Source organism: Qipengyuania sp. BR81-2, from assembly GCF_055693895.1.
The window spans coordinates 2,286,692-2,510,035 of record NZ_CM146344.1; the positions used below are offsets into that span (position 1 = coordinate 2,286,692).

The 223,344-nt window shown below is 61.8% G+C and carries 216 protein-coding genes, 2 tRNA genes, 10 pseudogenes and 1 riboswitch (1 of these 229 running past the window's edge); of the genes and pseudogenes, 121 read left to right on the forward strand and 107 right to left on the reverse strand.

The genetic code is table 11. From position 1 onward, the window contains the following. Window positions 1-243: 243 nt before the first annotated feature. Both ACZ1G8_RS11560 and ACZ1G8_RS11565 read right to left on the reverse strand, forming a co-directional pair. A complete protein-coding gene (locus ACZ1G8_RS11560; protein ID WP_472679532.1) occupies window positions 244-498 on the reverse strand; it encodes a hypothetical protein in 255 nt (84 codons plus the stop codon). Window positions 499-580: 82 nt separating this feature from the next. After that, window positions 581-1,063, reverse strand: a complete 483-nt coding sequence (locus ACZ1G8_RS11565; protein WP_222404963.1) for a peroxiredoxin — start codon at window positions 1,061-1,063, stop codon at window positions 581-583. 177 nt (window positions 1,064-1,240) lie between these two features. Between ACZ1G8_RS11565 and ACZ1G8_RS11570 the strand changes: the two genes are divergently transcribed. The 11 genes from ACZ1G8_RS11570 to ACZ1G8_RS11620 all read left to right on the forward strand — a co-directional run bounded on the left by ACZ1G8_RS11570 (window position 1,241) and on the right by ACZ1G8_RS11620 (window position 16,063). Beyond that, on the forward strand, window positions 1,241-1,699 hold the full coding sequence (locus ACZ1G8_RS11570; protein ID WP_472679533.1) for an S-adenosyl-L-homocysteine hydrolase: 459 nt from the start codon (window positions 1,241-1,243) through the stop codon (window positions 1,697-1,699). Window positions 1,700-1,832: 133 nt separating this feature from the next. Continuing rightward, on the forward strand, window positions 1,833-3,242 hold the full coding sequence (gene ahcY, locus ACZ1G8_RS11575) for an adenosylhomocysteinase (RefSeq protein WP_472679534.1): 1,410 nt from the start codon (window positions 1,833-1,835) through the stop codon (window positions 3,240-3,242). 90 nt (window positions 3,243-3,332) lie between these two features. After that, window positions 3,333-5,675: a sensor histidine kinase gene (locus ACZ1G8_RS11580; RefSeq protein WP_472679535.1), complete on the forward strand. Its 2,343-nt coding sequence runs from the start codon at window positions 3,333-3,335 to the stop codon at window positions 5,673-5,675. Then, complete coding sequence (gene tsaE / locus ACZ1G8_RS11585) at window positions 5,672-6,109, forward strand: tRNA (adenosine(37)-N6)-threonylcarbamoyltransferase complex ATPase subunit type 1 TsaE (protein WP_472679536.1); 438 nt, start codon at window positions 5,672-5,674, stop codon at window positions 6,107-6,109. Before ACZ1G8_RS11580 ends, tsaE begins: the two co-directional genes overlap by 4 nt. Continuing rightward, entirely contained in the window at window positions 6,106-7,092 is a 987-nt protein-coding gene (locus ACZ1G8_RS11590; protein ID WP_472679537.1) for an aminoglycoside phosphotransferase family protein, read from the forward strand. The genes tsaE and ACZ1G8_RS11590 overlap by 4 nt, the downstream gene beginning before the upstream one ends. Further along, entirely contained in the window at window positions 7,089-7,811 is a 723-nt protein-coding gene (locus ACZ1G8_RS11595) for a nucleotidyltransferase family protein (RefSeq protein ID WP_472679538.1), read from the forward strand. The genes ACZ1G8_RS11590 and ACZ1G8_RS11595 overlap by 4 nt, the downstream gene beginning before the upstream one ends. Next, window positions 7,804-10,830: a double-strand break repair protein AddB gene (gene addB, locus ACZ1G8_RS11600; RefSeq protein ID WP_472679539.1), complete on the forward strand. Its 3,027-nt coding sequence runs from the start codon at window positions 7,804-7,806 to the stop codon at window positions 10,828-10,830. The genes ACZ1G8_RS11595 and addB overlap by 8 nt, the downstream gene beginning before the upstream one ends. Beyond that, window positions 10,827-14,306: a double-strand break repair helicase AddA gene (gene addA / locus ACZ1G8_RS11605; RefSeq protein WP_472679540.1), complete on the forward strand. Its 3,480-nt coding sequence runs from the start codon at window positions 10,827-10,829 to the stop codon at window positions 14,304-14,306. The genes addB and addA overlap by 4 nt, the downstream gene beginning before the upstream one ends. 54 nt (window positions 14,307-14,360) lie before the next feature. Further along, window positions 14,361-14,681 (forward strand): thioredoxin, encoded by a 321-nt coding sequence (gene trxA, locus ACZ1G8_RS11610; RefSeq protein WP_221428681.1) that lies wholly within the window; start codon window positions 14,361-14,363, stop codon window positions 14,679-14,681. Window positions 14,682-14,747: 66 nt separating this feature from the next. Beyond that, window positions 14,748-15,533 carry a LysR substrate-binding domain-containing protein gene (locus ACZ1G8_RS11615; protein WP_221428680.1) on the forward strand — a complete coding sequence of 262 codons (786 nt, stop codon included), beginning with the start codon at window positions 14,748-14,750 and terminating at the stop codon, window positions 15,531-15,533. After that, entirely contained in the window at window positions 15,533-16,063 is a 531-nt protein-coding gene (locus ACZ1G8_RS11620; RefSeq protein WP_472679541.1) for a GNAT family N-acetyltransferase, read from the forward strand. The genes ACZ1G8_RS11615 and ACZ1G8_RS11620 overlap by 1 nt, the downstream gene beginning before the upstream one ends. On the opposite strand, the gene ACZ1G8_RS11625 is transcribed toward ACZ1G8_RS11620, so the two are convergent. The 4 genes from ACZ1G8_RS11625 to ACZ1G8_RS11640 form a co-directional block, all read right to left on the reverse strand. Continuing rightward, window positions 16,060-16,656, reverse strand: coding sequence for a GNAT family N-acetyltransferase (locus ACZ1G8_RS11625; protein WP_472679542.1), 597 nt, complete (start codon window positions 16,654-16,656; stop codon window positions 16,060-16,062). The two genes, ACZ1G8_RS11620 and ACZ1G8_RS11625, sit on opposite strands and share 4 nt — an antisense overlap. A 10-nt stretch (window positions 16,657-16,666) precedes the next feature. Next, window positions 16,667-17,374, reverse strand: coding sequence for a helix-turn-helix transcriptional regulator (locus tag ACZ1G8_RS11630; RefSeq protein ID WP_472679543.1), 708 nt, complete (start codon window positions 17,372-17,374; stop codon window positions 16,667-16,669). Window positions 17,375-17,473: 99 nt separating this feature from the next. After that, on the reverse strand, window positions 17,474-17,959 hold the full coding sequence (locus ACZ1G8_RS11635; RefSeq protein WP_472679544.1) for a DUF411 domain-containing protein: 486 nt from the start codon (window positions 17,957-17,959) through the stop codon (window positions 17,474-17,476). Between the two features lie 44 nt (window positions 17,960-18,003). Then, a complete protein-coding gene (locus tag ACZ1G8_RS11640) occupies window positions 18,004-18,273 on the reverse strand; it encodes a metal-sensitive transcriptional regulator (protein ID WP_472679545.1) in 270 nt (89 codons plus the stop codon). A gap of 86 nt (window positions 18,274-18,359) precedes the next feature. On the opposite strand from ACZ1G8_RS11640, the gene ACZ1G8_RS11645 reads away from it, so the two are divergent. Then, window positions 18,360-20,096: a copper resistance system multicopper oxidase gene (locus ACZ1G8_RS11645; RefSeq protein WP_472679546.1), complete on the forward strand. Its 1,737-nt coding sequence runs from the start codon at window positions 18,360-18,362 to the stop codon at window positions 20,094-20,096. Then, window positions 20,093-21,133 (forward strand): copper resistance protein B, encoded by a 1,041-nt coding sequence (locus ACZ1G8_RS11650; protein ID WP_472679547.1) that lies wholly within the window; start codon window positions 20,093-20,095, stop codon window positions 21,131-21,133. Before ACZ1G8_RS11645 ends, ACZ1G8_RS11650 begins: the two co-directional genes overlap by 4 nt. Before the next feature lie 20 nt (window positions 21,134-21,153). On the opposite strand, the gene ACZ1G8_RS11655 is transcribed toward ACZ1G8_RS11650, so the two are convergent. From ACZ1G8_RS11655 to ACZ1G8_RS11670, 4 genes are all read right to left on the reverse strand, one after another. After that, window positions 21,154-21,318, reverse strand: coding sequence for a hypothetical protein (locus ACZ1G8_RS11655; RefSeq protein ID WP_472679548.1), 165 nt, complete (start codon window positions 21,316-21,318; stop codon window positions 21,154-21,156). 118 nt (window positions 21,319-21,436) lie between these two features. Beyond that, a complete protein-coding gene (locus ACZ1G8_RS11660) occupies window positions 21,437-21,568 on the reverse strand; it encodes a hypothetical protein (protein ID WP_472679549.1) in 132 nt (43 codons plus the stop codon). Window positions 21,569-21,712: 144 nt separating this feature from the next. After that, on the reverse strand, window positions 21,713-22,870 hold the full coding sequence (locus ACZ1G8_RS11665) for an ATP-dependent nuclease (protein WP_472679550.1): 1,158 nt from the start codon (window positions 22,868-22,870) through the stop codon (window positions 21,713-21,715). Then, window positions 22,840-23,634, reverse strand: a complete 795-nt coding sequence (locus ACZ1G8_RS11670; RefSeq protein WP_472679551.1) for an AAA family ATPase — start codon at window positions 23,632-23,634, stop codon at window positions 22,840-22,842. Before ACZ1G8_RS11670 ends, ACZ1G8_RS11665 begins: the two co-directional genes overlap by 31 nt. 416 nt (window positions 23,635-24,050) lie before the next feature. Here ACZ1G8_RS11670 and ACZ1G8_RS11675 point away from each other — a divergent pair, with 416 nt between their 5' ends. From ACZ1G8_RS11675 to ACZ1G8_RS11875, 41 genes are all read left to right on the forward strand, one after another. Continuing rightward, window positions 24,051-24,314 carry a cold-shock protein gene (locus ACZ1G8_RS11675; RefSeq protein ID WP_472679552.1) on the forward strand — a complete coding sequence of 88 codons (264 nt, stop codon included), beginning with the start codon at window positions 24,051-24,053 and terminating at the stop codon, window positions 24,312-24,314. Window positions 24,315-24,395: 81 nt separating this feature from the next. Continuing rightward, a complete protein-coding gene (locus ACZ1G8_RS11680) occupies window positions 24,396-24,818 on the forward strand; it encodes a hypothetical protein (protein WP_472679553.1) in 423 nt (140 codons plus the stop codon). A 346-nt stretch (window positions 24,819-25,164) separates the two neighbouring features. After that, the gene (rpsL, locus tag ACZ1G8_RS11685) at window positions 25,165-25,536 is read left to right on the forward strand and encodes a 30S ribosomal protein S12 (protein ID WP_006831873.1); all 372 of its coding nucleotides are present in this window, start codon (window positions 25,165-25,167) and stop codon (window positions 25,534-25,536) included. Window positions 25,537-25,560: 24 nt separating this feature from the next. Beyond that, complete coding sequence (gene rpsG / locus ACZ1G8_RS11690; RefSeq protein WP_472679554.1) at window positions 25,561-26,031, forward strand: 30S ribosomal protein S7; 471 nt, start codon at window positions 25,561-25,563, stop codon at window positions 26,029-26,031. Between the two features lie 35 nt (window positions 26,032-26,066). Continuing rightward, window positions 26,067-28,160, forward strand: coding sequence for an elongation factor G (gene fusA, locus ACZ1G8_RS11695; RefSeq protein WP_472679555.1), 2,094 nt, complete (start codon window positions 26,067-26,069; stop codon window positions 28,158-28,160). 93 nt (window positions 28,161-28,253) lie between these two features. Continuing rightward, window positions 28,254-29,429, forward strand: coding sequence for an elongation factor Tu (gene tuf / locus ACZ1G8_RS11700; RefSeq protein ID WP_472679556.1), 1,176 nt, complete (start codon window positions 28,254-28,256; stop codon window positions 29,427-29,429). Window positions 29,430-29,761: 332 nt separating this feature from the next. Beyond that, window positions 29,762-30,073 carry a 30S ribosomal protein S10 gene (rpsJ, locus tag ACZ1G8_RS11705; RefSeq protein WP_006831877.1) on the forward strand — a complete coding sequence of 104 codons (312 nt, stop codon included), beginning with the start codon at window positions 29,762-29,764 and terminating at the stop codon, window positions 30,071-30,073. 245 nt (window positions 30,074-30,318) lie between these two features. Beyond that, window positions 30,319-31,176 (forward strand): 50S ribosomal protein L3, encoded by an 858-nt coding sequence (rplC, locus tag ACZ1G8_RS11710; RefSeq protein WP_244920859.1) that lies wholly within the window; start codon window positions 30,319-30,321, stop codon window positions 31,174-31,176. A 2-nt stretch (window positions 31,177-31,178) separates the two neighbouring features. Continuing rightward, on the forward strand, window positions 31,179-31,802 hold the full coding sequence (gene rplD / locus ACZ1G8_RS11715) for a 50S ribosomal protein L4 (protein WP_221428664.1): 624 nt from the start codon (window positions 31,179-31,181) through the stop codon (window positions 31,800-31,802). Further along, window positions 31,795-32,103, forward strand: a complete 309-nt coding sequence (locus ACZ1G8_RS11720; RefSeq protein WP_221428663.1) for a 50S ribosomal protein L23 — start codon at window positions 31,795-31,797, stop codon at window positions 32,101-32,103. The genes rplD and ACZ1G8_RS11720 overlap by 8 nt, the downstream gene beginning before the upstream one ends. Before the next feature lie 14 nt (window positions 32,104-32,117). Continuing rightward, window positions 32,118-32,954 carry a 50S ribosomal protein L2 gene (rplB, locus tag ACZ1G8_RS11725; protein ID WP_472679557.1) on the forward strand — a complete coding sequence of 279 codons (837 nt, stop codon included), beginning with the start codon at window positions 32,118-32,120 and terminating at the stop codon, window positions 32,952-32,954. Window positions 32,955-32,960: 6 nt separating this feature from the next. Further along, window positions 32,961-33,236 (forward strand): 30S ribosomal protein S19, encoded by a 276-nt coding sequence (gene rpsS, locus ACZ1G8_RS11730; protein WP_006831882.1) that lies wholly within the window; start codon window positions 32,961-32,963, stop codon window positions 33,234-33,236. Beyond that, window positions 33,236-33,613, forward strand: coding sequence for a 50S ribosomal protein L22 (gene rplV, locus ACZ1G8_RS11735; RefSeq protein ID WP_006831883.1), 378 nt, complete (start codon window positions 33,236-33,238; stop codon window positions 33,611-33,613). Before rpsS ends, rplV begins: the two co-directional genes overlap by 1 nt. A gap of 1 nt (window position 33,614) precedes the next feature. After that, window positions 33,615-34,310 carry a 30S ribosomal protein S3 gene (gene rpsC, locus ACZ1G8_RS11740; protein ID WP_221428661.1) on the forward strand — a complete coding sequence of 232 codons (696 nt, stop codon included), beginning with the start codon at window positions 33,615-33,617 and terminating at the stop codon, window positions 34,308-34,310. 21 nt (window positions 34,311-34,331) lie between these two features. Next, complete coding sequence (gene rplP, locus ACZ1G8_RS11745) at window positions 34,332-34,766, forward strand: 50S ribosomal protein L16 (protein ID WP_040963569.1); 435 nt, start codon at window positions 34,332-34,334, stop codon at window positions 34,764-34,766. Beyond that, the gene (gene rpmC, locus ACZ1G8_RS11750) at window positions 34,766-34,975 is read left to right on the forward strand and encodes a 50S ribosomal protein L29 (RefSeq protein WP_221428660.1); all 210 of its coding nucleotides are present in this window, start codon (window positions 34,766-34,768) and stop codon (window positions 34,973-34,975) included. Before rplP ends, rpmC begins: the two co-directional genes overlap by 1 nt. 10 nt (window positions 34,976-34,985) lie before the next feature. Next, window positions 34,986-35,276, forward strand: coding sequence for a 30S ribosomal protein S17 (gene rpsQ, locus ACZ1G8_RS11755; RefSeq protein ID WP_221428659.1), 291 nt, complete (start codon window positions 34,986-34,988; stop codon window positions 35,274-35,276). A gap of 56 nt (window positions 35,277-35,332) precedes the next feature. Beyond that, window positions 35,333-35,701, forward strand: a complete 369-nt coding sequence (gene rplN / locus ACZ1G8_RS11760; RefSeq protein ID WP_067464754.1) for a 50S ribosomal protein L14 — start codon at window positions 35,333-35,335, stop codon at window positions 35,699-35,701. Continuing rightward, complete coding sequence (gene rplX, locus ACZ1G8_RS11765; RefSeq protein ID WP_221428658.1) at window positions 35,701-36,021, forward strand: 50S ribosomal protein L24; 321 nt, start codon at window positions 35,701-35,703, stop codon at window positions 36,019-36,021. Before rplN ends, rplX begins: the two co-directional genes overlap by 1 nt. Continuing rightward, window positions 36,014-36,592, forward strand: coding sequence for a 50S ribosomal protein L5 (rplE, locus tag ACZ1G8_RS11770; protein WP_222442220.1), 579 nt, complete (start codon window positions 36,014-36,016; stop codon window positions 36,590-36,592). Before rplX ends, rplE begins: the two co-directional genes overlap by 8 nt. 40 nt (window positions 36,593-36,632) lie before the next feature. Further along, window positions 36,633-36,938 (forward strand): 30S ribosomal protein S14, encoded by a 306-nt coding sequence (rpsN, locus tag ACZ1G8_RS11775; protein WP_472679558.1) that lies wholly within the window; start codon window positions 36,633-36,635, stop codon window positions 36,936-36,938. Between the two features lie 11 nt (window positions 36,939-36,949). Beyond that, entirely contained in the window at window positions 36,950-37,345 is a 396-nt protein-coding gene (rpsH, locus tag ACZ1G8_RS11780; RefSeq protein ID WP_221428655.1) for a 30S ribosomal protein S8, read from the forward strand. Continuing rightward, window positions 37,345-37,878, forward strand: a complete 534-nt coding sequence (gene rplF, locus ACZ1G8_RS11785; RefSeq protein WP_472679559.1) for a 50S ribosomal protein L6 — start codon at window positions 37,345-37,347, stop codon at window positions 37,876-37,878. The genes rpsH and rplF overlap by 1 nt, the downstream gene beginning before the upstream one ends. Window position 37,879: 1 nt before the next feature. Further along, entirely contained in the window at window positions 37,880-38,224 is a 345-nt protein-coding gene (rplR, locus tag ACZ1G8_RS11790) for a 50S ribosomal protein L18 (RefSeq protein ID WP_221428653.1), read from the forward strand. Further along, on the forward strand, window positions 38,224-39,009 hold the full coding sequence (gene rpsE / locus ACZ1G8_RS11795) for a 30S ribosomal protein S5 (protein ID WP_247710129.1): 786 nt from the start codon (window positions 38,224-38,226) through the stop codon (window positions 39,007-39,009). Before rplR ends, rpsE begins: the two co-directional genes overlap by 1 nt. A gap of 5 nt (window positions 39,010-39,014) precedes the next feature. Continuing rightward, entirely contained in the window at window positions 39,015-39,203 is a 189-nt protein-coding gene (gene rpmD / locus ACZ1G8_RS11800) for a 50S ribosomal protein L30 (RefSeq protein WP_221428652.1), read from the forward strand. A gap of 102 nt (window positions 39,204-39,305) precedes the next feature. Further along, window positions 39,306-39,830 (forward strand): 50S ribosomal protein L15, encoded by a 525-nt coding sequence (gene rplO / locus ACZ1G8_RS11805; protein ID WP_472681246.1) that lies wholly within the window; start codon window positions 39,306-39,308, stop codon window positions 39,828-39,830. A gap of 105 nt (window positions 39,831-39,935) precedes the next feature. Continuing rightward, entirely contained in the window at window positions 39,936-41,300 is a 1,365-nt protein-coding gene (gene secY, locus ACZ1G8_RS11810) for a preprotein translocase subunit SecY (protein ID WP_244920857.1), read from the forward strand. 32 nt (window positions 41,301-41,332) lie between these two features. Then, entirely contained in the window at window positions 41,333-41,977 is a 645-nt protein-coding gene (locus ACZ1G8_RS11815; RefSeq protein WP_472679560.1) for an adenylate kinase, read from the forward strand. A 55-nt stretch (window positions 41,978-42,032) separates the two neighbouring features. Then, window positions 42,033-42,668 carry an SRPBCC family protein gene (locus ACZ1G8_RS11820; protein WP_472679561.1) on the forward strand — a complete coding sequence of 212 codons (636 nt, stop codon included), beginning with the start codon at window positions 42,033-42,035 and terminating at the stop codon, window positions 42,666-42,668. 89 nt (window positions 42,669-42,757) lie between these two features. Then, entirely contained in the window at window positions 42,758-44,116 is a 1,359-nt protein-coding gene (gene gdhA / locus ACZ1G8_RS11825; RefSeq protein WP_472679562.1) for an NADP-specific glutamate dehydrogenase, read from the forward strand. A gap of 288 nt (window positions 44,117-44,404) precedes the next feature. Continuing rightward, window positions 44,405-44,773, forward strand: a complete 369-nt coding sequence (gene rpsM, locus ACZ1G8_RS11830) for a 30S ribosomal protein S13 (protein ID WP_221428647.1) — start codon at window positions 44,405-44,407, stop codon at window positions 44,771-44,773. A 53-nt stretch (window positions 44,774-44,826) separates the two neighbouring features. After that, window positions 44,827-45,216, forward strand: a complete 390-nt coding sequence (gene rpsK, locus ACZ1G8_RS11835) for a 30S ribosomal protein S11 (RefSeq protein WP_006831904.1) — start codon at window positions 44,827-44,829, stop codon at window positions 45,214-45,216. Between the two features lie 110 nt (window positions 45,217-45,326). After that, complete coding sequence (locus ACZ1G8_RS11840; protein WP_221428646.1) at window positions 45,327-46,382, forward strand: DNA-directed RNA polymerase subunit alpha; 1,056 nt, start codon at window positions 45,327-45,329, stop codon at window positions 46,380-46,382. A gap of 83 nt (window positions 46,383-46,465) precedes the next feature. Continuing rightward, on the forward strand, window positions 46,466-46,885 hold the full coding sequence (rplQ, locus tag ACZ1G8_RS11845; protein WP_221428645.1) for a 50S ribosomal protein L17: 420 nt from the start codon (window positions 46,466-46,468) through the stop codon (window positions 46,883-46,885). Between the two features lie 102 nt (window positions 46,886-46,987). Then, complete coding sequence (locus ACZ1G8_RS11850) at window positions 46,988-47,554, forward strand: GbsR/MarR family transcriptional regulator (RefSeq protein ID WP_472679563.1); 567 nt, start codon at window positions 46,988-46,990, stop codon at window positions 47,552-47,554. A 35-nt stretch (window positions 47,555-47,589) separates the two neighbouring features. Further along, window positions 47,590-48,246 carry a DUF4166 domain-containing protein gene (locus ACZ1G8_RS11855; RefSeq protein ID WP_472679564.1) on the forward strand — a complete coding sequence of 219 codons (657 nt, stop codon included), beginning with the start codon at window positions 47,590-47,592 and terminating at the stop codon, window positions 48,244-48,246. Continuing rightward, window positions 48,239-49,390 carry a saccharopine dehydrogenase family protein gene (locus ACZ1G8_RS11860; protein WP_472679565.1) on the forward strand — a complete coding sequence of 384 codons (1,152 nt, stop codon included), beginning with the start codon at window positions 48,239-48,241 and terminating at the stop codon, window positions 49,388-49,390. Before ACZ1G8_RS11855 ends, ACZ1G8_RS11860 begins: the two co-directional genes overlap by 8 nt. Next, window positions 49,387-50,781, forward strand: coding sequence for a serine hydrolase domain-containing protein (locus ACZ1G8_RS11865; protein WP_472679566.1), 1,395 nt, complete (start codon window positions 49,387-49,389; stop codon window positions 50,779-50,781). Before ACZ1G8_RS11860 ends, ACZ1G8_RS11865 begins: the two co-directional genes overlap by 4 nt. Window positions 50,782-50,912: 131 nt before the next feature. Further along, a complete protein-coding gene (locus tag ACZ1G8_RS11870) occupies window positions 50,913-51,494 on the forward strand; it encodes a hypothetical protein (RefSeq protein ID WP_472679567.1) in 582 nt (193 codons plus the stop codon). A 169-nt stretch (window positions 51,495-51,663) separates the two neighbouring features. Continuing rightward, window positions 51,664-52,449: a hypothetical protein gene (locus ACZ1G8_RS11875; RefSeq protein WP_472679568.1), complete on the forward strand. Its 786-nt coding sequence runs from the start codon at window positions 51,664-51,666 to the stop codon at window positions 52,447-52,449. On the opposite strand, the gene ACZ1G8_RS11880 is transcribed toward ACZ1G8_RS11875, so the two are convergent. The 13 genes and pseudogenes from ACZ1G8_RS11880 to ACZ1G8_RS11940 form a co-directional block, all read right to left on the reverse strand. Next, window positions 52,434-53,081 (reverse strand): trimeric intracellular cation channel family protein, encoded by a 648-nt coding sequence (locus ACZ1G8_RS11880; protein WP_221553571.1) that lies wholly within the window; start codon window positions 53,079-53,081, stop codon window positions 52,434-52,436. The two genes, ACZ1G8_RS11875 and ACZ1G8_RS11880, sit on opposite strands and share 16 nt — an antisense overlap. Further along, window positions 53,078-53,782 carry a PepSY domain-containing protein gene (locus ACZ1G8_RS11885; protein WP_472679569.1) on the reverse strand — a complete coding sequence of 235 codons (705 nt, stop codon included), beginning with the start codon at window positions 53,780-53,782 and terminating at the stop codon, window positions 53,078-53,080. The genes ACZ1G8_RS11880 and ACZ1G8_RS11885 overlap by 4 nt, the downstream gene beginning before the upstream one ends. Window positions 53,783-53,826: 44 nt before the next feature. Then, the gene (locus tag ACZ1G8_RS11890) at window positions 53,827-54,837 is read right to left on the reverse strand and encodes an amidase family protein (RefSeq protein ID WP_472679570.1); all 1,011 of its coding nucleotides are present in this window, start codon (window positions 54,835-54,837) and stop codon (window positions 53,827-53,829) included. After that, a complete protein-coding gene (locus ACZ1G8_RS11895) occupies window positions 54,728-55,156 on the reverse strand; it encodes an amidase family protein (protein WP_472679571.1) in 429 nt (142 codons plus the stop codon). The genes ACZ1G8_RS11890 and ACZ1G8_RS11895 overlap by 110 nt, the downstream gene beginning before the upstream one ends. A 58-nt stretch (window positions 55,157-55,214) precedes the next feature. Further along, window positions 55,215-56,702 (reverse strand): DUF4403 family protein, encoded by a 1,488-nt coding sequence (locus ACZ1G8_RS11900; RefSeq protein WP_472679572.1) that lies wholly within the window; start codon window positions 56,700-56,702, stop codon window positions 55,215-55,217. 61 nt (window positions 56,703-56,763) lie between these two features. Next, window positions 56,764-57,597 carry a hypothetical protein gene (locus tag ACZ1G8_RS11905; RefSeq protein WP_472679573.1) on the reverse strand — a complete coding sequence of 278 codons (834 nt, stop codon included), beginning with the start codon at window positions 57,595-57,597 and terminating at the stop codon, window positions 56,764-56,766. Between the two features lie 23 nt (window positions 57,598-57,620). Continuing rightward, complete coding sequence (lpdA, locus tag ACZ1G8_RS11910) at window positions 57,621-59,033, reverse strand: dihydrolipoyl dehydrogenase (RefSeq protein ID WP_472679574.1); 1,413 nt, start codon at window positions 59,031-59,033, stop codon at window positions 57,621-57,623. A gap of 1 nt (window position 59,034) precedes the next feature. Beyond that, the gene (locus ACZ1G8_RS11915; RefSeq protein ID WP_472679575.1) at window positions 59,035-59,340 is read right to left on the reverse strand and encodes a hypothetical protein; all 306 of its coding nucleotides are present in this window, start codon (window positions 59,338-59,340) and stop codon (window positions 59,035-59,037) included. Between the two features lie 11 nt (window positions 59,341-59,351). Next, window positions 59,352-60,590, reverse strand: coding sequence for a 2-oxoglutarate dehydrogenase complex dihydrolipoyllysine-residue succinyltransferase (gene odhB / locus ACZ1G8_RS11920; RefSeq protein ID WP_472679576.1), 1,239 nt, complete (start codon window positions 60,588-60,590; stop codon window positions 59,352-59,354). A gap of 28 nt (window positions 60,591-60,618) precedes the next feature. Next, a pseudogene (locus ACZ1G8_RS11925) lies at window positions 60,619-63,433 on the reverse strand (2-oxoglutarate dehydrogenase E1 component). Between the two features lie 34 nt (window positions 63,434-63,467). Next, window positions 63,468-64,358: a succinate--CoA ligase subunit alpha gene (gene sucD, locus ACZ1G8_RS11930; RefSeq protein ID WP_472679577.1), complete on the reverse strand. Its 891-nt coding sequence runs from the start codon at window positions 64,356-64,358 to the stop codon at window positions 63,468-63,470. Window positions 64,359-64,629: 271 nt separating this feature from the next. Then, a complete protein-coding gene (gene mdh, locus ACZ1G8_RS11935) occupies window positions 64,630-65,592 on the reverse strand; it encodes a malate dehydrogenase (RefSeq protein WP_472679578.1) in 963 nt (320 codons plus the stop codon). Between the two features lie 322 nt (window positions 65,593-65,914). Further along, window positions 65,915-66,241, reverse strand: a complete 327-nt coding sequence (locus ACZ1G8_RS11940) for a hypothetical protein (protein WP_472679579.1) — start codon at window positions 66,239-66,241, stop codon at window positions 65,915-65,917. Between the two features lie 181 nt (window positions 66,242-66,422). Then, window positions 66,423-66,613, forward strand: a riboswitch (cobalamin riboswitch). A 310-nt stretch (window positions 66,614-66,923) separates the two neighbouring features. On the opposite strand from ACZ1G8_RS11940, the gene ACZ1G8_RS11945 reads away from it, so the two are divergent. The 5 genes from ACZ1G8_RS11945 to ACZ1G8_RS11965 all read left to right on the forward strand — a co-directional run bounded on the left by ACZ1G8_RS11945 (window position 66,924) and on the right by ACZ1G8_RS11965 (window position 72,494). Continuing rightward, the gene (locus ACZ1G8_RS11945) at window positions 66,924-68,666 is read left to right on the forward strand and encodes a TonB-dependent receptor plug domain-containing protein (protein ID WP_472679580.1); all 1,743 of its coding nucleotides are present in this window, start codon (window positions 66,924-66,926) and stop codon (window positions 68,664-68,666) included. Then, the gene (locus tag ACZ1G8_RS11950) at window positions 68,663-69,475 is read left to right on the forward strand and encodes an ABC transporter substrate-binding protein (RefSeq protein WP_472679581.1); all 813 of its coding nucleotides are present in this window, start codon (window positions 68,663-68,665) and stop codon (window positions 69,473-69,475) included. Before ACZ1G8_RS11945 ends, ACZ1G8_RS11950 begins: the two co-directional genes overlap by 4 nt. Further along, complete coding sequence (locus ACZ1G8_RS11955) at window positions 69,472-70,425, forward strand: FecCD family ABC transporter permease (protein ID WP_472679582.1); 954 nt, start codon at window positions 69,472-69,474, stop codon at window positions 70,423-70,425. The genes ACZ1G8_RS11950 and ACZ1G8_RS11955 overlap by 4 nt, the downstream gene beginning before the upstream one ends. Then, complete coding sequence (locus ACZ1G8_RS11960) at window positions 70,425-71,381, forward strand: ABC transporter ATP-binding protein (RefSeq protein WP_472679583.1); 957 nt, start codon at window positions 70,425-70,427, stop codon at window positions 71,379-71,381. Before ACZ1G8_RS11955 ends, ACZ1G8_RS11960 begins: the two co-directional genes overlap by 1 nt. A 114-nt stretch (window positions 71,382-71,495) precedes the next feature. Then, a complete protein-coding gene (locus ACZ1G8_RS11965) occupies window positions 71,496-72,494 on the forward strand; it encodes a hypothetical protein (RefSeq protein WP_472679584.1) in 999 nt (332 codons plus the stop codon). A gap of 60 nt (window positions 72,495-72,554) precedes the next feature. Here ACZ1G8_RS11965 and ACZ1G8_RS11970 read toward each other — a convergent pair whose 3' ends face one another. The 5 genes from ACZ1G8_RS11970 to ACZ1G8_RS11990 form a co-directional block, all read right to left on the reverse strand. Then, window positions 72,555-74,801 (reverse strand): M3 family metallopeptidase, encoded by a 2,247-nt coding sequence (locus tag ACZ1G8_RS11970; protein WP_472679585.1) that lies wholly within the window; start codon window positions 74,799-74,801, stop codon window positions 72,555-72,557. Window positions 74,802-74,964: 163 nt separating this feature from the next. Continuing rightward, a complete protein-coding gene (locus ACZ1G8_RS11975) occupies window positions 74,965-76,914 on the reverse strand; it encodes a hypothetical protein (RefSeq protein ID WP_472679586.1) in 1,950 nt (649 codons plus the stop codon). A gap of 114 nt (window positions 76,915-77,028) precedes the next feature. Then, complete coding sequence (locus ACZ1G8_RS11980) at window positions 77,029-77,676, reverse strand: hypothetical protein (protein WP_472679587.1); 648 nt, start codon at window positions 77,674-77,676, stop codon at window positions 77,029-77,031. Further along, window positions 77,676-78,215, reverse strand: coding sequence for an RNA 2',3'-cyclic phosphodiesterase (gene thpR, locus ACZ1G8_RS11985; RefSeq protein WP_472679588.1), 540 nt, complete (start codon window positions 78,213-78,215; stop codon window positions 77,676-77,678). The genes ACZ1G8_RS11980 and thpR overlap by 1 nt, the downstream gene beginning before the upstream one ends. Before the next feature lie 176 nt (window positions 78,216-78,391). Further along, complete coding sequence (locus tag ACZ1G8_RS11990; RefSeq protein ID WP_472679589.1) at window positions 78,392-79,318, reverse strand: lysozyme; 927 nt, start codon at window positions 79,316-79,318, stop codon at window positions 78,392-78,394. A 342-nt stretch (window positions 79,319-79,660) separates the two neighbouring features. On the opposite strand from ACZ1G8_RS11990, the gene uvrA reads away from it, so the two are divergent. The 6 genes from uvrA (at window position 79,661) to ACZ1G8_RS12020 (ending at window position 87,650) form a co-directional block, all read left to right on the forward strand. Further along, window positions 79,661-82,576 (forward strand): excinuclease ABC subunit UvrA, encoded by a 2,916-nt coding sequence (uvrA, locus tag ACZ1G8_RS11995; protein ID WP_472679590.1) that lies wholly within the window; start codon window positions 79,661-79,663, stop codon window positions 82,574-82,576. Next, on the forward strand, window positions 82,573-83,229 hold the full coding sequence (locus tag ACZ1G8_RS12000) for a PIN domain-containing protein (protein WP_472679591.1): 657 nt from the start codon (window positions 82,573-82,575) through the stop codon (window positions 83,227-83,229). The genes uvrA and ACZ1G8_RS12000 overlap by 4 nt, the downstream gene beginning before the upstream one ends. Then, window positions 83,207-85,429, forward strand: a complete 2,223-nt coding sequence (locus tag ACZ1G8_RS12005; protein WP_472679592.1) for an NACHT domain-containing protein — start codon at window positions 83,207-83,209, stop codon at window positions 85,427-85,429. The genes ACZ1G8_RS12000 and ACZ1G8_RS12005 overlap by 23 nt, the downstream gene beginning before the upstream one ends. A gap of 61 nt (window positions 85,430-85,490) precedes the next feature. Further along, the gene (locus ACZ1G8_RS12010; protein ID WP_472679593.1) at window positions 85,491-86,408 is read left to right on the forward strand and encodes a hypothetical protein; all 918 of its coding nucleotides are present in this window, start codon (window positions 85,491-85,493) and stop codon (window positions 86,406-86,408) included. A gap of 93 nt (window positions 86,409-86,501) precedes the next feature. After that, a complete protein-coding gene (locus ACZ1G8_RS12015) occupies window positions 86,502-86,930 on the forward strand; it encodes a CHRD domain-containing protein (RefSeq protein WP_472679594.1) in 429 nt (142 codons plus the stop codon). A 78-nt stretch (window positions 86,931-87,008) separates the two neighbouring features. Next, window positions 87,009-87,650, forward strand: a complete 642-nt coding sequence (locus ACZ1G8_RS12020; protein WP_472679595.1) for a TIGR02466 family protein — start codon at window positions 87,009-87,011, stop codon at window positions 87,648-87,650. Window positions 87,651-87,687: 37 nt separating this feature from the next. Here the strand turns inward: ACZ1G8_RS12020 and ACZ1G8_RS12025 are convergent, their stop codons facing one another. Together ACZ1G8_RS12025 and ACZ1G8_RS12030 are read right to left on the reverse strand one after the other, a co-directional pair. Continuing rightward, the gene (locus ACZ1G8_RS12025) at window positions 87,688-88,200 is read right to left on the reverse strand and encodes a septal ring lytic transglycosylase RlpA family protein (protein ID WP_472679596.1); all 513 of its coding nucleotides are present in this window, start codon (window positions 88,198-88,200) and stop codon (window positions 87,688-87,690) included. Window positions 88,201-89,109: 909 nt separating this feature from the next. Continuing rightward, on the reverse strand, window positions 89,110-90,324 hold the full coding sequence (locus ACZ1G8_RS12030) for an argininosuccinate synthase (RefSeq protein ID WP_472679597.1): 1,215 nt from the start codon (window positions 90,322-90,324) through the stop codon (window positions 89,110-89,112). Between the two features lie 166 nt (window positions 90,325-90,490). Between ACZ1G8_RS12030 and ACZ1G8_RS12035 the strand changes: the two genes are divergently transcribed. Beyond that, a complete protein-coding gene (locus ACZ1G8_RS12035) occupies window positions 90,491-91,810 on the forward strand; it encodes an acyltransferase family protein (protein ID WP_472681248.1) in 1,320 nt (439 codons plus the stop codon). Here ACZ1G8_RS12035 and ACZ1G8_RS12040 read toward each other — a convergent pair. Together ACZ1G8_RS12040 and ACZ1G8_RS12045 are read right to left on the reverse strand one after the other, a co-directional pair. Further along, window positions 91,807-92,925, reverse strand: coding sequence for an MrcB family domain-containing protein (locus tag ACZ1G8_RS12040; protein WP_472679598.1), 1,119 nt, complete (start codon window positions 92,923-92,925; stop codon window positions 91,807-91,809). The genes ACZ1G8_RS12035 and ACZ1G8_RS12040 overlap by 4 nt on opposite strands. 278 nt (window positions 92,926-93,203) lie before the next feature. Beyond that, a complete protein-coding gene (locus ACZ1G8_RS12045) occupies window positions 93,204-94,493 on the reverse strand; it encodes a class I SAM-dependent methyltransferase (RefSeq protein ID WP_472679599.1) in 1,290 nt (429 codons plus the stop codon). 81 nt (window positions 94,494-94,574) lie between these two features. On the opposite strand from ACZ1G8_RS12045, the gene ACZ1G8_RS12050 reads away from it, so the two are divergent. Continuing rightward, window positions 94,575-95,012, forward strand: coding sequence for a DUF1801 domain-containing protein (locus ACZ1G8_RS12050; RefSeq protein WP_472679600.1), 438 nt, complete (start codon window positions 94,575-94,577; stop codon window positions 95,010-95,012). 3 nt (window positions 95,013-95,015) lie between these two features. Here the strand turns inward: ACZ1G8_RS12050 and ACZ1G8_RS12055 are convergent, their stop codons facing one another. From ACZ1G8_RS12055 to rlmN, 7 genes and pseudogenes are all read right to left on the reverse strand, one after another. Then, the gene (locus tag ACZ1G8_RS12055; RefSeq protein WP_472679601.1) at window positions 95,016-95,756 is read right to left on the reverse strand and encodes a molybdopterin-dependent oxidoreductase; all 741 of its coding nucleotides are present in this window, start codon (window positions 95,754-95,756) and stop codon (window positions 95,016-95,018) included. Beyond that, entirely contained in the window at window positions 95,746-96,417 is a 672-nt protein-coding gene (locus ACZ1G8_RS12060) for a cytochrome b/b6 domain-containing protein (protein ID WP_472679602.1), read from the reverse strand. Before ACZ1G8_RS12060 ends, ACZ1G8_RS12055 begins: the two co-directional genes overlap by 11 nt. Next, window positions 96,414-97,184, reverse strand: a complete 771-nt coding sequence (locus ACZ1G8_RS12065) for an SDR family oxidoreductase (RefSeq protein WP_472679603.1) — start codon at window positions 97,182-97,184, stop codon at window positions 96,414-96,416. The genes ACZ1G8_RS12060 and ACZ1G8_RS12065 overlap by 4 nt, the downstream gene beginning before the upstream one ends. A 113-nt stretch (window positions 97,185-97,297) precedes the next feature. Continuing rightward, window positions 97,298-97,688: pseudogene (locus ACZ1G8_RS12070) on the reverse strand (glycine zipper 2TM domain-containing protein). A 121-nt stretch (window positions 97,689-97,809) separates the two neighbouring features. Beyond that, the gene (locus tag ACZ1G8_RS12075) at window positions 97,810-98,454 is read right to left on the reverse strand and encodes an MOSC domain-containing protein (protein ID WP_472679604.1); all 645 of its coding nucleotides are present in this window, start codon (window positions 98,452-98,454) and stop codon (window positions 97,810-97,812) included. Continuing rightward, window positions 98,454-99,053 carry an SAM-dependent methyltransferase gene (locus ACZ1G8_RS12080; protein ID WP_472679605.1) on the reverse strand — a complete coding sequence of 200 codons (600 nt, stop codon included), beginning with the start codon at window positions 99,051-99,053 and terminating at the stop codon, window positions 98,454-98,456. The genes ACZ1G8_RS12075 and ACZ1G8_RS12080 overlap by 1 nt, the downstream gene beginning before the upstream one ends. Further along, window positions 99,050-100,453 carry a dual-specificity RNA methyltransferase RlmN gene (gene rlmN / locus ACZ1G8_RS12085; protein WP_472679606.1) on the reverse strand — a complete coding sequence of 468 codons (1,404 nt, stop codon included), beginning with the start codon at window positions 100,451-100,453 and terminating at the stop codon, window positions 99,050-99,052. Before rlmN ends, ACZ1G8_RS12080 begins: the two co-directional genes overlap by 4 nt. Before the next feature lie 136 nt (window positions 100,454-100,589). On the opposite strand from rlmN, the gene ACZ1G8_RS12090 reads away from it, so the two are divergent. Then, window positions 100,590-101,258 (forward strand): outer membrane protein, encoded by a 669-nt coding sequence (locus tag ACZ1G8_RS12090; RefSeq protein ID WP_472679607.1) that lies wholly within the window; start codon window positions 100,590-100,592, stop codon window positions 101,256-101,258. Between the two features lie 57 nt (window positions 101,259-101,315). Here the strand turns inward: ACZ1G8_RS12090 and ACZ1G8_RS12095 are convergent, their stop codons facing one another. From ACZ1G8_RS12095 to ACZ1G8_RS12105, 3 genes are read right to left on the reverse strand one after another with little or no spacing between them, the layout of a single operon-like run. Next, a complete protein-coding gene (locus tag ACZ1G8_RS12095; RefSeq protein ID WP_472679608.1) occupies window positions 101,316-101,801 on the reverse strand; it encodes an invasion associated locus B family protein in 486 nt (161 codons plus the stop codon). Further along, the gene (locus ACZ1G8_RS12100) at window positions 101,794-102,273 is read right to left on the reverse strand and encodes a GreA/GreB family elongation factor (RefSeq protein ID WP_472679609.1); all 480 of its coding nucleotides are present in this window, start codon (window positions 102,271-102,273) and stop codon (window positions 101,794-101,796) included. Before ACZ1G8_RS12100 ends, ACZ1G8_RS12095 begins: the two co-directional genes overlap by 8 nt. 26 nt (window positions 102,274-102,299) lie before the next feature. Beyond that, on the reverse strand, window positions 102,300-104,261 hold the full coding sequence (locus ACZ1G8_RS12105) for a lytic transglycosylase domain-containing protein (protein ID WP_472679610.1): 1,962 nt from the start codon (window positions 104,259-104,261) through the stop codon (window positions 102,300-102,302). A 96-nt stretch (window positions 104,262-104,357) separates the two neighbouring features. Between ACZ1G8_RS12105 and dapA the strand changes: the two genes are divergently transcribed. Next, window positions 104,358-105,248 carry a 4-hydroxy-tetrahydrodipicolinate synthase gene (gene dapA / locus ACZ1G8_RS12110; protein ID WP_472679611.1) on the forward strand — a complete coding sequence of 297 codons (891 nt, stop codon included), beginning with the start codon at window positions 104,358-104,360 and terminating at the stop codon, window positions 105,246-105,248. 10 nt (window positions 105,249-105,258) lie between these two features. Here the strand turns inward: dapA and ACZ1G8_RS12115 are convergent, their stop codons facing one another. Further along, entirely contained in the window at window positions 105,259-107,196 is a 1,938-nt protein-coding gene (locus ACZ1G8_RS12115) for an alpha/beta hydrolase family protein (protein WP_472679612.1), read from the reverse strand. 119 nt (window positions 107,197-107,315) lie between these two features. Between ACZ1G8_RS12115 and smpB the strand changes: the two genes are divergently transcribed. From smpB to alaS, 9 genes are all read left to right on the forward strand, one after another. Beyond that, the gene (gene smpB / locus ACZ1G8_RS12120; RefSeq protein WP_221553609.1) at window positions 107,316-107,798 is read left to right on the forward strand and encodes an SsrA-binding protein SmpB; all 483 of its coding nucleotides are present in this window, start codon (window positions 107,316-107,318) and stop codon (window positions 107,796-107,798) included. A gap of 182 nt (window positions 107,799-107,980) precedes the next feature. Continuing rightward, window positions 107,981-108,514, forward strand: coding sequence for a DUF2062 domain-containing protein (locus ACZ1G8_RS12125; protein WP_472681249.1), 534 nt, complete (start codon window positions 107,981-107,983; stop codon window positions 108,512-108,514). Next, complete coding sequence (locus tag ACZ1G8_RS12130) at window positions 108,511-110,994, forward strand: hybrid sensor histidine kinase/response regulator (protein ID WP_472679613.1); 2,484 nt, start codon at window positions 108,511-108,513, stop codon at window positions 110,992-110,994. The genes ACZ1G8_RS12125 and ACZ1G8_RS12130 overlap by 4 nt, the downstream gene beginning before the upstream one ends. Before the next feature lie 44 nt (window positions 110,995-111,038). Then, window positions 111,039-112,538, forward strand: a complete 1,500-nt coding sequence (locus ACZ1G8_RS12135) for a DUF4139 domain-containing protein (RefSeq protein ID WP_472679614.1) — start codon at window positions 111,039-111,041, stop codon at window positions 112,536-112,538. A 16-nt stretch (window positions 112,539-112,554) separates the two neighbouring features. Beyond that, window positions 112,555-113,871, forward strand: coding sequence for a DUF4139 domain-containing protein (locus ACZ1G8_RS12140; RefSeq protein WP_472679615.1), 1,317 nt, complete (start codon window positions 112,555-112,557; stop codon window positions 113,869-113,871). Beyond that, window positions 113,759-114,232, forward strand: coding sequence for a hypothetical protein (locus ACZ1G8_RS12145; protein ID WP_472679616.1), 474 nt, complete (start codon window positions 113,759-113,761; stop codon window positions 114,230-114,232). Before ACZ1G8_RS12140 ends, ACZ1G8_RS12145 begins: the two co-directional genes overlap by 113 nt. A gap of 113 nt (window positions 114,233-114,345) precedes the next feature. Next, a complete protein-coding gene (gene recA, locus ACZ1G8_RS12150; protein WP_221428589.1) occupies window positions 114,346-115,407 on the forward strand; it encodes a recombinase RecA in 1,062 nt (353 codons plus the stop codon). A 211-nt stretch (window positions 115,408-115,618) separates the two neighbouring features. Beyond that, entirely contained in the window at window positions 115,619-116,245 is a 627-nt protein-coding gene (locus ACZ1G8_RS12155; protein ID WP_472679617.1) for a glutathione S-transferase family protein, read from the forward strand. Window positions 116,246-116,317: 72 nt separating this feature from the next. Further along, window positions 116,318-118,981, forward strand: a complete 2,664-nt coding sequence (alaS, locus tag ACZ1G8_RS12160; protein WP_472679618.1) for an alanine--tRNA ligase — start codon at window positions 116,318-116,320, stop codon at window positions 118,979-118,981. Window positions 118,982-119,027: 46 nt separating this feature from the next. Here the strand turns inward: alaS and ACZ1G8_RS12165 are convergent, their stop codons facing one another. The 5 genes and pseudogenes from ACZ1G8_RS12165 to ACZ1G8_RS12185 all read right to left on the reverse strand — a co-directional run bounded on the left by ACZ1G8_RS12165 (window position 119,028) and on the right by ACZ1G8_RS12185 (window position 126,431). Continuing rightward, window positions 119,028-119,207, reverse strand: a complete 180-nt coding sequence (locus ACZ1G8_RS12165) for a hypothetical protein (RefSeq protein WP_472679619.1) — start codon at window positions 119,205-119,207, stop codon at window positions 119,028-119,030. 42 nt (window positions 119,208-119,249) lie between these two features. After that, window positions 119,250-119,771, reverse strand: coding sequence for a hypothetical protein (locus ACZ1G8_RS12170; RefSeq protein ID WP_472679620.1), 522 nt, complete (start codon window positions 119,769-119,771; stop codon window positions 119,250-119,252). A gap of 2 nt (window positions 119,772-119,773) precedes the next feature. Then, window positions 119,774-121,534, reverse strand: a complete 1,761-nt coding sequence (locus ACZ1G8_RS12175) for a cation:proton antiporter domain-containing protein (RefSeq protein WP_472679621.1) — start codon at window positions 121,532-121,534, stop codon at window positions 119,774-119,776. A 70-nt stretch (window positions 121,535-121,604) separates the two neighbouring features. Next, window positions 121,605-124,592, reverse strand: a complete 2,988-nt coding sequence (locus ACZ1G8_RS12180; RefSeq protein WP_472679622.1) for a M10 family metallopeptidase C-terminal domain-containing protein — start codon at window positions 124,590-124,592, stop codon at window positions 121,605-121,607. Between the two features lie 269 nt (window positions 124,593-124,861). Next, window positions 124,862-126,431: pseudogene (locus ACZ1G8_RS12185) on the reverse strand (GNAT family N-acetyltransferase). A gap of 547 nt (window positions 126,432-126,978) precedes the next feature. Here ACZ1G8_RS12185 and ACZ1G8_RS12190 point away from each other — a divergent pair. Then, a complete protein-coding gene (locus ACZ1G8_RS12190) occupies window positions 126,979-128,172 on the forward strand; it encodes a sugar transferase (RefSeq protein ID WP_472679623.1) in 1,194 nt (397 codons plus the stop codon). Between the two features lie 59 nt (window positions 128,173-128,231). On the opposite strand, the gene ACZ1G8_RS12195 is transcribed toward ACZ1G8_RS12190, so the two are convergent. Continuing rightward, window positions 128,232-129,452, reverse strand: coding sequence for an NADP-dependent isocitrate dehydrogenase (locus tag ACZ1G8_RS12195; RefSeq protein ID WP_472679624.1), 1,221 nt, complete (start codon window positions 129,450-129,452; stop codon window positions 128,232-128,234). Window positions 129,453-129,846: 394 nt separating this feature from the next. Between ACZ1G8_RS12195 and ACZ1G8_RS12200 the strand changes: the two genes are divergently transcribed. From ACZ1G8_RS12200 to ACZ1G8_RS12285, 18 genes and pseudogenes are all read left to right on the forward strand, one after another. Next, window positions 129,847-131,148 (forward strand): exopolysaccharide biosynthesis polyprenyl glycosylphosphotransferase, encoded by a 1,302-nt coding sequence (locus ACZ1G8_RS12200; protein ID WP_472679625.1) that lies wholly within the window; start codon window positions 129,847-129,849, stop codon window positions 131,146-131,148. A gap of 208 nt (window positions 131,149-131,356) precedes the next feature. After that, a complete protein-coding gene (locus tag ACZ1G8_RS12205; protein ID WP_472679626.1) occupies window positions 131,357-132,622 on the forward strand; it encodes an oligosaccharide flippase family protein in 1,266 nt (421 codons plus the stop codon). A gap of 190 nt (window positions 132,623-132,812) precedes the next feature. Further along, window positions 132,813-133,886, forward strand: coding sequence for a glycosyltransferase family 4 protein (locus ACZ1G8_RS12210; RefSeq protein WP_472679627.1), 1,074 nt, complete (start codon window positions 132,813-132,815; stop codon window positions 133,884-133,886). Between the two features lie 62 nt (window positions 133,887-133,948). Beyond that, window positions 133,949-135,373: a hypothetical protein gene (locus tag ACZ1G8_RS12215; RefSeq protein WP_472679628.1), complete on the forward strand. Its 1,425-nt coding sequence runs from the start codon at window positions 133,949-133,951 to the stop codon at window positions 135,371-135,373. A gap of 28 nt (window positions 135,374-135,401) precedes the next feature. Continuing rightward, window positions 135,402-136,616 (forward strand): glycosyltransferase, encoded by a 1,215-nt coding sequence (locus tag ACZ1G8_RS12220; RefSeq protein WP_472679629.1) that lies wholly within the window; start codon window positions 135,402-135,404, stop codon window positions 136,614-136,616. Beyond that, entirely contained in the window at window positions 136,613-137,530 is a 918-nt protein-coding gene (locus ACZ1G8_RS12225; protein WP_472679630.1) for an NAD-dependent epimerase/dehydratase family protein, read from the forward strand. Before ACZ1G8_RS12220 ends, ACZ1G8_RS12225 begins: the two co-directional genes overlap by 4 nt. Continuing rightward, a complete protein-coding gene (locus tag ACZ1G8_RS12230; RefSeq protein ID WP_472679631.1) occupies window positions 137,527-138,528 on the forward strand; it encodes a sulfotransferase family protein in 1,002 nt (333 codons plus the stop codon). The genes ACZ1G8_RS12225 and ACZ1G8_RS12230 overlap by 4 nt, the downstream gene beginning before the upstream one ends. Before the next feature lie 63 nt (window positions 138,529-138,591). After that, window positions 138,592-139,455 (forward strand): class I SAM-dependent methyltransferase, encoded by an 864-nt coding sequence (locus ACZ1G8_RS12235; protein WP_472679632.1) that lies wholly within the window; start codon window positions 138,592-138,594, stop codon window positions 139,453-139,455. Window positions 139,456-139,465: 10 nt separating this feature from the next. Beyond that, complete coding sequence (locus tag ACZ1G8_RS12240; protein WP_472679633.1) at window positions 139,466-140,548, forward strand: DUF1972 domain-containing protein; 1,083 nt, start codon at window positions 139,466-139,468, stop codon at window positions 140,546-140,548. Beyond that, entirely contained in the window at window positions 140,545-141,111 is a 567-nt protein-coding gene (gene rfbC, locus ACZ1G8_RS12245) for a dTDP-4-dehydrorhamnose 3,5-epimerase (RefSeq protein WP_472679634.1), read from the forward strand. The genes ACZ1G8_RS12240 and rfbC overlap by 4 nt, the downstream gene beginning before the upstream one ends. Continuing rightward, a complete protein-coding gene (gene rfbB, locus ACZ1G8_RS12250; RefSeq protein ID WP_472679635.1) occupies window positions 141,108-142,160 on the forward strand; it encodes a dTDP-glucose 4,6-dehydratase in 1,053 nt (350 codons plus the stop codon). Before rfbC ends, rfbB begins: the two co-directional genes overlap by 4 nt. A gap of 9 nt (window positions 142,161-142,169) precedes the next feature. Beyond that, window positions 142,170-143,027 carry a dTDP-4-dehydrorhamnose reductase gene (gene rfbD / locus ACZ1G8_RS12255; protein ID WP_472679636.1) on the forward strand — a complete coding sequence of 286 codons (858 nt, stop codon included), beginning with the start codon at window positions 142,170-142,172 and terminating at the stop codon, window positions 143,025-143,027. A gap of 2 nt (window positions 143,028-143,029) precedes the next feature. Beyond that, window positions 143,030-143,898 (forward strand): annotated as a pseudogene (gene rfbA / locus ACZ1G8_RS12260) (glucose-1-phosphate thymidylyltransferase RfbA). A gap of 440 nt (window positions 143,899-144,338) precedes the next feature. Continuing rightward, window positions 144,339-145,529, forward strand: coding sequence for an O-antigen ligase family protein (locus tag ACZ1G8_RS12265; protein ID WP_472679637.1), 1,191 nt, complete (start codon window positions 144,339-144,341; stop codon window positions 145,527-145,529). 72 nt (window positions 145,530-145,601) lie between these two features. Further along, a complete protein-coding gene (locus ACZ1G8_RS12270; protein WP_472679638.1) occupies window positions 145,602-146,309 on the forward strand; it encodes a polysaccharide biosynthesis/export family protein in 708 nt (235 codons plus the stop codon). A 5-nt stretch (window positions 146,310-146,314) separates the two neighbouring features. After that, entirely contained in the window at window positions 146,315-148,435 is a 2,121-nt protein-coding gene (locus ACZ1G8_RS12275; RefSeq protein ID WP_472681250.1) for a GumC family protein, read from the forward strand. 15 nt (window positions 148,436-148,450) lie between these two features. Beyond that, window positions 148,451-149,614, forward strand: coding sequence for a hypothetical protein (locus ACZ1G8_RS12280; RefSeq protein ID WP_472679639.1), 1,164 nt, complete (start codon window positions 148,451-148,453; stop codon window positions 149,612-149,614). Window positions 149,615-149,974: 360 nt separating this feature from the next. Beyond that, window positions 149,975-150,187 carry a hypothetical protein gene (locus ACZ1G8_RS12285; RefSeq protein WP_472679640.1) on the forward strand — a complete coding sequence of 71 codons (213 nt, stop codon included), beginning with the start codon at window positions 149,975-149,977 and terminating at the stop codon, window positions 150,185-150,187. A 465-nt stretch (window positions 150,188-150,652) separates the two neighbouring features. Here ACZ1G8_RS12285 and ACZ1G8_RS12290 read toward each other — a convergent pair. Both ACZ1G8_RS12290 and cpdR read right to left on the reverse strand, forming a co-directional pair. Continuing rightward, window positions 150,653-150,727: transfer RNA gene (locus ACZ1G8_RS12290), tRNA-Val, on the reverse strand. 82 nt (window positions 150,728-150,809) lie between these two features. Then, window positions 150,810-151,199 carry a cell cycle two-component system response regulator CpdR gene (cpdR, locus tag ACZ1G8_RS12295; RefSeq protein ID WP_221428566.1) on the reverse strand — a complete coding sequence of 130 codons (390 nt, stop codon included), beginning with the start codon at window positions 151,197-151,199 and terminating at the stop codon, window positions 150,810-150,812. 177 nt (window positions 151,200-151,376) lie between these two features. Between cpdR and ACZ1G8_RS12300 the strand changes: the two are divergent. The 3 genes and pseudogenes from ACZ1G8_RS12300 to ACZ1G8_RS12310 form a co-directional block, all read left to right on the forward strand. Further along, window positions 151,377-151,634: pseudogene (locus tag ACZ1G8_RS12300) on the forward strand (N-formylglutamate amidohydrolase); the annotation flags it as partial. Window positions 151,635-151,666: 32 nt separating this feature from the next. Next, window positions 151,667-151,903 (forward strand): annotated as a pseudogene (locus tag ACZ1G8_RS12305) (N-formylglutamate amidohydrolase); the annotation flags it as partial. A gap of 70 nt (window positions 151,904-151,973) precedes the next feature. Beyond that, entirely contained in the window at window positions 151,974-152,258 is a 285-nt protein-coding gene (locus ACZ1G8_RS12310) for an N-formylglutamate amidohydrolase (RefSeq protein ID WP_472679641.1), read from the forward strand. 230 nt (window positions 152,259-152,488) lie between these two features. Here ACZ1G8_RS12310 and ACZ1G8_RS12315 read toward each other — a convergent pair whose 3' ends face one another. Further along, the gene (locus ACZ1G8_RS12315) at window positions 152,489-153,265 is read right to left on the reverse strand and encodes a SapC family protein (RefSeq protein WP_472679642.1); all 777 of its coding nucleotides are present in this window, start codon (window positions 153,263-153,265) and stop codon (window positions 152,489-152,491) included. Window positions 153,266-153,350: 85 nt separating this feature from the next. Then, a pseudogene (locus ACZ1G8_RS12320) lies at window positions 153,351-154,977 on the reverse strand (FAD-binding oxidoreductase). Between ACZ1G8_RS12320 and ACZ1G8_RS12325 the strand changes: the two are divergent. The 3 genes from ACZ1G8_RS12325 (at window position 154,955) to ACZ1G8_RS12335 (ending at window position 157,878) form a co-directional block, all read left to right on the forward strand. Next, window positions 154,955-155,551 (forward strand): hypothetical protein, encoded by a 597-nt coding sequence (locus ACZ1G8_RS12325; protein WP_472679643.1) that lies wholly within the window; start codon window positions 154,955-154,957, stop codon window positions 155,549-155,551. The pseudogene ACZ1G8_RS12320 and the gene ACZ1G8_RS12325 overlap by 23 nt on opposite strands. 111 nt (window positions 155,552-155,662) lie before the next feature. Beyond that, window positions 155,663-157,021 (forward strand): DEAD/DEAH box helicase, encoded by a 1,359-nt coding sequence (locus ACZ1G8_RS12330; protein ID WP_472679644.1) that lies wholly within the window; start codon window positions 155,663-155,665, stop codon window positions 157,019-157,021. A gap of 41 nt (window positions 157,022-157,062) precedes the next feature. Continuing rightward, on the forward strand, window positions 157,063-157,878 hold the full coding sequence (locus ACZ1G8_RS12335) for a sterol desaturase family protein (protein ID WP_472679645.1): 816 nt from the start codon (window positions 157,063-157,065) through the stop codon (window positions 157,876-157,878). On the opposite strand, the gene ACZ1G8_RS12340 is transcribed toward ACZ1G8_RS12335, so the two are convergent. Further along, window positions 157,875-160,187, reverse strand: coding sequence for an ATP-dependent helicase (locus ACZ1G8_RS12340; RefSeq protein ID WP_472679646.1), 2,313 nt, complete (start codon window positions 160,185-160,187; stop codon window positions 157,875-157,877). The genes ACZ1G8_RS12335 and ACZ1G8_RS12340 overlap by 4 nt on opposite strands. A 121-nt stretch (window positions 160,188-160,308) precedes the next feature. On the opposite strand from ACZ1G8_RS12340, the gene ACZ1G8_RS12345 reads away from it, so the two are divergent. Then, window positions 160,309-160,698, forward strand: coding sequence for a hypothetical protein (locus ACZ1G8_RS12345; protein ID WP_472679647.1), 390 nt, complete (start codon window positions 160,309-160,311; stop codon window positions 160,696-160,698). 112 nt (window positions 160,699-160,810) lie between these two features. On the opposite strand, the gene rsmD is transcribed toward ACZ1G8_RS12345, so the two are convergent. Genes rsmD through ACZ1G8_RS12360 form a run of 3 tightly spaced genes read right to left on the reverse strand, consistent with a single transcriptional unit; the run spans window position 160,811 to window position 163,323 of the window. Beyond that, a complete protein-coding gene (gene rsmD / locus ACZ1G8_RS12350) occupies window positions 160,811-161,377 on the reverse strand; it encodes a 16S rRNA (guanine(966)-N(2))-methyltransferase RsmD (RefSeq protein ID WP_472679648.1) in 567 nt (188 codons plus the stop codon). Then, window positions 161,374-162,141, reverse strand: a complete 768-nt coding sequence (locus ACZ1G8_RS12355) for a pseudouridine synthase (protein ID WP_472679649.1) — start codon at window positions 162,139-162,141, stop codon at window positions 161,374-161,376. Before ACZ1G8_RS12355 ends, rsmD begins: the two co-directional genes overlap by 4 nt. 18 nt (window positions 162,142-162,159) lie before the next feature. Beyond that, window positions 162,160-163,323: an aromatic ring-hydroxylating oxygenase subunit alpha gene (locus ACZ1G8_RS12360; RefSeq protein WP_472679650.1), complete on the reverse strand. Its 1,164-nt coding sequence runs from the start codon at window positions 163,321-163,323 to the stop codon at window positions 162,160-162,162. Window positions 163,324-163,394: 71 nt separating this feature from the next. On the opposite strand from ACZ1G8_RS12360, the gene ACZ1G8_RS12365 reads away from it, so the two are divergent. Continuing rightward, window positions 163,395-165,125 carry an AmpG family muropeptide MFS transporter gene (locus tag ACZ1G8_RS12365; protein ID WP_472679651.1) on the forward strand — a complete coding sequence of 577 codons (1,731 nt, stop codon included), beginning with the start codon at window positions 163,395-163,397 and terminating at the stop codon, window positions 165,123-165,125. Here the strand turns inward: ACZ1G8_RS12365 and ACZ1G8_RS12370 are convergent, their stop codons facing one another. The 4 genes from ACZ1G8_RS12370 to trpB are packed head-to-tail and all read right to left on the reverse strand — an operon-like array spanning window position 165,126 to window position 169,271. Next, window positions 165,126-166,415 carry a bifunctional folylpolyglutamate synthase/dihydrofolate synthase gene (locus ACZ1G8_RS12370; protein ID WP_472679652.1) on the reverse strand — a complete coding sequence of 430 codons (1,290 nt, stop codon included), beginning with the start codon at window positions 166,413-166,415 and terminating at the stop codon, window positions 165,126-165,128. 8 nt (window positions 166,416-166,423) lie between these two features. Continuing rightward, window positions 166,424-167,272: an acetyl-CoA carboxylase, carboxyltransferase subunit beta gene (gene accD / locus ACZ1G8_RS12375; RefSeq protein WP_221428554.1), complete on the reverse strand. Its 849-nt coding sequence runs from the start codon at window positions 167,270-167,272 to the stop codon at window positions 166,424-166,426. Then, the gene (trpA, locus tag ACZ1G8_RS12380; protein WP_472679653.1) at window positions 167,269-168,060 is read right to left on the reverse strand and encodes a tryptophan synthase subunit alpha; all 792 of its coding nucleotides are present in this window, start codon (window positions 168,058-168,060) and stop codon (window positions 167,269-167,271) included. The genes accD and trpA overlap by 4 nt, the downstream gene beginning before the upstream one ends. Continuing rightward, window positions 168,057-169,271 carry a tryptophan synthase subunit beta gene (gene trpB / locus ACZ1G8_RS12385; RefSeq protein WP_472679654.1) on the reverse strand — a complete coding sequence of 405 codons (1,215 nt, stop codon included), beginning with the start codon at window positions 169,269-169,271 and terminating at the stop codon, window positions 168,057-168,059. The genes trpA and trpB overlap by 4 nt, the downstream gene beginning before the upstream one ends. Window positions 169,272-169,362: 91 nt before the next feature. Between trpB and ACZ1G8_RS12390 the strand changes: the two genes are divergently transcribed. Next, a complete protein-coding gene (locus ACZ1G8_RS12390) occupies window positions 169,363-169,674 on the forward strand; it encodes a chorismate mutase (RefSeq protein ID WP_472679655.1) in 312 nt (103 codons plus the stop codon). Between the two features lie 19 nt (window positions 169,675-169,693). Here the strand turns inward: ACZ1G8_RS12390 and ACZ1G8_RS12395 are convergent, their stop codons facing one another. The 6 genes and pseudogenes from ACZ1G8_RS12395 to rpiB all read right to left on the reverse strand — a co-directional run bounded on the left by ACZ1G8_RS12395 (window position 169,694) and on the right by rpiB (window position 173,314). Next, the gene (locus ACZ1G8_RS12395; protein ID WP_472679656.1) at window positions 169,694-169,921 is read right to left on the reverse strand and encodes a hypothetical protein; all 228 of its coding nucleotides are present in this window, start codon (window positions 169,919-169,921) and stop codon (window positions 169,694-169,696) included. A 92-nt stretch (window positions 169,922-170,013) separates the two neighbouring features. After that, entirely contained in the window at window positions 170,014-170,742 is a 729-nt protein-coding gene (locus ACZ1G8_RS12400) for an RNA methyltransferase (protein WP_472679657.1), read from the reverse strand. Next, window positions 170,729-171,197 (reverse strand): annotated as a pseudogene (gene nrdR / locus ACZ1G8_RS12405) (transcriptional regulator NrdR). The gene ACZ1G8_RS12400 and the pseudogene nrdR overlap by 14 nt, the downstream one beginning before the upstream one ends. Window positions 171,198-171,211: 14 nt before the next feature. Next, window positions 171,212-171,535, reverse strand: coding sequence for a hypothetical protein (locus ACZ1G8_RS12410; RefSeq protein ID WP_472679658.1), 324 nt, complete (start codon window positions 171,533-171,535; stop codon window positions 171,212-171,214). 25 nt (window positions 171,536-171,560) lie between these two features. Then, window positions 171,561-172,874 carry a serine hydroxymethyltransferase gene (gene glyA / locus ACZ1G8_RS12415; RefSeq protein ID WP_472679659.1) on the reverse strand — a complete coding sequence of 438 codons (1,314 nt, stop codon included), beginning with the start codon at window positions 172,872-172,874 and terminating at the stop codon, window positions 171,561-171,563. A 2-nt stretch (window positions 172,875-172,876) separates the two neighbouring features. After that, window positions 172,877-173,314, reverse strand: a complete 438-nt coding sequence (gene rpiB, locus ACZ1G8_RS12420; protein ID WP_472679660.1) for a ribose 5-phosphate isomerase B — start codon at window positions 173,312-173,314, stop codon at window positions 172,877-172,879. Window positions 173,315-173,438: 124 nt separating this feature from the next. On the opposite strand from rpiB, the gene ACZ1G8_RS12425 reads away from it, so the two are divergent. Beyond that, a complete protein-coding gene (locus ACZ1G8_RS12425) occupies window positions 173,439-174,674 on the forward strand; it encodes a sensor domain-containing phosphodiesterase (protein WP_472679661.1) in 1,236 nt (411 codons plus the stop codon). A gap of 30 nt (window positions 174,675-174,704) precedes the next feature. Here the strand turns inward: ACZ1G8_RS12425 and ACZ1G8_RS12430 are convergent, their stop codons facing one another. The 6 genes from ACZ1G8_RS12430 to ACZ1G8_RS12455 all read right to left on the reverse strand — a co-directional run bounded on the left by ACZ1G8_RS12430 (window position 174,705) and on the right by ACZ1G8_RS12455 (window position 180,272). Beyond that, on the reverse strand, window positions 174,705-175,124 hold the full coding sequence (locus ACZ1G8_RS12430) for a nuclear transport factor 2 family protein (protein WP_472679662.1): 420 nt from the start codon (window positions 175,122-175,124) through the stop codon (window positions 174,705-174,707). Window positions 175,125-175,197: 73 nt separating this feature from the next. Next, window positions 175,198-177,201, reverse strand: coding sequence for an RNA polymerase sigma factor RpoD (rpoD, locus tag ACZ1G8_RS12435; protein WP_244920769.1), 2,004 nt, complete (start codon window positions 177,199-177,201; stop codon window positions 175,198-175,200). A 9-nt stretch (window positions 177,202-177,210) separates the two neighbouring features. Continuing rightward, entirely contained in the window at window positions 177,211-177,456 is a 246-nt protein-coding gene (locus ACZ1G8_RS12440) for a hypothetical protein (protein ID WP_472679663.1), read from the reverse strand. 13 nt (window positions 177,457-177,469) lie between these two features. Beyond that, window positions 177,470-179,098, reverse strand: coding sequence for a DNA primase (dnaG, locus tag ACZ1G8_RS12445; protein WP_472679664.1), 1,629 nt, complete (start codon window positions 179,096-179,098; stop codon window positions 177,470-177,472). Window positions 179,099-179,130: 32 nt separating this feature from the next. After that, window positions 179,131-179,736, reverse strand: coding sequence for a hypothetical protein (locus ACZ1G8_RS12450; RefSeq protein WP_472679665.1), 606 nt, complete (start codon window positions 179,734-179,736; stop codon window positions 179,131-179,133). A gap of 83 nt (window positions 179,737-179,819) precedes the next feature. After that, on the reverse strand, window positions 179,820-180,272 hold the full coding sequence (locus ACZ1G8_RS12455; protein ID WP_472679666.1) for a GatB/YqeY domain-containing protein: 453 nt from the start codon (window positions 180,270-180,272) through the stop codon (window positions 179,820-179,822). 152 nt (window positions 180,273-180,424) lie between these two features. On the opposite strand from ACZ1G8_RS12455, the gene carA reads away from it, so the two are divergent. From carA to greA, 4 genes are all read left to right on the forward strand, one after another. Beyond that, entirely contained in the window at window positions 180,425-181,603 is a 1,179-nt protein-coding gene (gene carA / locus ACZ1G8_RS12460; protein ID WP_472679667.1) for a glutamine-hydrolyzing carbamoyl-phosphate synthase small subunit, read from the forward strand. Then, window positions 181,600-181,938 (forward strand): hypothetical protein, encoded by a 339-nt coding sequence (locus ACZ1G8_RS12465; RefSeq protein WP_472679668.1) that lies wholly within the window; start codon window positions 181,600-181,602, stop codon window positions 181,936-181,938. The genes carA and ACZ1G8_RS12465 overlap by 4 nt, the downstream gene beginning before the upstream one ends. Beyond that, window positions 181,938-185,261 (forward strand): carbamoyl-phosphate synthase large subunit, encoded by a 3,324-nt coding sequence (gene carB / locus ACZ1G8_RS12470; protein ID WP_472679669.1) that lies wholly within the window; start codon window positions 181,938-181,940, stop codon window positions 185,259-185,261. The genes ACZ1G8_RS12465 and carB overlap by 1 nt, the downstream gene beginning before the upstream one ends. Before the next feature lie 113 nt (window positions 185,262-185,374). Next, window positions 185,375-185,842: a transcription elongation factor GreA gene (gene greA, locus ACZ1G8_RS12475; protein WP_409996077.1), complete on the forward strand. Its 468-nt coding sequence runs from the start codon at window positions 185,375-185,377 to the stop codon at window positions 185,840-185,842. A gap of 37 nt (window positions 185,843-185,879) precedes the next feature. Here greA and ACZ1G8_RS12480 read toward each other — a convergent pair whose 3' ends face one another. From ACZ1G8_RS12480 to ACZ1G8_RS12505, 6 genes are all read right to left on the reverse strand, one after another. Next, window positions 185,880-186,383: a GNAT family N-acetyltransferase gene (locus ACZ1G8_RS12480; protein WP_472679670.1), complete on the reverse strand. Its 504-nt coding sequence runs from the start codon at window positions 186,381-186,383 to the stop codon at window positions 185,880-185,882. A 15-nt stretch (window positions 186,384-186,398) separates the two neighbouring features. After that, window positions 186,399-186,629 (reverse strand): DUF4170 domain-containing protein, encoded by a 231-nt coding sequence (locus tag ACZ1G8_RS12485; RefSeq protein ID WP_472679671.1) that lies wholly within the window; start codon window positions 186,627-186,629, stop codon window positions 186,399-186,401. Between the two features lie 105 nt (window positions 186,630-186,734). After that, on the reverse strand, window positions 186,735-187,244 hold the full coding sequence (locus ACZ1G8_RS12490) for a hypothetical protein (protein WP_472679672.1): 510 nt from the start codon (window positions 187,242-187,244) through the stop codon (window positions 186,735-186,737). 47 nt (window positions 187,245-187,291) lie between these two features. Further along, on the reverse strand, window positions 187,292-187,618 hold the full coding sequence (locus ACZ1G8_RS12495) for a hypothetical protein (protein WP_472679673.1): 327 nt from the start codon (window positions 187,616-187,618) through the stop codon (window positions 187,292-187,294). Further along, complete coding sequence (locus tag ACZ1G8_RS12500; RefSeq protein WP_472679674.1) at window positions 187,611-188,042, reverse strand: phage holin family protein; 432 nt, start codon at window positions 188,040-188,042, stop codon at window positions 187,611-187,613. The genes ACZ1G8_RS12495 and ACZ1G8_RS12500 overlap by 8 nt, the downstream gene beginning before the upstream one ends. A 23-nt stretch (window positions 188,043-188,065) precedes the next feature. Beyond that, complete coding sequence (locus ACZ1G8_RS12505; protein ID WP_472679675.1) at window positions 188,066-188,695, reverse strand: hypothetical protein; 630 nt, start codon at window positions 188,693-188,695, stop codon at window positions 188,066-188,068. Between the two features lie 176 nt (window positions 188,696-188,871). Between ACZ1G8_RS12505 and eno the strand changes: the two genes are divergently transcribed. Beyond that, window positions 188,872-190,161 carry a phosphopyruvate hydratase gene (gene eno / locus ACZ1G8_RS12510; RefSeq protein ID WP_472679676.1) on the forward strand — a complete coding sequence of 430 codons (1,290 nt, stop codon included), beginning with the start codon at window positions 188,872-188,874 and terminating at the stop codon, window positions 190,159-190,161. Between the two features lie 4 nt (window positions 190,162-190,165). On the opposite strand, the gene ACZ1G8_RS12515 is transcribed toward eno, so the two are convergent. Further along, window positions 190,166-190,417, reverse strand: coding sequence for a hypothetical protein (locus tag ACZ1G8_RS12515; protein WP_221553656.1), 252 nt, complete (start codon window positions 190,415-190,417; stop codon window positions 190,166-190,168). Between the two features lie 79 nt (window positions 190,418-190,496). On the opposite strand from ACZ1G8_RS12515, the gene ACZ1G8_RS12520 reads away from it, so the two are divergent. Continuing rightward, the gene (locus ACZ1G8_RS12520; protein WP_472679677.1) at window positions 190,497-191,543 is read left to right on the forward strand and encodes an aminoglycoside phosphotransferase family protein; all 1,047 of its coding nucleotides are present in this window, start codon (window positions 190,497-190,499) and stop codon (window positions 191,541-191,543) included. Then, entirely contained in the window at window positions 191,543-192,634 is a 1,092-nt protein-coding gene (locus tag ACZ1G8_RS12525) for an Rv3169 family protein (protein ID WP_472679678.1), read from the forward strand. The genes ACZ1G8_RS12520 and ACZ1G8_RS12525 overlap by 1 nt, the downstream gene beginning before the upstream one ends. On the opposite strand, the gene ribH is transcribed toward ACZ1G8_RS12525, so the two are convergent. The 4 genes and pseudogenes from ribH to ACZ1G8_RS12545 form a co-directional block, all read right to left on the reverse strand. Further along, the gene (gene ribH, locus ACZ1G8_RS12530; RefSeq protein ID WP_221428529.1) at window positions 192,631-193,053 is read right to left on the reverse strand and encodes a 6,7-dimethyl-8-ribityllumazine synthase; all 423 of its coding nucleotides are present in this window, start codon (window positions 193,051-193,053) and stop codon (window positions 192,631-192,633) included. The two genes, ACZ1G8_RS12525 and ribH, sit on opposite strands and share 4 nt — an antisense overlap. Before the next feature lie 5 nt (window positions 193,054-193,058). Further along, window positions 193,059-194,253, reverse strand: a pseudogene (gene ribB, locus ACZ1G8_RS12535) (3,4-dihydroxy-2-butanone-4-phosphate synthase). 161 nt (window positions 194,254-194,414) lie between these two features. Further along, window positions 194,415-194,490 (reverse strand) — tRNA-Lys (locus ACZ1G8_RS12540). A 109-nt stretch (window positions 194,491-194,599) separates the two neighbouring features. Further along, window positions 194,600-194,824, reverse strand: a complete 225-nt coding sequence (locus ACZ1G8_RS12545; protein WP_472679679.1) for a hypothetical protein — start codon at window positions 194,822-194,824, stop codon at window positions 194,600-194,602. Window positions 194,825-195,051: 227 nt separating this feature from the next. Between ACZ1G8_RS12545 and ACZ1G8_RS12550 the strand changes: the two genes are divergently transcribed. Continuing rightward, complete coding sequence (locus ACZ1G8_RS12550; RefSeq protein ID WP_472679680.1) at window positions 195,052-195,762, forward strand: helix-turn-helix transcriptional regulator; 711 nt, start codon at window positions 195,052-195,054, stop codon at window positions 195,760-195,762. 3 nt (window positions 195,763-195,765) lie between these two features. Here the strand turns inward: ACZ1G8_RS12550 and rodA are convergent, their stop codons facing one another. The 5 genes from rodA to ACZ1G8_RS12575 form a co-directional block, all read right to left on the reverse strand. Then, a complete protein-coding gene (gene rodA, locus ACZ1G8_RS12555) occupies window positions 195,766-196,884 on the reverse strand; it encodes a rod shape-determining protein RodA (RefSeq protein WP_472679681.1) in 1,119 nt (372 codons plus the stop codon). After that, window positions 196,881-199,007, reverse strand: coding sequence for a penicillin-binding protein 2 (gene mrdA, locus ACZ1G8_RS12560; RefSeq protein ID WP_472679682.1), 2,127 nt, complete (start codon window positions 199,005-199,007; stop codon window positions 196,881-196,883). Before mrdA ends, rodA begins: the two co-directional genes overlap by 4 nt. After that, on the reverse strand, window positions 199,007-199,408 hold the full coding sequence (gene mreD, locus ACZ1G8_RS12565; RefSeq protein WP_472679683.1) for a rod shape-determining protein MreD: 402 nt from the start codon (window positions 199,406-199,408) through the stop codon (window positions 199,007-199,009). Before mreD ends, mrdA begins: the two co-directional genes overlap by 1 nt. Window positions 199,409-199,556: 148 nt before the next feature. Beyond that, window positions 199,557-200,447, reverse strand: coding sequence for a rod shape-determining protein MreC (locus ACZ1G8_RS12570; RefSeq protein ID WP_472679684.1), 891 nt, complete (start codon window positions 200,445-200,447; stop codon window positions 199,557-199,559). 19 nt (window positions 200,448-200,466) lie between these two features. Then, window positions 200,467-201,510, reverse strand: coding sequence for a rod shape-determining protein (locus tag ACZ1G8_RS12575; protein WP_221428522.1), 1,044 nt, complete (start codon window positions 201,508-201,510; stop codon window positions 200,467-200,469). Between the two features lie 196 nt (window positions 201,511-201,706). On the opposite strand from ACZ1G8_RS12575, the gene mutL reads away from it, so the two are divergent. Both mutL and ACZ1G8_RS12585 read left to right on the forward strand, forming a co-directional pair. Further along, on the forward strand, window positions 201,707-203,509 hold the full coding sequence (gene mutL / locus ACZ1G8_RS12580; RefSeq protein ID WP_472679685.1) for a DNA mismatch repair endonuclease MutL: 1,803 nt from the start codon (window positions 201,707-201,709) through the stop codon (window positions 203,507-203,509). Beyond that, complete coding sequence (locus ACZ1G8_RS12585; protein ID WP_472679686.1) at window positions 203,509-204,000, forward strand: hypothetical protein; 492 nt, start codon at window positions 203,509-203,511, stop codon at window positions 203,998-204,000. The genes mutL and ACZ1G8_RS12585 overlap by 1 nt, the downstream gene beginning before the upstream one ends. A 2-nt stretch (window positions 204,001-204,002) precedes the next feature. On the opposite strand, the gene ACZ1G8_RS12590 is transcribed toward ACZ1G8_RS12585, so the two are convergent. From ACZ1G8_RS12590 to ACZ1G8_RS12670, 17 genes are all read right to left on the reverse strand, one after another. Next, entirely contained in the window at window positions 204,003-204,461 is a 459-nt protein-coding gene (locus ACZ1G8_RS12590) for a MaoC family dehydratase (protein WP_472681252.1), read from the reverse strand. Between the two features lie 14 nt (window positions 204,462-204,475). Then, window positions 204,476-205,216: a MauE/DoxX family redox-associated membrane protein gene (locus ACZ1G8_RS12595; protein WP_472679687.1), complete on the reverse strand. Its 741-nt coding sequence runs from the start codon at window positions 205,214-205,216 to the stop codon at window positions 204,476-204,478. 36 nt (window positions 205,217-205,252) lie between these two features. Continuing rightward, entirely contained in the window at window positions 205,253-206,053 is an 801-nt protein-coding gene (locus tag ACZ1G8_RS12600) for a DUF1206 domain-containing protein (RefSeq protein WP_472679688.1), read from the reverse strand. A 62-nt stretch (window positions 206,054-206,115) separates the two neighbouring features. Beyond that, the gene (locus ACZ1G8_RS12605) at window positions 206,116-207,378 is read right to left on the reverse strand and encodes an alkaline phosphatase family protein (RefSeq protein ID WP_472679689.1); all 1,263 of its coding nucleotides are present in this window, start codon (window positions 207,376-207,378) and stop codon (window positions 206,116-206,118) included. A gap of 22 nt (window positions 207,379-207,400) precedes the next feature. Then, window positions 207,401-208,501: a redox-regulated ATPase YchF gene (gene ychF, locus ACZ1G8_RS12610; RefSeq protein ID WP_472679690.1), complete on the reverse strand. Its 1,101-nt coding sequence runs from the start codon at window positions 208,499-208,501 to the stop codon at window positions 207,401-207,403. A gap of 65 nt (window positions 208,502-208,566) precedes the next feature. Further along, window positions 208,567-209,562, reverse strand: coding sequence for an SDR family oxidoreductase (locus tag ACZ1G8_RS12615; protein WP_472679691.1), 996 nt, complete (start codon window positions 209,560-209,562; stop codon window positions 208,567-208,569). Between the two features lie 86 nt (window positions 209,563-209,648). Continuing rightward, complete coding sequence (locus tag ACZ1G8_RS12620) at window positions 209,649-209,942, reverse strand: hypothetical protein (RefSeq protein ID WP_472679692.1); 294 nt, start codon at window positions 209,940-209,942, stop codon at window positions 209,649-209,651. A gap of 65 nt (window positions 209,943-210,007) precedes the next feature. Continuing rightward, entirely contained in the window at window positions 210,008-210,577 is a 570-nt protein-coding gene (pth, locus tag ACZ1G8_RS12625) for an aminoacyl-tRNA hydrolase (protein WP_472679693.1), read from the reverse strand. A gap of 90 nt (window positions 210,578-210,667) precedes the next feature. Continuing rightward, window positions 210,668-211,360, reverse strand: coding sequence for a 50S ribosomal protein L25/general stress protein Ctc (locus ACZ1G8_RS12630; RefSeq protein ID WP_472679694.1), 693 nt, complete (start codon window positions 211,358-211,360; stop codon window positions 210,668-210,670). A 117-nt stretch (window positions 211,361-211,477) separates the two neighbouring features. Beyond that, on the reverse strand, window positions 211,478-212,416 hold the full coding sequence (locus tag ACZ1G8_RS12635; RefSeq protein ID WP_472679695.1) for a TraB/GumN family protein: 939 nt from the start codon (window positions 212,414-212,416) through the stop codon (window positions 211,478-211,480). A gap of 74 nt (window positions 212,417-212,490) precedes the next feature. After that, the gene (locus ACZ1G8_RS12640; protein ID WP_472679696.1) at window positions 212,491-213,153 is read right to left on the reverse strand and encodes a hypothetical protein; all 663 of its coding nucleotides are present in this window, start codon (window positions 213,151-213,153) and stop codon (window positions 212,491-212,493) included. Next, entirely contained in the window at window positions 213,137-213,334 is a 198-nt protein-coding gene (locus ACZ1G8_RS12645; protein ID WP_221428508.1) for a helix-turn-helix transcriptional regulator, read from the reverse strand. Before ACZ1G8_RS12645 ends, ACZ1G8_RS12640 begins: the two co-directional genes overlap by 17 nt. Beyond that, window positions 213,331-213,807 (reverse strand): hypothetical protein, encoded by a 477-nt coding sequence (locus ACZ1G8_RS12650; protein ID WP_472679697.1) that lies wholly within the window; start codon window positions 213,805-213,807, stop codon window positions 213,331-213,333. The genes ACZ1G8_RS12645 and ACZ1G8_RS12650 overlap by 4 nt, the downstream gene beginning before the upstream one ends. Next, a complete protein-coding gene (locus ACZ1G8_RS12655) occupies window positions 213,804-214,298 on the reverse strand; it encodes a hypothetical protein (protein WP_472679698.1) in 495 nt (164 codons plus the stop codon). The genes ACZ1G8_RS12650 and ACZ1G8_RS12655 overlap by 4 nt, the downstream gene beginning before the upstream one ends. A 12-nt stretch (window positions 214,299-214,310) precedes the next feature. After that, a complete protein-coding gene (locus tag ACZ1G8_RS12660) occupies window positions 214,311-214,736 on the reverse strand; it encodes a hypothetical protein (RefSeq protein ID WP_472679699.1) in 426 nt (141 codons plus the stop codon). Window positions 214,737-214,816: 80 nt separating this feature from the next. Next, entirely contained in the window at window positions 214,817-215,137 is a 321-nt protein-coding gene (locus ACZ1G8_RS12665) for a UrcA family protein (RefSeq protein ID WP_222404813.1), read from the reverse strand. A 245-nt stretch (window positions 215,138-215,382) separates the two neighbouring features. Then, window positions 215,383-216,429 carry a TraB/GumN family protein gene (locus ACZ1G8_RS12670; protein ID WP_472679700.1) on the reverse strand — a complete coding sequence of 349 codons (1,047 nt, stop codon included), beginning with the start codon at window positions 216,427-216,429 and terminating at the stop codon, window positions 215,383-215,385. A 109-nt stretch (window positions 216,430-216,538) separates the two neighbouring features. Between ACZ1G8_RS12670 and ACZ1G8_RS12675 the strand changes: the two genes are divergently transcribed. The 3 genes from ACZ1G8_RS12675 to ppdK are packed head-to-tail and all read left to right on the forward strand — an operon-like array spanning window position 216,539 to window position 222,318. Beyond that, entirely contained in the window at window positions 216,539-217,438 is a 900-nt protein-coding gene (locus ACZ1G8_RS12675) for a glycine--tRNA ligase subunit alpha (RefSeq protein WP_472679701.1), read from the forward strand. Further along, the gene (gene glyS, locus ACZ1G8_RS12680) at window positions 217,435-219,594 is read left to right on the forward strand and encodes a glycine--tRNA ligase subunit beta (protein WP_472679702.1); all 2,160 of its coding nucleotides are present in this window, start codon (window positions 217,435-217,437) and stop codon (window positions 219,592-219,594) included. Before ACZ1G8_RS12675 ends, glyS begins: the two co-directional genes overlap by 4 nt. Window positions 219,595-219,651: 57 nt before the next feature. Further along, window positions 219,652-222,318 (forward strand): pyruvate, phosphate dikinase, encoded by a 2,667-nt coding sequence (gene ppdK, locus ACZ1G8_RS12685; RefSeq protein WP_472679703.1) that lies wholly within the window; start codon window positions 219,652-219,654, stop codon window positions 222,316-222,318. Here the strand turns inward: ppdK and ACZ1G8_RS12690 are convergent. Then, window positions 222,315-223,073: a class I SAM-dependent methyltransferase gene (locus tag ACZ1G8_RS12690; RefSeq protein ID WP_472679704.1), complete on the reverse strand. Its 759-nt coding sequence runs from the start codon at window positions 223,071-223,073 to the stop codon at window positions 222,315-222,317. The two genes, ppdK and ACZ1G8_RS12690, sit on opposite strands and share 4 nt — an antisense overlap. 54 nt (window positions 223,074-223,127) lie before the next feature. Between ACZ1G8_RS12690 and ACZ1G8_RS12695 the strand changes: the two are divergent. Then, a pseudogene (locus tag ACZ1G8_RS12695) lies at window positions 223,128-223,344 on the forward strand (double zinc ribbon domain-containing protein); its annotated part runs 5 nt beyond the window's last position; the annotation flags it as partial.

Consider the following 223,344-nt stretch of genomic DNA (forward strand, 5'->3'; position numbering starts at 1 on the left):
CTATTGCCAACGCTCCGAGAACCGCGGGGAAGACCATACGGTTCAGCCCAATGATTAGCGGACTGCGAAGATATGTGCTTCGAGGCTCATCGAGAGGGCAGACAAGATCAAGATAGGCCTGTGTCGAAGATGTACCTTTCGCGCCTATCGAGCAATCTATGAGGGTCATCACCGCCGTGAGCCCAATCAGTCCGAGCCCGCACAGCGCAAGCACCCGCATGTGGTAGAGCAGTCGGTTGCGCATCAGCGGAATAGGCGGGCGAAGAAGCCGGACGTCCTTCGCTTCGGCGCTGTCTCGCCGGCCAGTTCGTAAAGGTAATTGCCCAGCTGGACCGCCTGCTGCTTGGACATGAAATAGCGGTACTCGCGCACGTCCTCGCTGCTGTCGACGAGCTTGCTCGTGCTCTGCATCAGCAAGGCGATCTTCTCGCCCGCCGGATCGGCCTTCCAGCCCAGCAGCATGCCGAAAGCGTCCTTGTCGGTTGGTCCCTGTCCCATGGCCAGAAAGACTGCGCCCCGCCGTGCCGGTTGGCAAGGCGGGGCGCCGCTTTGTCCGCAATGGGACCTTCTGTTTCGCAGCTCAGGACATCTGCGAGAGCATGTGTTCCGCGCTCGAGACCTTGAAGTCCCCGGGCTCTTCGACATTGAGTTGCTTCACGACGCCGTCCTCGACCAGCATCGAGTAGCGCTGGCTGCGCTGGCCCATGCCGAAACCGGTGAAGTCGGCGGCGAGGCCGGTCGCCTGCGCAAAGTCGCCATTGCCGTCTGCCAGCATGGTGATGTCCTGGCTGCCGGCAGCCTGGTTCCACGCGCCCATGACGAAGGCGTCGTTGACGGCAGTTCCGACGATCTCGTCGACACCCTTGTCCTTCAGCTCGCCCGCCTTCTCGACGAAGCCGGGCAGGTGCTTGGCAGAGCACGTCGGGGTGAAGGCACCAGGAACGGAGAACAGTGCCACGGTCTTGCCCTTGAAATAGTCAGCGGACTGGACCTGCTCGGGGCCTTCGGCAGTAGCCTTGACCAGCGTTACGTCGGGAAGGCGGTCGCCTACAGCGATTGTCATTTGTTAAGTTCTCCTGTGTCTTTCAGCGCACACTCCCGATCTAGTGCGATGGGCCGTGCATGCAAGTGTGCTGGATGGTTAACCGCGGTTTACTTCGGACCTTTAAATGGGGGTAAACTTTTTGCACGCATGTTCCAGTTGCAGGCAAGGGACGCCTGCCGACGGGAGACCAGGGACATGCTTTTCAAGAAAACTATTGCAGCCGCCGCGACGGCCGCTGCCCTTACCATGACGCCTACCGCCGCATCTGCAGGAAGCCAGCACGAGCAGGTCCGCAAGCTCGATATCATGCTGATGGTGACCTCGCTCCGCTGCCGCATGGGCGAACACGATTTCCAGCCGCACTATCGCAAGTTTTCTGCCAACCACATCACGGCGCTCAACCACGCTGCCCGCAATCTCGAGAGCGGCCTGGTTGCACGCCACGGCAAGAAAGGCGCCAAGCGCGCACTCGACCGCATCAGCGTCGGCATGGCCAACCAGTATGGCCAGGGCCATCCCTGGCTCGGCTGCCAGGAGCTGAAGGAAATCACGCACGAACTTTCGAAGTCGGACGATCTCGAGCGTCTTGCACCAGGCCGCCGCCGAGCTGCTTGGACCGGCACCGCGCAGCGGGGACGCTGGGCGCGCCGCTAAGGCCTTTCGGGATCAAATGAGGTAGAGCGGAGGGGCAGTTGCTCTGCCTCCGCTGAAAGGCTAGGGGCGGCGCTCGAAGGTGCCGCCCCTTCTTCGTGCGCGGCGTAAATTCCATCATTATCAAGGATCGCCCGTGACCGAATTCACCGATTACGTCATCAAAGACATTGGCCTTGCCGAATATGGCAAAGAAGAAATCCGCATCGCCGAAACCGAGATGCCGGGTCTGATGGCCACGCGCGAGGAATATGGCGCTGCGCAGCCGCTCAAGGGCGCGCGCATCACCGGCTCGCTCCACATGACCATCCAGACTGCCGTCCTCATCGAGACGCTCGTTGCGCTTGGCGCAGAAGTGCGCTGGGCGACCTGCAACATCTACTCGACGCAGGACCACGCCGCAGCCGCGATCGCAGCGCAGGACATCCCCGTCTTCGCCGTGAAGGGTGAAAGCCTCGCCGAATACTGGGATTATGTCGGCAAGATCTTCGACTGGTCGAGCGATGAAGATCCCGATTGCACCACCAACATGATCCTCGACGATGGCGGCGATGCCACCATGTTCGCGCTGTGGGGTGCCCGCATCGAGGCCGGCGAGGAAATGCCCGCGCCGACCAATGCTGAAGAAATCGAAATGCAGCGCGCGCTCAAGGAATTCGTCGCCAAGAAGCCGGGCTACCTCACCAAGTCGGTCAAGGCCATCAAGGGCGTTTCGGAAGAAACCACCACCGGCGTGCACCGTCTTTATCACCTCGCCAAGGCGGGCAAGCTGCCGTTCCCGGCGATCAACGTGAACGACAGTGTCACCAAGTCGAAGTTCGACAACCTCTACGGCTGCCGCGAATCGCTGGTCGACGCGATCCGCCGCGCAACCGACGTGATGCTCTCGGGCAAGGTCGCCTGCGTCGCCGGCTTCGGCGATGTCGGCAAGGGTTCGGCGCAGTCGCTTCGCAATGGCGGTGCGCGCGTGCTCGTGACCGAGATCGACCCGATCTGCGCCCTTCAGGCCGCGATGGACGGCTTCGAGGTCGTGACGATGGAAGACGCCGTGAAGCGTGCCGACATCTTCGTCACCACCACGGGTAATGAAGACGTGATCACCGCCGAGCACATGAAGGCGATGAAGCCGATGAGCATCGTTTGCAACATCGGTCACTTCGACAGCGAGATCCAGATTTCGGCGCTCGACAATTACGAGTGGACCGAACTCAAGCCGGGCACGGACCTCGTGAAGTTCCCCGATGGCAAGGAAATCATCGTTCTGGCCAAGGGCCGTCTCGTGAACCTCGCCTGCGCCACCGGCCACCCCAGCTTCGTGATGAGCTGCTCTTTCACCAACCAGGTGCTGGCGCAGATGGAACTGTGGCAGAACGACGACCAGTACGAGAACGACGTATACGTCCTGCCTAAGAAGCTCGACGAGAAGGTGGCTGCGCTCCACCTCGACAAGCTCGGCGTCAAGCTGACCAAGCTCAGCCAGACGCAGGCCGACTACATCGGCGTTCCGGTGGAAGGGCCGTTCAAGCCCGAGCACTACCGCTACTAAGCACTATCGGGCGCGCGCCATGCGTTTTTCATGGCGCGCGCCTGAATCTTCGAGTTGCATCAATGCCGCAGGGCGCATAGCTCGCAATTGATGGAAATCTCCGCCGTATTCCTACCCATTATCGGACTGCTGCTGGCGCTGTGGACCGGCGGGGCTGTCTGGCTGATGCTCAAGGCGAGCCGCGACAGCCAGGCTGCGGCCGGTCACAGGAAGGCCGCGCGGCGCTTGTCGCGCATGGTCGAGGAAGGGCCGGCCATCCCGCTGCTCGTCCGCGTCGACGGGCGGATCGAGGCCCCGGACCGCTTCGCCCGCTGGATCGGGCTCGACAAGGTCCCTGAATATCTCACTGAACTTGCAGGCGGCGAGGACATGGGCCTTTCCGAGGAGCAGGTCGAACAGCTTTCGGCCAACGTCCGCCGCACGCAGAAGAGCGCCAAGCCTTTCAAGATGGCGCTGCGCCCGCCCGGCTCTCGCAAGTCGCTTGCCCTGCGTGGTGCGCTGGCAGACCCTGCAGTATCGCCCAGCGGTGCCGCGCTGATCTGGGTATTCGATTTTACAGAGACCGAAGACGAACTTGCCCGTCTCGGCGAAGAAGCGGCGCGTGCGCGTGACGACTTCGGCGCGCTGGTCGGCCTAATCGAGGCCGCGCCCATGCCGATGTGGTTCCGCGGCGCGGACATGCAGCTGCGGCTTGTCAACAAGGCCTATGTCGAGGCGGTGGGCGCCAAGAGCGCGGATCAGGTCGTCGCCGACCAGATCGAGCTGGTCGAGAAGGTCGGCGGACGCAGCGCGGCACAGGTCGCACAGCAGGCGGCCGACCGCCGCCAACCGATCGAGCGCATCCTCTCTGCCACGATCAACAACGCGCGCCGCACTATCCGCGTGACCGACCTCCCGCTCGTGGGCGAGGGGATTGCCGGATACGCGGTCGATATCGAGGAGATGGAAGAGCAGGCGCGCGAATTCCGGGCTTTCCGCGAAGCGCAGCGCTCGATGCTCGACCAGCTGTCCATTGGCGTGGGCCAATTCGATTCCCAGCACCGGATGACTTTTGCGAACCAGCCGTTCCACCGGGTCTTCTCGCTGCCGCCCGGCGTCGTCAACGAGCGTACGACCTTCGAGCAGATGCTGATGATCGCGCGCGAGAACGGTCGCATTCCCGAGGTCCGCGACTTTCCCGCATGGCGCAAGGAGTTGGCCGAGTGGTTCCAGCTCGACGAGACGGAGGAGGTCGCCTGGCCGCTGCCCGACAGCACGCACCTGCGCCTCGTCGCGCAGCCGCTGCCCGATGGCGGGCTCGTCCTCATCGCGGAAGACCAGACCGAACAGCTCGCGCTCTCCGCCACGCGCGACACGCTGCTGCGTACCCGCACGGCCACCTTCGACAGCCTGTTCGAAGCGCTCGCTGTCTTCGCGCCCGACGGACACCTCGAACTTTGGAACCGCGGCTTCCCGCTTGCATGGGGGCTCGAGGGCGAAGTGCTAGACGGGCACCCGCAGGTCGACGAACTGCTCGAGGCGATCGCAGGCCAGCTCGCCGATCCCAAGCAGATCACCGAGATCGGGCAGACGATCCGCTCCGCCACGCTCGACCGCAAGAACAGCCGCGGGCGCATCGCTCTAGCCGACGGGCGCACGCTCGACTACGCAGGCGTTCCGCTGCCCGATGGGAACGGCCTCCTGACGATCCTCGACGTCACCGCCTCGCAGCAGGCCGAAGAGGCGCTGCGCGAACGCAACCGCGCGCTCGAAGAGGCCGATGCGGTCATGACCCGCTTCCTCGCCAACATGTCCTACGAATTCCGCACACCGCTGACCTCGATCGGCGGGTTTGCCGAGCTCCTTGCGCAGGGCATCGCGGGCGAGTTGACGCCGCAGGCGCAGGAATATGTGCAGGCGATCACCATGTCGGTGGGCAAGCTCACCGCGCAGGTCGAAAACGTGCTCGACCTCTCGCAGTCGGAAGCCGGTCTCATGCCGCTGCGCAAGACCAAGCTCGAGGTGCTGCCCTTCATCGAACAGATCGTGCGTAAGCGCGAGAGCCGGATCATCGAGAACGGGCTGACGCTGGATGTGAAGGGCAATGCCGACAAGGTCGTCGAGGCCGACCGCCAGCAGATGCAGCGCGCCATCGGTCACCTGCTCGACAATGCCATCGCCAACACGCCGCGCGGTGGCCGCATCCTGATCGACATCGCCAAGCGCCGTGGCCTCAACCGGATTGTGATTTCGGACAATGGTGCAGGGATGAGCCAGCACGAGCTTGCTCGCGCGCTCGAAGGCATCCGCATGAGTGCAGATGGCAAGGGGATCGAGCGCCGCCAGGGCCTCGGCATCCCGCTCGCCCGCCAGCTGATCGAGGCGCATGGCGGCACGCTAGACATCCAGAGCCGCAAGAACGCGGGCACCACCGCGACAATCACGCTGCCGTGACCATCAACCTGCCCGATCTTGCGGCCATGAAGGGCTTCGGCGCTCGCATTGCCAAGCTGCTCGAGCCGGGCGATGTCGTGGCGCTCACGGGCGGGCTGGGCGCAGGCAAGACCACGCTTGCGCGCGAAATCATCGCCGCGCTCGGCCACGAAGGCGAGGTGCCGTCCCCGACCTTCACGATCATCGAGACTTACGATCATTTGCGCCTGCCGCTCGTCCATGCCGATTTCTACCGACTTGAGGACCCGTCCGAAGCGCTGGAGATCGGTCTCGACGATTATCGCGAGGGCGCTGCACTCATCGCCGAATGGCCCGATCACGCAGGCGGCTTCGAACATGAGGCGGGATGCCTCTCGATCACGCTGGAAACCGTGGGAGAGGGGCGCCGGGCCATTGTGAAGGGAGGCAAGGCTTGGCAAAGCCGCATGCCATGAGCGCGCTACCCGACGGCATCCATAATTTCCTTGGTGACACCCAGTGGGAGGGCGCCGAAATCGCCCCGCTGGTGGGTGATGCCAGCTTCCGCCGCTATTTCCGCCTGAAGATGGGCGGCAAGACGGCAATGCTGATGCACGCCCCGCCGCCGCACGAGGATCCCAAGCCCTTCCTCCATGTCGCGCGCTGGCTGGAGGAAAGCGGCATGCGCGGACCGGCCATCCTTGCCGAGGATGCGGCCAATGGCTGGGTCCTGACCGAGGATTTCGGCGATACCCGCATGAAGGAGTGGATCGACGACAATCCGCAGGGCGAAGTCGAGGTCTATGCCAAGGCGATCGACACGCTGGTACAGCTCCACCAGTTGCCGCCCGGACCATTCGAACCCTACGACGTCGCAGTCTACCAGCGCGAGGCAGCGCTGTTCACCGAATGGTACTGTCCGGCAGCCGGTCTCGAAGTGGACGAGATGGGCTGGAAGGCCGCATGGGACGTGGCCTTGTTCCCGATCATGGAGCGCCAGCAGCCGGGCGTCACCGTGCTGCGAGATTATCATGCCGAGAACATCATGCTGCTCGAGCCTGAAAAGCCGTCAGGCGAGCAAGGCTTGATCGATTTCCAGGACGCACTGGTCGGTCACCCGGCTTACGACCTAGTCAGCCTGCTGCAGGATGCGCGGCGCGATGTCTCGCTGAAACTCGAACACGACATGCTCGAACGTTACCGCGCAGCCGCGCAGCCGGACGAGCAATTCCTCGCCGACTACGCACGGCTCGGTGCTCAGCGTAACGCCAAGATCGTCGGCATCTTCACGCGCCTCTACAAGCGCGACGGCAAGCCGCGCTATCTCGACATGATCCCGCGTGTCTGGGCCGCCATGGAGCGCGACCTTTCGCACCCCGCGATGGAGCCGGTGGCTGCGTGGTTCGACAGCAATATCCCGCGCGAGCTTCGTGACGAACTGGGAGGCAAGATCGCATGAGCAAGCTGGTGTCCGACACCGCCATGATGATGGCTGCCGGTCTCGGCAAACGCATGCGGCCCCTGACGGCCACCACGCCCAAGCCCATGGTGCGCGTTGCGGGCAAGCCGCTGATCGACCGTGCGCTCGACCGGCTGGAGGATGCCGGCGTCGACAAGGCCGTGGTCAATGTCCACTACCTTGCCGAGACGATCGAGGCGCATATCAAGGCGCGCAAGGCGCCTGCCGTGACCTTCTCCGACGAGCGCGAGCTCCTGCTCGAAACCGGTGGCGGCATGGTGAAGGCGCAGCAGGCGGGATTGCTTCCCGATCCTTTCTTCGCCTGCAATGCCGACAGCATCTGGCTCGATGGGCCGCGTAATGCCTTTGCCGACCTTTCTGCGGCGTGGGATCCCGACAGGATGGACGCGCTGCTGCTGGTCGTGACCCACGCGCGTGCGCACAATTTCGACGGGACCGGCGATTTTTACATGGACGGTGCCGGACGGCTGAAGCGCAAGCTTCCGGGTCGGATTGCGCCCTTCATCTACACCGGCATCCAGCTGGTCTCGCACCGCCTCTTGCGCGATGCGCCAGAGGGCAAGTTTTCGACCAATATCCTGTGGGATCGCGCGATCGAGGAGGATCGCCTCTTCGGCGTCGCCTTCACCGGCATGTGGTACGAAGTCGGCACGCCGCAGCATATCAGGCCTACCGAGGAGGCGTTGACGGGTGGCTGAAGAGGGCAGGGTCGCAAGCCAGCCGAAGGTCTATTCCATCGCCGCGCACCGCGGTTTCGCCGATGCGCTCGTCGCGGGACTGGTCCCGCGTTACGCCGACCCCGAGCTGGGGCTGGCGAAGCTAACTCTCTTATTGCCGAGTTCGCGTGCGCGCCGCACCTTGTCGAAAGCTTTCATCCGCCATGCGGGTGAGACGGGGCACAGCGGCTTGCTTATGCCGCGCATGGCCGTGGTCGGCGATCTCGACCTCGACGAGGCGCTTGGCCCGCTGCTCGACCCGCTCGGGGCAAGCGAAATTCCGCCTGCCATCGACCCGCAGCGCCGCCTGTTTGCGCTGGCCGGGCTGATTGCAGAGGAAATGGGCGACGATGCACCGAAGGGCGCGACGCTGCTCCGGCTCGCCCGCGAGACGGGCGCCACCATGGACCGGCTGCTGGTCGAGGATATCGGACCCGAACAACTGGTCGACGAAAAGGTGGTCGACATCTTCCCCGACCTTTCGAAGCATTGGCAGGACTCGATCCGGCTCTTCGCCAATGTGCAGGCAAATTGGCTCGCATGGCTCGGCGAGAACGGCGTGCTCGATGCTGCCGCGCGGCGAAACCGCCTGTTCGACGAGGCCCGGCAGGCATGGAAGGCCTCGCCGCCCGACACGCCCATTCTCGCCGCCGGTGTCACCAGCGCCGCGCCCGCTCTCGCGAAGTTGCTACGGGTTGTGAGTGAGTTGCCGCAAGGTGCTGTGATCCTGCCCGATTTCGATCTCACGATGGAAGCCGATGTCTGGGACGAACTGGGCCGCGCGGGGGCTGCTCCTACGCCAACCGATACGGTCTTTACCCGCGATGACGCGGTGACGCATCCGCAATATCACCTCAAGCTGCTGCTCAACCGCATGGGTGTGGGCCGCGAGGAAGTGCAGCCATGGCATCGCAAGGGCATGACCGCCGCGCCGCCGGAGCGCAGCCACGCGATTTCCGCCGTTTTCCTGCCGCCTGAGGCGAGCAAGGTCTGGGTCGATCTGCCGGCCGAGAAGCGCCGTCTTTCAGGCGTGCGCATCATGCAGGCTGCCAATCCGGAGGAAGAAGCGCAGGCTATCGCCTTGCTGGTGCGTGAAGCCCTGGCCGAGCCGGAAAAGCGCGTCGCGGTGGTCACGCCCGACCGCCCGCTCGCGCGGCGCGTCGTCCACCACCTCTCGCGCTGGAATATCGTCGCCGACGATTCCGCCGGTCGCCCGCTTTCGCAGACCGCCGCTGGCCGAGCATTCCTGCTTGCCGCCGAGGTCATGTCCGAAGGGGCGAGGGCGGTGCCGCTGATGGCGTTGCTCGGCCACCCGCTGGTCGATGGCGGGATGGAACGCGGGGTCTGGCTGCGGCGGGTGCGCCGTCTGGAGCGGGCCTTGCGCGGTCCGCGCCTTGCGCCGGGCCTCGAACCGGCACGGGCGGAAGTCGCCAGGTTGGCCGAAAAGCGTCCAGAGATCGCCGAATGGTGGGAGGCGGCGCAAGAGAAGCTCCTCCCGCTGGTCGAGATCGACCGGGATGCGCCTGCCGACCTTGCCGAGCTGATCGACACGCTGGCGGCCTCGGCCGAGGCGCTGTGCGGGGAGAAGCTGTGGGCGCAGGAGGACGGGCGCACGCTTGCGAGTTTCGTCGAGGAATTCCGCCTCCACGCCCGCGGGGCCGGCTTTGCCGTGGCCCCGCGCGATGTCGCGACCGTGCTTGCCGACGCGATGGAGGAGCGCGCGGTGCGACCGCCCTATGGCGGCCATGCGCGCGTACAGGTGCTCGGCCTCCTCGAAGCACGCATGAACCGCGCCGACCTAGTGATTTGTGCGGGGCTCAACGAGGGCATCTGGCCTGCGCGTGGAAGCGTCGACGCGCTACTTGCCCCGCCGGTGCTGCGCGCACTGGGCGTGCCCGGCGGCGACTTCCGCATTGGCCTTTCCGCGCACGACCTTGCGGGCGCGCTTGGTGCGCCCGAAGTTGTTTTGAGTCGCAGCGAGCGCGACGAGGGCGGGCCTGCCATCCCCAGCCGCTTCCTTCTGCGTGTGCAGGCGCTGCTCGGCGAGTTGCTGCCGCGCTACGAGGACCACGAGATCATCGAGCTCGCCCGCGCCATGACGCGCGCCGAGTCCGCGCCCGAATATCCGCGCCCAAAGCCCACACCCAGTGCCGACCAGCGCGATGTCGACATCTCGGCCACCGCGCTCGACCGCTTGCTGGGCGATCCCTACCAGTTCTTCGCGCAGAAGATCATGGGCCTCTCGGACCTCGACTCGCTCGATGCCGATCCCAACCCGCTTTGGCAGGGCAATGTGGCCCACAAGATACTCGAACGCTGGCATATCGCGCGAAAATCCGATGCTGCCGCGCGCATCGCCCCGATCATGGAGAAGGTGCTCGACGAGGAGAACGCCGACCCGCTGGTTCGCGGCCTCTGGCAGCCGCGCCTTCAAAAAGCGCTCGAATGGATCGAGGAGACCGTCAGCTCCTATGCAGGCCGCGAGGTCGTGGCCGTAGAGGCCAGGGGTTCGATGCATTTCGACGATGTGTTCGTCCATGGCCGCGCCGACAGGATTGACCGGTTGGAGGACGGACAGCTCGCCATCGTCGACTACAAGACCGGCAAGCCGCCGAGCAAGGCGATGGTGGAAGAGGGGTTCGCACTCCAGCTCGGCATCCTCGGCCTGATCGCTGAGGGCGGTGGCTTCCCCGACGCGCAAGGACGACCCGGGGCTTACGAATACTGGTCGCTCGGCCGTGCAAAGGACGAAAACCCGCATGGCTTTGGCTATGTCGAGGTGCCGCTTAAGCTCACTGACCGCCAGAAAGGCGTGCTGCCCGAGGACTTCCTTCCGCACACACACAAGAAACTGGGCGAGGCCATCGGCAAGTACATCAAGGGCGATGCGCCGTTCACGGCGCGCGAGAACCCCGATTACCCGGCCTATGACACCTACGACCAGCTAATGCGGCTGGAGGAGTGGTTGCCGCGGCAGGCCGACGAGGAGGACGCCTCGTGAGCGGCAAGGTCCACAATCTCGAAGGTCCGCAGCGCGCTTCGGTCGATCCGCGGACGAGCGTCTGGCTGTCCGCCAGTGCAGGGACGGGCAAGACGCAGGTGCTCTCGGCGCGCGTCCTGCGGCTGCTGCTCGAGCCGCATGCCGACCCCTCGCAGATCCTCTGCCTCACCTTCACCAAGGCGGGCGCGGCGGAGATGGCGGTGCGTGTCAACTCGGTGCTCGCGCGCTGGGTGCGCATGGAAGCAGGCCAGCTGGCGAAGGAACTGGGCTATCTCGGCGCGGGCGTCGACCCCGATACGCAGGCCCGCGCTCGCTCGCTCTTCGCCCGCGTGCTCGATTGCCCGGGCGGTGGCCTCAGGATCGATACGATCCACGCCTTCGCGCAATATCTCCTCGCCGCCTTCCCGAGCGAGGCAGGCGTGCTGCCCGGCAGCCAGCCGATGGAGGACCGCGACCGCGACCTGTTGAGCCGCGATGTCCTCTCAGACCTGTTGGCGGACGGCGATCCCGAAATCGCCGAGGCTGTGGCCGAGATGAGCCGCCGCAAGGGCCCCGATGCCGTGCTTGGCTGGCTGATGCGGTGTGCGCGCCACAAGGAATTGTGGGACCAGCCGGCCTGGCAGCACGGGCTTCGAGATCCGGTGCGCCGACTTCTCGGAATTCCGGTTGATGCGGACGAGGGATGGGTGGCCGAAGGCTGCTCGGACGAGAACTTCCCTGTCGAGACCCTGCGAGGGGCATTGCAGGCGATGGAAGGGTGGAAATCTCAGGGCGCTGACAAGGTCCGCGAGTTCGTCCCTGCTTGGCTAGTTGCCAATCCCCAAGAGCGGTTAGAGCGTCTCGATGGTTTCTTCGACACGCTGCTGAAAAAGGATGGCGACCCGCGTGTCATGAAGGGCGCGGAGAAAAACGATCCCGATTTCGGCAATAAGCAGGAGATCATTGCCGAGGCGGTCCGCGCAGTGGCCGAACGCTCCGCACTGCTCGACCTCGCCGGCTTCCTCGCCCCGCAACTCGAGGCCGGCCGCGCATTCGCCAAGCGCTGGGAAGACGCCAAGGCCCGCGAAGGCCTCGTCGATTTCGACGACCTGATCCACCGCGCTGCGCGGCTGCTGTCATCCAGCCAGATGGCCGACTGGATCCGCTACAAGCTCGACCGCAGCTTCGACCATATCCTCGTCGACGAGGCGCAGGACACCAACGAGGCGCAGTGGCAGATCGTGAAGGCGCTGACCGACGACTATTTCGACGGTCTCGGCGCACGCGGCGACGCGATCCGCACCATCTTCACCGTGGGCGATTACAAGCAGGCGATCTTCGGCTTCCAGGGCACCAGCCCCGAGAATTTCCGCGCCGCACGCGACTATTTCCGCGACCGGATGGAAGAGGCCGCCCGCGCGGCCGAGGAAGCGCGCGCAAACGGCAGCGCGGGCCGACTGCAGGAACACGACCTCGAACGCAGCTTTCGCACCAACCAGATCGTGCTCAGCTTCGTCGACGAGGCGATCCGCGCGATCGGCCCGGAAGGGCTGGGCCTCGAGAAAAGCGACGGCGAGCACAAGGGCAGCGACAAGCCGGGTCTCGTCACGCTCTGGAAGGACGTCCGCATCGCGGAAGGCGATGACGAGGAGGCTGAGGAGGAGAACGGCTGGCTTGCCCGCCACGATCGCCTGATGGCCGACAGGATCGCGCGGCAGGTCGCCGAATGGCTCGATCCCAAGGGAGACGGCTTTACACTGGTCAAGGAAGGCGCGCCCCGCCGCGCCGGGGCGGGGGATGTCATGGTCCTCGTCCAGAAGCGCCGCGAACTGGCCTCGCTGATCGTCGCGCGGCTCTATGCGCATGGTGTACCGGTGGCAGGTGTCGACCGGCTCAGGCTCGGCAATCCGCTGGCGGTGAAAGACCTGATGGCCGCGATCCGCTTTGCCGCGCAGCCGCTGGACGATCTGACGCTCGCAAACCTGCTCGTCTCGCCGCTGATCGGCTGGAGCCAGGAGGACCTGCTGGTCTTCGGCTATCGCGAGAAGGGTATCCGGCTCTGGGAGCATTTGCGGGGCTCCGACCAGCCGCGCGTTGCCCGGACCGTGCACGATCTCCGCGAAATCCTGCGCCGCGGTGATTTCGACAGCCCGCAGCAATTGCTTCACTGGATTCTCGTCGGCCCGATGGACGGGAGGCGCAAGCTTGTCGCGCGGCTGGGGCGCGAGGCCAATGATCCGATCGACGAGCTGCTCAACGCCGCCAATGCCTATGCGTCGAGTCATGTCGCTAGCCTGCAGGGCTTCATCCGCTGGTTCGACGCAGGCGATTGCGAGCTGAAGCGCGAGGCGGGCGAGGGCGGTGACCAAGTCAAGGTGATGACGGTGCACGGGTCCAAGGGCCTGCAAGCGCCTATCGTCATTCTTGCCGACGCCGCGATCCGTCCCGATGCCTCGGGCGATTTGTCACTGGAAGAAACGCCGCTGGGTGCGGACCAGAGCAATGTCGTGCCTTTGCCCTCGCTCACCAAGGACGAGAAGGTCGGCCCGGTACGCGAGGTGGAGGATGAAAACGCGGCGCGCTCGATGCAGGAGCACTGGCGGCTGCTCTATGTCGCGATGACGCGTGCGGAGGAGGCGCTATTCGTCGGCGGTTCGCTGGGGCCGCGCGATGCGAAGAACGGACCGCATGAGGACAGCTGGTATGCGCGACTGGCGCAGCTGTTCGAGGAAGGTGAGGGGCTGGAAGACCCGATCTGGGGCGCACGCTGGGAGGTTGGCGAGCGCGCCCCACCGGTGCCGGTGTCCGCCAAGGCCGAGATCGCTCCCGCCACGGAGCTTCCCTTGTGGGCGCAGCAGTCTGTCGGCCCCGAACCGCGCCCGCCGCGTCCGTTGGCCCCCTCGGGGCTGGGCGAGGTCGAGGGCAGTGATCCGCCGCTCCCGCCCGAGGTCGCAGCCGGATCCGCAAGGCGCGGCGTGCTGATCCACGCGCTGCTCGAGCGCCTTCCCGAGGTCGCGACGGACAAGCGCGCAGAGAAGGCGCGCGGCTGGCTCGCGCGGCAGGCGCCCGATCTTGACGATGCTGATCGGGAGGAAATGCTGGCCCGCGCGCTCGCCGTTCTGGAGGAGCCGGGCTTTGCCGACATCTTCGGTCCGGATGCGCTGGCCGAGATACCGCTCGCCGCCACGGTCGAGGGGCTGGTGGTGATGGGCACCGCAGACCGTCTGCTAGTCACGCCAGAGAAGGTCACTGTGGTCGATTTCAAGACCGCGCGGCGCCCTCCTTCCTCGCTCGATGGCATTCCGGAGAGCACCATGCGGCAGATGGCAGCCTATGTGGCTGCGCTCGAGGCAATCTATCCGGGGCGCGCGGTCGAGGCCGCAGTGCTCTATACCCAGACACCGCAACTCATCGCCTTGCCGCAGGACAAATTGGCCGCCTACAAGGCCGCGTTTGCGGATCGGCAGGAAAGCTTTGCCCTCCCGCCGGTTGAGTAATTGCACGCGCCGCCCATATGGGGCGGCAAGTTTTCAGATATCAGGAGTATTCCCATGGCCACCATCAACGTCACCGACGAAGGCTTCCAGAAGGACGTTCTCGAAAGCGACAAGCCCGTTCTCGTGGACTTCTGGGCCGAGTGGTGCGGGCCGTGCAAGATGATCGCTCCGGCGCTCGAGGAACTGTCCGACGAGCTGGGCGACAAGGTCACCATCGCCAAGATGGATATCATGGAAAACACCGGCGTGCCCGGCGCTATGGGCGTCCAGTCGATCCCCTACCTCGTCCTGTTCAAGAACGGCGAGCCAGCCGCCCAGATGCGCGGTGCTGCGCCCAAGGGCCAGCTCAAGCAGTGGCTCGAAAGCGAGCTCTAAGCTCTCCCAGCCATCCTTTCGCCGCAATCTTGTTTTGCGGCGCAACATTGCTAAACGCGTGAGACCATGAAGCGCACGCATCTGCCTTTGAACGCCCTGCGCGTCTATGACGCCGCTGCCCGGCACCTCAGCTTTACCCGCGCTGCGGACGAGCTGGCGGTGACGCCGGCGGCTGTCGGCCAGCAGATCCGTGCGCTCGAGGATCATCTCGGCACCGTGCTGTTCCGCCGCACGAGCAAGGGGCTGGAGCTGACACAGGAAGGCGCTGCGGGTCTCGACGCGCTGCGCGAAGGTTTTCTGAAGTTCGAGGAAAGCGTTTCCGCCATGCAGGCGGGGCAGGCCTCGGACAGCTACACCATCGCCTGCCCGCGCGAATTCTACGCGCAGTGGCTCGCGCCGCGGCTTGCGGAGTTCTCGAAGGACAATCCCGAGATCAAGTTCGTCTTTGTGGCGGACGAGAACGCCGATTTCACCGAAGCGAACCTCGATTGCGCGATCCGTCTCGTCGACGGGCCGGGCGACCTGCAGGGTGTCGAACTGGCTGCCGCGCGCCGCGTGACGGTGGCTGCGCCGGGTGCGCCCGATCGCTGGATCGATTGGGGCCTGCCGCTGCAGGACGGCGTGCAGGCGCATGTCACGGTGAGCAATGCCGGCCAGGCGCTCTCGGGCGCAATGGCGGGGCTGGGCAAGGCGATCCTGCCCGAACTGCTCGCCAAGGAAGCGATCGAGGCGGGCCAGCTCGAAGTGCTCGACGGGCCCGAGCAGGGCACGCGCGCCTACTGGCTCGTCGCCCCCACGCCGCAATGGCGCACGAAGAAGGTGAAGGCCCTCGTCGCGTTCCTCGCGGGCTGATGAGGGACGTTCCCACTCTCAAGACCGACCGTTTCACCTTGCGTCCGCTGCGGCGCGAGGATGCTGCCGCGCTGTTCCCGACGCTCGGCGACGAGGACCAGTGCCGCTATCTCACGCGCCCCGCTTTCGAGAGCGAGGAGGAGCTGTGGGGCTGGCTCGCCGAGCCCAACTGGAACGGCCGCACCTGGATTGCCGAGGACGGTGATGGCGAAGTCGCCGCGCGCTTCGTGGCGGTGCCGGGGCATGAGGACGGCGTCGAGGAGATCGGCTACATTACCTGCGCGCACAGGCAGGGCGAGGGCGTGGCGCGCGAATGCACCGAGGCGCTGGTTGCGCATTTCTTTGCCGCCGATGGCCTGCGCAAGCTCACCGCCGAGGTCGATGTCGACAACACCGCCTCGGTCCGCCTGCTCGAGCGGCTCGGCTTTGCCCGCGAGGCGCTCTTCCGCGAGCACGAAACCACCCATATCGGCCTGCGCGACGTGATGATGTACGGGTTGCTCGCGAGCGAGTGGCCGAAGCGCGGCTAGGCGCCTTCGAACGCCCTGAACACATCCGCAATGCCCGGAGGATCGCATTCTTCGCGCAGCGCTTTGATTGCGCCTTCGACGTCCAGCTGGAACTGCATCACCCCGTCTTCCAGCCCCTCGTAGGTCGCGCCCAGCGACTTGGCGAAGTCACGCGCGCTGCGGTTCTCGGCGAGGATGTTGACCGCGAAATGCGCGAGCCCCTCGCGCCGCGCGTCGAGCAGGATCGTGGCGGTGAGCATCTTGCCGAGGCCGAGCCCGTGATAATCGTCGAGCACGCCGACGGAGAACTCCGCACAATCCTCGTCCTCATGGTGGCGGAAGGCGTGGACTGCGCCGATCGCAGGCTCGCTCTCGTCGGACGCATCGACCGCGCCCCAGGCGATATGTTCGTGTCCGTCGACTTCGGTGAGGCGCTCGATCACCCAGTCGGGAGGCGTGGCAGCGCCAGAGAAGAAGCGCAGGTAGCGCGACTGGGCGGACATGCGTGAGATACCCACACGCATACGTTCCGCATCGCTCTGCGTGATGGAGCGAATACACACCGGATGCCCGTTCTCGAGCTTAGTGTGGATGACGATATCGGCGGCTTGCACAAGTGCCAGCCTACAACGCAATCAGCTTCAGTTTAAGGGCCTTGATCACCGCGCCCACCCGGTCGCTGGCGCCAAGCTTGGCGTAGATCCGGCGAACATAGGTAGAGACGGTGTCGGGCGAGATGCCGAGAAGCTGGGCGATGACCGGGTTTGACTTGCCCTGCGCGATCAGTTCGAGCACCTCCGCCTCTCGCCGCGAGAAGGCGATCTCCCCCTCCTCGACATTGACCAGCTGGCACACCCGGTCATGCGCCGCGCGTGCAATGATGGTCAGCGCGACGATCTGCTCTTCCTCCGGCACATGTCCTTCGGGAAAGCCGTAAGCGCCATACGCATCGCGGTCGTCAGGCCCGTAGAGCGGCACGCCGAAGCCGTTCACGATGCCGTATTCCTGCATTGCGCAGATGAATGCCTCCACTTTCGGAGAATGCTCGACCCGCTCCAGCGCCTCGTCCCAGGAAATCGTGTGGCCGGCCTTCATCACCGCATCGGGGATGGGATCGACGCTCCGGAAATGCGCGTCCTCGTAGAGATCTAGCCAGGCGCAGGAGAACCCTTGCGCCATGATTTGCGTCTCGCGAGAGACCTGCGAGCAGAATACCGGCGTGAAGTGGTAACTGAACTTGTCCGCGCCATAGCTCGCGGCTGCTTTCTTCACGCTCTCCCACAGCGAGTTTACATCGGCGCTCTCGGCGATTTCGGTGAAGACTGCTTCCATGAAGGGCGACCGGCCTAGCTGCGAGGGACGCGGTACCATACTACTCCGCGTGCCGAGCGCCAGAACTATCGCGCCGTGTCACAATTCCGGCCCGCGCGCCTACCGGGCGCTGGCAGGATAGCTCGACCAGACCATCCGCTTGGCGGGACCGAAGGCGATGACCTGATAGGCCTGGCGCCGGTTGCCCATTTCCATGCCCGGCGATCCGAGCGGCATACCCGCGACCGCGAGGCCGGTGATGCCGTCGGGACGTTCGGCAAGCAGGCGTTCGATATCGGCTGCGGGCACATGGCCCTCGATCACCATGCCGTCGACGATGGCGGTGTGGCACGAAACAAGGTCCGCAGGCACGCCATTGGTCGCCTTGACCGCCGCAATGTTCTCGCTGTTGATCGTCTTGCTGGTCAGCTGGCCGTCGAGCTTGGCGAAGTGCTCGTTCGCATGGGAAAGCCAAGCGAGGCAGCAACCGCAATTGGGATCACGGTACATGGCAATGCTCGTCGCCTGCGCGGCGCCGGCGCACGCGGCGAGCGAAAGGCCGAGGGCGAGGCGAAGCGGGGTGCGGGTCAGCGATCGAATGCTCACGGGGGGCTCCTTGGAAGTCTCGAGAGGGGGTATCTTGACGCGGACTAGCGACGCTTTTCCAGCAGTTCGACCAGTTCCTCGAACTTTTTGCGCTGCTCTGATTCGTCTCCACTGGCGATCGCCTCGGCCACGCAGCAGGCGGCGTGATCTTTTAGAACCTGCGTCTCGACTTTGGCGAGGGCCGACTTGATGGCCTGGATCTGGTGCAAAATGTCCATGCAGTAGCGATCGTCCTCGATCATCTTGGCGACGCCGTTCACCTGACCCGCAATCCGGTTGAGTCGATTGATTTTTGCGTCGGCGTTCTCAGCCATGTCGTCCATCCAGTTGTAATACCCTGTGGGGGTATATATGTGATCGCCCGAAGTCCTTCAACAGAACCTTTTTGACGGTAGAATTCATGTCGATCGATCGCCGCAAATTTATCACCAGCACCGCAGCCCTCGGAGCGGCCATGTCGCTTCCCCTTCCAGCATGGGCGCGCGGTGAAAGCCTGACCCACGCGAGGCAGGGTTTTGGCGAGGTTTCCGGCGAGAAGATCGCGCTCAGTGTCGGCGGGCACCATTTCGGTGTCGGCGGGCGCAAGGGTCATGCAATTGCCGTGAACGCCAGCGTGCCAGGGCCTCTTTTGCGCCTGAAGGAAGGCCAGAACGTCCGGATCGATGTGACGAACAATTTGGACGAGGATACCTCGATCCACTGGCACGGCCTGTTGCTGCCGTTCCAGTTCGACGGTGTTCCGGGTGTCAGCTTTCCGGGCATCAAGCCGGGCGAGACCTTCACCTATGAATTCCCGATCCGTCAGAACGGGACCTACTGGTGGCACAGTCATTCGGGCCTGCAGGAGCAGGCGGGGCACTATGGCCCGATCATCATCGAAAGCGCCGAGCCCGATCCGCGCTACGACCGCGACTATGTTGTCCTGCTGAGCGAATTCACGCCGCGGCACCCGCACGAGATCGCCCGCCTGCTCAAGGTCGGCGAGCACTACTTCAACAACCAGATGCAGACCGCGACCGAAGGCGAGATGTCCGTGAAGGACCGCCTGATGTGGGGCGGGATGCGGATGAACCCGCGCGATATCTCGGATGTGACCGGCTCGACCTACACCTTCCTCATCAACGGCCACGGGCCGATGGACGGTCTCGAATATCTCTTCAGGCCGGGCGAGCGGGTGCGCCTGCGCGTAATCAACGGGTCGGCGATGACCTTCTTCAACGTCCGCATTCCCGGCGTGCCGATGACTGTGATCGCGGCAGACGGGAAGGATGTGGCATCGGTCGAGGTGGACGAATTCCAGATCGGCACTGCCGAGACCTACGACGTAATCGTCACTCCGCCCTACGGCAGCCATGCGCTGGTGGCCGAGGCGATGGACCGCAGCGGCATGGGCGTCGCCTCGCTCACCTCGCACAAGGGCCACCGCGCCACCCCGCCGCCGCTGCGCGAGCCGGTCACGCTGACGATGACCGACATGGGCATGGGTTCGATGGCGGGCATGGACCACGGCGCGATGGGCCACGGGTCTGGCGGTGACATGGCGGGAATGGACCATTCCTCGATGGATCACTCGATGCGCGACACCTCGAAGCTGCCGGCGGATGTGAAGGTAGGTCCGGGTCTCGACATGGTCTCGCCGATGCCGATGGACCGGATGGATTATCCGGGGCTCGGCCTCGACAATGTCGGCCACCGCGTGCTGACCTATACCGATCTGAAGGCGAAGCGGATGAACCCGCATCGCATGCCGACGCGCAGCCTCGAAATCCACCTGACCGGCAACATGGAACGCTACATGTGGAGCTTCGACGGCAAGAAGTTCTCCGCCGTGACCGACGATCCCATCCGCTTCGCCTATGACGAGCGGGTGCGCGTGAAGCTCGTGAACGACACGATGATGGCGCACCCGATCCACCTGCACGGCCACTTCTTCGAGCTGGTCAACGGGGCGGGGATGATGAACCAGCCGCTGAAGCACACGGTCATTGTGCAGCCGGGCAGCACGGCGACCTTCGACCTCACCGCCGACGAGCCGGGCGACTGGGCGTTCCACTGCCACCTCCTCTATCACATGCACGCCGGCATGATGCAGACGGTAACGGTCCGCCCGTTCCCCGCACCGGAGGACGCGGCATGAGGCTCGCATCGACGCTCGCGCTGCCGCTGATGGCGCTCGCCCTTCCGGCCGCCGCGCAGGACCATTCCGCGCACGCGCATCACCAGGACGAGGCCGCGCAGGAAGCGGAGAAGCCCGATCACTCCTCACACGAGCATCCGGTCGAAGAGGCGGTGGAGGACCACTCGGGCCACGCGATGCCGGACCACTCCGCGCACGGGAAGCACGAGGAGAAACCGCAGGAGGATCACTCCGGCCACGCGATGATGGCCGATCACTCCATGCACCAGGTCGGCGATGTCCCGCAGGGTCCGCCGCCGCCCGAGGCTTTCGAGGGCCCGCAGCACGCGGCCGATGCGATCTTCGGTGCCGAGGCAATGGCCGACGCCCGTGCCAACAACCACGCCACCCACGGCGACATGCTGACCGGCACACTGATGGCCGAACGGCTCGAGGCCCGCTTCAAGGACGGCGAGGAAGGCTTCCTGTGGGACCTCCAGGGCTGGTACGGCGGCGACATCGACAAGTTCGTGCTCAAGTCCGAAGGTGAAGGTGAGTTCGGGGGCGAGCTCGGCGGCGAAGTAGAGGACGCCGAGATACAGGCGCTCTGGGGCCATGCCATCGGCCCGTTCTTCGACCTGCAGGCCGGTGCGCGCATCGACCTCGAACCGGACACGCGCAGCCACCTCGTCCTCGGCATCCAGGGCCTCGCGCCCTACATGTGGCACGTCGACGGCGCGCTGTTCCTGTCCGACCGCGGCGATCTCACCGCGCGGATCGAGGGCGAATACGACCAGAAGATCACGCAACGCCTGATCCTCCAGCCCCGCGTCGAGCTGGAACTGTCCGCACAGGACATTCCCGAACGCGCGATCGGCGCAGGCCTCACCAAGATCGAGCCGGGCCTGCGCCTGCGCTACGAGATCGCCCGCGAGTTCGCACCCTATGTCGGCGTGGAGTACGAGGCGAAACTGGGCGAGACCTCGGATATCGCACGCGCGGCGGGCGAGGATCCGGATGCGCTGGTGGCGCTGGTCGGCATCCGCGCCTGGTTCTAGGGCGCTCGCCACCAGTCCTCCTAGTCAGGTTCCTCCATCGGATCGCAGCCGTAGGGTTCGAAGGCGAGGGCGCGGCGCTCGGCTTCCTGCACCCCGCGCTCCAGCGCCGCATCCCAGGCCGTCGCAAACCCCTCCGCCCCGGGCCGCGCCCTCAGCTTGTAGAGCGCCTCCATGCTCTTGCCCACGGAGCGCGCCGCCTGCGTGACGATCCCGGTGGCCGCCAGCGTGGCGACGGGCCGAAGGCGGCCAAAGGCCAACCGGCGCTGGAGCTGCGGCGTAATCGGAAGCGAAGCTGGCCGAAGGTCAATTGCGCCGCGAGTGGGAGTGGATGAAGGGCGCGAAGGCGAGGAGGGGATCGTCTTCCTCGGGCTCGGGCGCGACATGCGCAACTGCGGAGGTGGCCTGGCGGGCGATCTTGCGGGTGCTTTCGGTCATGGCCCACGCCACGATGCATATTTCGGGGAAGTAGGAAAATGCACTCTTGGCTTCGCATCAGCGATATCGTCTACGGCTCCCGCAATCCAAGGGAACAGAGAATACCCTTAAACGCGATGGGCGGTAGAAGAAACAGTCTCAGGATTATTTCTCTAAGTCACTTTGGATCGAAGCAACCAAATCCTTCATTTTCTTATCTAGCTTCCCTGCCAAAAGGCGGGCGTTTGGGTCTTTCTGCCTAATCTCCAGAAGGTTGTAGGCAAAAGATATTTTCTGCGATCGAATTTGTTCAGGCAACGCAGCAATTCGTCCCCGAGCGGGCACTTTCTCAATGAGATCAGTCACTCCAACTTTCTCACCATACATCTTTATGTATTGATTTACTGCCGTGCGCCAATGATTGGCGTCAATCAAGTCTTCGATGGTGCTATAGGGACCAAGTTCCTTGAGCGAATGAATTTTGGATGCTTCGACATTAGCCTTCTTCAAATGTTTCGCGAGTTCACGGCCGCCTGAATCGTTGTCGGCCAGAAAGGCGATTCCGTTTGACGACGCTCCTAGGTCCGGCAAGCCTTGCGGAGCCACATTCGAAAGCCCGTGGACAACTTGAAATCCTAGGCTGTCGGAGCCAATTGCTTCCCGCATCAATTGCGGCAAGATAATCAACTCTGTCGGTCCTTCGGCTATCAAGGCTTTGCGTGTCGGGAAGAACGCAAACGTTGATGCTCCCATGCCAAATAGCAGGGGGCGGAAGCCGTCTCCCTTGCCCTCTGACCAGAATTTATTGCGTACAACGCTACATTTTGGGTCTTTTGGGTTCCAGCGCACCAACCGGATGCCTTGACCCAAATCTTCTGGCAGTGCGCCTGCCGAATGGGTTGTATAAATTACTTTATCGACGCTCGGTTCATTTTGAAGATGCTGAATAAGATCTGCTTGTGCGTCGTAATGTAGGTGATGTTCAACTTCATCGATAAGGAGAATCGCATTTTCTTGTTCGTGCAAGAATATGAATACCTGCAATGCGACGAACTGCCGATAACCATCACTCCGAGCGCTTAGGTTCGTGAAGCGGGATTGAGGATCAAACCCACTTCGGTTCTCGACAAGCAGGTCTAATCGCGGGCCATCAAGTTTGAAGTAAAGAGATGCGTCGGACTGACTCCAAACCCCTTCGGAGAGGCTGCGCAAATTCTCGTTCGCAGCCGAAATCAAGCCTTCTGTGATGCCAGTGCTGCCCGCGGCCTGAGCCGAAATCAGTGCATCTAGGTCTAGCCCTGAGCGCCGAATGATTTCTCGCAAGGGCTTTGAGGGGGCTGCCTGCTTTGAGGCTGCGGATGATTAAGCAGCGTGATGTTGTATGGCAGATTTATGTCTCGATACTCGGATGTGAATTCGAGGAAGGTTGGAATTAGGGGTCTCAAAGCTTCGATGGCGGTTGTGACCGGATCGTGATTCCTTTCGAATTCCACTAGGTCAGATATTTGTTGTCGTAATGAAGCGATGTATTTGGGAATTTTTGCCTCTTTCTCAAAGTCAGGCAAATCATCAGCGAAAGACTTTAGATACGTGAAGGTCTCATCAGGGAGCTCCTGCTTTGAGTCTAAGGCGTCAATGAGAACATCGAGTTGATCGCTATCAACTCGAAAGCCGAGTTCATCCAGTGTCGATCGAGCTGATTGGCTGTTAGATAATTGCAGGAGAGATTTTTGGCACTTCAATCTCCGCGAGAGGTCTCTCTGAGGCTTTGGATTGAAGCGGAATTGGCGGCTGCCAGATTCTCTTTTCACCCAAAACAACCAAGTGGGCTCAGATAGCCGGGCGGCATCCAATTCATCGTCTTCAAGAAAGAATCCTAGCTCAATGAGAGTTTCTTCCGCGCTAAGAAGCGTCTTGTCAGTGATATCAATTTCGCGGTCATCGTTAAGATAGGTGAAAGCCTTAAGTAGCGATGACTTACCGGCTTCGTTCGGACCAGTGATTGCAACTAGTTTCCCTGCCAATTGAAGGTTTGTTGGGTCAGAAAACCTTCTGAACGACCGCAGTTTAAGATTTTCTAGGCGCACTTCAGCGTTGCTCCCCTTTGTGAATGTCGAACAATGCCAAGTACTACGGAGTTTAGAAGTGTCCTTGTCCGTCTATCCACACCCTCGACCAATCCCCCTCCCGCACCAAGTGCGCGCCCATCCGGCGTAGGATGCGTCCAACGGGCTGATTTGACGCTGGCCAGATAGAGCTGAACATTGCCGGTCATCACCCTGCGCCCGGGTGGCCCGATGGGGGCGGCGTTTCAGCCTCGTGCGATTTGGGCGGCCCAGCCCCTTGTAAGGATCCTGCGCCCACCCCATCTAAGACCTAGCTACCAGTCGCGATCGACGGTCCCGAGGGCCAGTTGCCCTCCCTTCTTTCCATTTCGCCTTCTAGCCACCGCGCACAAGCGGTCGCTTTTGAGCGCCTGCGCGAAATCGAAAGGATCAGTCCCATGACCAAATACGGCAGCATCAGGAGCTACGACACCGGCAAGGGCAGCGGCACCATCGCTCCCGAGCAGGGCGGCGCAGTGCTCGAATTCGGAAAGTCCGACCTGCAGCAGGAAGCCTCCACCCCCAAGTCCGGCGAGCGTTTCAGCTTTGAAACGAAGCAGGTCGAAGGCGGCAAGGAATGCGCTACCAACCTGCGCCAGCAGGAGCAGGCTGTCCGCCAGGGCGGCAAGCAGCGCGAGCAGGCTCGCCAGCAGCAGGGCTGACACATGATGGCCGGGCGCATCTGCGGGATGCGCCCGGTTCATTCCGCCCGATCCCATCATCCTCCGCCTCAGGAACACGACATGGCAATGGACCTCAATGAATTGCTGCACGAGCACCAGGCTGCGGTGATGAGAGCCGCGGCCGCCGGAGACGGGGCGGAACGGGATAACCACTTCGCCAAGGTCGCCGAATATGCCGAGCGTGTTCGCGCGCTCAGAAAGGTAGAGCCCATGCCCGATACTCCGACCAAGGCAGAAGGTCCTCCGACCATCATTTATGGCACCTATGCGGGCGATGACGCGCAAGCCGAGAGCTCTCCGCCAGTCGCATCCTGGGAAGACGAGGGCGGGGCAGTGCGCCATCCGCTTACGCCCCTGCCAGAGGGCATCGAGACGAAGCTGGTGCGCGAGTATCGCGTCGGGCCGTATGTCTACCAGGATCTGGACCTGGCGGTGGCCGAACACCTGCGACAGCTCGCTGCGGCCGACCACGGCACGGCTTGACCAATTCCCCCTCCAACACTATGTGCGCGCCCATCCGGTGAGGGAATCGCTGTGCGCGAAGCCAACGCTGGCCAGATAGAGCTGAACATTGCCGGTCATGACCCGGGGGCCTGTCGCTGATGCGATAAGGCTCTTTTCTATTGCAGCGAACCTCATGGATCGCTCGGGGCAGCCGTCAAAGTAACCCGGTGGCCGTGTGGGTCGATGGGTGGAGCGTTTCAGGCTCGTGCGAACAGACCGCCCCGGTGCTTTTATGCGCCGCGTGCGTCGCAACTGCACGAACCCGATCGCATCACCAATCAACCCGCTAGTCGCCGCCATCACACGGTGAAGAGAAAGAACTCACATGCCGACTATTAACCAGCTGGTCCGCAAGGGCCGCGTTCCGCAGAAGGCCAAGAGCAAGGTCCCTGCGATGGAGCAGAACCCGCAGAAGCGCGGCGTCTGCACCCGCGTCTACACGACGACCCCGAAGAAGCCGAACTCGGCACTTCGCAAGGTGGCCAAGGTTCGCCTGACCAACCAGCGCGAAGTCATCTCCTACATCCCGGGCGAAGGCCACAACCTGCAGGAGCACAGTGTTGTGCTCATCCGCGGCGGCCGTGTTCGCGACCTTCCCGGCGTTCGCTACCACGTCCTTCGCGGCGTGCTCGATACGCAGGGCGTGAAGGACCGCAAGCAGTCGCGCTCGAAGTACGGCGCGAAGCGTCCGAAGTAATCCACGGGACTTAGGAGATAATCAATGAGTCGTCGTCGTCGTCCCGAGAAGCGGGAAATCCTGCCTGATCCGAAATTCAACGATCAGGTCCTTTCGAAGTTCATGAACAACCTGATGTATGACGGCAAGAAGGCCGTTGCTGAAGGTATCGTCTACACCGCGCTCGACACCGTCGAGAGCAAGGCCAAGACGAACCCCGTGGAGCTGTTCCACGAGGCGCTGAACAACATCAAGCCGCAGGTCGAAGTGCGCAGCCGCCGTGTCGGTGGTGCGACCTACCAGGTGCCGGTCGAGGTTCGCCCCGAGCGTGCACAGGCACTCGCCATCCGCTGGCTGATCGGCGCTGCACGTGGTCGTCCTGAAACGACCATGGCCGCACGCCTGTCGGGCGAGCTGATGGATGCTGCGAACAACCGCGGCAACGCCGTCAAGAAGCGCGAAGACACGCACCGCATGGCGGACGCGAACCGCGCCTTCTCGCACTACCGCTGGTAAATTTATCGAGGGGCTGCCCCTCATGGAGACTTAACATGGCACGCGAATATCCGCTGGAGCGGTACCGCAATATCGGCATCATGGCCCACATCGATGCCGGCAAGACCACCACGACCGAACGTATCCTCTACTACACCGGCAAGTCCTACAAGATCGGCGAAGTCCACGACGGCGCTGCGACCATGGACTGGATGGAGCAGGAGCAGGAACGCGGCATCACCATCACCTCGGCTGCCACGACCACGTTCTGGCAGAACGACGATGGCAAGGGCGAAAAGCACCGCATCAACATCATCGACACCCCGGGCCACGTCGACTTCACGATTGAAGTCGAACGCTCGCTGCGCGTGCTCGACGGCGCGGTTGCAGTCTTCGACGGCGTTGCCGGCGTTGAACCGCAGTCCGAAACCGTCTGGCGCCAGGCCGACAAGTACGGCGTTCCGCGCATGTGCTTCGTCAATAAGCTCGACCGTACCGGTGCAGACTTCTACTACTGCGTCCAGTCGATCATCGACCGCCTCGGCGCGAACCCGCTGGTCCTCTATCTCCCGATCGGCGCGGAAAGCGACCTTCAGGGCGTCGTCGACCTTGTCAACAACCGGGGCATCGTCTGGGAAAACGAAAACCTGGGCGCGACGTTCAACTACGTCGACATCCCGGCTGACCTGGCTGACAAGGCTGCCGAATACCGCGAGAAGCTGATCGAGACCGCCGTCGAACAGGACGACGATGTCATGGAAGCTTACCTCGAGGGTGAAGAGCCCGACGCGGCGACGCTCAAGCGTCTGATCCGCAAGGGCACCATGGCGCGCGACTTCGTTCCCGTGCTGTGCGGTTCGGCGTTCAAGAACAAGGGCGTGCAGCCCCTGCTCGACGCGGTTGTCGACTACATGCCGTCGCCGCTCGACGTTCCGGCCATCAAGGGCGTCCTGCCCGACAGCGACGAAGAAGATACCCGTCCGTCGTCGGACGAAGCTCCGTTCTCGGCGCTGGCCTTCAAGATCATGAACGACCCGTTCGTCGGCTCGCTCACCTTCACCCGCATTTACTCGGGTCACCTCACCAAGGGTTCGGTCCTGAACTCGGTGAAGGACAAGAAGGAAAAGATCGGCCGCATGCTGCTGATGCACTCGAACAACCGCGAGGACATCGATGAAGCATTCGCAGGCGACATCGTCGCTATCGCAGGTCTCAAGGAAACCACCACCGGCGACACCCTGTGTGCGTCGAGCGCTCCGATCATCCTCGAGCGCATGGAATTCCCCGAGCCGGTGATTGAACTGTCGGTCGAACCGAAGACTAAGGCCGACCAGGAAAAGATGGGCGTCGCCCTCAACCGCCTGGCTGCCGAAGATCCGAGCTTCCGCGTCACCACCGACCACGAGTCGGGCCAGACGATCATCAAGGGCATGGGCGAGCTTCACCTCGACATCCTCGTCGATCGTATGAAGCGCGAGTTCAAGGTCGAGGCAAACGTCGGCGCACCGCAGGTCGCTTATCGCGAATACCTCGGCAAGCCGGTGGACGTGGACTACACCCACAAGAAGCAGTCGGGTGGTTCGGGTCAGTTCGGTCGCGTCAAGGTCAAGATCACCCCGGGTGAGCGTGGCCAGGGCTTCGTGTTCGAAGATGAAATCAAGGGCGGTAACATTCCGAAGGAATACATCCCCGCGATTGAAAAGGGTTTCCGCGAGCAGGCCGAAAGCGGCCATCTCGTTGGCTTCCCGATCATCGACTTCACCGTGAACCTGTACGACGGTGCCTACCATGACGTCGACTCGAGCGCGATCGCGTTCGAAATCGCCGGTCGTGGCGCCATGCGCGAAGTCGCAGAGCGTGCTGGCATCAAGCTGCTGGAACCGATCATGAAGGTCGAGGTCGTGACCCCCGAGGACTACCTCGGCGACGTCATCGGCGACCTCAACTCGCGTCGTGGCCAGATCCAGGGCACCGACAGCCGCGGCAACGCCCAGGCAGTCGAAGCCAACGTGCCGCTCGCGAACATGTTCGGTTACGTGAACGAGCTGCGCTCCTTCACCCAGGGCCGTGCACAGTACACGATGCAGTTCAGCCACTACGACGAAGTTCCGGCTAACGTGGCACAGGAAGTCAAGGAGAAGCTTGCGTAAGCGAGCCGACCGGTCTAGGGGCGGCGCCTGATTCAGCGGGCGCCGTTTCCTCCCCGCAGAAATCCCAAATTTTAAGACAGAGGTTATTGGAAAATGGCGAAGGAAAAGTTCGAGCGTAATAAGCCGCACGTTAACGTCGGCACCATCGGTCACGTTGACCACGGCAAGACCACGCTGACCGCGGCGATCACCAAGGTCATGGGTTCGGCCGTCGATTTCGCAAACATCGACAAGGCTCCCGAAGAGCGTGAGCGCGGCATCACCATCTCGACCGCACACGTCGAGTACGAAACCGACGCGCGTCACTACGCACACGTCGACTGCCCGGGTCACGCCGACTACGTGAAGAACATGATCACCGGTGCAGCCCAGATGGACGGCGCCATCCTGGTCGTGAACGCAGCTGACGGCCCGATGCCGCAGACGCGCGAGCACATCCTGCTTGCACGTCAGGTCGGCGTTCCGCAGCTGGTCGTGTACCTGAACAAGGTCGACCAGGTCGACGACGAGGAAATCCTCGAGCTCGTCGAACTGGAAGTTCGTGAACTCCTCAGCGAGTACGGCTTCGACGGCGACGATATTCCGATCATCAAGGGCTCGGCTCTGGCCGCTCTCGAAGGTCGCGATCCGGAAATCGGCGAAAGCTCGATCAAGGCTCTGATGGACGCTGTCGACAGCTACATCCCGACCCCCGATCGTCCGGTCGACAAGGACTTCCTGATGCCGATCGAAGACGTGTTCTCGATCTCGGGTCGTGGTACGGTTGTCACCGGCCGTGTCGAAACCGGCGTCGTGAACGTTGGCGACGAAGTCGAAATCGTCGGCATCAAGGACACCACCAAGACGACCGTCACCGGCGTCGAAATGTTCCGCAAGCTGCTTGATCGCGGTGAAGCTGGCGACAACATCGGTGCGCTGATCCGTGGCGTTGGCCGTGAAGAAGTCGAGCGTGGCCAGGTTCTCGCGAAGCCGGGTTCGGTTACGCCGCACACCGAGTTCAGCGCAGAAGTCTACGTCCTTTCGAAGGACGAAGGTGGCCGTCACACGCCGTTCTTCGCGAACTACCGTCCGCAGTTCTACTTCCGCACCACCGACGTCACCGGCGAAGTTATCCTTCCCGAGGGCACCGAGATGGTGATGCCGGGCGACAACGTGACGATCGACGTCAAGCTGATCGCACCGATCGCCATGGACCAGGGCCTGCGCTTCGCAATCCGCGAAGGCGGCCGTACGGTCGGCTCGGGTGTTGTGGGCACCATCAAGAAGTAAGCGTTAGCTGAAACTTAGTTGAGGGCCCGTCCTCCCGTCAGGGGAGGGCGGGCCCTTGGCTATTTATGAGGGCATGTGAACCGCGCTGATGCACGGTTCGCCGCTCCCGATGAACGCCCGTTCAGCCTCTGGCGGTTAGGGCAGAAATCGGGGGTTGCCAGATGCGGGTCTCCCCCGTATATGCGCGCCCACAGACAGGGATTCGTCCCCGTCACGAGAATTCATGGAAGGTCGCCCGCAACCGGGAAACCGGGCTCAACGTGGGGCTGACCTTTCTTTTTGTTTGCGGGCCACCCGCTGGTCCGCTTGGCTCTTTCGCATCGGTGTAGGTAATGGAAGCACAGAATATCCGCATTCGCCTCAAGGCGTTCGACCATCGCGTTCTCGACCAGGCAACTGGAGAGATTGCAGACACCGCGCGTCGCACGGGTGCCCTTATTCGTGGTCCCATTCCCATGCCGACGCGCATCGAGAAGTTCACCGTGAACCGCGGCCCGCACATCGACAAGAAGTCGCGCGAGCAGTTCGAGGTGCGCACCTACAAGCGGCTGCTCGACATCGTGCAGCCCAACGCCCAGACCGTCGACGCGCTGATGAAGCTCGACCTCGCTGCCGGCGTAAACGTCGAAATCAAGCTCGCCTAAGCGTTTTGGTTTCGGTCCACCTGCAGGACATAAAGCCGCAGGGAAGTTAAGGGGCGCTCGATAGCCCCGCTTGATCCAAGATCAGGCAAGACATCGGGATACCGCCGGATTTTATCCGGGACTGCGTCCCCCGTCTGCCTCTCTCAGGAGAGGCAATCAGCCCGGACGGGGGCACGCATCGCACATTCGGGCTGGCAAGCACCCTGGGGATGGGCCTCTGGGTGCCTCTGTTGAGGAGTTTGACGATGCGCACAGGCGTTATCGCAAAGAAAGTCGGGATGACCCGCCTCTTCCAGGAGGACGGACGGCACGTTCCCGTGACCGTTCTTTCGCTGGAAGACTGCCAGGTCACCGCTCATCGCACGGAAGATCGTGACGGCTATTATGGCCTTCAGGTCGGTTCGGGCGAAGCGAAGCAAAAGAACGTAAACAAGCCGCAGCGCGAAGCCTTTGCCAAGGCCGAGGTTCCGCTGAAGATGAAGGTCGCGGAATTCCGCGTCGACAGCGAGGAAGGTCTCCTTCCCGTTGGTGCTCGCATTTCCGCTGAGCACTTCGTCGCCGGCCAGAAGGTCGACATCACCGGCCACACCCAGGGTAAGGGCTTTGCCGGCGCCATGAAGCGTTGGGGCTTCGGCGGTCTGCGCGCCACCCACGGTGTTTCGATCTCGCACCGCTCGCACGGTTCGACGGGTAACCGTCAGGACCCGGGCCGCGTGTTCAAGGGCAAGAAGATGGCCGGTCACATGGGTGACCGCCAGCGTACGCAGCAGAACCTCGAGATCGTGCGCACCGACGCCGATCGCGGCCTCCTTTTCGTCAAGGGCTCGGTCCCGGGTGCGAAGAATGGCTGGCTGATGGTTCGCGACGCCGTGAAGGTTGCCATGCCCGACGATCTGCCGTTCCCCGGCGTGATGCGTCGCAACGAAGATGAGTTCAAATCGGAAGAAGCCGATGCGGGCCTCATCGAGAGCGCAGCTGAGCATGAAGTCGGCACCGAAGTTTCCGCTGAGCAGCAGGAAAAGCTGATGCAGCAGCAGGATTCGGGTGCGGACGCCGAAACCACGACCGACGGCGATGCCGGCGGTGAGAGCAAGGAGTCCTGATCGTGAAGGTCAAGGTCCAGAAAATCGACGGCAAGGCGTCGGGCGATATCGAGCTGAACGACGATGTGTTCGGCGTCGAGCCGCGCGCTGACATCCTGCACCGTGTTGTCACCTGGCAGCTCGAAAACCGTCGCGGTACCGCACGCCCCACGCGTGAGCGTTCTGACGTTGCCCGCACGGGCAAGAAGTTCGGTCGCCAGAAGGGTTCGGGCGGTGCACGTCACGGCGATCGCGGCGCTCCGATCTTCATCGGCGGTGGTAAGGCTCACGGTGCGCGCAAGCGTGACTTCGAGCAGTCGCTGAACAAGAAGATCCGTGCACTCGGTCTCAAGATGGCTCTCTCGAGCAAGGCTAAGGACGGTCTCGTCGTCGTCGACAGCCTCGAGCTCAAGGACGCCAAGACCAAGGCGCTCAAGGGTCACTTCGACAAGAATGGCTGGGCCGGCAAGGTCCTGATCATCGACGGCGAAAGCGTGAACGACGGCTTCAAGAAGGCCGCCGGCAACCTGCCGGGCGTGAACGTCCTCCCCGCGATGGGCGCCAACGTCTACGACATCCTGAAGCACGACACGCTCGTCCTCACCAAGGACGCTGTCGAAAAGCTGGAGGGCCGTTTCAATGGCTAAGAAGCAGGAAGTGGAAGCACGTCACTACGACGTCGTCCTGGCTCCGCACATCACCGAAAAGTCGACGCTTGCTTCCGAGCATAACGCCGTCGTCTTCAAGGTGGCGAACGATGCGACTAAGCCGCAGATCAAGGAAGCCGTCGAGGCGATCTTTGGCGTGAGCGTCACGGGCGTCAACACCATCAACGTGAAGGGCAAGACCAAGCGCTGGAGGGGCAAGCCCTACAAGCGCAACGACCTGAAGAAGGCCGTGGTCACCCTGAAGGACGGCGACTCGATCGACGTCACCAGCGGTATCTGAGGGGCTAGAGAGAAATGGCACTCAAGAACTACAAACCGACGAGCCCCGCACGCCGCGGCCTCATCCTCGTCGACAAGTCGGGCCTGTACAAAGGCAAGCCCGTCAAGTCGCTCACGGAAGGCAAGCGCAAGACCGGTGGCCGGAACAACAAGGGCCATGTCACCTCGCGTGGCATCGGCGGCGGTCACAAGCAGAAGTACCGCTTCATCGACTTCAAGCGTCGCAAGTGGGACGTTGAAGGCACCGTGGAACGGATCGAATACGATCCCAACCGCACCGCTTTCATCGCGCTTGTGAAGTATGACGACGGTGAGCAGGCCTACATCATTGCTCCGCAGCGTCTCGCTGTCGGTGATAAGGTCATCGCTGCTGAAAAGACCGACACGAAGCCCGGCAACGCAATGCTGCTCGGCCAGATGCCGGTCGGTACGATCTGTCACAACGTCGAAATGAAGCCCGGCAAGGGCGGTCAGATCGCACGTTCGGCAGGTGCTTATGTCCAGCTGGTCGGTCGTGACCGCGGCATGGTCATCGTGCGCCTCAACAGCGGCGAGCAGCGTTACCTGCGCGCCGACTGCATGGGCACCGTTGGCGCCGTGTCGAACCCGGACAACCAGAACCAGAACCTGGGCAAGGCCGGTCGTCGTCGCTGGATGGGTGTCAAGCCGCTGACCCGCGGTGTCGCCAAGAACCCGGTCGATCACCCGCACGGCGGTGGTGAAGGCCGGACCTCGGGCGGCCGTCACCCGGTCACTCCGTGGGGCAAGCCGACCAAGGGCGCCCGTACTCGCAAGAACAAGCAGACGGACAAGATGATCATCCGTTCGCGCCACGCGAAGAAGAAGAGGTAATCCGACATGGCTCGTTCCGTCTGGAAAGGTCCGTTCGTCGAACTCAGCCTTCTGAAGAAGGCAGAAGAGGCGCAGGAAGCAAGCAACGCCAAGCCGATCAAGACCTGGTCGCGCCGCAGCACCATCCTGCCCCAGTTCGTCGGTCTCACGTTCAACGTGTACAACGGCCACAAGTTCATCCCGGTCTCCGTTTCGGAAGAAATGGTCGGCCACAAGCTCGGCGAATTCGCTCCTACGCGTACGTTCCCGGGTCACGCTGCCGACAAGAAGGGTAAGCGCTGATGAGCAAGCAGAAAGCACCGCGTCGCGTCGCCGACAACGAGGCACTGGCAGTGGGCACAACCATCCGTGGTAGCGCCCAGAAGCTGAACCTCGTTGCCGAGCTCATCCGCGGCAAGAAGGCCGAAGAGGCCCTCAACATCCTGGCCTTCTCGAAGAAGTCGATGGCCAAGGATGCCACGAAGGTTCTCGCCTCGGCGATTGCCAACGCGGAAAACAACCACAACCTCGATGTCGACTCGCTGGTCGTCGCTGAGGCTTCGGTCGGCAAGTCGATCACGATGAAGCGCTTCCACACCCGTGGTCGCGGCAAGTCGACGCGCATCCTGAAGCCGTTCAGCCGCCTTCGGATCGTCGTCCGCGAGCAGGAAGAGGCGTAAGATGGGCCATAAGAGCAATCCGATCGGTCTGCGCCTGCAGATCAACCGCACCTGGGACAGCCGCTGGTACGCCGAAGGGCGTGACTACGCCAAGCTGCTGGCCGAGGACATCGAGATCCGCAAGTACATCCTCGAGAACGCTGCCCAGGCCGCTATCTCGAAGGTCGTGATCGAGCGTCCGGCAAAGCTTTGCCGCATCTCGATCTACGCTGCGCGTCCCGGCGTAATCATCGGCAAGAAGGGTGCGGACATCGAGAAGCTGCGCGCCAAGCTGTCGGAAATGACCGAAAGCGAAGTGAAGCTGAACATCGTCGAAATCCGCAAGCCGGAAGTCGATGCGAAGCTCGTCGCCCAGGGCATCGCCGACCAGCTGATCCGCCGTGTGGCATTCCGTCGTGCGATGAAGCGCGCCATGCAGTCGGCCATGCGCCTTGGTGCCGAAGGCATCAAGATCATGTGTGGTGGCCGTCTCGGCGGTGCGGAAATCGCCCGCGTCGAACAGTATCGCGAAGGCCGCGTGCCGCTGCACACGCTGCGCGCCAACATCGATTACGCTGAAGCCGAAGCTCTGACCGCTTACGGCATCATCGGCATCAAGGTGTGGGTCTTCAAGGGTGAGATCCTCGGCCATGACCCGACCGCGCAGGACCGTCTGATGATGGAATCGCAGACGTCCGGCGTCCGTCCGGCTCGCTGATTGCAGGTATAGGAAAGAACCATGCTGCAACCGAAGAAAACCAAGTACCGCAAGGCGTTCAAGGGCAAGATCCACGGCAACGCCAAGGGCGGCACCACGCTCAACTTCGGCTCGTACGGGCTGAAGGCTCTCGAGCCCGAGCGTATCACCGCGCGCCAGATCGAAGCGGCTCGCCGCGCGATCACGCGTCACATCAAGCGCCAGGGTCGTCTCTGGATCCGCGTTTTTCCCGACGTGCCGGTTTCTAAGAAGCCTGCTGAAGTCCGTCAGGGTAAGGGCAAGGGTTCGGTCGAATACTGGGCAGCTCGTGTGAAGCCGGGCCGCATCCTGTTCGAACTCGACGGCGTTGCCGGTCCGCTGGCTGCCGAAGCGTTCAGCCGCGCAGCCATGAAGCTGCCGGTGAAGACCAAGGTCGTGGCCCGCCTGGGCGACACCTCGCACCTCGGAGGCGAATAATGAGCAAGATCGAAGATCTGCGCCAGAAGAGCGACGACCAGCTGGACGAAGAGCTGACCACGCTTAAGCGTGAGCAGTTCAACCTGCGTTTCCAGTCGGCAACGAACCAGCTCGAAGCTCCGGCGCGCATCCGCGAAGTCCGTCGTACGATCGCCAAGATCAAGACGCTGCAGGGCGAACGTGCCCGCGCAGCGGCAGCCAAGGCGTAAGGAGTAGACCATGCCCAAGCGTATCCTTATCGGCACCGTCACCTCCGACAAGACCGACAAGACCGTGACCGTACTGGTCGAGCGTAAGGTGAAGCACCCCCTCTACGGGAAGATCATCCGTCGCTCGAAGAAGTACCACGCACACGACGAGAAGAACGAGTACGCACTCGGCGACGTCGTGCGCATCGAAGAAACCAAGCCGATCTCGAAGACCAAGACCTGGATGGTCAAGGACCGCGTGACGGCAGGCGGAACCCAGGCTGTCGAGGCTGACCTCGAAGTCGAAGCCGCAGGCAACTGACGTTTTAGGAACTGCCGGGCAGATGTCCCGGCAAGCCAAGAGAAGGAACCGGATCAATGATCCAGATGCAATCCAATCTCGACGTCGCGGACAACAGCGGCGCCAAGCGCGTCCAGTGCATCAAGGTACTGGGCGGCTCGAAGCGCCGCACCGCGTCCGTCGGTGACGTGATCGTGGTTTCCGTCAAGGAAGCCCAGCCGCGTACGAAGGTGAAGAAGGGCGATGTCCATCGCGCTGTCATCGTGCGCACGAAGAAGGACGTACGCCGCCCCGACGGCAGCGTGATCCGCTTCGACAGCAATGCCGCTGTTCTCGTCAACAAGAGCGAAGAACCGATCGGCACCCGTATCTTCGGCCCGGTGGTGCGCGAACTGCGCGGCCGCGGCTTCATGAAGATCATCTCGCTTGCTCCGGAGGTGCTGTAATGGCTGCCGCTAAGATCAAGAAGGGTGACAGCGTCGTCGTCCTGTCCGGCAAGGACAAGGGCAAGACCGGCACCGTCGCGAAGGTCATGCCGAAAGAAGGCAAGATCGTCGTCGAAGGCGTCAACGTCGCTGCACGTCACCGCAAGCCGACCCAGCAGAACCCGCAGGGCGGAATCGATCGCTTCGAAGCGCCGATGCCGATCAGCAAGGTTGCTGTGGCCGATCCCAAGGATGGCAAGCCCACCCGCGTCCGTTTCGAAGAAAAGGACGGCAAGAAGGTGCGTGTTGCCGTGAAGAGTGGGGAAACCATCGATGGCTGATTACACCCCCCGTATGAAGCAGCGCTACGACGACGTGATCGTCAAGGCGATGACTGAAAAGTTCGGTTACAAGAACCGTCTCGAAGTCCCGAAGCTGGAAAAGATCACGCTCAACATGGGCGTTGGCGAAGCCAGCCAGGACAAGAAGAAGGTCCAGACCGCTGCTGAAGAAATGGCGAAGATCGCCGGCCAGAAGCCGGTTATCACGCGCGCGAAGAAGTCGATCGCACAGTTCAAGCTGCGCGACGGCATGCCGATCGGTTGCAAGGTGAACCTGCGCCGTGACCGCATGTACGAATTCCTCGACCGTCTCGTGACCATTGCAATGCCCCGCATCCGCGACTTCCGTGGCCTCAACGCCAAGTCGTTCGACGGTCGTGGCAATTACGCAATGGGCCTCAAAGAACAGATCGTCTTTCCCGAAATCTCCTACGACCAGATCGAGAAGGTTCGCGGCATGGACATCATCGTAACCACCACGGCGAAGACCGACGAAGAAGCTCGCGAGCTTCTCAAGCTGTTCGGCTTCCCGTTCCCGGCTGAAAAGTCGGAAGAGAAGGAGGCGGCGTGAGCCGCCCCGGATCGCTGGATAAGGAAGGAACTTAAGTCCAATGGCGAAACTGAGTTCGATCAACAAGAACGAGCGTCGCAAGAAGCTCGTCAAGCAGTATGCGGACAAGTACGCAAAGCTGAAGGCTATCGCTAATGACGACAGCCTCGACGAAGGCGAGCGCCTCATCGCGCGCCTCAAGATGGCTGAGCTGCCCCGCAACGCGAACCCGACCCGCGTGCGCAACCGCTGCGCCACCACCGGCCGCCCGCGCGGCTATTACCGCAAGTTCGGCCTCAACCGTATCGAACTGCGTGACCTCGGCAACAAGGGCCTGATTCCGGGCCTTACGAAGTCGAGCTGGTGAGGTAGAGACAGATGGCTATGACCGATCCCCTGGGTGATATGCTCACCCGTATCCGCAACGGCCAGCAGGCGAAGAAGGACAGCGTCCTTTCGCCCGCTTCCAAGCTGCGTGCGAACGTGCTCGAAGTTCTCCAGCGTGAAGGCTACATCCGTGGCTACGCGCAGGACGACAGCGGCAAGCACGCTGCGCTGCGGATCGAACTGAAGTATTTCGAGGGCGAACCTGCGATCAAGCACGTTGCCCGTGTCTCCAAGCCCGGCCGCCGCGTCTACGCAGGTTCGAAAGAGCTGCCCGTCGTGCGCAACGGCCTTGGCATCACCATCGTCTCGACGCCGAAGGGCGTGCTTTCCGACGCGGAAGCCCGCACCGAAAACGTCGGCGGCGAAGTGCTGGCGGAGGTGTTCTGATGAGCCGCATCGGCAAGAAGCCGGTAGCGATCCCGAGCGGGGTCACTGCCACGATCGAGGAAGGCACTCTCAACGTGAAGGGGCCCAAGGGTACCCTTTCGATGGGTCTGTCGGATCTCGTCGAGTACAAGCTCGAGAATGACGAAATCTCCGTCACTCCGGCCAACGACACGCGTCAGGCGCGCAACCACTGGGGTATGCAGCGTACGCTCGTGTCGAACCTGGTCGAAGGCGTGACCGAAGGTTTCACCAAGGTTCTCGAAATCAATGGTGTCGGCTACCGTGCACAGGCCCAGGGCAAGAAGCTCAAGCTTCAGCTCGGCTTCTCGCACGACGTCGATCTCGACGTTCCGGAAGGTATCGAGGTGAAGACCCCGGACCAGACCACCGTCGAAATCAGCGGTTCCGACAAGCAGGCCGTGGGCCAGTTCGCGGCGAATGTCCGCAAGTGGCGCAAGCCCGAACCCTACAAGGGCAAGGGTATCAAGTATCGCGGCGAGTATATCTTCCGCAAGGAAGGGAAGAAGAAGTAAGATGGCAAAGCTTTCTCTTTTCGAACGTCGCCGTCGCCGTGTCCGCACCGCTCTTCGTAGCCGTGCCGGTGGCAAGCCCCGCCTGTCGGTGCATCGCACCGGCAAGCACATCTACGCGCAGGTCATCGACGATGCAGCCGGCAAGACCGTCGCTTCGGCGTCGACGCTGGGTGCAAAGGGCTCGGGCGCGAATGTCGATGCCGCCAAGAAGGTCGGCGCCGATATCGCTGCTGCTGCCAAGAAGGCCGGTGTGACCACCGTCGTTTTCGACCGCGGTGGCTTCCTGTTCCATGGCCGCGTCAAGGCGCTGGCCGACGCCGCTCGTGAAGGCGGGCTGGAGTTCTGATGATGGCTGACGAAAACAAGAACGAAGAAGCCGTGACGGCTGAAACCGAAACCGCTGTGACGAACGAGCAGCCGGCAATCGCCGACACTCCTTCGGAAGCCGCTGCCAACCAGGATCCTGCACAGGGCGCCGAAGGCCAGCCGCAGCAGCGCGAAGGTCGTGGTCGTGGTGGCCGTGGCGGCAACCGTGACGGTGGCCGTGGCCGTGGTGGTCGCGACAACCGCCGGAACAACCGCCGCGAGGAAGAAGACGACGGCATCATCGAGAAGCTCGTCCACATCAACCGCGTCAGCAAGACGGTGAAGGGCGGTAAGCGCTTCGGTTTCGCTGCACTCGTGGTCGTGGGTGACGGCTCGGGCCGTGTCGGCTTCGGCAAGGGCAAGGCCCGCGAAGTGCCGGAAGCGATCCAGAAGGCTTCGGCCGCTGCTCGCAAGAAGATGATCCGCGTTCCGCTGAAGGAGGGCCGCACCCTCCATCACGACGGCAACGGTCGCTTCGGTGCAGGCAAGGTCACCGTGCGTACGGCGCCTCCGGGTACCGGTATTATCGCCGGTGGTCCGATGCGTGCCGTGTTCGAGAGCCTCGGCGTTGCCGACGTGGTGACCAAGTCGGTCGGCACCTCGAACCCCTACAACATGATCCGCGCCACCTTCGACGCGCTGACCGACCAGACTTCGCCGAAGTCGGTTGCCCAGCGTCGTGGCAAGAAGGTTGCTGACCTTCTCGGCCGCGGTGGTGCTTCCGAGGCAGAGGCTGAAGCCGACGCCGCGGCAGTCGTGGAGTAATCAAGATGGCCAAAGCGAAAACCATCAAGATCAAGCAGATCGGTTCGCCGATCCGCCGCCCCGAAGGTCAGCGCCAGATCCTCATCGGTCTCGGCCTGAACAAGATGCACAAGGTCGTCGAACGCCAGGACACCCCCGAGGTGCGTGGCGCCGTCGCCAAGGTCCCGCATCTCGTGGCGATCGTCGAAGACTAAGTCTTCGGGCGAAAGACAATTTGACGGGGGCGGCCTGCTGCTTTAGCGGGCCGCTTCCATTTTACAGCGCGAACAAAAGCGAAAGCGAGTGCAGACATGACTATCAAACTTAACGAAATCCGCGACAATCCCGGCGCCCGCAAGGAGCGCATCCGTGTCGGCCGTGGCATCGGCTCGGGCAAGGGCAAGACCGGCGGCCGCGGCCAGAAGGGCCAGAAGAGCCGTTCGGGCGTCGCCATCAAGGGTTTCGAAGGCGGCCAGATGCCGCTTCACATGCGCCTGCCGAAGCGCGGCTTCAACAATCCGTTCGGCAAGGACTATGCCGAAGTGAACCTGGGCATGATCCAGAAGTTCATCGATGCGAAGAAGCTCGACGCCAAGAAGGACATCGATCACGCAGCACTGCAGGCCGCCGGCCTCGCACGTGGCGGCAAGGACGGCGTCCGCCTGCTCGGCAAGGGTGAGATCAAGGCCAAGGCCAAGTTCATCGTCGCCGGTGCCTCGAAGGGCGCCATCGAGGCGGTCGAGAAGGCTGGCGGTTCGGTCGAAGTGATCGCCAAGGGCGAGAGCGAAGCCGAGAAGAAGGCCAAGCGGACCGAAGCCAACAAGGCCAAGAAGTCCAAATAAATTGATGGAAATCTGGGAGCGGGGTTCGACAAAGGTCATCCCGCTCCCTATCTGTCCGGTCTAAGCCGGGACGGGCCGGCGACAAGCTAGGATCGAAGACGACCAATGGCATCAAGCGCCGATAGTTTCGCGAGCAACATCAGCCTCGCCTCTTTCTCCAAAGCCACGGAGCTCAAGCAGCGTATCTGGTTCACCATCGGTGCGCTGATCGTTTTCCGCTTCCTCAGCTTCGTTCCGCTTCCGGGTATCAACGCTCGCGCTCTGACGCAGCTTGCCGACCAGACCCAGGGCGGCATCATCGACATGTTCAACATGTTCACCGGCGGCAGCCTTGAGCGCATGAGTCTCATCGCGCTCGGCGTCATGCCCTACATTACCGCCTCGATCGTGGTGCAGATGGCCTCGGCCCTCCACCCCACGCTTGCCGCCTTGAAGAAGGAAGGCACGGTCGGTCGCCAGAAACTCAACCAGTACACCCGCTACGGCACGGTCTTCCTGTGCACGATTCAGGGCTGGTTCCTCGCCGCAGGTCTCGAAAGCTTCGGAGCCTCCAGCGGCATCGCAGCCGTGGTCGACCCGGGCTACATGTTCCGCATCGGTGCGGTCATCAGCCTCGTCGGCGGCACCATGTTCCTCCTGTGGCTGGGCGAACAGATCACCAGCCGCGGTATCGGTAACGGCGTTTCGCTGATCATCATGGCCGGCATCGTCGCCCAGTTCCCGACCTTCGTCTCGAACATGGCGTCTGGCTACAGCGAAGGTTCGATCGCCACCGGCATCCTCCTTGGCTTCATCGCCATGGTCGTCGGCCTGATCCTGCTGATCAGCTTCTTCGAGCGCGCACAGCGCCGCCTCCTGGTCCAGTATCCGAAGCGCGCGACGCAGAAGGGCATGATGCAGGCTGATCGCTCGCACCTGCCGCTCAAGCTCAACACTGCCGGCGTGATCCCGCCGATCTTCGCCAGCTCGCTCCTGCTGCTGCCGCTGACGATCACGCAGTTCGCCGGCAACTCGCTTGATCCCGAAGGCGGCGTGGGCGGTAGCTTCAGCACCGTGCTGCAGTACCTCCAGCACGGCCAGCCGCTCTACATGACGCTCTATGCGATCGGTATCATGTTCTTCGCCTTCTTCTATACGGCCGTCGTCTTCAATCCCGAAGAGACCGCGCAGAATCTAAAGAAGAACGGCGGGTTCATTCCGGGCATCCGTCCTGGCAAGCGGACCGAAGAATATCTCGACTATGTCCTGACGCGTATCACCGTGATCGGGGCCATCTACCTGACCTTCGTCTGCGTGGTGCCCGAATACATGATCGCGCAGACCGGCGTTCCGCTGTTCCTTGGCGGTACCAGCCTGCTCATCGTCGTGAACGTCACTGTCGACACGATCAGCCAGATCCAGTCGCACTTGCTGGCGCACCAGTACGGCGATCTCATCAAAAAGGCTAAGTTGAAGGGCCGCCTGCGTTAAGGCAGGGCTATCGAGGAAGGGGACCTCTTTCGATGGATATAATTCTTCTCGGCCCTCCGGGCGCAGGCAAGGGCACTCAGGCACAGCGCCTGGTCGAGCATCACGGCATGCTCCAGCTTTCGACCGGCGACATGCTGCGTGAAACCCGCAAGGCCGATACAGAGCTGGGCCGCAAGGTCGCCGACATCATGGATCCGGGCTCACTCGTTTCCGACGACATCGTCTCGGCAATGATCGATGCCAAGCTGACCGACATGGGTCCCGAAGTGGGCGCCATCTTCGACGGTTATCCGCGCACCGCTGCGCAGGCCGAACAGCTTGACGAGATCCTCGCCAAGCATGGACGCAGCCTCGATCACGTGATCGAGCTCGAAGTGAACGAGGACGCGCTTGTCGAGCGCATCACCGGTCGCTTCACCTGCAGCAATTGCGGCGCTGGCTATCACGATACGTTCAAGCAGCCGAAGACCGAAGGCGTTTGCGACGAATGCGGCTCGACCGAATTCAAGCGCCGTCCGGATGATACGGAAGAAACCGTGCGGCACCGCATGAACGTCTATCGCAGCGAGACCGCTCCGATCCTTCCCGGCTATGAAGCACGCGGCATTGTCAGCCGTGTCGACGGCATGGGCGGGATCGACGAAGTCACGCACGCGATCGACGCAATCCTTTCCTGAGGCTTTCCAAACCACCATCGCGGCCATAGAACCGCTCCTCGAAGGGGAGAGGTCGATGATGAAACACGCATTCCTGATTGGCGCGATTGCTGTCGCCGCTGCAGCACCCGCGGCGGCGGAAGTGGTTTCGACTGGGGAAGATAGCTTCGTCACGCAGGATACTGCGCGCGTTGCGGCCACGCCGCGCCAGACGTGGATGGCCCTGATCAAGCCGGGCGACTGGTGGAACGACAGTCACACCTGGTCGGCCGATGCTTCCAACATGACTCTGGTCCCGACAGCCGGCGGCTGCTTTTGTGAGAAGATTCCGGGCGAGGGCGATATCCCGCTCGACGGCAGCGCGCAGCACGCGCTGGTGGTTCAGGCTGTGCCCGACAAGGCATTGCGCCTTCGCGGTGAACTTGGTCCGTTGCAGGCCGTGCCTGCCACCGGCGTCCTGACGGTGACACTGACCAAGATCGATGGAGGCACGCAGGTTGGCTGGGAGTACCACGTCGGCAGCGTGACCGGCTTCGACATCGACGTGATTGCCGGTGCGGTCGATGGTGTGATGACACAGCAGCTTCGCGGCTTACGCGATCATCTTGGCGCGCTCGACGGGGAAGACGAAGAGCAGGAGTCAGACGAAGAGCCTGAAGAATCCGCCGAAGAGGCTCCCGAAGAAGAGGATGGGCCAGCAGAAGAGGACTGAGTGTCCTGCTTCTCGAATGAACGAACAGGCCTCTCGGGCGTAGGTTGCGAAAGCGGAGCCAATTCTCCGCTGCGCCAACCAGCCCGGAGATGACCTTGTCCAATCACTGCCCCGATCTCGAAACATTCATAGATGGTGTCCGCTCGCGCAATCCCGGGCAGGACGAGTTCATCCAGGCAGTGCGCGACGTGGCGCAGGACATCATTCCCTTCGTGAGGGACAATCCCGAATACAACGAAAGCGAGATCCTTCGCCGGATCGCCGAGCCCGACCGGATCGTCTCCTTCCGGGTGTGCTGGGAGGATGACGATCACAACATCCGCGTAGAGCGCGGGTGGCGGGTACAGAACAACAATGCCGTCGGCCCTTACAAGGGCGGCTTGCGCTTCTCGGACAATGTCACCGAAAGCGTCCTCAAATTCCTTGCCTTCGAACAGACCTTCAAAAATTCGCTCACCGGCCTGCCGATGGGCGGGGGGAAGGGCGGCTCCAACTTCAATCCCAAGGGCAAGTCCGACCGCGAGGTCATGCGTTTCTGCCAGAGCTTCATGACCGAGCTCTATCGCCATATCGGCCCCGACACGGATGTGCCTGCAGGCGACATCGGTGTGGGTTCGCGTGAGATCGGCTACCTCTTCGGACAGTACAAGCGGCTGACCGGGCGCTGGGAAGGCGCGCTGACCGGCAAGGCAAGCGAATATGGCGGCTCAGCGCTGCGCACCGAGGCGACCGGTTATGGCGTCGTCTACTTCCTGCGCGAAATGCTTTCCCGCAAGGACGAGGAACTCGACGGGAAGACTGCGGTAATCTCCGGCTCGGGAAATGTCGCGCTCCATGCGGCCGAGAAATTGATTGCCGAGGGCGCTAAGGTCCTGACGCTTTCGGACAGCGACGGCTTCATTCACGACCCGGACGGCATCGACGAGGAAAAGCTCGATTGGGTGAAGACGCTCAAGACCGAGAAGCGCGGGCGGATCTCCGAGTATGCCGAGAAATACGAGGGCGCCGAATTTCACGAGGACAAGGCACCCTGGCATGTCGAATGCGACCTTGCCCTGCCGTGCGCCACGCAGAACGAGCTCGACGAGGACGGTGCGAAGGCCTTGCTCGACAACGATGTGCTCGCGGTGGTCGAGGGAGCGAACATGCCCAGCACGACCGAGGCGGCCGAGCGCTTCCGCGAGGCCGGCATCCTGTTCGGCCCGGCCAAGGCCGCCAATGCCGGCGGTGTCGCCGTATCCGGCCTCGAGATGAGCCAGAACAGCGGACGGGTCAGCTGGGAACATGAGAAGCTCGACCGCATGCTCACAGAGCTGATGCAGGACATCCACGGCAAATGCGTCGAGAGCGGAGAGGGCGAGGACGGCGCAGTCGACTATGTCCGCGGCGCCAACATTGCAGGATTCCGCCGCGTGGCCGACGCGATGCTCGCCTTCGGCGTCGTTTAACCGCATTTTGACGTTCGGGATGCCACAGTCTATGTGTGCCACTTGAACATGATCGGAGACCGCCCATATGGGCGGCCTCGGCTGTTTGCGTGCGCTGGAGGTTGACGCTGACAGCGAGATCCTACTAAGCGCGCCCTTCATTCGATATTTCGGGAAGTCCGGCAGGCGGCAGCCATCGTGCACGCCATCCGGGCTTTTTGCGCTACCAGCGCTCTCGCAATATCAATGAAAACAAAGCGTTGAGATGGGGTCCCGCTTCAAGAGACCCTGTGGAGCATGGAGAATTAAGTGGCTCGTATTGCCGGGGTAAACATCCCCACAAACAAGCGCGTTATCATCGCGCTCACCTATATTCACGGAATTGGCCGTACCACGGCCGTCGAGATCGCCGACAAGCTCGGCATCGATCACACCGCGCGTGTCCAGGACCTGTCCGACGAGGAAGTCCTGCGCATCCGTGAAACGATCGACGCTGACTACACCGTCGAAGGCGACCTTCGTCGCAACACCGCGATGAACATCAAGCGCCTGATGGACCTCAAGTCCTATCGCGGCCTTCGCCATCGTGCCGGCCTGCCCGTTCGCGGCCAGCGCACCCACACCAACGCCCGCACCCGCAAGGGTAAGGCCAAGCCGATCGCCGGCAAGAAGAAGTAAGCTCGGGTCTCCCGACGCTTTTCCCTTCTTGAGAATATAGAGGAAGAAACACCATGGCACGCGAACCCGGCCGCGTTAGGCGCCGCGACAAGAAGAACATTTCTTCGGGCGTTGCGCACATCAACGCTAGCTTCAACAACACCATGATCACCATCACCGATGCGCAGGGCAATGCGATCAGCTGGTCCAGCGCCGGCATGATGGGCTTCAAGGGCAGCCGCAAGTCGACTCCCTATGCCGCGCAGGTTGCCGCCGACGACGCAGGCCGCAAGGCCGCCGAACACGGCGTTCGCACCCTCGAGGTCGAAGTGAAGGGCCCGGGCTCGGGCCGTGAAAGTGCACTGCGCGGTCTCGCTGCAGTCGGTTTCACGATCACTTCGATCCGCGACGTGACGCCGATCCCGCACAACGGGGTCCGTCCTTCCAAGCGTCGCCGCGTCTGATCCGTACCTGCCTGGTGGCCTGGGTTCTCTAGGTCACCGACACCCTTCGACGGACCGGACGCTCCGATAAAGAGCTCCGGTCCCGCCCGCATCCACACCAGGGGAAATCCATGTCCGTCAACATCAAGAACTGGCAGGAACTCAAGAAACCCAACACCCTCGACATCAAGGACGGTGGCGACAAGGACCGCAAAGCGACCTTCGTTGCAGAACCGCTCGAGCGCGGCTTCGGCCTGACGCTCGGTAACGCGCTGCGTCGCGTTCTCCTGTCCTCGCTGCAGGGTGCAGCCATCACCTCGATCAAGATCGAGAACGTGCTGCATGAATTCTCCTCGCTCGCCGGCGTGCGCGAGGACGTCACCGACATCGTCCTGAACGTGAAGCAGATCGCGCTCAAGATGGAAGGTGAAGGCATGAAGCGCCTCCAGCTCTCGGCTACCGGCCCGGGCGAAGTGAAGGCTGGCGATATCGCTGTTTCGGGCGACATCGAGGTCATGAACAAGGACCTCGTGATCTGTCACCTCGACGAAGGCGCCACGCTCAACATGGAGCTGACCGCCGACACCGGTAAGGGCTACCGCCCGGCAGTGATGAACCGTCCGGCCGATGCGCCGATCGGCCTCATCCCGGTCGACAGCCTGTACTCGCCGGTTCGCCAGGTGAGCTACAAGGTCGAGAACGCCCGCGTTGGCCAGGAACTGGACTACGACAAGCTCTCGCTGACCATCGAAACCGATGGCACCGTCACCCCGGAAGACGCCGTTGCCTATGCTGCGCGCATCCTCCAGGACCAGCTGACGCTGTTCGTCCACTTCGAAGACGGCATCCCGCAGCCCAGCTCGGCCATGATCGGCCAAGCTGCAGAGCCGCAGGAAAGCGACACCAACCAGCTCAACCGTTACCTCCTCAAGAAGGTCGACGAGCTGGAACTGTCGGTCCGTTCGGCAAACTGCCTCAAGAACGACAACATCATCTACATCGGCGACCTGGTCCAGAAGACCGAGGCCGAGATGCTCCGTACGCCGAACTTCGGCCGCAAGTCGCTCAACGAGATCAAGGAAGTCCTGAGCTCGATGGGTCTGCGCCTCGGCATGGACATCCCGGGTTGGCCGCCGGAGAACATCGAAGAAATGGCCAAGAAGCTCGAACAGGAACTTCTCGGCTAATCCGGGCAACGGCGGCGGGCCCTAACCGCCGCCAGCACTGGGCTACCTAGAACGGGCCCTTTTCGAACGAAGAAGGAAATACAATGCGTCATAAAATTGCAGGCCGTAAGCTTCAGCGTAAGACTGGCCACCGCAAGGCCCTGTTCCGCAACATGAGCGCCGCGCTCATCAAGCACGAGCAGATCCTCACCACCCAGGCGAAGGCCAAGGAACTCCGTCCCTACATCGAAAAGCTGATCACGCTCGCAAAGCGTGGCGGTCTTTCGAACCGTCGTCTTGCCATGAGCAAGCTTCAGGACGAAACGCAGCTCAAGAAGCTCTTCGACGTTCTGGCAGAGCGTTATTCGGACCGTGACGGCGGTTACACCCGCGTCATCAAGGCCGGCTACCGTGACAGCGACGCAGCCGCCATGGCCGTGATCGAATTCGTCGACCGCGACGTCGACGCCAAGGGCCAGGACAGCGGCCCCGTCATGAACGACGAGGAAATGGAAGACGCGTAAGCCGCGGCTCCATACCGAGACACTGAAAGGCCGGGGGAGAAATCCTCCGGCCTTTTTGTTTATCCGCTTGACTCTTCGCTCGTTTAGGCAGACATTTCTGTCATGACAGAAAAGCGTGACAGAATCGAGTTGTCGCCATCGATTGCACGCTTCGTGCTGCATTGGGGTGATCTCGGCAGCCAGTGGGGCGTGAACCGCTCTGTGGCGCAGATCCACGCTTTGTTGTTCATCTCCGACGAGCCGCTCAATGCCGAACAGGTCGCCGCCACGCTCGGCCTCGCACGTTCGAACGTGTCGAACTCGATCCGCGAGCTGCTCTCGTGGAAGCTGATCGAGCGCGTGCCCGTACTGGGCGAGCGGCGTGATCACTTCACGGCCGAAGCCGATATCTGGGAAATGGCGACGCGCATCGCCAAGGGCCGCAAGGAGCGCGAGATCGATCCCGCCGAGGCCGCGCTCAAGCTTTGCAACGAGGAAGCGGCGAATGATCCCAAGATCAGCCCGCAGGCGCGCCAGAAGCTCGCCGACATGCTCGAATTCGTCTCCACGATGTCGCGCTGGCACGACGAGATGCTCAGCGTGCCCAAGGGGGCCCTCATGACGCTCATCGCCATGGGGTCTGGCATCGTGAAGGTCATCGGATGGAGGCCCGGCAAGGGTAAGAAATAGCGACCCCGTCAAAGGGGCAACAAAGGGGAAGTGCAATGCAGGCGCAGCTGCAGCAAGTCGGAAGGATCGAGCCACCTAGGGGCGGCGAGGCCTACGACACGCGCTTCCGGGCCCTCGTCGGCGAAGAGGCTTGGTATGGTTTGCCCCTCGCGGTGCAGAAGCGCTTTTCGAAGCGCCTCGCAGAGGCGAGGGTCGCGATCTACCCCGGCATTATCGAGGAAGTCCGCTTCAGCCGCGCTGGATGGCTTTTGGCGCAACTGTGCCGCGTGATCGGCGCACCGCTGCCTCTCCATGCAGACAAGGGCGTGCCGGCCACGGTTTCTGTCAGCGAGGACGGAGCGAGCGGCGGCCAATGCTGGACGAGGATTTACGGCCGCAAGCGCGGCTTCCCGCAGGTGATCCACAGCGCCAAGCGCTTCGCTGGTAAGTCGGGGCTCGAGGAATATCTCGGGCGCGGGATAGGCATGGCGCTCAAGGTGGTGGCGATCGAGGACGGCCTCGAATTTAGGAGCGATCACTACTTCCTCGATATCGGCTCTGTTCGCCTGCGCCTGCCGCACTGGATCGGGCCGGGCCGGACGGTGGTTCGCCACCGCGACCTGGGCGAGGGGAGCTTCGAGTTCTCGTTGCAGCTGGTCCACCCATTGCTTGGCGAGATGGTCTACCAGTCGGGAGTGTTCCGTGATGGCTGACCCGCTCAAGGTACTACTGGTCGGCGCAAGCGGCGTCTTCGGCTCGCGCCTTGCCGAGCTCGCTGCATGCGAGGAGGGCGTCCGCCTGACGCTAGCCGCGCGCAATTTGCGCAAGCTGGAAGCGCTCGCCGCCTCCCTTCCGTGCAAGGTCGGGCTGGCCCGGATCGACCGCGACCGCGTGAAGTCGGTCGATCTTGTCGGCTTCGACCTCGTGATCGATGCCGCCGGACCGTTCCAGTCCTCGCACACGAAGCTGATCGATGCCGCCATCGGCGCGCGTGTCCACTATGTCGACTTGGCCGACGGACGCGATTTCATCGCCCGCTTCCCGCAGTTCGACACGGAAGCGCGGGAGGCCGGTGTTTCGCTGGTGACGGGCGCAAGCTCGATTCCTGCGCTCAGCCATGCGGTTCTCGACGAACTCACGAAGGGCTGGAGCGCGATCGATAGTATCCGCATCGGGATATATCCCGGCAATCGCGCCCCGCGTGGCCGTTCGGTGGTGGAAGCCATCCTCTCCTATGTCGGCAAGCCCGTGCACGTGTTCCGTGGCGGCGAATGGCAGGAGATTCCCGGGTGGGGCGGTCTCCACCGTGAAGACATCCCGCGGATCGGCAAGCGCTGGGCCTCGGTCTGCGACACGCCCGAGCAGGATTTGCTGGTGGCCCGATACAGGCCGCGCCAGTCGGCTGAGTTCTTCGCCGGGCTGGAACTTGGCCTGCTCCATGTCGGGTTGTGGCTCTGCTCGTTGCCCGTGCGTTGGGGGTGGCTGAAGAGCTTGCAACCCTTTGCTCTTCCGATGCTCAAACTGGCGGAGCTTGTCCGCCTCGTCGGTTCCGATCGCGGTGCCATGACGGTAAGGGCAAGCGGCGAGGGGCGTTCCGGCGAGCATGCCGAAAGGCTCTGGACGCTGCGCGCCGATGCCAATCGCGGGCCATATGTTCCGACGCTGGCCGCACTGGCCATGATACGCCGCTTTCGCGATGAGAGCGGCCCGGGGGCAGGCGCGCACGTCTGCTCGGGATTGCTCGACCTTGCTGATTTCCTGCCCGACATGGAGGCTCTCGGCATGGAGCACTGGATGGATGGCGACGTGGCAGGCTTTGACTTGGGGGCCGAGGCGCTGCAATCCTCCGCCGCATGATCAGGACCGCCCTCGCAGCAACCGCGCTGCTCGCCGCCACGCCGGCGCTCGCCCAATCGACCACCCAAGACCAGATCGATGCACGCTATGACCGTGCACTAGCGGCAGGCTACAAGGCGCTGTTCCTGTGCGGTGCGGTCTTCAATGCCGAAAGAAACGCTGCGACCCGCACGCCGGAGAGCGTCGAGAAGTGGGAGTTGGGCGGCATCCAGTCGCCGTTCGACGGGATCGTGGGCGAGCTGCGCTATTCGATCGACCGGAAGCCGCTCTTCGATGGACAGGAACTGGTGCATTCGGTTCGTGTCTGGTGGGACGAGGAGATGGCTCCACGCACCGCCATGCACAACAACGAGAAGGGCTGCTTCCTGACCGCCATGGGCGGCCCGCAGATACCTTTCATACCGCCGCAGGAGGTTTCGCAAGCGGCGCTTACAGATGACCGAGACCAGGATATCTTGGAGGTAAGCACGTGCCACCGGCTTTGCGATATCGCCGCTTCTGCATTCGAACTCGATTCCCCTTATGGTGAGGGAACGCGGACGACGGCAGTGATCGTACAGCGAGATCGAGCGGGGCTTGTCGAGATGTACCACCCCGACTTCGGGTGGAATGTCCCGCAACGGACGTGGTCGGTGGCCAAGAGCATCGCCGCAACGCTTCTGGGCGCGGCCGTGCATCGCGGCGAGGTCGATGTGAACGACAGCGCCGGTCTCGGCTTCGGCAAGCTGGGCGATCCGCGTCACACGATCTCGATCGACGATGCCATACGGATGGCGAGCGGTCGCTATTCGGATACTCCGGGCAACCGGACCGACGCGCTCTACTTCGGCGGCGCCACCGTGACCGAGGTCGCGCTCGATTGGCCGCTGGTGAATACGCCCGGCACTGTCTTCCGCTATGCCAACAACGATACGCTCGCCGCGGTGCAGGCCATCTCCGAGGGCTTCGACGAGAACCCGCCCTCCGACTTGTTTGCCAAGCTGGGGATGCACCACACGGTCGCCGAGACCGACTGGAAGGGGAATTACATCCTTTCGAGCCAAGTCTGGTCGACGGCACGCGATCTAGCGCGGATCGGCAACCTCTATCTCAACGACGGCATCCTCCCGAACGGGGAGCGCGTCCTTCCGGCGGACTGGGCTGACTACGTCTCCACTCCATCCGGCCCGCAGCCGGACGGCCCTTTCGGCTATGGCGCTGGGTTCTGGCTGTTCAACAAGTCCGAGGGCATCCCGACCGACACTTTCGCCGCCATGGGCAATCGCGGACAGTTCATAGTCATCGTCCCGAGTCTGAACGTCGTGATCGTCAGAAGGGGTGAAGATCCTGCAGGTTCGCGCTTCGATATTGCATCGTTCACGCGCGATGTTCTTGAATCTATTGCAGAATAGACATTCAGAAAACTCGCACCTTATCTGAACGTCGCCTGTAATCCAGATTCAGCGTCACCTCAGAGCGACTCGCCTAGAACCTCAATCAACCGAGGCAATCCCGCCGCGGTCGAATTTGAGGAGAGCCTCACATGAACATCAAGACAAAGGCTTTTGCGAAAGGTGGGATCGCAACCGCAGCAGTAGGCGCAATGGCGCTGGCAGGAGCTACCCCCGCATATGCAGGTGACCGCGACGATGACGGCATTTCTGTTGGCGACGTGATCGCCGGTGCCGTGATCATCGGCGGTATTGCCGCAATCGCCAATGCGGCGAGCAAGGACCGCGATTACTACCGCGACGGCCGCTATTACCGCGATGGTCGCCACTATCGCGACGGCCGCGACTACCGCCGTGACGCCTATCGCCAGCGCGGAAATCCGCGCCGCGCTGTCGAACGCTGTATCCGCAAGGCCGAGCGCATCGCGCACCGCAGCGGCTACCGCTTCGCCCAGGTGACCGACATCCGCGACGTGGACGACACGCGCTATGGCTGGAGGGTCAAGGGCCGCATGGTTGTCGAAGGTAATCGTGGCTGGGGCGGTTATGATCGCTACGACCGTCGCTATGATCGTCGCGGCTACCGCGACCGCGATAGCGGCAAGTTCACCTGCTACGTCGAGCGGGGCCGTGGTGCCCAGGTCGATTTCAGGGGAATTCGCGGCCTCCGCTAATTCCATCATCTAGCGACATTCACAGTCGTCACGGGCGGCCCGGACCACATCTCCGGGCCGCTTTTTCGTGCGTGGTTCAGCTACGCTACATGCCGCGGAGCGCACGGGGGACGCATTGTGACACGACTCGCGCCAGGTGGGGGTGCGGGTGACAGACAGGGACCGGCCCATGCCGCAAATCAAGACTCTCGCCGCAGCACCTGCCTTGCTGGCAGCTTTCTCCATGACCTTGACCTCCGCCTCGGCAGCCGAATTGCCGCAGCTCGTCCGCACCGCACCGGCGCATGCAGACGCGGCTCCGGTATTCGATATCGAGAACTCGCAGACCGCGGAACACCGCCGCTACCGGCGTTACCGCTATCGCCGCGGACCAGACGCGGGCGACGTGATCGCAGGCGTGCTGATCATCGGTGCGATCGCCGCTGCCGCCGACCGTGCGAGCCGCCGCGACCGGGACCGTGATTATCGCGACCGCGAATATCGGGATCGTGATTATCGCGACTATCGCCGTGACGACGTCCGCTATGACGATGGCCGCGGGATCGACCGTGCGGTGCGCATGTGCATCGATCGGGTCGAACGCGATACGCGGGTCGAGACGGTGGACCGCGTGGATCGCACCGCGCGTGGCTGGCAGGTCGAGGGTACAATCTTCAACGGCGATGCGTTCACCTGCAGCATCGGCGAGAACGGCCGCATCCGCGACATCGACTATGGCGAACGCGATGCCCGCTACGTTCCCGGCGACGAGGACCTGGATGACGATTTCGCCCGTGCGGATGTCGAGGATCGGCAGTGGGGCGATGATCGCTACGCGGCCGAGCGTGCGCGCATCGATGGCGGCATTGCTGCGGATGCGGGCGATGCCCAATCAGCCTATCCGGGCGGGCCGATCGCAGGTGAGGACGAGGTCGACGGCGACCTCGAAATCGGGACCGGTTACCCGGGCGCCTGATCGCTACCGGCCTCGCGCTCCCCGTAGGAGGGCAGGCCAAGGTTCCAGTGGATTGCGGCGAGCCGGAGGCCGAAGCCTGCCACTGTCGCCGCGATCCATACCCACCAGCGTTCCAGGTCGATCATCGAACCAAGCACGGTAAGGCTGGCCGACAGCGCTGCGGCGGTGACGTAAAGTTCGGGCCGCATCAGGATCGAGGGCCGTCCGGCAAGCACGTCGCGGATGATGCCGCCCGCAGTGCCCGTAATCACGCCCATAAGGATCGCCGGCACGACCGGCACGCCGTATTCCAGCGCCTTGGCCGAGCCGAGCACTGCGTAGGCCGCAAGGCCGAGCCCGTCGGCGATCGACAGGAAACGTCCTTCCCACCAGCGCGTCGGTGTGAACCAGGCGAACAGCGCGACGGCTAGGCACACCACGGCCACCCAACCATCGGTGATCCAGAAGACCGGCGCACCGATCAGCAGGTCGCGGATAGAGCCGCCACCGACGCCCGTAATCAGCGCGAAGAACACAAGGGTGACGAGCGTTTGCTTCTCCTTGGCCGCAACCAGTGCTCCGGTCAGCGCGAAGATCGCCACGCCCGCAAGATCGAGCCAGTCGAGCACGGGGGTGAGGATCGTCTCGTTCAAGCCGGGACCTGCACTTTCGCCTTGCGCCGGCGGAACATCAGGATGCAGCCGAGTAGCGATCCGAGGACGCCGAGGCCCGCAAACAGGATCAGGATCGGATGGCTGGTGTCTTCACGGGTCTGGAGATCCATGATGTGCAGACCCCAGACGAAATCGAAGGTCCGCCACCATTCGGTGCGCACGGCCTCGATCCGCCCCGTTTCGGTTCCGACATAGACATGCGTCCCGTCCTCGAGCGCGACCTGCCAGACCGGCATCGGGCGGCGGAAATCGAAGGGGACGTTCTCGGCATCGAAGCGCGTTGCGCTCACCACCTTGTCACCGCCGACAATTCCGCTCTCGACGATCATGCGCGCTTCGATTTCGGAGAGCGGCGACATCTTCTTGCCGTTCGCGCGGAAGCGTTCGCTGGTCCCGTCCATATAGGTGATGCGCGTGACAGTCTCGCCGCGCTCGACCTGCGTTGCGACCGAGCGCACCGGGGCGGTGCTTTCCGAAGGAAGCGAGACGGAGATATTGGTATCCTTCGGCAGCGCCTCTTCCTGCACGGGGATGCGCAGGTGGTTCCCGCGCACTTCCTCGATGGGCTTGATCACCATGATGAGGCCGGTGACGGTCCACATCAGGATGGGAAAACCTATCAACCAGCCAAGCCAGATGTGCCACTTGGCGTATCGTTGCATCATGCGCTGGTGCGCCATTCATTTGCTCCCGAACCTTGCGAGCGAGCATTGAGCAATGGCGTTCAGGAGTGCAACACCTGCCCGATTTCATCCGCAGCCGCGATGCAGGCCAGATCGCTCCAGCGCTGTCCCATCACCTGCATTCCGCAGGGCAGGCCCCCGGTCCCGCCAATCGGCAGGACTGTCGCGGGAAGGTTGGGATAGGTCGCAATACCGGCCCAGCAAAGGCCCGCAGCGCCCGGCACGTCGGTGCCGTCAATATCGATCATGCCGTCGAAGACGCGCGTCTTGCTGTGCGGTACGGCGAGAACGGGAGCGGGCGGGGCGAGGACGAAATCGTACTCCTCGAACAGCACGGCCCAGGCCATCTCGTTGCGAGCCTGCTGGTCGAGCATGTCGAACCAGTCGGTCGCGCCCGCGCGCTTGCCGTCCTTCGACGGAGCACCGCGCGCCATCGCGACGTTCAGCATGCGCATATAGTCGGCGTGCTGTGTCTTGAGGTCGGGGACAAGTGCGCTCTGTCGGTCGACACGGACACCTGCGGCCTCCAGCGCCTCTGCCGCTGCCTCCATCGGCCCTCGTACGGCATCGGAGGTCGGGCAGTCGGGATGGTCGACGATCATGAGGACGCGCGCATCGCGCAGCGCCTTCTTCGGTTCCACCAGCGGCAGGCTGGCAGTGATGCGAAGCAGCGCGGCAAGATCCTGCGCGTTGCGTGCAAGCGGCCCCGCGATGGAGAGCGCCCCGTCATGCGCCCCGCGCCCCGCCATGAGCGGATGGTCATGACCTTCCTTGCTGATCAGACCCCAGCTCGTCTTGTGGCCCCAGACCCCGCAGAAATGCGCAGGTACGCGAACCGAGCCGCCGATGTCGGTCCCGAACTCGCACGGGACCATGCCTGCTGCCACTGCAGCTGCCGATCCGCCTGACGAGCCACCGGGCGAGCGCTCGTGATCGTGCGGATTATGCGTCCGGCCATAGACGGGGTTGGCCGATTGCCAGTCGGCGAGGTCGGGCGGAACATTGGTCTTGCCGAGAAAGACGACGCCCGCCTGTTTGAGCTTGCGGACCACCAGCGAGATCGCGGCGTGCGATATTGTCCTTGTGCGCCTCGTGCCCCCAGCACGTAGGCAGGCCGGCAATGTCGAAGCTTTCCTTGATCGTCATCGGCACGCCGAACAGCGGCTGATCCTTGGACGGCTTGCCGAGTGCCTTTGCCGCATCGCGCGCGCGGTCGAAGTCGCAAACGACCACGGCATCGATATGCGCATCGAGATGCTCGATCCGCGCGATCGCATCGTCGACTGCTTCGAGCGGCGAAAGCTCGCCTGCCGCTATGCTCTTGGCCAGCTCGAGCGCTCCGGGCTGGTCGGTCAGTTTCGGATAAGCCAATCGATTCCCCTCTCTCCGCGCAGTCTGGCGCAAACAGCGCCGAAAGCAAGGCGAGGGACTACCGCGGGTCGTAGGTCAGGGCCGCCTCTGCGGTCGCCTCGACTGGAAGATAAAGGCCGGCGCCGGAAGCCTTAAGCTGGCCCGTTTCGACGTTCTCGATACTGGCGTCGAGCACCACGTTGCCGACGCGCTTGTCTTTGAGGGCCGTGTCGATTTTCGCCAGCAGGTCTTCGAAATCATTCTCGAAATTCTGTGTCAGGGCATTTGCTATGGTTGCGCGATAGGCCGGTGATCGCGCGATCCTCAGCAGCAATTCGGTCGGGAGCGAGCTCGTGACGCCGTGAATGTCGAGCTCGGCGAATTCGACCTTGCGCGAATTGGCCGAATTGCGGGGCAGGGCGGTGATCCAGACCGTTCCGTCCGCCTCGAGCGATTCCGAACCCGCCAGGCGCGCCTCGATATCGGCTCCGACTGCTATCCTGCCGCCGGTCGTGCCGTAGACCCTTATGTTCGCGAAAGTCGCCTCGACCGGCGCAAGGCCTGGAATTTCGAAAGGACGCTGTGCGCGTTTTTCCAGAGCGCTGAGAATGACCGGTTCGAGTACGGCATAGTTGGCAATGACCGGTACCGTGAGCGCCAGGGTTCCCGAATCTTCGAGCCAGGGGCTGCCTTGGGGCAATGGCACAGGCGCTGGTCGCTGCGGTTTCATTCCGACGGCCGTGGTGGTGAGCGCGTCCATTGCAAGCTTGAGCGTGATCATCTCGCCCGAGACTTCGTAACCGCCGTATCTCAGTGCTCTCGGCTCGACCTGCATCCATACGGCCGGGTTCTCCCGGTTCAGTTCGACCACAGTGAAGCTCTGTTCCCACAGCGGTTCCATGCGCTCGCGAAGACCGAAATTCGCGACGCGGCGTTCGAGCAGCGCTTCGATACGCCCGACAATCGGTGCCAGCTTCTCGTCCGCATGCTCCCGCAGGTCGATGCGCCGTCCAAGGAAGTCGATATGAGGCGCGTCAATCCACTCATAGCGGATGGAAACCGTGGCGCTTGGCTGCCATTCATCGGCAACATCGAGCCTCACATCTGCATGGACACGGGCGCGGGCGGAAGCAGTCTCGTTCTTCAGGATATTGCCAATATCGCTCGCGCGGACGACCGCCGTCACCGGCATCGTAACCGTGAAGACCTCGCCGCGGCCGCTGACCTGCAAGCGCCCGCGGTCGGCGTGTCCACGAATGTCGCAATCGATCTCTGGCGTCTTGAGACGGATGAACGCAATGCGGAGCTTCTCGGGCGCTACGCAGACCGCCTCTTCCTGCGATAGGGAGAATAGCCTTCGGGGAAGCTCGCGTTCAAGCTCGCTCCGGACGTCTGACAAGGAGATTACTACGGGAGCGGAAAGCTGGCTGATGCCGCTTTCGAATTCTACCGGATCGTCTGCGCGCGGTGGCGGCTCGGCTTCCTTCTTCGCGCAAGCCGCTAAAGCGAGCACGATACCGAAGATCGCCGTCCCGCGCACTGCCGCACCTTTCCCCAAGCCCTGCATGACGGCAGCGAGGATAGGCTAAATGGCAGATTCAGCCAGAGAATTATGCGGCGGCGCCCGACTAGACGTCCGTCGGTTCCGGTCCTTCGGGCGGATTCCCGCAGGCCATGCCCAAGGCAAGGCCGTAACCGATGATCGGTGCGGCGCCGTATCCGATAAGGACGCTGGGGTAGTTGTTCATGATCGAAAGAATGGTGAAACCGAACAGGCTTCCCGCGAGCGTGTAGCGTATCGCCTTTGGCGCATATAGCGCGCGCAGGATCAGGAAGAAGCTGAGGGCGAGGGCGATGAAGAGACCCGCCATGAGCAGCGGAGAGATGCTTCCGGCGTCGACCAGCACGCGCTCGACGAAGGGCTGGGGCGGAGGGTTGCCGCGTACCGCCATTACGATTGCGGCGAAGAAGGCGAAGATCGTGACCAGCCCGATGCGCCAGTCCTTCGAGACGTCGTGAAAGCCGATTGCCGCAAAGACGATCGCGAAGCCGATGGCCGCGTCGGGCTGCGAGAGCCCGGCAAAGATCGCGGTCAGCAGGATGGGGGCCGCGTATTCCTTGTCTCTCAATGCGAGCACGAGGACAGCAGGAACCAGGAGGCCTGCCGTGTGCAGGCGGAAGGGGCCGAGCGGGAGCCAGCGCGCTACGCCGTCGACCCAAGGTCCGGTTGCGAGGGGCACGAAGAGGGCGAGCAACAGCGCAATGGTGAGCCCGCGCCGCACGCGCAGCGACTGGGGTGAGGATACGAAGACAATTAGCAGCAGGCCGAGCAAAAGCGCGCCGGCGTTGATTAGCAGGTAGTGGGCGGGAGCGCCTGCAAGCTGGAGATAACCGAGACCGGCGAGGACTGGGAGGGCAAGCGCGAGCAGGGCGGTCAGCCGGCTGCGAAGCGCTTGTCCCATTTCCTGCCCCCGCCTGTCTCCGGTCAGATGTGGATCGGCTTGCCCTGCACGGCCATCGCCGCTTCCTTGAGCGCTTCCGAATGCGTCGGGTGGGCGTGGCAGGTGTAGGCGATATCTTCGCTCGTAGCGCCGAATTCCATCGCCTGTGCGGCCTGCGCGATCATGGTGCCGGCAACATTGTTGATGCACCACACGCCGAGCACGCGGTCGCTTTCAGCCTCGGCGATCACCTTCACGAAGCCGTCGGGCTCGTGATTGGTCTTGGCGCGGCTGTTTGCCATCATCGGGAACTTGCCGACCTTGATGGCCTTCTTGTCGCCGCCGAACTTCTCGAGCGCTTCTTCCTGCGTCAGGCCGACACCGGCGAACTCGGGCAGGGTGTAGACCACGCCCGGGATGATGTCGTGGTTCACGATACCGGTCTGGCCTGCGATGTTTTCCGCGCAGGCGATGCCTTCGTCTTCGGCCTTGTGCGCGAGCATCGGGCCGGGGACACAGTCGCCGATGGCCCAGACGCCGTCGACAGAGGTGCGGAAATCGTGGTCGGTTTCGATCTGGCCGCGCTTGTTTACTTCGAGACCGATATTCTCGAGGCCGAGGCCTTCAGTGTTGGGGCGGCGGCCGATCGAGACCAGCACGCAATCGGCTTCGAGCGTTTCCTCGTCACCACCGGCAGCCGGTTCGAGCGTGAGCGTCGCCTTCTTGCCCTTGACCGTGCAGCCGGTGACCTTGGTCTTGAGCTTGAGCTCCATGCCCTGCTTCTTGAAGATCTTGGCTGCTTCCTTGCGCACGTCGCCGTCCATGCCGGGAAGCAGCTGGTCGAGGAATTCGACCACGGTGACGTCTGCGCCGAGACGGTTCCAGATCGAGCCCATCTCGAGCCCGATCACGCCGCCACCGATGACGACCATCTTCTTCGGCACCTTGGCAAGCTGCAGCGCGCCGGTGGAATCGACCACGATTTGCTTGTCGTTGTCGACCTCGACACCCGGGAGCGGTGTGACCGAGGAGCCGGTGGCGATGATCACGTCCTTTGCGGTGACCGTTTCGTCGCCCACCTTGACCGTATGCGCATCCTGGAAGGTGGCGTGGCCCTTCTTCCAGTCGACCTTGTTCTTCTTGAACAGGAATTCGATGCCCTTGGTCAGGCCGTCGACTGCGTCGAGGCGCTGCTCGTGCATCTTGTCGAGGTTGAGCTTGGGGCTGGTCTCGATGCCCATTTCGGCCATGGCGCCGTTCTTGGCAGCATCATAGAATTCGCTGGCGTGCAGCATCGCTTTCGAGGGGATGCAGCCCACGTTGAGGCAGGTTCCGCCCAGTGTCTCGCGGCTTTCGGCGCAGGCGGTCTTCAGGCCCAGCTGCGCAGCGCGGATCGCGGCGACATAGCCACCCGGGCCAGCACCGATGACGAGGACGTCGTAGTCGTATTCAGCCATATCATTCCTCCGCAGGCGCGGTATCGCCGCTATCCTGCACACAAATCTCTATAAATTCTTCGACCCGGGCGGCGTCAATATTGGCCTGGTCATTAGCATCAAGGTCTTCCGCAACCTTATCTGCCACGCATTCGCAAGCTGCATCGACTTTCTCCGACGCGACACCTGCGCTTTCCATGAATACCTCGCACTTCGCCAAGTCGAGTGCGCGCGGTTCACCTGAGATCACATCCTCCGCAACTCCCGATGCGACGTCACAACCGGACAGTACAAGAAGAGCAGGAAATGCAACCACCAGCTTTTTCATGCTGATCATCCTCACAAGTCGATCAGCATCCGGGTCGGATCTTCGATCGCTTCCTTGATGATCTTGAGTGCGGTGACCGCCTCGCGGCCGTCGATCAGGCGGTGGTCGTAGGACAGGGCGATGTACATCATCGGGCGGATGACGATTTCGCCGTCGACGACGACCGGGCGGTCCTCGATGCGGTGGAGGCCGAGGACGGCGCTCTGCGGCGGGTTGATGATCGGGGTCGACATGAGCGAGCCGAACACGCCGCCGTTGGAGATGGTGAAGGTGCCGCCCTTCATGTCTTCCATCGTCAGCGTGCCTTCCTTGGCGCGCTTGCCGAAGTCCGCGATGTCCTTCTCGATGCGGGCAAAACCCTTGTCCTGCGCGTCACGGATAACCGGGACCACGAGGCCGTTGGGCGCCGACACGGCGACCGAGATGTCGACGTAGTCGTGATAGACGATCTCGTCGCCCTCGATATAGGCGTTCACCGCGGGCACGTCCTTCAGCGCAAGGCAGGCGGCCTTGGCGAAGAAGCCCATAAAGCCGAGACGGATGTCGTGCTTCTTGGCGAAGAGGTCCTTGTACTTGGTGCGCGCCTTGATGACCGCGCTCATGTCCACGTCGTTGAAGGTGGTGAGCAGCGCGGCGTTTTCCTGCGCGCCCTTGAGGCGCTTTGCGATCGTCTGGCGCATGCGCGTCATCTTGACGCGTTCCTCGCGGCGTTCGCCGGTGGCTGCAGGTGCCGGAGCGGGTGCCGAGGCTGCAGGAGCCGGGGCGGGTGCCGGATCGCCTTTGGCCTTGGCAGCGGCGATCACGTCTTCCTTGGTCAGTCGGCCGTCCTTGCCGGTGCCCTTGATGGTCGAGGGATCGACGCCATGCTCAAGGACCGCGCGGCGCACGGCGGGCGAAAGCGTCTGCGAGGCGTCGGAGGAGGCTGCCTCGCCCTTTTCCTCGCGGATTTCCTTTCCCTCTTGGCGCTCCTGCGCTGCACGACCGGCTTCCTCGCCGGTGGCTGCGCCGGTAGCGCCTTCCTCGACGATGGCGAGAACTGCGCCGACTTCGACGGTGTCGCCGACCTCAACCTTGAACTCCTTGATCACGCCGGCGACGGGCGAGGGCGCTTCGACGGCGACCTTGTCGGTTTCGAGGCTAACGATCGGCTCGTCCACCGCGACGGCATCGCCGACGTTCTTCAGGAACTCGCCGATGGTGGCTTCGGTGACACTCTCGCCGAGCGTGGGGACTTTGATTTCGGTGGCCATGGTGATTGCTTTCCTCTTCGGGCCTCGATCAGTTGCTCTTGCCGCCGTTCAGGCCGAGCGCGATATTCACGAGCGCTTCCTGCTGAACTTGGTGGCGGCTGGCATAGCCGGTGGCGGGTGATGCGGCGACTTCGCGGCCGGCGTAGGTCGGGCGCATGCCTTCCTTGCCTGCCTTGGTGGCCGCTTCCTCGATCAGGCGATCGACGAAGAACCATGCACCGTTGTTCTTGGGCTCTTCCTGACACCAGACGATCTCTTCGAGATTGGTCATGCGCTCGATGCGCACGGCCAGCGGTTCGCCGGGGAAGGGGTAGAGCTGCTCGATGCGCACGATCGAGACATCTTCCAGCTCCGCTTCATCGCGGCGCTGCATCAGGTCGTAGGCGACCTTGCCGCTGCACAGGACGAGGCGCTTCACCTTCTTGTCGTCGATGTCCTTCATGTCGGACTTGATACGCATGAAGTGATGTTCGCCCATGAACTCCTCGGCGCTCGACTTCGCCAGCGGATGGCGGAGCAGCGACTTGGGGGTCATGATGACCATCGGCTTGCGGAACGGGCGCAGCATCTGGCGGCGAAGCACGTGGAAGTAGTTCGCCGGCGTGGTGATATTGCAGACCTGGATATTGTCGTTCGCGCACAGCTGGAGGAAGCGTTCGAGACGCGCCGAGCTGTGTTCGGGGCCCTGACCTTCGTAGCCGTGCGGCAACAGTAGGACGAGGCCGTTGGCGCGCAGCCATTTCACTTCGCCGGCGGCGATGAACTGGTCGATCATGATCTGTGCACCATTGGCGAAATCGCCGAACTGCGCTTCCCACATCACGAGGCTCTTGGGGTCCGCCATGGCGAAGCCGTATTCGAAGCCGAGCACGCCGTATTCGGACAGCGGGCTGTCATAGACCTCGAACTTGCCGTGCGGCAGAGTTGTCAGCGGAATGTACTTGCGCTCGTCCTTCTGGTCGATCCAGACGGCGTGGCGCTGGCTGAACGTACCACGCCCCGAGATCCTGGCCCGACAGGCGCACACCGAAGCCCTCGGTCACGAGGCTGCCGAAAGCGAGCGCTTCGCCGGTCGCCCAGTCGAAGCCTTCGCCGCTCTCGAACATCTCGCGCTTGGCGTCGATCACGCGGCCCAGCGTCTTGTGGATCGTCACTTCCTCGGGGACGGTGGTGAGCGTGCGGCCGAGGCTGTCGAATAGCTTCTTGTCGATCGCGGTTTCCACGTTGCGACGCGCGGTTTCCGGATCGGCCGGTTTGTTCATGCCTGCCCAGCGACCGCCGAACCAGTCGGCCTCGTTGGGCTTGTAGTCCTTGGCGGCGGCGAATTCGTCTTCGAGATGCGAGGTAAATTCCTCGATCAGCCCGTCGGCATAGCCCTTCTTGATCACGCCCTCTTCCTCGAGGCGCTTGGTGTAAAGCTCGCTCACCTTGGGATGCGCGCGGATCGCGTCGTACATCAGCGGCTGCGTGAATTTCGGTTCGTCGCCCTCGTTATGGCCGAAGCGGCGATAGCACCACATGTCGATCACGATGTCGCGGCCGAACTTCTGGCGGTATTCCACGGCCAGCTTGCAGGCGAAGGTCACCGCTTCCGGATCGTCGCCATTGACGTGGAGGATCGGTGCCTGGACGCCCTTGGCGACATCGCTGGGGTAGGGGCTGGAGCGCGCGAATTGCGGGCTCGTCGTGAAGCCGATCTGGTTGTTGATGACGAAGTGTAGGCAGCCACCCGTGTTGTAGCCGCGCACGCCCGAAAAGCCGAGGCACTCCCACACGATACCCTGACCGGCGAAGGCCGCATCGCCGTGGAGGAGGACCGGCAGGACCTGCTCGTGCTTCTTGAGGTCGTCGCGAATGGCCTGCTGCGCGCGGCTCTTGCCGAGCACGACGGGGTTCACCGCCTCGAGGTGCGAGGGGTTGGGTACCAGGCTCATGTGCACATCGATGCCGTCGAACGAACGGTCGGTGCTGGTGCCGAGGTGGTACTTCACGTCGCCCGAACCGCCGACATCGTCGGGGTTGGACGAACCGCCCGAGAACTCGTGGAAGATGACCTTGTAGGGCTTGCCCATCACGTTCGCGAGCACGTTCAGGCGGCCGCGGTGGGCCATGCCGTAGATAATCTCGCGCACGCCGAGCTGGCCGCCGTACTTGATCACCGCCTCGAGCGCGGGGATCATGGATTCGCCGCCATCGAGGCCGAAGCGCTTGGTGCCGACGTATTTCTTGCCGAGGAACTTCTCGTACTGCTCGCCGCGGATCACGGCTGCGAGGATGGCGCGCTTGCCTTCCTCGGTGAACTGGATCGTGTCCTCGGGGGTCTCGAACTTGTCCTGGAGGAAGCGGCGCTCCTCCGTGTCCGAGATGTGCATGTATTCGAGGCCGACCTTGCCGCAATAGGTCTCGCGAAGGACGCGGAAGAGATCGCCGACGGTGACCCATTCGAAGCCGAATACGCCGCCGACATAGACCTCGCGGCCCTCCTGGCCGGCAAGGCCGTGCCATTCGAGCGTCAGGTCTTCTGGAACTTCGCGGTGCGAGAGGCCTAACGGGTCGAGATCGGCTGCAAGATGCCCGCGCACACGGTAAAGGCGCACCAACAGCATCGCCTTGATGCTGTCGTCGGCCGCCTGCTCGATCGCCTTGGGATCGGTGGCCTTGCCAGCCTTTTCCGCCGCGGCCTTGACCGCCATGCGCATCTGCGTCGGGTCGAGCGCCGCGGTAAGGTCCGCGCCGCTGTCGACCACTTCTGCCAGCCACCGGGGGTTGCCCCAGCTGGGACCCTGCTGCGGCCCTTCCTGGTCGCCCATTTCGGGCAGGAAGTTCTGGCTCTCGTTACCCATTATCGTACCTCGCTAGGGAGGGAGCGCCTGAGGATCAGGCGAGTTCCTTCAGCATCGCATCAAGCGTGGTGCCAAGCTCGCTGGGCGAGGGCGAAACGCGGATGCCCGCTGCTTCCATCGCTGCGATCTTGTCGTCCGCGCCGCCCTGGCCGCCCGAGACGATGGCGCCGGCATGGCCCATGCGGCGGCCCGGAGGTGCCGTGCGGCCTGCGATGAAGCCGACCATGGGCTTCTTGCGGCCCTTGGCAGCCTGTTCCTTGATGAAGGCAGCCGCTTCTTCTTCCGCGCTGCCGCCAATTTCGCCGATCATGATGATCGACTTGGTGTCGTCGTCGTCGAGGAAGAGGTCGAGCACGTCGATGAAGTTGGTACCGTTGACCGGATCGCCGCCAATGCCGACAGCCGTGGTCTGGCCGAGGCCGACCATGGTGGTCTGGTGGACGGCTTCATAGGTCAGCGTGCCCGAGCGCGAGACCACGCCGACGCTGCCCTTCTTGAAGATGGAGCCGGGCATGATGCCGATCTTGCATTCTTCCGGGGTCAGGACGCCGGGGCAGTTCGGACCGATGAGGCGCGACTTCGAACCGGTCAGCGCGGCCTTCACCTTGACCATGTCGAGCACGGGGATGCCCTCGGTGATGGCGACGATGAGTTCCATCTCGGCATCGATAGCCTCGAGGATGGCGTCGGCCGCGAAGGGCGGCGGTACGTAGATGCACGAAGCGGTCGCGCCGGTTTCGGCCTTGGCTTCGGCTACGGTGTTGAACTGCGGCAGGCCGATGTGGTCGGTGCCGCCCTTGCCGGGGGTCACGCCAGCGACCATCTTGGTTCCGTAATCGAGCGCCTGCTGCGTGTGGAAAGTGCCGGTGTTGCCGGTCATTCCCTGGGTAATGACTTTGGTGTTCTTGTCGACGAGGATGCTCATGATTCTGGTCCCTGTGGATTGGGGGAATGGCTGGCTAAGGCTTTGCCGGATAGGTAGGAAACTACGCCCGATATAAGCTGTGTCATCGCCAGTAGCGGGGCATACTTAAAGAGCCAATTTTCAGACGGTGAAGTGTCGAGGTGGCTAGCGATCAATGCCGCTATTGTCGGAATGCTAATCACAATCGCCCACGTCGAATGTCGCCTTGTCCCGAGCCAAAACATCAAGCCGAGATACAGCGCCGCTCCAAGGCTGAAGGCGATTACATCAATCACGCCAACGAGCTGTCCAGGCCCTTACAAGCCTCAAGCAGCTCTTCGACCGCGTCGGTCGAGACCTTGAGGTTGGCCTTTTCCTCGTCCGAGAGATCGATTTCGATCACTTCCTCGGTACCGCCTGCGCCGATCATGGTAGGCACGCCGACATAGAGGCCGTCGAGGCCGTACTTGCCTTCAACGTAGCTGGCGCAAGGCAGGATGCGCTTCTGGTCGCCGAGGTAGGCTTCTGCCATCGCGATCGCGCTGGTGGCCGGTGCGTAGTAAGCCGAGCCATTGCCGAGCAGGCCGACGATCTCGCCGCCGCCCTTGCGGGTGCGGTCGACGATTTCATCGATGCGGCTTTCCGACACGCCCTTGATCTTGGCGAAGTCGTTCACCGGGATGCCGTTGATCGTGGTGTAGCTGGTGACGGGGACCATGGTGTCGCCGTGGCCGCCGAGGACGAATGCGTTCACGTCCTTCACCGACACGTCGAATTCCCAGGCGAGGAAGGTGGCGAAGCGCGCGCTGTCGAGAACGCCGGCCATACCGACGACCTTGTTGTGCGGCAGGCCGCTGAATTCGCGCAGTGCCCAGACCATCGCATCGAGCGGGTTGGTGATGCAGATCACGAATGCGTCGGGGCAATTGTTCTTGATGCCTTCGCCGACCGACTTCATCACCTTGAGGTTGATGCCGAGCAGGTCGTCGCGGCTCATGCCGGGCTTGCGGGGCACGCCGGCGGTGACAATCACGACGTCCGCGCCTGCGATGTCGGCATAGTCGTTCGATCCGGTGATCTTTGCATCGAAGCCTTCGATCGGGCCGCACTGGCTTAGGTCGAGCGCCTTGCCCTGCGGCATGCCCTCGGCGATGTCGAACAGGACGATGTCGCCCATTTCTTTCTTTGCGGCGAGATGGGCGAGCGTGCCGCCGATCATGCCGGAGCCGATGAGCGCGATCTTCTTGCGTGCCATAGGAGTAAGACGTCCTTCCAACAGCGCGGGACCGATATGTCCGACCGATCTGGCTTGCGCAAAGTGTCCCGCGTGGGTGCGCGCGCCCGGTGTTTCGGCTCGCGACCTAGGCCTCGTAGTCGGTGAATGCAACCGTCAAAAGGTCGGATATCCGAACTATCTTTGCAACTGGTTCGCAATAGCAATAAGCGTGGGAATTACTGCGGATATCCCTAGAGCGCACGGGAAACGATCCGGTTCCGCGACGCGCACGCTGCTGGGCCTGCGCGGCTCTATGGCCGGCAAGACCCGCAGTCGCGTTTCTGGGGATATCCTGGAAGTGTCAGCCGATCAGGTAATCGTCGCGCGAAGCTGCGCGCACGCGGGCCGCTTCGCGCGTGTCGAGCGCGTCGCAAATGCCGAGCCAGCGATCGTAGCTTTCGCTGTCTTCGATCGCAGCGGCAGTCTCTGCCTGGCGGGCGGCGACATTGGCGGCATCGAGGCCGTGCGCGGCAAAATGCAGCAGCGCATCGCGCGTGCGCTGGTCGATGATCGGAGCCAGCGCCGCATTGCCATTGTCGTTGGCCGGCTTGCCGCAAGGCTTCTTGGCGAGGATGCGGGCGAGCGGCGATCGCGTGGTGCAGCGCGCGGCTGCGAAATGGACGGACATTGTTCTTTTCTCCCCGAAGGCAGGGACCGGTGCGACCAAGCCCGGTCCGGCTCGTGGGACCTGTCTAGACGCGACCTCGCTAAACATCGGTTCCGCATCATGCTTGAGAAGATGTAAATCTTGCGCTCGGGGTTATGATCGTTGCGCGTGGGAACTTGTCGCCGCGGACCAACACCGTTATTGCGGGCGAATTGGAACGGGTTGGGTAGCGAAAGCTGCCCCTAAGAGGGAACGGGGTTCAATGCCCCGGCTGCCCCCGCAACTGTGACCGGGGAGCGATCCCGCCATATGCCACTGGCCTTCGGGCCGGGAAGGCGGCGGGCAAGCGAAGATCCGGCGAGCCAGGAGACCTGCCTGTACCAGTCGTTCGGCCGCGGGCGGGGTGTACCGATGGCATGCGGGGATGGGGGCAAACCGGCTCTCTCCCGTCATGGACGGCGTATGCGTTCATGATTGGAGGTTTGAGTGACTAAGTATTTGTTTTTACTGACTGCATCGGCGATACCCGGCGCCGCGTTCGCGCAGGATCTCGACCGAGGATGCGCTGGCAGAGATCATCGCCGCGCAGGATGCCGCTGAACCCGCCGACCAGGCTCACTATGGCCAGCCGCCGAGAGGTCAGGTCGAGCCTGTTCCTGTAGTCGACGATCCGACCGCTTCGATTACTGTCACGGCCAACGGCTTGGGCACCGACATCCGCAATACCGGCCAGCCCGTAACTGTCATCTCGCGTGAGGAAATCGTCTCGGTGCAGGGTGCCGATCCGACCCGCGTCCTCGCACGCGTTCCGGGTCTCACCTTCTCGCGCAACGGCGGGGTGGGCGGGTTCACCGGGGTGAACCTGCGCGGTGCAGGCTCCGAACAGGTGCTGGTGCTGGTCGATGGCGTACCCGTCGCTGACCCTTCCGCACCGGCAGGCGGATTCGATTTCGGCAGCCTCCTGGCCGGCACGGCGTCCAAGATCGACGTGCTGCGCGGCTCCAACTCCACGATCTGGGGTTCGGACGCGATCGGCGGGGTGATCGACATTTCCACCCGCGCGGATACCGGCTTCCAGGGCAGCCTCGAAGCGGGCTCGCGGGGTTCGGTATTCGCCAGCGCGCTCGGCGGTGTGAGCGACGACAAGTTCTACGTCGGCCTGACCGGCTCGTGGTATGCGACCGACGGATTCTCCAGTGCCGCAAACGGTGTCGAGGACGACGGCTTCACGCAGATGGCCACGGGCATCACTGCCTTCTACGACGTGGCCGATAATCTCGAGCTTTCCGGCCACCTCAACATGAGTGAAAGCCAGCTCGACATCGACGGCTTCCCGGCACCGTCCTTCGCGCTGGCCGATACGGGCGAGACGCAGAAAACGCTGCGCTACTGGGGGGATATCGGGCTTAGTTATTACGGTACCGACCTTACCCTGCGCGCCCGCTACAGCCGCGCGGACACGGATCGCACCAACCGCGGAGAGGACCGGACGGTTGCTTTCGAAAGCAAGGGCCAGATGGAGCGGGCCGACATTCGCGGCGAATACCGCCTTGTCGGCGGGCTGACGGCTGCCTTCGGTTACGACTACCAGCGCAACCAGTACGAGACGACCTTCGACCAGTTCGCCCAGGCCGATATCCAAGGCGTCTACGCGCAGATGGGCTGGGTGATGGGCAACCTCTCCGTCCACGCAGGCGCGCGCGTCGACGATCATGACTATTTCGGCAGTGAGACCAGCTTCGGCGCCGATGCGAGCTATGTGCTCTCCAACGGCTGGCGCGTCCGCGCGAGTGTTGGCGAGGGCTTCAAGGCTCCCTCGCTGTTCCAGCTGTTCTCCGACTTCGGAAACCGCGCGCTCGAGCCCGAACAGAGCACGAGCGTCGATATCGGTATCGAGACGGGTCGCCGCGAAATCGGTCGCTATTTCTCGCTCACCGCGTTTCGCCGCGACAGTGAGAACCTGATCGATTTCGTTTTCTGCAGCGGCGTTGCACCCACGCCCTGCAGCCCGGGACAGTTCGGCACCTATGATAATGTGGTACGGGCGCGTTCGCAGGGCATCGAGGCAGAGGCCGGGATCGACCTGACTAGCGAGCTGCGCCTGTCGGGCGTCTATTCGCTGGTCGATGCCGAAGACCGCATGACGGGCAACGAACTGGCCCGCCGTCCGCGCAATTCCGGCACCTTCTTCGCCGACTGGCAATCGCAATTCGGGCTGAGCCTCGGCGCGGACCTGCGCATCGTGGGCGACAGCTTCAACGACGCGGGCAATTTCACGCCGATCGATGGCTACGAGCTGGTCGACCTGCGCGCCTCCTTCGCCTTCGGCGACAATTTCGAGGTCTTCGGCCGTGTCGAGAATGTCTTCGACACCGAGTATGAAACGGTCACCGGCTACGGGACCCCCGGCACAGGCGTCTTCGCCGGAGTGAGGGCCAGGATGTGAAGCCGCTCGCGGCGGCGATGGGCCTGCTGCTCGCCGGTTGCGCGGGCAGCGGCGGCCCTTCGTCAGGAAGCGCGAGCGGGCCGACCATCGTCAGCCTCAATCCCTGCACCGATGCGATCCTCGCCAAGGTCGCCGCCCCTGCCCAGCTGCTCGCCATATCGCACTACAGCAAGGACCCGCGCGCGAGCTCGATGAGCGAGGATGAGGCGGCGCGCTTTCCTGCGACAGGTGGGACGGTTGAGGAGATCATCGCGCTCGAACCCGACCTTGTGATTGCCAGCACCTTCATCGCGCCGGCGACCCGCAATGCGCTGGTGGAGCTTGGTTTCACGGTCGAGACCTTCGGCGCCGCCGCCACTGTCGATGACAGCATCGCGCAGGTGCGCAGGTTGGCCGCGCTTGCGGGCAAGGACGAGGCCGGAAAGGTGCTGGTCGGCGAAATTGAACAGGCGATCGCGGACCTGTCAGCAGATGGCGACACGATCGAGGCCGTGCTCTGGCAGCCGGGCGGGATCGTGCCGGGCGAAGGCGCGCTGGTCAGCGACCTGATGCGGCGGACCGGCTTCGGCAGCTATTCAGCCAAGCGTGGTCTGGCCCAGGCGGACTACCTCCCCCTCGAACAAGTAGTGGCCGACCCGCCCGACGTGCTGCTCGTGGCGGGCAGTGAGACGGGACAGGAACATCCGGTGCTCGACACGCTCCCGGGCCTGCGCCGCGAGACTTTCGACACGCGCCTGCTCTATTGCGGCGGCCCGACGATCATCGAGGCCGCCGGAAGGCTCGCCGAGATCCGCGGGAGTTTGACATGAACCGCGCCGCACTCGTCTTCGCGCTGCTGCTGCTCGTGGCAGTCCCGCTTTCGCTGATGGCCGGACGGGTCTGGATCGATCCGGCGACGACCCCAAACGCGACGCTCATCCTCGCAGAACTGCGCCTGCCGCGCGCCCTGCTGGCGATTGTCGTGGGCGGCGGTCTCGGCGCTGCCGGTGCGGCGATGCAGGGCTATTTGCGCAACCCGCTCGCCGATCCTGGCCTTTTCGGCATCGCGCCGGGTGCCGCGCTGGGTGCAGTCGTGGCGCTGTGGTTCGGTTTCACGGCGAGCGCATGGTTGCTGCCGCTCTTCGCCCTGATTGGCGCGGGCGGGGCGATGGCGCTGCTGGCTGCCATTGCCGGGCGCACCGGCGGGATCGCACTCTTCACGCTTGCCGGACTCATGGTGGCGAGCCTGGCCGGAGCACTGACCGCGCTTGCGATAAGCATGGCCCCCAACGCCTTCGCGATGAGCCAGATCGTGCTCTGGCTAAACGGCGCGCTGACCGACCGCAGCTGGCGCGAGGTGTGGCTTGCCGCGCCACTGGTGCTGGTCGGTATCGCGCTTCTGTGGCGCAGCGGGCGCTCGCTCGACGCGCTCACGCTCGGCGAGCCGGTGGCGCGCTCGCTGGGTGTCGATACGACACGCCTGCTCTGGCTCCTCGTGCTCGGCATCGGTCTCACCGTCGGCGCGGGCGTCGCGGTGGCGGGGATCATCGGCTTCGTCGGATTGATCGTGCCGCATCTCGTGCGGCCGTTGACCGATCGCAGGCCGTCGCAGTTGATCATCCCGAGCGCCCTTGCAGGCGCCTTGCTCGTGCTCGTGGCCGACAGCGTGGTGCGCGTCCTGCCGCTGGTCACCGAGCTTCGCCTCGGAATCGCGCTGAGCCTGCTGGGGGCGCCGTTCTTCCTCTTGCTCCTCCTGCGCATGCGGAAAGGATTGGCCTGATGCTCGGGACCATGAACCTTTCGGTCGAAGATCGCCTTCAGGGTGTCGATTGCCGGATCGAGCCGGGCAAGATCACCGCGATCTGCGGCCCCAATGGAGCGGGCAAGTCTACGCTGCTCGAAGTGCTCGCCGGACTGCTCGTGCCCGACGGCGGCGAAGTCGTCATCGGCGAGCAGGATCTTGCCAGCCTGCATCCCCGCGAGCGGGCGCGCAGGATCGGATACCTGCCGCAATCTGCGCAAATCGCCTGGGACGTGTCGGTCCGCAGTCTCGTCGAGCTCGGGCGCATGCCGCATGGCGATCATCTTGCCGAGCCGGTGGACAGGGCGCTGGCTGCGCTCGACCTTGCCGAGTTCGCCGACCGCCGCGCGCAGTCGCTGTCGGGCGGGGAGACGGCGCGCGTCCTGCTCGCACGGGTCCTTGCTGGCGAGCCCGACTGGATACTCGCCGACGAGCCGCTGGCGGCACTCGATCTCGGCCACCAGCTCGCGCTGATCTCGCATTTGCGCGCAGCGGCGGACATCGGATGCGGTGTCGTCATCGTCCTCCACGACCTAGCCCATGCGATGAACTTTGCCGACCGCGTCCTGGTGCTGTCGGAAGGCACGCTGGTCGCCACAGACGCGCCGGAGCTCGCCTTGTCAGAAGAACGCCTGCGCACGGTCTGGGAGTCGACGCAAGGTGGCTGGGAGAAGCCGGGGCGAGGGCACTCGTCACGAGCTGAGGCGTTATCCTTTCATGGGACGAGATGCATTGACCGAAAAATGGTTCGACCTGACGCGCGAGCGCATGCCCGGGCTTGCCAGCTTGCGCGAGTGGCCGATACGCTTCGACCATTGTTTCCAGCGCATCCTGCTCGACAATGCAGTGGGTGCGAAGTGGAACGAGGAAATTCCTGCGCCGGCCTATCGCAATGCGCCGGACGAAGTCCTCGAGCGGGCGACACGCTTGGGTGAAGCCGTCATTGCAGGAGAGGCGGACCTTGCCGAACTGAATGCCAATTCGCTGGCATGGCGGGGCAAGCTCTAGGCACGGCTTGCGCCAGCGCCGTGATGGGCTAGGCGTGTCGCATGACCGATACGAGCAGTATTGCCGCCGACCCCAGCTGGCTCCCGCACCGAATCGACGTGCCCACGCGCATGGTCGAATTCATCCGGGTCGAGCGCGATGAATTGTCCTCACAGGGGTTCCTTGCCGACCGGAGCGGGGAAGGCGATGCGAAGGCGCTGGTCTCGTGGGACGAGGTGACCGCGATGCGCCCTGAAAGAGGCAAGCTGCACTTCATCTTTCACACCGCGTTCTGTCGCTCGACACTTCTGGCGCGTGCGCTCGATGCGCCCGGCGTTTCGGTCGGGCTGAACGAGCCGGGCATCATCGTGAGCATGTACAATGCGGGTGAGGCAGCAAGGCCGCTTATCGTGCCGCTGCTGGCGTTGCTCGCAAGGCCGCATGCTCCGGGCCAGGCCGTTTTCGTGAAGCCCACCAATCACTCCAACATGATGATGCCCGCGCTGCTTCAGGCGCGACCCGAGGCGCGTGCGATCCTCATGTCCAACGCCCTTCCGGTTTTCCTGCGTTCTGTCGCCCGCAAAGGCCTCATGGGCAGGCGCTGGGGACGCCAGCTGTTCCTCGAGATGCAGGGCTATGCGGGCATGGATTTCGGCATGGACGCGCGCGAGAATTTCGCGATGAGCGATCTGCAAGCGGCAGGCCTCGCCTGGTTCCTCGCCCAGCGCTGGTTTGCATTGCACCTCGGCGGGCAGGTGCAGGGTGTTGCCGGCGACCGGATGCGCGTGCTCGATGGCGACCGCTTCGATGCCGAGCGCGAGACGGCGATCGCTTCCGTGCTCGAATTTGCCGGTGTTGATGCGCCAACCGGACTCGCGGGCCAGCTGGCCGCGGGCGATGTCTTCTCGCAGCATTCGAAGCTGGGAGGCTCCTTCAAGGAAAAGGCTGCCGAGGAAGAAGACGCGAAACTGGTCGAAGAGATCGAGCAGGTCGAAAAATGGGTGGGCATCATCGCTGGCCAGACCGGCCTTCCGATCCCGCTCAAGCAGACCCTATTCTAGCCAAGAAAAAGGGGCCGGACCTCGCGGCCCGACCCCCAATCGTTTCTTCGCGCCGAAGGCTTATTCGACAGCGGTTTCGGGCAGCTTGCCGTCCGATGCCGTGCCTTCGCCCTTCTCGTCGCCAGCAACGAGGCCAAGCGCCTCGAGCATGTAGCGAACGTCGGGCTTACGGCCCGCGAAGTTCTCGTACATGTCGAAATAGTCCTGCGTACCGCCGCGGCTCAGCACGGTGTCGCGATAGTGCTGACCGGCTTCGATCGACAGTCCGCCGTTCTCGCGGAACCAGTTGCGGCTGTCGTGATCGAGCATCTGCGTCCACAGGTAGCTGTAGTAGCCGGCCGAATAGCCTGCCGGGCTGCTGAAGATGTGGTTGAAGTAGGTGCTGCGATAGCGCGGCGGCACGAGATCGATCTCGAGGCCGAGCTCTTCGAGCGACTGTCGTTCGAAGGCCGAAACCTTCTCCGGCGTGTCGAGCGCAGCGGCTTCTTCCTTGGTCAGCGCGGCCCACTTCATGTCCAGCAGGGCGGCTTCGACGACTTCGCCGAAGTCATAGCCCTGGTTGAACTTCGAGGCGGCCTGGATCTTCTCGACCATCTCGGTCGGGATCGGTTCACCGGTCTCGTAGTGGAAGGCATAGTTCTGGAGGACTTCGGGCCAGGTCATCCACATCTCGTGGACCTGGCTGGGATATTCCACGAAGTCGCGAGCGGTCGCCGTGCCCGACAGGCTTTCATAGCGCTGGTCGGCGAAGAAGCCGTGCAGCGCATGGCCGAATTCGTGGAAGGTCGTGTTGACCCAGTCAAAGCTGACCAGCTGCGGTTCGCCTTCGGGCGCCTTCGGGATGTTGAGCACGTTGTAGATGACCGGCTTGGTATCCCACAGGTAGCTCTGGTCGACGAAGTTGCTCATCCATGCACCGCCGCGCTTCGAGGGGCGCTGGAACGGGTCGAAGTAGAACAGGCCGAGCTCGCTGCCGTCGCGGTCGAACACGGTGTAGACCCACACGTCGGGGTGGTAGACCGGAATGTCCGTGCGGCGCTCGAAGGTCAGACCGTAGAGCTTCTCGGCCATGAAGAAGACGCCGTCTTCGAGCACGCGGTCGAGGACGAAGTATTCCATGACTGCATCTTCATCGAGATCGTACTGCTCGGCCTTGATGCGGTTGGCATAGCGATACCAGTCCCACGGCTTCACGGTGTAATCGCCGCCGTCGGCAGCGATCGCTTCGTTGAGCATGGAGGCTTCACGGCGCTGCGTTGCGGCAAGGGCCGGAACCATCTGCTCCATGAAGGCGAGCGCGGTTTCGGGCTTCTCGGCCATGCGATCCCACATGGTGTAGCTCGCCCAGTCGGGCTTGCCGAACAGCTCTGCCTTTTCGGCGCGCAGCTCGGCGATGCGGGCGATCAGCAGGCGCGTGTCGATGTCGGTCGTGCCGTCGGCACGGTGGTAACTCGCCTCGAACAGCTTCTGGCGTGCGTCGCGGTCGTCCATCGCGGGGATGAGCGGCTGCTGCGTCGTGTTCTGGAGCGCGATGGCATACTTGCCTTCGTGGCCCAGCTCGGCGGCGAAATCGGCGGCCGAGCGGATATCGGCTTCCGAAAGGCCGGCAAGCTGTTCGCGGCTGTCGAAGATGACCGGCTGCTCGGACATCGCATTGCGTGCAAGCTGGCCGAATTCCGTCGTGAGCGTGGACAGCTGCGAGTTGATCGACTTGACTTGCTCGCGCTGCTCGTCGGTCAGCAGGGCGCCTGCCTGGACCATGCCCTCGTAAGTGTTCTCGAGGAGGGTCGCGTCTTCGGGCGTCATCGTCATCGAAGCGCGGCTGTCATAGACTGCCTTCACGCGTGCGAAGAGGACGGGATCGAGACGGATGCTGTCGCCATGCGCGGTCAGCTTCGGGCTGATTTCCTTGTTGATGGCGTCGAGACCCGGCGTGGTGTTGGTGCCGGTCAGGTTGAAGAACACGCGCGCGACGCGGCCGAGCATGCGGCCCGACTTTTCAAGCGCGACGATGGTGTTCTCGAAGGTCGGAGCCTCCGGATTGGCCTTGATCGCTTCGACCTCTGCCTTCTGGATCGCCATGCCCTGCTCGAATGCGGGGATGTAATCGTCTTCCGAGATCTTGGTGAAATCGGGGGCGAGGAACGGCAGCGTGCTGTCGGCTGCGAAGTAGCCGGTGCCTTCGGGGATGGTCACTGTGTTTTCGACATCGGCGTCGGCAAGCGGGTCCATCTCTCCTCCCGGGGTGGTGCTGCATGCTGCAAGCAGGGCTGCGGCGGCGGTAGTGGCCAGAATGTGGGCCTTCATGGTCTCTCCAATATTTCTGCGGTGGCGCGTGGATTGCGGGCAGGGCCGGTCGCACGCGCGTGCGACGCGCGTTATTGAGCGGAAACCGCGGTTTTTGGCAAGCTACAGGGCGTCCAACCGCCGATTCCGGTCGGCGGAGGACATTGCCTGCAATGTTTCGGGCTTACCTTTCGATGTCTGCCAGCAGGCGGCGCATGAGCGCCATCACGTCGAGACCCTTCACCCGTGCATCCTCGCCTTCGCGCGGGGGCAGCATGGCGGTGAGCTTGTACTGCTCGCCATCGGGTTCGAGCATGAAGGAGCCGCCGGCTACTTCGACAACTGCCTTGCCGTCCTCGTCCTTCAGGAGAATGATATCGTTGGTCGAGGTGATTTCCTCGCCCAGCAGCACTTCCTCGGTCAGCGTGTAGAGGTTCTTGCTCGCCTCCTTCAGCGAATATCGGAAGTAGAGCGGTGCGCCGAAGTCGGCATTGGGACGCTCTGCCACCGGCGGCGGGCCGTCATTGGTCGAGATCGTCGCATCCATGCGCATGTTGCGCACTGCGAGTGCGGGCGACTGGTCCTTGAGGATCGTATGCTGGCCGCGACGGTTGTCGGGCAGGCAGGTTGCGGTCCATTCGATCTTCACATTGCCCGTAGGGTTGTTGTCCCTGTCGACGAGGGGAATTTCCTCGCGCGTCGGCAGGCACCAGATGAGGTCCATGTCGATCTTGCGCTCGATCGCCGGGGTCGAGGGCACCTGATAGCCATAGCCGCCATAGGTCACCGTCGTGCGCTTGGCCGGGACACCGTAGACCGGCATGCCGCCTTCGACCGAGCGGCTGGAGAGCAGCGTACGGATCTTCACGTCCTCGGTAACCACGCCGGTATAGCCATGGCGGAAGGCCGAGGTGACGAAGTGGTCGCCGACCTTGAAGGGCGTTTCGGTGACAGTCACGTCACCGGTGCTCTGGTAGGGCAGGCGGGTAAACTGCTGGTTCGCCGACAGCTGCGCCTGGGCGGGAGCGAAACCGGCGCTCAGCGGTGCCAGCTTGTCGCGGCCCTCGACACGGTAGAGCGTCTCGGTGTCGAGCACGCGCTCGAGTTGGATCGAGGCGCCCGACTTCTTCGAGCTGATCTGCGCATAGGCCGGGCCCATGCGCGCCACGCGGCCGCCCTTGTTGGCAGGCTCGACGCGCTCGTATTTCTCCGACTTGGCGCAATAGGGATCGCCCCAATAGGTGCCCGCACGCGAAGCCGGCTCGTTGCCGTGCTCGTCGCTGCCGAGGCGCAGCTGGTAGTAGGGGAGGTCCCAGTCCTTGCCGCAAGTGGTCCACTGGGCCTTCATCTCGGGAAGGGCATCGTTGCGGACGGTGTAGGGCGCAGCCGCCTGCATCGGGACAGCGGCGGTGAGCACCGTCGCACCATGGACCGATTTGCCACTCCGGCTGGCGATGAAGGCGAATTCGTCGAAGCTGCGGTCACCGTCGCGGTCGATCAGGCACATGTCCTTCTCGCCGCTGGGCGTTGCGACCTGCGTTCCGCAATAGACGACGCCTTCGAGCGTGGTCAGGCTGTTCTTGTCATTGGTCGAGCGGAAGCGTGCCTCGTAGAGGTCGATCTCGCCAGTGCTGCCGTCCTTCCAGGTCACGTTCGTGGTGGCGGCCGAAGCAGCGCGCGCACCCGTTTCACCGAGATAGCGGTCTTTCGGCGCATCGCCGGTGTGCCAGACACTGCCGGCACGCTCGTTGCCCGAGAGCGCGGTAAGGCGCAGCGGCACGTCGATCGCGACCGAGCGGTGCAGGATCTCGGTACGGGTGAACATTTCGGCGAGCGCCATCGGTTCGATCGAAACGGCGATGGGAATTTCGTCGAGCAGAGCCTGTGCGCGCTGTTGCGGATCGAGGCGACGGTTCACCCCTTCCGCCATGATTTCGAACAGCGAGCGTTCGTCCGCCTCGATTTCCTGCGTGGCGGCAGCGGGCGGAGGTACCATGACCGGCGGCGGTGTCGTGGACGATGGCGCGGGTACAGCCTGCACCGGCACGGGCGGACGCTCCTGCGCAGCCGCCATGGAGCCGACGCAAAGCGCAGCAATTGCCGCCGAACCGGCGACGCCAGACAGATATTTCATGATACAACCCCTGAATATACGAATCCCTGCGCGTAATTTGCCGCTTTTCAGGGGCGAGAGCAAATAAATCCGCGCGCGCGTCTACAGAATTTCGCAGACCGGCATTTCGTCTCGTCAGTCGATTGGTCGACCCTGTCCAAGGTCGGCTTGGTCGACCGCCGCTGTAGCAGCTTCGAGCAGGGCCTGGCGATTTACCGTCACCACTTTCGGCTGACCTGATTCATCGATGACGAGCCACAGGGAACCCAGCGCGAAAAACGCCCCTTTTTCCTTCTCGACGGTCATTTGAGACAGGTCGAGACGCTGCAGCATGTCGAGCATGTTCGGATCGAAAATGTCGTCAAACAAGGCTTCCACCTGCTCTTCGGTGAGGTCCTGTCGCTCGCCATTTTCGTCGATGTAGAGCAGCGGTATGCCAAGTTGCGCGAGGATGCGCGCCTTGTCGCCGCTTCGCGCTGCTTCGCGAAGCGCGGCGATCGCAGCCTCGAACCGGCTGGGGCTGGCGCCGGTCGCGCATGATATCGCGCCGCCCGTAACAACGTCGTTCGCCCGGTCGAATTCGATGTTGGGCTCCTCTTCCTCCGACCAGACCAGCAAGAGGCAATTCTCTACAGCGTCTGGATCGTCCTGTTCGGCGATCGTATCGAGAAGTTGCTGGCTTCCCGGGGCATCGTCCGCAGCTTCGCCCCCGGCCTGCGAACACGCGCCTACCAGCGCGCCGGTGAGGGCGAAGGTCAGGGTCAGGCGAAGCGCGTTCTGCATCATTCCTCGCAGCGGTAGGTCACCACAGGTTCGTAGAGAGAGCCCTGCGGGCGCAAATGGCTCTCGTACAGGGCGTAGGTGTCCACCTCCCACGGTCCAAGGGCAAGCCCTGCATGGCACGCAAGGAACGGGGCAAGCGGTCCGCATGACTGGTTGAGGCGGGCCAGAGTTATGTGGGGCGCGAACTTGCGGCTCTCGGGTGCGATGCCGAGCGATACGCACACGCGCTCGATCTTGCGCTGGAGATGGAGAAGCGGCTCGCTAATTAGGATGCCCGCCCACAGCGTGTGCGACACGCCCTTGCGCTCGAAGGAGCCGACGCCGCTAACTGCCAATTCGAATGGAGAGAAGCTCAGGCGAGCTAGTGCTTCGGCCAGGTCGTCCGCGCGGTGCGGATCGGTTTCACCGATGTAGCGCAGCGTAAGGTGCAGTTGCTCGTAGTCCTGCCAGCGTGCATTCTCGATCCCATCCATCAGGTCGATAAGTGCGTCGCGGATTGAAGACGGCGGGCGAATGGCGATGAAAAGGCGGTGTGACATGGCGAGGGAATTGTTCGGGGCGCAAATCAGGGTGCGGCTTGGTTTCAATCGCGAGGGTGCAGAGCGCTATGCCCCGCATCCCTGGCGTCGTAATGTGCAAAGTCGTCTGGTAGCAAGCCCTGCGCGTTGGTCTCGCCGCAGACGAGGTACACGAGGCTGATAGAAGCCATTGCCTCTTAGGTGTTCGAAGCTTCGCTGCTCGGTTCGCGGGGGTCTTCGTAGCTTGCATCCATGAAGATTTTCGCCCGTCGTTCCGACCGGAATTCTAGGCCGCGAGCGACCTTTCCGCCTGCATGCCTGTAGTCGAGTTCGCTCGCAATTCCTTCGTAATCGCCAGCTGCAATAGCAGCGTTCAGGCGCGGGCTCTCGCGCTCTGAGACGTTGCCGAGACCGACATTGTAGACGAGGTCGAGCAAGGCATCGAATTCGTGCTGGTATAGCGGCAAGTCGCCCACGAGGATGCGGACACCTTCCTCGGCCGTTTCGAGATCGGCATCGAGGAAGTCGAGCACGCGCTGCTCGGAAATACGGTCACCTACCCTAAGGTTGTCTGCCGGGCGCACGAGGTGTCCGACACCCACCGTCGGATAGCCGGCAACGTCGCGATAAACGGTGTAGCGAACGCCTTCCTCTTCGATCAGCGCCTGTTTGAACTCGTCGCTGGCCTTGAGCAGGGCGGCGGGCATGCGCACGTCCTTGGCCACGACCGGCTGGGTGACCTTTACGGCAGGTTTCATTTTGGGTGCCTGCACTGACGGTCCGGTAAAGGCCGCCAGACTGATAGCGCCGGCGCCCATCATCAGCGATGCGCGCTTGCGTGTCGAAAGGCGAGGCTTGACCTTGTAGACTGTCGATGCAGCCTGGCGCGCCTTCTTGAGGGCGCGGCGGTGATCGCGGTGACGCCTTATGCGGTGCAGCAGGCCCGAAGCCCGCTTACTTTCGCCCGCATGGGGCGTCGATGTCCATTTCTCGTTGTCGAGCGGACGGTCGAGCTCCTTCATGATCGCCTTGAGCCGCTCGCTCTGGATTGTCGGGCGGGCGGTGCTTTCGGGCGTATTCGATGAGAGGGGCGCGACCTTTTCCCTTTGTTTTTCGTCTGACATGTATTTCGTGCGCCTTGTAACTGTAATTGCTGGCGAAACCCTTGGTCCGGTTCCGCATCGCCGGAATTTCGACCTGGTCCGCTGGGCGGGAGGTGTCCGGCTGGTGCTTGTCTTTAGAACGGACGAAAGGCGCAGTTGGGTCCACGGCCTGCCGATGATGGGCAACGCCTGACGGTTGGCGTCGGACAGGCAGGGGTTTGGGCGGGGGCGTTGTAAATCGGCCTTCGTTTCCCACATCGTCGGAACAGGATCACGGCCCGCCCGCTTTGCTGGGGGAAGGGTACTTTTCTGGTCCCCCACGGCACTTGACCTAAGCGAACAATTCGGGAACACGCTTCCTTCATGGCACTTACGAAGATCTCCGTCCGCGGCGCGCGTGAACACAACCTCAAGGGCGTCGATATCGACCTGCCCCGCGACAGCCTGATCGTGATCACCGGCCTGTCGGGCTCGGGCAAGTCGAGCCTGGCGTTCGACACGATTTATGCCGAGGGCCAGCGTCGCTACGTGGAGAGCCTCAGCGCCTATGCGCGCCAGTTCCTCGAGATGATGCAGAAGCCCGATGTCGAGCATATCGACGGGCTGTCTCCTGCTATCTCGATCGAGCAGAAGACGACGAGCCGCAATCCGCGCTCGACCGTGGCGACGGTTACCGAGATTTACGATTACATGCGCCTGCTGTGGGCGAGGGTGGGGGTGCCGTACTCGCCCGCCACCGGCCTGCCGATCGAGGCGCAGACGGTCTCCAACATGGTCGACCGCGTGATGGCGCTACCCGAAGGTACACGCCTCTACCTGCTCGCGCCGGTAGTGCGCGGGCGCAAGGGTGAATACCGCAAGGAGCTGGCTGAATGGCAGAAGGCGGGCTTCACCCGCGTGCGCATCGATGGCGAAATGTATCCGATCGAGGAAGCGCCAGCGCTCGACAAGAAGTTCAAACACGACATCGAAGTGGTGGTCGATCGCCTCGCGGTGAAGGAAGGTCTGGAAACGCGCCTTGCCGACAGTTTCGAGACCGCGCTCAAGCTTGCCGACGGCCTCGCCTATGTGGACCTTGCTGATGGCGTGGTGCCGGGGCGCGAGGACGAGGTCGAGGGCGGCGGTGCGATGAAGGGGGCGGGGCTGCCCGCCAACCGCATCGTGTTCTCCGAACGCTTCTCCTGCCCGGTTTCAGGCTTCACAATCGAGGAAGTCGAGCCGCGCCTCTTCTCCTTCAATGCGCCGCAGGGCGCCTGCCCGACCTGTGACGGCATTGGCGAGAAGCAGCTGTTCGACCCGCAACTGGTCGTCCCCAACGAGGCGCTGAGCCTGAAGAAGGGCGCGGTGGTGCCCTGGGCGAAGAGCAACCCTCCGTCGCCCTACTATATGCAGGTCCTCGCCAGCCTCGCGCGAGAATACGAGTTCAGCCTTGAGACGCCGTGGGAGGATTTCGACAAGGAAATCCGCGAGATCATCCTCTACGGCACCAAGGGCCGCGCCATCCCGCTCACCTTCAAGGACGGGCGCAAGGAATATACGGTCAAGAAGCCGTTCGAGGGCGTGATCGGCAACCTCAATCGCCGCATGCTCCAGACCGAGAGCGCGTGGATGCGCGAGGAGCTGTCGAAGTTCCAGACCAGCCAGCCTTGCGAGACCTGCCACGGCAAGCGCCTCAACGAGAAGGCGCTGGCGGTGAAGATCGCGGGTACCGACATCGCCACGCCCACCAAGATGAGCGTCGCCGATGCGAAGGACTATTTCCTGAAGCTCCCCGATGCGCTCAACGACACGCAAGGCCAGATCGCCAAGGCCATCCTGAAGGAGATCAACGAGCGGCTGGGCTTCCTCGACAACGTCGGCCTCGACTACCTCAACCTCGACCGTACCAGCGGCACATTGAGCGGCGGTGAGAGCCAGCGCATCCGCCTCGCATCGCAGATCGGCTCGGGCCTTTCGGGCGTGCTCTACGTGCTCGACGAGCCCAGCATCGGCCTCCACCAGCGCGACAACGACCGGCTGCTGGAAACCCTGAAGCGCCTGCGCGATCTCGGCAACACGGTGATCGTGGTCGAGCACGATGAAGACGCGATCCGCCAGGCGGACCATGTGGTCGACCTCGGTCCGGGCGCGGGCGTGCGCGGGGGCGAGGTTGTGGCGCAGGGCACGCTCAAACAGGTGCTGAAGTCGAAGAAGTCGCTCACCGCGGACTACCTCACCGGCCGGCGCGAGATTTCCGTCCCCGCCAACCGCCGCAAGGGTAACGGGCACGAGCTCACCGTCCACGGCGCGCGGGCTAACAATCTGAACGACGTCACCGCGAGCCTCCCGCTCGGCACCTTCACCTGCATCACCGGCGTCTCGGGCTCGGGCAAGTCGTCCTTCACCATCGACACGCTCTACGCCTCTGCCGCGCGCCAGCTCAACGGCGCACGCATCGTTGCGGGCGCGCACGATAAGGTCACCGGCCTCGAATATTGCGACAAGGTGATCGAGATCGACCAGTCGCCCATCGGCCGCACCCCGCGCTCGAACCCGGCGACCTACACCGGCGCCTTCACCCAGATCCGCGACTGGTTCGCCGGCCTCCCCGAAGCGCAGGCGCGCGGCTACAAGCCCGGCCGCTTCAGCTTCAACGTCAAGGGCGGCCGCTGCGAGGCGTGCCAGGGCGACGGCCTGATCAAGATCGAGATGCACTTCCTGCCCGACGTCTACGTCACCTGCGAGGAATGCGGCGGCAAGCGCTACAACCGCGAAACGCTGGAAGTGAAGTTCAAGGGCCACTCCATCGCCGACGTGCTCGACATGACGATCGAGGATGCGGAGGACTTCTTCAAGGCCGTCCCCCCGATCCGCGACAAGATGCACATGCTGAACGAGGTGGGGCTGGGCTACGTCAAGGTCGGCCAGCAGGCGACCACGCTGTCAGGCGGCGAAGCGCAGCGCGTGAAGCTGGCCAAGGAACTGTCCAAGCGCAGCACCGGCCAGACGCTCTATATCTTGGACGAGCCCACCACGGGCCTCCATTTTGAGGATGTGAGGAAGCTCCTCGAAGTGCTCCACCGGCTGGTGGACCAGGGGAACTCGGTTGTGGTGATCGAGCACAATCTCGACGTCATCAAGACCGCCGACCACATCCTTGACCTCGGCCCTGGCGGCGGCGTGCGGGGCGGGGAGGTTGTCGCGCAGGGTGTCCCGGAGAAGGTGGCCGAGGTAGCGGAGAGTTATACGGGGCAGTATCTCAAGCCGATGCTGGAGCGGCAGCGGGAGGCGGCGGAGTGAGGAGAGTAGATCGGATTAACGTTCTCGCCTTTTTTGACTGGTATAACCTATTGAAGCAGGTTGATGAGAAGGGGGTGCTGCCTCTCGGTAATCGAACCTCTCTAGCGCTTCGACATGGTTGTCGGTTGCTCGAGAAAGCACTAGCTGCAAATTTTGACGGGGAGGCTCGCGTCCGAATCCGATTTTACGGAGGGTGGTCTAAAGGATTTGAAAGAACAGCATTCTTCAAATCCCTGATCGCCGCTCCGGAGACATTTGACCCCCTGTCCCTATTTCGCTCTGCACGTATTGATTTGAAAGCCGAATTTGAATTCGGTGATGTATTGCTTCAGGCGCTCCCCTCCCGAATTCATTCTAGTTTAGCTGCTCATCTTCCAAATACCTCACGCGATCGTGGAGGGAAGAATCGCGAGGAGAAAATGGTCGATACTGCGCTCGCCGTCGACGTTTGTTGCACCGCAATAAGCGAACCGGATACGTGGGCGGTTGTAATCTCCAACGATGACGACATGATACCTCCGGTGATGTGTGCAGAGTCTTTGCTGAAGGCTGGAAATGGGCGCGCCATGCTCGTGCATGGTGGAAAACGAAGAAAAAGTGCCAAGTATCTCACATTGGAGGGCCTAGTTTATGACCGCTCAGATTTCGCTTGAGGAACTAAAGAAGGTTCTTACGCCTTTTGCGGATCTGGGTACTGAGGCACCTGCAATCGTAGAAACTCAAGGCCGAAACAAGTTAGTTTTCGTCAGAGATGCCCATGAGACATCGATCGAATTGGTCGATGGTAAGATTGTCGAGCAAGTCGGGCCTGACACTCTTTCCTATGCAACAATCCGATCATTGCTTGCTTCCGAGCGTTACGCTGATTTGAGGTCGTGGGCTCTGAAACAGGAAATGCTCTTGCGACAAGAGCTCAGCGATTTGGATAGTTATATTGATGTGCTCGGTTTGCTCGACGGAGACATCAATGAACTAAGTCTCGAAGAGTTTGATCGGCAGCTAGCGAAAGAGCAGCCTGACGGCACAACAAAAGTGATGCTGATTGATGGTCCCGCGGGCATAGGGAAAACGCAATTCATCAATCGTTTAGCTCTTGAGCGAGCAACAAATTATACTTCGAAGCGGAGGGCGTTGATTCTCCATGTCGAAAGCCGTGGGCGGCAGCTTTCGTATGTTTATGATCTTATAGCTTTCAGCCTCCAGCGGCTGCGTAGCTCAGTAACGTTTGATCAGATCCCTGTGCTTGCTAAGTATGGACTGATTACGATCGCAATCGATGGTTTTGATGAGCTAGCAGATCCGAACGGCTATAACTTGGCTTGGGCACAAGTTAACGAACTCGTCGAGAACATAAGGGGTAGCGGTCGGCTCATATTGGCAGGACGAGAGACCTTTATTGGCAGGGAGCGCGTGCAGAGCGATATCGTGGCTCTGCGCGATGACATTGACCCTGTTCACTCTTTCACCCTGCAAGCACCAACACCATCAGCGGCTTTGAGCTGGCTTGAAGCTCAAATGAAGGTGGAAGCGCTTCCCGAACATTTTAGTCGATTTCTTGAAAGAGGCTCACTTGCATTAAGGCCTTTCTTCCTAAAGCAGCTTTCTCGAGCAGACTTGGCTGACCATTTGGGAAGCCAGGCAGAGGGTGGTGTCCTTACGCTCCTGGTCGATTCAATGATCTCAAGGGAGGCCACTAAGTTTACCGCAAGCACGAACAGCCGAGAACAGATCGAAGCGATCTCTCGTGTTGATTTGGCATCGTACGTCCGATTGCTGATGATCGAGGTTGCTCGTGATATGGCGGACAACCAAACATCTGCCATTTCGGAAGCGAACCTGGCTTTCATATCGCGACTGGTAATGCCAGAAGACTTGGACGAGGCTACCGAATTCACTTTGTTGAACCGCACCTCTTATATTGGATTTTTGACAAACGATACTCGTCCTGGCCACTTTCGATTTTTTCATGAGAAGTTCTATGAGTACTTCCTATCCGAGGCTATTTTTTCCTCCATTTCCAATGGAGAGGTCGCGAAATTCCTGAGAAAGAATATCTTTGGCGGCAGTTTCTACGAAACATACAGTGGCGTGATCGAGGTCGCGTACGCGCGCGAAACGGACTCGCGCTATTTTGATCAGATCGCGAGGCTGCTCGAGCAATCGCGCGATTTCGACCGAGGTAGGAAAAACCTGTCCTCGATCGCCGTTGCCTCACTCTCATTCTATGAGGGAGAACCGTTTGTAATAGCTAACGCGGAGTTGGACGAGGCGCGAATAGTTGGAACAGCAGGCAAAGCGGAATTGGTTAGTTGCCTTATCTCTCAATTCGATGTGAGAGGGGCTGACGTGTCCGAGCTTCTGTTGAATGGTACAACGTTAGTAACGCTCATAGCCTCGGAAGATTCTTTGTTTCCAGAGAATGGTTTCAATCCGCAACGATTGGTGATTGTTGGAGGGGGCAGCGAGAGAACCGTGCATGCAGCCGATGAAGTTACACAATGGATCTCGCTACATTCGATCAATCCACCTGAACAACAAATCGGATTGATTCCCAAACAATTACGCGACCACTCTGCTATCCGGCTTTTGAAGCGGGCGACTCGGATGCGTCAGTATTGGCTGCGTTCAGCAGATGATCGATTTGCCCAGAAGATTCTTGAGGATGACGACTGGGGAGTCCTCGAAGAAACTCTTTTGGAAAACGATCTCTTGACGATAGAAACGCGTCAAGCGTCGGGACCTGATGCTAGGTTTCACCACATACGCAGCGCATCAGAGATATTGAACGAAGACGCTTCGAATGAGAACGTCGTTCAGTTCTACAAGAGCCTGTCTGCAAAGCTGCTTGGATAGTTTTCCTACAACTTATAAGTAACATATGTGGAGAGGTTCACTCAAACCCATGAGGTGAACCATGAACGCTCTCGTCACCATCGAAGCCGCCCCCACCGCCGGTCCTCACGGGGAGGGGCACAGTGTGTTCTCGCCCCGGCGTCAGGCCGAATTTCTCGCAAGCCTCCAGCTGTTCGGCAATGTCCGGCTCGCCTGCCGGGCGGCGCGGATTTCGGCGCAGACGGCCTATCGCCAGCGGCGGGCCACTCCGGCGCTCGCGCAGGCGTGGGATGCGGCGCTGCTCGCGGCGCGGGCGCATGCCGAGGCGACGCTCGCCGACCGCGCGCTCAACGGGGTTGAGGAGGCGGTGTTCTATCACGGGGAGGAGGTCGCGCGGCGCAGGCGCTATGACAGCCGCCTGCTGCTCGCGCACCTGGCGCGGCTCGACCGGTTGGAGGCGCGCGAGGAGGTCGCTGATGCTCTCACGCGGCTCGATGCGCTGATCGACGGCTTGCGGGAAGGGGAGGCGTTGCCGGAGATTGGGCCGGAGCTTGGGCCGGATGCGGGTTCCGACAGCGGGTCGGGGGAGGGGCCGGAAGATTTCTCCCAGGACCGTGTTCCATCCGTTCCACCCTGTAGGGAATACCCGCCCTCAAGCACCAACGGGGTAGGGCAACAGGAATACGCAGCTTGTGAAAGCTGCGGAGGGCAATGCGACGATCCGGAGGCCACGCTCACACAGGCCGATTGCCAGTGGTTCGGCAACCGGCTCGACCGCTTCTACGATGCGCGGCCGCGCGGCGTGCCCGATGTCGCCCGGCTCGCCAGCGATGGCTATGACGCAGAAGAGGTCGAAGCGCTGCAGATGGAGGCCTACGAGGCGGGCGGGCACGAATGGTGGCTCGTCGCGAGCGAGGAGGCGCTGGAGGCCTCGATCGCGCAGGGCAAGGGGGCGTGCGCGGCAGCGGGGAGAGGCGGCTCCCTGAAACGCTTCCCGTGAGAACAAAAAGGGTATATACTCCCTGTTGCGGGACCGGGCCCGCTTTCGGGAACCGCTTGCGGGCGCATGGTCCCTTGAGAAAGGAGACCGGTCATGAAACTCAGACCCTGGGCAATCGCATTGGCCGGTATTGTCGCCGCAGCGCTCTTCCTGAGTGCGACAGCGCAATCCGGCACAGTGCTGAGCGCAAACCTCTTCGGTGACGAGGTGGTGGGCGGCGGCGCGGGCAGCGAGGCATACGGCGATTTCAACGTCTATGCCGAACCTGACGCGCAGAGCCTGTGCTACTACCTCGAAGTCGCCGGCGTGGGGGAAGTGACCTCCGCGCATGTGCATCTCGGCAAGTCGGGCAAGAACGGGCGCGAGCTCGTCGCGCTGGAACTGGCGGAGACGGACGAGGTATGCGCGGTGGCCGATGGCGCGACGATCGAAGCGATGATCGCGCGGCCCGCCCATTACTACATCGACGTGCATACCGATGCGCACCCCCGCGGCGCGCTGCGCGGCCAGTTGCACGGTTGAACACCGCTTGCGGCGGTATTGAAAGGCCGTTTGCGACCGGTTTATGACATGTGCGGGGTAAAATTGGGGACTGCACACATGGCTACTGCTGCCAGAAGCGCTTCTGCGCGCGAATTCACCGTCAAACCGCTCTTCGCAGAGCCGTATTTCGTGATGAACATCAAGGATGCGATCTCGCCGAAGCAGGTGAAGTTCATCCAGTCGCTCGAGATGATCGAGAACCAGGTGAACCGGATCTCGAAAGAGCTCTACCTATTCGACCTGCCGGAAATGCGCAGCATCAAGAAGGCGGTGGACGAGGCGCTGGCGACCTTCGCGCGCGAGGTGATGGGCATCTCGCACAAGCTCGACGTCACGCAGAGCTGGTCGCTGATCAATCCGCCGGGCGTGGGGATGCACGCGCACACGCATTCGAACTCGCTGATCTCGGGTTCGCTCTACTACGCGCCGATGCCGGATCCGCCGGGCAACATGATCTTCGAGCGCACCAATGGCTATCGCCAGATCGAGATGGCGGTCGATACCGCGCGCACGAATGTCTACAATACGCAGCGTAACGCGATCGTACCGAAAGAGGGCGACCTGGTGCTGTTCGCCAGCTCGATCCTGCATTTCGTGGAGCCCAACCACTCGCAGCAGAACCGCCACTCGATCGCCTTCAATACCTTCCCGCGCGGGAAGATCGGCGATTACCGGGATGTGAGCGAGCTGAAGCTCTAACCACCCTCAAGCAGCGAAGCGGTAGGGCAGAAGGGACTCAATCAAGCAGTTCGATCTCGACCGAGCCGTGTCCGCGGCGCACGAGGCCGATTTCCTCGGCCGCGGCGCGGCTGAGGTCGATCGTGCGGCCCCGCGTGAACGGTCCGCGATCGTTGATGCGAACGATTACAGACTGGCCGGTACGCGGATTGGTCACGCGGACCATGCTACCGAAGGGCAGCGTCTTGTGCGCCGCGGTCATGGCATGCATGTCGAACCGCTCGCCATTGGCGGTACGGCGGCCGTGGAAACGCTTGCCGTAATAGGATGCGACGCCGGTGCCGAGCGGCGTTCCGGCGGGCTCGGCTTCGACAGGCGGTTCGAAGGTCTTGAGGTCTACTACCCGCGGACCCGGTTCGGGCGCAGGCGGCAGCTCCGCAAAATCCGCGAAATGCTGTTCGAATGTGGGCTGAAGGATCGGCTTGGCATCGCTTTCCTCGGAATGGCCGGCGGTGCCGGGCAGCGCCAGGGCTGCAAGAAAGATCGTGCTCAAAAGCGCGCGTTTGGCCATGAATGGACCTCCCGTTCGGTTCGGGAGGATATAGGGCATAGCAATCGCCGAGTCCTTAACGCGGACGTGAACTGCCTTGAAATCGCCACCATTCGGCGCGGCTTTCGCCTCGGCATGCGGGTTTCCAAGGGTTTTCTGGACGGTACGGAAGCGGTGAGCCGCATATGTCGGCAATGCGGATTGCCCATAGCAAATGGGGCCGGCATCGCTGCCGACCCCACTCTCACCAATGCGTGGCCGTGTTCCTTTCACCGAAGTTCCAGGGACGCAGACTTGGCATCCGATGTTTTCCCATCCGGCTATCCGAAGACAGTCTTCAGGTTCTTTCACCGGCGCTCGCACCGGCATCCGGATCTACCCTCCACTCGGCCCGGTGTCGGTCGCGTCACGATTTTGCAATCGCTCGCTTACCTTGCCCAGCCGCGCTTCAACGGGCGGTTCCGCAGTCTGACCTTCCGTTGGTGGCCGGTACCTCAAACGGTCACATCGCCTTCCGGTCCGAAGACCTTTATACGACGCCACCTTCGGCATCCGGCCGGGTTGGCCTGACTCACAGCTGGAAACCTTCGCACTTCCGTCATCGACCCGCCTTGCGTCCGGCGTGAACCTTCTGCACGAGGGTCTCGAGATGTGCGCGGACAGATCCCGCTGCGTCTTTCCGGTTCCGAATTTCCATTGCCTTTCAAGTCGTTAGACCGTCTTGGCTGGAAGCTTTCTTCGCCGTTCCGATGAATTAAAGCTGCACCTCGCAAGCCGATTCTTCAAGCTGACAAGAGGCGAGTTATCCACTTTCCCCGCTTTTCGCTGTGGAGGGGGGTGGATAAGTCAACGATTCATCGCAAAAATCGAAACACCGAAGCGCTGTGGGCGTAATTTCCGGTCCGCGAAGCGATTTCCAGGCGAAATTTTCTACCGATCCCGCTTGGCGAGCAGGCGCAGGCGGAGTGCGTTGAGCTTAATGAAACCTTCCGCGTCCTTCTGGTCGTAGGCGCCGGCATCGTCCTCGAAGGTGACGTGCGCTTCGGAATAGAGCGAATTGTCCGACTTGCGGCCGACCACCATCGCGTTGCCCTTGTAGAGCTTGAGCCGGACGGTGCCGCTGACCTTTTCTTGGCTGAGGTCGATCGCGGCCTGGAGCATCTCGCGCTCGGGGCTGAACCAGAGGCCGTTGTACACCAGCTCGGCATAGCGCGGCATCAGCTCGTCCTTGAGATGCGCCGCGCCGCGATCGAGCGTGATCTGCTCGATGCCGCGATGGGCGCGGGCGTAGATCTCGCCGCCGGGGGTTTCATACATGCCGCGGCTCTTCATGCCGACGAAGCGGTTCTCGACGAGATCGAGTCGGCCGATGCCGTGCTTGCGACCCAGATCGTTGAGCGCGGTTAGCAGCGTGGCCGGGCTCATCGCCTCACCATTCAGCGCGACGCCGTCACCCTTCTCGAAGTCGATCGTGATATATTCAGGGGTATCGGGCGCATCCTCGGGATGGTCGGTGCGCGAATAGACGTAGTCCGGCGTCTCTTCCCACGGATCCTCGAGCACCTTGCCCTCCGAAGAGGTGTGCAGGAGGTTCGCGTCGGTCGAGAAGGGGCTTTCGCCGCGCTTGTCCTTGGGGACGGCGATCTGGTGCGCCTCGGCCCAGGCAATCAGCGCGGTACGCGAAGTCAGGTCCCACTCGCGCCAGGGGGCAATCACCTTGATGTCGGGATCGAGCGCATAGGCGGAGAGCTCGAAGCGCACCTGGTCGTTGCCCTTGCCGGTCGCGCCGTGGGCGATGGCATCGGCATTGGTCTCATGTGCAATCTCGACAAGGCGCTTGGAGATCAACGGGCGCGCAATACTGGTACCGAGCAGGTAGTCGCCCTCGTAGCGGGCATTGGCGCGCATCATCGGAAAGACGAAATCGCGCACGAATTCCTCGCGCAGGTCCTCAATGAAGATGTGCTTGTCCGGAATGCCCATCGCACGGGCCTTCTCGCGTGCCGGCTCGATTTCCTCGCCCTGGCCGAGATCCGCGGTGAAGGTGACGACCTCCAGCCCTCGTTCCACCTCGAGCCACTTGGCGATGACGGACGTATCGAGGCCGCCGGAATAGGCCAGAACCACGCGCTTGATATCGGACATTGCAATGCACCTTCGTTAGCTTGGCCGCGCCGCTAGCAGCAGCGTCACGCTGTAGGCAATCAAGAAGCGCTTAGCTGCGGGAAAGTCGTGCGCGTTACTGGTTGTCAGGACTTTGGCGGCATAGACCCTTTCGGAGTGGATCGCGGGAAGGGGCGCCGAAGTGGGAATGTGGAACAAGGCGAAATCGCTGGCCGAGCAGGCACCGCCTGAGCGCAACCGCTACGTGGATTTCCTTCGCGCGCTGTCGATCATGGCGGTGGTGATCGGCCACTGGCTGGTCGCCGCGCCCTATATCGGCGCTGACGGCGAGGTGGTCGGCGGGCATCTGCTCGGCATCCTGCCCTGGACGCAATGGCTCACCTGGGGTTTCCAGGTTATGCCGATTTTCTTCCTCGTCGGCGGATATTCGAACGGGGTAAGCTGGGCCTCGACCCGCGCCAAGGGCGGTCACTACTCAGACTGGTTCGCCAGCCGCATCCAGCGCCTGATCAATCCGGTGTTTCCAGTGCTGCTGGTGTGGGCGGCGTTTGCCTTCATCGCCACGCAAGTGGGGATGGACCGCGAGACGGTGCGCATGGCGGTGTTCCTCGCCTTGATCCCGGTGTGGTTCCTCGCGGTGTACCTGCTGGTGACCGCGCTCGCGCCGCTGACCCATGCGGCGTGGCGCAAATGGGGTTTCCGATCCTTCTTCCTGCTCGTCTCGGCAGCGATCCTCGTCGACTATCTGGCGGTGTTCGAAGGCGTGCCTTACGTCGACTTCCTCAATTTCGTCTTCGTGTGGGTCGCCATCCACCAGCTCGGCTATGCCTGGCACGACGACGCTTTCAGGAGCACGGGGCATCGCCTTTTCTTCTTCGCGGCCAGCCTCGTCCCGCTCCTCTTCCTGACCATCCTCGGGCCCTATCCAATCGCCATGATCGGCGTTCCCGGGGCCGAGCTGTCCAACTCCATGCCGCCGACCATCGCGCTGCTGGCGCTGGGCATGACGCAGACGGGGCTGGTGCTGGCGCTGGAGCCGTGGGGCAGGAAGCTGCTCGACAACCTCTCGGTCTGGACCGCGACGGTGCTGATGAACGGCATGATCATGACCGTCTATCTCTGGCACCTGACGGCTTACGTGCTGGTAATGGTCGCCGCTTGGGCAGCCGGAGGCGTAGGCCTGCGCGTTATGCCGGGGACGGCCGACTGGTGGTGGAGCCGCCCCGTCTGGTTCGTGCTCTACATCGCCGCGACCCTCCCGCTGATCGCCCTCTTCGCCCGCTACGAGCGCGGTATGGGCGCCGCCAAGCGCGAGGCCCCGGTCCCGCACCTGCGCCTCGTGATCGGCATGATCGCGATATGCGTCGGCCTCGCCATGACCGCCGCCATCAGCATCGCCAGCCCCGAGGGCGTGACCGGCGTGCGCCTATGGGTCGTGGCGCTGCCGTTTGTCGGAGCCGCGTTGGTGGGGTTCGGGCCGGTGTATCGGTGGGTGCGGAGAGACTAACCTTCAGCACTTTTCGTCAGGTCGCACGAATAACTGAGCGCCTGTAAAGGATGTGCGCTGACATCCCATTCCTCGAAGACTCTCGTTTTTCCGCCAGTTGCTTTAGTCCTTGCATCAATCAAATCAATATCGTGCACTACAATAAGGATATTGTCCGGGTGAAATTCTCGATGCAATTGCACTTCGTTGGCCGTCAACAGTATCTTGCCAAAACTGCCAGTGGTGCCTTTCACTTCAACATAGTGGTTATACCCGTTCTTGCTGGCCCAATAATCACATGAATGTTTTGCGCTGACGTCGCGGACGTCCGTGTACCCATTATCCGACAGCCATGCTTGTGCAACAGCCATCGCATGTGTCTCGACAGCGAGCTTTTCTTCTCGGTTTAATCCGAATCCCTGACCCCGAGCGGGGCCACTTTCGGGCTGCGGCTTTGCTATCCGTTTGAGAGCAACTTTCGCTTCAGTTATCTCAGGTGGATCGTCCTCAGGCGACCGACCAAGCTCAATTGATCTATAAATCTCACCTAACAGCTCGATAGCTTCTGAAGTCTCGGAACTGAGTTTCGGTTCACCCGGAAGCTGCCCTTTGGCATAGAAGCGGCTAAATGCTGTAGTAGCCTCATAGGCCCGAGCAAGCTTCTCTTTTGACCCCAAGTCTAGGCCGGATTGGAAGCCCAGTCCTTCGGCAGTTGCCGCCAACAGTTTCCTGCTCCATCGCATCAATTCCGTAGCTTCATCCGCACTTCGCGGCTTGAAGTCTCCGCCATCAAACCTGGTTGAACCATGTGAAATGCACAGATGGACACCCGAGCCATCTGGTCGGAAAAGAAAGACCACATACCAACCGTTCTGTGCGGACGGTGACAATTCCGGAGAATGAATTCTAATCCAGGGCACAAACGTCTTGAGGCCCGTGCCGTCGCGCCCCTGAACGTTCAGCCTACCCTTGAACGGAAGTGCCGCGCCGGCCTTTGCTGCAGGCCATTCGCGCATCTCGGCGGGTGCCAAATTGCGGATTATTTGTCCACGACGCTCCATCGCTGGCGTGTTCTCTGACGAATATTCAGATTGAAGTTGAAGTACTTCTTCAAAATAATTGACGACGTTCGGCAATATCCTACTCCGCCTTTTCTTTTGCGCTTTGCGCCAACTCGGCGTCTTGTTTGAGAGGCGGTTCGCAATCCACCGCTTTCCTACACGCAACCCCGTCGCTAGCCCCAGCCCGCTCTTTGATCCTGTAAACTCTCACCCTCCGAAAGCCCCGCCAGCGTGCGGGGTTTTGGCGTTCTGGCGTGTCCCTATGGAAGGCGCTGCCCGCATGTGTTTCGTCAACTTGCAGAAAGTTCACCAACATGGGCCGCGCACTTTGCCGGTCGCTTTGCTGTGGGGAATTACTCCGCCGCTTCCCGCTGCGCGAACCGCCACTCCGGCACTTTGTCCGCGTCGGCGGCGCGCAGGCGGGCGCTCTCTTCCGTGATCCATTCGCGGGTCATGGGGATGGCGTTGCGGTCCTTCACGTAGATCAGCTGCCAGTTGACCATGTCGCCGTGGCGGAAGCTCTGTTCGGCGCCGGCGAGGTAGTAGAGCCACATGCGGTAGAAGGTCTCGTCGTACATATCGACGATCTCCTCTCGGTGCTGGACCGTGCGGTTGTACCATTCCTCCAGCGTGTGGCTGTAGTGGAAGCGCATCGCCTCCACGTCCATCACCTGCCAGCCGTATTGCTCGGACTGGCTGACCAGTTCGGACAGGGCAGGGATGTATCCGCCGGGGAAGATGTAGGTGCGCGTCCAGGCGTCGGTGAAGCCGGGAGGACCCGCGCGCCCGCAGCAGTGGCTCATCATCACGCCGTCGGGTTTGAGCAGGCGGTTCGTGTGCTCGTAGAACTGCGGGTAATGTGGCGTGCCGACGTGTTCGAGCAGGCCGACCGAGCTGATGCGGTCGAACTGGCCGGTTACGTCGCGGTAATCGGTGAGGCTGAATTTGACCCTGTCGGCCACGCCCGCTTCTTCCGCGCGCTCCTTGCAGAAGGCGATCTGGTCGGGGGCGAGGGCGACGCCGTGGACCTCCACGTCGTAATGCCGCGCAAGGTAGAGCGCGAAGCCGCCCCAGCCGCAGCCGATGTCGAGGATGCGCTGACCGGGCTTGATGTGCATCTTGGCGGCGAGGTGCGCCTTCTTGTCGAGCTGTGCCTTCTCGAGCGAGGTGGTGGCCGGGTCCTCGCGGTAATAGGCCATGGTGTACTGGCGGTCCTCGTCGAGGAAACGCTCGTAGAGTTCGCGCGTGAGATTGTAGGTGTGCTCGGCGTTCTTGCGCGCCTTGCTGCGCAGGTTGATGCTGTCGGCCTTGGCGAGCATGCGCTGGGCGGCGGTGCGCAGCTTGCCCTTGGGTTTGAGAGCCTTGTCGCCCGGCTTGCCCGCCTGCTGCGTGACGAAGAGGATGAGGTCGCGGATATCGAGCGGTTCCTCGACCTTGAGCCAGCCCCACATGAAAGCCTCGCCTGCGCCCATCTGCGGATAGCGCGCGATGTGGTTGGCGGCCTTCTTGTTGGTCAGCGTGATGCGGAGCGGCGGTTCGGAGGCGTCTCCCGTGCCGTACTCATAGGTCTTCCCGTCGTGATCCGTGACGACCATCCGGCCGTGCTTGATCGCGGTCTTCAGAAATTTATCGAGTAGCCACACCGGCTTGGTCTCCCCTCTCCAACCCGGGCGGAGCATCGCCCCGCGTTGGCGGCAAGTCAATCGGATGCTAGGATTGCCCACATGGCAGAGGCAAAGACACAGATCACCGACGTCGATCCGGCGGAATTCATCGATGGTGTGGAGCCAGAGCGAAAGCGCGAAGAAGCGAAGGTGCTCGACGCGCTGTTTCGCAAGGTCACCGGCGAGAAGCCGCAGATGTGGGGACCGGCGATCATCGGCTACGGCGAGTACCGGACGACCTATGCCAGCGGCCGCGACGTGCACTGGATGCGCAGCGGCTTCAGCCCGCGCAAGGCCGAGCATTCGCTCTACCTCATGGGCGGCTACTGCGACGATGTGGCGACAAAACGCCGGGAGGCGCAGCTGAAGAGGCTTGGCAAGCACTCGACGGGGAAGAGCTGCCTTTACATCAACAAACTTGCCGATGTGGATATGGACGTTCTCGAGGAAATGATCCGCGAGGACTGGGAGACCATGGGCCGGATCTATCCGGAGTAGCGGCTAGATGCCGGCGTACCACTGGTAACCGGCGCGGTCCTCCCAATAGCCGCCCTGACCGCCGCCGATATCGTCGAGACTGGCAACCGCTTCGATCGCGGTCAGGTATTTGGGATGCTTGTATCCGAGCTGCCGCTCGACCCGCATGCGCAAGGGGGCGCCGTTGCGGATGGGCAGGGGTTCGCCATTGAGCATATGTGCGACGATTGTCTGCGGGTGGTAGGCATCGATCAGGTCGACGCTCTCGTAATATTCCTGCCCGTTGAGATTGTCGGCGCAGCGGAATACGATGAACTTTGCCTCGGGCTTCAGCCCCGCAGCATCGAGCAGCAGCGAGAGCTGCGGCCCGGTCCATTCGCCGATCGCGCTCCAGCCTTCCACGCAATCGTGCCGCGTGACCTGCGTACGCTGGGGCAGCTTGCGGATGTTTTCGAGGCTGAGCTGCATCGGATTGTCGACCAGCCCGCGCACGTCGAGCCGCCAGTTCACGAAGTTCTCGGCGGCCTGCTGCTGGTAATCGCCGTTCTGCGGATCGGTCGATCCATTGCCGCGGAAGAAAGGCGATATCGCACTGCGAGGATACTCTGGGGCGAGAGCCTCGCGATCGGTCAGCAGGCGGTGCGCCTTCCTGTGCCAGTCCTCCGCCGCCCCGAGTAGCCGCGAACCCGTATCGCTATCGGCGATCTTGTTGCAGCCGGCCACGAAGGCAGCACCGGCCGCGGCTATAAATCCTCTACGCTTCATCGTGCCTGCCTCCGGTAATCATGTCGCGGATCTGCCCGATCGGCCCAGCCAGAATGACCAGCGCGACGTGGACCACGAAGAAGGCGAAGAGGGCGAACGCGAAGATGAAATGCAGGCTGCGCGCCGATTGCCGTCCGCCGAGGAGGTCCACCAACCAGCCGAAGGTCGGCTCCATTCCTGGGCTGATGGCGATGCCGGTGAAGATCATCATCGGCAGGAAGACGCCGAGCACGAGCCCGTAGGCGAGCTTCTGCAGGAAATTGTACTTCCCGCCTTTGTGGTCGAAATTCAGCTTCAGGTGCTGAACGATGTCATGCCAGATCGCAGAGGGTTTCCATTCCGTCCGCGATGTCGCGATGTCGCGAGAGAAGTGGCGGTTCACCAGCATGGCGATCCACATGAAGAGCAGGAGCAGGGCGAAGGGCCATGCCATCAGGATATGCCAGTCGCGGGCGACTGCGAGGCTGTAATAGCCGGGAATGGTCATCCAGTCGGGAAAGCGCGGAACGATCAGCCAAGCCTGCTCGGCAGAGAAGCCCCAGTCGCCCCAATAGAGCCTGCGGTGTGCATTGGAGATCGTCAGCCCTGACATGAACAGGACGACGACGCACACGAGGTTCAGCCAATGCCATATCCGCGTGGTTGCCGAGTGGCGCTTCATGCTTCATTTCCCTCGCGTGCAAGGTAGATGACGTCGCGCGACTGGCGCAGCAGGTGCTGTCCACTATCGCAGTAGATCGTCTGGCCGCTGGCTAGATGCCCTTGGCCGAGGAAGTAGGCTGTATCCGCAATTTCCTGCGAGCGGGTTCGCCGTTCGAGAAGGTTGAGGCGGTGCGATATCTCCGCTTCCTCGCTCGTTTGGTCGTGACTCGCGAGAATGGCCCCTGGAGCCAGCCCGTAGACGCGGTCATCCTCTTTCGCCGCACCCATCGACAGCATGGCTATCGTCGCGTCGAGCGCGTGTTTGCTCATGGTATAGCTGAAGAAATCGGGATTGGGATTTGCCAGCTTCTGGTCCGTCACCTGTATGACGCGCCGCCCGCCAGGGGCTTTTGCCTTGGCAAGATAGGCCTGCGCCATGCGCGTGGGTGTCCGGGCATTTATCTGCATCGCCCGCTTGTTCGTTTCGGGATCAAGTGCGGTTACATCGTCTGGGTCAAATATCGAAGCGCAGTTCACGAGCACGGCCCAATCGCCGAGCCTTGCGGCGAGTTCATCGACCATGGCGACACCGGCATCACCGTCGCTGAGATCGCAGCCGATAGTTTCGGCACTGGGCAGGTCTGCGGCGACCTTCCGTGCCGCGTCGCCCGATCGATTGTAGTGAATGACGACATGCCAGCCCTGCCGCCCGAAGGTCTCGGCAATCGCCTTGCCGATCCGCTTGGCGCCACCGGTCACGAGTACACTGGGTTTGCTGTCAGTCATTTGGCAGCCACCATAGGGCTCGCATCGACAAAGGAAAGGCCCGCAAAACCAAAGCGGCGCCGCCACTCAAGGAGTGACGACGCCGCCGGGTTCGAAGGTGCGACCCGAGGAACTTAGCGGCAGCGCAGGCTTCCACGATCGATCTCGCGACCGATCACGGCCCCGACAGCACTGCCGAGGATGGCGCCGAGCGCCTTGTCACCACGACCGGCGAGTTCGTGACCCGCCAGCGCACCCACGCCGGCGCCGATCACCAGGCCGGTGGTGCCGTTGTCGCGCTTGCAATAGTAGCGCCCGTCGCGGCCGCGCCACATGTAGCTGTCGCGCGTGATACGGCGCGGTTCGACATAATAGCCGCGCGAGATCGTAGCGGGCTGCGCGATCCTTTGCGCGCTTGCCGTGAGCAGGGGCCCAGGAGGGCGGATCGGCGGCAGCCGGAGCGGCGGTACCGATGCCGGTAACGGCCAGCGTTCCGGCGGCAAAAGCGATTGCGAACTTCTTCATTATTGCTTCCCATCTGAAGAGTGGATTGCAGCCAGAATGAGCAAGGAAGGACAACCGCGGCTGAACGAACGCAATTAATCGGATATTAGCGATAAACCGACTGGGAGTGTGCGACGAAGCGTTAGCTTTCCAAGGCTTTGCGCGCTTTATCTCGCCAAGGGTCGCAAAGACGTTCGAGATTCGCGATCTCTTCAAGCTGGCCCCGGTCGGCCTCTTCGGCGGGATCATAAAGAGACGCGAAAAGGCGCGCGACAGTCCAATGGTCATGGCCGGTTTCGATCCGTTGCAGCATTTCACCCCCTTTGGCACTGCCTTCTTCCAATACGCGGAAGTACCAACCGCAATTGTGCTGTTTCACGATCCGCGCGACCATTCCCTTGCGCCCGAACCGATGTTCGATCTTCCAGCAGGGCTGTCGGGGCTGGCTGATCTCGAGCAAGGCTTCACCGAGGCGGAAGCGATCGCCGATGTGGACGCCATCCTCGGCAAGACCGTCGACCATCAGGTTTTCGCCGAAGGCCGCAGGGGCAGAGAGCAAATCATGGCCGCCCAGCCATGCGTCCCACTCCGCATAGTGATCGTGCGGATAAAGATGCACGGCCATGTCCGGTCCGCCGTGATGCTTCGTGTCGGCGACCATGTCGCCCTCGATACCGAAGCTGCGAATGGTTACGACACCTTCGACGGGCCTTTTGTCTATCGCGCTCATTTCGGCGCCGTTGAAGGGCTTGGGCAAACCGGCGCAGATGGCGAAGACTTCGGGCATCAACCGTCCTTCTTGCAGAGGGTGAGGGCATACCAGTCGCGCTGGACACCATCGGCACCCTTGCCGCGATAGCGCTCCGCCGCAAGCACCTCGAAGCCTGCATCGCAGTAGCTGCCCTCGAGCCATTCTTCGTCTGGCAGGTTAGCCCAGCGGCCCAGGGGATCGCGGCCTTCCGCTTCGCCGAGCTTGTAATTCGCGAAGTGGAGGCCGCCGGGCTTCAACGCCTCAAGGATCTTGTTGAGGATCGGCGGGAGCTCGCTGCGCGGTACGTGGAGGAGGCACGCGTGCGCCCAGACGGCGTCGTATTCTTCATTGGCGGCGAGGTCGCCGAATAGCATGACCCGCGCGCTCACGTCGAAACGTTCGTTTGCCTTGCGGACCATGGCCGGGGTGCCATCGGTCGCATCGAGACCGAAGCCGCGTTCGATGATCCGCGCGGAATCGCGTCCGCCGCCGCAGCCCAGTTCGAGGATACGAGCGCCCGGGCTAAGCCGATCTAGGAACCTGTCGAGATGGCGGCTCGGCGCCTGTCCGAAGCTCAGTGTATAGCGCGGCGCGTTTGCCTCGTAATAGGCAATCGTCGCCGCGTCGCTGCTCACGCGGAGGCAGCCTCTGCCGCCTCGCGGTCGCGCTGGGCGCGGCTTTTCTTCTCCGCTGCCGTCTTCAGCTGGCCGCAGGCTGCATCGATATCGCGCCCGCGCGGGGTGCGGACGGGGGCGGAAATGCCACCTTCGAAAACGATGTCGGAGAAGCGCTTCACGCGCTCGGGTGTCGAACACTCGTAGGGCGCGCCCGGCCAGGGATTGAACGGAATGAGGTTGACCTTGGCGGGCAGGCCGTACTGCTTGATCAGGCGCACGAGCTCGCGTGCGTGCTCGTCGCTGTCATTCTTGTCCTTGAGCATCACGTATTCGAAGGTGATGCGGCGGGCATTACTGGCGCCGGGATAGGCAGCACAGGCCTCGAGCAGTTCCTCGATACCGTACTTCTTGTTCAGCGGGACGATCTCGTCGCGGATTTCCTTGGTCACCGCGTGGAGCGAGACTGCCAGGTTCACGCCGATTTCCTCGCCGCAACGTTCCATCGCCGGAACGACGCCGCTGGTCGAAAGCGTGATGCGCCGCTTGGACAGCGCGAGGCCGTCGCCGTCCATGACGAGCTTGAGCGCGCCCTTGACGTTGTCGAAGTTATAGAGCGGCTCGCCCATGCCCATCATTACGATGTTGGTAAGCAGGCGGCCGTCGGACGTATAGTGGCCTTCGTCCTCCGCTTCGTCGAGGCCAGCCATCGAGCCCTTGGGCCATTCGCCCAACGCATCGCGTGCGAGCATGACCTGGCCGACGATCTCGCCGGGCGTCAGGTTGCGCACCAGTTTCATCGTACCGGTGTGGCAGAAGCGGCAGTTGAGAGTGCAGCCGACCTGGCTGGAGACGCACAGCGTTCCGCGGTCGGCATCGGGGATGAAGACCATCTCGAATTCGTGACCGTCGGCGGTCTTGAGCAGCCACTTGCGTGTTCCGTCGGTCGAATGCTGAGCCTCGACTACTTCAGGGCGTCCGATAACGAACCTTTCGGCGAGCCAGGGGCGCATGGTCTTGGCGATGTCGGTCATCGCCTCGAAGTCCGTCACGCCGCGGTGGTAGAGCCAATGGAAAACCTGCTTCGAACGCAGCTTGGCTTGTTTCGGCTCGAGCCCTGCTTCTTCGAATAGTTCGCGGATACGCTCTTTCGGCAAGCCGATCAGGTCCACGCGGCCATCTTCGCGCGGCGTGATGTCACGCGCGACGGGAACCGGGTCCACCTGCCCGGGAATGCTCATCAGGTTCGTATCTGCCATGGGAGCGGCGCATATAGGCGCAAGCGGCGCGGATTGAAAGCCCGTAGCGGGGGCGAAACAAGTCGCGACATTGTCATCGGGTTCCAACGCTCTATCGAATGTCCCCTTCGGTTTGTCGATGGAAATTCGGGCAAGCATTTCATCGCACGCGCGGCACGGCATGACCGTCTTAATGTGACGTAAAAACAACGTTTTCTTGTTGTGCAACGTTCATGAAACCCGAACCCGTTCAGCTCCGTTTGATGGGTCCACGCGGTCGCAATGACGGCTCGCGGGAAAACAATAACGGAGTACAAAAATGAAAAAGACAGCAGCCCTTCTCGTCGCAGGTTCGATCTTCGCAGTAGCAACCCCCGCCATGGCGCAGAGCTCGGATGACGACAATTTCAGCGGCTTTCGTGTCGAAGCTCTTGCCGGATACGATGTTAGCCAGGCCGGCAGCACCGTCGACAATGATGCCAATCCAAATGACGACCAGTCGATCGACGGCCTCTCCTACGGTTTCGGCGTCGGCTACGACTATGATGCGGGCGGCGTCGTTCTTGGCGTCGAAGGCGAGTTTGCCGGTTCCACGGCTGAAACCGAGTTCGACGATGGCGATTTCGAGAACCTCGGCATCGGCAACGTCGAAACGGGCCGCGACCTCTATCTCGGTGCTCGCGTCGGCGTGAAGGCAGCCGATGACCTGCTCATCTACGCCAAGGGTGGCTATACCAATGCTAGCTACAACATCCGCTCGGACGATGGCACGACTCAGTTCGATGCGGACCTCGACACTGATGGCTATCGCCTCGGTGCCGGCGCCGAATACGCGCTGAGCGACAATACCTTTGCCAAGGTCGAGTACCGTTATTCGAACTACAGCGATGCAGAGCTGGATTTCGAGGGTGACGCTCCCGACGTCGCAGTCCCCGATATCGACCTCGACCGTCACCAGGTCATGGTCGGCTTCGGCATGCGCTTCTAAGCTGTATCGATAGCAACGAAAGGGTCGGGAGCCTCGCGCTTCCGGCCCTTTCTGTATCTATCGTCGCGGGCAGGCCAGCGTCGCGGCGTCCATGGCAGTGGCTGCACCGGCCAGCGAATAGCGGTCCGAGAAACGGCGGCCACGAGTGTCGGTGCCTCGGACCGTCATTGTTTCGGCAGAACGCATCGCAGCGACGATTGCGGCGTCCATTGCCGCGTCACGGGCCCAGGCATCTGCACTTCCGCCGGTCAGGGTGAAGGTCTGGCGACCGATCCGCAGTGAGACGCGGCTGTTTTGCCGCATCGGGCGCGAGAGACGGAAATGGACCTGTCCGCGTATGCGGCGCGCGGGCCATGTGGCGATGGTCGCATACGGATCGAATTCGCGCGAGAAGGGACTCTCCTCGGCCTCCGCGATGGCATAGCATTGCGGCACCGAAGGCTCGCGAAACGCGCCCCAATCGGAGAAGATCCCGAGACTGTCCTTGGATGCAAGCGGCGCGGCGGCAAGCAGGAGGAGGGCGGGAAGGGCAAGCCTACGCATAATCGATTGCGATCACTTCCCATTCCTTGTCGCCCGACGGAAGTCGCACGGTTCGCAAATCGCCGACGGCCGCGCCTTTCAATGCGCGTGCGAGCGGGCTCGACCAGCCGATCCGCCCGGCGCCCGCATCCTGCTCGTCATCGCCGACAAGGACGACCACTTTTTCGTTATCGTCTTCATCGGCCAGCGTGACGATAGCCCCGAAGAATGCGCGCGACTTGTCTGGCTGGTCCTCGGGCGTGATTACCCGAGCGGCTTTCATCCGCCGCGAGAGGTGGCCGAGCTCGCGGTCGATTTCGCGCATGCGCTTGCGGCCGTAGAGATAGTCGCCGTTCTCGCTGCGGTCGCCATTGCCGGCCGCCCAGCTGACGATCTCGACGATCTCGGGCCTCTCGGTGCCGAGCAGGTGATCGTAGCGCGCCTTGAGCGCAGCATAGCCTGCCGGAGTGATCGGATTGGTCTTGCCCTGCATTGCAGGAGCGTCCCTAGCGGCAAAAGTCAGCGCAGGTAATGGCGGATATCGCGCTCGTAGCTGCGGGACTTGTCGGGATGCATGTTCGCATAGGTCACTGCATTCCCGATCACCCGCATCACGTAGTAGCGGGTCTCGAAATTGGCGGGGATTTGCTCGACCCAGGTCACCCAGTCGACTGCGCCGGTACGCGGATCGCCATTGGCTCGCAGCCACTGGTTCACGCGGCCGGGGCCAGCGTTATAAGCCGCAAGCGCCAACGGATAGGCTCCGTCATAGCGGTCCATCAGCCGCGCGAAATGGGCATCGCCGAGGCGGATGTTGTAGCTCGGGCTCTCGGTCAGATTGGCAGACATGTACTGGACGCCGATCTTTCCGGCTTCTTCGCGAGCGGTGCCGGGCATCAGCTGCATCATGCCGCGCGCGCCGGCATGGCTGACGCGATTGCGGTCGAATTCGCTTTCCTGCCGCGCGATTGCGTGGACCATCGTCCAGTTCGCGCCAGAATGCGTGGGAACGGTCGGGAAGCCGAGCCGCTCGAAACCGTTTACGCCGGTTTCGCCGGCGACCAAGCCTGCGACGACGGCCATCTCGTCGAGGCCAGTTTCACGCGCAAGCTCGGCCACGAGCGCCATCTGCGTCGGTGTCCGGGCCTTCTCGGCCAGTGCTTCGAAAAATGCACGTTCGGTCTGCCAGGCGCGGCGGTTGCGGGCCATTTCGCGCAGGGCTTCGGTCAGAGGGTCGGCATCGAACTCGCGCCGGGTTGCGTCATCGATCCCGTCGGTCTGCAAGGCCGCGAAAGCCGGCATGGCGCGGCCGAGCTCGCTCAGCGCCAATTGCCCATAATAATAATCGGGATAGGCAGCCGCCATGCTCCAATAGCGCTCCGCCTCGGCGCGATTGCCGGCCTGAGCGGACGCGCGGCCAGCCCAGAAGAAGCCCTTGGAGCGGGTCAGCGGAGTCTTGGCCGCTGCGCCGTATCGATAGAACAGCGGGGCGGCCTGTGCACCGTCGCCAAGCGACCATAGTGCCTTGGTCCCACCAAGCCACATGAGGTCTGTATATTTGTCGCGCAGCGTGAAGCTGCCATCGGAAATGTCGGTGCCCGGCGCAAAGAGGTCGTCGACCTTCGAAGCGATCCTGACTGCGCTTCGGGCGTCTGCGCCTTGCGCGACGCGCAGGCTTTCGGTGACGAACGCGGTTCCGTTATGGGCGGGTGTTCCGAAATCGGCACGGGTCGCAAGCAGGTTGATTGCCTGGGGCAGCTGTCCGTTGCTGCGATGATAGCGGGCGAGGTTGTAGACGTAGCCGCTGTCACCGAGTGCGCCTGCGGGAACAGTCAACCCGGCCTCGCTAGGCGTGGTGCCCTGCAGCATCGCGAGCCGCGCCTGTGCCATGCCGCGATAAGCAGGCGAAACGCGCACGATCTGGCGGGATGCGGCCTCGAGGTCGCCCTGCCACAGAAGCGCATCCATGCGAGCATCGTGATCCTCGGGCGAGAATGACTGTCCGAACAGGCCCTGCATATAGGCTTCAGCCGGACCGCTCATCGTTCCGCCGCGCCATGCTTCGAGCGCCACCTTTTGTGCCTCGGGTCGATTCATCGAGGCGAGGGCCAGCGCGTAGCGTGCCTTGGCGCCATTGGTGATAGGCGGATGCTTATCGAAGAAGGCGACGAGCGACTGCGGTGAAACAGCATCACGGTCGAGCGCCGCTTCAGCGCGCCGTTGGAGGAGTTCACTCTTGGGGAAATCGGGATATTTCGAGACGAAACCGGAATAGCTGGCGAACGACAGGTCGTCCCGCTTGGTCAGATATTCCCAGTTGTTGATGGCCTGAGAAGCGCGCGTCGGCTGCTGCGCAACCATGGAAGTGCCGCTGTCGGGCCAACTTGTGGGCGTCTGCGCCTGTGCCATGGAAGGAAGGGCCAGCGCGGAGCCAGCCATAAGTACGTAAGACGTAAGAGTTTTCTTGCCCATGGTGGACATTATCCCAAGACCCTCCTTATCAGGCGCTGAATGAATTCTATCTTTTGACGCATCGGAGCAACTTCGCTCCATATTTATAACGCAGGACTTCCGTAAATGTTCTCAGGTTCAATTCCGGCTCTAGCGACTCCTTTTCGCGACGGATCGTTTGACGAGACCGCTTTTCGCAAGCTGGTCGACTGGCAAATCGAAAACGGAAGCAAGGCGCTGGTTCCCTGTGGGACCACGGGAGAGGCTTCGACCATTTCCAATGCGGAACATCACCGCGTGATCGAGGTCTGCATCGAACAGGCCGCGGGCAGGGTGCCGGTGATCGCGGGTTGCGGTTCGAACGATACTCGTAACGCGCTCCTGCACATGCAGTTCGCCAAGAAGGCTGGCGCCGCCGCGGGATTGTGCGTGGCACCCTATTATAACCGCCCCAGCCAGGCGGGCCTGATCGCGCACTTCAGCTACCTTGCGGAAAACAGCGACTTGCCGATCGTACTTTACAACGTTCCGAGCCGAACCGTAACCGATATCGAGGACGAAACGGTCGTCGAACTCGTTCGCAAGTATCCGGACCGGATCGTCGCCATCAAGGATGCGAGTGGTGACCTTTCGCGCGTGGCGGACCACCGGATGGGGCTCGATCACGATTTCTGCCAGCTATCTGGCAATGATGAGCTCTGGCTGCCGCATAGCGCTGCCGGTGGCTCGGGATGTATCTCGGTCACGGCCAATGTCGCACCGGCGCTGTGCGCGGAGTTCCACGAGGCGATTGCGGCAAATGATCTCGTGAAGGCACGCAAGCTCAACGACCGCCTGTTCCCGCTCCATTACGCCATGTTCTCCGACGCGAGCCCCGCACCGGTGAAATATGCGCTCAGCCGGGTGCACGACTGGATCGAATGCGATGTCCGCCTACCGCTTTGCAACGCCAGCGAAGCCAGCCGCAAGGCGGTCGACGAGGCTCTCGTGCACGCAGGCATCCTCGAGACCGCCTGAATGGCAGACTTCAATCGGCAGGGTTGTGCTTCTCGACGAACTCGACTGCTGCCTTGAGCATGGTCGTCCGGCTATCGGCCTGCGATAGCCAGTGATCCTCGCCTTTGAGCTCGATGAGCGTGACCGGCTTTCCGGCATCTTTTAGGGCATCTTCCATCAGGACGGATTGGGCAAAGGGAACCACGGTATCGTCGCGGCCATGGACGAGGAGCACGGGAGCGGTCGCCTTGGCAGCCTGCGCGGTAGGCGAAATCGCGTCGAGGTTCGTTCCCTCTCCGACCAACCGTTCGATGCCGCGGCTCAGGATGCTCGAACGTCCGGACAGTTCGTAACGGAAGAAATCCTCGATGTCGTAGACACCGTTTACCCCTACAGCGCAGCGATAGCCGTTCTGGTGGATCGTTACCCCGGCAAGCGCCGAATACCCGCCGTAGCTTGCACCGACGATACAGGCGCGATCGGCGTCTACAATTCCGCGTTCGGCAAGCGCGCGAAGGCTGTCGCCGATATCGGTCTGCATCTTGCCGCCCCATTCGCCGTCGCCCGCTTCGACGAAACTGTCGTCACGATTGGTCGAGCCGCGGAAGTTGGGCTGGATCACGGCGTATCCGCGCGAAGCGAAGGCCTGTGCCCACCAGTCGAAGGCCTCTTCGTCGCGGGAGGTCGGGCCGCCATGGGGCAGCACGACCACCGGCAGGTCTTTCGCTTCCTCGCCGGAGGGCAGGGTAAGAATGGCTTCGATCGTGAGGCCGTCCGACGCTTCGAACTCAACGGTTTCGATTTTCCCGATGGCGAGGCCCTGCACGAAGGGGCGTTCCAGTCCGAGCATCGCGCGTGCTCCCGAAGTGGTATCCATACGGTACCAAGTGCCGCTGTCGTAGTTTCCGCTGGTCGCGAAAACCACTGCAGAGAGATCAGGCGTCCAGCTTTCCAGGTCGATGTCCCCCGCTTTCCATTTGGCGTAAAGTTCGGAAAGTGCGGGGTTTTCCTGGCCTTGCGAAAGCATCACCTTGCGCGAGCGGCTCACGATGCCGAGTACGCGGCCATCATCTCCGTGGATCAGGCGGTGCACGTCCTCATCGGCCCAGATTTCACGCGTTTCACCGCCGTCTAGCGGCAAGGTGAGGTAGGTCGTTAGCGCAAGGTCGCTGTCGTAGTTGCGGTAAATCAGGGAAGTGCCGGAGACATCGAGACCGACGAGGCTTATGCGTCCTTCCTCCTGTTTGTCGCGAGCGATTGCCTTGCCGCCTTCGTTCTCTATGCGCCAGCTGCCGCTGCGCTGGTCGACGAAGAGCGTTGCGACGATCTTGCCTTCGTCACCGACGAGCCACGAGCGGGACTCGTTCTCACCTGCGGGATAGGCGACCTGTTCCGCTTGGCCGGTCGCCAGGTCGACGGAGAAGAGGGCAGGACGGAAATGGAGGATTCGATCCTCGCCTGAGCGCCTGCCCATACGATAACCACGGAAGAAACCTTTCCAGCGACCCTCGACTTCACGGATGCCATCAAACCCGGCGACGAAATTGGCAATCGAGCGCTGCTCTGCGAAAATCGAGACGACATCCCGGTTGTCGTCCAGCGGGAGGACGTTTGCGCGGGTCCATTCGCTCTTGTTCTGACCTGCGCCGTAGGCGACCGTATCTGTTTCCGTGCGACGTAGCAGGATGGCCTCGTCGCCGACCCAATCGATGCCGCGCACCTTTGCATCGCCGACAACGAATTGCTTCACCGGCGCACCGCTGCTGTCGACCACCAGGATCTGACGCTGGTTATTCGTGGTCATGAGCATCGCCGTGTAGGCGCCAGAACGTGAGATTACCGCCTCTTCCAGTGCAGGGAGCGCGCCGTAAGCTTCAATCGGCGTATTCTGCGATTGTGCCGACGCCGGGACCGACACGGCGACGAGACTGCTCGCAAGAAGTAGTGCAAACTTCGAAAATTCAGGCATGCGACCCCCAAGTACATTCAATCAATTCACGCTTTTAGTGTGATATTTTCTGTTGGGAAGCATTCTGGGGTCCGCCCTCTTTCCCTTTTCCCCGACAGCGCTTACATGCGCGCCTCGTTATGGCACGTCCCAAACCCGCCACCTTCGACAAGCAGAAAGTCGTCGCCGACAACCGTCGCGCGCGCTTCGACTATGCGATCGAGGAAAAGTTCGAGGCGGGCCTCGCGTTGCAGGGCACCGAAGTGAAGGCGTTGCGCGCGGGCGAAGCGAGTATCAAGGAAGCCTACGCCGAGGTGCGTGACGGGCAGGTGTGGCTCATCAATGCCAACATTCCCGAGTATTCGCACGGCAACCGGCTCAATCACGAACCGCGCCGTCCGCGAAAGCTGCTTCTCCACACGCGCGAGATCGACAAGCTGTTCGGCGCGGTCGAGCGCAAGGGCATGACGCTGGTCCCCCTTTCGATCTATTTCAATGCGACGGGGCGCGCCAAGGTCGAGCTCGCGCTGGCCAAGGGCAAGCAGGCGCATGACAAGCGCCAGACCATCAAGGAGCGCGACTGGAAACGCGACAAGGCGAGGCTGATGCGCGAAAAGGGATAATCGCGAAGGATTTTTGCCCTTTTTCAACGCCGAAGCGCTACCACATAGGATGTCATGCTGATCTCGCCGCCTCCTGCCTGTAACTTGCCGCTGCCAATAGTTGCGGCGGGCGACCCTGCAGGAGCGCAGCCGTGAACAGCTTCAGGTCCAAGACTTTCCTCGCGGATTTCATCCGCAAGTACATGCCGACGCGCGAGGAAATGGCGCAGAACAAATATCTCAAACCGATCGCGCACCGCTTTCTGACGCCCGAACTCTGGCGCTTCACGCGGCGCAGCGTACCGCGCGGTGTTGCGTTGGGGCTGTTTGCAGCATTTATCGTCCCAATCGGACAGATCTTCCTGGCTGCCTTCTTGGCGCTTCCCGCGCGTGCGAACGTCCCGCTTAGTGCGTTGGTCACTTTCGTAACGAACCCTTTCACGCTGCCCTTCTGGCTGATCTTCGCCAACAAGACGGGCGCTTTTGTGCTTAACATCGACCGGGCAATGGGATCCGGCGCCGGCCAGCTCGCGGAAGATGGCGGTGCGCTCGCCCGCTGGCTCGAGGTCGGTGGTGTGACCGCTTTCGGATTCCTCGTTCTTGCGATAGTAAGCGCTGCGGTCGGTTATCTGATCGCAGGGTTTGCGTGGCGGTTCGTCGTCGCGCGCAAGCGTAAGAAACGGCTCGTGGCGATGGAAAAGCGCCTCGACGAGAGGATGCGGGAGAAGGGTGAATGAGCCTCTCGGGCGACGAGGCACAACAAGGTCTTCCGCCGCTCCCGCTTCTGTTTGGGATCCTGCTCGCATTTACTGTCTCGGTCGGGGTGATCTGGCTTGCGGCCGGAAACTCGCTTGCTGCGGTCGCATATGGCGGCGCATTGCTCGCGGTTCTGTTCAGCCTTCTCCTCGCCGCCCGCCTGCGGACCGCGCCGGTTGAAGAGGCTTCGGGCCAGCCAGATTGGGCAGTCACTGCGGCAGCGATCGAGAACGCACGCCGCGCCATCGCAATCTCCGACCGTGCAAACCGCCTGACCTGCGCCAACGAAAGCTTCTCGAACTGGTTTGGGCACGATGTCGCGCCGCATGAAGTGCCGCTCGACTCGGAATCACGCCAGCAGCTGATCGACGGGCAGCGCCAAGCCTGGCGCGAAGGAGTCGCAGAACGCAAAAATCTGCGCCTCGAGGAAGGTAGCCAGATCTTCAACCTTTCGATCGAGCGGGTAGGGCGCGGCGAGGATTATCTGGTGTGGCGCTTCACCGAAGTGGTGATGCGCCAGACCTATGACGGTGTTGCCGAGCGAATTTCGGGACCGTTTGGCACGATGATGTCGCGGGCAGGGATCGAGCTCGCACTCGTCTCGCCTGACGGTATCGTTCAGGCGGCAACGCCGGGGCTTGGCGAAAGGGCGACGGGAACGAAGGATTCCTCGCTCAACGGACAGGAGTTCGTCCAGCTGCTGCGTTCTGATGACCGCGACCGCATCTTCTTCGCGCGCGAGGGCCAGCAGGGCACTCCTCAAACGCTCGTGCACGTGCCTTTGGACCTGCCGCGCACGTCTGAAGGACTGGCTGCGGACCAAGCCCCGTCGCTCATGCTGCTGGTTGACAGCAGCGTCGGGATCGGCGGTGGCTGGCAGGGCAGCGGCAAGGCTGCCATCCCGCAGCTCGAGGCCTTACTTTCGGCCCTCCCGCTTGGCCTCGCGCTGACCGACCGTGACGGTCGTTTCCTGTTCGCCAACAAGGCATTCCTCCGTGCCGTCGAACGCGAGAATGTCGGCCTGCCGCAATTCCCCTCCGACCTCGTGGTGCGCGAGGACAAGTCGGCAATGGCAGACACTGTGCGCCGCTTCGCCAAGGGTGCGACCGCGAGCGGCGACATGGCCGTCCGACTGGCTGGCGATACCGAGGAGCCGGTTTCCATCGGCCTCGCCGGAGTGCGCGGGCTGGGCGATGCTGCCGTGCTTCTCTCGATCAGCGATTCCACCGAGGAAAAGCGTCTCCGCAGGCAGGTCGCGCAGGCAACCAAGATGCAGGCAGTCGGCCAGCTCGCAGGGGGTGTCGCGCACGACTTCAACAACGTGCTCACCGCCATCATCGGCTATTGTGACCTCATGCTGCTGCGTCATACGCCGGGTGACAGCGATTACGATGACATCCAGCAGATCAAGGCGAACTCGAACCGCGCGGCGTCGCTGACGCGTCAGCTCCTCGCCTTCAGCCGCCAGCAGACGCTGCGTCCGGTCGTCCTGCAGATGCCCGACGTTGTCAGCGAAGTCAGCCAGCTGCTCAAGCGCCTGATGGGCGACAAGATCGAGTTCGCCGTGCGTCACGACCGCGAGCTTGGGCCGGTGAGGGCCGACCCCCAGCAGCTCGAACAGGTGATTATCAACCTCGCCGTGAATGCGCGCGACGCGATGCAGGCGCATGCCGACAAGACCGGCAAGCAGGACTGGAAGGGGCGGCTCACTCTGGCCACGCGGCGCATATCGGCCCGCGATGTGCGCAAGATGGGCATCGATATCATGCCCGCCGACGACTACACGGTGCTGATTATCCAGGACACCGGCGGCGGCATCCCGGAACAGCATCTCAACAAGATCTTCGAGCCCTTCTTCACCACCAAGGAGCAAGGCAAGGGCACCGGCCTCGGGCTGTCGACCGTTTACGGTATCGTGAAACAGTCCAACGGCTTCATCTTCGCCGACAACGTGACCGGTGCCGACGGAACCCCCGCGGGCGCCCGCTTCACGGTCTACCTCCCGGTGCACAAGGGCGAGTTGCCCGAGAACCAGCGCGGCGAGGACCAGGAAGAGGCCAAGGCCAGCGACTGGTCGGGTGGCGGCAAGCTGCTGCTGGTCGAAGACGAGGACATGGTGCGCGCCGTTGCAGAGCGCGCTCTTACTCGCGCGGGCTACCAGGTCACGACCGCCAGCGACGGCGAGGAAGGTCTTGCCGAGATCGCGAATGGCGATACCGAGTTCGACCTGATCGTCTCCGACGTGGTGATGCCGGCGATGGACGGACCGGCCATGGCGCGCGCAATTCGCAAGGTAAAGCCGAACATCCCGATACTTTTCATGTCGGGATATGCCGAAGAGCAGTTGCGCAACAACATCGATATCGACAACATGCATTTCATTCCGAAGCCGTTCAGCGTTCAGCAAATAAATGCGAAGGTATCTGAAGTGCTTGGAGAGCAGGCCAAGGTCGACGCCTGACCGAATGGGTGTCACGATCCTGGCCTTGTGAAGGGGGGATTGTGATGAGGGTTCGCGGTTTTACTTTTGCAGCATCGGTTTCACTGGCGTGCAGCGCTCCGCTGTTGGCGCAGTCGAGCGCGGAGGCGCTCGCTGATCCCGATGCCACTGCGCAGGGCGATGTTTCGATCACGATCTACAATGGCGGACGCAGCCTCGTGCAGGACGTTCGCCAGCTGTCGATCCCGGCCGGACAGTCCACGATCAGCTTTCCCGACGTCTCGGCACGTATCCAGCCCGAAACTTTAAGCTTCGCTGCCGACGGCACCGCAATTGTCGAACAGAATTTCGATTTCGACCTGCTGACACCGACCAAGCTCATGGAAAAGGCGATCGGGCAGACGATCACCTTGCTGCGGACGAACCCGGCGACCGGCCAGGAGACGCGCGAACGTGCGACCGTTCTCTCGACCGCGGGCGGCGTGGTGGTGAAGATCGGTGACCGCATCGAGGTATTGCGTGACGACGGGCTGCCGGTCCGTGCAATCTTCGACCGGGTGCCGAGCAACCTGCGTGCCCGCCCGACACTTTCGGTCACCCTTGATTCCACGCGTTCGGGTACTCGCCCCGCCTCGATCCGCTATCTTACCAGCGGGCTTGGCTGGACCTCTGACTATGTCGCGCTGTTCGACGAGGGCAACGGCACGATCGACATGCAGGGCTGGGTGACGCTGACCAACCAGACCGGCACCACTTTCCATGATGCCGACCTCCTCCTCGTCGCGGGCGACCCGACAGGCGGCAATGGGCGCAGGAACCGCGGACGCAGCATGGTCACTCCGGGCACGGAGGCGGCCGAACGCGAATCTCTAGGGGACTTCTATCTCTACCCGCTCGACGAGCGAACGACCGTTGCCAATGCCCAGACCAAGCAGGTCAGTTTCCTCGACGTCCAGAGCGTGCCCGCACAGCGGCGCTACGAACGCCGCGTGGGCTGGCTGTCGCGCGATGACCAGCCCGTGGCCGTCAGCACGGCGATCTCCTTCAATACTTCTCGCTCGCAAGGGCTAGGTGACGCGCTGCCGGCCGGGACCGTGCGTTTCTACCAGCGCGACAGCCAGGGTACCCCGCAGTTCATCGGGGAATCGCGCATCGGCCACACGCCCATGGGTAGCAGCCTCTTCCTCAGGACCGGCAACGCCTTCGATGTCTATGTCCAGGCCGAGGTCGAAAGCCGCGACGAGATCAGCAAGGGCGAGTGGGAGAAAACCGCCCGCTATCGCGTCATCGAGGATGACCAGGTCGTCCGCACCGTCGAGACCGAGCGCGAGATCAAGTACTACCGCACGACGATGCGCTACACGTTCTACAACGCCAAGCGCAGCCCCGTGGATGTCGAATTCTACCAGGACGGACTTTATCGTGGCTGGTGGGCGCGCGACTTCCGTGTGGTGTCTGAAGATGTCCAAGGCGAACAGCAGGGCATCGGTTCCCGCAAATGGGACGTGCGCGTGCCTGCCGAGGGCGAGCGCGTCGTCCGGGTGGTCTACGAGACCAAGCACTGAGCCGGAGCGCGCGGTCATGCGTTTCCTCCCCTCACTAGGCATTCTCGCGACTATCGCGCTGAGTGCGCCCGCAGCCGCGCAGGATGATCGGCAGCGTGTCTTCGCTTCGGAAGCGAGCCACTATGCCGTGACCGTCTACCGCGATCCTGAGCGCTCGGTTGGCGCGCGCATGGAGCGCGACATGCCGCGCGGCTACGCGATGATCAGCGAGACGCGTACGGTCACCCTGCCGCCGGGCCGTTCGACGATCCTTTTTGAAGGGGTCGCCGAAGGCATGGTCGCGGTCAGCGCCATCGTCACGGGCCTGCCCGGCGGCACTATCGAGAAGAACCGCAATGCCGATCTTCTCTCGCCCGCAGCGCTGGTCGACCGCACGCTCGGCAACCGCGTGACGATTACGCGCCAGAACCCGGCGACAGGTGTATCGCAGAGCGAAGAAGCGATCGTTCGCACTCGGGCCGACGGCGGCCTGGTGCTCCAGACAAGCGCCGGATACGAAGCCGTGCGCTGTTCCGGTCTTCCCGAAAAGCTGACCTTCGACGGCGTCCCGCCCGAGCTTTCGGCGCGGCCGATCTTCAATATCGATACCTTCAGCGAAACCGGCGGCACCTATGAAGTGGTTCTGACCTATCTCTCGTGGGGCTTCGACTGGGAAGCAAACTATGTCGCGCAGCTGGGCGAGGGCAGGCGCGACGGCACGTTCGACATGGGGCTGATGAGCTGGCTCACGGTGCTCAACGATAACGGACAGTCTTTCGAAGATGCCGAGCTGATGGTGATCGCGGGCGACATCGAGATCGAATCCGATTTCGAGGAGCTTGCCCAGCCTCCGGAGGCGCGCGGGCTCTATCTCACCTGCTACCCGATCGGCAGTACATCGCGCGGCTCGCCGATCCCGAACTATGGCCCGCCACCGCCGCCGGCGCCGCCACCGCCTCCCATGTCTGACGGCTTCAATGGCGATTCAATCATAGTCACGGGGTCGCGGCTCAGGCGCAGCAATTTCGAGATCGGCGAGTGCGATAGCGGTCGTGTCCGTAGAGGCGATGGCGCGAGAGGAACAGCTCGCGGATCTCAAGCTCTACCGTGTTCCACGGCGAGTTACCGTCGCATCAAAGGGCATGAAGCAGGTTGCCTTCCTCTCGCGCGAGGCAGTGCGCACCCGTTGGCTCTACGAAGCCGAATGCGACTTGGAACAACGCTGGTACGAGGTCGAGGAAATGGACGACCTCGACGAGACGGAGATCAAGCTGCTGACCCGCAACGAGGAGGAATACGGACTTGGCGCGTCCTTGCCGCTGGGCAAGCTCAATGTGTTCGAATCGACCAGTGAGGGACCGCAGCTTGTCGCCGAACTGGATCTGCGTGATTATCCCGTGGGCCAGGAAATCGATCTTGACCTAGGCGAGAGCGCGAAGGTCTACGCCGAATGTGGCTATACGCACGAGGACGACCCCGACGAGCGCGGTCGCAAATGGTCGAATATCAATGTCGTCTTGTGGAATGCGAATGAAGCTACCGCCCGCGTGAGGCTGGTCCTCGGATATCCCGACGACTGGGAGCTGCGAAGCTGGGGGCCCGAGGCCTATGTTAAGAATGGCGACCTCGTGATCGACGTGGATGTCCCCGCCAATTCCCGCTTCGACCGCAGCTTCAGAGTGCGCCGATCGAAGCTCTGGCTGAGCGAAAACTAGCGAAGTTGGAAAAAATTTCTGTTCCACTCTTGTTCTTGTGGAACAAACGCGGTACATGCCTTGGCAGTTGAAGAGTCAGATCCGGCTCTGGAAATGCAAAAGGGGAATGTGTCATGGCGGCTAGTCTGAAGCTTGTAGAAGGAAAGAAAGTGGACGCAGACCGCCAGAAGGCATTGGACGCCGCCCTGTCGCAGATCGATCGCGCATTCGGCAAAGGCTCGGCGATGAAGCTGGGCCAGAAGGAAGCGATGAATGTGGAAGCTATTTCCACCGGTTCGCTCGGCCTTGATATCGCGCTTGGCATTGGCGGGCTTCCCAAAGGCCGCGTGATCGAAGTTTACGGTCCGGAAAGCTCGGGCAAGACCACGCTGGCGCTGCATGCCATTGCCGAAGCCCAGAAGGCTGGCGGCACTGCGGCATTCGTCGATGCGGAACACGCTCTCGATCCCGTCTACGCCAAGAAGCTGGGCGTCGATGTGGACGAATTGATCGTCTCGCAGCCCGACACGGGTGAGCAGGCACTCGAAATCACCGACACGCTGGTTCGTTCGAACGCGATCGACATCCTCGTGGTGGACTCGGTGGCCGCGCTGGTTCCGCGCGCCGAGATCGAAGGCGAGATGGGCGATAGTCATGTCGGCCTCCAGGCACGTCTCATGTCACAGTCGCTGCGCAAGCTGACCGGCTCGATCAACCGCTCGAAGTGCATGGTGATCTTCATCAATCAGCTGCGCATGAAGATCGGTGTGATGTACGGTAACCCGGAAACCACCACCGGCGGCAACGCGCTCAAGTTCTATGCGTCGGTCCGTCTCGACATCCGTCGTACCGGCCAGATCAAGGATCGTGACGAGGTGATCGGCAACTCGACCCGTGTGAAAGTGGTCAAGAACAAGGTCGCCCCTCCGTTCAAGCAGGTCGAATTCGACATCATGTACGGCGAAGGCATCTCCAAGATCGGCGAGATTCTCGATCTCGGCGTGAAGGCCGGCGTAGTCGAAAAGTCGGGCAGCTGGTTCAGCTATGACAGCGTCCGCATCGGCCAGGGCCGCGAGAACGCCAAGACCTTCCTCAAGGAAAACCCCGAAATGTGCGCCAAGTTGGAAGCCGCGATCCGCGGCAAAACCGACGAGGTCGCCGAGGAGATGATGACTGGTCCGGACGCGGAAGACTGATCACGCCTCTTCAAGCGGGAGCGCGCGCGGCAACCATTCCCCCGCCACGCGCAAGCCGGACTGTCCCCCGGCGCTCCCGGAAACACGGAAAGCCGGTGCGCGCGCTCTCTCCATTGCCGCCGCACCGGCTTTTCGCGTCTGGCGCCGAAAATTCCTGCTGGCGGAGGGCTGGCTGGCAGCCTAAGCCGCTCCCAAGCAAGGAGAGATCGCCATGACCATCACCGTCCACCACCTCAACAATAGTCGCTCGCAGCGCATTCTCTGGCTCCTCGAGGAACTGGGCGCCGATTACGAGATCGTCTCCTACCAGCGTGATGCGGAAACCAATCTTGCACCGCCGGAGCTCAAGCAGGCGCACCCTCTTGGAAAATCGCCTCTGATCGAGGACGACGGCCGTATGATCAGCGAGAGCGGAGCGATCGTCGAATATCTCTGCTCCCGTCACGGCGGCGAAAATTGGATCCCCGATTGCGGAAGCGATGCCTGGATCGACCATCTCGAATGGATGCAGTTCGGCGAGAGCTCTTTCTTCGTGCCAGTCATGCTCAAGATCTATGCCGGACGCCTTGGCGAGGCGGCAGCACCGCTCATGCCGCGCGTGGAAGAACAGCTCGAAGCGCATATCCGGTATGCGGAGGAAAAAATTTCGGATGAACTGCATTTCGTCGGCAATGACTGGAGCGCGGCAGACGTGATGATGAGTTTCCCTGCAGAGATCGCTGTGATGCAGGGCTATGGAGAGAAAGCTCCGAAGCTTGCGCGCTTCGTCGAAGCGATCCACGCGCGCCCGGCATGGCAGCGGGCACGTGAGCGGGGCGGTCCCTACTTCGTCTGGTAAGCGGTCAATTCGCTCACAGACAGGGAGCTTTCCGGCTTGTCGCGCGGGCAGTGATTGCCTAACTGCGCTGGCATGACGTCGACCAACGAAATCCGCCGATCCTTCCTCGATTATTTCGCAGCCGCGGACCACGCCGAGGTTGCGAGTGCGCCGCTCGTGCCGTTCAGCGATCCTACGCTCATGTTCGTCAATGCGGGCATGGTGCCGTTCAAGAACGCTTTCACGGGCCTCGAAACGCCGCCCGCGCCGCGTGCGACGAGCGCGCAGAAGTGCGTGCGTGCAGGCGGCAAGCACAACGATCTCGACAATGTCGGCTACACGGCTCGGCACCACACGTTCTTCGAGATGCTCGGCAACTTCAGCTTTGGCGACTACTTCAAGGAACAGGCGATCGATCACGCCTGGACGCTCCTGACCAAGGAATGGGGTCTCGATCCCGAGCGCCTGCTGGTCACCGTCTACCACACCGACGATGAAGCCTTCGACCTGTGGAAGAAGCGCACCGGCTTTGCCGACGAGAAGATCATCCGCATCCCGACCAAGGACAATTTCTGGGCGATGGGTTCGGACGGACCCTGCGGTCCGTGTTCGGAAATCTTCTACGATCACGGCGATCACATCTGGGGCGGTCCTCCGGGAAGCCCCGAAGAAGACGGCGACCGTTTCGTAGAAATCTGGAACCTCGTCTTCATGCAGTTCACGCAGGAAGCGGACGAGATCGTCGGCGACCTGCCCAAGCCCAGCATCGATACCGGCATGGGGATCGAGCGCGTGGCCGCCGTGATGCAGGGCGTCCACGACAATTACGATACCGACACCTTCAAGGCACTGATCGGCGCGAGCGAGAGCCTGACTGGCGTCAAGGCCGAGGGCGACAAAACCGCCAGCCACCGCGTCATCGCGGACCACTTGCGCTCCACCAGTTTCCTGCTTGCCGACGGCGTCTTGCCCAGCAACGAAGGCCGCGGCTATGTCCTGCGCCGCATCATGCGCCGCGCCATGCGCCACGCCCATCTTCTCGGCGCGAGCGAACCGCTGATGCACCGCCTCGTGCCCGAGCTCGTCAGCGAAATGGGCGCCGCCTATCCCGAGCTTGTCCGTGGCCAGCCCCTTATCCAGGAAGTTCTCGAGCGCGAGGAAACACAGTTCCGCCGCACGCTCGACAAGGGTCTCAAGCTGCTCGACGAAGCGACCGGCGACATGGGCGAGGGCGGTATGCTCGACGGCGAGACCGCATTCAAGCTCTACGACACCTTCGGCTTCCCTTACGACCTTACCGAGGACGCCCTGCGCAATCGCGGTATCGGCGTCGACAAGGACGGCTTCGATGCAGCCATGGCCCAGCAGAAGGCTGCAGCACGCGCTGCCTGGAAGGGCTCGGGCGAAGCTGCGAGCGAAGAAGTCTGGTTCGATATCGCCGAGCGCGAGGGTTCGACCGAGTTTACCGGCTACACCTCCGATACCGGCGAGGCCGCCGTCGTCGCGCTAGTGAAGGACGGCAAGGAAATCGACAGCGCCTCGGTAGGCGACGATGTCATCGTGCTGACCAACCAGACGCCTTTCTATGGCGAAAGCGGTGGCCAAACCGGCGATGCCGGACGCATCTGGACGCCCGAAGGCCTCGATATCGCTGTCTCGACGACGAACAAGCCGCTCGGCCGCCTGCATACGCACATTGCGAAGATCGAGAAGGGAAGCGTGAAGGTCGGCGATGCAGTGCATCTCGAGATCGACGCAGAACGCCGCGACCGTATTCGCGCAAACCACTCGGCCACCCATCTGGTCCATGCAGCTCTGCGCAATCGCCTCGGAGGACATGTCACGCAGAAGGGCTCGCTGGTTTCCGATGACCGCTTCCGCTTCGACTTCTCGCATCCCAAACCGCTAAGCGACGAGGATGTCGCGGCGATCGAAGCCGAGGTGAACGAGGAAATTCGTGCCAACGAAACCGTGGGCACTCGCCTGATGACGCCGGACGACGCTGTTGCTGCAGGTGCGCTTGCGCTCTTCGGCGAGAAATACGGTGACGAAGTCCGCGTCCTATCGATGGGCCGCAAAGGCGACGAGGGGAAGAACTACTCGGTCGAACTCTGCGGCGGGACGCATGTCGAGGCGACGGGTGACATCGGACTGTTCAAGATCGTATCGGAAAGCGCGGTCAGCTCGGGCGTGCGCCGCATTGAGGCTCTCACCGGTGAAGCAGCGCGCCAGTGGTTGCTCGCCCGCGATGAGACTGTCCGCCTGATCGCAGGCGCCCTCAAGACTTCGCCCGATGAAGCGGCGGCTCGCGTCTCGGCACTGGTCGACGAACGCAAACGGCTCGAAAAGGAATTGGCCGAGGCCAAGCGCGCTCTGGCGCTCGGCGGGGGCGGTTCCGGTGATGCAGGACCTGCTGACGAGGATATTGGTGGTGTGACCTTCTCGGGCCAGGTGATCGACGGCCTCAGCCCGAAAGAGCTGCGCCCGCTGCTCGATGAGGCCAAGACCCGTATGGGGTCCGGTGTGGCAGCGATCTGCGCGATCAACGAGGGCAAGGCAGCCTTCGCCGTGGCGGTTACCGACGACCTTACCGGGCGTTTCAGCGCAGTCGATCTCGTTCGGGCCGGCGTGGAAACTCTGGGCGGGAAGGGCGGCGGTGGCCGTCCCGACATGGCGCAGGGCGGCGGACCCGATGGGTCGAAGGGCGAGGAAGCAATCGGCGCGGTCCGTGAGGCCCTAGCAAAAGAAAACGCCTGACCGGCGCGAAACCGTTCAGGCGTTCTGCTCTCCTCTCCGGAGTTGATCAGGCCGAGGGCGTCTTCTTTGTTACGCCGCTCGAACCCTGTTCGATGTCATAACCCTCGGTATCGCCCGGCTTGCCGCGAAGCTGGTCGGGTGCCTGGTCCTTCAGCGGACCTTCGACATTCTGCGGTTTGAACTTTTCGTCGTTCGGGATGGGCTTGGTCGGATCGGGCTTGCTCATGATGATCTCCTTTCCCGACTAACGGTCGACAAGAGGGAAAGATCATGATTTCCGCAGTTTGGCGGGATCGATCGTGGCGTAGATGCGTCTGATTGCGTTCTGGCATTTCTCGAACGCCTTGGAATTTGCAAGCGAGGCACGTGATTGCCCGATCCACGCGATTTCCTCTTCGAGGTCAGACAAATCCTCCCTGACCGTCTCTTCGTCCACGACCGCTTGCGCCCTTTCGACGAGATAGGCGAGGTCGCTGAGCGGTCTCATCGCAAGGAAGGTCTCGACCATTGGGCCGAGAAGCTGGGGGTCGTCTCGCCAGTCGCGGCCCTCGAAGAGCTGTTGGACCACGTGCTGTCCAGCACCGAAGCATTCGTAGCGAATGCAGCCGCTGAAGCCCTCCTGCTCGCGCCGTTCGTAGATGGTGCAAAGTCCGTCGCCACCGAGCTTGGGGCAGGGCTGGCCTGCTGCCTTGGAGGCCGAGAAGCCAGGCATGTCATCCGACGGGTAGGCAATGCAGCACAGCGCCGCGCAGCGGCTGCAATCAGCGCGCGTTTCCAGCTTGGCGGACATCGTCAGCCCTGGCTCGTGCTCGAGCGAAGCTTGGGCTTGTAGTCGAGCGCGCCCTTTTCCTCGATCTGCGCCCTGAAATCGTCGCGCTTCTCGTGGATCGAGGCGATGACTGGCCCCATGGCGACGCCGATGTCGACCAGCACCGCTTCGGTTAGTTGCAAGGTTGCCTCAAGCGTCTCGGGCACAGCGTGGCTGGCACCCGCGCGGTAGAGTTCGGCGGCGTGTTCGACGTCGCGTGCGCGTGCCACAATCAGCAAGTCCGGATATTCGCCGCGCAGTTTGCGGACGAGCCGTTCGGCCAAGATGGGTTCATCCATGGTGAGGACGACCGCCAAAGCGTTGTCGATCCCGAGGCGGTGGAGCGCGTCACCGCGGGCCGCATCCCCGAATACTGCACGGAAACCCTGCCGCTTTGCGCTCTCGATGAGGTCGGCATCGGAATCGAGCGCGACATAGGGTTTTTCGTGGGTGTCGAGCATCTGCGCGATGATCTGGCCGACGCGGCCGGCTCCGATGATGATAACGCGGGGCTCGTCCTCGTCTTCGTCGGGCAGTTCGGGAGCGGGCTCGATCTGCCGCGCAACGATCCTGCCGAGGCGAGCCAGGAGCGGGGTAACCGTGAGGCCGATGGCTGTCACGATCTGCCAGAACTGGACCGTACCCGGTTGCAGGAGAAGAGCCGATCCGGCGGCTGCGAGGACGATCAGCGTCGTCTCCGAAGGACTGGCCATCAGGATGCCGGTTTCAGCCGCAGTGCTTCGGCGTGCCCCCATTAGACGCAGCAGGACGCCCGTTAGCAGTGCTTTAAAAACCAGCACGCCCACGACGGCGGTGGCGATCGCACCGAGGTTGTCCCAGATCGTGCGCAGGTCGATGGTCATGCCGATGGTGATGAGGAAGATACCGAGCGCTAGCCCCTTGAAGGGCTCCATGATGCTTTCGACCTCGCTGTGATACTCGGTCTCTGCGATCAGCAGGCCTGCAATCAGAGCACCGACGATCGGCGAGAGGCCGACCGCGGCAGTGGCAAGGCTCGCCCCGATTACGACCAGCAGTGAAGCAGCAAGGAAGAGTTCGGGACTTTTAGTGCGGGCTGCCTGCGCAAAGAGGCGGGGGAGGGCGAAGCGTCCCGCGATCATCATCACCGCTATGACCAGAGCGCCCTGCCACAGTGTGGTCATCAGGCCTTCCCAGCCTTCGGACGCGGCATTCGGTGCCATTGCGCCAAGGATGAAGACAATCGGCACAATCATGATGTCCTCGAAGAGCAGCATCGATAGCGCCGCGCGGCCGACGGGGCTGGTGCTGCCCGAGATCGGCAGGACGATCGCGGTCGAGGAGAAGGCAAGGGCGAAGCCCAGCGCCAGGGCGCCGATCCAGTACTGCCCCATCATCGAGAGGACCACGGCAATACAAAGTCCGCCGATAAGGAGCTCGGCTGCGCCAAGCCCGAAAACGAGCCTTCTCAATTGCCAAAGGCGCTTAAAGGACAGCTCAAGCCCAATCGCGAACAGCAGGAGGATGATCCCGAACTCGGCAAATATGTCGAGCGCCCCGGGATCCGATATGGTTATGTGTTCGAGCCATGGTCGCTCGAACACCATCTGGCCAAGGCCATAGGGCCCCACGAGAATGCCGATCAGGATGAAGCCGATGACCGGCGTGATCCGGAATCGCGTAAAGACCGGAATGACGAGCCCGGCCGCGCCCAGGATAACGAGCGCGTCCGATAGAGCCGGTGATGCGAGTTCGCCCGATGCCATGCCTCGTCGTAAATTCGCTAGGTGCGAATGTCACGCTGCATATGGAGCAATCCCAAACTGAACGAACCGCTTACACGAAGATCATATTCTCCGTACCCGCGAGGGCAAGCTTGTCGTCGAGAGGAGGCATGATCGCGGCAGATTCTACCACCTCGAAATCGCTCGCTGAAAGCACTTTGCCAGCTGCGACTTTAGCGAAGAGCTGTGCCGCCTGGCTTCCGTTCCCATCGGGATCGTACCAGATTTCGCCGGTGGCCTGATCGTAGATGATGCGGTCGTCTGCTTCTTGAGCCGAAGTCCCGACATGGAATTCGTTCGAAGACAAGATGCCAAGTGACGTCAGCGCGCCAAAGTCTCCACTGCGATCGAGCTGGATTGTGTCGAGCCCCTCCTGGAAGTCTGCAACCCGATCCGAGTTGGCGCTCCCCACAAGGTCGAAGAAGAAGATGTCCGCGTCCTTACCGCCGATCAGCGTGTCGTTGCCGGAGCCGCCGGAAAGGAAGTCTGCGCCATCGTTTCCGTAGACGTAGTCGTTGCCGCCATCGCCCCACAGCTGGTCGGAACCGCCCTCGCCGTAGAGGACGTCGATCCCGTCTCCTCCGCGGATAGTGTCGTTGCCGATGCCACCCCACGCCCGGTCGTATCCGGCGCCTCCGTCGATCTCGTCATCGCCGTCATCGCCGTAGAGTTGGTCGCCCAGAGTGTCGCCGAAGAGAATGTCGTTATCGGCACCGCCATAGATGATGTCGATGCCATCGCCGCCCCTCACGGTGTCGGAGCCGCTGCCTCCGGAAATCGTATCATCGCCGCCTTCTCCGAAAATTCGGTCATCACCGGCATCGCCGTTGATTGTGTCGCCATCGGCGCCCCCGAGAAGGGTGTCATTACCGTCGCCGCCGGAAAGGAAGTCTGCGCCGTCGTTCCCGTAGACATAGTCGTTCGCACCATCGCCCCACAGCTGGTCGGAACCGCCCTCGCCATAAAGGACGTCGATCCCGTCTCCACCACGGACCGTGTCGTTGCCTGATCCGCCCCACAGTCGGTCGTAACCTGCACCCCCGTCGAGTTCGTCATCGCCGTCTTCGCCGTAGAGCTGGTCGCCCAAAGTGTCGCCAAAGAGGATATCATTATCGGCACCGCCATAGATGATGTCGATGCCATCTCCGCCCCTCACGGTGTCGGAGCCGCTGCCTCCGGAAATCGTGTCGTTGCCGCCTTCGCCAAAAATACGATCATTTCCGGCATCGCCGTCGATCGTGTCGCCATCGGCGCCGCCGAGCAGGGTGTCATTGCCGTCGCCGCCCGAAAGGAAGTCCGCCCCGTCGTTCCCGTAAACATAGTCGTTGCCGGAACCGCCCCACAGCTGGTCGGAACCGCCATCTCCAAGGAGCACATCGATGCCGATACCTCCGCGGATGGTGTCGTTGCCCGCACCGCCGTAGAGCCTGTCGTATCCTGATCCACCGTCGAGCTCGTCGTCGCCGTCATCACCGTAGAGCTGGTCGCTGTCGGCACCGCCGTGAATTACATCTCCTCCGGCTCCGCCGTAGATGGTGTCATTCCCGCCATTGCCCCAAAGCTCGTCGTTACCGGCATTGCCGCGTAGATCGTTGGCAGCTTCGTTGCCGTAGATATCGTCGTTGCCCGAGCCGCCGATTGCATTTTCGATAACGGTGCCGCGCGCAATGCTGACATTACCGACCCTGGAACCGACGCTCGAGAAAGCCTCTTCCCGCAGGTCGATAACCTGGTTGTTGCCGAACCCACTGTAGTCGAGCGTATCGATGCCGCCGCTATCGAAGATCGTGTAAGCGGTCGTCGAAAGGGGTGTGGCATCGTAGACATCGCGGCCAGCATTACTGTTGAAGCCGTAGGTCGTGTCTCCAAGCCGGGTCGTCGTGGAAAGCCCATAAAGATTGCCGATGGCCAATACATCGCCGACCATCGGGGTGGTCACCAGTGCAAGGTTGAACCCCTGGCTGCTGAAATAGCTGTTCTCGATCTGGTTGAAATACGACATCACGGTCGTAGACCAGGCGTCGTTTTCGTAAAGCGCGTCGGTCGCATAGTCGGCGCCGCCATTGTAATTGCCGGCATGGCCAAGGCCCAGCGCGTGCCCGATTTCGTGAAGATAGGTCTGGAAGGCGTAGCTGTTCAGGGTCGCGCCATATTCGGCCACCCAGTCGGCGGAGACATTGACTGTCGAAGATGTGATCGTCGAGCCGGTGCGCGACGATGATGCGAATGCACCGGCTTCGGTATCCTGGAATGTGATCTCGGCACCAGAGGTGACCGAAACGAACTCGATACCGGTCACGTCGGACCAAAGGGCAAGCGCCTCTTCGGCAAGATATTGCGCATCCGCCGGAAGCGCGCTGACATCATAAGTCAACTGGCCATCAGCGCCCACGTTGAAGGATCGCGAGGCTCCGCCCCAGTAACCATGAGTGAGCTGATCCGCGATTTGGTCGTAAGTATAGACCGGGATCGGCTGCGTCTCGGTGACCTCGATCGTGTATTCGCCGACCTTGTTGTTCGCGTAGGAATCGGCCTCAATGTAATAGGTGCCGCCGTTTTCGGAGATAAAGCGAAGAAACGAGTTTAGGCCCGCTCCGCCATCGTCGTTCTCGGCAACGAGATTGCCGTTCTCGTCATAGAGGCGCAGGTAGGTATCGCTGACCGGAGTGGCACCCGAACCGAACAGAGAGATATCGATCTTCTCGCCGGCCTGAAGAGTAATGCGGAACCAGTCGGTGTCGCCTACGACCTCGAGTTCATCGGTAACGCTTTCGCCAATCGAAATTGTCGCGGTCGTGCTGGTATCGCCGGGAACATCGGGATGGTTGGAATGTGTCGTCGTCGTTCCGTTCGGTGACGAAGCCGACTGGACCTTCAGCGCCTCCTGCGCGCCGCAGCAGACGCAGCCACATGAGGTCGCGTGATTGAAGTCGTAGCTGCCCAGATCCAGTCGCGAGAGATCATAGGCTGCGCGCACTGTAACAGCAGTGTCCGCACCTTCCGCGATATCTTGCGCGCGAGCGTAATCGGTAACAATCATTTCGAAGACCCCTAGTCGACCCATAAGGCACGTCCCGACATGCCCATTCCTTTACCGTATAACTAGCAGTTTAGCTATTTCGCCAGAGTTAATAGCCCGACCGAGGCGTCTTGTGGACGGAATGAGCCACAAGAAGCGGGCTGCTGGCCCCAAATGTGAAGGGCTTGGACGCACGCAATCTGGCGCATTCTTTCGAATTGCAGACCCGTTCTACTTGCAGCACCGCATATTCTAAGGGCGCCTGCCTTGTGGAAATTTGGTGGGCCGCTTCAACCGCCGCCCGGATGTGCGGGCCCCAGCGGTTCGCGACGCGGGCGCGGTTTGCCCGGATGCTTGCCGTCCTCGTCCCACTCGATCCGATAAAGGTCGAAGCGCCGGTCGGCCAGGTTTCTGACGGTGCCTTCGGCGCGCGCCCATTGCAGGTCGGCTAGGTTGACGTCGCTGATGGTGAGCGTTTCGACATTTTCGGTCGATTCCGCGGCAATACCGTCGCGAGCGAAAGGGAAGTCGCAGGGCGTCAGGATGCAGCTTTGCGCATACTGGATGTCCATGTTCCCCACATTCGGCAGGTTGCCGACATTGCCTGAGAGCACGACGAAGCACTGGTTCTCGATCGCGCGTGCCTGTCCGCAGTAGCGCACGCGCAGGTAACCTTGGCGGCTGTCGGTGCAGAAGGGCACGAAGATGATGCGCGCGCCCTCGTCTGCGAGCCGGCGGCTGAGCTCTGGGAATTCGCTGTCGTAGCAGATCTGCACCCCGATCGGGCCGCAATCGGTCTGGATGACCTCGACCTTGTCGCCACCCTTGATGTTCCACCAGTACCGCTCGTTGGGGGTGGGGTGGATCTTCTCCTGCGCATGGACCGATCCGTCACGCAGGCAGACATAGGCGACATTATGGATATCGCCGTCTTCCATTCGGGTCGGGTGGCTGCCGGCGATGATGTTGATATTGTAGCGCATGGCCATCTCGGAGATGTCGTCGCGCAGGCGAGGGGTGTATTCGGACAAGCGCTCGATCGCCTCGACGGGCGAGAGTTCTTTCTCCTCGAAGCTCAGTAGCATCAGCGTGAAGAGCTCGGGAAAGACTATGAAGTCCGATCTCGTAATCGCTTGCGACATCGACGAAATATGTGACGTGCCGCATGAATTCTTCATAGTCGGCCACTTGGCGAGCCTGCAGCTGGCAGGTCGCCACACGTACCGCTTCCACTCCTCGCGGAATGCGCTTCTTCACCGGCTGGTCGCGCTCCACATAGGGGTTGCGCCAGACCATCATCACGGCATTGGCCATGCTGGCCTTGTCCTCGGGCAGGTAGCCCTCGATTATCCGCTCCGGCTCGAAGCCGTTTGCCAGCTGGAAGCGCAGCACGGGGTCGTGCAGCTTACCTTCGACTACTTTCTCGAGGTAATCCTTCGGCCCAACGACGCGTCGGCGGAAGCGGCGGTAGTTCGGCATGCGGCCGGCGAAGACGATACCGGTGAGGTCGCGCTCTTCTGCCAGCGCACGGCGCTCTTCATACAAACGCCGCCCGATGCGCACGCCGCGTACCTTGGGGTCGACGCACATCTCGTAGCCATAGAGCCAATCACCCGTCGGATCGTGTCGGCTGCCGTAGCCGTTACCGGTAATTTCGTCCCAGTCATGGTCCTGGAAAGCGAGGGCCTCGGCGACCTGCATGGTGGCACAATAACCGACCACCTCGTCATCGAGCAGGGCGACGAAGCAGCCTTCCTTGAAATTGTTGATCTGGCCGCGGATTTCGCCGTGCGTATAGGCGGGCATGTCTTCGTAGACGCGGCGCACGAGGTTCGCGATGCCGGGAATGTCCTTGATCATCGCGTTGCGCACGTCGAGCCGCTTCTGCCCGAACTTTTCCGACCCCTTGCGGCGAGTGGTTCGCTTCTTTGCAGGCTGTTTCGCCATCATGTCCCCGACTGGTTGGCCCGACCCCCAATTGCAGTCGGCTTTAATGCGCAATGTGCCAACCCTCTTTAGGTTTCCACCCTTGGTTGCGGCAACCGCCTCCGACACGTTGGCCCCGCGCGATTTGCGTGCAAAGCTGGCGCAGCACAGTTTTCGCAGCGGCAGTTTGCCTGTATCTGCTAAAAGTTCAAAGCGCCCGTTTCGCCTGACTTGAGGGGCAGGAAGTCCTTTCGTCATGCGGAATAGAGAGCGTGGATGGGTGCGAGCTCACGTGGAGCGTCAAGTGACAATGCGATCAGGCGATCTCGTCTCAGGAACCAGGCTGCTCTCGATGGAGTCCCGCCGGGTCCGTCTCTACGTTATCACTTTCGTAGCAGACCTCGTCCTGCTGATGGGCATATTTCGGCTTGCGGGCCAAATCCAAGTCGGCACCTCAGCTGCGGGTTCCGAGGCGGGTCTTATGCAAGCCATGGTCCCGATCTTTGCCATCATCGCGATCTATAACCGGGTTTATTCGATCCGGGGACTGATGGAATTTCGCTACGCGGCAACCCGCCTCCTGCTCGCACTGCTTGTCTCGGCGTTCCTGTTCGTTTTCCTACTGTTCTACCTTAAGCCAGACATCGGTCCTTTGCGCGGTGAATATTCGCTCGCTGTCCTGGCAGCGTTTCTGAGCATGCTCGGCGTGCGCGGCGTCATCGCTCTTTATGTGGCGAAAGTGCTTGGCGGGAGTGTTCAGAATAGGCTCGTCATCGATGACGGCGGCCCGGAGATCGTGCTGGAGAAGGCGTTTCGCATCGATGTCGATCCAGACTTCGCCATACAGGCTTCGAGTGATCCGGAGCGGTTAGATGCGCTGGGCCGTAATATGCGGAGCATGGACCGCGTTATCGTAAGCTGCCCCAACGACCGACGCGCTGCTTGGACGATGATCCTGCGCGCTGCAGGCGTCGAAGGCGAGATCCTGTCGGAGCCGTTGAACGAACTGGGTGTTCTCGATCTCGTCCGTGAAAACAACATGGCCTTTCTGGTGGTGTCCTCAGGTCCTCTGGGACTTCGCTCGCGCCTCATCAAGCGGAGCATGGACCTGTTGATCGGGGTTATGACACTGGTCATCCTTGCGCCAATCATGATGATAGTCGCACTGGCGATCAAACTCGAAGATGGCGGTCCGATCTTCTTCGTCCAGCCACGGATGGGACACGGGAACCGGATCTTTAAAATGCTGAAGTTCAGGTCGATGAAGGTCGAGACGAGCGACATTGACGGCGCGCGTTCAACCGAGCCCAACGATGCGCGGGTCACCGGAGTTGGAAAGATCATCCGGGCCACCAGCATCGATGAATTGCCGCAGCTGTTCAATGTGCTCTTGGGAGAAATGAGCCTCGTGGGCCCACGCCCGCATGCGCTCGGTTCGCTAGCCAGCGACAAGCTGTTCTGGGAAATCGATGGGGAGTACTGGCAGCGTCATGCCCTCAAGCCCGGCATGACGGGACTTGCGCAAATCCGCGGACATCGTGGCGCCACGGATACCGAAGCGCACCTGACCAACAGGCTGCAGCTCGACCTGGAGTATATCCGCGACTGGTCGCCGCTGCTGGATATCAAGATCCTCGCGGCCACCCTCTGGGTGCTCGTGCCTGAGCGGCCCTGATCAAGTAACAAGGGGTCGGCACGAGCCGACCCCTTCAGATTTCAGCGCGTCCGCGCGTTTCAGCCCCAGTTCGCCATTTCGGCTTCAAGGTTCTCGACGATAGCTTCGAAGAATTGCTCGGTGGTCATCCAGCTCTGGTCGGGACCAATGAGCAGCGCGAGATCCTTGGTCATCTTGCCGCTCTCGACGGTCTTGATGCAGACTGCCTCAAGCGTCTCGGCGAACTTCACCACGTCGGGCGTGTTGTCGAACTTGCCGCGATACATGAGGCCGCGCGTCCAGGCGAAGATGCTGGCGATCGGGTTCGTCGAGGTCGCCTTGCCCTGCTGGTGCTGGCGATAGTGGCGGGTGACGGTGCCGTGGGCAGCTTCTGCTTCCACCGTTTTGCCGTCGGGCGTCATCAGGACCGAGGTCATCAGGCCGAGCGAGCCGAAGCCCTGCGCGACGATGTCCGACTGCACGTCGCCATCGTAGTTCTTGCAGGCCCAAACGAACTTGCCGTTCCACTTGAGTGCGGCGGCGACCATGTCGTCGATCAGGCGGTGCTCGTAAGTGATCCCGTGCTTTTCGAACTGATCTTTGTATTCGGCGTCGAAGATTTCCTGGAACAGGTCCTTGAAGCGACCATCGTACTTCTTGAGGATGGTGTTCTTGGTCGACAGGTACACCGGCCACTTGCGGTCGAGACCGTACTGGAAGCTGGCGCGCGCGAAGTCGCGGATGGAGTCGTCGAGGTTGTACATCGCCATGGCGACGCCGGGGCTCTGAAACTCGAACACGTCGAGGTCGATGTTCTCGCCATTCTCTCCTTCGAAGACGAGGCGCAGCTTGCCCGCACCCGGGATCAGCGTGTCGGTGGCGCGATACTGGTCACCGAATGCGTGACGACCGACCACGATGGGATCGGTCCAGCCCGGGACGAGACGCGGCACATTGTCGATCACGATCGGTTCGCGGAAAACCACGCCGCCGAGGATGTTGCGGATCGTGCCATTGGGCGAACGCCACATCTTCTTTAGGTCGAATTCCTCGACGCGCGCTTCGTCAGGCGTGATCGTGGCGCACTTCACGCCAACGCCGTGTTCCTTGATCGCATTAGCAGCGTCGATGGTGATCTGGTCATCCGTCTCGTCGCGCTTTTCGATCGAGAGGTCGTAATACTTCAGATCGACATCGAGATAGGGGAGGATCAGCCGCTCGCGGATCCACTTCCAGATGATTTTGGTCATTTCGTCGCCGTCGAGTTCGACGACCGGGTTGGCTACCTTGATCTTGGCCATGGGTTTCCTGTCAGTTCGAATGAAGTTGGCGGCGCTTTAGCAGACGGGCGCTCAAGGGCAAGGTGAGCAATTGCGGGGCGCTGGTATTCAGCCGGTTCGAGCCTTCGCAGGCGTAGTTTGCTGTCTCCAATACCGCGGCTAGCCGCAATGCCCGCAAATCCAACATCCACCCCTCGGCACGCCCTTTCGCGGTGTACATGGAGCGCAAACGATTGAATTCGAAAGACACATCTGCCGAACAAATGTCGAAAAGTAACAAATGGCATTGGCTTGTGTCGCCATGTATACCTATGGGGTCCGGCATTGCGGCTGGTGGTCGATCTGCATATTGAGCAATTGCACCCTGTCACGCAAAGACCGAAGCTTCCGAATAGACATTGGAACAATAGGAAGAATGTTGTCCATCAACCTCAGTCCTACAATCGTACGGCGCGGCCTTGTCCAGTCGCTGAGGTTCGAACTCGCATTTATCTTGCTGCTTGGTGTCGTGCTGCCGGTTTTCGGCCTCGCGTTCGTCGAGGGCGGCGGACAAATCGATCGCGCAATGCTGTTCTTGGGCGCGCCAACCTATCTGAATTCGACCATCGGCGCGCTTCTATGCGGCCTCGCTTCGATCGCTATCCTGCGTCAATTGAGGCTCTATCCCGGTGTGGCTGTTGCAAGATCGATCCTTCCGGTCGTAGCCATCCTTTTCGGCGTGCTTCTGGCTGCGATCATCGGTCTTCGGGTAATTTATTCCAGCAAGGTGCTTGTCACGGCATTCTTCGGGATACTGGTCACCCGCTACGCGATTTCCGCCATGCGCAGCCGCTCGAAAGGCCGGCTCTACTATCTCGTGCCCGGCGGCAGGGTAGAGGCTATCCAAGAACTCCGCTCGGCTGCGGTTATCAAGATGACGACACCGACGCTGGAGGCATTGCCAGATTGTGCCGTGGTAGCAGACCTCAGCGCCGAGCTTTCGGACGAATGGGAGCGGTTCCTCGCCGAAGCGGCGATTTCGGGATGCCCTATCTATCATTACAAGCAGGTCTGGGAGGCCGAGACCGGCAAAGTCCAGATCGATCATCTCTCCGAGAACGGATTTGGCGCGCTGGTGCCGAGCATCGCGTACCAGAAGATGAAACGCGCCATCGACCTGCTGTTCACGATCTTGGTCCTGCCTGTGATCCTCCCCGTCATTGCAATCTGTGCCATTCTTGTGAAGCTGGATAGCGAAGGGCCGGTGTTCTTCCGCCAGAAGCGTATGGGTTTTCGTGGCAAGATCTTCCATGTGGTGAAATTGCGGACGATGACGGTCGGGCACAACGGTGAGGATCGCGCCTTGTCGGTCACTCAGAACGATGATCATCGGATCACGAAGATTGGCGGTTTCTTGCGCCGAACGCGCCTCGATGAATTGCCGCAGATTATCAATATCCTGCGCGGCGAGATGAGCTGGATCGGTCCGAGGCCGGAGGCAGTGAGCCTGTCGCAATGGTATGAAACGGAAATACCATTCTATCGCTACCGGCATATCGTTCGGCCGGGGATCAGTGGCTGGGCCCAGGTTAACCAGGGACATGTCGCCGAGGTTCACGAGGTTCACGAGAAGCTGAATTACGACTTTTACTACGTAAAGAACCTGTCGTACTGGCTTGATATCATTATCGCCCTTCGTACCGTTCGCGTCGTCTTCTCAGGACACGGTGCCAAGTAAGTGCTCGCCACAGCTCTCCGGATTACGCGTCCGGTATTCCCGGCATGGTTGGTCGTGAACCGCCAATACACGGCCGGCCGAGTGCGCTTTCTCAATCTATTCCAAGAGCTCCCGTAGAGCGCAGAGCAGATCAAGCCTCCACATGTTTCGCCCAATCAGAGCTTTTTCGACCCGGCTGCGCCAAGGTCTGTCAGCAGGTGATGCCGCCATGGCAGACCTGATGAAGAACGCCGGTATGGTCTTGATCCTGCGCGGCTTTGGTGCGGGGCTGGCATTCCTTTTGAACGTGGCGATCGCGCGCCTTCTGAGCCTCGAAGGGACAGGTCTCTACTTCCTCGCACTCGGCTTCGTTTCGGTCCTGACAATCATCGCCCGATTTGGCATCGACCATGCGCTTTTGCGGCTGGTTGCGACTGAGGCGGCACACGAAAATTGGGCCGGAGTACAAGCCGTGTTCAGGCTCGGCACACGCTTCGTCTTGATTGCCGGAGCTGTGTTCATGGTCGCGACCATCGCGCTAGCCCCCATTATTGCGGCAGACTTCTTCGATCGGCCCTCGCTGCAGGGTGTCCTCCTCTGGATCGCACCGAGCATCGTCGGTTTCAGCTTGATGATGTCTGTATCCGAAAGCCTTCGGGGTCTCGACCGGTTTCGTGACGCCATGCTCGTTTCGGGCGTCATATATCCCCTTTGCGCCATCCTGATGATATGGCCTCTTACCGGGTTATTGGGCGTATCGGGTGCTGCATTCACCTATACGATCGGCACCGGGATGGCGGCGGGCTACGGCTTATTGGTTTGGCGCAAAGCCGTGGCCGATTTTCCTGCCCATGGCAGATACGAGCTGAAGGCGCTCTGGTCTGTTTCGAGCAAACTCTACGTGACCTCTTTCGTGAACGGTGCGATCATGCCGTGGGTGCCACTGTTGGTCTTGGGAGCCGTGAGCGGCGCGGCAGAAAGCGGCATGTTCGGCGTTGCGACGCGCCTAGCGATCCTGGTCTCCTTTCTCCTGACTGCAGTCACTACGGTTCTTGCGCCGAAACTCGCCAAACTTGCCGCCGCAGACGATCGCAAGGAGATGCAGCGATTGACCTCGCGTGTTTCACTTTACGTCCTCCTCGCCACGAGCCCGATATTCTATGTCATGTTCTTCCACGCCGATGTCCTGATGGGTCTGTTTGGCGAAGAATTCACACAGGGTGCTGTGGCCCTGTCGATCATCACGGTGGGACCGTTATTCACTGTGATCTTCGGTCCGATCGGCTATTTGCTCATAATGTCAGGGCATGAGGGCGACGTACGGAACGGCTCCGTCCTTTCGGGCATCGTGCTGGTGACTGCCGCCTTGCTTCTCATACCGCCCTATGGCCTCGTAGGTGCGGCTGTAGCCAATGTGTGCGGCTTGGCGACAATGCACCTTTACAGCGCGATCATCGTTCGCATTCGGCTTGGCATTTGGGTCTATCCTCGATGAGACGGCAAGGCACCTCACAAACTGCGAAAAAGGCGATGCATTTTTGCATGAGTACGATTGCGGGAATGATGGCTCGAAGGCGCCTACTGGCGCGCACAACTGAAAGTTTGGTACCGGCGCCTTGCAGCGCGCCGCGGAGTTTGTGCCTTCCAAGCATGGCCCATTCACTCAAAATACGGATCACGATGGCATGAATGTTCTGCTGATAATGAATGCGAAAGGTGTTGGCGGAGCAGAGCTTCAGTTCATCGAACTCGCTAACCACTTGTCGCGCTCACACGAGGTGACGCTCGTGTGTATGCAAAGCGGACGGGTGGCCGAAAGCGGTTCGATTGCCAAGAATATCAAGCTGCGCGAATTTGCCTATGCGTCCAAGGTGCAGTCTGTGAGCGAGATACTCAAGGCGATCAAATATTGCCGCAAGGCACGCCCAGACATCATCGTGAGTACATCCTTCATCGGCGACTTGGTGGGTGCTGCGGCAAGAACTAGCGAGAAGCAAAGGCTTATCTCTTTGCAGACCGTGTCTGCGCCGAAGTCCTATCCGAGACTCGATGCGCTCGCCCTCAAGCGTTTCGACGTCTTGGTTGCGGGGTGCAACGATATTGCCAACTTCCTCAGGGAGGAAGGGCACGAAAACGACAGGATCAACGTGGTCAACAACTGGGTGGATTTTTCCCAGCGGGTGGCGACGAAGGAACAATCCCTGGTCCGAACCCAATACGGCCTCGGCGAGAATGGCATCCTCATTGGCTGCATTGGCCGCCTGCATCCTCAAAAAGGCCAGGAATTTCTGATCCGTGCGTTTAAGGATCTGTCAGTGCGGCATCCAGATGCGAAACTCGTACTCGTGGGTGATGGTCCGCTTGCCGAGGAGATGAGACGCGAGGCGGGGGGCTCGTCGCAAATCATCTTTACCGGGACTGTGACCGGACCCGACTACAACAATCTTCTCAGTGTGTTCGACATCTACGTCCAGCCTTCGCGATACGAGGGTCTGCCGCGGACCTTGCTTGACGCGATGTATATGGGACTGCCGATCATCGCTACGGCAGCCAATGGTATGGCCGACATCGTCCGCGACGGTGAAAACGGATACCTGGTTCCGATCGGAGACGAAAAGGCTATCCTTGCGGCACTGGAGCAGCTTATTGACGACCCCGAAGCGGCTGAACGTCTGGGTAAACAGGCTGCGCTGGATGCTCGCGAAGGCTACGCGATGGAATCGCAGATGGCGCAACTGGATGAACTTCTCGTCTCGTGACCCCTCTAGGTTATATTCACCTCCTCGACGATCAGTCGATCTGACCTGCGGAGCCTATTGACTTGTATTTCGTAATTGCGGCTATCTGGCTCGTTTGCTTCTGGGAAAAGGCGGTCACGTACCTCCCTTTCGAGGACACGACGCTGGCCGTCTTGACGCAAATGCCCGAGTTCGTGATCATCCTTGGCGTACTCTGGATGCAGGGCAGCCAGAACGCGAAGCGGCGGAATTTTCGCGGAATTGGCTACGGGCTCGACTTTTTGCTGGTCGGGTTTCTTTTGTGGCTGGCGCTGTCGACGATCTTGGCAAACAATGCCGCTGGGCCCTTTCTCAACCTCGACAGTTTCGTGGCGCTCCTCAATATCAAGGCGCTGATCAGGTTTCTCGCGATCTTCTATCTCGTCGCGAGGGTAGATTGGACCGCCGAGAAATACCGAAAAGTGCGCAACGCATTCCTCATTGTGGTCGCGCTTCAGGCATTCATCGGCGTGTTGCAGCTGGTAATCGGGCGACCCGCGCTGGAGTTTTTCTCCCCGAGGACCCTTGTCGATGTTTTCGGAGCCAATCGCGACGCCTTCGTCGATCGCGAACGGGATGAGGTCGAGATTTTCGGTACGTTCCGCAACACGATCAGCTATGCATATCTGATGATGGTCGGTGCCATCGTAGTGCTCGTTTCAAAGTTCCGCATCGGGTTGCTCGATCACCGGGTGATTGCCGGGCTCCTGCTGCCATTTGTATTTCTGTCAGGATCGAGAGCGGTGTTCCTTCTGGCCGCGATGATCTACCTTTCCTATTTCGTCAAATTCGAGATCGGACGTTTGTCCAAGAGCACGATTTACAGTCTTGCTCTGCTATCGATCGTCTTGGTCACCAGCATATATTTCTACCTGCTGAGCCTTGAACTTTCCTACAAGCCGGGAAGCTTCGGCTTCGTGTTTACCCCAGGTTATATCGAGGCGGCGATGAACGGGCGCTTGGGTGTCATGGTCCTGGTTCTGCCCAAGCTGATGTCCAGCCCTCAGTTCCTCTTCGGCTTTGGCGCCGACAAGGCACTGATCGTCGATTACACGATACAGACTGCAAACATTGCGAATTACGCCCTTATCGTCACCTTGGATAAAACGCTCGAAGACGTCTACTGGGTCGCGATGCTGTTGTACTTTGGCTTGATAGGAACGGCTATTTTCGTCCTGTTCTTCATCAAGATTTACGGGCGTATTTCGATCATCGCCAAGCAGGATGCCGGTTGGATCTCGGAAGCAGCTGAGATCGCAAGGCTGCTCCTGCTTCTGTCCATCCCGTTGAATTTTGTGAACCAAGCCTTCGAAGTCCAGATATTCTCGCTCGCCCTTTGGAGCATGAGCGCAATTGCCATCTCGGGATGGCGCGGGCGGGCAAGCGATCTGAAAAGGAGGCAATTGGCCGAGCGCCGGTCGTCTCTGCGGGTAGAGGTACCCGGTTTACATGCAAGAGATGGAGCCTGACCTGCATCTGCAGGAATGAGCATATAAAATGAAGGTTCTACTGGCGCATAACGACTACAGCGTTCGTGGCGGAGCGGAGGTCTTCGTGCACGAAGTTCGGCGTATCTTACGCGAAGCTGGACACGAGGTTGAGCTGTTTACCTGTTTCGAGGAGAATCTCGAAAGCAGCTACAGCGCGAATTTTCCGATTGTAGAGCACTACAATAGTGGCGGGCTGATCGATAAGATCGCGCGCGTTCCGCAAGTGATCTACAATCGGGATGCACGCGCGAGCATGGCAGAGGTTCTTCAGGACTTTCGACCCGATATTGTCCACGCCTTCGCGATATACGGGAGACTGACGCCATCAGTCCTGGTTGCAGCCAATGCTGCCAAGGTGCCGACGGTCCTTTCCTGTAATGATTACAAGCATATCTGTCCGAACTACAAGTTGTTTCACCACGGGCGATTGTGCGAAGATTGCAAGGGTGGGCGCTTCATCAGCGCCCTTAAGAACCGCTGCTGCCACGACAGTCTGGCCATTAGCGCGGTCGGCTCGCTTGAGGGCTACGCGCACGAGCTCATGAATGTCTGGAGAGGGAACGTCGATCGTTTCCTATTCGCCAGTCAGTTCATGCTCGGCAAGACGCGCGAATTCTGGGCCGATGCGGACTTTGCTACCGATATTTTGCGAAATCCGTTCGATGCAGAGAAATATCACGTACCGTTAAACTGCGGCGGGAATATCCTCTACTTTGGTCGTCTGATCGAGGAGAAGGGCGTCAATCTCTTGCTCGAAGCAGCAAAAGCCGCTCCCGATGTTCCGGTGGTAATCGTTGGGGACGGGCCCGATCGCGACCAAGTGGCGTCCGCCGCAGGAGAACTGGAGAACGTCCGTTTCGTCGGTCCAGCATGGGGCGATGAACTCAAGGCGCATTTACATGAGGCGCGGGCAGTCGTCGTGCCTTCGCTTTGGCACGAAAACTTTCCCTATGTGATTCTCCAGGCATTCGCTGCCGGCAAGCCGGTTATCGGGTCACGCAGAGGCGGGATACCCGAACTGATTGAGGCTGGTGACCACGGTTGGCTTTTCGATCCGACAGAGGTTGCGGAATTGGCCGCAATCATGCAACGCGCCGCCCGGCTTCCTGAAGCCGATATCTTGAGCATGGGCGCACAAGCTCAGAATTATGTGTCGGTCAATTTCAACGACGATGCGATCTACTCTGAGCTTTCGAGAATTTATTCTGAGGTTTTGCAATGAATGCACTGGTAATTGGTGGCAGTGGCTTCATCGGGTCCCACCTGGTGGACGCACTGATTGCCCGTGGTCATTCGGTGCGGGTCTTTGACCGGGCACCGGAACGCTTTCGCTCGCTGCCTGAGGGCGCGGAATATGTTTCCGGGGAATTCGACGACGCAGATGCGCTGAAGGGCGCTCTTGAAGGCGTCGAAATCGTCCTGCACCTGCTGTCAACGACGGTTCCCAGCACGTCGAACCTCGATCCGGTCGCCGACATTCAGGGCAATCTGGTGAATTCCGTCCGTCTGCTCGAGCTACTGCGCGAGGCTAACGTCAAGCGACTGGTGTTTCTTTCGTCCGGTGGCACGGTTTACGGCATACCGGAGATGGATCCCGTTTCCGAAGATCATCCGCTGAAACCGATCAGCTCCTACGGAATCGTGAAATCGACGATCGAGCAGTATCTGCATATGGAGCATCACCTCCACGGTCTCGACTATACGGTGCTGCGTGCCTCCAATCCATACGGTCCGCGCCAGGGAGACGGCGGCATTCAGGGTGTGATTGGGACCTACCTCTGGAATTTTGCCAAGAACGAGCCGCTGCAGTTGTGGGGCGACGGAAGCGTCGTGCGCGATTTCATTTACGTGGAAGACCTCGCCGATCTTTGCGTGCGTTCGATAGAGAGGAATGTCGTCGGCTGCTTCAACGCGGGAAGCGGCGTCGGACATTCCATTCGGGAGATAATTTCGCAGATATCCGAAGTCGTCGGAACGGATATCCAGCCTGTTGTAAAGCCGGGCAGGGGGCTCGATGTGCCGCGCGTTGTACTCGACATCACCAAGGCTCGCGAAGCATTCGATTGGAAACCGGAAACCTCTCTCCGCGATGGGATCGAGGCAAGCTGGCGCTGGGTGCGGGAGCAATCCCAATGATCTTCATCGTAGGCAACAGCCGAAGCGGAACAACCATGCTGGGTCGGATCTTCGACCTCAATTCGCGTGTCCATGCATTCGAGGAGTTGCATTTCTTCGAGCAGATTGTGGACGCGAAGGACCTGGCCAAAGACGAGGAATGGCCGAAGGCGAATTTGCAGAAGCTCGCCGAACGCCTGATCACGACATCTCGCGAAGGCCTGTTCTACGAAGTCGAAAAGGGCAAATACACCGAAGAGGCTGAAGAACTCATCGATGGCCTCGATCGCAAGAGCCCCCTCAGCCTTTATAAGGCGCTGCTGCGCTCCCATACGCAGGAGGCGGGCAAGCAGATACCGCTTGAGCAGACTCCGAGATACCTGTTCATGGCGCGCGATATCCTCGAAGCGTTTCCGGACAGCCACGTCATCAACATCGTGCGCGATCCGCGCGATGTGATGCAATCGCAGAAGGACCGCTGGAAGCGCGGGCGTTACGCGACTGCGGCTGTCCCTTTTTTGTGGACGCTGCGTTCCTGGGCTAACTACCATCCCTTCACGACATCGAAGATATGGGCTTCGTCCGTGAGCACCGCGTCCAAGATGGAATCCCACGCGCGTTTTCACTCGATTTCCTACGAGGAGTTGCTCGCCAACCCGGAGAAAGTCCTGCGCGACCTCTGCAATGCAATCGACCTGCCTTTCGAGGAAGAGATGCTCCAGGTAACTCAGGTCGGGTCATCGATGGGGCGCGACCGTCCTGACCAGCGAGGTCTGGACAAGAGCCGCATCGGATCGTGGAAGCGCGGCAATCTGACGAAGGCTGAAATAGCAATCTGCGAAGATGTCGCAGGCGACCAGATGCGCGAGCGCGGTTATGCGCCTTCCGGCATTTCCGCTAATCCGCTTGCCAAGTTCCTCCAGAAGGCGAGCTTTCCTCCAAAGCTGGTGTTTGCCGGGCTCGTTAACCTCAACCGCTTCAAGAACCTGCCGCAGCTTATCGCGCGGCGGTTGTCGTAAATTCGCGATTTTCGCGAGCTAGCGTTCGAAGCGTTTCCAATGTTCCATGAAGGATAGAATTCAGTGGTTTTACAGAAGATCAGCCAGGCTGTTTTCCCGGGCGTGAGCTGGAAGCATCCTCTCATCGCCACCGGACTTAAGGTGGTCGATCCGCTGGACAAGGCCGTGCGTCTGATTGGCGGAAGGGGTAAGTATCCGCCGATGTCGATCCGGGTGCGTTCAAACGGCCTGCGCCGGCAGTTCAACGGCAGGAAGTTTGAAGAACTGGGCGCGAAGCTCGTCGAAGAGCTGACCGATCGTGCCGGCCTCGAACATGGTTCGCGGGTACTGGAAATCGGCTGCGGTTGCGGGCGGTTTGCATTCGCTCTGGCTTCGAAACTTGACGAAGGAGCGTATACCGGCGTCGATATTGATGGACCGTCGATCGAGGCCGCCCGGAGCAATGAATTCCTGTCGAACAAGAACTTCACCTTTCGGCACCTCGACGTCCACAATACCGAGTACAATCCCGAGGGGAAAACGCCCGCTTCGGATTATCGGTTCGACTTCCCGGATAACAGCTTCGACGTGATCTTCCTTGTGTCCGTCTTTACTCACATGCTGCCGGCGGACGTGAAGAACTATATTGAAGAGATCAGCCGCCTTCTGGCGCCCGGCGGGCACCTTATGTTCACGACATTCGTTATGGATGCGGGGACAGAGTTTGACGGAAACGACTTCGTCTACGGTACCGGGCCCTATCGCTCGTCGCATCCCGAAATGCACGAAATCTGCATCGGATACTATCTCGATTTCATCGACGAATGTTTCAAGGATGCAGGCCTCGAACGGGTCGGCAATCCTATTTACAGCACCAAGGGGCGGCAGCTTTCGGGTGTAGAAACGACCGACTTCGACCAAGACCTCATCGTCGCACGCAAGGTCTGAGCACGAACCGATGGTCAGAAAGGCTGCAATCCTCGGCACGGTCGGCGTGCCGGCGAATTACGGCGGGTTCGAAACCCTGGCCGAGAACCTCGTCGCATATCACGAGGATAGCGACAGACCGATTGAGCTAACCGTCTACTGTTCGACGAAATCCAAGACCGACCGGCCCGAGACTTACAAGCGCGCGCGGCTGCGCTATGTCGATTTCGATGCCAATGGCGTGCAGTCGATCATCTACGATATCGTGGGTCTCATCGATGCGGTCCGGAGGGGCCATGACCGCTTGCTTCTTCTTGGAGTATCGGGAGCGATCATCCTGCCTCTGCTCCGCATGTTCTCCTCGGCCCGGATCATCACCAATGTCGACGGCATCGAGTGGAAGCGCGAAAAGTGGAAGGGCCTTGCCAAGCGCTACCTGAAATTCGCCGAAGCATTGGCGGTCCGTTTCTCGCATGAAGTGATCGCGGACAATCAGGCAATCGCGGACTATCTCGATCGGGCATATGGGTGCGATGCACACGTAATCCCCTACGGCGGCGATCATGCAGTCGAAGCGCATGGCGACGATGCTGCGGCGACGCATCTGCCGCAAGCATTCGCGCTTGGCCTGTGCCGGATCGAGCCGGAAAACAATGTGGACATGATCCTCGAGGCATTCGACGGCCTCGATATGTCGCTGGTATTCGTGGGCAATTGGGACAACAGCGCCTATGGGCGTGAGCTGAAGGCCCGCTATCGCGATCATCCTCGCATCACGATCCACGATCCGGTCTATGACGCAGGCGCATTGCGCGCGTTGAGGGACAGGGCATCCCTCTATATTCATGGTCATTCGGCAGGCGGGACCAACCCGGCGCTGGTCGAAATGATGCATTTCGGCATTCCCATCGCCGCCCATCACTGCGAATTCAATCGCCATACCACCGAGAACGAAGCACTGTATTTCGGCTCCTCGCACGAATTGCGCCAAGTGGTCGAGAACCTGACCGAAGAGCGGGCCGGTTCGACCGGCACGGCTATGGCTGAAATCGCTCGACGCCGATATACGTGGCGCGAAATCGGCCGGTCCTACTTCAACTTGTTGGAAGCATGATGCTCGAAGTTTCCGAGACAGCTCTGCCTGAAGTCAAACTCCTGAAGCCAAAGCGTTTCGGCGATGATCGTGGCTGGTTTTCCGAAGTCTGGAATGCAGCACGCTTTCGCGAATTCGGCATCGATCTGCAGTTCGTGCAGGACAACCACTCCTACTCCGCACACGCCGGAACGCTAAGGGGCCTTCATTACCAGTCGCCGCCGCGGGCACAGGCGAAGATTGTCCGGTGTATCCGCGGGGCGATCCTAGATGTGGCTGTCGATGCCCGTAGGGGTTCGCCAACTTACGGGCGCTGGGTCGCCGAGGAACTGACTGCAGAAAGCGGGTTGCAGATCCTGGTTCCCGCAGGGTTCCTTCATGGTTTCGTCACAAAGCAGCCCGATACCGAAGTCGAATACAAGGTTTCCGATTTTTACGATGCCGAATGCGACGGCTCCGTGCGCTGGGATAGCCTCGGGATTGATTGGCAGCTGGCCTCACCTCCTCTCCTGTCCGACAAGGACGCCGATGCACCGGCGTTCGGGGATTGGGATTCACCATTTACCTTTGAGAGTGCCTCATGAAGATCCTAATCACCGGCGGAGCCGGTTTTATCGGCTCGGCCGTGATCCGTCTGGCCGTGGCTCGTGGACATGAGGTTGTGAACCTCGATGCGCTGACCTACGCCGCTTGCCTCGACAATGTCGCCCCGGTTGCCGACAGTCCGAACTATACCTTCGAAAATGCCGACATTCGCGACCGCGAAGCGCTCAACCGCATCTTCGCGGAGCACGGCCCGGACGTCGTGATGCACTTGGCCGCAGAAAGCCATGTCGATCGCTCGATCGATGGGCCGGGCGAGTTCATGGAAACCAATATTATCGGCACCTTCAACATGCTCGAGGCGGCGCGCAAATATTGGACGCAGAACGACCGCCCTGAAGGTTTCCGCTTCCACCACATCAGTACCGACGAAGTTTACGGTTCTCTGCCGTCCGATCCTGAGATCCAGTTCACGGAGGACACGCCATACGATCCCCGCAGCCCCTATTCGGCATCCAAGGCGAGCTCGGACCATCTGGTAAGGGCGTGGGCCGAAACCTACGGGCTGCCTGTCCTGGTTACGAATTGCTCGAACAATTACGGTCCTTATCATTTCCCCGAGAAACTCATTCCCGTGGTTACGATCAATGCGCTCCATGAAAAGCCGCTGCCTATCTACGGGGACGGATCGAATGTGCGCGACTGGCTCTACGTCGAGGATCATGCGGACGCCCTGTTGACCGTCGTCGAGAAGGGAAAGATCGGGCGTACCTACAATATCGGCGGCGAGAACGAGTGCTCGAACCTCGAGCTCGTAGAAACGATTTGTGGCATCCTCGACCGGTTGCGGCCGCGTGACGGCGGTACGCCCTATGCGGAACTGATTACTTTCGTACAGGACCGCCCCGGCCATGATGCCCGCTATGCTATCGATCCAACGCGAATCCGCGAAGAGCTTGGCTGGCGCCCGTCGGTTACGGTTGAGGAGGGGCTGGAAAAGACCGTCCAATGGTATCTCGACAACGAGGATTGGTGGCGCCCCCTGATGGAGCGCAAGGGCGTCGGACAACGGCTCGGTACGGCGAAGTAGGTATAGGTCGTGACCCTTCTGGTATTCGGCAGGTCAGGCCAGCTTGCATGCGAAATACGCGCGCTCGCGACGGTCGAGGCTCTCGGTAGGGACGTTGTCGACCTGTCAGACCCTGCGGCATGCTCAGCCGCCATTCTGGATCGCAAGCCTAGCGCCGTCATCAATGCTGCGGCCTATACGGCTGTTGATCGCGCGGAGGAGGAAGAAGAACTCGCTACGCTGATCAATGGTGCAGCACCCTCCGCAATGGCCAAGGCCTGTGTTGAACTCGGAATTCCATTCGTGAACGTCTCGACGGACTACGTATTCGATGGTTCGGGAGACGAGCCAGTCGGGCCGGGCAGGGCGCCTTCGCCGGTTTCGGCCTACGGGCGCAGCAAGCTTGCCGGAGAACGCGGAGTTGCCGAGGCTGGGGGAGCCTGCGTGACCCTGCGAACTTCATGGGTGTTTTCCACGCACGGCCACAATTTCGTGAAGACGATGCTTCGTCTCGGGGCACAGAGGGATGCGCTCGACATCGTGGCGGACCAGATCGGAGGGCCGACCCCAGCACGCTCCCTGGCCAAAGCGTGTATCGCAATCGCCGAAGACCTGCAGAGCAACCCTGACAAGGCCGGCATTTATCATTACGCCGGATTGCCCGATACCTCCTGGGCCGATTTCGCGCGTGAAATCTTTGCGCAGGCGGGTCTCGATTGCCGGGTTTCGGACATCGCGACCTCTGATTATCCGACCGCGGCTCGGCGGCCGCTCAACTCGCGGCTCGATTGCGCTGCGACCGAGGTCGCTTTCGGTATATCTCGACCCGACTGGAAGAGAGAACTAGGCGTGGTCATAGAAGAATTGAAAATCAAAGGAAAATTGTAAGAATGGAACGCAAGGGCATCATCCTCGCCGGCGGATCGGGCACTAGGCTCTATCCGGTAACTCTTGGCGTCTCGAAGCAGCTTCTGCCGATCTACGATAAGCCGATGATCTACTATCCGCTGAGCGTTCTGATGCTCGCGGGCATCCGCGAGATTGCGATCATCACGACACCGGAAGACCAGGCCCAGTTCATTCGCACCCTCGGTGATGGAAGCCAGTGGGGTATCAGCCTCACCTATATCGAGCAGCCGCGCCCCGAAGGACTGGCGCAGGCCTATATCCTCGCGGAGGAGTTTCTCGATGGTGCTCCCTCGGTGATGGTGCTCGGCGACAACATTTTCTTCGGCCACGGGCTGAGCGGGCTCCTGAAAGATGCGGCGGCGCAGCAAGAAGGCGGCACGGTTTTCGGATATCGTGTCGCGGATCCGGAGCGCTATGGCGTCGTCGATTTCGCAGATGACGGCTCGGTCAACTCGATCATCGAGAAGCCGGAGAAGCCGGCCTCGAACTTTGCGGTGACCGGCCTGTACTTCCTTGATGGCAGTGCATCCGCGCGCGCGGCGAAGGTCAAGCCGTCGACGAGGGGGAACTGGAGATCACAACACTGCTGGAGAGCTATCTGGACGAAGGCAGCCTGCGTGTCAGCCTCATGGGCCGGGGTTTCGCATGGCTCGATACGGGGACGCACGGTAGCTTGCTCGACGCTGGCAATTTCGTTCGAACTCTCGAAGAGAGGCAAGGGCTGCAGACCGGCAGTCCGGATGAAATCGCCCATGCCCAAGGCTGGATCGACGATGCCGAGCTTCTAAAGCGCGCTGAACTGTTCGGAAAGAATGCCTATGGGCAGTACCTTGAACAGATCGTAGGCTGACGACATTGCGATAAGAGAATGGCGAAATCGCGTTCCACCCTTTCACTCGAACGAGGTCCGGTGAAACTAGGGGAGAAGCTTGCATCCGAGAAATGCGCGGATTAGGGACGCGAAAGGGACGGGTTGCGATTTGTGCCGACGGCACCTGTTAAGCTACGCTTCACCACGAATACCAAAGATAACTGCCTTCCCGGGGTCGAATAGCTAATGCCTTCCAGTCGCACCAAGAAACCGACGTCGGTTCGCCAAGCAGTCGCATCGCCGCGGATATGGATCTTTCTGGTCATTTTTGCGGCTGTCGTCGCCCTGTTCGGTGGTGCCTCGCGGTTCGACGCAGTTCAAATCGTGCCGCTGCGGGGGGCGTCGGCGCTCTTCCTCATTCCGGCGCTCGTCCTGATCAACTGGTCCAAGGTGAGGGGGAGGCATTTCTCCTCACCACGATGGGGCTTTTCGTAGCTTTGGTGGTCGTCCAGCTGATCCCGCTTCCTCCTGGCCTGTGGCAGGCACTGCCCTGGCGCGAACCGGTTGCAGAAATCGATGCGCTTCTCGGCTATGACGGGCTGTGGCGGCCCCTCTCCCTGGCCCCAATGCGAACGTGGAACGTGCTCGGCAGCCTGATTGTGCCTGTTGTCGGACTGCTGTTGGCAGTGGCCATCGGAGCGACGACCCGTTTACTGCTCCAGATTATCGCTGGCCTTGGTCTCCTGAATGCGGTTCTCGGCCTGCTGCAAGTCATCTCTGGTCGCTCCAGCCCGCTGTATTTTTACGACGTTACGAATTACGGGTCGTCGGTGGGTATCTTCGCCAATGAGAACCACTCGGCAATCTTTGCCGTCTGTTCCCTCATGGTGGTGGCAAGACTTGCCATAGAGGCCCATCGAGAGCGGCAGGCGATGTGGTTGAGGCTGTTGTACCCGGCAGCTTATTTTTTCATTTTCCTAGTCGCGCTGATCAGCGGTTCGCGGGCTGGTTTTGCGGCTAGCATGGGAGCCTTGGTAATTACTGGGTTCATGGTCTGGTTGTCATGGCTCGATCGACCTGCTCGGGACCAATTAAGGCGCAATGCCTCGCCCAAGGCTGCGATCGGCTCGCGCTTGTTGCTGTTGCTACCTATCCTGGGGCTTATTCTCACGATTGGGGCTTTCATCGCGCTGGGCCGTGTGCCCGCAGTCCAAGACATTCTCGCAAGGGATAGTTTCGCCGATCTGCGATGGTCCATTCTGCCGGTCTTGCAGGATATGGTTTCCGCGTTCTGGTTGCTTGGTACGGGAATGGGATCTTTCGAACAGGCGTTTCATATCTTCGAACCGTCGAGCATCCTGTTTTCCAGGTACATCAACCAGGCTCACAACGACTGGATCCAGCTTCTCATCGAAGGGGGGATAGTAGCCGCGGCATTGCTGGTCGGTTTGCTGGTGTGGACCGGCAAATCGATTGTCCGGTTATCGCGCGACCGTATCCACTGGGTGGCAGCCGTTTCCTGGATTGGCATTTTCGGCGTCGTTGGTGCGGCATCCCTCGTCGACTACCCTTTGAGGACCCCGACCTTCCAGCTCGCGATGGTCTGGATGCTCCTCGCACTTTCGCGCGATGGCCGTGTTCAGGACGACACACGACCCGCCAACTTGTAGATTTTATGAGCCAAGCGCCTTCCTTGATCGGTGGAATAGGTTAAGGCGCTTCGCTCGAAAGGAAAAATTCCAGTGACTGCATTTAGAATGGGCGTTGCCAGTCTTCTGCTGGCTTTCGGTGGCGCAGGGTGCGCGACCGACAGGACCTTTGGTGAAGCGCCCGGTATCGAAATCGCCGAGCTCGAGGCTCTGCCTGCGCCGCGGATCGAGAACCTTTATGTCATTGGTCCGCAGGAGGTCTTCGAAATCGAGGTCGTTGGCGCAGAGCGTCTGAGTGGGACCTATCTCACCGATGGCGATGGCAGGATCTCATTCCCCTTGGTGGGTTTGCTTGACCTGAACGGGCTTGCACCCAACGAGGCGGCAGACCTGATCGCCAATTCCTTGCGCGGAAGCTACCTGCTGAACCCACAGGTTCGTGTCATTCCCGCCAACATTCCACCCCGGACAGTGTCGGTCGGCGGCCAGGTGAAAGAGCCCGGTGAGTATCCGGTCCAGACGAGGCAGTCGCTACTGCGTGTCGTCAATCAGGCGGGCGGCCTCGCTGAATACGCTGCACTGGACGACGTACTAATTCTTCGCACGGTCAATGGACAACGCTACATCGGCGCCTACAGCATCGCGGCGATCCAGCGAGGGAATTACGAGGATCCGACTGTGTATCCCAATGACATCGTGTTCGTGGGTGACTCGCCGGCGCGTCGGCGTCTCGACAGCATCTTGCGTTTCGCTCCGCTCCTTTCGACCTCGGCAATTTTGATTGATAGGATCGGACGTTGAACAAGATGATCTCCGAGAAGGCCGAGACGAATTCCGCAGTCATCGACGAAGTAGATGATGGCGCGACCTCGTTCGCCCTCGACCTCGATCGCTACTGGCACGAGGCGATCAGCCTCAAATATTGGCTGATCGGCATAATTGCTTCGAGCGCTTTGCTTGGCGTTCTTGCGACATTGCTTGCCACGCCGCTGTATCTGGCAAGTGCCAGGCTCGAAGTCTCCCAGGTGGCAGCAGACGTAACCAATCTGGATGGCCTGGAATCTGACGGTCTGGTATCGGAATTGCAGTACCTCAACACGCAATATGAATTGCTCGTGTCGCAGTTCATGGCAAAGCGCGTTCTCGAGGCCGGCAACCTGACTCGGGACGAGGCTTTCCGAGGCTCATTCAATATCGAGGAAGAGCAGGGGTTGGAGCGGGCCATCGAGAAGGTGCTGCTCGAGAATGTGAGCGTCGTCCCAATCGCACAATCGAGCTTGCTCGACGTCAGATTCTCAAGCCCCGATCCCGCCGTTTCTTCTGAGATCACCAATTTGTGGGTGAAAGAATTCGTCGCCGCGAACTACGAGAAGCGCTTCGGCGCGAATATCGAGGCTCGGGATTTCCTGCAAAACCAGATTGCCGAGCTCCGCGAGCGTCTGGCGCAGTCGGAGCAGGAGCTCGTTGAATATGCGAACGCGAATGAGATCCTGGTTCTGAATGCCGGCAACGAGACCGGTTCTGAAAGTGCAGGACAGACTCTGGTCGGCGCCGATCTGCAGGCTTTGAATACTGCTCTTGCCGAAGCAGTTGCTGACCGGGTCAATGCTCAGGCGTCCGCAATCGCGGGCGAGTTCCCGGGTGGTGATCCCCGGAACACCTTGCTTACAACGCTTAGCGAGTCGGAAGCGGAACTCGCCGTGCTGCGTTCCAACTTCGGACCTGACTATCCCGAGGTGCAGGAAAAGCAGGCAGAAGTGGATGCCCTGCGTTCTGCGATCACTGGAGGTGCTAGAGACTCTCTGCGTGCGGCACAGATCCGTGAGGCAGAGCTGCGCGATCAGATGGAACAGGCGAAGCGCCGGTTCCTCGGTCAGCAGGGGCAGGGCATCAGCTATGGTATCCTGAAGCGCGAAGTCGAAACCAACCGTGAAATCTACGATGCGCTCTTGCAGCGCTTCAAGGAGCTCGAGGCTTCGGGAGCTGGGCAAAACAACATCCAGATCATCGACCTCTCCGAAGTCCCGGAAGACCCCTATGCGCCGTCGCTGGTAACAAACCTGCTCGTCGCGTTGCTTTGCGGCGCAGGTCTCGCGGCTGCGCTTGTCTATCTTCGCGTCACCCTGAGCCAGACGCTCCAGGATCCGGAAGATGTTCGCAGGCGTCTCGGGGTGCCGCTACTTGGCGCCATCCCCCGCAACGAAGAAGGCGAGATCATCGACCGGATCACCGAACGGTCGTCCGAGATCAGCGAAGCATTCACCACGGTCAGGACCAATATGAGCCTGCTCACACCGATGGGCGCGCCGAAGCACCTGATGCTGACTTCGTCGGTTCCCTCCGAAGGCAAGAGCATGTCGTCGGTCGGCATTGCCACTAGCTTCGCACAGCTCGGCAAGCGGACTCTGCTGATCGATGCGGACCTGCGCAATTCGAAGCTACGCGATACGCTTGATCTTCACGGCCATGATAAGGGCGGGCTGGTATCGCTCCTCACGAACCCGGAGAGTGATCTGCAGTCCCAGATCATCCCGATGGAAGATTTCGGCTTTGATTTCCTTCCCATGGGACGGACCCCGCCGAATCCGGTCGAGCTTTTGGCAAGTGACAGGTTCGGCCAGATTGTGAGAAATGCTGGCACCCTGTACGATCAAGTGCTCATCGACGGAGCTCCCATGCTGGCTCTCGCTGATGCCGTTGAAATGTCCCGTTCGGTGGATGGCGTGGTCTATGTGATCGAATCCGATCGTATCAAGGTGCGTGGCATTGAGAATGCTCTGGGCAGGCTCAAGCGATCCGGAGCACAGGTTTTCGGTGCCATCGTGACCAAGGTCAGCCAGAAGAATTCGGCCTATGGCTACGGCTATGGCTATGGATATGGATATGGATATGGGTATGGCAGCGACGAGAAGCTTGAAAAGGCCTGATCACCCGACGAAGCTATGAAGTTTCCATTCTCACTCCGATCGATATCAATCGCGCTTGTTTGCCTTGTCCTGGCGGTGGTCTTGGCGATGCAGGCGGCTGGCATAGCGCTAACGAAGAGAGCGCCGGACATCGCGCTGACGCTTTTCCCTGCGAACGGGCTGGCACATACCAACCTTGCGTCGGCTGCGTTTGCTACGGCAGTCTCAGCGCAGTCTACGCCCAAGTCCGCTGCTACGCAGGCAGAATCGTGGGCGCGAGCGTCGCATCGGTTGGAGCCCCTGTCTCCGCAGGCTCATGCAATCCTGGCTCTCGCGCAGCAGGAAGAAGAGAACTCTGCGAGCATCGTAGAGGCTGCATCGCGACTGGATCGACGCGACCCGACCCTTCAGGCACTTGTTCTCCAGAAGCATGTCGAAGCGGAGGAATTCGTCGGAGTAATCAGGTCGCTCGATCGCATTTTGAGGGTCCGTCCGTCGCGATCGAACGAGCTTTTCAGGGTCTTGATGACCGTTTTTGCAGAAGAAGACGCGGTCGAAGAATTCGCAAAGGTGCTGGACGGATCTTCCCCATGGCATCAAAAATTTATCAACTTTGCGTTGAACGATCCTGCGGCAGTGCAAAGCCTCTACCGCTTGCGCTCCTTGAAGCGCTTCGATCCAGATCAGGACAGGAAGCTGATCGAAAGACTTGCTGGCGCGGGCGAACTGCAATCAGCATACCAGCTTTACGAACAGATTTCCGAGCCTGAAGAAGCTGCACCTCGCGAACGGACGCTCTCTTGGTCGTCCGATAACCCACCTTTCGACTGGTGGTTTGTCGACGACGCGGATTTCCGGGCACAGCCGAGCCTCGGTTCCGATGACCTCGAGGTATATGCTCGCGCGGGCCAGGGAGGGGTCATTGCAAGGCGAATTGTAAGAAGCCCGCCTGTCCCGTTTTCGCTGAACCTGACACACAGCCTTTCACCGCGGACCGCTTCTGAAGATGTGAGGCTGTCCTTGCAGTGCGCCGATTCCAGGGAGCCGGTCGCAGAGCAGGCGTTCGGTGCCAGCTCAGTATCTCTCGGAGTTGAAGGCCTGCCTTCGGATTGCGATTTTCTGGAAATTGCGGTCACCGGGCGCGCTTGGACTGGCCAATCCACGCTGCGGGGCGACATTTCGCCGATCGCCCTGCGCTGAAGTCGATAAGACGTATTTTTGCAACTCTTCACCGCAGAGTGCACGCCTAGATAGGAATACGTGTTGCGTTGGGCGCCCCGAGCAGTGCAACCTTCGGACTTAACTGGATCGCTTCTTTGATGGATGAGGAGTGAGATATTTGGAACCATAAGGTTCTACGTGCTTAGATATAGTTGAATCAGAGTACTTGGTTTTGGAAGTTTTGAGGTTTCAATGCTTTGCCTGAGACTTCGTAATGGCGGTAACGCCCGCCCGGCCACAGATTAGGGGCTTGAATTTTAAAGAGACCTCGGTTAGGTCGCCAAAGAATTTGAACGCAAGGCCGCCGTACGGACTGGTCAAACTAGGAGAAGCAAGAAAATGAAAAAGTTTATGCTCCCGATTGCCGCGGTAGCAATGGCCGCAACTCCGGTTGTCGCTACCGCTGCCGACGCAGAGCGCAGCTCGCAGCCTGCTGAAGAGACTTCGGAAGCTGGTGGTAGCGCAACGATCATCGCTATTCTCGCTGCTGCAGCAGTGATCGCTGGCATCATCTTCGCTCTCGACGATGATGACGATCCCGTAAGCGTCTAAGCGTCTTACAAGTTTAGAAGCCGGTCGCATTCATTTGCGGCCGGCTTTTTTGTGCCCGAGGGAGATTCGGGAGAACTCCGTGCAGCCTGCCAAGTTCGCGCTCGAGAGCGTCACGCACCGTGAGCCAACTATGCGTCGATAAGAGTGCGCTCACGCGTAGTCGAGCCGGTCAAGAGACTAATGACAGACTTGCGGCCGGAGTTGCAGGTTGGCTTGAACAATACAGCAGGGGTGAAGATCCTTGAATTGATCCCGTCACCTCGCGCCAAAATGTATCAGCCTGCAAGACCTCTGGTGGTCCGCGAGCTTCAGCACAGAAAAAGCGGTGAAGGTTAGCGCTGGGCAGCCTGAGAACTGCCTGTGCGGGCCTTTCCAGCTAGCTGAAGCGATACTCGATAATTTCCGGTGTGGTGTGCCTTTGCTTGTATCTGCACTTGCGTCCAGATCAGCAGTTCAAGGCCTCGATGGTGGGCGTACCAAGGTTCGAACTTGGGACCCCTACGATGTCAACATAGTGCTCTACCACTGAGCTATACGCCCTCACCAACGAGCCCCCCAGCCGGGGGAGGGCGTCCATTAGCGAGGGTCGCCAACGGACGCAAGAGGCAATCTTGCCGAATTGTCAGAGCTGCGCGCTGACCTTGTCTTCGAGCACCCTTTCGACCTCCAGGACGAGGTCGCGAAGGTGGAACGGCTTCGAAAGAACCTTGGCGTTCGGCTGCTCGCGGCTCGCTTTGAGAGTGACTGCAGCAAAGCCGGTGATGAACATTACTTTCGTTGCCGGGCTGATCTCGTTGCAGCGCTGAGCCAACTCGATTCCATCCATTTCCGGCATCACGATGTCGGAAAGCAGGAGATCGTAACGCTCGTCTTCAAGCAGCGGGAGGGCGGCTGTACCGCGATCGACTGCGTCGACCGAATAACCGGCATTTTCGAGCGCGCGCTCGAGGTAGGTGCGCATGGCCTCGTCGTCTTCGGCCAGCAGGATTCTTTTCTGGTGCAGCTCACTCATACGGGCGTCCATAGCTGAAATGGCTTAACAAATCTTCCGTTCCGTTCACCAATGTCCCTAATCGAGACCACTTTCTTTGACACGGGGAATTTGAAGCGGCAGCATTCTTGGCGAAGCAAGGGGAAATCAGGCGTTCAGGCGCCGATTCGTGGCTTATTCCAACGAGATTGGGGCAACATGCCGAATTCGAGTTTCAGCCTATCAGTTACCGATTCTCCGGCGGTACCGGTGCTGATAGCCGCACCTCACGGCGGGCGGGCTTACTCGGACGACATTCTCGCCAACCTCCGCGATGCCAATTGCCTCATCCGCCTCGAAGATCGCCATGTCGACGGGCTCGCCCACGATATAGCGGAGGAGACGGGTGCTTCCCTTCTGGTGGCGAATACGCCGCGTGCGGTCATCGACCTTAACCGTGCGCCTGACGATGTGGACTGGACGATGGTCCAGGGGAAAAGACTGTTCGCATGCGCCACTCTCTTGCGAACCGCCGGGCCCGAAGTGGCCTTGGCCTCGTGCCGCGTCGGCTCCCCGGGCTTGGCGAGATCTGGAAAAACAAGCTGGAAATGGCCGATCTCGACGAGCGGATCGAGACAGTTCACCGGCCCTATCACCAAGCCTTGGGTAGTACTCTGGAGGCGCTGCGTGACCATTGGGGAGCGGCGCTCCTTATCGACCTGCATTCCATGCCTCCGCTACGCCGCCGGCATCCCGAAGAGCGGACCGCAGAATTCGTGATCGGAGATAGGTTCGGCGCAAGCTGCGATTCTGCGTTTGATCGCCAGTGCGCTCAATCACCTAGGAGGCGAGGGCAGGGCGGTCGCGCACAACCGCCCCTATTCGGGTGGCTATGTCCTCGATCGCCACGGCGCGCCGCTTCGCGGGATACACGCGATGCAGATCGAGGTGTGCCGGAGCACCTATCTCGATTCACGCCTCGAGACGCCGAGCGCGAGGCATCCTGCTATCGCCAAGCTGTTGTCGGGCCTTGTTTGCAGGCTAGCTGGCGAAGTGGCCGAGATCGGTCGCGGCGAGCAGTTGCCCCAGGCTGCGGAATAGGTTGGGAAATCCAAGAAAAAACCACCCCGTGCGAGTTGCACGAGGTGGCCAAGGTTCAGGGAGGAGATGCACTTTCGTGCATCCTGCCGGCAGGCCATGAGGGGAGCGCCGCCGGCATGATCTAGATGGTGTCAGTGGGGCTTGCTTTCAAGCATGCAAAAAGTGGCAGAATCGGCCGGAAAGGCGCGATCCTGCCACTTCTCAAACTTGTCCGGCCAAGCCGGCAGAAATCAGGCTGCAGCTTCGGGCTGCGGAGCCTTGCCCTGGCTGGTCTGGCGCGCGAAAATCGTGCGCATCAGTTCGAGCGAGTAGATGTGGGCGTGGATCAGCATCAGGATGCCGTTCTTGTTCCACTCGAGAACCTTCTCGTCGCTGAGCTCGCGCAGCTTTTCCTGGTCGACCATCTGGAAGCCACGATAGATGTAGGGCTGCTCAACGCCTTCGCGCTGGATGGCGACTTCGCCGGCCATCAGCAGGTCGTTGTCCTTCAATTCGGTCAGGAAAGCCTGCGTACGCTGCGCGGCGCCTTCGAAGTGCTGGCAGAACTCGAGAACGCGATTGGTGGCGTCGGTGGGCTTGCCTTCATCGTCGAACAGGCGTTCGCCTTCGTCGAACTCGCCGACTGCACCGCTGCTCGGATCGAACATCAGCGAAAGCTCGTCCGCATCCTGCGAGAGCTTGGCGAGCATGAAGGGATAGCGGCGGATATAGGCTGGCAGGTAGATCTGCTCGGTCACCTTGCCAGCATCGTCGACAAAGGTATTCACACCTTCGTTGAGGCCCATGAGGGCGAGCGGAAGCGGGTTTTCGCCGCTCGAGAACACGATCGGGAAATGACGCTGCGACTGGACGAATTCATCGACCGTCAGCGGGATGGCGTGCGCCTTCGAAAGCCATGGCGCGCTGTCCATAGTGCGCGTGCGGAAGTTCTTGTGATCGTTGCTGTTCAACGGCATCAGGTCGTTGAAGAACAGGGGCAGTTGGGGCTGCTGCGGCGCGCTCGCCATGAATACTCTCCGAAAATCTTAGAAATTAGCAGGATTGGGTGAGGCGAAGGACCCAGACGACCCCATACGCCAGAAGCTGCGCGCTTTAGGGTTTTACGCCGGTTTGCGCAAGCGGAAGGAGCTTGCCCGGGTTGAACAGTCCCCGGGGGTCGAGGGCCTGCTTCACACTTCGCATCAGCGCGAGTGAAACAGGGTCGCCCAAACGGCCCAATTCGTCGCGTTTCATCTGGCCGATCCCGTGCTCAGCGCTGATCGATCCGCCCCACTCGGTGACGAGGTCGTGAACGAAGGCGCTGATTTGCTTGCCTTCGCCATCCTCCCACTCACCCGGCGTCGCATCATGCGGCGCGAGTACGTGGAAATGCACATTGCCGTCACCAAGATGGCCGAATGCAAGCGCGTTGCTGCCGGGGAAGCGCTGTTCGACCGCAGGCAGGGCGGCAGCCACGAAATCCGCCATGCGGCTCACGGGCACCGAGATGTCGTGCTGCATGGCCGGGCCGATCGCGCGTTCGGCGGGGGATATCGAGATCGCGCAACAGCCAGAACGCTTCGGCCTGGCTGTCATTGGCGGCAATGGTGGCGTCTTCGAGCAAGCCGTCCTCGAAGGCGCTTTCGAGAATGCCCTGCGCAAAGTCGGACAAGTCATCGCTGCCCACTGGGCCTGACACGAGCTCGATCAGCGCGTGCCATTCATGATCGCCGCTAAGCGGCGCGCGGGCATCCGGCAAGTAATCGAGCACGGCCTTGAGGCATTGCTTTGGAAGGACCTCGAAGCCTTCGAGGCTGTTCCCGGCGGCACGTTCGAAATGAAGCAGCAATCGCCGCGCCTGCTGGACCGACGGCAGGCCCGCCCAGATCACCGTCCTTCCGCTGATTTCAGGAAGTAGACGGAGAGTTGCCGCCGTAACCACGCCTAGCGTTCCCTCCGAGCCGATCAGCATCTGCTTGAGGTCGAACCCGCGATTGTCCTTCTTAAGTGGCGTGAGGGTGTCGAGCACGCTTCCGTCTGCAAGCACCGCCTCGAGACCGAGGACCTGCGCGCGCATCGTCCCGTGTCGCAGGACCTGCGTACCGCCCGCATTCGTGGAAATCAGACCGCCGATCGTAGCCGATCCCTTGCCGCCAAGGGTCAGCGGAAAGCGCAGGCGATGCTCTGCTGCAGCCTCGTGAAGGGTCTGCAGAACAACTCCCGCTTCGCAGGTGGCCTGCATCGCGTCGGGGTCCAGCGATAGAATCCGGTCCATGCGGCGCAGGGAGAGCAGAATTGCCTTACCCGTATCGTCCGGTGTCGCGCCGCCCGACATCCCGCTGTTTCCGCCCTGTGGTACGATCGGGATGCCATGACGGGCACAGAGCTTCACCAATTCGGCGGTTTCGCTCGTGGAGGCAGGAGAGGCGAGGCCGATCGCCCTGCCGGTGTAGCGGCCGCGCCAGTCGGTAAGCCAAGGCTCCACGAGGTCTCCATCACGCGTAAAGCCACGCGGGCCGAGGAGCTGCAGGGCAGCCTCTGCGAAGGCATCGATATCGCTCATGGTTGCGCCCATGCCACACTCGGGCATCGAATGGCCACCTCTTGCCAAACCTCGCAAACCAATTAAGCCGATATTCAATTGAGCGGGGGCATAGGCGACAAGCGAACGTCGCGTGCATCCTTCGCGCGGCCATGAGGAGCTTTTCGCACCCGACATGCCCAGTCTTGCCGCTTTCATTGCGCCGATAGCGCTGATACTGCCTCTTGGCGGTCTCGGCTTGTCGGCGACTGGAGAACCGGCAGAAGAGCACGTAGCCCAGCAGTCGCGCCCTTCGGAACGCAATGTCTCCGCTTTGCCGTTGTCAGCCGATGCGCCGGCATGGTCTCCCATCCTCGATGGCATCGCGCCGCCGACGTCCCATCAGGTCAGGATCGAACGCCGCGTAATCCTGCGGATTTCTCCCGCACGCGCGCCCGGTCCTGCCCGCCAGAACCTGACGGCGGAGACCACCCGTCCGCAGCAGCCGCCCGCACAGCTTGTGGAACGCAAGGCCGGCAAGTGCCTCGACAGCGCAAGAATTCGCGGAGTTTCGGATCGCGGCGATCATCTCCTAATGCTGATGCGTGATCGCAGCATGATGGTGGCGCGGCTCGAGAAGGGTTGCAGCCCGCGTGATTTCTACCGTGGGTTCTATGTCGAGCGGAGCGATGACGGTAAGCTGTGCGTGAAGCGTGACCGGATCATGAGTCGCTCGGGCGCGAAATGCCAGATCGACCGCTTCAGCGAATTGGTGGCAGAGCGTCCCGAATAGGGCGCTTTTCCTTGACTTGAACCGGCAAAAAGGCGAAGGGCGCGCTTCGGTCAAGGCTGCCTGAGAGCGGCCTTTTTTATATCCACTATCGTTGGGGCGTCCGACAACCGCATGAGTTTTGCCGATCTCGGCCTATCCGAAGACCTGCTGAAAGCCGTCGAAGAGGCAGGCTATACCGAGCCGACTCCGATCCAGGCGCAGGCCATCCCGCCGATCCTGATGATGAAGGACATCATCGGTATTGCGCAGACCGGAACGGGCAAAACCGCCAGCTTTGTCCTGCCCATGATCGACGTGATGGCCAGCGGTCGCCGCCGTGCGCTAATGCCGCGCAGCCTCATCCTCGAGCCGACCCGCGAACTGGCTGCACAGGTCGCTGAGAACTTCGAGAAGTACGGCAAGAACCACGATCTCAAGATGGCGCTGCTCATCGGCGGCGTTCAGATGGGTGACCAGGTCAAGGCGCTCAACGAAGGCGTCGACGTGTTGATCGCGACCCCGGGCCGCCTGATGGACCTGTTCGAGCGCGGCAAGATCCTGCTCAACGGTTGCGAACTGCTCGTCATCGACGAGGCCGATCGCATGCTCGACATGGGCTTCATTCCCGATATCGAGTTCATCTGCGACAAGCTGCCCGAGAACCGTCAGACAATGCTGTTCTCCGCCACGATGCCGCCGCCGATCGAAAAGCTCGCGAAGAAATTCATGAGCAATCCCAAACGGATTGAGACGGCACGCGCGGCGACCACCAATAAGGACATCACCGCGTTCAAGGTGCCCGTCCAGACCCGCCAGAAGCGCGAGACGCTTCGTTGGCTGCTGCGCAACGACCATGTCGAAACCGCGATCATCTTCGCCAATCGCAAGACGACCGTGCGCGAGCTCAACAAGAGCCTCCAGCGCCACGGTTTTGCGAGCGGTGAGATCCATGGCGACATGGACCAGGCGAGCCGCATCAAGGAACTCGACCGATTCAAATCGGGCGACGTAAACATCCTAGTTGCTTCCGACGTCGCGGCTCGCGGCCTCGACATCAAGGGTGTCAGCCACGTGTTCAATTTCGACACGCCCTGGCACCCCGACGATTACGTACACCGCATCGGTCGTACGGGCAGGGCAGGGGCCAAGGGCCGCGCCTTCACTTTCGTAGCGAAGGAAGATGCCGAGGCGATCGAGAACGTCGAGAAGCTGACCGGCAGCGAGATCCCCGTGTTCGGCAAGAAGGACGTTCGCGTCGAGCTCGTCGAAAAACCTGCGGAAGAGGCCGAAAGCAAGCCCAAGCGCGGCAAGAAGCGCGAAGAGGACGAGGCGCCGAAAAAGGCGCCTGCGAAGCGCGAGGAAAAGCCTGCAAGGGCGAAAGATGACAAACCCCAGCGCTCGCGCCGCCGCGACCGCGAGGATGACGAGCCCATAGCCGCCGGCGAATGGAACGGTCCGCGCCCCGGCTTCCTCGACGTTTCCGCTCTCTGATTTAACTAATCCCTAACCATGTGCATGCCAGCGTGCGTGCTATGGAAATGTTCGCCGAACCTGCGCTTTCGACGCTGATCACGCTTGCCATGACCGGACTGGTGTTTGGTCTGCTCGCGCTGGTCATGAAGAGACGCGCCATCTGGGATGCAATTGCGCGTTGCCGGGGTGAGTTCGCGACCAATCTTGGCCTGACAATAATAAACCTCGTCATACTGGCACCATTGTTCGTCGTGCCGGAGGGCGTCATCGCCTCTGCCGTCGGAGCACCGGAACTGTTGATCGGGGTTTGGGCGTCGATACCCGACATCGCCGCGCTGCTTATCGCGATCCTGATCTTCGACTTTGTCGTCTACTGGCGGCACCGCCTGGAGCATACGCCCCTTCTTTGGCCCATCCACGCGACACACCATGCGGATACCGCAATGCACTGGCTCACGGTCATGCGGAAGCACCCGCTCAGCAAGCTCCTTAGCGTTTGCGTTGATGTGTGGCTTCTGCTGCTGCTTGGCGTGCCAGAGTGGGCGGTCGGTGCTGCGGGCTTCATCCGAAGCTGGTGGGGCTTCTTCATCCACTGTGACGTGCCCTGGACGCTCGGCATCTTCGGAAATGTGCTGATCTCGCCTGCTGCGCATCGACTCCACCACATTCGCGATGAAGCGCTGATGGGCAGCAATTACGGGAATACGGTCACGCTTTGGGACAAGGTGTTCGGCACCTATGTCGATCCGGCGCCCTACGTCGATTGCGAGACCGGTATTGCCGAGGGCACGCGAGGGGTTGGCGGCGAGCTCATGAGGCCGTTCGAGAAACGGTACTGGAAGAAAGCCTCGGACGAGACCGAAGCGCCGGCCTAGTCGCCTGCGAGGCTGACGAAGCTGTCCAGCACCCGCTTGGTACCGGCCTTCTCAAACTCGATTTCCAGCTTGTTACCCTCCTGATCGGTTACGACGCCGTAGCCGAACTTCTCGTGGAAGACGCGCGCACCAATGGCGATGTCGCTGCGCGGCTTAGCGGCGAAGCTCGCCGCGCTCTTGCCCGGTTCGGCGAGGCGCTTGGGCGTACTGTCATATCCGGTCGACAGCGCGCGCTGCCAGCCGGGGCCGCGGGCGGTGCTGCGGTCAGGCCTTGCGCTCGATACGTGAGCGAAAGGATCTTCCTGCTCGGTCCAGTTGGCCCTCCACAGCGAAGCACCACCGCTCATCGTGGTCTCGCTCTCGACGTGTTCGTCCGGCAGTTCCTCGATAAAGCGGCTCGGGATCGAGCTGGTCCACTGCCCGTAGATGCGTCGGTTCGCAGCGTGATAGATGGTGCAGCGACGCTTGGCGCGTGTGATAGCAACATAGGCCAGGCGGCGTTCTTCCTCGAGGCTGGCGAGGCCACCTTCGTCGATGGCGCGCTGGCTGGGGAAGACGCCTTCCTCCCAGCCGGGCAAGAAGACATGGTCGAATTCGAGACCCTTTGCCGCGTGCATGGTCATGATCGTGACCTTCTCGCCATCATCGCGGCGGTCGTTGTCCATGACGAGGCTCACGTGCTCGAGGAAGTCCGTTAGCGTCTCGTATTCCTCCATCGCGCGGGCGAGCTCGGTGAGGTTTTCGAGACGGCCCGCGCTCTCGGCGCTGCGATCCTTGTTGAGCATTTCCTCGTAACCGCTCTCGGTCAGGACGGTGCGAAGCAGCTCGGAGGGAGTGACTTTCTCAGCCATTTCGCGCCATGCCACGAATTGGCCCAGCAAGCCGACGAGCGTGTTGCGCGCGCGAGCGGGCAGCTCGTCGCTGTCGGCAAGGTCTAGCGACGCGGCGGCCAGAGGCATCTGGGTGCGACGGGCGTGGCGGCGCATGGCCTCGAGCGTCTTCGCGCCGAGACCTCGTTTGGGCTGGTTATAAATACGCTCGAACGCGAGGTCGTCAGCTGGTTGCGCGATAGTACGCAAATAAGCGAGTGCATCGCGAATTTCAGCGCGCTCGTAGAAACGGAAACCGCCTACGATGCGGTAATTGAGGCCGATCTGGATGAAGCGGTCTTCGAATTCACGCGTCTGGTACTGGGCGCGGACAAGGATTGCGACCTCGTCGAGAGGTGCGCCTTCACTTTCTAGGCGCTCGATAGCCTCTCCGACGCGGCGCGCTTCCTCGGGCGCATCCCAAACGCCCACGACGCGGACCTTCTCGCCTGCCGGAAGTTCGGTCCACAAGGTCTTGCCGAGACGTTCGCTGTTGGCATTGATCAGGCCCGAGGCGGCAGCGAGAATCTGCGGAGTTGAGCGATAGTTCTGCTCCAGTTTGATGACCGCAGCGCCCGGGAAATCTTTCTCGAATTTGAGGATATTGGCGACTTCAGCGCCGCGCCATGAATAGATCGACTGGTCATCGTCACCGACCACGCAAATGTTCTTGCGGGTCTGGGCGAGCAGGCGCAGCCACAGGTACTGGACCTGGTTGGTGTCCTGATACTCGTCCACGAGGATGTATTTGAAGCGCTGCTGGTACTGGGCAAGCACATCGTGGTGCTGGCGGAAAATGTTGAGCATGTGCAGCAGCAGGTCGCCGAAATCGCAGGCGTTCAGCGCTTTCAGCCGGTCCTGGTAAAGCTTGTAGAACTGCGCGCCCTTGCCATTGGCGTAGGCCTCGTTCTCCACCGCATCGAGATCGCCCGGATTGAGGCCGCGGTTCTTCCAGCGGTCTATCAGGCCCGCCAGTTGCCGCGCGGGCCAGCGTTTCTCATCAAGGTCGTTTTCCTGGATCAGCTGCTTCAGGAGACGCAGCTGGTCGTCGGGGTCGATAATCGTGTAATTGCTCTGCAGCCCGACGAGTTCGGCGTGGCGGCGCAGCATGCGTGCCCCGATCGAATGGAAGGTGCCGAGCCATGGCATCCCCTCGACCGCGTCGCCGATATGACGCCCGACGCGGTCTCTCATTTCGCGCGCAGCCTTGTTGGTGAAGGTGACGCAGAGGATTTCGCTCGGCCAGGCGCGGCGGGTTGCGATGAGATGTGCGAGGCGTGCGGTCAGTGCAGCGGTCTTGCCGGTACCGGCACCTGCCAGCATCAGCACGGGTCCTTCCGTGGTAAGGACCGCCTCGCGCTGGGGCGTGTTCAAACGCTCCGCATAGGGCGGAATCGCGTCATTTCTGGCGATTTCGGACGAGTTGGAAAAATCTGGCATGCGTTAGGGAACAGCTAGGGAACGTTGCGCTACAGCACAAGACCTGCGCTCACGGGTGCGCCCGGAACTTTCGTGGAAGCTCCAGCGTAGATGGGCCATAACAGAACACGGAGATACTTGTATGAAAACGCTTTATCTGGCCGGCGCCGCCCTAGCCTTCGCCGCAGTACCCGCAGCCGCCGACCACCATTCACAGGCTGAGGCGACGACGGAAACGCAAGTCGAAGTCTCGACCGAGACCCCCGCACCGCGCTTCGTTCGCAGCGAAATCACGCAGACTACCCCTGCAGGTTATGCCGCTGCCAGCGATGGCGAACTGCCGGTCTGCACCGAAGACCAGCAGGACGGCTGCATCAACAGCTGGGAAGCGAACAAGACCGGCACGCGTCCGCTGGAGTATTGGCCGGGTCGTCCGGCAAGCGAGATCGACGAGCCGCTTCCTGCCACGCAGGCCGAGTTCGAAAGCATGAATACGGTCGAAGTCGACGCTGACAGCGCCGATCCGGAATAAAACCGACAGAATGTGTAGGGCGCTTTGTCGAAGCGCTCACGCTTGGAAAGGGGCGGGGCTGCAGGAGCGGTTCCGCCCTTTTCTTTGGCTATCCAGCTGAGGGTCGCTGATCTCAGTCGCCGGTTGGCGCCGCGTCGGAGGCCAGTTTCAGGAGCGTGATTTTCGCTTTCCCGACGCGGCGTTCAGCCTCGAGTTCGAGGCGCTTGATCTCGACATCCTCGTTCTTCGCCGTTTCCACCGCAATCCAAGTCGCCGGTCCGATCCAGCCGAGTCGCGTCATCCGGTCGAGCGCCACATTGGCAGCGCCGGTATAGTATGGCGGGTCGAGGAAAATGAGGTCGTGAGGCGCCTTCGCCGGGCCCAGGCTCATGACCGAGCCTTGCTGCACGGTCGTTCGGCTACGCGCATCGAGCGAGGAGATATTGGCCTTGATAGCCTTCACGGCGTCGGGCTCCTGCTCGACGAATAGGCAGTGTGCCGCTCCGCGCGATAGAGCTTCGATACCCAGCGCTCCCGATCCTGCGAACAGGTCTAGTACAGAGAGGCCTTCGAAGCTGCCGAGGCGGCTCGAGAGCATGTTGAAGAGCGTTTCGCGGGTGCGGTCGGCCGTAGGGCGCGTTGCATCACCTTTCGGCGCGACGAGCTTACGACCGCGCCAGTCGCCGGCGATTATCCTCACTGGCGGCCCCCGCGAGCGAGTTCGCGTTTGAAGGCTTCGACATCGCCGCGCTTGATCTCGGCTGCCTGTCCGCGGGGAAGGTCGCCGAGGTGGAACGGTCCGTAGCCGATACGCAGCAGGCGGTTCACTTCCATGCCGAGATGTTCGAGCACGCGGCGTACTTCGCGGTTCTTGCCTTCGCGCAAGGTCATTTCGATCCAGCGGTTGCGGCCCGATCCGCGCTCGAGGTTCGCCTCGATCTGGCCGTAGCGCACACCGTCGATCTCGACGCCTTCGATCAGCTCGTCGAGCTGTGCTTGCGTAATGTCGCCGAATGCGCGCGCGCGGTACGTGCGCGGGACGCCGGTGGAGGGCAGCTCCATCGCGCGCTTCATCTCGCCATCATTGGTCAGCAGCAGTAGGCCCTCGGTGTTGAAGTCGAGGCGGCCGACCGGCATCACGCGGCCTGCATCCTTGGGCAGCGCATTACGCAGCGCCGCATAGATCGTCGGGCGCCCCTTGGGATCGCGTTCGGCGGTGATCAGGCCCGAGGGCTTGTGAAAGGCGAAGAGGCGCGTGTCTTCGGCTTTGCCTACCGGCTTGCCGTCGACGGTCACACCGCGCAGGCTTTCGAGCTTCACTGCGGGTGTATCGAGAATTTTGCCGTCGATGGCCACGCGACCGTCGGCGATCATGCGCTCGACCTCGCGGCGGCTTGCGACACCTGCGCGCGCAAGCAGCTTGGCGATACGGTCGCCGGTTTCGGGAAGTCTGTTGTCGGACATGCAAAGCCCGCTAGGCGCTCAATTGGCGGCGCGCAAGGCTTCCTCGACGGTCTCGTGATAACGGCGGATACCGCCTTCCATCGTGCCGAGCGTGAGTTCGGGCACCGCGCCCGTGGCAAGGCCTTGCTGTCCCAACTCGGCGGCCCGGAAGTCCTCGGAGGCAAATACGCCTCCGTCGAGCAGAGCCCAACTGCGCTCCCAGTGATCGCGCGCCTTGTCGTTGGCGGGCGGTTCGGGGATGAGCATGAAGTCCTCGACTAGCGTACGGTCGTGAGCCTGCGGCATCATCACCATTAGATTGATGTAATCGGGACTTGGAATGACCAGCGCGCCGGGCATCAACTGGTAAGCGAAGGTCACGACGCGGCGCATTTGCGTCATGTCGGTCAGGTCGACGCCTTCCATCTCCTCCAACCGCCCGACCGCGCTACGGGCATGCGGGCCGATCATGTCGCCGCTAGTTACCCCGTCCTTGAAGAAAGGGCCGATGGTTTGCGCGTGCAGGCGCGTGACATGGTAGCTTTCGAGAAAGGCATCCATGATGAGCTTCCAGTTGCCCGCAACCTCGTGGGTCTTGCGACGGAACAGGAAATGCTCGCCCATGCCGAGTGCGTCGAAATCCTCGCCGACTTTCTTCGCAAAGGTGAAGTCGGCGGTTTCTTCCTTCGGGCTGAACCAAATGACACCGCCCGTTTCCATCGATGGGAGTTCAACCAGTCCCATCGATCCCTTGTCGAGATCGGGGAAAGTATCTGGGCGGGGAAGGGCGAGCAGCCGCCCGTCCACCGAGTAGGTCCATGCGTGATAGGGGCACACCAGCTTCTTGGTGCAGCTGACCTCATTGCCTTCGACGAGCCGAGTGCCGCGGTGACGGCAGACGTTGAGGAAAACATGCGCCTTGCCGTCGGCATCGCGTGTGATCAGCAGCGGACTTCCGGTCGCATCGTGTGGAACCGCCATTCCCGGGTCGGGGAGGAGCGCGCTTGGGCAGAGGATCTGCGGCAAACGGTCATAGATCGCGCTCTTCTCACGCGCGAAATATTCAGGGTCGGTATAGACATGCGCGGGCACCACGGTCTGGCCCAGGCCGTCGCGCGTCTTGTTGTCCGCAATATCCTGTGCGAGCGCCAGCATGCCATCGGTAGGCCGGCGTCCTTCGAGCAGCGTGGAGGAACCTTCCATCGCGCCTGTTCCTTTCTCTCTCCGGCGGCTAGTGTCGCAAAAAATACGTCTCAAAGGAAGGACGCTAGGGAATGGCCGAAGCGGTTGCAGATAAGAAGAAATCCGCGTGGAAGGTCCTCGGGCTCGCACTCAGGAACAGGAAAACCGGTTTCATGCTGCTGTTCGGCTTTGCCAGCGGCCTGCCTTTCGCGCTCTTCCTCGGCACGCTGTTCGCATGGCTGACCGAGGCGGAAGTCGATCTCGAGACGATGGGCATCTTCAGCCTCATCGGTCTTGCCTATGCGTTTCAGTTCCTGTGGTCGCCGCTGATCGACAAGGTCAACATACCTCTGCTGCGCCGTCTCGGCCGCCGCAAGCAGTGGATCGTGCCTGCGCAGGTACTGCTCGGCACCATCCTTGTGACGATGAGCCTGCTCGAACCGAAGAGCCAGCTTGGCTGGTTCAGCCTGCTCGCCGGTATCGGAGCTTTCGCCAGCGCGACGCAGGACATCGCGATCAACGCGTGGCGTATCGACGTTGCCGATGATGAAGCGACGATCGATATTCTCTCGACCGTTTACCAGATGGGCTACCGTCTATCCTCGCTTGTCGGAGGTGCGTTTGGCCTCATCATCGCCGCACGCATCGGCTGGCCGGAGACCTATGCGCTGATGGGCGCGATCCTGCTGGCTGTCGGCTTCGTCGGCCTCTGGGCGCCCAACGCCTCGGAATCGGACGCGGATGTCGCGACCGAGAGCGAGCTGCAGGTCCGCGCGCTGCGTAAGGCTGGCGAGCTTTCGCCTGTTGTCCGAAACCGTGCGCTGGGGCTGGTCGGACTGCTCTGGGCAGGCGCGATCGGCATTGTCCTCGCATTCATGATCATGTCGATGACCTATGCTCCGGAGGACCGGCCGAACCCGACCGAATTCACGCTTAATATCGGTCCGTGGATCATCGTGGCGACGATCATCCTGCCCGCGCTGATCGCGGGCTGGCTCGCGTCGAAGAAAGCCAAGGGCGAACACCTTCTCACCGAGGACGAGGCACCTGCGACAGGCGGCGCCTACGCGCTCGACCACCTTTATCGAGCGCTTGTTCTGCCACTGGTCGAGTTCGTCGGCCGTATGGGCTGGTCGCTCGTGCTGATCCTCGCCGTGGTCCTCACCTATCGCATTTGCGACGCGATCTGGGGCACATTCGCCTATCCGTTCTACCTCGGCGAGCTGGAGTACACCAATGACGACGTTGCCTTCGCTTCGAAGTTCTTCGGAGTGGGCGCAATCATCGCAGGTCTCGCACTTGGCGGCTTCATGCTGACCTCGATCGGCCGCATGGCGACACTGCTGATCGGCGGTGTCCTCGCAGCACTGACCAACCTGCTCTACGCCGACATGGCGATGGGCGGTGCGAACATGCAGGCATTCAGCGATGCGGTGGGCTTCACCTACCTGATCATGCAGATCCCCGAGATCGGCGATGCCGAGCTCGCGAAGCTCACGATCACCATCGCTTTCGAGAACCTCGCCATCGGCATAGCGGGTGCCGCCTATATCGCCTGGCTGTCATCGATCGTGTCGAAGAAGTTCAGCGCCGTGCAGTATGCGCTGCTGTCTTCGCTGACGCTGCTGGTCGGCACCCTCGGGCGCGGTGCGCTGGGTGAGATGATCGAGAACCAGGGGTACTACGATGTATTCATCCTGACGACGTGGATCGGCCTTGCTGCAGCAGTGCTCGTGTGCTTCGAATGGTACCGCGAGAGCCGGGGCAAGGCAGCTGCGGGGATCGTGGCGCCCGAGGCTGGCGAACGCGTCCCGGCCGAGTGATCAGTCGGGCAGTTCGTCGTTGAGGCGCAAGACTTCGCCCGCGAGGTAGAGCGAGCCAGCAATCAGCACCGGCAATCCGTCATCGGGCAGGGCTGCCAATGCAGAAGGAACGTCCACCGCCTCGCGCGCCTCGTCCCCGAATGCACAGGCGGGGTGCCAGTCGTGCCCGGGAACAGGAACCACCGTAACGGTCGAGATCGCGTCGCCCAGTGGACCCGTGATGGCTGTCGGGTCTTTCGCATCGAGCATTCCGACGACGAGGTGCAGCCTCTGACCTGCAAAGTGCTTCCCAAGGATGGCGCCGGCGGAAGGGTTGTGCCCGCCATCAAGCCAGATTTCGCGGTCGCCGGTTAGCGGGCCGGGCGCGAGCCGCTGGAGCCGCGCAGGCCAGGTCGCCGAGCGGATCCCCTCAGCCAGCGCATCGCGCGATATCGAGATGTAATCCTGGTGCCGCAGCATCGCGGCGGCCAGCGAGGCATTCTCGGGCTGGTGAGGGCCGGGAAGGCTCGGCAGCGGCAGGACGAGTTCGCCGTGCCTGTCGGCATAGTGGAGACCTGTTCCGCTTTCGCTCATGGACCACTCGCGCCCGCGCATTGCCAGCGGAGCGCCATTGCGGGCTGCAGCGGCCTCTACTTCGTGGGTCGCCTCGTCCGAATAGGAAAGTGTCACGAGCGATGATCCGGGTTTCGCGATCCCGGCCTTCTCGAAGGCAATGCGTGCAATCGGCACATCGGGAGTGCCCTCTTCGGGCGCGAGCAGGAAACGCTCGTGGTCAATCCCCAGCGCAGCGATCCCGCAAGCGGCGGGCTTTTCGAGCACGTTGGTCGCGTCGAAACGTCCGCCGAGACCGACTTCAACTACGCAAACATCCGCCGGGACGCGGGCAAATTCGGTGAAAGCTGCGGCAATCGTGACTTCGAAGAAGCTCGGGTTCAGGTCTTCGCCTGCATCCAGCACCTCGGCGAGCAGTTCGGCCAGCCGGTCGTCCGAAATCAATTCGCCAGCGACCCGGATACGCTCATTGTAGCGAACCAGGTGCGGGCTCGTGGTCATGTGGACCTTGTAGCCCCCTGCCTCCAGCATCGCGCGCAGGAAGGCGCAGGTGGAGCCTTTGCCGTTGGTCCCGGCGACATGGAGCACCGGAGGCAGCTTGCGATGCGGATTGCCGAGCCTCTCCAGCAGTACGCGGATCGTATCGAGGCCTAGGCGTCCGTCGGGCACACTTAGCTGCGCCAGCCGGTCAAGCTGGGCTTGCACCTTGGCATTCTCGGAGCGGGCGAAGTCCCGCATGGGAGGGGTCAGGCCGCTTCCGCAGGCGCGAGGTAGTCGATCAGCGTCGCCAGCGTGTCGCGCAGGTCGTGGCGGTGCACCACCATGTCGACCATGCCGTGCTTGTGCAGGTACTCGGCGCGCTGGAAGCCGTCGGGCAACTGCTCGCGGATTGTGTCCTGGATCACGCGCTGGCCCGCAAAGCCGATGAGCGCACCGGGCTCCGCAATGTGGACATCGCCCAGCATCGCATAGCTTGCGGTGACGCCGCCCGTGGTTGGGTCGGTAAGCACGACGATATAGGGCAGGCCTGCCTCTTTCAGGCGGCGTGTCATCACTGTCGCCTTGGGCATCTGCATCAGGCTGAGGATGCCTTCCTGCATACGCGCACCACCGGCGGCGGTGACGACGATGTAGGGTGCACGCAGCGTCAACGCGCGCTCTGCGCCCTGGCAGAAGGCGGTACCGACGGCCATGCCCATGCTGCCACCCATGAAGGTGAAGTCCTGCACGCCGACGACTGCGGGCTTGCCCTCGATCGTGCCTTCACCGACGAGAAATGCGTCCTTGTGCGGGCTCTTGGCCCGCGCCTGCTTGAGGCGGTCGGTGTACTTCTTCGAATCGCGGAACTTGAGCGGGTCTTCGGTCACATCCGGCACGGGAAGCGTCTGGAAACCTTCGTCGAGCAGCATGGCGAGGCGCTTGTCGGCGCCAATGCGTCCATGGTGGTCGCAGCGCGGGCAGACGTCGGCATTCTCGGCATACTCCTGTCCGAACACCATCTGCTGGCAGTTCGGGCACTTGACCCACAGGTCCTTGTCGGTGCTGCGCTTGGGCAGCCAGGAGATCGAATTGCGTACGCGTGTGAACCAGTTCATGCGGACGCCTTTGCCGCCGAATGGACCGCCTTGGCAAGGCTTGCAGTGTATTCGCGCAGCTTTTCCGGAGCCTTTTCGCCATGCTCGCCGACGAGTTCGACGAGGGCAGAGCCGACGACTACGCCATCCGCGACCTCGGCAATTTCTTCAGCCTGCTCGGGCGTGCGTACGCCGAAACCGACCGCGACCGGGATATCGGTCGACTGCTTGATGCGGCTGACATTGGCTTCGATGGATTCGATCGCTGCCTGCTGCATGCCGGTGATGCCGGCAACGGCGACGTAGTAGAGGAAGCCGGACGAGCCTTGGAGTACCTGCGGCAGACGCTTCGCATCGGTGGTCGGCGTGGCGAGACGGATGGGTGCGATGCCTTGCTCGCGCAGGGCCGGACCAAGCGCATCATCTTCCTCGGGCGGGATATCGACGCAGATCACACCGTCCGCGCCCGCTTCCTTGGCGGCATTGGCGAACCATTCGGGCCCGCGGCGGATCATCGGGTTGGCATAGCCCATGAGCACCAGCGGCACCTCGGGATGACGCTCGCGGAATTTGCGCGCGATGCGCAGCACATCGGCAGTCGTCGTGCCCGCGCCGAGCGAGCGCAGGTTCGCCGCCTGGATCGCAGGGCCATCGGCCATCGGATCGGTGAAAGGCATGCCCAGCTCGATCACATCCGCGCCGCCCTCGACCAGCGCGTCGAGATTGGCCGCAGTATCGCCATCGCCCGCGGTGACGAAGCAGACGAGAGCGGGGTGGGGCTTGGAGAAGGCGTTGGAAAGGCGCGTCACATCTCCACTCCCAGCCGCTCGGCGACGGTGAAGATATCTTTATCGCCGCGTCCGCACAGGTTGGCGAGGATCACGCTGTCTTTCGGCATGTCCTTAGCGATCTTCGCCACCGCCGCGATGGCATGGCTGGGTTCGAGGGCGGGGATGATGCCCTCGGTGCGGCAGAGGAGTTGGAAGGCTTCGAGCGCCTCCTCGTCGGTCACGGCGGTGTATTCGACGCGCTCCATTTCCTTCAGCCAGGCGTGCTCGGGGCCGATGCCGGGATAGTCGAGGCCGGCGCTGATCGAGTGGCCCTCGGTGATCTGGCCGTCCTCGTCCTGCAGCAGGTAGGTCTTGTTGCCGTGGAGCACGCCGGGAACGCCGCCGAGAAGGCTCGCGGCGTGCTCATCTCCGTCGAGGCCGTGACCTGCCGCCTCGACGCCAAGCATCTTCACGTCCGGATCGTCGAGGAAGGGATGGAACAGGCCGAGCGCATTCGATCCGCCACCGATGGCGGCCACGAGCAAATCGGGCAGGCGGCCGATGCGGTCCTGCATCTGCTGGCGTGCCTCGCGGCCGATCACGCTCTGGAAGTCGCGCACGAGCTCGGGGTAGGGGTGCGGACCTGCGGCGGTGCCGATGATATAGAAGGTGTCGTGGACGTTCGCGACCCAGTCGCGTAGCCCCTCGTTCATCGCGTCCTTGAGCGTCGCACCGCCGCTGGTCACGGGGACGACTTCCGCGCCAAGCAGCTTCATGCGGAAGACATTGGGCGACTGCCGCTTTACGTCCTCTGCACCCATGTAGATCACGCAAGGGAGGCCGAAACGCGCGCAGACGGTGGCTGTGGCCACGCCATGCTGGCCCGCACCAGTCTCCGCGATGATGCGCGTTTTGCCCATGCGCTTGGCAAGCAGGATCTGCCCAATGCAGTTGTTGATCTTGTGCGCGCCGGTGTGATTGAGCTCGTCGCGCTTGAACCAGACCTGCGCACCGCCGAGTGCCTCGGTCAGCCGTTCAGCAAAATAGAGCGGGCTGGGACGGCCGACGTAATGTTCGAGAAGGTCGTCGAACTCGCGCTGGAATTCCGGATCGGCCTGTGCGGCGCGATATTCGCGCTCAAGGTCGAGGATCAGCGGCATCAGCGTTTCGGCGACATAACGTCCGCCATAGTCGCCGAAATGACCCCGTTCGTCGGGCTGGTTGCGGTAAGTGTTGGGATTGCTTGCCATGTGGCCCTATTGCCGAGGTGAAGCAGACAAGTCGAGTGAGGGTTTCGTTTGTCCTCGACAAGCCGAATTCAAACCGCCATTCGGCGCGGCCATGAAGGACGGAATCAAGCTTCCCGAAGATTGCAGCGACATGCGCGAAGTGCGCGAAGGTGTCGATGCGACCGATCGCGAACTGATGGCGCTGCTCGATCGGCGCTTCGGTTACATGCGCGCCGCCGCGAGGATCAAGACCGACCGCGGCGTGGTGCGCGACGAGGCGCGCAAGGCCGAAGTGATCGACAATGCCCGCAGCGATGCCTCGGCCCGCGAGTTGCCGGCCGAGAAAATCGCTGAGATCTGGGAGCTTCTGGTCGAAACCTCGATCGCTTACGAACTGGTCGAGTGGGACCTGATCCGCAGCTGATCTCGACCCTAGAGGGCGCCTAGTTGCCCTGGTTGAATTCCTGCCAGCCTTCCTTGGTCAGGCAGACGCGCTCCTTGCGGCGGCTGCTCATGTCCATGCGGATGTAGCGGCAAATCTTCTTGTTGTCCGACTTCTCGGTCGCCTGCGCTTCGGTCTTCTCGCCTTCGTCCTTCTTCTCTTCCGGTTCGCCGGCGAGAGCAGGCATCGAAAGAGCGGCAAGGGCGAGAGCAGGCAGTGCGAGGCGCATTAGAAATTCCTTGAATTGTCAGGAGTTTTAGTTCGCTGGCGGGCTAACCAGACTTCCATGAACCGTCGATGACAATTCGACGAACTACTTCGTTACTTCTTCGGTCCTCGTTGCAACGAAGAAAGTACTCCGCGAAGCGTGCGCACTTCGAGGTGGTTCCAACCCGGTTTGGTAAGCACTCCGCGCAAGGTCCTGCGCGTGGCCTCGGCCCTCGCCTCCGGGAGGAAGTAGCCCTTCGGCTCCAGCATACCCTCGAGGTGGCCGATCAGGCCTTCGAGGTCTTCTTGCTGCGCGGGCGGAAGGAGGTCTTCCTGCGTCGGCTGCACGAGGCTCTCGTGCTTGGACCATTCATAGGCGCACAAGATCACGGCCTGAGCGAGGTTGAGCGAGCCGAATTCGGGGTTGATCGGCACGGTGAGGATAGCGCGGGCGAGGGCAACGTCCTCGGTTTCGAGGCCCGAACGCTCCGGCCCGAAGAGGATCGCGCTGCGTCCTTCGGCAGCTGCCATCTCGCGGCTTGCTTCCTCGGGAGTGTAGACAGGCTTGGTCACGCCGCGCTTGCGCACCGTGGTCGCGTAGACATGTGCGCAGTCGGCCACGGCGTCTGCGGTAGAGGAATAGACCTTCGCGTTTTCCAGCACGATATCCGCGCCTGCCGCTGCCGGACCTGCGTCGGGATTGGGCCAACCGTCACGCGGCTCGACCATGCGCATTTCGGTCAGCCCGAAATTGAGCATGGCGCGCGCCGCCTTGCCGATATTCTCGCCCAGCTGCGGACGGACGAGAACGACGACGGGCTTGCGCTCGTCAGGGACGCCCATTGGCGGCTTCCTGCACGGTGCTGGCAAATTCCTCGAAGTCGCGCGCTTCGCTGAAGTCGCGATAGACCGAGGCGAAGCGAATGTAGGCGACGCTGTCGAGTTGGCGCAGGCCGTCCATCACGAGTTCGCCGATCTTCTGCGAGGGGATTTCGGGTTCGCCGGCCGTCTCGACCTGGCGCTGGATCCCGCTGACGAGCTGGTCGATCTGCTCTTGCGCGACCTCGCGCTTGCGGCAGGCGAGCGAGATCGACTGCTCGAGCTTCGAACGGTCGAACGCCTCGCGGCGGTCGCCCGACTTTACGACGGTGACCTCGCGCAGCTGCACGCGTTCGAAAGTGGTGAAGCGGGCTCCGCACTTGGAGCACTGGCGCCGGCGGCGGATCGATGTCGAGTCTTCGGTGGGACGCGAGATCCTTCACCTGACTGTCGTCATGGGCGCAGAATGGGCAACGCATTCAGGAGTTTCCGGTCAGGGGCGCAGGCGCTTGTAGAGCATGAAGCCGGCGCCTGCGATGAGGCCGATGGGCCAGGTCACAACAGGCAGGATACCGCCTGCGATTGCACCAACGGCTGCACCGGTGAGCACCGGCTTGGTCGAGGGATGATTGAGTCCCTCTTTCGCCATTGCCTTGATCTCCGCGGTCGCATCGGGGACGAGGTCGTGATCGCCGTATGCAGGCTTGGACGGGTCTTCGTCGCGATTGCGGCCGAAGTCGTCGTCGCGGCTGCTCGGACGATCGTCATCGGACGGACGATAGCCGGTCGGCTCGCGGTCGTCTGGTATATTGCCCATGATTGCTCTCCTTTGGCTCCGGGCCTCAGCGTCCGGGGTAGACCGGGAAAGCCTTGCACAGTTCGGCCACGCGGTCACGCACGCTCTGCTCGACCTGTCCATCCCCCTCGGGGCCGTTCTTCGAAAGGCCGTCGACGACTTCGCAGATCAGCTTACCGATGGTTTCGAACTCTGCCTCGCCGAAGCCGCGGGTCGTGCCGGCGGGCGAGCCGAGACGGATGCCGCTGGTCACGAAGGGGCTGCGCGTGTCGTAGGGGATGCCGTTCTTGTTGCAGGTGAGCCATGCCCGGTCGAGGCCCGCTTCTGCAGACTTGCCGGTAACATCCTTGGCGGTGAGATCGACCAGCATCGAGTGGTTGTCGGTACCGCCCGAGACAACCCGGAGGCCGTTCGCTTCGATACCGCGTGCCAGCGCACGGGCATTTGCGACGATCTGTGCCGCGTAATCCTTGAATTCGGGACGCAGCGCTTCGCGGAAGGCGACGGCCTTGGCGGCGATCACGTGCATCAGCGGGCCGCCCTGCATTCCCGGGAAAACCGCCATGTTGATCGGCTTGGTCAGTTCCTCGTCGTTCCACAGGATGATTCCCGAACGCGGGCCGCGAAGGCTCTTGTGCGTGGTCGAGGTGACCACGTGGGCGTGCGGGAAGGGGTTGGGGTGAGCGCCGCCGGCGACAAGGCCCGAGATGTGGCTCATGTCGACCATCAGGTAGGCGCCGACTTCATCAGCGATGGAGCGGAAGGCTGCCCAGTCCCAGACGCGTGAATAGGCGGTGCCGCCAGCAATGATGATCTTGGGTTTGTGTTCCAGAGCGGTCGCACGGACCTCGTCCATGTCGATCAGCTCGTCGTCCTTGCGTACGCCGTAGCTGACCGGATTGAACCATTTGCCGCTCATGTTGACCGGCGAGCCGTGGGTCAGGTGACCGCCCGAATTGAGGTCGAGGCCCATGAAGGTGTCGCCCGGCTGCAGCAGCGCGAGGAAAACAGCCTGGTTCATCTGGCTACCCGAGTTGGGCTGGACGTTGGCGAAGTTGCAGCCGAACAGCTCCTTTGCACGCTCGATCGCCAGCGTTTCGACCACGTCGGCGTAATCGCAGCCGCCGTAGTAGCGCTTGCCGGGATAGCCTTCGGCATATTTGTTGGTGAAGACGCTGCCGGTGGCTTCGAGAACGGCGGTCGAGGCGATGTTTTCGCTCGCGATCAGCTCGATCTTGTCCTGTTGGCGGCCCAGCTCCTTGCGGATGGCGTCATAGATCTCGGGATCGGCTTCGGCGAGGCTGTCGTGCCAGAAGCGGTCCATCGGGGTGCGCGCGGTTTCTTTTGCCTGGGTAGCCATGATCAGATGTCCGGGTTGGAGAGCTTGTCGACGCGGCGCTGGTGGCGACCGCCGGCGAATTCGGTTTCGAGGAATGCGGTGACGCAGGCCTTGGCCATATCGACGCCGGTCAGCCGGGCACCGAGAGCGAGGCAGTTTGCATCGTTGTGTTCGCGGCAAAGGCTGGCCGAGAGCGGTTCGGAAACCAGCGCGCACCGCACATTGGGGTTGCGGTTGACGCTGATCGAGATACCGATGCCGCTTCCGCACAGCGCAATTCCGCGCTCTGCCGTGCCATCGGCGACCACGCTGGCCAGCTTGTAGCCGAAATCGGGATAATCGACGCTGTCGGTGGTCTCCGGGCCGAGGTCGGCGACCTCGTGACCCTGTTCGATAAGCCAGTCGCGCAAGGTCGCTTTGAGCTCGATTGCGGCATGGTCTGAGGCAAGGGCAATACGCATGGGGCGCACATAGGCGCTCACGGCGATTCTCTCCACCCCGAAGGCGGGTCTAGTGCACACGAATGTGCCGAAAAACGGCTTGGTTATGGCAAATAATTAATGAATGCCGGGTATCGGGGCGGGTATGAATATGACTGCCAACTCCACGCTGGTTCCCGCTGCGGCCTCGCGGCTGACGGTCGAATTGCAGCAAAATGCGTCGATCGACCGCATCCTTAACGCGGCTCGCACACATCTCGGGACCGAGATCGCTTTCGTTTCGCGCTATGTCGAGAATGACGAGAAGGAACTCACCCACGTCGATTCCGATCTCGACCTGCCGATGGGGCCGGGCTTCCGCGATCCGCGGGAAAACAGCTACTGCTGGCACATTGCGCAGGGCAGGCTGCCCGAACTGATCCAGGATCCGGCGGATTTTCCCTTCACGAAGGGCATCGGCATCACGCAAGCTCTGCCGGTGGGCTGCCACATCAACACGCCGCTGCGACTTTCCGACGGGACGCTCTACGGCAGCTTCTGCTGCCTCAGCCGGAAGCCGGACCGTTCGATGACCGAACGCGACCTTGGCGTGCTCAAGGCCTTCGCATCGCTCGCTGCCGAGCAGATCGAGGCGAGCGTCGAAAACGACTACCGCCGCGACCGTCTCGATGCGCGCATCACCAAGCTGATCGAAGAGAAAGGCATGCAGATCGTCCAGCAGCCGATCTTCTCGATCAAGACCGGCAAACCGGTCGGTGTTGAATGCCTATCGCGCTTTCCTGACGCGATGATGCGCGGACCGGACAAGTGGTTCGACGAAGCCGCCGAAATCGGCCGCGGTGTGGAACTGGAGCTGCTAGCCGTTGAAGGTGCGCTGGAAAGCGCTGCCAAGGTTCCAACCGACTTCTACGTCTCGGTCAATGTGTCGCCCGAGGCGATCACGTCGGGCAAGCTGGTGGGGCTTCTCAGTGGCTCCAAGTCGAAGAACCTCGTTATCGAGGTGACCGAGCATCAGAAAGTCGATGATTTCAATGCGCTGCGTGCAAATCTGGAGAAGATTTCGCAATACGCAAAGATCGCGATCGACGACGTCGGTTCGGGTTATGCCGGAATGCGCCACCTCGTGGATCTCGCGCCCGACCTGCTCAAGCTCGACATGAACCTAACGCGCGACATCCATCTCGACGTTGCGCGGTGCGCGCTTGTTGGTGCGATGGTGAAATTCGCCGAAGCGATCGGATCGAAGCTCATCGCCGAAGGAATCGAATACCCCGAAGAGGCCGAGGTCCTGCGCAGGCTTGGCGTCGAGTATGGTCAGGGCTTCCACTATGCGAAGCCGATGGCTGTCGAAGACGCTAGAAAGCTTCTGAAAGGAAGCTGATCGCAAGTCTAAGAGCCGATTGCTGGGATGCTATTGGCTAGCCTCGGCCATGGCGGCTTTGGTCCCCGGGTCCATGCAGACGGTGTGGCGCGCGATTTTCCAACCATCTTCCGCACGCACAAGCTCATCAGTTATGTCAGCCGTCGCGACAACAGACGGGGCGCCGTCGCCTTCCAGCACGGTTAGCAGTGATTTCACGACGACCTTGTCGCCGTCCTGTTCGAATAAATGACCAGAACCGACATGTCGCTTTAGGCCGGGTTCGCCGTCAAATATCGACTTGAGTTCCGAGCGAAAATCCTCGCGATTGCCCGAGGCCTGCATATCGCCTTCGATGGTGCCGCCTTCGATGTAAAAACTGGCGTGCCTGTCGACGTCCTTATCGTCCGCCGCGCGGTTCGCGCCAGCGAGGACTTCGATGATCTCGAGCTTGTCGCCTGTCGTGACCATGATGTTCGTTCTCCTTGCAGAATTGTCTGCGAATAGAACGGGCAGGGCGGGAAGCGCGTTCCCGCCCTGAACTCTATTGGTCGAGGAACGAGCGCATCTTGCGGCTACGGCTCGGATGCTTGAGCTTGCGCAGCGCCTTGGCCTCGATCTGACGGATACGTTCACGCGTCACCGAGAACTGCTGGCCGACTTCCTCCAGCGTGTGATCGGTGTTCATGCCGATACCGAAGCGCATGCGCAGCACGCGTTCTTCGCGCGGCGTGAGGCTGGCAAGGACGCGGGTGACCGTTTCCTTGAGGTTCGCCTGGATCGCAGCGTCGACCGGGATGATCGCGTTCTTGTCCTCGATGAAATCGCCGAGGTGCGAATCTTCCTCGTCGCCGATCGGCGTTTCGAGGCTGATCGGTTCCTTGGCGATCTTCATCACCTTGCGCACCTTCTCGAGCGGCATGGAGAGTTTCTCCGCCATCTCTTCGGGCGTCGGTTCGCGGCCCTGGTCGTGCAGGAACTGGCGCGAACAGCGGACCAGCTTGTTGATCGTCTCGATCATGTGGACCGGAATACGGATCGTGCGTGCCTGGTCGGCAATCGAGCGGGTGATCGCCTGGCGGATCCACCAGGTTGCGTAGGTGCTGAACTTGTAGCCGCGGCGGTACTCGAACTTGTCGACCGCCTTCATCAGGCCGATGTTGCCTTCCTGGATCAAGTCGAGGAACTGCAGGCCGCGGTTGGTGTACTTCTTCGCGATCGAGATCACGAGACGCAGGTTCGCCTCGACCATCTCCTTCTTGGCGATACGCGCTTCGCGCTCACCCTTCTGGACCATGTTCACGATGCGGCGGAATTCGGGCAGGGCCATGCCGGTGGCGCTAGCAATGTCCGATATCTCGGTGCGGATGCGATCGATCGCGTCGGCTTCCTTCTCGGCGAAGGCAGCCCACTTCTTGTCCTTCTTGACCCGGTCATCCATCCAAGTGTCGTCGAGTTCGTTGCCGATATAGGCATCGAGGAAGTCGACGCGCTTGACCTTGTGACGCTCGGCAAGACGCAGCATCTGGCCGCCAAGGGCGGTCAGGCGGCGGTTGAAGGCGTAGAGGTTGTCGACGAGGAACTCGATCTTCGTCGCGTGGAACTGGACGCTCTCGACCTCGGCGGTGAGCTGGTCGGACAGCGCTTCGTACTTCTTTTCCTTGGCGGGCGGGAAATTCTCGCCCTTGGCCATGGTTTCGACGCGCTCGATCTGGAGCTTCTCGAATTTGCCGAAGAGGTCCTTGATGCGTGCAAAGCGCTCGATGGCATCGGGCTTGAGAGCCGCTTCCATCTGCGCCAGCGACATGGTGTTGTCTTCTTCTTCCTCGTCGTCCTTGGAAGAACCTTCCTCGCCGTCTTCGCCTTCGGAATCCTCATCCGAGTCTTCGTCGTCGTCACGGATCGACGGACCAGCAGTCTCTTCAGAGATCTCGCCGTCGTCATCGTCGTCTTCGGCGTCGTCGTTTAGCTTGTCGGCCGGCGGCTCCTTCGAAAGCATGGCGTCGAGATCGAGGATCTCGCGCAGCTGCATTTCTTCGTTGTTGAGCGCTTCGGACCACTGGATGATGGCGTGGAAGGTGATCGGGCTCTGGCACAGGCCCATGATCATCATGTCGCGGCCGGCCTCGATGCGCTTGGCGATGGCGATCTCGCCTTCACGGCTGAGCAGTTCCACCGCACCCATTTCGCGCAGGTACATGCGGACCGGATCATCGGTGCGTTCGCCAGTGCCGGTCTTCTTGGCGGCAGGCTTCTTGGCAGCATCCTTTTCCTTGGCGGAGGGAGCCGGTGCGATTTCTTCGACTTCGTCTTCCTGCTCCGCATCCTCGTCGTTCTCGACGATCTGGACGCCCATTTCGGACAGGGCGGACTGGATATCCTCGATCTGGTCCGAGCTCATCTCGCCCTGCGGCAGCGCGTCGTTGAGCTCGTCATAGGTGACGTAGCCCTTCTTCTTCGCCTTGGTGAGGAGCTTCTTGACCGACGCCTCGTTGAGATCGATCAGGGGTGCATCGTCCTTGTCACCCGACTTCGATTTGGTTGCCATAAACTGCAATCAGTCCGTACTGTGACCGCCCTCGGGACCATCTTCCCGCGCGGTGTCTGAATCTCTTCCGGCCGGCGATGCGGCCTTGCGGCTTGCCATTTGCCCGAGTCGTGCCTCGAATTCCAGCTTCCGCTTCAACAAACGCTGTTGATCCGCGAATGCTCCTTCGGGGTCTGTCTCGAAACGAGCGGTCGCCTCGGCGAGCGCGGCTTCGAGTGCCGGTCTTTCGACCAGCAGTGACACGGCTTCAGCCAAATCCTCGCACGCATCAACCGGGTCGGTGCCTTTGTCGAGAAAGGCGAAATGGGTGTTTGCCGGTGGGGCGGGTAGGCCTTCTGGAACGGATATGGGGGAATCGGCGCGCAGAATCAAGCAATTCCGCCGCGGCGAGAAGCGAATCTATCGCCGGGCCGACATTTCGGTCACGCGCGGCGAAGCGCGAGAGGGCCGTTTCGTGCCGTGCGATCTCGCCGGGATGACGCAGCAGTCCATGGATGACGGCGATGGCGAGGCCGTCACGCGCGCCGCCCGACATGGCGTGCTTGAGCCGCGCGGCAGTCTCGGGCGCAAGGCGCGGGGGAGGGGCGTTGAAGCCGCCCTTCTGCCAACTACCGCGCGGTTTGAATTCGCGCGGGGGGAAGGCAAAGGCGGAAAACCGCTCGAGCAATTCCTTCTTGTAGAGCGCGCGAATGTCAGGGTGCTGGATTGCCTCGACATGATTGAGCAACCGCTCCTTCAATCCCGCCTTTTCCTCGGGCGAGCCGAGCGGCATCGCGTCACGTTCGAAAGTCCAGAGCGTGTCGAGCAGGCTCGCGGGCGAGGACAGCAGTTCCTCCATCGCGCCGACGCCTTTCTCGCGGATGAGATCGTCCGGGTCCTTGCCCGCCGGCATGCGTACGATCGAAAGCGAATGGCCCGGACGCAGCATCGGCAGGACGCGGCCTACCGCACGCATGGCGGCGCGCTGGCCGGCATTGTCGCCGTCGAAGCAAAGGATGGGGCGCTCGACCTGCCGCCACAGCAGTTCGATCTGGTTCTCGGTCAGCGCCGTGCCGAGCGGAGCCACAGCTTCGGCAATCCCCGCATTGGCGAGCGCGATCGCGTCCATATAGCCTTCGACGACGATGATCCGCCCGCTCTGACGTGCGGCAGGTGCCGCACGGTGAAGATTGTAGAGCGTACGGCCCTTGTCGAAGAGCGGTGTGTCGGGGCTGTTGAGATATTTCGGCCCATAGGCATCGCTATCGAGGATACGGCCACCGAAGGCGATGACCCGTCCGCGCGTATCCTGGATCGGCAGCATCAGGCGGCCACGGAAACGATCGTAGGGGTCCTTGTCCTCGACCTCGATCCGCATACCGGCCTCGATCAGCATGCGCTCGTCGAAGTTCGACAAGGCGCGCTTCAATGCCTGCCGGTCCTCGGGAGCGAAGCCGAAGCCGAACTCTCGGACGACGTTTGCAGAAAAACCGCGGCTCTTGAGGTAAGCGCGCGCTTCGGCGCCTTCCGCTGAGCCGAGCTGGTCGACGTACCACTGCTGCGCTGCGGCCGTTACGTCGTGAAGGCTGGCGCGCTTTTCGGCCCGCTCTGCAGCGCGCGGATCGGGTGCGGGCACTTCCATGCCGGCCTCCGCTGCCAGTTCCTTCACCGCATCCATGAAAGGCATGCCGCGCTGGTCGGTCAGCCAGCGGATAGCATCGCCATGCGCCTCGCAACCGAAGCAATGGTAGAAGCCCTTTTCGTCGTTGACGTAGAAGCTCGGCGTCTTCTCGTTGTGGAACGGGCAGCAGGCCTTGAACTCACGCCCCGCCTTGGTCAGGCGAACGGTACGGCCGATCACAGCGGACAGCGTGGTCCGCATGCGCAATTCGTCCAGCCATTGGGGTGATAGGGCCATGCCGATTACCTACCGCGGGCGGGCCGTGGCCGCTAGTTGGCAGGCGTTTGCTCTGCCCGCTTTTCTTCGGCAGGGAAGGGGCCTCGGGCAATCGCCTGGTTTCCGTCCACCTCAAGAAGGTACGCATCTGCAGGTCCGGCGGGCGGTTGGGTCGATTGCCACCAGAAAGTGATCGTCATGCCCGGTGTCCAGCCGTCCCCTTGGACGACGCGCCAGATCAGGCGGCCGTCATCCGCAGTGATCGATATCGCATCCTCGTTGCCGAGCGCTTCGAGCGCCTGCGAGTTCGAGTAGCCGACTGCGAAATTGGAGCCGTGGGCGCGCTCTGTCGAACGGAATAGCGTTGGCGGGCTTTCGACCACCTCCGGGCCTTCGGTCGTCTCCGCTGGACTGTCGCTCGAGGCTACTTCTGCCAGCGTGACTTCGTGGACGTAGGTGAAGAGAGTGTCTTCCGAAAGTTCACCCGGATTGCACTCGTCGAATTCCTCCGGGCAGGCCACGTAGCTCACCATCTTGGCGATCTCGCGATTGCCTGCGCTCAGCACCGTCTCAACCTGTGTCCCTTGGGGTCCGACGATCCTAGCTCCAAGCGTCAAGAGATCGAAGTCGGCAGAAGCGAGCGCCCGAGGCTGGGCCACGGTCGGGGTGGGGGTGGGCTCCTCTCGGGGTTCGCTATCGGAACAGGCTGCGAGGGCAAGGGGAGTGAGTAGCAGCAGCTTCCTCACGAAAGTGCTTCCTTCACGAGACCACTCGCCTTGCTCATGTCGAGAGTGGCGCCGTGACGTGCCTTAAGCTCGCCCATGACCTTGCCCATGTCCTTCATGCCTTCGGCACCGGTATCGGCCTTGATCTGTGCGATGGCAGCGCGGGTTTCCTCCTCGCTCATCTGCTGGGGCAGGAATTCCTCGATCACCAGCAGCTCCGCCTTTTCCTTGTCGGCGAGTTCCTGGCGGCCGCCATCTTCGTACATGGCGATCGATTCCTTGCGCTGCTTGGCCATTTTCATCAGCACATCGGTGACGAGCTCGTCGTCGCCCGGCTTCTTGTCGGCAGTGCGCAGTTCGATGTCGCGGTCCTTGACCTTCGCGCCGATGAGACGGAGGGCAGCGGTGCGCTCCTTGTCCTTCGCCTTCATTGCGGCAACGGTTTCGGACTGGATCTTTTCGCGGAGCATCGGGCCTCTTTTTCGATAAGCTGTGGAAGTTTCGCGCATCATGTAGCGAACGACCGCGGAAAGCCAAGTGTTGCGCTTGACGGGAATCGCTACGCCTTCTAGCGGCTGGGACTTAGCACACATCGCTGGTAAACCCCTGACCCGGAGCGCCCATGGCCCTGTCCGCATTCTCGCACGCGCAACCTAAAGACGCGACGGGAGTCCTCGTCCTTGCCGACGGAACAACTATCTGGGGCAAAGGCTTCGGCGCTTCCGGAAGCGCCATCGGCGAAGTTTGCTTCAACACCGCAATGACGGGCTACCAGGAGGTGATGACCGATCCCTCCTATGACAGCCAGATCGTCACCTTCACGTTCCCGCATATCGGCAACGTCGGCGCTAACGAGGAGGACGTGGAAAGCCGCGGCCTCGGCGCGGTGGGCTGCATCGTCCGTCAGGACGTGACCCGCCATTCGAACTTCCGCGCGCGAGACGAATTCATCGAGTGGTGCGTGAAGCACGGCAAGATCGGCCTCTCGGGTGTCGACACGCGGGCGCTGACCCGCCGCATTCGCGTGCAGGGCGCGCCTAATGCGGTCATCGCGCACAACCCGCGGGGTGATTTCGATCTCAAGGCGCTGAAGAAGCAAGCTGCGGAATGGAGCGGCCTCGAGGGCCTCGATCTCGTGCCCAGCGTCACTCGTGAAAGCCACGAGGAATGGAAGGGCGGCTACTGGCAGCTCGGCACGGGCTATGCCGAGGCCGACAACCAGAAGCCTCATGTCGTTGCGATCGATTATGGTGCGAAAGACAACATCTTCCGCAACCTCGTTCGCGCCGGTGCCAAGGTCACTGTCGTTCCTGCGCGCACAAGCCTCGACGAAATCCTCGCTCTCCAGCCCGACGGCGTGTTCCTCTCGAACGGGCCGGGCGATCCGGCGGCGACGGGCGAATATGCGGTGCCGGTGATCAAGGGTCTGCTTGAACGCGATGTGCCGCTATTCGGCATCTGCCTCGGCCACCAGATGCTCGGCCTCGCGGCTGGCGCAAAGACCGCCAAGATGTTCCAGGGGCACCGCGGCGCCAACCATCCGGTCCAGCGTGTGGGCGAGGGCTGGGGCGAAAGCGCCGGCCTCGTCGAGATCACCAGCATGAACCACGGTTTCGCAGTCGATGCCGAAACGCTGCCTGACACGGTCGAGCAGACGCATGTCTCGCTCTTCGACGGGACCAACTGCGGCATTTCGATCAAGGGCAAGAAGGCTTTCGGCGTGCAGTACCACCCCGAAGCGAGCCCGGGCCCGCAGGACAGTTTCTACCTGTTCGAGAAATTCGTGGGGATGTTGGGGTGACAACCAAGTTCGGCATTTTCGTGTGTAGCCTTGTCACTTTCATTGGTATGACCGCGTGTGATCAATCGACGCATACCGTCACGGTTGATCTACCTCAAAAGATCGATTTTTCTGATGGTTTTCAGCAAACGGATGCTGATGCGATCCTACAAGAATGTGGGGCTCACGACATCTCTCTGAAGGTTGGGAATACGGGTGAAATTACATTCGAGCCTGGCATGGACGCAGAGTATGAGGCGTCGGCTTGTGTCCTCGAATACATTAAGAAATCAGGCACGACGAAGTTTGGCTTTGTCGGCAATGAAAAACACGTCACGCCGGAAGAAGGCCAGTAATGCCCAAACGCACAGACATCTCCTCGATCCTCGTAATCGGTGCTGGCCCGATCATCATCGGCCAGGCCTGCGAGTTCGACTATTCCGGCACGCAGGCGATCAAGGCGCTGAAGGAGGAGGGCTACCGGGTCATCCTGGTCAATTCCAACCCCGCCACGATCATGACCGATCCGGAAATGGCCGACGCGACCTATGTCGAGCCGATTACGCCGGAGATCGTGGCCAAGATCATCGAGAAGGAACGCCCCGACGCGGTTCTGCCGACGATGGGCGGGCAGACGGCGCTAAACTGTGCGCTTTCTCTCTTCAATGATGGCACGCTCGAGAAGTTCGGTGTGCAGATGATCGGCGCCGATGCCGATGCGATCGACAAGGCCGAGAACCGCCAGCGCTTCCGCGAGGCGATGGACAAGATCGGCCTCGAAAGCGCCCGCAGCGGCGTCGCGAACACGGTCGAGGAAGCCTATGCCGTCCTCGAAAGCACAGGGCTCCCGGCAATCATCCGTCCCAGCTTTACGCTTGGCGGCACCGGCGGCGGCATCGCCTACAACAAGGCCGAGTTCGAGCGCATCGTCCGCGAAGGTCTCGATGCATCGCCCACCACCGAAGTCCTGATCGAGGAATCGCTCCTCGGCTGGAAGGAATACGAGATGGAGGTGGTGCGCGACCGCAAGGACAACTGCATCATCATCTGCTCGATCGAGAACGTCGACCCGATGGGCGTACATACGGGGGATTCGATCACGGTCGCTCCTGCCTTGACGCTGACCGACAAGGAATACCAGATCATGCGCACCGCCTCGATCGAGGTGCTGCGCGAAATCGGCGTTGAAACAGGTGGTTCGAACGTACAGTTCGCAGTCAATCCGAAGGATGGGCGCCTGATCGTGATCGAGATGAACCCGCGCGTTTCGCGGTCCTCGGCGCTTGCCTCGAAGGCCACCGGCTTCCCCATCGCGCGCGTCGCGGCGAAGCTTGCCGTGGGTTACACGCTCGACGAGATCCAGAACGAGATCACCGGCGCAACGCCGGCCAGCTTCGAGCCGACGATCGACTACGTGGTGACCAAGATCCCGCGCTTCGCATTCGAGAAGTTCAAGGGTTCGAAGAACGAGCTTTCGACCGCGATGAAATCGGTCGGCGAAGTCATGGCCATCGGCCGCTGCTTCGCGGAAAGCATGCAGAAGGCGCTTCGCGGCCTCGAGACAGGTCTCGACGGCTTCAATCGCGTGCCCGAGCTGGAAGGTGTGTCGAAAGAGAAGATCACCGCTTCGCTTTCACAGCGCACGCCCGACCGCATCCTCAAGATCGCGCAGGCCTTCCGCGAGGACTTCACGGTCGAGGAAATCGCCCAGATCACCGGCTTCGACCCGTGGTTCCTCCGCCAGATCGAGGCGATCATCTACGAAGAGAAGATGCTCGGCCACAACGGCCTGCCGCGCGACGAGGCCGAGATGCGCCGCCTCAAGGCAATGGGCTTTTCCGACAAGCGCCTCGCCACGCTGGCCGTCCGTTCGGTCGGTGTTGCAGGCGGCCTTGCCGAGACGCAGGCACGCCGGTCCGGACTACTCCACGATGCCCTGCGTGCCATGGCGGGCGCGACGAGCGAGCAGGAGGTGCGCAAGCTGCGCCACAAGCTCGGCGTCTATCCGGTGTTCAAGCGCATCGACAGCTGCGCCGCGGAATTCGAGGCGATTACGCCCTACATGTACTCGACCTACGAGGCGCCCAGCTTCGGCGAGGTCGAGGACGAAGCCGATCCGTCCGACCGGAAGAAAATCGTCATTCTAGGTGGCGGACCGAACCGTATCGGGCAGGGCATCGAGTTCGACTATTGCTGCGTCCACGCCTGTTTCGCGCTTGCCGAAGCCGGTTTCGAGACCATTATGGTCAACTGCAACCCGGAGACGGTTTCGACCGACTATGACACCTCCGACCGCCTCTATTTCGAGCCGCTGACCGAGGAAGACGTGCTCGAGATTATGCGCGTCGAAATGTCGAAGGGCGAGGTGGTCGGCACCATCGTCCAGTTCGGCGGGCAGACACCGCTCAAGCTGGCTGCAGCACTCGAGCGCGAAGGTATTCCGATCCTCGGTACTTCGCCCGATGCGATCGACCTTGCCGAGGACCGCGAGCGCTTCGCCAAGCTGGTCGCACAGCTCAAGCTCAAGCAGCCCGAGAACGGCATTGCCCGCAGCCGCGACGAGGCGGCAGCGGTGGCCCGCAGCATCGGCTATCCGGTTCTGTTGCGTCCGAGCTACGTTCTTGGCGGACGTGCGATGGAGATCGTCGACAGCGAAGCGCAGCTTGATGACTACATCAACACCGCCGTGAACGTTTCCGGAGACAGCCCCGTGCTGGTCGACCAGTACCTGCGTGACGCGGTGGAATGCGATGTCGACGTGATCGCCGACGGCACGGACGTCCGCATCGCCGGCGTTATGCAGCATATCGAAGAAGCCGGCGTCCACTCGGGCGACAGCGCCTGTACCCTGCCGCCCTACAGCCTTCCCGACGACATCATCGAAGAGATGGAGCGCCAGGCGACTGCACTTGCCGAGGCTCTCAAGGTCCGCGGACTGATGAACGTCCAGTTCGCGGTGAAGGATGGCGAGGTTTACCTGATCGAGGTGAACCCGCGCGCCAGCCGCACCGTGCCCTTCGTCGCCAAGGCGATCGGCCAGCCGGTCGCCAAGGTGGCGGCGCGTGTGATGGCGGGCGAGCCCTTGTCATCGTTCGAGCCCTTCAACCTGCGCCCCGACCACATGGCGGTGAAGGAAGCCGTATTCCCCTTCGCCCGTTTCCCCGGCTCCGACCCGGTGCTTTCGCCCGAGATGAAGTCGACCGGCGAAGTCATGGGCATCGACCGCGGTTTCCCGGCGGCCTTCTACAAGTCGCAGCTCGGCGCAGGGATGAGACTGCCGACGGGTGGTACCGTGTTCGTCTCGGTCAAGGACAGCGACAAGGAAGTCATCCTTCCCGCAGTGCGCACAATGATCGAACAGGGCTTCAAGGTCATCGCAACCGGCGGCACGCAGCGCTTCCTTGAAGAGCAGGGCCTTGCGGTCGAGCGGGTCAACAAGGTCGCCGAGGGTCGCCCGCATATCGTCGATGCGATCATCGACGGTGAGGTGGCACTGATCTTCAACTCGACCGAGGGTTGGCAGTCGCTTCTCGACAGCAAGTCGATCCGCGAGGCAGCGCTAGAAAAGAAGCTTCCCTATTACACGACGGCAGCCGGAAGCCTGGCTGCGGCGCGTGCAATTGCAGAGGTTTCCACCGAGCAGCTTGAAGTGCGTTCCTTGCAAGACTATTATAGCTGACAAGAACACACGCGTACCCCTTCCTTACATTCGACCGATCTGGCTTCCGCGATATTGCGGACCGGGGTCGAATTGTCCGGGAGAGGGGCGCAAAGCAGGAAGGACTGAAGCCCATGGAAAAAGTGCCGATGCTGGCCGAGGGCTATGAGAAACTCACCGCAGACCTGAAGGCGCTGCGTGCCGAACGCCCCAAGATCGTCGATGCGATCGAGGAAGCGCGCGCGCATGGCGACCTCTCGGAGAATGCCGAATACCACGCCGCCAAGGAACGCCAGGGCCAGGTGGAGGCGATGATCGGTGATCTGGAAGACAAGATCAGCCGAGCGCAGATCATCGATCCGACCACGCTCTCGGGTGACAAGGTAGTTTTCGGTGCGACCGTGACCCTGCTCGACGAAGACGACAAGCCGGTGAAGTACCAAATCGTCGGCCAGACCGAAGCGGATGCGGGCAAAGGCCGCATCAGCTACACCTCGCCGATCGCACGCGCACTGATTGGCAAGCAGGTCGAGGACGAGATCGAAGTCACCGTGCCGAGCGGCGACAAGTTCTACCTCGTCGAGAAGATCGAATTCGTCTGAGAATGTAAAAAGCCGCGGCCAGCGCCGGGGCTTTTTTCTAGGCGGGGACTTTCGCGCCCGCGGCCGTCTCGATCGTGCGGACCATCGCCCAGTTGGTGATGGTCACGCCGTCGATCTCGAAAGTCCGCTTTTTCATCGCCGTGTAGCCCGCGCTTTCGAATGCGGGCTTCGCGATTTCGCTCGCCTCGGTGAAGAGGTGGGTGATCCCGTGATACTTCGCATAGAGCGCCGCCGTCTCCAGCAGGCTGGAGGCGAGGCCTTCGCGAGTATGGTCGGGATGGCAGTAGAGATGGTCGAGATGACCAGTCTGTTCGAGCATCGCATAGGCGACCGGTTCGTCGTCACCGTCGGTGGCGATGAAGATCTGGGTGCCGGCGTCCGCCTGCGCCTGGTAGACTTCAGGACCTGCGAAATTGGAGAGCCAGGCGTCTACCTGCTCTTCGCTATAGGCATCCGGTCCGATGGCCCCGATCGCTGCGCGTCCGAGCTCGGCGAGCGCTTCTGCATCGCCATCCTCGAAAGAGCGGATCGAATAGTCCATCGCTTCGCCGTGTCCTTATGCTTCGGGATCGAGCAGCTTGTGCAGGTGGACGATGACGTACTTCATCTCGGCATCGTCGACCGTACGCTGGGCATTGCCGCGCCACGCGCTCTCGGCATCTTCGTAGTTGGAGTAGACCCCTGCAACGTGAAGGCTCTCGGGGTCGGAGAAGGTGACGCTGCGCGGATCGGTTACGCGGCCGCCCATCACCAGGTACAGCGTCTGCTTTGCCTCTTTTTCTTCCATGGTCGTGTCTTTCGCTGAGGAGGAGGAAATCGGCCACGCCAATAGCGAAAGCGGCGCGACAGGCAAGCCCATCACGCCGCTAATGCAGTTTGGTTGAGATTCGGTTTAGCTGGTCAGGCGGTTGCGCAGGTCGCGATATGTACGCGACGACTTGCGGCTTGCCTTCCGACCGCTCGAGCGGATGCTGTCGCCCATCGAGTCGAGCCTGTAGCCTGCGTCACGCTTGATGCGGCGGGCCTGCGTTCCGGCTGCATCGCTGATGTCTTCGAACTTGTCGCCCGCACCTTCGACCATGGCGAGGCCATAGGCGAGCGCTGCATCAGCGGCGTAGGATGCGAGCGAGCCTCCACGACGGCCAAGGTCGCGGCCACGCTTGGTCATCGCGCCGATTGCGAGGCCGACAACGACTGCGCCAGCAACCGTTGCGACCGGGTGCTTCTTCGCAAATTCGATCGCGCTGTCGGCGACGTCCTTGGCCTGGTCGGCAAGCGAGCGTTCTTCGTTACGCTTTTCGCCGGCTTCGATGCGGGCACGCAACTGTTCGCGCTTCTGTTCATCGGTCAGGCCACGGTCGGCGCTGATCGGGGTGACGTTGGTTTCTTCGGCGTTTGCCATGATATCCTCTTGAATTTGTGTTCACCTGACCAACGGTCTTGGCGCGGTCAGTGTTCCGCCGGTTCGTCGCGCCCGTCCCACTCGTCATCGTCTCCATCCGGCTCAAGGCCGAAAAGAGACATCAGCGGGTTGCGCGCAAACCATACCACGACTGCTGCAATGAGTGCGGCGAGGGCGCCCTTATTATCTTCCGCGACATCGATGGCTTCCTCATAAAGGTCCATCGCACCCTCGGTGACACGGTCCATCGCGCGCTCGCCAAGGCCCTTGTGCGCGAAGTCCGCCTTGATGTGCTGGATATCGGCCTCGACCAGCGCCCGCGCAGAGTCGCGCAGGTACTTGTCCTCCAGCATGCGGGCCCTGCGGTCACTCATCGTTACCGTCCGAAAAAGCATCGCGAATGTCGTCGATGCGGCCCTTGAGCAGACGCAGCATGATGACACCGGCCAAAATGAGGATCACGGTAACCAGCGCTGTCGCGCCCCACGGACCGAGGAGGGGCATCAATGCGATGACCGCACCCACCGTGAAGGCGATCAGCGCAAGATGGAACACGCCAAAGGCGCCAATCCCGAAAGCAATGGCGCCCTTGAGGCGATTCGCGGTGAAGCCTGCGCGACTCTTCTGGTAGGCAATTTCGGCCTCGGCATAGGTCTTGCCGTCTTCCAGCAAGGCCACGAGATCGTCGGTCAGGGACGGTCCCGGATCACCATGATCCTCCTCTTCGGGCTCGTAGTCGTCGGGCAGGTCGAGCGGACCTTCATAGTCCGCCCGATCCTGAGTTTCGCTGTCCACCATCGAGCCCCCGTAGCCGCTTTCGATTAGCGACGAAACAGGCGCGAGAGCAGGAAGCCTGCGACTGCGGCGATGCCGATCGCGGTGCCCGGGCTCTTGCGGACGAATTCACGGCCGTCCTCGACCAGATCGTCCACGCTCTTTTCGTCGAGCTTGGAGGCATAGTCATTGAGAGCGGTCGATGCGCTACGGGCATAGTCGCCGTATTTCGCGCCGAGCTTCTCGTCGACCTGGTGTGCGTTTTCGCTGATGGTACGGCTCAGCGTGCGCATGCCGTCGCTGGTCTTGACCTTACCTTCGGTGGCGAGCTCCTTGCCCTTGACCTTGGCGTCTGCGCCATAGGCCTTAGCTTCGGCAACCCAGTCGTCGCCCTTGCTCTTGGCCTGACCGCGATAGGCGGCGGCGCGTTCGTGGCCTTCTGCCTTGAGTGCGGCGGCACCTGCCTTAGCTTCTTCCAGAGCAGCGTTGAAACGGCTCTTGGCTTCGGTGCGATGGTCGGCGTTGGTTTCGGTAATTGCAGTGTTGGTCACGGGGGTGGTCTCCTTTGCTGCGCCTTTCTTCGCCACGGTCTTGCGCGGCTTCTTGGCGGTGCTTGATTTCTTTGCGGCGCTCGTTTTGCGCTTCTTGGTCGCGCCCGATCCAGTCGTTTCTGACATTGCTCTTGTCCTTGCCCTCAATTCGTATTCATTTCCCGCTGCTTGGAAGCAAACAGGGTCTTCTATGGTGCAACGCAACTTGCGCGCCGATGTTCCGGCGAATAGAGCGCTTTCCTACCCTCGATTTGGGGGTGTTCTACTAAATTACAACACCTGTCCCCGGAGTGCAAATTTCCATGACCGCGATCATCGACATCCACGCCCGTGAAATCCTCGATAGCCGGGGCAATCCCACGGTGGAGGTCGATGTCCTTCTCGAAGACGGCAGCTTCGGCCGTGCGGCAGTGCCGTCGGGTGCCTCGACCGGTGCCCATGAGGCGGTCGAGCTGCGCGATGGCGACAAGGGTCGTTATCTCGGAAAGGGCGTCACCAAGGCGGTCGATGCGGTGAACACCGAAATCCGCGACCTGCTGGTCGGCAATTTCGATGCCGAGGACCAGCGCGACGTCGACCACGCCATGATCGCGCTCGACGATACGCCGAACAAGGGAAGGCTCGGCGCCAACGGTATCCTCGGTGTCAGCATGGCCTCGGCCAAGGCTGCAGCGAATGCCCGTGGTCTCCCGCTCTACAGCTATATCGGCGGCGTATCGGCTCACGTCCTTCCCGTGCCGATGATGAACATCATCAACGGCGGCGAGCATGCCGACAATCCGATCGACATCCAAGAATTCATGGTCATGCCGGTTGGCGCGGACAGCCTTGCAGAGGCAGTGCGCTGGGGTGCGGAAATCTTCCACACGCTGAAAAAGAAGCTGCACGAGAAGGGGCTGGCGACCTCCGTTGGTGATGAGGGCGGCTTCGCTCCGAACCTTGCGAGCACGCGCGACGCGCTCGATTTCATCATGGCTTCGATCGAACAGGCGGGCTTCAAACCGGGCCAAGATGTCGTGCTTGCGCTCGATTGTGCATCGACCGAGTTCTTCAAGGAAGGGAAGTACGAGATTTCGGGCGAGAACCTCTCGCTCGACGGTCACGAGATGGCCGAATACCTCGACAAGCTCTGCGCCGAATACCCGATCCGCTCGATCGAGGACGGCATGGCGGAAGACGATTTCGAAGGCTGGAAGGCGCTGACCGACCGGATCGGCAAGCATGTCCAGTTGGTCGGTGACGATCTCTTCGTCACCAACCCGCAGCGCCTTCGCGAAGGTGTCGATCAGGGACTTGCGAATTCGTTGCTTGTGAAGGTCAACCAGATCGGCACGCTTACCGAGACGCTGGACGCTGTCGATATCGCAAGCCGCGCCGGATACACCGCCGTGATGTCGCACCGTTCGGGCGAGACCGAGGACGCGACTATCGCCGATCTCGCGGTTGCGACCAATTGCGGACAGATCAAGACCGGCTCGCTTGCGCGTTCGGACCGCCTTGCCAAGTACAACCAGCTCATCCGTATCGAGGAAGAGCTTGGCGACAGCGCGATCTACGCAGGGCGCGATTGCCTCGGCAAGATCATCTGCTGAGACGCTAGTCGCCCGCCCGGTTCTTCGGGTGGAACCAGTACTGGTAAACGCCCCATGCGTTGATGAGGAGCAGCAGGCCGTTCATCGCGGCCAGCGGCATCGCGTCTTCGCTCAGGCCGATATAGATCCAGAGGCAGGATACGGCGCAGAACAGGATGAACCCCCAGGCGGTTGCCCGTCGGCCAAGATCGAATGCGATCATGGAAGCGGCGATCACAGTGCCGATCGAGGCGATCCACTCCAGCGGTCCGTTCATGATTTGCATGCTCCCATGATTGCCACGACGCTTCTTGCGGGTTAGCGTTCCTGCAATTGCTCTTTGTGGGAGAGGGGCTTTGCGCGATTTTCCCGTGCATCCGGACGAGGTTACGCCGCAGTTGCTGTCCGAGATTTTCGGGCGGCCGGTCACGAGCGTGAGCTGGGAGCCGATCGGTACGGGGCAGGTCGGCGACAGTGCCCGTTTCCATCTCGAGGGCGACGATGTTCCTGCGACGCTGGCAGGCAAGTTTCCCGCCGCCGACGCAACAAGCCGGGGCACGGCGGCCATGTTCGGCCTCTATCGCAAGGAAGTGCAGTTCTATCGCCAGGCGGCGCCGTTGCTCGACGTGCGCGTCCCGAAAACCCATCTTGCCGAGGTGAGCGAAGACGGGGCGGAATTCACGCTGCTGTTCGAGGACATGGGGCCGGCACGGCAAGGCGACCAGATCTCGGGATGTGGCATCGAGCATGCCCGCGCGGCGATCCGGCAGGCGGCCGCGATCCACGCGCCCAGCTGGGGCAGGGCCGACATCATCGAGGCCGACTGGATCCAGCCGCCCGAGGATCTCGGGGACAAGGTCGGCGCGATGTATCCGCAAGCGCAGGCTATCTTCCGCGAGCGTTACGCAGACTCGCTCGAGGGCGAGTACATGCAAATTTGCGAAGAGCTGGCGGGCTTGTCGGCGAACTATTTCCGGCGCGAGCCGGAGACACAGTGCCTCGTCCATGGTGACTTCCGGCTAGACAACATGTTGTTCGACATCTGCGGCGGGAAGGAACCAATCGCCATCCTCGACTGGCAGACGGTGACCGTCGGCAAGGCTATGATCGACGTAGGCTATTTCCTCGGCTGCGGGATAGGCAAGCTCGGTCTCGACCACGAGGATGAGCTGCTTCATCTCTATCTCGCCGAAATGGCGGACAGGGCCGTTCCACTAACGCGCGCCGATATTGCGCAGGATTACCGCCGCGGCATTCTCCACGGCGTTTCGACTGCAGTGTTCAGCGCGGCATTCGTCGAGCGGACCGAGCGTGGAGACGACAACTTCTTGTCCATGGCACGCGGGGCCTGCGCACTGGCCCTGAAGCATGACAGTATCGGCGCGTTGAAGGAGGCAGCTTGATGGTACTTTCCCGCGGGGACGAATTTCCGATCCACCAGACGCCCGAGCCGGTTGCCTATTCCGGGATGGACCGGAATTTCTACGATCGCTATTTCTTCAATGGCTATGCGCCCGACGGGAGCGGATTCTTTGCCTGCGCCTTCGGCATCTACCCGCATCTCGATGTGGCCGATGCGCATTTCAGCTTCATCCGGGGCGGGGTGCAATACTGCCTCCATGCGAGCGCCGAGATGGGAATGGAACGGATGGCGATGCGGGTTGGGCCGATCTCGATCGAGATCGTCGAACCGCTGCACGCACTTAAAGTCACGATAGACGAGACCGACGGGATTGCCGGCGAGTTCACTTTCACGGGCCGCGCATTCCCGATCGAGGAGCCACGCTTCACACACAGGATCGGGCCGCGCGCTTTCATGGACTACACGCGGATGACGCAGAACGGCCATTACGAGGGCTGGATATCCCTAGATGGCGAGCGTCATGAGATGTCGGAAGGCACCGCCGGCACGCGCGATCGCAGCTGGGGGATCAGGCCGGTCGGCGCGCGTGACATGCAGCCCATGCCCGATGCGCCGGTGCCTGCATTCTTCTGGCAATGGACCCCGATCGGTTTCGCGAACGGCAGCCTGTTCTTCCATGTGAACAACGACCCGAGCGGGAAGGCATGGAATACCCGTGCGGCCTGGGCAGGTGACGGCGCTGATGCTCGAGACATTGCCGAAGGGCACGGCAGCATGCGCACGCGCCTGTTGCCCGGCACGCGATGGCCGGCCGGTGGAACCTTGTCGCTAGCGGTGAAGGGCGCGCCGGAGCAGGTTACGTTCGAACCGCTGGGACGCTTCCAGATGCGCGGGATCGGCTACACGCATCCCGAGTGGAACCACGGCTTGCATCACGGCAAGCTCCGCGTCGAGCGGGAGGAGATAGAACTCGACGCGATCGATCCGCTCGCACCCGAGAACCTGCACGTACAAACTCTTGTGCGCGTTAACGGAAGCGACGGCAGCGAAGGGCTGGGCGTGTTCGAACAGCTCATCATCGGGCCGTTCGCGCCGCTCGGATTGACCGGGTTGGTGGACGGAGCCGACTAGGCTCCGAAACGTCCCTGCAGGTCGAGCAGCGCCATCGCAGCCTTGGCTGCTTCGCCGCCCTTGTCCTTCTTGGTCGGATCTGCGCGGACGATCGCCTGTTCTTCGTTTTCGGTCGTTATGATGCCGTTGCCGATGGCGATACCGTCCATCGTCAGCGCCATGATCCCCCGTGCGCTCTCGCCCGCCACGATCTCGAAGTGGTAAGTCTCGCCGCGGATCACCACGCCGATGGCCACGAAGCCGTCATAACGGCCGCTCTCGGCAGCCATGGCGATTGCGCCCGGCACTTCGAGTGCGCCGGGAACGGTCAGGACCTCGACCGAGTGCCCTTCGGCTTCGAGTGCGGCCTTGGCACCGGCAACCAGCATGTCGTTCAAGTGGTCGTAGAAACGCGCTTCGACGATCAGGAAATTGGCCATATGGTTCACTCCGGAATGGGTTTGTGGTCGACGATGTTGAGGCCGTAGCCTTCGATCGCGACGACATTGGGCTGGGAATTGCTGAGCAGGATCATGTCCTCGATACCGAGGTCGGCGAGGATCTGCGAGCCGATGCCGACATTACGCTGGGCCTCGTTTTCGCCGTAGCCGGTCGCAGGGCGGCCGGTGATGATCACGATGACGCCAGAGCCGTGCTCGCCAACCGCTTCCATGGCGCGCTGGAGGGTGCGTTTGCGCGGCCCGGGCTTGCCGAGAACGTCGTCGAATATCGAGATCGGGTGGACGCGGGTGAGGGTGGGCTGGCCTCCCTTCACTTCGCCCTTCTGGAGGACATAGCTTTCACTGCCGTCGACAGTGTTGCGGTAGGTCAGCATCTTCCACGCGCCGCCGTAGTCGGAGGTGAAGCTGTCCTCGGCGATGCGTTCGACAAGGTGGTCATGGCGCATGCGGTATTCGATCAGGTCGCGAGATCGTGCCGATCTTCATGTCGTGCTTGCGCGCGAAGGCGACGAGATCGTCGAGGCGGGCCATCGTCCCGTCGTCCTTCATGATCTCGCAGATTACGCCCGAGGGGTTGAGACCGGCAAGGCGCGAGATATCGACGGCTGCTTCGGTATGACCGGCACGCACGAGCACGCCGCCGTCGCGGGCAGTCAGGGGGAAGACGTGGCCGGGGGTGACGATATCCTCGGGGCCTTTGCTCGGGTCGATCGCGACCGAAACCGTGCGCGAGCGGTCTGCTGCGCTGATGCCGGTAGTGACGCCGGTTTTCGCCTCGATGGAGGTAGTGAAGGCGGTCTGCATGCTCTCGCGATTGTCGCGGCTCATCGGCTCGAGGCCGAGAGCTTTCACCCGCTTGGTGTCGAGCGAGAGGCAGATGAGGCCACGGCCATGCGTCGCCATGAAGTTGATTGCGTTCGGCGTGGCCATCTGCGCGGGGATGACGAGGTCACCCTCGTTCTCGCGGTCCTCGTCGTCGACCAGGATGAACATGCGGCCGTTGCGGGCCTCGTCGATGATTTCCTCTGCGCCGACGATGACGGGGGTCTCGTCATTGGCTTCGAGGAAGGCTTCGAGCTTACCTAGTGTTTCGGCGGTGGGGTTCCAGCCGTCTTCGGCGCAATCGCGCAACGTGTTGGCGTGAAGACCAGCGGCGCGGGCAAGGCCGGCTCGGGTCATCAGACCAGTGCCGACGATGGTGCGGACTTTTTCGATCGTATCCATGCTCGCAGCTGGTATCACATCGAAATGTGATACGCAATCGAACATCACATCGGATGTGCGCCAGGCGCAGACTCGACGCAAGACGCGGCTCGATGTCGATCTGAAGAAAGGGGAAATGGTGGACGCACTAGGGCTCGAACCTAGGACCCGCTGATTAAGAGTCAGCTGCTCTACCAACTGAGCTATGCGTCCACTCTCACGGCTTATTTTCCGTGTCCGGCCCGGTGGTGCGGGCGGCCCCCGACTCGGGGGAGGCGCTCATATAGCGGCTGCTTCCGCGAATGAAAGAGGCAAAATTGCCTCAGGCGACATTTCGCTTGTTCATCACTTCGATCCCTTCGAGGAGAAGGCAGATTGTCGCCCCGAACGGATCGCTGGGATTGTCGCGTATTTCGATGACCTTGCCATACTCGAGCGTACGCAGCGCAGCGAAAGATTCGTGCAGCGGCAGGCCGGTCGACTTGTGGATTTCCCAAACGGTGCTTTCAAGCCCCTCGCGGGCTCGGGTGCAGACTGTTTCAAGCACGACCCTGCAGGCACCGTCACCTGCAAGTTCGGCAATCTTTGAGCAATCGAGTTGCTCGAAATCCAGGGTGCTCTTCGGGTGAGAGCTGATGCGACCAGACACAAGTGTTTCCTTGCGAATCGCAAGCGCTCTCTCATTCGCTTGCTCGAAGTTTTGAGACCCGATATATTCTTTTCAGATAATTGGTAGTCCCCTGAGCGGGTGACTGCCACCTTTTGGATCAACAAATGCAGGAATTCGTAGCAGAACTCGAACGTCTCGATGATTGTGAGAAAATCCTCACATACGTCATTTTGTTCGGGTCGAAGCGCGGTGTCTTGGCATTTAGTTACCATTACTTCCCGATTTTCGGCTCGCCGATTGCCAGAGGGGCGTTCGTCCATGCCGAAGGGTTCCCGCGCGAGTGGGAGAAAACCTACGTAAGCGAGGGCCTGATCAGGAGCGATCCGGTCCCCCGACTGACCTTCGAAAATCCGCCGGTTCTCTTCTGGGATGAAGCCATCGCGCTTTCGAAAGACGATCCGGACGCCATGCGTTACTTCGCCAGGATGCGGTCTTTCGGAATGGGAAACGGTGCGAGCTTCGCCCTTTACGGGCCACGTTCGCGAAACGGTTACGCTACGATGATTTTCGATATGCCGCCGCAGGAATTGTCTGAGGGGCTTGTCATGCTCATGAATAGCGTGGTGCAGGCCGCCCACGTCCGGATTTGCCAGATTACCTCCGAAGATGAGGCAAGGGTGGAATTGTCCGACCGCGAGCGAGAGGTCCTGGGCTGGATGGCCGGTGGCAAAAGCGCGAGCGAGATTGCGGAAATATTGAAGATCTCGCCCGACACCGTGCGGACTTACGTCAGGCGGCTTTACGAGAAACTGGAGGTGACAGACCGCGTTGCGGCGACGGTGAAGGGGCTCAGGCTGGGCCTCATAACGATCTGAAGGTTAGGTGATGAGGCCGGTGCGCGGAGCCTTCTGGTTCCAGCGATAGACCATCATCAACACTCCGATACAGATCATGTTGGTCATCATCGAACTGCCGCCGTGGCTGATGAAGGGCAGGGGGATGCCGACGACGGGGGCGAAGCCCATCACCATCAGCAGGTTGATCGCAACGTAGAAGAAGATCGTCGCGGTCATGCCTGCTGCCAGAAGTTTCGAGAAACGGTCGTTCGCGTTGCGCGCGACCGAGAGGCCCCAACGCAGGATCATGGCGAATGCGCCTAGGACGAAGAGCCCCCCGAGAAATCCCCATTCTTCCGCCATAGTGGCGAAGACGAAGTCGGTGTGTGGCTCGGGCAGGTAGCGCAGGTGGCTTTGCGAACCTTCGTTGAAGCCCTTCCCAAAGATCCCTCCGGAGCCGATGGCAATCTTGGACTGGGTGATCTGGTAGCCTTCGCCAAGCGGGTCGCTCTCGGGATCGAGGAAGGTGGTCACACGGTCCTGCTGGTAGGGTTGGAGCGCAAAGAAGAACGCAAGCGGCAACGAGGCAACCCCGGCGATCCCGGCAAAGACGAACCAGCGCAGTGGAAGCCCTGCGAGGAACATCACGACACCTCCGCCGAAAGCGATCGCCAGCGAAGTACCAAGGTCGGGTTGCAGCAGGACGAAGGCCATCGGCGCAAGGATAATACCGGCAGCAGGCATAAGTGCTCGCCAATTCGGGATCATGCCGACAGGCAGTGAGCCGTAGTAATTCGCCAAAGCGACCACGACGGCGGGCTTCATCAGTTCCGAAGGTTGGATGCGGATCGGTCCGACTTCGAGCCAACGCTGGCTACCGCCGCCGACCTGGCCGACGATCTCCACCGCCATCAGCAGAACCAGGATCACGAGATAGGCCGGGTAGGTGAAGAAGCTCACGAACTCTTTCGAGAAACGCGAGATGACCACAGCCATTACAAAGAGGATGCCGAACCGCAGCAGGTGCGAGCGTGCATATGCGTCGAAATCGCCGGCTGCGGCAGATGTCAGCACCAACGCGCCGAACATGATCAGCGCGAAGAGCGGCAATAGCATCTGCCATGGCTGGCGGGCTACCGGATCCGGGACGATACCGCTCATTCGCCTGCCTCCGGCACTTCGGTGGCGGCAGTCGCCGGCCTGTCTGGCGTCTGCGCGGAGGGCGGTGCGCGGCTGATCTGGCTGGTGGCCTCGTTGTCCTCGCGTCGAGGGGTGACCGAATCCCCGAGTTGTTCGGCTTGCCTTGCGGCAAGACGAGCCTCGGCCTCGACCTTATCGAAGATATCGTCATCTCGCGTGGGTATGGGCGGCACCGAGGCCCCGTTCGCGGCGGCATAGGCCCGATACTTTGCATCGAGGCGCTGCTGGGCCGTCCCGCCCCATTGCGTTTCCAGCGCGCGGAGCGCTTCGAGGCCCTTTGCCGGATCGAAAAGGTAGGTCATCACGTCGCGTGCGATCGGGTAGGCGGAACCCGAACCGCCTCCGTGCTCGATGACCACTGCGCCAGCGTATTTTGGCTTGTCGAAGGGCGCGAAGAAAACGAACAACCCGTGGTCGCGGAACTTCCATGGGCCCGTCTTGCCGTCGGACACGCTGAGCGAGACGACCTGTGCCGTCCCGGTCTTGCCGGCCATAAGCACATCATCGATGGGAAGGCGCGCGCGACCCGCGGTACCCGGACCGTTGACCGTATCGCTCATAGCCTGCCGAACATACGCAATCTGGTCCGGCGTGAAATCGAAATGCTCGAATTCCGGTACTTTCTCGTCGAGCCGGAGACGCGGCATCACCTTATCGCCGGTCGCAAGCCGGGCCGTCATGACCGCCAGCTGCAGAGGATTGGTCAGGTAGTAGCCCTGTCCGATCGATGAGTTGACCGTATCGTAGGACTGCCACTCTCGCCCGAACTTGCGCAGCTTCCAGTCGGGCTCGGGCACGGTTCCGTAGAATTGGCTCGTCACCGGGAGATCGAACTCTTCGCCGAGACCGGTCTTGTGGGCCCATTCGGCGACTTTCTCGAAGCCGACCTGCTGGGCGAAGTGATAGAAATAGCTGTCACAGCTCTGGTAGATGGCCTTTGCCATATCGACCACGCCGTGATTGCTCCAGCAATTGAAGAAGCGGTTACCCACGCGCCGTCCGCCGCCGCAGACGATGGTCTCTTCCGGTTTCACCCCAGCATCGAGGAAAGCCATGCAGTGCATCGGCTTGACCGTCGAGCCAGGCGGATAGAGCCCTTTCAGGACCTTGTTGCGCAGGGGCACGCGCTCGTCGTCACGCAGCATGGCATATTCCACGCGCCCGATGCCGGCGGAAAAGCTGTTCGGATCAAAGCTGGGCATCGAGGACATGCACAGGATGTCGCCCGTCTCGCAATCCATCACGACGCAGGATCCGCTTTCTAGGCCGATGCGCCGCGCAGCATAGTCCTGCAGCGGGCCGTCGATCGTCAGTCGTACCGGCTTGCCTTGAGTGTCCTCGCGTGTTTCGAGATCGCGCACGATGCGGCCCGATGCAGTGACTTCGACCCTGCGCGCGCCGGGCTCGCCCTGCAGTTCTTCTTCGAACTGCTGCTCGAGCGAGTCCTTGCCGATCTTATAGCCGGGCGTGATCAGGATGGGGTCGGGCCGTTCCTCGTATTCTTCGGCCGAGGCGGGGCCAACGTAGCCGAGCAGGTGCCCGACGCTAGGTCCGGTCGGGTAGAAGCGTGAGAAGCCGCGCTGCGGCACGACGCCGGGAAGGTCAGGAAGTCGCACGCTGATTGCGGCGAATTCGTCATAGTCGAGACCCGTCGCCACCTCGATGGGCTGAAAGCCGCGCGCCTCGTCGATGCGCTTGGTGATGTCGGCGATGGTCGTTTCGGGCAGGTCGAGGATATCGGCAAGCGCATCGAGCGTGCGCTCGGGATCTTCCATCCTGTCCGGGATCACGTCGACGCGGAAGTCTGCGCGGTTGGAGGCGAGGGGAGCACCATTGCGGTCAAGGATCCAGCCCCTGCGCGGAGGGATCAGCGAAAGGTTCACGCGGTTGCTTTCCGATTCCAGCACCCAGCGCTCGTTCTCTGCAATCGCGATGTAGCCCATGCGCGCGGCAAGGATCGCGCCGATCCCGCCCATGCCGGCTCCGATAACGAAGGTACGTCGGTTAAAGGCGTTTTCCAGGGTGGTCTGGCTGACCAGCTCCTTGGGCTTGTTACGGACGCCCCGCTTCTTGAACAGACCCATCAGACGCGCTTCCAGCGTCGCAGGCGCAGGTCGTCAAACCATGCGACCATGCGAGCGATGAGGGGGAAGATCAGAATGGAAAGCACGAATTGGGGCACGACACCGATGAGCGAATGCAGCGTGGGGGTGGCACCGGAAAGCAGCCAACCCACCAGAAGGTACATGGCGATCAATATACAGGCTGTGAACCAGTCCTGCCAGAAGGCGCGCCAAGGCCAGCGGTTCTCGATCAGCTCGATCACGAGCAGGAACACCGACCACGTGAGGATCGCAAAGCCGAAGGGCTGGCCGCTGTAGAGATCGTCGAACAGGCCGAGCGGGAAGCCGGCCCACACGGGCAGCAGTCCCGGCCTGACGAGGCGCCATGCGATGAGCAGCATGAATCCGAGCGGCGGCACCATCGGGAGGGCAGCTGCAACGGCGAATATCGGCAAAAGTGAAGCTATAAGTATGCTGGCCCAAGGAATGATGTTCGCCAGCAGGGGGAGTGCGAGCGATTGATCCTGCTTCCATAGGCGTCACTACGCGCTCGCGGATCATTGCGCTCCATCAGTCGGTCAGTTCCTCTTCGATGGGCGTCTGGGCGCCGATGGCGGCATCGGGCTCGAAGATCGGTTCGACAGCGACGAAATCGGTTGCGGCAGGATCGCTGACGATGCGCGCGAGCCCGCCATCATCGGTGAGCTCGGTCACGATCGCCACGGCGATCCCGGGCGGATAGTAGCCGCCTGCACCGCTCGTCACGAACATGTCGCCGGGCTCCAGCGGATTGATGCCGAGATTGATGAGCTTGATCCTGAGCAGACTGTCGCCGCGGCCTTCCGCGAAGGCGACGACTTCGTCTCCGGCGCGGCGGACGGGCAGCACACTCTCGCTGTCAGTCAGCAGCAGGACGCGAGAGGACGAACCGCCGGTCTCGAGAATGCGGCCGACTACGCCGCGCGGGCTCCGCACCGGCATGCCGACTTCGACACCGTCGTCCGCACCAGCACCAAGATAGGCGAAACGCCGCGTGCTCGCAGCGGACGAGCCAACCAGCCGCGCAACGGCGACCGGAGTACGGTCCTTGTCCTGAAGGTCCAGCAGGCCCTTGAGGCGCACGTTCTCTTGTCGGATGGCTTCTGCTTCGGCCAGGCGGATACGCGCCAGCTCCATCTCGCGACGCAGCTCGGCGTTCTTGGATCCAGCGCGATAATAGCCGCTGATCGAATCCCACAATCCCTTGGATTCCGTCCTTACTGTCGCAACGGTCTCGGTAGCCGGAGTGGCCGCATCCTGTGCCACGCCGCGTGGGCCGCCGAAAAGGTCGGGCTGGAAGAAGGAAACGCCAAGCAGCACAGCGCCGATGAGGGCACCGAGACCGGCCACGATGTAGCCGGTGAACAGATTGTATTGCGCCCGCTTGGAATAAGTGGAGCGCCGCTGGCCGCTCGGCGCCATGGTCTGCCCCCTTCTTCGCTTATGCGGTCATCAATACGCCGCGATAGATCGGGTCTTCCATGGCACGGCCCGTGCCCACAGCAACGCAGGACAGCGGATCTTCCGCGATGGTGACCGGCAGACCGGTTTCGTCGCGAAGATACTCGTCGAGCCCGCCGATCAGCGCTCCGCCGCCGGTCAGGACGATGCCCTGGTCGACGATGTCGGCTGCCAGTTCGGGAGCGGTGTTTTCGAGGGCGATACGCACGCCTTCGACGATGGCCCCGATCGGTTCGCTAAGGGCTTCTGCGATGTGGCCCTGATTGATGGTGATTTCCTTAGGCACGCCGTTCACGAGGTCGCGGCCCTTGATGGTGATCTGCTCGCCGACACCGTCTTCGGGCGGGCGAGCGACACCGTAATCCTTCTTGATACGCTCTGCCGTGCTGTCACCGATCAGCAGGTTGTGGTGTCGTCGGACATAGGAGACGATCGCTTCGTCCATCTTGTCGCCGCCGGTGCGGACCGAAGTGGTGTAGGCGAGACCGCGCAGCGAGAGGACGGCAACCTCGGTGGTGCCGCCGCCGATGTCGACGACCATCGAGCCGACCGGTTCAGTCACGGGCATGTCTGCACCGATAGCTGCGGCCATCGGCTCGAGGATCAGGTAGACCTGCGAAGCGCCGGCGTTCGAAGCGGCGTCACGGATTGCGCGACGTTCGACAGAAGTCGAGCCCGAAGGGACACAGATCGTGATCTCGGGGTAACGCATCAGGCTCTTGCGACCGGTGACCTTCTTGATGAAGCTCTTGATCATCTCTTCGGCCACGTCGAGGTCGGCGATCACGCCGTCACGCAGCGGACGGATTGCCTCGATGGAATCGGGCGTCTTGCCCATCATCATCTTCGCATCGTCACCCACGGCCTTGACCCGCTTCATGCCGTTGATCGTCTCGAGCGCGACCACGCTCGGTTCGTTCAGGACGATGCCCTGATCCTGCACGTAGACCAGCGTGTTGGCGGTACCGAGGTCGATAGCCATGTTCTGCACGCCGAATTTGAAGAGGTTGTTCCAGAAGCCCATTTTGGTGTCGTAATCCGTGTAATGCGGGGTTAGCGAAAGATGTGAATCGCACCGCTCGTTTGCGCCCGGGGGAAAGCGGTGGCGGTGCTTTAGCGATATTACGCTCCGAAAGCCAAAAATTTCCGTAATTTCGACGGGGGATAGGAATTCGTATCGTCTCGGATTTCTGCCGTTTCGGCGCTATGTTGTGATGTCCATGCCTGAAATACGTCGCCTACCCGATAATCTGGTCAATCGCATCGCTGCTGGCGAGGTGGTCGAGCGCCCGTCTTCGGCACTCAAGGAGCTGGTCGAAAACGCCATCGATGCGGGCTCGACACGGATCGCCGTGAAGCTGGTCGAAGGCGGTCTGACGAGCCTCGAAGTGACCGACGATGGCTGCGGAATGACTCCGGACGAGATGGCGCTCGCCTTGGAGCGCCACGCCACCTCGAAACTGCCCGACGAGGCGATCGAGCAGGTCGCAACGCTCGGCTTCAGGGGAGAGGCATTGCCCAGCATCGCCAGCGTGGCGCGCTTCTCGCTCGAAAGTCGCCCCAAGGGCGCCGAGCAGGGCTGGAAACGAGTGGTCGATCACGGCGAGCTGGTTTCGGAAGGACCTGCCGCTCTGCCGCCCGGAACGCGCGTGCGGGTCGAGAACTTGTTTGGCAAGATCCCCGCGCGGCGCAAGTTCCTGCGAACGCCACGCAGCGAATATGCCGCCTGCCTCGATGTCGTGAAGCGCCTCGCGATGGCGCGGCCCGATGTGGCTATTACGCTCGATCATGGCGAACGGCGCATTCTCGGCCTGCAGGGCGGAGAAGGGCTGGCCAATCGCGTGGCGCAGGTCGTGGCGCGCGAGCTGAAGGAAAATGGCGTCGCCATCGATCTCGATCGCGGGCCCATGCGGCTCACCGGAATTGCGGGCCTGCCGACCTACAATCGCGGGATTGCCGATCACCAGTACCTGTTCGTGAACGGTCGTCCGGTGAAGGACCGCCTGCTGACCGGCGCGGTCCGTGGTGCCTATGCCGACATGCTGGCACGTGATCGCCATGCGGTGCTCGCGCTGTTCCTCGATCTCCCGCCCGAAGAGGTGGATGTGAACGTCCATCCCGCGAAGACCGAAGTGCGCTTCCGTGACGCGCAGGCGGTGCGCGGATTCATCGTCTCCGGCCTACGGAGCGCGCTAGCGACCGGGGACAAGCGCAGTGCGCAGTCTCCCGATGCAGGCGCGATGTCGCGCTGGCAGCAGGAGCCGGTTCGCGAAGAACCCGCGCCGGCGCTCCGCTCGATCTTCGAAGGCCGGGACTGGTCGTCGCCGCAGCAGCGCGTCTCCGAACCGTCGCAGGCATGGCGCGGCGCAGATACCGACGTGATGGCGGCGCCGCAGGGGCGCGCCGAGGAAGCTACGCCGGTCGCTGCCGAAGCGCAGGACTATCCGCTCGGCATCGCGCGCGGTCAGGTTGCGAATACCTATATCGTCGCCGAGGCGAAGGATGGACTGGTTCTCGTCGACCAGCATGCGGCACACGAGCGCCTCGTGCTTGAGCGCCTGAAAGCGGCCGGCGCCGAAGAGGCAGTCGCACGCAGCCAGGCGCTGCTCATTCCGGAGGTCGTGGAACTCGACGAAACGAGCTGCGACCGGCTCGAGGAAGCCGCGGACACGCTCGCTCAGCACGGCCTCGCAATTGAGCGCTTCGGTCCTTCGGCCATGCTGGTCCGAAGCCTGCCGCACGCAATCGCTCGTACCGATCCGGAAAAGCTCCTGCGTGATATCGACGACGATCTCGCACTCAATGGCGAGGCGCTGCACCTCGGCGAAAAGCTCGACCTCGTGCTTGCGACCATGGCCTGTCACGGGTCGGTCAGGGCAGGGCGCACCTTGCGCGTCGACGAGATGAACGCCCTGCTGCGCGAAATGGAGCGCACGCCGCGATCGGGCCAGTGCAATCACGGGCGGCCCACATGGGTCAAACTCTCGATGGAAGACGTCGAGAAACTCTTCGGGAGACATTGATGCGCTGGATTGCGGCCGGTCTTGCCCTGATTGTCGCAGCTTGCGGCCCCACCCCAGAGGAACAAGCAGCAGCCGATGCGCGCGATGTCGCCGAGGTGAAGGCGAACCAGGATGCTCCGGCAGAGCAACTAGTGCTCGACCCTATCCGCTATCGCGAGATCGAGAAATTCGAGCTGTACGGCGCCGGCTGCAGCTTTGTGCCCGATGGCGGCGGACTGGGCGCGGTCGCTATCGCGATGGCCGACGAGGGCTATGTCATCCGCAATGGCGAGTTGCTGCGCTTTGCCGCGGACAAGGGGAGTGCTGAACTCCCATATCTGGCACGCCGAGAGTATGACGGGCTCGAATACTCCTTCACTCTCGACCTCGACGAGGCGAGCGGTGAGAAATCAGGCATGGAAACAAGCGATTATCGCGGGCTTCTAACGGTGCGCGACAGTAGTGATGCCGTCGTCTACCGAGCAGAGGGCCTGACCCAATGCGGGGCCTGAGCCTAGTCTGACCCTTCCGGGTCACGGGTCCTGATGAGCCCGTTCGACACCATCTCCAAGACCACCTGATCGTCTTGGTTATAGGTGCGGATGCGGCTCTTGAAGATGCCCATCTCCGGGCGTGAAGCGCTACGGCGCTTTTCGGTGATTTCGGTTTCGCAGCGCAGCGTGTCGCCGGGGTAGACCGGCTTCTTCCAGCGGATCTGGTCGACGCCCGGAGAGCCGAGACCGGCCGACTTCTCATCCTTCATGTTCTCGACCATCATGGCCATCGTCATCGAGCAGGTGTGCCAGCCGCTCGCGGACAAACGCCCGAAATGCGTCTGTGCAGCCGCCTCGTCATCGAGGTGGAAGGGCTGGGGGTCGTACTTCGAAGCGAAATCCATCACCTCTTCACGGGTCACTTCGTAGCGGCCGAAGGCGTTCTTCGTGCCGACCTCGATGTCTTCGTAGAACTTCATTTCGTTGCTGTGGCTCACAGCGTCGGGCGAAGCAACATCCAAACAGCCATGCCGATCATCGCGAGGTTCTCTGTCAGCGACACGAAGCCCAGCGGGACACTGGCGCTGCCGCCCACACAGGCGCATTTGATGTCCCGCTTCTGGATGTAGACCGCATAAAAGACGCTCACCGCGCCGATGGTGCCTATGAAGAGGGCTATGGGGATCGAGAGCCAAGGCAGGAAACGGCCCGCCATGAGTACCGCCGCCGTCGCCTCGAGGAACGGATAGGCGTAGGCATAGGGTACGAAACGACGACCGAGCAGGTCGTAGCCGACGAACATGCTGGAGAATTGCTCGACGTCCTGCAGTTTCAGCATTGCCAGCATGGCCATCGAAAACGCGACGAACCATTCCGCGGCGCGGATCGTGAACGGCGCCTGGTAGACGAAGAAACTGAGGGAGACTGCCAGCGCGGCGCCGACGGCAAAGACCGCAAGGACGGGCCTGTAGCTCTTCTCGCCCTCCGCCATGCGCCGGGTGCCGAAGTGTTCGCGCAGGGCATCGTAGCCCCCGATCCGCTCGCCCTCGATGAAGACCTGCGGTGTCGTCTTGACCCCGTGCTCTTCCTTGAAAGCGTCCGTCTGCTCGCGGGTGGAGAGATGATGGTCCTCGACCGTGTAGCCGTGTTTTTCCAGCAGCCACTTGGCCTTGATGCCATAGGGACAGACATGCTTGTCCATCACCATCCGGTAGAGTTGTGCGGTCTTTGTCATGCGCGTGAATTATACCCCTAGGGGGTATGTTTCAAGTCACGCCCTGAATTGCGGCACTCCGGCATCGCTATCGAGTTCAGGAATGATCCGGTAGCGCGCCTGGATGAGGCTGTAGACCCCGAATAGGAGCAGTCCGACTGCGGTCAGCGTGAAGATGAACCCTTCGCCAGCGAGGCTGGCTACGGCATCGCCGAGTGTCTTTATCTCGCTTGCACCGCTCGACATGAAGCCTGCCTTGAACAGCGACCAGCCGATCACAGTGTAGACGACTGCACGGGCGAGGTAGCCTGCAAGGCCCAGCCAGCGGACCGAACTGGGTGCCTGCCCACTGATGCGCTGCATGAATTCGCCGGTGATCCCCTTCTTTGCCTGGAAGGCCGCGGCGACGAACAGGGCGATGCCGAGCAGGCCGAGAACGATGCCGCCGAAGTCCATCGAAAGTACGCCGGAAGCCGCTTCCTGTGCCCCTCCGCCGGAGGACCCGCCGCTATTGTTGGCGAATTGGTAGGCCGAATAGGCGAGGGCGAGGTGGCCCACGCCGCTACCGGCATGGCCGATCCGCTTGCCCCAACCCTTGGCATCGGAGCCATTGTTCTCGATGTCGAAAAGCGGCGAGCAGAAACGGAAGAGGGCATAGGCGAACAGCCCCAGCACCATGATCCAAAGGATCGCAGTGCCCGCCGGATAGGCCTTGATGGCCTCGAAGATGCCATTGGTGCCTTCGGCTATCTGGTTGGCGCTCGTCAGGGCGACCAGGCCGAGAACGAAATAAAGGATCGCGCGGCTCAGATAGCCAACGCGCACCAGCCAATTGAACTTCTCGGACTTGTCTACCACCGGAATACTCCCCTTGTTTGAATGCCTAACGGCAGGCGAGGCGGAGTGTTCCTAGTGTTTGGTCAGTCCCTTGCGAGACCTAGCTTGAGGCTGTCGAGCGAACCGTCTGCACGTTGCGCCTGCGGCAGACCGACCAGGTGGCGCAGCAGCGGCGCAACATCGGTGTTGTCGAAAATAGGCAATGTCGTCGCCGCTTGGAAAGCCGGACCGTTGGCGATGAATAGCGCCTTCATCTCGGGCGAGTAGGGGTCATAGCCATGGTTGCCGCCGCTCCAGTTGGCGGAGGAGCGCGAACGGGAAATGGTCCAGCCTGTTTCCGGCAGGCAGAAGTAGGGAGGGATACGGTCATGCGTGCCGTAGTTGTAGCGCGCCGGAATGTCCTCTTTCGCCCAACACGTCATGTTGGCGTGATCGGCAAGGATGGCCTCACGGAATTCGCGCGACTTGCCCTCGGCCGGTTCGAATGTGGCGTAGGCACCGGCTTCGACGAGGCGGTAGAGTGAGCTGTCGAAGAGTTCATCGAGGGCAATGACCCGTTCCGAGCTGGTCGGGGCCATGCCGTGGTCGGAGACGATCACCAGGTTCGCCGGCTGCTGCATCGCACGCAGTTGCTCGACGAGCATTGCGATGTGCGCGTCGACATCGCGGAGCGCTGCGTCGATTTCTTCACCTTCGGGACCGTCGTCATGTCCTGCCGTGTCCACCGTGTCGAAATAGAGCGTCACGAACCCCGGGCGGATATCCTCGGGACGGCGGAGCCAGTCGAGCACCGAGTTCACGCGCTGCGTGTTCGAAACCTGCATCGAGAATTGCTGCCAGTCGCTCGGCAGGATGCCGTCCATCAAAGGCCCGAAACGTACAGCGGTGCCGCCCCATGGCACTGCCGAGCCGGGCCAGAACATGGCGGCACTGCGGATGCCGGCTTCTTCCGCCTCGACCCAGACGGGCTTGGCCTCGTTCCACCAGTACGGATCCACCGTCGCCATGGTGAAGGTCTCTTCCGGTCTGCCCTGGTCCTCCATCCGATTGGCGGTGATGCCGTGATGGTCCGGGACGAGGCCCGTCACCAGCGTCCAGTGGTTGGGGAAGGTTTTCGTCGGGAAGGAGGGGCGCATCTCCGCGTTCACACCGCCGTCGGCGAGCGCGGACAGTGCCGGCGTGATGCCGCGATCGAGATAGTCCGGATGGAAGCCGTCAATCGACACGAGGATCGTGACCGGCTCGCGGCTTTCTACGGTTGCTGCCGAGACGCTCTCGACCTGCGGTGCGCAAGCTGGCAGCGCCGTGATAGCGGCAAGGGCGAGGGCGGCAGCGAGCTTTTTCATCTTGGCGACCTTCCGGATTGGATCAGACGTTGAATTTGAAGAGCATCACGTCGCCATCCTTGACGAGGTACTCCTTGCCCTCCTGGCGAAGCTTACCCGCTTCGCGCGCACCACTTTCACCGTTGAGGGCGACGAAGTCCTCGTAGGCAATGGTCTCGGCGCGGATGAAGCCGCGTTCGAAATCGGTGTGGATTTCGCCTGCGGCCTGGGGTGCCTTGGCGCCTTCGGGGAAGGTCCATGCACGCGCTTCTTTGGGGCCGGCGGTGAAGAAGGTGTTGAGGCCGAGCAGCTTGTAACCAGCCTTGATCACGCGGCTGAGGCCGCTTTCTTCCAGACCCAGTTCGGCGAGGTATTCAGCACGATCTTCGGCATCCATCGCGACCAGCTCGCTCTCGATGGCCGCCGAAACGACGACTGCCTGTGCACCTTCGGCCTCAGCCTTCGTGAAGACGAGCTCCGAGAAGGCGTTGCCCTTGGCAGCATCTTCCTCGCCCACGTTGCAAACGTAGAGCACGGGCTTGGCGGTCAGCAACTGTGCCTGTCGCAGGACACGTGCCTCTTCCTCATCATTCGGTTCGGTGAGGCGGGCAGGCTTGCCGTCACGCAGCAGCTGCAGGGCCTGACCGAGAACGCTCGCGGTGATCTTTGCTTCCTTGTCGCCGGCGGTGGCGCGCTTCTCGGCTGCCGGGACACGCTTCTCGAGGCTTTCGAGATCCGACAGCATCAGCTCGGTCTCGACCACTTCGGCATCGGTAATCGGATCGACCTTGTTGGCGACGTGCTGGATGTCGTCGTCTTCGAAGCAGCGCAGGACGTGGACGATGGCGTCCACCTCGCGGATGTTGCCGAGGAACTGGTTGCCGAGGCCTTCACCCTGGCTCGCACCCTTAACGAGGCCCGCGATGTCGACGAAGGCAAGCTGTGTCGGAATGACCTTGGCGGAACCCGCGATCGCGGCGATCTTGTCGAGACGTTCGTCGGGCACGGAAACCTGGCCCACGTTCGGTTCGATCGTGCAGAACGGATAGTTCGCAGCCTGTGCAGCCTGCGTCTCGGTCAGTGCATTGAAAAGGGTGGACTTGCCGACATTCGGCAGGCCGACGATCCCGCAACGGAAACCCATCGATTACTCCGGAAATAATGTGTTGGCCGCGCCCTTAGCGCCGGTGGCCAGCAATGGCCAGAGGATCACGCGTTGTGAACCGCCTTGATCATCGGGCCGTACGGGCTTTCACCGAGCCAATCGAGCTGCACCTTGGCGCTGACCTCATTAATCGGGACCTGTGGCTTTGGGCCAGGGTGGACAGGCTGGCGTAGCGGGCGGGTTCCGGGAGGCATGGCGATGATTGCCGCGATAGCGTTGGGCACGTCCATCGGGTCGGTATTGCCGCCGCCGCTGCCGCGTTGGCGAAGCTGTTCGATCATGGCGGGGTAGCCTGCGAGGTGTTTCTGCTCGGCGCGCTCAAGCAGGCCCAGAGTCAGTCGGTTGGCATTGTCCCAGATCTTGGTCGGATAGCCGCCCGGTTCAATGATGGTAACGTCAATATTATGAGGCACGAGCTCGTAGGCCATCTGTTCGCTCATCGCTTCGAGGGCGAACTTGGTCGGTGAATACTGGCCGAAACCGGGGATCATCACGCGGCCGAGCTGAGATGTGACGTTGAAAATCTGGCCGGACTTGCGGGCGCGCATCGCGGGGAGGGCGGCCCTTGCGAGGCGGTGCGGGCCGTAGACATTGGTGTCGAACAGCAGCTTGGTCGCCGCCATGTCCTGGATTTCGATAGGCCCTGCGGTGGAGATACCCGCATTGTTTATTAGTACGTCTATGCCGCCACCAGCCATGCGTTCCGCTTCGGCAACGCCGGCAGCGACTTGCGCATCGTCGGTAACGTCGATCTCGATCACGTGGAGGTCGAGCGACTCGGTTTCAGCCAGTGTACGAAGTTCGTCGGCTTCGGGACGCGGAAGGTTCCGCATGGTCGCAAAGACCTTTGCGCCCTTGCGAGCGAAATCTTCTGCCATCAGCCTTCCGAAACCGGATGAGCAGCCGGTTATAAGCACGCTTTTGCCCGACATGTCTGCAGGGGGCGTCAGCATGTCATCCTGAGCAGCGCGGGCTGCAACTGCAACAACGCCGGTGGCGGCGGCTCCGGCGAGCAGGGTACGGCGATTGATCTCGGGCATGTGCAGCTCTCCTCACTTTGATAGCAAGGCTACACAGGTTTGCGCCAAGTCGGCAATTCGAATGTCGCCCACGCGCGGCCTGTCATTCACCCGAGCGGCTTATCGAAATCCTGAGCGGTCTTTCCGCGACGCCGCATGGCCCGCTCAAAAGCAGCGTCCACATCGAATTCTTCGCCACAGTTCTCATCGGCTATCGCCTCGCCGAGCAATCGGATGAGGGTTCGTTTGTAAAGGTCGCCGAAAATCGTGGTCGCGGCTGCTATCGATACCAGTACAAGCGTGGTTATCCGAGCACTGGTGCTCATTTCCGACGCGAAGAAAATGACTGCCTGGAAGGCAATCATGAGGAAGACCAGAAAGGCGGCAATTTTCTTTGGCATGTTGAGGGCAATCGCTATGCCAGCGTATCGCCAAATATTTGGTTAAATGCAGGAAAATGCTGTTCTTATTCCTGCATGCGCAGCGCCACATCGTTCATGAAGCGCGCATCCTCTCCCTTGGCCAGCCATTCGGCCTCTGCGCCTATCGCGCCGAGCATTCCGGCGAGGTCGTCCATCTCGCTCTTGGCGTAGTTGCCGAGCACGTGGCCGGTGACACGGTCCTTGCTCCCTGGATGGCCGATGCCGATCCGCACGCGGCGAAAATCGGGCCCGAGATGCTGGTTGATCGAGCGCAAGCCGTTGTGGCCCGCAAGCCCGCCGCCGCGGCGAACCTTGACCTTGAAGGGCGCGAGATCGAGCTCGTCATGGAAGACGGTAAGGTCCTCGATGTCGAGCTTGTAGAAGCGCATGGCTTCGCCGACGGCGCGACCGCTTTCATTCATGTACGTTGCGGGCTTGAGAAGGACGATCTTCTCGTTGCCGATGCGGCCTTCCTGGACCCAGCCGGAGAACTTCTTCTGAACCGGGCCGAAACCGTGCATCTCGGCGATCGTGTCGCACACGATGAAACCGATATTGTGCCGGTGCATCGCATATTGCGGTCCGGGATTTCCAAGGCCTGTCCAGATCTGCATTCGAGCCCTCTAGCGATAGCTTGCCCAAAAGCAAAACGCCGGCCTCTTGCGAGACCGGCGCCTTGGTGATTTCCGAGCGGAAAGTGCGAATTAGTCTTCGCTCTTTTCTTCCTGCTCTTCAGCAGCGTCATCGTCCGGACCCTGTTCGGTCGCGGCGACACCGTCTGCCGGTACTTCTTCTTCGCCTTCGCCTTCAGCGCCTTCGCTCTTCTTGAGCGCCGACGGAGCAACGAGGGTCGCGATGGTGAAGTCACGATCGGTGATGGCGCTTTCGGCACCTTCAGGCAGCGTGACTTCGCTGATGTGGATCGAATCGCCGACTTCCTTGCCGGTAACGTCGATTTCGATCTCGCTGGGGATCTTGTCGTTTTCACAGACGAGGTCGAGTTCGTGACGGACAACGTTCAGAACGCCGCCCTTCTTGAGGCCCGGCGAGGCTTCTTCGTTGACGAAGACCACCGGAACCTGGACTTCGATCTTGCCACCCTTTGCGAGGCGGAAGAAGTCGACGTGCTCGGGGCGGTCGGAGACGGGGTGAAGCGACACGTCCTTGGGGAGAGTCTTGATCTTCTTGCCACCCAGCTCGATCGTGACGATCGAGTTCATGAAGTGGCCGGTGCCGAGCTGGCGAACCAGTTCCTTGGCTTCCACGTGGATCGTGATGGGTTCTTCCTTGCCGCCATAGATCACGGCGGGGACACGGCCTTCGCGACGCAGTGCACGGGAGGCTCCCTTGCCAGCCCGTTCGCGCGTCTCGGCCGGAAGTGTCAGAGCATCGCTCATGTCGCTTACCTTTCGAAATGCATTGATTTACAAGTTCGGTCCGCCACGCCTCCAGGGATGACCATGACGCCGAAGCGCGCGCCTATAGCGAGACGCGCGCGAAATGCAAGCGCGAAGCTACTGTACGCGCGCCACGCTGATACCCCGCTGGGCGAGGTAATCCTGCACGCTGTTCTCCCCAGCGAGGTGGCCTGCACCGACCGCTATGAAGGCCGTGCCGGGGGTGTCCAGGCGCTCGTCGATCCATACGGCCCAATTCGCATTGCGCTCGTAGAACAGGCGCGAGGTGATGAGCGGGTCCTGCGCATTGCCTTCCTGCAGCATTGCGCCCAGCGTTTCTGCATCGCCTTCGGCCCACTCCGCAATAATCTTGTCAAGCATCGCCACACCGGCCTGTGGGTCCTCCACGGCCTGCAGCAGGAACTGGAGCTGGTTCTCGATCGGAAGCTCGTCGAAGATCGAGATCTGGAAGTCCACGGTTTCGAGTGCGACACGGGTGGTACCTTCCTTTACCGTTTCCTCAAGCACCTTCTCGACGCCGTTTTCGCCATTGTAGCCAGCCGATTGTAGCAGCACTTGGGTGATATTGATGGCTGCGAACCACGGCTCGAGACTGTCGAGCGCTTCGGGCGGGATACCTATCTGTGCAAGACCGGCCTCATAGGCGGCAAGCTGTTCGGCATTCATGAGCCCGCGAAGCGTCTGGCCTTCGGGCAGCATGCCCTTGGCAGCGATCGTCTGGCCCATGGCGGCAATCACTTCAGGGTTCATGTCGATTTCGGTGACCAGCGAACCGCTGCTGTCGAGCGCGGTCTTCACCGGGCCGCTGTACCAGTCGACGTCTGCGGGCAGGGCATGGACCGTACCGAAGAGATAGATCGTGGTGTCCTCGTCAGCCACCTTCCACATGGCCGGTCCGCTTTCGGCAGCGAGCTCAGCAGCCGCTTCTTCCGCGACTGCTGCAACCGCGGCTTCGTCTGGCAGGGTCGAGCAGGCTTGCAGGGCCACGAGGGCGAGGCCGGCTACGGTGCTCTTGAACAGGTTCGATTTCGTCACGGCCAAATGTTCCTTCTCTCTATCTTGACGACTACTAGACTGAATATTCGGACAGCAGTCCACAGTCATTGTGGTCAGCCTGCGTGGCGCTTCCACAAATTTCCGAAGTTGATGACTACGAAGCTGGCAATGAAGATGATCATGACGTCCGGCTGCGGCAGCAATCCCCCGCGCCAGCCGATCCACCAGAGCGGGGCCGTGAAGTAGAAGAGGTAACCGCCCAGCATGAACCCGAAGTCGTTCGCTGCCAGCGTGTAGTCGTCCGAGTTGCGCCGCGCGATGTAGGCGATGATCGGGATCGCGATCGCCCACAGGGCTATCATCGGCCAGACGACATCGGTCGGCAAAGGGCTGTTCGAGAACAGGTGCAGCGGTTCGCCATCCGGTCCATCGCGGTTGATCAGCGGAAAGCTGATTGCCACCCCGATTACAATGACCGCGCCCAGTATCCAGCGGATCCGGTTGCCGCGAGGGGTTTTGGGCTCACCCATGGTGAAATCGGGCATATACCTCCAGAGCGCCCAGCCAACCGGTGGGATCATCAGGACGCCGACAACGGTGAAGATCCAGTCGGACTGCGTTGCCTCCCCAGTCACGATGTCCTTGCCGCCAGCCCACACGAAGATGAGGCCGACCAGCAGGAAGCTCAGCAGGACGCTCCAACCGATGACATGGGCGAAATAGCGACCCATGTGGAAGGGCTTCTCGTCTTCGAACATCTCATCCTTCCGTGTCATCGAAAATTTCCTCGATTGGCATTTCAAACAGGCGCGCGATGCGGAACGCGAGCGGCAGGGACGGGTCGTGCTTGCCCGTTTCGATGGCGTTGACGGCCTGGCGCGAGACATCGAGACGGCCGGCCAGTTCGGCCTGGCTCCACTCGCGCTCGGCTCTGAGGACGCGGAGGCGGTTCTTCACCGCGCGTCCCACCAGCGAATGATCTGGAAAATCACCACATAGGCGGCATTGAAGACGTACCAGCTGTACAGGACAATCTCGACTGAACGGCGCTCACCATAAAGCCAATCCAGCCATTCGGGCGGCTCCTCCCCGCCGATCACCGCGTAGGCCGCGAAGAGAAATAAGCCGAGTAGGAATGGGCCGACCGTGAAGAAGATAGCCATCAAGCCGACGGTCCTCTTCCAGACCGATTCCGCATATTCGTCGCGCCACGAGGCAATCGCGATCAGCGCAACGGGAACGAAGATCGCAAGAATGGCGAGCGGAAAGCCAATTGCGGTTTGCAGGGAGTTCGACATTCCGAAGGCATCATAGCCCGTGAATGCCTCGACGATCTCGCTCGTCAATCCGACGACGATCGAAAAGAAGCTGGCGTTGATCAGCCAGTAGTACGCTCGATAGCGCAGCTTATCCGTTTTTACAGCGGTCATCGGCTGTCCTTCAAACGCAGGAATTGGAATATCACGACGAAGGCAATCATGTACGCGTGCCAGCCATAGAAGATGACCAAGCCCCACTTGGTCTCTTCGGAGGCCCATTGCAGCCAGAACGGCGGCTCTTCCGGCTGACCGGTGACGAAGAAATTGGTCCAAGCCACGATGTAATATGTTGGCGGCACGAGTGCCGAAGCATAGGCCATCACGAGCGCCGTGCGGCGCCACAGGAGCTCTGCATACTCGTCACGCATGAAGCGCCCGACCATAAGTATGAAAGGGATAATGGTCACGACGATCCCGAAGGTCAGTCCGATCCAGGCATTGACCTGTTTTGGCAGGTTATTGAGATCGAAATCAAAGATCACGCCGAGGAGGGGAATTGAGAAAAGCAAGATTATCCCGGCAAGCGCGAGGTTCATCAGCCCGAAGTAGAGCTTGAAGCGCCGTTCGCCTGTTTTTCGAGGTGATTGTTTTGTCTTGGTCATTACGCTTGCCCCTCAGAATGTCCCGCGGATGCGGGTCCAGGCGTTGGCGATGAAGAAGGAGGCGAGGGCGACGAGCGGGAGGAGCTCGCCCGTGTCGAGATCGCGTTCGGTCGGCTGCTTTGTAAATCCTTCGAACAGCCCGTCGAGGAAGCCCTCGATTGCAGGTGCGAAGAACATGAAGCCTACCGTCACCACGAAGGCTAGGCTGGTGCCCGCCCGCCAGATCGCCGCCGTGTATTCATCTGCATTGCGGGTGGTGAACATCACGAGGAGCGCGGCCAGGAAGAGGACGGAGGAGATCCCCCGCACCGCTCCGAATTCAGCTTTGAAGGCGGTGAACGCGGTGATCCAGGCGACGAAGGACAAGAATGCGACGAGCGTCGAGACATTGTGCCTGCGTACGCGCTTTTCGCGGGGGGTAAGGGCCTTGCCGTTCATCGGGTCGCGATCCTGTCTGGATTGGGAAAGGAAGGGGCCGCCGGAGCGCGGGTTGTCGCAAGCGCGCTCCGGCGAAGGGGTCAGCCCTGCACGTCGAGTTCGATGGCTGCGAAGCGCTCTTCACGGGCGCTGGCGATGGCCAGTTCGATCTGCGGGGCGGCGTTTGCTTCTGCTGCAAGGCGGCAGCTGCGTTCGAGCTTGCGGGCCTGCAGGTCGAAGCCTTCGACACGGCACATGCGACGCACGGCGTTGTCGATGCGATTGTCGAGCTTGTCCTGGTCGGCCTGCTTGGTCAGGTCGAGATCGCCGATGGCGACGGAGGTGTCGGGAGCGTCCTTGGCCATGGCGGGAGTTGCGATGGCAGCGAAGGCAGCAGCGGCGAGAACGAAGGTCTTTTTCATGTCAGGTCTCCAGCGTGGATATTGGGTCCAGTGGTTAGGTCAACCTTCCGAAATGTCAGGTTGCCCTTACTTTATGTCGCGTCTTGTTTCCGTTGTCAACAAGACCTTACATCCTGTCGGTAAAACCTGTCATACCCTCGGAATTCTGCGGTTCTCGACGCAAAAGGGCCAGGAGCAATGCGTTGAAAAGCATCGTTCCCGGCCCCGGATTCTCGGCGAATCGATTCGGCGATCTGCTCTGAAAGCTACTGGATCTGCTTCACCTCGAACCCGCGTTCGGCGAGCATCGACTGGACCGATACATCCCCTGCCAGGTGGGCAGCCCCGACGGCGAGCAGGATGCTGCCGGGTTCGCCCATCCGGTTCTCCAGCCAGACGCTCCAGTCGCGGTTGCGGTCTTGCAGCAGGACGCGCTCGAGTTCGATCTCGAAAGGCGAATCTTCGAAACCCAGGTCTTCGAGGCCGTCTGTCTTGCCCTGCGCCCAATTGTGTTCGTCGTCGAATGGGTCGGCCAGGGCGCCCTCTTCATTGAGGATCGCGTCATCCACCATGAGGGTCTCGATCGAGCTGCCGTCCCATTCGGCGAGGTCCTTCTCCAGGAGATCGAGGAGCAGTTGCTCATCGATCGCGAGAAGCGCCGTCATCACCTCGAGCGAGTCCTCGATCGAGCCGATGGGCTTTCCCGCAGCCGCGAATTCGGCCTCGAGCACTGTTTCCACGCCGTATTCATGCTGGGATCCTTGCCCCTCAAGCATCGAGATGCCCGCCCCGAACATTGCGAACAGCGGGGGCAGGCCATCGAAATAGTCGACGGGCAAGTCGGTGAGTTCGGCGATTTTGAGCCACTTCTGGCCAGCTTCGGGCGACAGGCGCTGCGATGTGGGTGTCCGCGTCAGCGTGTCGGCGATCATCTTGGCGGTGAAGGCGGCCATCGCGTCTTCGCCGTCGGCATCGCTCGTCTCGACAACCAGCTCGTCGACTTCGTTCACGACGCTGTCGAAGGTCTCGTTCCGCCAGCGGAAGCCTTCGGGCAGCACGTGGATCGTGCCGAACATGTAGATCTTGGTGTCCTCGTCCTCGAGCAGCCAGATCGCCGGAGCAGGGTCGTAATCCTGCTCAACGACGACTGGGTCCGGCGACCGCTGGGTGACGGAGTCCTCGGCGCCGATATTGCGCGTCGACTTGGCGCTGCCCGGCCTCTCGTCAGTATTGATCCCCTGCGCCCAAGTGATGGCCGGAAGCGGGGCCAGCAAGAGACTTGCGAGCGCTGCGACGAGTGGCGATTTCTTCATGTGACCCTTTCAGAATACTTGGGCGAGCATAGGGTCGGGGCCCGCGATGCGCAATCGCGCTGCAATGCGGCATTGACCGCTTTTCGCGCATCCGCCATTGCGCCGCTCCATGGACCGTAATCCGCGTAAATCCTTCCAGGACATGATCCTCGCGCTCCACGATTTCTGGAGTGCCAACGGGTGCCTCATCCTGCAGCCCTACGACATGCGTATGGGCGCGGGCACCTTCCACACCGCCACGACGTTGCGTGCGCTGGGCCCCGAGCCATGGAACGCGGCCTTCGTGCAGCCCTGCCGCCGTCCGACCGACGGTCGCTATGGCGAGAACCCGAACCGCCTGCAGCACTACTACCAGTACCAGGTGATCCTGAAGCCGAGCCCGGCGAACATCCAGGATCTCTACCTCGAAAGCCTGCGCGTGATCGGCATCGACCCGCTCAAGCACGACATCCGTTTCGTGGAGGATGACTGGGAAAGCCCGACGCTCGGCGCATGGGGTCTTGGCTGGGAAGTCTGGTGTGACGGGATGGAAGTCACCCAGTTCACCTATTTCCAGCAGATGGGCGGCTTCGACTGCAAGCCTGTCGCGGGCGAACTGACCTACGGCCTCGAACGCCTCGCCATGTACATCCAGGGCGTCGACAACGTCTACGACCTCGATTTCAACGGGCAGGGCGTCACTTATGGCGACGTCTTCCTCGAGAACGAGAAGCAGATGTCGAAATGGAACTTCGAGGTCGCCGAAACCGATGCGCTGTTCGACCTGTTCAACAAGGCCGAGGCCGAGTGCAAGAATGCGCTCGAGCACAATGTCCCCATCGCCGCTTACGAGCAGGCGGTGGAGGCCAGCCACATCTTCAACCTGCTGCAGGCGCGCGGGGTGATCAGCGTGCAGGAACGCGCCAGCTACATGGGCCGCGTCCGCGATCTCGCGCGCGGCAGCTGTGAAGCGCATATGGAAAAGGAAGCGCCCGTGTGGGCCGATAAATATCCGGAGTGGTCGAAATGAGCGACTTCCTCCTCGAACTGCGCAGCGAAGAAATTCCCGCCCGCATGCAGGCGGGCGCGCGCGCCGAGCTCGAAAAACTGTTCCGCCGCGAATTGGACGCTGCCGGTGTCGCGACGGGCGAGATTACCGTCTGGTCGACGCCGCGCCGTCTTGCGCTGATCGCTCGCGGGCTGCCCGAAGCGACCGAGGCCGTCAGCGAAGAATTGAAGGGGCCTCCGGTCGGAGCGCCCGACCAGGCCATCGACGGTTTTTGCCGCAAGGCAGGCGTCGACAAGGGCTCGCTCGAAACGCGCGACGTGAAGGGCAGGGCGACCTACTTCGCCGTGAAGAACGTGCCAGGCCGCGCGACGAAGAACGTGCTCGCCGAGGCAATCCCCGCGATCATCCGTGACTTCAGCTGGCCCAAGTCGATGCGCTGGGGCGCAGCCTCGATCAGCACTGAGAGCCTGCGCTGGGTTCGCCCGCTATCGGGCATCGTCGCGCTGCTGGGCGACGAGGTCGTCAAGTGCGAATTACACGGCGTCACCTCCGGCTCGGTCACGCTGGGCCACCGCTTCCACCATTCGGGCGACATCACCATCGGCAACGCCGATGACTATGCGGTGAAGCTGCGCGCAGGTCACGTCATCGTCGACCATGAAGAGCGTCAGGACCTTATCCGCTCGGGCGCTGCCAAGGTCGCGAGCGAAGCCGGTCTCAAACTGGTCGAGGACGAAGGACTGGTCGTCGAGAACGCAGGCCTCACCGAATGGCCGGTTCCGCTGCTTGGCCGGTTCGAGGAGGACTTCCTCGAAGTCCCGCCCGAGACGATCCAGCTCACCGCCCGCGTGAACCAGAAATACTTCGTCTGCGAAGACGACAAGGGCGAACTCGCCAACGCATTCATCTGCACTGCGAATATCGAGGCGGAAGACGGCGGCGCGCGCGTGGTCGACGGCAACCGCAAGGTTCTCGCCGCCCGCTTGTCCGACGCGCGGTTTTTCTGGGATGTCGACCGCAAGAAGACGCTCGCCGAGCATGCCAGGGGTCTCGAGCGCATCACCTTCCATGAAAAGCTGGGCACGGTTGCCGACAAGGTCGACCGCGTGGCGAAGCTGGCCGACTGGCTGGTGTTCGACGCGAAGGCTCCGAATGGCGATCACAAGCTGGCGCGTCAGGCTGCAGAACTGAGCAAGGCCGATCTCGTCACCGAAATGGTTGGCGAGTTTCCCGAGCTGCAGGGCCTAATGGGCGGATACTATGCAAAGGCCGAGGGGCTGCCGGTCGAAGTGTCCGAGGCGATCCGCGCTCACTACAAGCCCGTCGGGGCGAATGACGAAGTGCCTACCGCGCCGACCACCGTGGCCGTAAGCCTTGCAGACAAGCTCGACAACCTCCTGAGCTTCTTCAAGATCGATATCCTGCCGACTGGCTCGAAGGATCCGTTTGCGCTTCGCCGCGCAGCACTCGGATACCTGCGACTGGTGCAGGCGAACGATCTGAAGCTGTCGCTCGATACGGTGATCCATGCCTGGGACGGTCGCCCCAATACCGATCTCGCCGAAAAGCTTGCCGACTTCCTGCTCGACCGTCTCGCCGTGCAATTGCGCGACGAAGGCGTTCGCCATGATTACATCCAGGCATCGCGCAGCTGGCAGGGTCGCCCCGATATGCGCGTCGACCGCGTGGAGGCACGGGCGAGGGCGCTGGCGGACTTCCTCGGGACCGAAGACGGCGCCAATCTGCTCGCAGGCTACAAGCGCGCGGCCAACATCCTCAAGAAGGAAGACTGGCACGGAGCCGAAGGCGAAATCGCCCGCACCGGCGAGGAAGATCCGCTGAGCCAGGTCGACGATCCCGACATGCGCGCCGTGGTCGAAGCCAAGATGGCCGAGCGCCACGCGAAAGAGCTTTCCTACGAAGCAGAGCCTGCCGAAAAGGCGCTGATGGATGCTCTGGCAAAATCGGAACCGGCAGCCTCGCAAGCCATTGAAGCGGAAGACTTCTCCGGCGCTATGGCCGCGCTTGCCGCCCTTCGGGCACCGATCGACCGTTTCTTCGATGAAGTGACGGTAAATGCAGAAGAAGAAAACAAGCGGGCACATCGCCTCGACCTGCTTGCAGCTTTTCGTGCTGCAGTGCACAAAGTCGCCGATTTCAGCCGGATCGCGGGCTGACGAAATTACTTCGCCTGGACACTGTTCCAAGCGTTCCAAGCTGTAGGAATTGCGTTGATGAGTAACGATACGGTCTTCACCTTCGGCGGCGATGCTCCGCATTCGAATGCACGGCAGAAGGACAAGACCGTCACCGGCGGCAAGGGCGCGAACCTTGCCGAGATGGCCAGCATCGGCCTTCCGGTTCCTCCCGGTTTCACCATCGCGACGGAGGAATGCCTCAAGTACCTCGCTGGCGGCAGCGACTTCAGCGAAAAGCTGCGCAGCGATGTCGCCGAGGCGCTGAAGCACGTCGAGAAGACCGTCGGCAAGGACTTCGGCGATGCGTCGGACCCGCTGCTCGTCTCGGTTCGCTCCGGCGCGGCGATCTCCATGCCGGGCATGATGGACACCGTCCTCAACCTCGGCCTCAACGACGAGACCGTTGAAGGCCTCGCCAAGACCAGTGGTGACGAGCGTTTCGCCTGGGACAGCTACCGCCGCTTCATCCAGATGTATGGCGATGTTGTCCTCGGCGTCGATCACGGGCTGTTCGAAGAGGCGCTCGAGATCACCAAGGAAGACAATGGCTACTACGCCGACACCGAGCTTTCCGCCGAAGAGTGGAAGACGCTTGTTGCCGAGTACAAGTCGATCGTCGAGCAGGAGCTGGGCAAACCTTTCCCGCAAGACCCGATCGAACAGCTTTGGGGCGCGATCAGCGCGGTGTTCGATAGCTGGGATACGGAACGCGCCAAGGTCTATCGCCGCCTTAATGACATTCCGCATGACATGGGCACTGCCGTCAACGTGCAGGCCATGGTCTTCGGCAACATGGGTGATACCAGCGCGACCGGCGTTGCCTTCACCCGCGATCCCTCGACCGGCGAGAAAGCCTATTACGGCGAATGGCTGGTCAATGCGCAGGGCGAGGACGTGGTCGCGGGTATCCGCACGCCGCAGTATCTTACCAAGGCTGCGCGCGAAGCTGCCGGGGCCGACAAGCCGAGCATGGAAGAAGCGATGCCCGAAGCTTTTGCAGAACTCGCGCGACTCTTCGACCTGCTCGAGAAGCATTATACCGACATGCAGGACATCGAATTCACCGTGCAGCAGGGCAAGCTCTGGCTACTGCAAACGCGCAGCGGCAAGCGGACGGCGAAGGCCGCGCTGAAGCTCGCGGTCGACATGGTGGGTGAGGGGCTGATCGACGAGAAGACCGCGATCCTGCGCGTCGACCCGATGGCATTGGACCAGCTGCTCCACCCGACGCTCGATCCCGATGCGCCGCGTGACGTGCTGACCACCGGCCTTCCGGCATCTCCGGGTGCGGCCAGCGGCAAGATCGTGCTCGATGCAGATACGGCAGAACTGTGGGCCAACCGCGGCGAGAAAGTCATCCTCGTCCGTGTCGAAACCAGCCCCGAAGACATTCACGGCATGCACGCTGCGACCGGTATTCTCACCGCACGCGGCGGCATGACCAGTCACGCGGCAGTGGTTGCGCGCGGGATGGGGCGGCCCTGTGTCTCGGGAGCCTCGCAGGTCTCGATCGCGCGCGAAGGCCGCACGCTTACGATTGGCAATCGCGAGCTCAAGGAAGGCGACACGATCACTATCGACGGTGCCAACGGCCAGGTCATGGCTGGCGAAGTCGCCACTATCGAACCGGAACTGGCAGGCGATTTCGGGACGCTGATGGAATGGGCCGACAAGCATCGCCGCATGCGCGTCCGCACCAATGCGGAGACCGAAAACGACTGCCGCATGGCACGCCAGTTCGGTGCCGAGGGCATCGGGCTCTGCCGCACAGAGCACATGTTCTTCGACGCCGACCGCATCAGCGCCGTGCGCCAGATGATCTTGGCCGATAACGAGGCAGGCCGCCGCGACGCGCTCGCCAAGCTGCTGCCCGAACAGCGCGCCGATTTCGTGAAGATCTTCGAGGTGATGACGGGCCTTCCGTGCACGATCCGCCTGCTCGACCCGCCGCTCCACGAGTTCCTGCCACATGGCGATGCCGAATTCGAGGAATTGGCCTCGGCCACGGGCAAAAGCGTGGAGCAGCTGAAGCGCCGTGCAGGCGAGCTGCACGAATTCAACCCAATGCTGGGGCACCGTGGTTGCCGTCTCGGGATCACCTATCCCGAAATCTACGAAATGCAGGCGCGAGCAATCTTTGAGGCGGCTTGCGAAGTTGCAAAGAGCAGCGGCGAAGCGCCGGTGCCCGAAGTGATGATCCCGCTGGTCGCGACCCGCAAGGAGCTCGAGCTGCTCAAGGCGGTGGTCGACCGCGTAGCGGGGGAGGTCTTCGAAGCATCGGGCTGCAAGGTGGATTACCTCGTCGGCACGATGATCGAATTGCCGCGTGCTGCGCTGATGGCAGGCGAAATCGCCGAGGTGGGCGAATTCTTCAGCTTCGGCACCAATGATCTCACGCAGACGACGCTTGGCGTCAGCCGTGACGATGCCGGTCGCTTCCTGACCGACTACGTCGACAAGGGTATCTTCGCCCGCGATCCCTTCGTCAGCCTCGATGTGGACGGGGTGGGGCAGCTGGTCGAACTGGCCGCCGAACGCGGTCGCAAGACGCGCGACGGCATCAAGCTAGGCATCTGCGGTGAGCATGGCGGCGATCCTGCCAGTATCGCGTTCTGCGAGAAGACCGGGCTCGACTACGTCAGCGCCTCGCCTTATCGCGTACCGATCGCCCGGCTCGCTGCGGCTCAGGCGAGCCTGCGCTAGTCTTTCCAGCCGGTTAGAGTCAGCACCTCGAAGGTTTCGAGGACACGGCCCTGCTGGTTCGCGGCCTGCAGGAACGCCTCGCGGGCGCGCTCAAGCGCCTCCTTACCAAGCGCCGGGGCGGGCGAGGCGAGGCTCGAACCCAAGCCCTGGTCGCGCAGGTCAGACACCAGCTTGTCGAGCGATCCGAACGAGACCTCGAGTGCATGGCTGTCCACCACTTGCCGCTTGAACAGCGCGCGCTGCATCAACGCCGAGGCGGCAGCATTGTCGACCAGCGGGTGCATGCGAGCAGCGGGCCTGTCCGGCTCGGCGGCGATCATCGCGCGGCGCAGGTTCGCGAGGCTTCCAGCCCCCACGATGCTGGCGATCATGATGCCGTCCTTGGCCAGTGCGTTGCGGATGTGCAGCAACGCGCCTGGCAGGTCGTTTACGCGATCGAGCGAGGCGAGGCTGACGATCAAGTCATACGGCGCTCCTTCGATCGGTAGCTCCTCGTCCGTCGTCCGGACACTTGCTTCGTCTACTTGGGCTCCACGTCCACGCAACGAGAGCGCGAGCGTGTCTGTCCAGTCACCGATGACAAGCACGCGGGCCGGTTCGAAGCGCATGAATTCGAGCCGGTCGAGAACATCCTCGACCATGTCCTGCAGAACATAACGTGCAGCATCGCGCTGCGACTGGCGGACAAGCGCACGGCGCAGACCGGCGCGGCGGCGGTCTCGGCTGAAAATTCGGGGAGGGCTTTGCGAATCCATCGCGACGCACCTGCCGTGCTTGCATCGGCCGCGCAAGCCGTGCAGCAAGTCCTTGTGGGGAGAGTAACCAAACTGGGTCAAACGCTTGGCGAGGGGTTAGCCCCGATCGTCGACCTCGTTTATCCGCCCCGTTGCCCATCTTGCGGCGAGGGTATCGGAGAGCATGGCGGGCTCTGCGCCGACTGCTGGACAGGCCTAGCCATCCCTACCGAACCGTGTTGCGAACTCTGCCAAAGACCATTCGGTGAAAAGGGACCGGGAGGGGGAGCAG

What these genes read in the sequence shown, in the direction of transcription:
- ACZ1G8_RS11560 (WP_472679532.1), bottom strand. Translation starts at nt 498, where the DNA reads ATGGGACAGGGACCAACCGACAAGGACGCTTTCGGCATGCTGCTGGGC.
- ACZ1G8_RS11565 (WP_222404963.1), bottom strand. Translation starts at nt 1,063, where the DNA reads ATGACAATCGCTGTAGGCGACCGCCTTCCCGACGTAACGCTGGTCAAG.
- ACZ1G8_RS11570 (WP_472679533.1), top strand. Translation starts at nt 1,241, where the DNA reads ATGCTTTTCAAGAAAACTATTGCAGCCGCCGCGACGGCCGCTGCCCTT.
- ACZ1G8_RS11580 (WP_472679535.1), top strand. Translation starts at nt 3,333, where the DNA reads ATGGAAATCTCCGCCGTATTCCTACCCATTATCGGACTGCTGCTGGCG.
- ACZ1G8_RS11590 (WP_472679537.1), top strand. Translation starts at nt 6,106, where the DNA reads ATGAGCGCGCTACCCGACGGCATCCATAATTTCCTTGGTGACACCCAG.
- ACZ1G8_RS11595 (WP_472679538.1), top strand. Translation starts at nt 7,089, where the DNA reads ATGAGCAAGCTGGTGTCCGACACCGCCATGATGATGGCTGCCGGTCTC.
- trxA (WP_221428681.1), top strand. Translation starts at nt 14,361, where the DNA reads ATGGCCACCATCAACGTCACCGACGAAGGCTTCCAGAAGGACGTTCTC.
- ACZ1G8_RS11615 (WP_221428680.1), top strand. Translation starts at nt 14,748, where the DNA reads ATGAAGCGCACGCATCTGCCTTTGAACGCCCTGCGCGTCTATGACGCC.
- ACZ1G8_RS11620 (WP_472679541.1), top strand. Translation starts at nt 15,533, where the DNA reads ATGAGGGACGTTCCCACTCTCAAGACCGACCGTTTCACCTTGCGTCCG.
- ACZ1G8_RS11630 (WP_472679543.1), bottom strand. Translation starts at nt 17,374, where the DNA reads ATGGAAGCAGTCTTCACCGAAATCGCCGAGAGCGCCGATGTAAACTCG.
- ACZ1G8_RS11640 (WP_472679545.1), bottom strand. Translation starts at nt 18,273, where the DNA reads ATGGCTGAGAACGCCGACGCAAAAATCAATCGACTCAACCGGATTGCG.
- ACZ1G8_RS11645 (WP_472679546.1), top strand. Translation starts at nt 18,360, where the DNA reads ATGTCGATCGATCGCCGCAAATTTATCACCAGCACCGCAGCCCTCGGA.
- ACZ1G8_RS11650 (WP_472679547.1), top strand. Translation starts at nt 20,093, where the DNA reads ATGAGGCTCGCATCGACGCTCGCGCTGCCGCTGATGGCGCTCGCCCTT.
- ACZ1G8_RS11660 (WP_472679549.1), bottom strand. Translation starts at nt 21,568, where the DNA reads ATGACCGAAAGCACCCGCAAGATCGCCCGCCAGGCCACCTCCGCAGTT.
- ACZ1G8_RS11675 (WP_472679552.1), top strand. Translation starts at nt 24,051, where the DNA reads ATGACCAAATACGGCAGCATCAGGAGCTACGACACCGGCAAGGGCAGC.
- ACZ1G8_RS11680 (WP_472679553.1), top strand. Translation starts at nt 24,396, where the DNA reads ATGGCAATGGACCTCAATGAATTGCTGCACGAGCACCAGGCTGCGGTG.
- rpsL (WP_006831873.1), top strand. Translation starts at nt 25,165, where the DNA reads ATGCCGACTATTAACCAGCTGGTCCGCAAGGGCCGCGTTCCGCAGAAG.
- rpsG (WP_472679554.1), top strand. Translation starts at nt 25,561, where the DNA reads ATGAGTCGTCGTCGTCGTCCCGAGAAGCGGGAAATCCTGCCTGATCCG.
- fusA (WP_472679555.1), top strand. Translation starts at nt 26,067, where the DNA reads ATGGCACGCGAATATCCGCTGGAGCGGTACCGCAATATCGGCATCATG.
- tuf (WP_472679556.1), top strand. Translation starts at nt 28,254, where the DNA reads ATGGCGAAGGAAAAGTTCGAGCGTAATAAGCCGCACGTTAACGTCGGC.
- rpsJ (WP_006831877.1), top strand. Translation starts at nt 29,762, where the DNA reads ATGGAAGCACAGAATATCCGCATTCGCCTCAAGGCGTTCGACCATCGC.
- rplC (WP_244920859.1), top strand. Translation starts at nt 30,319, where the DNA reads ATGCGCACAGGCGTTATCGCAAAGAAAGTCGGGATGACCCGCCTCTTC.
- ACZ1G8_RS11720 (WP_221428663.1), top strand. Translation starts at nt 31,795, where the DNA reads ATGGCTAAGAAGCAGGAAGTGGAAGCACGTCACTACGACGTCGTCCTG.
- rplB (WP_472679557.1), top strand. Translation starts at nt 32,118, where the DNA reads ATGGCACTCAAGAACTACAAACCGACGAGCCCCGCACGCCGCGGCCTC.
- rpsS (WP_006831882.1), top strand. Translation starts at nt 32,961, where the DNA reads ATGGCTCGTTCCGTCTGGAAAGGTCCGTTCGTCGAACTCAGCCTTCTG.
- rplV (WP_006831883.1), top strand. Translation starts at nt 33,236, where the DNA reads ATGAGCAAGCAGAAAGCACCGCGTCGCGTCGCCGACAACGAGGCACTG.
- rpsC (WP_221428661.1), top strand. Translation starts at nt 33,615, where the DNA reads ATGGGCCATAAGAGCAATCCGATCGGTCTGCGCCTGCAGATCAACCGC.
- rplP (WP_040963569.1), top strand. Translation starts at nt 34,332, where the DNA reads ATGCTGCAACCGAAGAAAACCAAGTACCGCAAGGCGTTCAAGGGCAAG.
- rpmC (WP_221428660.1), top strand. Translation starts at nt 34,766, where the DNA reads ATGAGCAAGATCGAAGATCTGCGCCAGAAGAGCGACGACCAGCTGGAC.
- rpsQ (WP_221428659.1), top strand. Translation starts at nt 34,986, where the DNA reads ATGCCCAAGCGTATCCTTATCGGCACCGTCACCTCCGACAAGACCGAC.
- rplN (WP_067464754.1), top strand. Translation starts at nt 35,333, where the DNA reads ATGATCCAGATGCAATCCAATCTCGACGTCGCGGACAACAGCGGCGCC.
- rplX (WP_221428658.1), top strand. Translation starts at nt 35,701, where the DNA reads ATGGCTGCCGCTAAGATCAAGAAGGGTGACAGCGTCGTCGTCCTGTCC.
- rplE (WP_222442220.1), top strand. Translation starts at nt 36,014, where the DNA reads ATGGCTGATTACACCCCCCGTATGAAGCAGCGCTACGACGACGTGATC.
- rpsN (WP_472679558.1), top strand. Translation starts at nt 36,633, where the DNA reads ATGGCGAAACTGAGTTCGATCAACAAGAACGAGCGTCGCAAGAAGCTC.
- rpsH (WP_221428655.1), top strand. Translation starts at nt 36,950, where the DNA reads ATGGCTATGACCGATCCCCTGGGTGATATGCTCACCCGTATCCGCAAC.
- rplF (WP_472679559.1), top strand. Translation starts at nt 37,345, where the DNA reads ATGAGCCGCATCGGCAAGAAGCCGGTAGCGATCCCGAGCGGGGTCACT.
- rplR (WP_221428653.1), top strand. Translation starts at nt 37,880, where the DNA reads ATGGCAAAGCTTTCTCTTTTCGAACGTCGCCGTCGCCGTGTCCGCACC.
- rpsE (WP_247710129.1), top strand. Translation starts at nt 38,224, where the DNA reads ATGATGGCTGACGAAAACAAGAACGAAGAAGCCGTGACGGCTGAAACC.
- rpmD (WP_221428652.1), top strand. Translation starts at nt 39,015, where the DNA reads ATGGCCAAAGCGAAAACCATCAAGATCAAGCAGATCGGTTCGCCGATC.
- secY (WP_244920857.1), top strand. Translation starts at nt 39,936, where the DNA reads ATGGCATCAAGCGCCGATAGTTTCGCGAGCAACATCAGCCTCGCCTCT.
- ACZ1G8_RS11815 (WP_472679560.1), top strand. Translation starts at nt 41,333, where the DNA reads ATGGATATAATTCTTCTCGGCCCTCCGGGCGCAGGCAAGGGCACTCAG.
- ACZ1G8_RS11820 (WP_472679561.1), top strand. Translation starts at nt 42,033, where the DNA reads ATGATGAAACACGCATTCCTGATTGGCGCGATTGCTGTCGCCGCTGCA.
- gdhA (WP_472679562.1), top strand. Translation starts at nt 42,758, where the DNA reads ATGACCTTGTCCAATCACTGCCCCGATCTCGAAACATTCATAGATGGT.
- rpsK (WP_006831904.1), top strand. Translation starts at nt 44,827, where the DNA reads ATGGCACGCGAACCCGGCCGCGTTAGGCGCCGCGACAAGAAGAACATT.
- ACZ1G8_RS11840 (WP_221428646.1), top strand. Translation starts at nt 45,327, where the DNA reads ATGTCCGTCAACATCAAGAACTGGCAGGAACTCAAGAAACCCAACACC.
- rplQ (WP_221428645.1), top strand. Translation starts at nt 46,466, where the DNA reads ATGCGTCATAAAATTGCAGGCCGTAAGCTTCAGCGTAAGACTGGCCAC.
- ACZ1G8_RS11850 (WP_472679563.1), top strand. Translation starts at nt 46,988, where the DNA reads ATGACAGAAAAGCGTGACAGAATCGAGTTGTCGCCATCGATTGCACGC.
- ACZ1G8_RS11855 (WP_472679564.1), top strand. Translation starts at nt 47,590, where the DNA reads ATGCAGGCGCAGCTGCAGCAAGTCGGAAGGATCGAGCCACCTAGGGGC.
- ACZ1G8_RS11860 (WP_472679565.1), top strand. Translation starts at nt 48,239, where the DNA reads ATGGCTGACCCGCTCAAGGTACTACTGGTCGGCGCAAGCGGCGTCTTC.
- ACZ1G8_RS11865 (WP_472679566.1), top strand. Translation starts at nt 49,387, where the DNA reads ATGATCAGGACCGCCCTCGCAGCAACCGCGCTGCTCGCCGCCACGCCG.
- ACZ1G8_RS11870 (WP_472679567.1), top strand. Translation starts at nt 50,913, where the DNA reads ATGAACATCAAGACAAAGGCTTTTGCGAAAGGTGGGATCGCAACCGCA.
- ACZ1G8_RS11875 (WP_472679568.1), top strand. Translation starts at nt 51,664, where the DNA reads ATGCCGCAAATCAAGACTCTCGCCGCAGCACCTGCCTTGCTGGCAGCT.
- ACZ1G8_RS11885 (WP_472679569.1), bottom strand. Translation starts at nt 53,782, where the DNA reads ATGGCGCACCAGCGCATGATGCAACGATACGCCAAGTGGCACATCTGG.
- ACZ1G8_RS11900 (WP_472679572.1), bottom strand. Translation starts at nt 56,702, where the DNA reads ATGCAGGGCTTGGGGAAAGGTGCGGCAGTGCGCGGGACGGCGATCTTC.
- ACZ1G8_RS11905 (WP_472679573.1), bottom strand. Translation starts at nt 57,597, where the DNA reads ATGGGACAAGCGCTTCGCAGCCGGCTGACCGCCCTGCTCGCGCTTGCC.
- lpdA (WP_472679574.1), bottom strand. Translation starts at nt 59,033, where the DNA reads ATGGCTGAATACGACTACGACGTCCTCGTCATCGGTGCTGGCCCGGGT.
- ACZ1G8_RS11915 (WP_472679575.1), bottom strand. Translation starts at nt 59,340, where the DNA reads ATGAAAAAGCTGGTGGTTGCATTTCCTGCTCTTCTTGTACTGTCCGGT.
- odhB (WP_472679576.1), bottom strand. Translation starts at nt 60,590, where the DNA reads ATGGCCACCGAAATCAAAGTCCCCACGCTCGGCGAGAGTGTCACCGAA.
- sucD (WP_472679577.1), bottom strand. Translation starts at nt 64,358, where the DNA reads ATGAGCATCCTCGTCGACAAGAACACCAAAGTCATTACCCAGGGAATG.
- mdh (WP_472679578.1), bottom strand. Translation starts at nt 65,592, where the DNA reads ATGGCACGCAAGAAGATCGCGCTCATCGGCTCCGGCATGATCGGCGGC.
- ACZ1G8_RS11940 (WP_472679579.1), bottom strand. Translation starts at nt 66,241, where the DNA reads ATGTCCGTCCATTTCGCAGCCGCGCGCTGCACCACGCGATCGCCGCTC.
- ACZ1G8_RS11955 (WP_472679582.1), top strand. Translation starts at nt 69,472, where the DNA reads ATGAACCGCGCCGCACTCGTCTTCGCGCTGCTGCTGCTCGTGGCAGTC.
- ACZ1G8_RS11960 (WP_472679583.1), top strand. Translation starts at nt 70,425, where the DNA reads ATGCTCGGGACCATGAACCTTTCGGTCGAAGATCGCCTTCAGGGTGTC.
- ACZ1G8_RS11965 (WP_472679584.1), top strand. Translation starts at nt 71,496, where the DNA reads ATGACCGATACGAGCAGTATTGCCGCCGACCCCAGCTGGCTCCCGCAC.
- ACZ1G8_RS11970 (WP_472679585.1), bottom strand. Translation starts at nt 74,801, where the DNA reads ATGAAGGCCCACATTCTGGCCACTACCGCCGCCGCAGCCCTGCTTGCA.
- ACZ1G8_RS11975 (WP_472679586.1), bottom strand. Translation starts at nt 76,914, where the DNA reads ATGAAATATCTGTCTGGCGTCGCCGGTTCGGCGGCAATTGCTGCGCTT.
- ACZ1G8_RS11980 (WP_472679587.1), bottom strand. Translation starts at nt 77,676, where the DNA reads ATGCAGAACGCGCTTCGCCTGACCCTGACCTTCGCCCTCACCGGCGCG.
- thpR (WP_472679588.1), bottom strand. Translation starts at nt 78,215, where the DNA reads ATGTCACACCGCCTTTTCATCGCCATTCGCCCGCCGTCTTCAATCCGC.
- ACZ1G8_RS11990 (WP_472679589.1), bottom strand. Translation starts at nt 79,318, where the DNA reads ATGTCAGACGAAAAACAAAGGGAAAAGGTCGCGCCCCTCTCATCGAAT.
- uvrA (WP_472679590.1), top strand. Translation starts at nt 79,661, where the DNA reads ATGGCACTTACGAAGATCTCCGTCCGCGGCGCGCGTGAACACAACCTC.
- ACZ1G8_RS12005 (WP_472679592.1), top strand. Translation starts at nt 83,207, where the DNA reads ATGACCGCTCAGATTTCGCTTGAGGAACTAAAGAAGGTTCTTACGCCT.
- ACZ1G8_RS12010 (WP_472679593.1), top strand. Translation starts at nt 85,491, where the DNA reads ATGAACGCTCTCGTCACCATCGAAGCCGCCCCCACCGCCGGTCCTCAC.
- ACZ1G8_RS12015 (WP_472679594.1), top strand. Translation starts at nt 86,502, where the DNA reads ATGAAACTCAGACCCTGGGCAATCGCATTGGCCGGTATTGTCGCCGCA.
- ACZ1G8_RS12020 (WP_472679595.1), top strand. Translation starts at nt 87,009, where the DNA reads ATGGCTACTGCTGCCAGAAGCGCTTCTGCGCGCGAATTCACCGTCAAA.
- ACZ1G8_RS12025 (WP_472679596.1), bottom strand. Translation starts at nt 88,200, where the DNA reads ATGGCCAAACGCGCGCTTTTGAGCACGATCTTTCTTGCAGCCCTGGCG.
- ACZ1G8_RS12030 (WP_472679597.1), bottom strand. Translation starts at nt 90,324, where the DNA reads ATGTCCGATATCAAGCGCGTGGTTCTGGCCTATTCCGGCGGCCTCGAT.
- ACZ1G8_RS12035 (WP_472681248.1), top strand. Translation starts at nt 90,491, where the DNA reads ATGTGGAACAAGGCGAAATCGCTGGCCGAGCAGGCACCGCCTGAGCGC.
- ACZ1G8_RS12050 (WP_472679600.1), top strand. Translation starts at nt 94,575, where the DNA reads ATGGCAGAGGCAAAGACACAGATCACCGACGTCGATCCGGCGGAATTC.
- ACZ1G8_RS12055 (WP_472679601.1), bottom strand. Translation starts at nt 95,756, where the DNA reads ATGAAGCGTAGAGGATTTATAGCCGCGGCCGGTGCTGCCTTCGTGGCC.
- ACZ1G8_RS12060 (WP_472679602.1), bottom strand. Translation starts at nt 96,417, where the DNA reads ATGAAGCGCCACTCGGCAACCACGCGGATATGGCATTGGCTGAACCTC.
- ACZ1G8_RS12065 (WP_472679603.1), bottom strand. Translation starts at nt 97,184, where the DNA reads ATGACTGACAGCAAACCCAGTGTACTCGTGACCGGTGGCGCCAAGCGG.
- ACZ1G8_RS12075 (WP_472679604.1), bottom strand. Translation starts at nt 98,454, where the DNA reads ATGCCCGAAGTCTTCGCCATCTGCGCCGGTTTGCCCAAGCCCTTCAAC.
- rlmN (WP_472679606.1), bottom strand. Translation starts at nt 100,453, where the DNA reads ATGCCGTGCCGCGCGTGCGATGAAATGCTTGCCCGAATTTCCATCGAC.
- ACZ1G8_RS12090 (WP_472679607.1), top strand. Translation starts at nt 100,590, where the DNA reads ATGAAAAAGACAGCAGCCCTTCTCGTCGCAGGTTCGATCTTCGCAGTA.
- ACZ1G8_RS12095 (WP_472679608.1), bottom strand. Translation starts at nt 101,801, where the DNA reads ATGCGTAGGCTTGCCCTTCCCGCCCTCCTCCTGCTTGCCGCCGCGCCG.
- ACZ1G8_RS12100 (WP_472679609.1), bottom strand. Translation starts at nt 102,273, where the DNA reads ATGCAGGGCAAGACCAATCCGATCACTCCGGCAGGCTATGCTGCGCTC.
- ACZ1G8_RS12105 (WP_472679610.1), bottom strand. Translation starts at nt 104,261, where the DNA reads ATGTCCACCATGGGCAAGAAAACTCTTACGTCTTACGTACTTATGGCT.
- dapA (WP_472679611.1), top strand. Translation starts at nt 104,358, where the DNA reads ATGTTCTCAGGTTCAATTCCGGCTCTAGCGACTCCTTTTCGCGACGGA.
- ACZ1G8_RS12115 (WP_472679612.1), bottom strand. Translation starts at nt 107,196, where the DNA reads ATGCCTGAATTTTCGAAGTTTGCACTACTTCTTGCGAGCAGTCTCGTC.
- smpB (WP_221553609.1), top strand. Translation starts at nt 107,316, where the DNA reads ATGGCACGTCCCAAACCCGCCACCTTCGACAAGCAGAAAGTCGTCGCC.
- ACZ1G8_RS12125 (WP_472681249.1), top strand. Translation starts at nt 107,981, where the DNA reads ATGCCGACGCGCGAGGAAATGGCGCAGAACAAATATCTCAAACCGATC.
- ACZ1G8_RS12130 (WP_472679613.1), top strand. Translation starts at nt 108,511, where the DNA reads ATGAGCCTCTCGGGCGACGAGGCACAACAAGGTCTTCCGCCGCTCCCG.
- ACZ1G8_RS12135 (WP_472679614.1), top strand. Translation starts at nt 111,039, where the DNA reads ATGAGGGTTCGCGGTTTTACTTTTGCAGCATCGGTTTCACTGGCGTGC.
- ACZ1G8_RS12140 (WP_472679615.1), top strand. Translation starts at nt 112,555, where the DNA reads ATGCGTTTCCTCCCCTCACTAGGCATTCTCGCGACTATCGCGCTGAGT.
- ACZ1G8_RS12145 (WP_472679616.1), top strand. Translation starts at nt 113,759, where the DNA reads ATGGACGACCTCGACGAGACGGAGATCAAGCTGCTGACCCGCAACGAG.
- recA (WP_221428589.1), top strand. Translation starts at nt 114,346, where the DNA reads ATGGCGGCTAGTCTGAAGCTTGTAGAAGGAAAGAAAGTGGACGCAGAC.
- ACZ1G8_RS12155 (WP_472679617.1), top strand. Translation starts at nt 115,619, where the DNA reads ATGACCATCACCGTCCACCACCTCAACAATAGTCGCTCGCAGCGCATT.
- alaS (WP_472679618.1), top strand. Translation starts at nt 116,318, where the DNA reads ATGACGTCGACCAACGAAATCCGCCGATCCTTCCTCGATTATTTCGCA.
- ACZ1G8_RS12165 (WP_472679619.1), bottom strand. Translation starts at nt 119,207, where the DNA reads ATGAGCAAGCCCGATCCGACCAAGCCCATCCCGAACGACGAAAAGTTC.
- ACZ1G8_RS12170 (WP_472679620.1), bottom strand. Translation starts at nt 119,771, where the DNA reads ATGTCCGCCAAGCTGGAAACGCGCGCTGATTGCAGCCGCTGCGCGGCG.
- ACZ1G8_RS12175 (WP_472679621.1), bottom strand. Translation starts at nt 121,534, where the DNA reads ATGGCATCGGGCGAACTCGCATCACCGGCTCTATCGGACGCGCTCGTT.
- ACZ1G8_RS12180 (WP_472679622.1), bottom strand. Translation starts at nt 124,592, where the DNA reads ATGATTGTTACCGATTACGCTCGCGCGCAAGATATCGCGGAAGGTGCG.
- ACZ1G8_RS12190 (WP_472679623.1), top strand. Translation starts at nt 126,979, where the DNA reads ATGCAAGCCATGGTCCCGATCTTTGCCATCATCGCGATCTATAACCGG.
- ACZ1G8_RS12195 (WP_472679624.1), bottom strand. Translation starts at nt 129,452, where the DNA reads ATGGCCAAGATCAAGGTAGCCAACCCGGTCGTCGAACTCGACGGCGAC.
- ACZ1G8_RS12200 (WP_472679625.1), top strand. Translation starts at nt 129,847, where the DNA reads ATGTTGTCCATCAACCTCAGTCCTACAATCGTACGGCGCGGCCTTGTC.
- ACZ1G8_RS12205 (WP_472679626.1), top strand. Translation starts at nt 131,357, where the DNA reads ATGGCAGACCTGATGAAGAACGCCGGTATGGTCTTGATCCTGCGCGGC.
- ACZ1G8_RS12210 (WP_472679627.1), top strand. Translation starts at nt 132,813, where the DNA reads ATGAATGTTCTGCTGATAATGAATGCGAAAGGTGTTGGCGGAGCAGAG.
- ACZ1G8_RS12220 (WP_472679629.1), top strand. Translation starts at nt 135,402, where the DNA reads ATGAAGGTTCTACTGGCGCATAACGACTACAGCGTTCGTGGCGGAGCG.
- ACZ1G8_RS12225 (WP_472679630.1), top strand. Translation starts at nt 136,613, where the DNA reads ATGAATGCACTGGTAATTGGTGGCAGTGGCTTCATCGGGTCCCACCTG.
- ACZ1G8_RS12230 (WP_472679631.1), top strand. Translation starts at nt 137,527, where the DNA reads ATGATCTTCATCGTAGGCAACAGCCGAAGCGGAACAACCATGCTGGGT.
- ACZ1G8_RS12240 (WP_472679633.1), top strand. Translation starts at nt 139,466, where the DNA reads ATGGTCAGAAAGGCTGCAATCCTCGGCACGGTCGGCGTGCCGGCGAAT.
- rfbC (WP_472679634.1), top strand. Translation starts at nt 140,545, where the DNA reads ATGATGCTCGAAGTTTCCGAGACAGCTCTGCCTGAAGTCAAACTCCTG.
- rfbB (WP_472679635.1), top strand. Translation starts at nt 141,108, where the DNA reads ATGAAGATCCTAATCACCGGCGGAGCCGGTTTTATCGGCTCGGCCGTG.
- ACZ1G8_RS12265 (WP_472679637.1), top strand. Translation starts at nt 144,339, where the DNA reads ATGGGGCTTTTCGTAGCTTTGGTGGTCGTCCAGCTGATCCCGCTTCCT.
- ACZ1G8_RS12275 (WP_472681250.1), top strand. Translation starts at nt 146,315, where the DNA reads ATGATCTCCGAGAAGGCCGAGACGAATTCCGCAGTCATCGACGAAGTA.
- ACZ1G8_RS12280 (WP_472679639.1), top strand. Translation starts at nt 148,451, where the DNA reads ATGAAGTTTCCATTCTCACTCCGATCGATATCAATCGCGCTTGTTTGC.
- ACZ1G8_RS12285 (WP_472679640.1), top strand. Translation starts at nt 149,975, where the DNA reads ATGAAAAAGTTTATGCTCCCGATTGCCGCGGTAGCAATGGCCGCAACT.
- cpdR (WP_221428566.1), bottom strand. Translation starts at nt 151,199, where the DNA reads ATGAGTGAGCTGCACCAGAAAAGAATCCTGCTGGCCGAAGACGACGAG.
- ACZ1G8_RS12315 (WP_472679642.1), bottom strand. Translation starts at nt 153,265, where the DNA reads ATGGCGAGCGCGCCGCAGCAGCCCCAACTGCCCCTGTTCTTCAACGAC.
- ACZ1G8_RS12325 (WP_472679643.1), top strand. Translation starts at nt 154,955, where the DNA reads ATGCCCAGTCTTGCCGCTTTCATTGCGCCGATAGCGCTGATACTGCCT.
- ACZ1G8_RS12330 (WP_472679644.1), top strand. Translation starts at nt 155,663, where the DNA reads ATGAGTTTTGCCGATCTCGGCCTATCCGAAGACCTGCTGAAAGCCGTC.
- ACZ1G8_RS12335 (WP_472679645.1), top strand. Translation starts at nt 157,063, where the DNA reads ATGGAAATGTTCGCCGAACCTGCGCTTTCGACGCTGATCACGCTTGCC.
- ACZ1G8_RS12340 (WP_472679646.1), bottom strand. Translation starts at nt 160,187, where the DNA reads ATGCCAGATTTTTCCAACTCGTCCGAAATCGCCAGAAATGACGCGATT.
- ACZ1G8_RS12345 (WP_472679647.1), top strand. Translation starts at nt 160,309, where the DNA reads ATGAAAACGCTTTATCTGGCCGGCGCCGCCCTAGCCTTCGCCGCAGTA.
- ACZ1G8_RS12355 (WP_472679649.1), bottom strand. Translation starts at nt 162,141, where the DNA reads ATGTCCGACAACAGACTTCCCGAAACCGGCGACCGTATCGCCAAGCTG.
- ACZ1G8_RS12360 (WP_472679650.1), bottom strand. Translation starts at nt 163,323, where the DNA reads ATGGAAGGTTCCTCCACGCTGCTCGAAGGACGCCGGCCTACCGATGGC.
- ACZ1G8_RS12365 (WP_472679651.1), top strand. Translation starts at nt 163,395, where the DNA reads ATGGCCGAAGCGGTTGCAGATAAGAAGAAATCCGCGTGGAAGGTCCTC.
- ACZ1G8_RS12370 (WP_472679652.1), bottom strand. Translation starts at nt 166,415, where the DNA reads ATGCGGGACTTCGCCCGCTCCGAGAATGCCAAGGTGCAAGCCCAGCTT.
- accD (WP_221428554.1), bottom strand. Translation starts at nt 167,272, where the DNA reads ATGAACTGGTTCACACGCGTACGCAATTCGATCTCCTGGCTGCCCAAG.
- trpB (WP_472679654.1), bottom strand. Translation starts at nt 169,271, where the DNA reads ATGGCAAGCAATCCCAACACTTACCGCAACCAGCCCGACGAACGGGGT.
- ACZ1G8_RS12390 (WP_472679655.1), top strand. Translation starts at nt 169,363, where the DNA reads ATGAAGGACGGAATCAAGCTTCCCGAAGATTGCAGCGACATGCGCGAA.
- ACZ1G8_RS12395 (WP_472679656.1), bottom strand. Translation starts at nt 169,921, where the DNA reads ATGCGCCTCGCACTGCCTGCTCTCGCCCTTGCCGCTCTTTCGATGCCT.
- ACZ1G8_RS12400 (WP_472679657.1), bottom strand. Translation starts at nt 170,742, where the DNA reads ATGGGCGTCCCTGACGAGCGCAAGCCCGTCGTCGTTCTCGTCCGTCCG.
- ACZ1G8_RS12410 (WP_472679658.1), bottom strand. Translation starts at nt 171,535, where the DNA reads ATGGGCAATATACCAGACGACCGCGAGCCGACCGGCTATCGTCCGTCC.
- glyA (WP_472679659.1), bottom strand. Translation starts at nt 172,874, where the DNA reads ATGGCTACCCAGGCAAAAGAAACCGCGCGCACCCCGATGGACCGCTTC.
- rpiB (WP_472679660.1), bottom strand. Translation starts at nt 173,314, where the DNA reads ATGCGTATTGCCCTTGCCTCAGACCATGCCGCAATCGAGCTCAAAGCG.
- ACZ1G8_RS12425 (WP_472679661.1), top strand. Translation starts at nt 173,439, where the DNA reads ATGAATATGACTGCCAACTCCACGCTGGTTCCCGCTGCGGCCTCGCGG.
- ACZ1G8_RS12430 (WP_472679662.1), bottom strand. Translation starts at nt 175,124, where the DNA reads ATGGTCACGACAGGCGACAAGCTCGAGATCATCGAAGTCCTCGCTGGC.
- rpoD (WP_244920769.1), bottom strand. Translation starts at nt 177,201, where the DNA reads ATGGCAACCAAATCGAAGTCGGGTGACAAGGACGATGCACCCCTGATC.
- dnaG (WP_472679664.1), bottom strand. Translation starts at nt 179,098, where the DNA reads ATGGCCCTATCACCCCAATGGCTGGACGAATTGCGCATGCGGACCACG.
- ACZ1G8_RS12455 (WP_472679666.1), bottom strand. Translation starts at nt 180,272, where the DNA reads ATGCTCCGCGAAAAGATCCAGTCCGAAACCGTTGCCGCAATGAAGGCG.
- carA (WP_472679667.1), top strand. Translation starts at nt 180,425, where the DNA reads ATGGCCCTGTCCGCATTCTCGCACGCGCAACCTAAAGACGCGACGGGA.
- carB (WP_472679669.1), top strand. Translation starts at nt 181,938, where the DNA reads ATGCCCAAACGCACAGACATCTCCTCGATCCTCGTAATCGGTGCTGGC.
- greA (WP_409996077.1), top strand. Translation starts at nt 185,375, where the DNA reads ATGGAAAAAGTGCCGATGCTGGCCGAGGGCTATGAGAAACTCACCGCA.
- ACZ1G8_RS12480 (WP_472679670.1), bottom strand. Translation starts at nt 186,383, where the DNA reads ATGGACTATTCGATCCGCTCTTTCGAGGATGGCGATGCAGAAGCGCTC.
- ACZ1G8_RS12485 (WP_472679671.1), bottom strand. Translation starts at nt 186,629, where the DNA reads ATGGAAGAAAAAGAGGCAAAGCAGACGCTGTACCTGGTGATGGGCGGC.
- ACZ1G8_RS12490 (WP_472679672.1), bottom strand. Translation starts at nt 187,244, where the DNA reads ATGGCAAACGCCGAAGAAACCAACGTCACCCCGATCAGCGCCGACCGT.
- ACZ1G8_RS12495 (WP_472679673.1), bottom strand. Translation starts at nt 187,618, where the DNA reads ATGAGTGACCGCAGGGCCCGCATGCTGGAGGACAAGTACCTGCGCGAC.
- ACZ1G8_RS12500 (WP_472679674.1), bottom strand. Translation starts at nt 188,042, where the DNA reads ATGGTGGACAGCGAAACTCAGGATCGGGCGGACTATGAAGGTCCGCTC.
- ACZ1G8_RS12505 (WP_472679675.1), bottom strand. Translation starts at nt 188,695, where the DNA reads ATGTCAGAAACGACTGGATCGGGCGCGACCAAGAAGCGCAAAACGAGC.
- eno (WP_472679676.1), top strand. Translation starts at nt 188,872, where the DNA reads ATGACCGCGATCATCGACATCCACGCCCGTGAAATCCTCGATAGCCGG.
- ACZ1G8_RS12515 (WP_221553656.1), bottom strand. Translation starts at nt 190,417, where the DNA reads ATGAACGGACCGCTGGAGTGGATCGCCTCGATCGGCACTGTGATCGCC.
- ACZ1G8_RS12525 (WP_472679678.1), top strand. Translation starts at nt 191,543, where the DNA reads ATGGTACTTTCCCGCGGGGACGAATTTCCGATCCACCAGACGCCCGAG.
- ribH (WP_221428529.1), bottom strand. Translation starts at nt 193,053, where the DNA reads ATGGCCAATTTCCTGATCGTCGAAGCGCGTTTCTACGACCACTTGAAC.
- ACZ1G8_RS12550 (WP_472679680.1), top strand. Translation starts at nt 195,052, where the DNA reads ATGCAGGAATTCGTAGCAGAACTCGAACGTCTCGATGATTGTGAGAAA.
- rodA (WP_472679681.1), bottom strand. Translation starts at nt 196,884, where the DNA reads ATGAGCGGTATCGTCCCGGATCCGGTAGCCCGCCAGCCATGGCAGATG.
- mrdA (WP_472679682.1), bottom strand. Translation starts at nt 199,007, where the DNA reads ATGGGTCTGTTCAAGAAGCGGGGCGTCCGTAACAAGCCCAAGGAGCTG.
- mreD (WP_472679683.1), bottom strand. Translation starts at nt 199,408, where the DNA reads ATGGTGCCGCCGCTCGGATTCATGCTGCTCATCGCATGGCGCCTCGTC.
- ACZ1G8_RS12570 (WP_472679684.1), bottom strand. Translation starts at nt 200,447, where the DNA reads ATGGCGCCGAGCGGCCAGCGGCGCTCCACTTATTCCAAGCGGGCGCAA.
- ACZ1G8_RS12575 (WP_221428522.1), bottom strand. Translation starts at nt 201,510, where the DNA reads ATGGGCTTCTGGAACAACCTCTTCAAATTCGGCGTGCAGAACATGGCT.
- mutL (WP_472679685.1), top strand. Translation starts at nt 201,707, where the DNA reads ATGCCTGAAATACGTCGCCTACCCGATAATCTGGTCAATCGCATCGCT.
- ACZ1G8_RS12585 (WP_472679686.1), top strand. Translation starts at nt 203,509, where the DNA reads ATGCGCTGGATTGCGGCCGGTCTTGCCCTGATTGTCGCAGCTTGCGGC.
- ACZ1G8_RS12590 (WP_472681252.1), bottom strand. Translation starts at nt 204,461, where the DNA reads ATGAAGTTCTACGAAGACATCGAGGTCGGCACGAAGAACGCCTTCGGC.
- ACZ1G8_RS12595 (WP_472679687.1), bottom strand. Translation starts at nt 205,216, where the DNA reads ATGACAAAGACCGCACAACTCTACCGGATGGTGATGGACAAGCATGTC.
- ACZ1G8_RS12605 (WP_472679689.1), bottom strand. Translation starts at nt 207,378, where the DNA reads ATGAAAAAGCTCGCTGCCGCCCTCGCCCTTGCCGCTATCACGGCGCTG.
- ychF (WP_472679690.1), bottom strand. Translation starts at nt 208,501, where the DNA reads ATGGGTTTCCGTTGCGGGATCGTCGGCCTGCCGAATGTCGGCAAGTCC.
- ACZ1G8_RS12615 (WP_472679691.1), bottom strand. Translation starts at nt 209,562, where the DNA reads ATGCCCGAGATCAATCGCCGTACCCTGCTCGCCGGAGCCGCCGCCACC.
- ACZ1G8_RS12620 (WP_472679692.1), bottom strand. Translation starts at nt 209,942, where the DNA reads ATGCCAAAGAAAATTGCCGCCTTTCTGGTCTTCCTCATGATTGCCTTC.
- pth (WP_472679693.1), bottom strand. Translation starts at nt 210,577, where the DNA reads ATGCAGATCTGGACAGGCCTTGGAAATCCCGGACCGCAATATGCGATG.
- ACZ1G8_RS12630 (WP_472679694.1), bottom strand. Translation starts at nt 211,360, where the DNA reads ATGAGCGATGCTCTGACACTTCCGGCCGAGACGCGCGAACGGGCTGGC.
- ACZ1G8_RS12640 (WP_472679696.1), bottom strand. Translation starts at nt 213,153, where the DNA reads ATGACACGGAAGGATGAGATGTTCGAAGACGAGAAGCCCTTCCACATG.
- ACZ1G8_RS12650 (WP_472679697.1), bottom strand. Translation starts at nt 213,807, where the DNA reads ATGACCGCTGTAAAAACGGATAAGCTGCGCTATCGAGCGTACTACTGG.
- ACZ1G8_RS12655 (WP_472679698.1), bottom strand. Translation starts at nt 214,298, where the DNA reads ATGACCAAGACAAAACAATCACCTCGAAAAACAGGCGAACGGCGCTTC.
- ACZ1G8_RS12660 (WP_472679699.1), bottom strand. Translation starts at nt 214,736, where the DNA reads ATGAACGGCAAGGCCCTTACCCCCCGCGAAAAGCGCGTACGCAGGCAC.
- ACZ1G8_RS12665 (WP_222404813.1), bottom strand. Translation starts at nt 215,137, where the DNA reads ATGAAAAAGACCTTCGTTCTCGCCGCTGCTGCCTTCGCTGCCATCGCA.
- ACZ1G8_RS12670 (WP_472679700.1), bottom strand. Translation starts at nt 216,429, where the DNA reads ATGAAGAAATCGCCACTCGTCGCAGCGCTCGCAAGTCTCTTGCTGGCC.
- ACZ1G8_RS12675 (WP_472679701.1), top strand. Translation starts at nt 216,539, where the DNA reads ATGGACCGTAATCCGCGTAAATCCTTCCAGGACATGATCCTCGCGCTC.
- glyS (WP_472679702.1), top strand. Translation starts at nt 217,435, where the DNA reads ATGAGCGACTTCCTCCTCGAACTGCGCAGCGAAGAAATTCCCGCCCGC.
- ppdK (WP_472679703.1), top strand. Translation starts at nt 219,652, where the DNA reads ATGAGTAACGATACGGTCTTCACCTTCGGCGGCGATGCTCCGCATTCG.
- ACZ1G8_RS12690 (WP_472679704.1), bottom strand. Translation starts at nt 223,073, where the DNA reads ATGGATTCGCAAAGCCCTCCCCGAATTTTCAGCCGAGACCGCCGCCGC.